Annotated in this window: 194 protein-coding genes, 5 pseudogenes and 2 riboswitches (2 of these 201 running past the window's edge); of the genes and pseudogenes, 104 read left to right on the top strand and 95 right to left on the bottom strand. The window is 58.6% G+C overall.

All coding sequences use genetic code 11. The features are described from left to right. Together V6P94_RS15315 and V6P94_RS15310 are read left to right on the top strand one after the other, a co-directional pair. Positions 1-1197, top strand: the 3' portion of a protein-coding gene (locus tag V6P94_RS15315) for an amidohydrolase family protein (RefSeq protein WP_338647467.1). The gene continues 306 nt to the left of window position 1, outside the view; the window shows 1197 of its 1503 coding nt (coding positions 307-1503); its start codon lies off the left edge, out of view; it ends in the stop codon at positions 1195-1197. 12 nt (positions 1198-1209) lie between these two features. Continuing rightward, positions 1210-1872 carry a flavin reductase family protein gene (locus V6P94_RS15310; protein ID WP_219261935.1) on the top strand — a complete coding sequence of 221 codons (663 nt, stop codon included), beginning with the start codon at positions 1210-1212 and terminating at the stop codon, positions 1870-1872. 11 nt (positions 1873-1883) lie between these two features. On the opposite strand, the gene V6P94_RS15305 is transcribed toward V6P94_RS15310, so the two are convergent. From V6P94_RS15305 to V6P94_RS15270, 8 genes are all read right to left on the bottom strand, one after another. Next, on the bottom strand, positions 1884-2492 hold the full coding sequence (locus tag V6P94_RS15305) for a dTMP kinase (protein ID WP_338649449.1): 609 nt from the start codon (positions 2490-2492) through the stop codon (positions 1884-1886). Between the two features lie 193 nt (positions 2493-2685). Then, positions 2686-3570 carry a homocysteine S-methyltransferase family protein gene (locus tag V6P94_RS15300; RefSeq protein WP_338647460.1) on the bottom strand — a complete coding sequence of 295 codons (885 nt, stop codon included), beginning with the start codon at positions 3568-3570 and terminating at the stop codon, positions 2686-2688. A 90-nt stretch (positions 3571-3660) separates the two neighbouring features. Continuing rightward, positions 3661-4506: an amino acid ABC transporter permease gene (locus tag V6P94_RS15295; protein WP_338647458.1), complete on the bottom strand. Its 846-nt coding sequence runs from the start codon at positions 4504-4506 to the stop codon at positions 3661-3663. Beyond that, positions 4503-5222 (bottom strand): ABC transporter substrate-binding protein, encoded by a 720-nt coding sequence (locus V6P94_RS15290; protein ID WP_338647456.1) that lies wholly within the window; start codon positions 5220-5222, stop codon positions 4503-4505. Before V6P94_RS15290 ends, V6P94_RS15295 begins: the two co-directional genes overlap by 4 nt. 246 nt (positions 5223-5468) lie before the next feature. Continuing rightward, a complete protein-coding gene (locus tag V6P94_RS15285; protein ID WP_338647454.1) occupies positions 5469-6722 on the bottom strand; it encodes an OprD family porin in 1254 nt (417 codons plus the stop codon). Between the two features lie 91 nt (positions 6723-6813). Beyond that, on the bottom strand, positions 6814-8118 hold the full coding sequence (locus tag V6P94_RS15280; RefSeq protein WP_338647452.1) for a citrate:proton symporter: 1305 nt from the start codon (positions 8116-8118) through the stop codon (positions 6814-6816). A gap of 139 nt (positions 8119-8257) precedes the next feature. Beyond that, positions 8258-9577 (bottom strand): dicarboxylate/amino acid:cation symporter, encoded by a 1320-nt coding sequence (locus tag V6P94_RS15275; RefSeq protein WP_338647450.1) that lies wholly within the window; start codon positions 9575-9577, stop codon positions 8258-8260. Between the two features lie 45 nt (positions 9578-9622). Further along, a complete protein-coding gene (locus tag V6P94_RS15270) occupies positions 9623-10705 on the bottom strand; it encodes a 4-oxalomesaconate tautomerase (protein ID WP_338647448.1) in 1083 nt (360 codons plus the stop codon). A gap of 166 nt (positions 10706-10871) precedes the next feature. Between V6P94_RS15270 and V6P94_RS15265 the strand changes: the two genes are divergently transcribed. Continuing rightward, positions 10872-11762, top strand: coding sequence for a LysR family transcriptional regulator (locus V6P94_RS15265; protein WP_133079164.1), 891 nt, complete (start codon positions 10872-10874; stop codon positions 11760-11762). A 76-nt stretch (positions 11763-11838) separates the two neighbouring features. On the opposite strand, the gene V6P94_RS15260 is transcribed toward V6P94_RS15265, so the two are convergent. From V6P94_RS15260 to V6P94_RS15245, 4 genes are all read right to left on the bottom strand, one after another. After that, positions 11839-13059 carry a cyanate transporter gene (locus tag V6P94_RS15260; RefSeq protein WP_338647446.1) on the bottom strand — a complete coding sequence of 407 codons (1221 nt, stop codon included), beginning with the start codon at positions 13057-13059 and terminating at the stop codon, positions 11839-11841. Continuing rightward, positions 13052-14215, bottom strand: coding sequence for an MFS transporter (locus tag V6P94_RS15255; RefSeq protein WP_338647444.1), 1164 nt, complete (start codon positions 14213-14215; stop codon positions 13052-13054). Before V6P94_RS15255 ends, V6P94_RS15260 begins: the two co-directional genes overlap by 8 nt. Positions 14216-14601: 386 nt before the next feature. Next, positions 14602-15480, bottom strand: a complete 879-nt coding sequence (locus tag V6P94_RS15250) for a LysR substrate-binding domain-containing protein (RefSeq protein ID WP_133079167.1) — start codon at positions 15478-15480, stop codon at positions 14602-14604. A 114-nt stretch (positions 15481-15594) separates the two neighbouring features. Further along, a complete protein-coding gene (locus V6P94_RS15245) occupies positions 15595-16386 on the bottom strand; it encodes a hypothetical protein (RefSeq protein WP_338647441.1) in 792 nt (263 codons plus the stop codon). A gap of 261 nt (positions 16387-16647) precedes the next feature. Between V6P94_RS15245 and V6P94_RS15240 the strand changes: the two genes are divergently transcribed. Together V6P94_RS15240 and V6P94_RS15235 are read left to right on the top strand one after the other, a co-directional pair. Continuing rightward, positions 16648-18186, top strand: a complete 1539-nt coding sequence (locus V6P94_RS15240) for a cryptochrome/photolyase family protein (protein WP_338647439.1) — start codon at positions 16648-16650, stop codon at positions 18184-18186. Further along, a pseudogene (locus tag V6P94_RS15235) lies at positions 18183-18316 on the top strand (DUF2256 domain-containing protein). The gene V6P94_RS15240 and the pseudogene V6P94_RS15235 overlap by 4 nt, the downstream one beginning before the upstream one ends. Positions 18317-18358: 42 nt before the next feature. Here V6P94_RS15235 and V6P94_RS15230 read toward each other — a convergent pair. Continuing rightward, positions 18359-19834: a sucrose-6-phosphate hydrolase gene (locus tag V6P94_RS15230; RefSeq protein ID WP_133079170.1), complete on the bottom strand. Its 1476-nt coding sequence runs from the start codon at positions 19832-19834 to the stop codon at positions 18359-18361. Positions 19835-20039: 205 nt separating this feature from the next. Between V6P94_RS15230 and V6P94_RS15225 the strand changes: the two genes are divergently transcribed. The 5 genes from V6P94_RS15225 (at position 20040) to V6P94_RS15205 (ending at position 25301) form a co-directional block, all read left to right on the top strand. After that, entirely contained in the window at positions 20040-21317 is a 1278-nt protein-coding gene (locus V6P94_RS15225; protein ID WP_338647436.1) for an MFS transporter, read from the top strand. A gap of 148 nt (positions 21318-21465) precedes the next feature. Continuing rightward, complete coding sequence (locus V6P94_RS15220; RefSeq protein WP_338647433.1) at positions 21466-22659, top strand: carbohydrate porin; 1194 nt, start codon at positions 21466-21468, stop codon at positions 22657-22659. A 120-nt stretch (positions 22660-22779) separates the two neighbouring features. After that, the gene (locus tag V6P94_RS15215; RefSeq protein ID WP_133079173.1) at positions 22780-23778 is read left to right on the top strand and encodes a LacI family DNA-binding transcriptional regulator; all 999 of its coding nucleotides are present in this window, start codon (positions 22780-22782) and stop codon (positions 23776-23778) included. Between the two features lie 316 nt (positions 23779-24094). After that, positions 24095-24478 carry a nuclear transport factor 2 family protein gene (locus V6P94_RS15210; RefSeq protein ID WP_338647429.1) on the top strand — a complete coding sequence of 128 codons (384 nt, stop codon included), beginning with the start codon at positions 24095-24097 and terminating at the stop codon, positions 24476-24478. A 235-nt stretch (positions 24479-24713) separates the two neighbouring features. Further along, on the top strand, positions 24714-25301 hold the full coding sequence (locus V6P94_RS15205; protein ID WP_133079175.1) for a flavin reductase family protein: 588 nt from the start codon (positions 24714-24716) through the stop codon (positions 25299-25301). Positions 25302-25363: 62 nt separating this feature from the next. Here V6P94_RS15205 and V6P94_RS15200 read toward each other — a convergent pair whose 3' ends face one another. After that, a complete protein-coding gene (locus V6P94_RS15200) occupies positions 25364-26467 on the bottom strand; it encodes an alkene reductase (protein WP_133079176.1) in 1104 nt (367 codons plus the stop codon). A 335-nt stretch (positions 26468-26802) separates the two neighbouring features. Here V6P94_RS15200 and V6P94_RS15195 point away from each other — a divergent pair, with 335 nt between their 5' ends. After that, the gene (locus V6P94_RS15195; RefSeq protein WP_338647426.1) at positions 26803-27435 is read left to right on the top strand and encodes a TetR/AcrR family transcriptional regulator; all 633 of its coding nucleotides are present in this window, start codon (positions 26803-26805) and stop codon (positions 27433-27435) included. 27 nt (positions 27436-27462) lie between these two features. On the opposite strand, the gene V6P94_RS15190 is transcribed toward V6P94_RS15195, so the two are convergent. Continuing rightward, positions 27463-28044, bottom strand: coding sequence for a TetR/AcrR family transcriptional regulator (locus tag V6P94_RS15190; protein ID WP_338647423.1), 582 nt, complete (start codon positions 28042-28044; stop codon positions 27463-27465). Between the two features lie 201 nt (positions 28045-28245). On the opposite strand from V6P94_RS15190, the gene V6P94_RS15185 reads away from it, so the two are divergent. Further along, entirely contained in the window at positions 28246-29121 is an 876-nt protein-coding gene (locus V6P94_RS15185) for a LysR family transcriptional regulator (protein WP_326426774.1), read from the top strand. 45 nt (positions 29122-29166) lie between these two features. On the opposite strand, the gene V6P94_RS15180 is transcribed toward V6P94_RS15185, so the two are convergent. The 5 genes and pseudogenes from V6P94_RS15180 to V6P94_RS15160 all read right to left on the bottom strand — a co-directional run bounded on the left by V6P94_RS15180 (position 29167) and on the right by V6P94_RS15160 (position 33043). Then, positions 29167-30036, bottom strand: coding sequence for an oxaloacetate decarboxylase (locus V6P94_RS15180; protein WP_133079179.1), 870 nt, complete (start codon positions 30034-30036; stop codon positions 29167-29169). A gap of 373 nt (positions 30037-30409) precedes the next feature. Next, positions 30410-31213 (bottom strand): annotated as a pseudogene (locus V6P94_RS15175) (cation:dicarboxylate symporter family transporter); the annotation flags it as partial. A gap of 10 nt (positions 31214-31223) precedes the next feature. Further along, a pseudogene (locus tag V6P94_RS15170) lies at positions 31224-31760 on the bottom strand (IS3 family transposase); the annotation flags it as partial. A gap of 189 nt (positions 31761-31949) precedes the next feature. Next, positions 31950-32375 carry a VOC family protein gene (locus V6P94_RS15165; RefSeq protein ID WP_338647420.1) on the bottom strand — a complete coding sequence of 142 codons (426 nt, stop codon included), beginning with the start codon at positions 32373-32375 and terminating at the stop codon, positions 31950-31952. Between the two features lie 281 nt (positions 32376-32656). Further along, positions 32657-33043 carry a hypothetical protein gene (locus tag V6P94_RS15160; RefSeq protein ID WP_338647418.1) on the bottom strand — a complete coding sequence of 129 codons (387 nt, stop codon included), beginning with the start codon at positions 33041-33043 and terminating at the stop codon, positions 32657-32659. Positions 33044-33350: 307 nt separating this feature from the next. On the opposite strand from V6P94_RS15160, the gene V6P94_RS15155 reads away from it, so the two are divergent. Continuing rightward, positions 33351-33860: a PaaI family thioesterase gene (locus tag V6P94_RS15155; protein ID WP_338647416.1), complete on the top strand. Its 510-nt coding sequence runs from the start codon at positions 33351-33353 to the stop codon at positions 33858-33860. A gap of 56 nt (positions 33861-33916) precedes the next feature. Here the strand turns inward: V6P94_RS15155 and V6P94_RS15150 are convergent, their stop codons facing one another. Further along, entirely contained in the window at positions 33917-34252 is a 336-nt protein-coding gene (locus V6P94_RS15150) for an RcnB family protein (RefSeq protein ID WP_338647414.1), read from the bottom strand. 270 nt (positions 34253-34522) lie between these two features. On the opposite strand from V6P94_RS15150, the gene V6P94_RS15145 reads away from it, so the two are divergent. From V6P94_RS15145 to V6P94_RS15110, 8 genes are all read left to right on the top strand, one after another. After that, complete coding sequence (locus V6P94_RS15145) at positions 34523-35296, top strand: SDR family NAD(P)-dependent oxidoreductase (RefSeq protein ID WP_338647412.1); 774 nt, start codon at positions 34523-34525, stop codon at positions 35294-35296. 35 nt (positions 35297-35331) lie between these two features. Beyond that, a complete protein-coding gene (locus tag V6P94_RS15140; RefSeq protein ID WP_338647409.1) occupies positions 35332-36630 on the top strand; it encodes an MFS transporter in 1299 nt (432 codons plus the stop codon). 104 nt (positions 36631-36734) lie between these two features. Beyond that, positions 36735-37898: a heparan-alpha-glucosaminide N-acetyltransferase domain-containing protein gene (locus tag V6P94_RS15135; RefSeq protein WP_338647407.1), complete on the top strand. Its 1164-nt coding sequence runs from the start codon at positions 36735-36737 to the stop codon at positions 37896-37898. Between the two features lie 33 nt (positions 37899-37931). Further along, positions 37932-38132, top strand: a riboswitch (cobalamin riboswitch). Positions 38133-38250: 118 nt separating this feature from the next. Then, positions 38251-39264, top strand: a complete 1014-nt coding sequence (locus tag V6P94_RS15130) for an ABC transporter substrate-binding protein (RefSeq protein WP_338647405.1) — start codon at positions 38251-38253, stop codon at positions 39262-39264. 8 nt (positions 39265-39272) lie between these two features. Further along, the gene (locus V6P94_RS15125) at positions 39273-40277 is read left to right on the top strand and encodes an iron chelate uptake ABC transporter family permease subunit (protein WP_338649448.1); all 1005 of its coding nucleotides are present in this window, start codon (positions 39273-39275) and stop codon (positions 40275-40277) included. Continuing rightward, positions 40274-41050 carry an ABC transporter ATP-binding protein gene (locus V6P94_RS15120; protein WP_405046682.1) on the top strand — a complete coding sequence of 259 codons (777 nt, stop codon included), beginning with the start codon at positions 40274-40276 and terminating at the stop codon, positions 41048-41050. Before V6P94_RS15125 ends, V6P94_RS15120 begins: the two co-directional genes overlap by 4 nt. Before the next feature lie 22 nt (positions 41051-41072). Then, entirely contained in the window at positions 41073-41513 is a 441-nt protein-coding gene (locus tag V6P94_RS15115; RefSeq protein WP_133079191.1) for a pseudoazurin, read from the top strand. After that, entirely contained in the window at positions 41510-42853 is a 1344-nt protein-coding gene (locus V6P94_RS15110) for an OprD family porin (RefSeq protein WP_133079192.1), read from the top strand. The genes V6P94_RS15115 and V6P94_RS15110 overlap by 4 nt, the downstream gene beginning before the upstream one ends. Positions 42854-43121: 268 nt before the next feature. Here V6P94_RS15110 and V6P94_RS15105 read toward each other — a convergent pair whose 3' ends face one another. Beyond that, positions 43122-43586 (bottom strand): copper chaperone PCu(A)C, encoded by a 465-nt coding sequence (locus V6P94_RS15105; RefSeq protein ID WP_338647402.1) that lies wholly within the window; start codon positions 43584-43586, stop codon positions 43122-43124. 29 nt (positions 43587-43615) lie between these two features. Further along, positions 43616-44221, bottom strand: coding sequence for an SCO family protein (locus V6P94_RS15100; protein ID WP_019827121.1), 606 nt, complete (start codon positions 44219-44221; stop codon positions 43616-43618). Positions 44222-44654: 433 nt separating this feature from the next. Between V6P94_RS15100 and arnT (V6P94_RS15095) the strand changes: the two genes are divergently transcribed. Together arnT (V6P94_RS15095) and V6P94_RS15090 are read left to right on the top strand one after the other, a co-directional pair. Further along, the gene (arnT, locus tag V6P94_RS15095; RefSeq protein ID WP_219262214.1) at positions 44655-46343 is read left to right on the top strand and encodes a lipid IV(A) 4-amino-4-deoxy-L-arabinosyltransferase; all 1689 of its coding nucleotides are present in this window, start codon (positions 44655-44657) and stop codon (positions 46341-46343) included. Next, positions 46344-47861: a glycosyltransferase family 39 protein gene (locus tag V6P94_RS15090; protein ID WP_338647395.1), complete on the top strand. Its 1518-nt coding sequence runs from the start codon at positions 46344-46346 to the stop codon at positions 47859-47861. A gap of 101 nt (positions 47862-47962) precedes the next feature. Here the strand turns inward: V6P94_RS15090 and pssA are convergent, their stop codons facing one another. The 3 genes from pssA to V6P94_RS15075 form a co-directional block, all read right to left on the bottom strand. Continuing rightward, a complete protein-coding gene (pssA, locus tag V6P94_RS15085; RefSeq protein WP_133079196.1) occupies positions 47963-49306 on the bottom strand; it encodes a CDP-diacylglycerol--serine O-phosphatidyltransferase in 1344 nt (447 codons plus the stop codon). 164 nt (positions 49307-49470) lie between these two features. Continuing rightward, positions 49471-50610, bottom strand: coding sequence for a glycerate kinase (locus tag V6P94_RS15080; protein WP_338647393.1), 1140 nt, complete (start codon positions 50608-50610; stop codon positions 49471-49473). A 150-nt stretch (positions 50611-50760) separates the two neighbouring features. Beyond that, entirely contained in the window at positions 50761-51858 is a 1098-nt protein-coding gene (locus tag V6P94_RS15075; RefSeq protein WP_133079198.1) for a sugar diacid recognition domain-containing protein, read from the bottom strand. 158 nt (positions 51859-52016) lie between these two features. On the opposite strand from V6P94_RS15075, the gene V6P94_RS15070 reads away from it, so the two are divergent. From V6P94_RS15070 to rarD (V6P94_RS15060), 3 genes are all read left to right on the top strand, one after another. Then, complete coding sequence (locus tag V6P94_RS15070; RefSeq protein ID WP_133079199.1) at positions 52017-53333, top strand: MFS transporter; 1317 nt, start codon at positions 52017-52019, stop codon at positions 53331-53333. 277 nt (positions 53334-53610) lie between these two features. Continuing rightward, positions 53611-54495 carry an EamA family transporter RarD gene (gene rarD / locus V6P94_RS15065; protein WP_133079200.1) on the top strand — a complete coding sequence of 295 codons (885 nt, stop codon included), beginning with the start codon at positions 53611-53613 and terminating at the stop codon, positions 54493-54495. 320 nt (positions 54496-54815) lie between these two features. After that, complete coding sequence (rarD, locus tag V6P94_RS15060; RefSeq protein ID WP_338647388.1) at positions 54816-55697, top strand: EamA family transporter RarD; 882 nt, start codon at positions 54816-54818, stop codon at positions 55695-55697. A 16-nt stretch (positions 55698-55713) separates the two neighbouring features. Here the strand turns inward: rarD (V6P94_RS15060) and V6P94_RS15055 are convergent, their stop codons facing one another. Both V6P94_RS15055 and V6P94_RS15050 read right to left on the bottom strand, forming a co-directional pair. Continuing rightward, positions 55714-57009 carry an ATP-binding protein gene (locus V6P94_RS15055; RefSeq protein WP_338647386.1) on the bottom strand — a complete coding sequence of 432 codons (1296 nt, stop codon included), beginning with the start codon at positions 57007-57009 and terminating at the stop codon, positions 55714-55716. Between the two features lie 4 nt (positions 57010-57013). Continuing rightward, positions 57014-57715 (bottom strand): response regulator, encoded by a 702-nt coding sequence (locus V6P94_RS15050; RefSeq protein ID WP_133079203.1) that lies wholly within the window; start codon positions 57713-57715, stop codon positions 57014-57016. Positions 57716-57884: 169 nt separating this feature from the next. Here V6P94_RS15050 and V6P94_RS15045 point away from each other — a divergent pair, with 169 nt between their 5' ends. The 3 genes from V6P94_RS15045 to V6P94_RS15035 are packed head-to-tail and all read left to right on the top strand — an operon-like array spanning position 57885 to position 62831. Further along, positions 57885-59039: an efflux RND transporter periplasmic adaptor subunit gene (locus V6P94_RS15045; RefSeq protein ID WP_338647383.1), complete on the top strand. Its 1155-nt coding sequence runs from the start codon at positions 57885-57887 to the stop codon at positions 59037-59039. A gap of 2 nt (positions 59040-59041) precedes the next feature. Then, the gene (locus tag V6P94_RS15040) at positions 59042-62143 is read left to right on the top strand and encodes a multidrug efflux RND transporter permease subunit (protein WP_133079205.1); all 3102 of its coding nucleotides are present in this window, start codon (positions 59042-59044) and stop codon (positions 62141-62143) included. Between the two features lie 52 nt (positions 62144-62195). Continuing rightward, positions 62196-62831 (top strand): DUF1345 domain-containing protein, encoded by a 636-nt coding sequence (locus V6P94_RS15035; protein WP_338647381.1) that lies wholly within the window; start codon positions 62196-62198, stop codon positions 62829-62831. Positions 62832-62926: 95 nt separating this feature from the next. On the opposite strand, the gene hppD is transcribed toward V6P94_RS15035, so the two are convergent. Beyond that, the gene (gene hppD / locus V6P94_RS15030) at positions 62927-64003 is read right to left on the bottom strand and encodes a 4-hydroxyphenylpyruvate dioxygenase (RefSeq protein ID WP_133079207.1); all 1077 of its coding nucleotides are present in this window, start codon (positions 64001-64003) and stop codon (positions 62927-62929) included. A gap of 336 nt (positions 64004-64339) precedes the next feature. Here hppD and V6P94_RS15025 point away from each other — a divergent pair, with 336 nt between their 5' ends. The 4 genes from V6P94_RS15025 (at position 64340) to gloA (ending at position 68214) form a co-directional block, all read left to right on the top strand. Continuing rightward, positions 64340-65887, top strand: coding sequence for an EAL domain-containing protein (locus tag V6P94_RS15025; RefSeq protein ID WP_338647378.1), 1548 nt, complete (start codon positions 64340-64342; stop codon positions 65885-65887). A gap of 235 nt (positions 65888-66122) precedes the next feature. Beyond that, on the top strand, positions 66123-66482 hold the full coding sequence (locus tag V6P94_RS15020; RefSeq protein ID WP_219262353.1) for a histone-like nucleoid-structuring protein, MvaT/MvaU family: 360 nt from the start codon (positions 66123-66125) through the stop codon (positions 66480-66482). Between the two features lie 508 nt (positions 66483-66990). After that, the gene (locus tag V6P94_RS15015) at positions 66991-67557 is read left to right on the top strand and encodes an isochorismatase family protein (RefSeq protein WP_338647373.1); all 567 of its coding nucleotides are present in this window, start codon (positions 66991-66993) and stop codon (positions 67555-67557) included. A gap of 135 nt (positions 67558-67692) precedes the next feature. Beyond that, a complete protein-coding gene (gene gloA / locus V6P94_RS15010) occupies positions 67693-68214 on the top strand; it encodes a lactoylglutathione lyase (RefSeq protein WP_326397924.1) in 522 nt (173 codons plus the stop codon). Positions 68215-68270: 56 nt separating this feature from the next. Here the strand turns inward: gloA and ahpF are convergent, their stop codons facing one another. The 3 genes from ahpF to V6P94_RS14995 all read right to left on the bottom strand — a co-directional run bounded on the left by ahpF (position 68271) and on the right by V6P94_RS14995 (position 71655). Continuing rightward, complete coding sequence (ahpF, locus tag V6P94_RS15005) at positions 68271-69833, bottom strand: alkyl hydroperoxide reductase subunit F (RefSeq protein ID WP_338647370.1); 1563 nt, start codon at positions 69831-69833, stop codon at positions 68271-68273. A 127-nt stretch (positions 69834-69960) separates the two neighbouring features. Continuing rightward, positions 69961-70524 carry an alkyl hydroperoxide reductase subunit C gene (gene ahpC, locus V6P94_RS15000; protein ID WP_016780891.1) on the bottom strand — a complete coding sequence of 188 codons (564 nt, stop codon included), beginning with the start codon at positions 70522-70524 and terminating at the stop codon, positions 69961-69963. A gap of 192 nt (positions 70525-70716) precedes the next feature. Further along, complete coding sequence (locus V6P94_RS14995) at positions 70717-71655, bottom strand: site-specific integrase (protein WP_133079212.1); 939 nt, start codon at positions 71653-71655, stop codon at positions 70717-70719. A 178-nt stretch (positions 71656-71833) separates the two neighbouring features. On the opposite strand from V6P94_RS14995, the gene V6P94_RS14990 reads away from it, so the two are divergent. Continuing rightward, the gene (locus tag V6P94_RS14990; RefSeq protein ID WP_133079213.1) at positions 71834-72844 is read left to right on the top strand and encodes a DNA-binding protein; all 1011 of its coding nucleotides are present in this window, start codon (positions 71834-71836) and stop codon (positions 72842-72844) included. Between the two features lie 27 nt (positions 72845-72871). Here V6P94_RS14990 and V6P94_RS14985 read toward each other — a convergent pair whose 3' ends face one another. Beyond that, positions 72872-73066 (bottom strand): hypothetical protein, encoded by a 195-nt coding sequence (locus V6P94_RS14985; protein WP_133079214.1) that lies wholly within the window; start codon positions 73064-73066, stop codon positions 72872-72874. Between the two features lie 45 nt (positions 73067-73111). Here V6P94_RS14985 and efeU point away from each other — a divergent pair, with 45 nt between their 5' ends. The 12 genes from efeU (at position 73112) to V6P94_RS14925 (ending at position 87131) form a co-directional block, all read left to right on the top strand. After that, positions 73112-73954 (top strand): iron uptake transporter permease EfeU, encoded by an 843-nt coding sequence (efeU, locus tag V6P94_RS14980; RefSeq protein WP_133079215.1) that lies wholly within the window; start codon positions 73112-73114, stop codon positions 73952-73954. 8 nt (positions 73955-73962) lie between these two features. Next, entirely contained in the window at positions 73963-75177 is a 1215-nt protein-coding gene (gene efeO / locus V6P94_RS14975; RefSeq protein WP_133079216.1) for an iron uptake system protein EfeO, read from the top strand. Beyond that, positions 75174-76493: an iron uptake transporter deferrochelatase/peroxidase subunit gene (gene efeB, locus V6P94_RS14970; RefSeq protein WP_133079217.1), complete on the top strand. Its 1320-nt coding sequence runs from the start codon at positions 75174-75176 to the stop codon at positions 76491-76493. Before efeO (V6P94_RS14975) ends, efeB begins: the two co-directional genes overlap by 4 nt. Positions 76494-76518: 25 nt before the next feature. After that, entirely contained in the window at positions 76519-77343 is an 825-nt protein-coding gene (gene efeO, locus V6P94_RS14965; RefSeq protein WP_338647356.1) for an iron uptake system protein EfeO, read from the top strand. A 476-nt stretch (positions 77344-77819) separates the two neighbouring features. Then, positions 77820-78833 carry an undecaprenyl-phosphate 4-deoxy-4-formamido-L-arabinose transferase gene (arnC, locus tag V6P94_RS14960; RefSeq protein WP_133079219.1) on the top strand — a complete coding sequence of 338 codons (1014 nt, stop codon included), beginning with the start codon at positions 77820-77822 and terminating at the stop codon, positions 78831-78833. After that, positions 78830-80821, top strand: coding sequence for a bifunctional UDP-4-amino-4-deoxy-L-arabinose formyltransferase/UDP-glucuronic acid oxidase ArnA (gene arnA, locus V6P94_RS14955; RefSeq protein ID WP_133079220.1), 1992 nt, complete (start codon positions 78830-78832; stop codon positions 80819-80821). Before arnC ends, arnA begins: the two co-directional genes overlap by 4 nt. Continuing rightward, complete coding sequence (arnD, locus tag V6P94_RS14950; protein WP_326397925.1) at positions 80821-81705, top strand: 4-deoxy-4-formamido-L-arabinose-phosphoundecaprenol deformylase; 885 nt, start codon at positions 80821-80823, stop codon at positions 81703-81705. The genes arnA and arnD overlap by 1 nt, the downstream gene beginning before the upstream one ends. Further along, positions 81702-83351, top strand: a complete 1650-nt coding sequence (gene arnT / locus V6P94_RS14945) for a lipid IV(A) 4-amino-4-deoxy-L-arabinosyltransferase (protein WP_133079222.1) — start codon at positions 81702-81704, stop codon at positions 83349-83351. Before arnD ends, arnT (V6P94_RS14945) begins: the two co-directional genes overlap by 4 nt. Continuing rightward, complete coding sequence (gene arnE, locus V6P94_RS14940; protein WP_133079223.1) at positions 83348-83692, top strand: 4-amino-4-deoxy-L-arabinose-phosphoundecaprenol flippase subunit ArnE; 345 nt, start codon at positions 83348-83350, stop codon at positions 83690-83692. Before arnT (V6P94_RS14945) ends, arnE begins: the two co-directional genes overlap by 4 nt. Then, positions 83689-84087 carry a 4-amino-4-deoxy-L-arabinose-phosphoundecaprenol flippase subunit ArnF gene (arnF, locus tag V6P94_RS14935; RefSeq protein WP_133079224.1) on the top strand — a complete coding sequence of 133 codons (399 nt, stop codon included), beginning with the start codon at positions 83689-83691 and terminating at the stop codon, positions 84085-84087. The genes arnE and arnF overlap by 4 nt, the downstream gene beginning before the upstream one ends. Continuing rightward, positions 84084-85448: a UDP-glucose/GDP-mannose dehydrogenase family protein gene (locus V6P94_RS14930; RefSeq protein WP_133079225.1), complete on the top strand. Its 1365-nt coding sequence runs from the start codon at positions 84084-84086 to the stop codon at positions 85446-85448. The genes arnF and V6P94_RS14930 overlap by 4 nt, the downstream gene beginning before the upstream one ends. Positions 85449-85523: 75 nt before the next feature. Then, on the top strand, positions 85524-87131 hold the full coding sequence (locus V6P94_RS14925) for a glycosyltransferase family 39 protein (protein ID WP_338647348.1): 1608 nt from the start codon (positions 85524-85526) through the stop codon (positions 87129-87131). 162 nt (positions 87132-87293) lie between these two features. On the opposite strand, the gene V6P94_RS14920 is transcribed toward V6P94_RS14925, so the two are convergent. After that, positions 87294-88253: a transposase gene (locus V6P94_RS14920; RefSeq protein ID WP_326397315.1), complete on the bottom strand. Its 960-nt coding sequence runs from the start codon at positions 88251-88253 to the stop codon at positions 87294-87296. Between the two features lie 359 nt (positions 88254-88612). Here V6P94_RS14920 and pnuC point away from each other — a divergent pair, with 359 nt between their 5' ends. The 8 genes from pnuC to V6P94_RS14880 all read left to right on the top strand — a co-directional run bounded on the left by pnuC (position 88613) and on the right by V6P94_RS14880 (position 94825). Next, on the top strand, positions 88613-89176 hold the full coding sequence (pnuC, locus tag V6P94_RS14915; protein WP_133079596.1) for a nicotinamide riboside transporter PnuC: 564 nt from the start codon (positions 88613-88615) through the stop codon (positions 89174-89176). Further along, complete coding sequence (locus tag V6P94_RS14910; protein ID WP_133079595.1) at positions 89173-89727, top strand: AAA family ATPase; 555 nt, start codon at positions 89173-89175, stop codon at positions 89725-89727. Before pnuC ends, V6P94_RS14910 begins: the two co-directional genes overlap by 4 nt. A 362-nt stretch (positions 89728-90089) precedes the next feature. Beyond that, the gene (locus V6P94_RS14905; protein ID WP_133079594.1) at positions 90090-90530 is read left to right on the top strand and encodes a hypothetical protein; all 441 of its coding nucleotides are present in this window, start codon (positions 90090-90092) and stop codon (positions 90528-90530) included. 1 nt (position 90531) lies between these two features. Then, positions 90532-91107, top strand: a complete 576-nt coding sequence (locus V6P94_RS14900) for an adhesin (protein WP_133079593.1) — start codon at positions 90532-90534, stop codon at positions 91105-91107. A 69-nt stretch (positions 91108-91176) separates the two neighbouring features. After that, positions 91177-91944 carry a hypothetical protein gene (locus V6P94_RS14895; RefSeq protein WP_133079592.1) on the top strand — a complete coding sequence of 256 codons (768 nt, stop codon included), beginning with the start codon at positions 91177-91179 and terminating at the stop codon, positions 91942-91944. A gap of 63 nt (positions 91945-92007) precedes the next feature. Beyond that, entirely contained in the window at positions 92008-92697 is a 690-nt protein-coding gene (locus V6P94_RS14890) for a C39 family peptidase (protein ID WP_133079591.1), read from the top strand. Positions 92698-92742: 45 nt separating this feature from the next. Further along, positions 92743-93483 (top strand): hypothetical protein, encoded by a 741-nt coding sequence (locus V6P94_RS14885; RefSeq protein ID WP_133079590.1) that lies wholly within the window; start codon positions 92743-92745, stop codon positions 93481-93483. Between the two features lie 46 nt (positions 93484-93529). Next, positions 93530-94825, top strand: coding sequence for a transporter (locus V6P94_RS14880; RefSeq protein WP_133079589.1), 1296 nt, complete (start codon positions 93530-93532; stop codon positions 94823-94825). 49 nt (positions 94826-94874) lie between these two features. Here V6P94_RS14880 and V6P94_RS14875 read toward each other — a convergent pair whose 3' ends face one another. After that, positions 94875-96200 (bottom strand): sigma 54-interacting transcriptional regulator, encoded by a 1326-nt coding sequence (locus V6P94_RS14875; protein ID WP_133079588.1) that lies wholly within the window; start codon positions 96198-96200, stop codon positions 94875-94877. A 331-nt stretch (positions 96201-96531) separates the two neighbouring features. On the opposite strand from V6P94_RS14875, the gene V6P94_RS14870 reads away from it, so the two are divergent. Beyond that, on the top strand, positions 96532-96798 hold the full coding sequence (locus V6P94_RS14870) for a hypothetical protein (RefSeq protein WP_095000290.1): 267 nt from the start codon (positions 96532-96534) through the stop codon (positions 96796-96798). A gap of 59 nt (positions 96799-96857) precedes the next feature. Here the strand turns inward: V6P94_RS14870 and V6P94_RS14865 are convergent, their stop codons facing one another. The 4 genes from V6P94_RS14865 to cobW all read right to left on the bottom strand — a co-directional run bounded on the left by V6P94_RS14865 (position 96858) and on the right by cobW (position 103411). After that, a complete protein-coding gene (locus tag V6P94_RS14865; RefSeq protein ID WP_133079587.1) occupies positions 96858-97412 on the bottom strand; it encodes a VWA domain-containing protein in 555 nt (184 codons plus the stop codon). 98 nt (positions 97413-97510) lie between these two features. After that, positions 97511-98518 (bottom strand): ATP-binding protein, encoded by a 1008-nt coding sequence (locus V6P94_RS14860; protein ID WP_133079586.1) that lies wholly within the window; start codon positions 98516-98518, stop codon positions 97511-97513. Between the two features lie 48 nt (positions 98519-98566). Beyond that, complete coding sequence (gene cobN / locus V6P94_RS14855; RefSeq protein ID WP_338647335.1) at positions 98567-102337, bottom strand: cobaltochelatase subunit CobN; 3771 nt, start codon at positions 102335-102337, stop codon at positions 98567-98569. Between the two features lie 3 nt (positions 102338-102340). After that, entirely contained in the window at positions 102341-103411 is a 1071-nt protein-coding gene (cobW, locus tag V6P94_RS14850; protein ID WP_019827174.1) for a cobalamin biosynthesis protein CobW, read from the bottom strand. 93 nt (positions 103412-103504) lie between these two features. Then, a riboswitch (cobalamin riboswitch) is annotated at positions 103505-103686 on the bottom strand. Between the two features lie 191 nt (positions 103687-103877). Between cobW and V6P94_RS14845 the strand changes: the two genes are divergently transcribed. Continuing rightward, entirely contained in the window at positions 103878-105170 is a 1293-nt protein-coding gene (locus V6P94_RS14845) for a glycosyltransferase (protein ID WP_326397929.1), read from the top strand. Here V6P94_RS14845 and V6P94_RS14840 read toward each other — a convergent pair whose 3' ends face one another. Then, complete coding sequence (locus tag V6P94_RS14840; RefSeq protein ID WP_133079583.1) at positions 105171-107504, bottom strand: glycoside hydrolase; 2334 nt, start codon at positions 107502-107504, stop codon at positions 105171-105173. A gap of 127 nt (positions 107505-107631) precedes the next feature. Then, on the bottom strand, positions 107632-108384 hold the full coding sequence (gene cobF / locus V6P94_RS14835; RefSeq protein ID WP_338647330.1) for a precorrin-6A synthase (deacetylating): 753 nt from the start codon (positions 108382-108384) through the stop codon (positions 107632-107634). Positions 108385-108475: 91 nt separating this feature from the next. Between cobF and V6P94_RS14830 the strand changes: the two genes are divergently transcribed. The 8 genes from V6P94_RS14830 to V6P94_RS14795 all read left to right on the top strand — a co-directional run bounded on the left by V6P94_RS14830 (position 108476) and on the right by V6P94_RS14795 (position 117901). Continuing rightward, positions 108476-109411 (top strand): helix-turn-helix domain-containing protein, encoded by a 936-nt coding sequence (locus V6P94_RS14830; protein WP_133079581.1) that lies wholly within the window; start codon positions 108476-108478, stop codon positions 109409-109411. A gap of 179 nt (positions 109412-109590) precedes the next feature. Continuing rightward, complete coding sequence (locus V6P94_RS14825) at positions 109591-110862, top strand: ABC transporter substrate-binding protein (RefSeq protein WP_405046752.1); 1272 nt, start codon at positions 109591-109593, stop codon at positions 110860-110862. A gap of 133 nt (positions 110863-110995) precedes the next feature. After that, on the top strand, positions 110996-111922 hold the full coding sequence (locus V6P94_RS14820) for a sugar ABC transporter permease (protein WP_338647328.1): 927 nt from the start codon (positions 110996-110998) through the stop codon (positions 111920-111922). Positions 111923-111929: 7 nt separating this feature from the next. Then, positions 111930-112763 carry an ABC transporter permease subunit gene (locus V6P94_RS14815; RefSeq protein ID WP_133079578.1) on the top strand — a complete coding sequence of 278 codons (834 nt, stop codon included), beginning with the start codon at positions 111930-111932 and terminating at the stop codon, positions 112761-112763. Between the two features lie 22 nt (positions 112764-112785). Continuing rightward, positions 112786-113889, top strand: coding sequence for a sn-glycerol-3-phosphate ABC transporter ATP-binding protein UgpC (locus tag V6P94_RS14810; protein ID WP_326397934.1), 1104 nt, complete (start codon positions 112786-112788; stop codon positions 113887-113889). 28 nt (positions 113890-113917) lie between these two features. Continuing rightward, positions 113918-115393 carry a mannitol dehydrogenase family protein gene (locus tag V6P94_RS14805; protein WP_133079577.1) on the top strand — a complete coding sequence of 492 codons (1476 nt, stop codon included), beginning with the start codon at positions 113918-113920 and terminating at the stop codon, positions 115391-115393. A gap of 70 nt (positions 115394-115463) precedes the next feature. After that, positions 115464-116957, top strand: coding sequence for a xylulokinase (gene xylB, locus V6P94_RS14800; protein ID WP_133079576.1), 1494 nt, complete (start codon positions 115464-115466; stop codon positions 116955-116957). 5 nt (positions 116958-116962) lie between these two features. Further along, complete coding sequence (locus tag V6P94_RS14795; RefSeq protein ID WP_326397935.1) at positions 116963-117901, top strand: carbohydrate kinase; 939 nt, start codon at positions 116963-116965, stop codon at positions 117899-117901. A 69-nt stretch (positions 117902-117970) separates the two neighbouring features. Here V6P94_RS14795 and V6P94_RS14790 read toward each other — a convergent pair whose 3' ends face one another. Further along, positions 117971-119272 (bottom strand): OprD family porin, encoded by a 1302-nt coding sequence (locus V6P94_RS14790; protein ID WP_133079574.1) that lies wholly within the window; start codon positions 119270-119272, stop codon positions 117971-117973. 280 nt (positions 119273-119552) lie between these two features. On the opposite strand from V6P94_RS14790, the pseudogene V6P94_RS14785 reads away from it, so the two are divergent. Further along, a pseudogene (locus V6P94_RS14785) lies at positions 119553-120404 on the top strand (sensor histidine kinase); the annotation flags it as partial. A gap of 51 nt (positions 120405-120455) precedes the next feature. Continuing rightward, the gene (locus V6P94_RS14780) at positions 120456-120752 is read left to right on the top strand and encodes a peptidylprolyl isomerase (RefSeq protein WP_257622952.1); all 297 of its coding nucleotides are present in this window, start codon (positions 120456-120458) and stop codon (positions 120750-120752) included. Positions 120753-120994: 242 nt separating this feature from the next. Here the strand turns inward: V6P94_RS14780 and V6P94_RS14775 are convergent, their stop codons facing one another. From V6P94_RS14775 to V6P94_RS14740, 8 genes are all read right to left on the bottom strand, one after another. Next, positions 120995-121954 (bottom strand): transposase, encoded by a 960-nt coding sequence (locus V6P94_RS14775; protein WP_326397315.1) that lies wholly within the window; start codon positions 121952-121954, stop codon positions 120995-120997. 295 nt (positions 121955-122249) lie between these two features. Further along, a complete protein-coding gene (locus tag V6P94_RS14770) occupies positions 122250-123467 on the bottom strand; it encodes an alanine racemase (protein WP_133076789.1) in 1218 nt (405 codons plus the stop codon). A gap of 17 nt (positions 123468-123484) precedes the next feature. Continuing rightward, entirely contained in the window at positions 123485-123874 is a 390-nt protein-coding gene (locus tag V6P94_RS14765; RefSeq protein ID WP_133076790.1) for a RidA family protein, read from the bottom strand. A gap of 73 nt (positions 123875-123947) precedes the next feature. Beyond that, positions 123948-126200, bottom strand: coding sequence for an ATP-dependent DNA helicase (locus tag V6P94_RS14760; protein ID WP_133076791.1), 2253 nt, complete (start codon positions 126198-126200; stop codon positions 123948-123950). Then, positions 126197-127846, bottom strand: coding sequence for a VRR-NUC domain-containing protein (locus V6P94_RS14755; RefSeq protein ID WP_326397937.1), 1650 nt, complete (start codon positions 127844-127846; stop codon positions 126197-126199). The genes V6P94_RS14760 and V6P94_RS14755 overlap by 4 nt, the downstream gene beginning before the upstream one ends. Positions 127847-127997: 151 nt before the next feature. Beyond that, a complete protein-coding gene (locus tag V6P94_RS14750; protein WP_338647313.1) occupies positions 127998-128894 on the bottom strand; it encodes a hypothetical protein in 897 nt (298 codons plus the stop codon). Continuing rightward, positions 128882-129457, bottom strand: coding sequence for a hypothetical protein (locus V6P94_RS14745; protein WP_338647310.1), 576 nt, complete (start codon positions 129455-129457; stop codon positions 128882-128884). Before V6P94_RS14745 ends, V6P94_RS14750 begins: the two co-directional genes overlap by 13 nt. A 298-nt stretch (positions 129458-129755) precedes the next feature. Then, a complete protein-coding gene (locus V6P94_RS14740; RefSeq protein ID WP_133076793.1) occupies positions 129756-130778 on the bottom strand; it encodes a zinc-dependent alcohol dehydrogenase family protein in 1023 nt (340 codons plus the stop codon). A 277-nt stretch (positions 130779-131055) separates the two neighbouring features. On the opposite strand from V6P94_RS14740, the gene V6P94_RS14735 reads away from it, so the two are divergent. Beyond that, the gene (locus V6P94_RS14735; RefSeq protein ID WP_133076794.1) at positions 131056-131970 is read left to right on the top strand and encodes a LysR substrate-binding domain-containing protein; all 915 of its coding nucleotides are present in this window, start codon (positions 131056-131058) and stop codon (positions 131968-131970) included. 172 nt (positions 131971-132142) lie between these two features. Here the strand turns inward: V6P94_RS14735 and V6P94_RS14730 are convergent, their stop codons facing one another. Then, on the bottom strand, positions 132143-132322 hold the full coding sequence (locus V6P94_RS14730) for a CsbD family protein (protein ID WP_133076795.1): 180 nt from the start codon (positions 132320-132322) through the stop codon (positions 132143-132145). A gap of 255 nt (positions 132323-132577) precedes the next feature. Between V6P94_RS14730 and V6P94_RS14725 the strand changes: the two genes are divergently transcribed. Continuing rightward, positions 132578-133198 carry a LysE family transporter gene (locus V6P94_RS14725; RefSeq protein WP_133076796.1) on the top strand — a complete coding sequence of 207 codons (621 nt, stop codon included), beginning with the start codon at positions 132578-132580 and terminating at the stop codon, positions 133196-133198. 34 nt (positions 133199-133232) lie between these two features. On the opposite strand, the gene V6P94_RS14720 is transcribed toward V6P94_RS14725, so the two are convergent. The 11 genes from V6P94_RS14720 to V6P94_RS14670 form a co-directional block, all read right to left on the bottom strand. Then, positions 133233-134111 carry a LysR substrate-binding domain-containing protein gene (locus tag V6P94_RS14720; RefSeq protein WP_133076797.1) on the bottom strand — a complete coding sequence of 293 codons (879 nt, stop codon included), beginning with the start codon at positions 134109-134111 and terminating at the stop codon, positions 133233-133235. A 329-nt stretch (positions 134112-134440) separates the two neighbouring features. Then, the gene (locus V6P94_RS14715) at positions 134441-135028 is read right to left on the bottom strand and encodes a peroxidase-related enzyme (RefSeq protein ID WP_133076798.1); all 588 of its coding nucleotides are present in this window, start codon (positions 135026-135028) and stop codon (positions 134441-134443) included. Further along, positions 135025-135549 (bottom strand): CMD domain protein, encoded by a 525-nt coding sequence (locus V6P94_RS14710; RefSeq protein ID WP_133076799.1) that lies wholly within the window; start codon positions 135547-135549, stop codon positions 135025-135027. Before V6P94_RS14710 ends, V6P94_RS14715 begins: the two co-directional genes overlap by 4 nt. 68 nt (positions 135550-135617) lie before the next feature. Then, a complete protein-coding gene (locus V6P94_RS14705) occupies positions 135618-137183 on the bottom strand; it encodes an ABC transporter substrate-binding protein (RefSeq protein ID WP_133076800.1) in 1566 nt (521 codons plus the stop codon). A gap of 54 nt (positions 137184-137237) precedes the next feature. Continuing rightward, positions 137238-138251 (bottom strand): ABC transporter ATP-binding protein, encoded by a 1014-nt coding sequence (locus V6P94_RS14700; RefSeq protein ID WP_338647298.1) that lies wholly within the window; start codon positions 138249-138251, stop codon positions 137238-137240. Next, a complete protein-coding gene (locus V6P94_RS14695; RefSeq protein WP_133076802.1) occupies positions 138241-139254 on the bottom strand; it encodes an oligopeptide/dipeptide ABC transporter ATP-binding protein in 1014 nt (337 codons plus the stop codon). Before V6P94_RS14695 ends, V6P94_RS14700 begins: the two co-directional genes overlap by 11 nt. Next, the gene (locus V6P94_RS14690) at positions 139251-140171 is read right to left on the bottom strand and encodes an ABC transporter permease (RefSeq protein ID WP_338647294.1); all 921 of its coding nucleotides are present in this window, start codon (positions 140169-140171) and stop codon (positions 139251-139253) included. The genes V6P94_RS14695 and V6P94_RS14690 overlap by 4 nt, the downstream gene beginning before the upstream one ends. After that, a complete protein-coding gene (locus tag V6P94_RS14685) occupies positions 140168-141142 on the bottom strand; it encodes an ABC transporter permease (RefSeq protein WP_338647292.1) in 975 nt (324 codons plus the stop codon). Before V6P94_RS14685 ends, V6P94_RS14690 begins: the two co-directional genes overlap by 4 nt. Next, positions 141139-142599 carry an NAD(P)-binding domain-containing protein gene (locus V6P94_RS14680; protein ID WP_133076805.1) on the bottom strand — a complete coding sequence of 487 codons (1461 nt, stop codon included), beginning with the start codon at positions 142597-142599 and terminating at the stop codon, positions 141139-141141. Before V6P94_RS14680 ends, V6P94_RS14685 begins: the two co-directional genes overlap by 4 nt. Positions 142600-144126: 1527 nt before the next feature. Next, the gene (locus V6P94_RS14675; RefSeq protein WP_133076806.1) at positions 144127-145077 is read right to left on the bottom strand and encodes a LysR family transcriptional regulator; all 951 of its coding nucleotides are present in this window, start codon (positions 145075-145077) and stop codon (positions 144127-144129) included. 155 nt (positions 145078-145232) lie between these two features. Continuing rightward, on the bottom strand, positions 145233-146120 hold the full coding sequence (locus tag V6P94_RS14670) for a LysR substrate-binding domain-containing protein (protein ID WP_338647286.1): 888 nt from the start codon (positions 146118-146120) through the stop codon (positions 145233-145235). A 100-nt stretch (positions 146121-146220) separates the two neighbouring features. Here V6P94_RS14670 and V6P94_RS14665 point away from each other — a divergent pair, with 100 nt between their 5' ends. Both V6P94_RS14665 and dctA read left to right on the top strand, forming a co-directional pair. Beyond that, positions 146221-147390 carry an enolase C-terminal domain-like protein gene (locus tag V6P94_RS14665; RefSeq protein WP_133076808.1) on the top strand — a complete coding sequence of 390 codons (1170 nt, stop codon included), beginning with the start codon at positions 146221-146223 and terminating at the stop codon, positions 147388-147390. 103 nt (positions 147391-147493) lie between these two features. Continuing rightward, positions 147494-148801 (top strand): C4-dicarboxylate transporter DctA, encoded by a 1308-nt coding sequence (gene dctA, locus V6P94_RS14660; RefSeq protein ID WP_133076809.1) that lies wholly within the window; start codon positions 147494-147496, stop codon positions 148799-148801. A gap of 82 nt (positions 148802-148883) precedes the next feature. Here dctA and V6P94_RS14655 read toward each other — a convergent pair whose 3' ends face one another. The 3 genes from V6P94_RS14655 to V6P94_RS14645 all read right to left on the bottom strand — a co-directional run bounded on the left by V6P94_RS14655 (position 148884) and on the right by V6P94_RS14645 (position 153018). After that, on the bottom strand, positions 148884-150098 hold the full coding sequence (locus V6P94_RS14655) for a DUF4432 family protein (protein ID WP_133076810.1): 1215 nt from the start codon (positions 150096-150098) through the stop codon (positions 148884-148886). Between the two features lie 219 nt (positions 150099-150317). Then, positions 150318-151673 (bottom strand): amidase family protein, encoded by a 1356-nt coding sequence (locus V6P94_RS14650; protein ID WP_133076811.1) that lies wholly within the window; start codon positions 151671-151673, stop codon positions 150318-150320. A gap of 13 nt (positions 151674-151686) precedes the next feature. After that, a complete protein-coding gene (locus V6P94_RS14645) occupies positions 151687-153018 on the bottom strand; it encodes an MFS transporter (RefSeq protein ID WP_133076812.1) in 1332 nt (443 codons plus the stop codon). A gap of 280 nt (positions 153019-153298) precedes the next feature. Between V6P94_RS14645 and V6P94_RS14640 the strand changes: the two genes are divergently transcribed. The 8 genes and pseudogenes from V6P94_RS14640 (at position 153299) to V6P94_RS14605 (ending at position 160742) form a co-directional block, all read left to right on the top strand. Next, entirely contained in the window at positions 153299-154327 is a 1029-nt protein-coding gene (locus V6P94_RS14640) for a substrate-binding domain-containing protein (protein WP_133076813.1), read from the top strand. A gap of 229 nt (positions 154328-154556) precedes the next feature. Then, entirely contained in the window at positions 154557-156632 is a 2076-nt protein-coding gene (locus tag V6P94_RS14635) for a type VI secretion system tip protein TssI/VgrG (protein WP_133076814.1), read from the top strand. After that, positions 156629-157474, top strand: coding sequence for a DUF4123 domain-containing protein (locus V6P94_RS14630; RefSeq protein ID WP_133076815.1), 846 nt, complete (start codon positions 156629-156631; stop codon positions 157472-157474). Before V6P94_RS14635 ends, V6P94_RS14630 begins: the two co-directional genes overlap by 4 nt. Continuing rightward, positions 157471-158244: a hypothetical protein gene (locus V6P94_RS14625; RefSeq protein WP_338647272.1), complete on the top strand. Its 774-nt coding sequence runs from the start codon at positions 157471-157473 to the stop codon at positions 158242-158244. The genes V6P94_RS14630 and V6P94_RS14625 overlap by 4 nt, the downstream gene beginning before the upstream one ends. Before the next feature lie 12 nt (positions 158245-158256). Beyond that, positions 158257-158535, top strand: coding sequence for a hypothetical protein (locus tag V6P94_RS14620; RefSeq protein WP_338647270.1), 279 nt, complete (start codon positions 158257-158259; stop codon positions 158533-158535). Further along, positions 158532-159341 (top strand): hypothetical protein, encoded by an 810-nt coding sequence (locus tag V6P94_RS14615; protein ID WP_338647268.1) that lies wholly within the window; start codon positions 158532-158534, stop codon positions 159339-159341. The genes V6P94_RS14620 and V6P94_RS14615 overlap by 4 nt, the downstream gene beginning before the upstream one ends. Beyond that, positions 159275-159538 (top strand): annotated as a pseudogene (locus V6P94_RS14610) (hydratase); the annotation flags it as partial. The gene V6P94_RS14615 and the pseudogene V6P94_RS14610, both read left to right, overlap by 67 nt. An 88-nt stretch (positions 159539-159626) precedes the next feature. Further along, positions 159627-160742, top strand: a complete 1116-nt coding sequence (locus tag V6P94_RS14605; RefSeq protein WP_405046751.1) for a hypothetical protein — start codon at positions 159627-159629, stop codon at positions 160740-160742. A gap of 204 nt (positions 160743-160946) precedes the next feature. Here V6P94_RS14605 and V6P94_RS14600 read toward each other — a convergent pair whose 3' ends face one another. The 6 genes from V6P94_RS14600 to V6P94_RS14575 form a co-directional block, all read right to left on the bottom strand. Next, positions 160947-161252, bottom strand: a complete 306-nt coding sequence (locus tag V6P94_RS14600) for a YkgJ family cysteine cluster protein (RefSeq protein ID WP_326397943.1) — start codon at positions 161250-161252, stop codon at positions 160947-160949. A gap of 96 nt (positions 161253-161348) precedes the next feature. Next, positions 161349-162377: a hypothetical protein gene (locus V6P94_RS14595; RefSeq protein ID WP_133076820.1), complete on the bottom strand. Its 1029-nt coding sequence runs from the start codon at positions 162375-162377 to the stop codon at positions 161349-161351. Positions 162378-162388: 11 nt separating this feature from the next. Next, positions 162389-163012 carry a hypothetical protein gene (locus tag V6P94_RS14590; protein ID WP_133076821.1) on the bottom strand — a complete coding sequence of 208 codons (624 nt, stop codon included), beginning with the start codon at positions 163010-163012 and terminating at the stop codon, positions 162389-162391. Between the two features lie 48 nt (positions 163013-163060). Continuing rightward, positions 163061-164617 carry a hypothetical protein gene (locus tag V6P94_RS14585; protein WP_133076822.1) on the bottom strand — a complete coding sequence of 519 codons (1557 nt, stop codon included), beginning with the start codon at positions 164615-164617 and terminating at the stop codon, positions 163061-163063. 1 nt (position 164618) lies between these two features. After that, a complete protein-coding gene (locus V6P94_RS14580) occupies positions 164619-165668 on the bottom strand; it encodes a WYL domain-containing protein (protein WP_338647262.1) in 1050 nt (349 codons plus the stop codon). 127 nt (positions 165669-165795) lie between these two features. Further along, positions 165796-165939, bottom strand: a complete 144-nt coding sequence (locus V6P94_RS14575) for a hypothetical protein (RefSeq protein ID WP_326397944.1) — start codon at positions 165937-165939, stop codon at positions 165796-165798. A gap of 263 nt (positions 165940-166202) precedes the next feature. Between V6P94_RS14575 and V6P94_RS14570 the strand changes: the two genes are divergently transcribed. The 8 genes from V6P94_RS14570 to V6P94_RS14535 all read left to right on the top strand — a co-directional run bounded on the left by V6P94_RS14570 (position 166203) and on the right by V6P94_RS14535 (position 173982). Continuing rightward, positions 166203-166700, top strand: a complete 498-nt coding sequence (locus V6P94_RS14570; RefSeq protein ID WP_133076824.1) for a GNAT family N-acetyltransferase — start codon at positions 166203-166205, stop codon at positions 166698-166700. 162 nt (positions 166701-166862) lie between these two features. After that, positions 166863-167723: a MurR/RpiR family transcriptional regulator gene (locus V6P94_RS14565; protein WP_133076825.1), complete on the top strand. Its 861-nt coding sequence runs from the start codon at positions 166863-166865 to the stop codon at positions 167721-167723. 38 nt (positions 167724-167761) lie between these two features. Beyond that, positions 167762-168313 carry a D-alanyl-D-alanine dipeptidase gene (gene ddpX, locus V6P94_RS14560; RefSeq protein WP_133076826.1) on the top strand — a complete coding sequence of 184 codons (552 nt, stop codon included), beginning with the start codon at positions 167762-167764 and terminating at the stop codon, positions 168311-168313. A gap of 150 nt (positions 168314-168463) precedes the next feature. Then, on the top strand, positions 168464-170044 hold the full coding sequence (locus V6P94_RS14555; RefSeq protein ID WP_133076827.1) for an ABC transporter substrate-binding protein: 1581 nt from the start codon (positions 168464-168466) through the stop codon (positions 170042-170044). Positions 170045-170119: 75 nt separating this feature from the next. Beyond that, positions 170120-171136: an ABC transporter permease gene (locus tag V6P94_RS14550; protein ID WP_133076828.1), complete on the top strand. Its 1017-nt coding sequence runs from the start codon at positions 170120-170122 to the stop codon at positions 171134-171136. A gap of 1 nt (position 171137) precedes the next feature. After that, positions 171138-172019, top strand: coding sequence for a D,D-dipeptide ABC transporter permease (gene ddpC / locus V6P94_RS14545; RefSeq protein WP_326397945.1), 882 nt, complete (start codon positions 171138-171140; stop codon positions 172017-172019). Positions 172020-172021: 2 nt separating this feature from the next. Further along, the gene (locus V6P94_RS14540) at positions 172022-173011 is read left to right on the top strand and encodes an oligopeptide/dipeptide ABC transporter ATP-binding protein (protein ID WP_133076830.1); all 990 of its coding nucleotides are present in this window, start codon (positions 172022-172024) and stop codon (positions 173009-173011) included. Next, positions 173011-173982 carry an oligopeptide/dipeptide ABC transporter ATP-binding protein gene (locus V6P94_RS14535; RefSeq protein WP_133076831.1) on the top strand — a complete coding sequence of 324 codons (972 nt, stop codon included), beginning with the start codon at positions 173011-173013 and terminating at the stop codon, positions 173980-173982. The genes V6P94_RS14540 and V6P94_RS14535 overlap by 1 nt, the downstream gene beginning before the upstream one ends. A 469-nt stretch (positions 173983-174451) precedes the next feature. Here V6P94_RS14535 and V6P94_RS14530 read toward each other — a convergent pair whose 3' ends face one another. From V6P94_RS14530 to V6P94_RS14520, 3 genes are all read right to left on the bottom strand, one after another. After that, the gene (locus V6P94_RS14530) at positions 174452-176608 is read right to left on the bottom strand and encodes a methyl-accepting chemotaxis protein (RefSeq protein ID WP_133076832.1); all 2157 of its coding nucleotides are present in this window, start codon (positions 176606-176608) and stop codon (positions 174452-174454) included. Positions 176609-176781: 173 nt separating this feature from the next. Continuing rightward, on the bottom strand, positions 176782-177483 hold the full coding sequence (locus V6P94_RS14525) for an FCD domain-containing protein (protein WP_133076833.1): 702 nt from the start codon (positions 177481-177483) through the stop codon (positions 176782-176784). A 97-nt stretch (positions 177484-177580) separates the two neighbouring features. After that, positions 177581-178900, bottom strand: coding sequence for an L-fuconate dehydratase (locus V6P94_RS14520; RefSeq protein WP_133076834.1), 1320 nt, complete (start codon positions 178898-178900; stop codon positions 177581-177583). A gap of 152 nt (positions 178901-179052) precedes the next feature. On the opposite strand from V6P94_RS14520, the gene V6P94_RS14515 reads away from it, so the two are divergent. Next, on the top strand, positions 179053-180009 hold the full coding sequence (locus tag V6P94_RS14515) for a LysR family transcriptional regulator (RefSeq protein ID WP_133076835.1): 957 nt from the start codon (positions 179053-179055) through the stop codon (positions 180007-180009). Here V6P94_RS14515 and V6P94_RS14510 read toward each other — a convergent pair. The 10 genes from V6P94_RS14510 to V6P94_RS14465 form a co-directional block, all read right to left on the bottom strand. Beyond that, entirely contained in the window at positions 179996-181339 is a 1344-nt protein-coding gene (locus V6P94_RS14510) for an MFS transporter (protein WP_133076836.1), read from the bottom strand. The genes V6P94_RS14515 and V6P94_RS14510 overlap by 14 nt on opposite strands. A 70-nt stretch (positions 181340-181409) precedes the next feature. Next, positions 181410-182369 (bottom strand): sugar kinase, encoded by a 960-nt coding sequence (locus tag V6P94_RS14505; RefSeq protein ID WP_133076837.1) that lies wholly within the window; start codon positions 182367-182369, stop codon positions 181410-181412. Between the two features lies 1 nt (position 182370). Next, positions 182371-183900, bottom strand: coding sequence for a UxaA family hydrolase (locus V6P94_RS14500; RefSeq protein ID WP_133076838.1), 1530 nt, complete (start codon positions 183898-183900; stop codon positions 182371-182373). Between the two features lie 30 nt (positions 183901-183930). Then, positions 183931-185070 (bottom strand): mannitol dehydrogenase family protein, encoded by a 1140-nt coding sequence (locus V6P94_RS14495; protein ID WP_326397946.1) that lies wholly within the window; start codon positions 185068-185070, stop codon positions 183931-183933. Positions 185071-185080: 10 nt separating this feature from the next. Then, complete coding sequence (locus V6P94_RS14490; RefSeq protein WP_133076840.1) at positions 185081-186091, bottom strand: zinc-binding alcohol dehydrogenase family protein; 1011 nt, start codon at positions 186089-186091, stop codon at positions 185081-185083. A 250-nt stretch (positions 186092-186341) separates the two neighbouring features. Continuing rightward, positions 186342-187139, bottom strand: coding sequence for an ATP-binding cassette domain-containing protein (locus V6P94_RS14485; RefSeq protein ID WP_133076841.1), 798 nt, complete (start codon positions 187137-187139; stop codon positions 186342-186344). Further along, positions 187136-188197, bottom strand: coding sequence for an iron ABC transporter permease (locus V6P94_RS14480; protein WP_133076842.1), 1062 nt, complete (start codon positions 188195-188197; stop codon positions 187136-187138). The genes V6P94_RS14485 and V6P94_RS14480 overlap by 4 nt, the downstream gene beginning before the upstream one ends. Next, complete coding sequence (locus V6P94_RS14475; RefSeq protein ID WP_405046750.1) at positions 188194-189267, bottom strand: ABC transporter substrate-binding protein; 1074 nt, start codon at positions 189265-189267, stop codon at positions 188194-188196. The genes V6P94_RS14480 and V6P94_RS14475 overlap by 4 nt, the downstream gene beginning before the upstream one ends. A 71-nt stretch (positions 189268-189338) precedes the next feature. Beyond that, complete coding sequence (locus V6P94_RS14470; protein ID WP_133076843.1) at positions 189339-190019, bottom strand: Fe2+-dependent dioxygenase; 681 nt, start codon at positions 190017-190019, stop codon at positions 189339-189341. 24 nt (positions 190020-190043) lie between these two features. Next, positions 190044-192422, bottom strand: coding sequence for a TonB-dependent siderophore receptor (locus V6P94_RS14465; protein ID WP_338647248.1), 2379 nt, complete (start codon positions 192420-192422; stop codon positions 190044-190046). 211 nt (positions 192423-192633) lie between these two features. On the opposite strand from V6P94_RS14465, the gene V6P94_RS14460 reads away from it, so the two are divergent. The 3 genes from V6P94_RS14460 to V6P94_RS14450 all read left to right on the top strand — a co-directional run bounded on the left by V6P94_RS14460 (position 192634) and on the right by V6P94_RS14450 (position 195558). Next, positions 192634-193344, top strand: a complete 711-nt coding sequence (locus V6P94_RS14460; protein WP_133076845.1) for a response regulator — start codon at positions 192634-192636, stop codon at positions 193342-193344. Further along, complete coding sequence (locus V6P94_RS14455) at positions 193341-194726, top strand: ATP-binding protein (protein ID WP_133076846.1); 1386 nt, start codon at positions 193341-193343, stop codon at positions 194724-194726. The genes V6P94_RS14460 and V6P94_RS14455 overlap by 4 nt, the downstream gene beginning before the upstream one ends. A gap of 160 nt (positions 194727-194886) precedes the next feature. Beyond that, positions 194887-195558 carry a GntR family transcriptional regulator gene (locus V6P94_RS14450; RefSeq protein WP_326426652.1) on the top strand — a complete coding sequence of 224 codons (672 nt, stop codon included), beginning with the start codon at positions 194887-194889 and terminating at the stop codon, positions 195556-195558. Between the two features lie 555 nt (positions 195559-196113). On the opposite strand, the gene V6P94_RS14445 is transcribed toward V6P94_RS14450, so the two are convergent. After that, a complete protein-coding gene (locus V6P94_RS14445) occupies positions 196114-197427 on the bottom strand; it encodes an oligosaccharide MFS transporter (protein WP_133076848.1) in 1314 nt (437 codons plus the stop codon). Positions 197428-197603: 176 nt separating this feature from the next. After that, the gene (locus V6P94_RS14440) at positions 197604-198929 is read right to left on the bottom strand and encodes an alpha-glucosidase/alpha-galactosidase (RefSeq protein WP_133076849.1); all 1326 of its coding nucleotides are present in this window, start codon (positions 198927-198929) and stop codon (positions 197604-197606) included. A 146-nt stretch (positions 198930-199075) separates the two neighbouring features. On the opposite strand from V6P94_RS14440, the gene V6P94_RS14435 reads away from it, so the two are divergent. From V6P94_RS14435 to V6P94_RS14400, 8 genes are all read left to right on the top strand, one after another. Continuing rightward, the gene (locus V6P94_RS14435) at positions 199076-200008 is read left to right on the top strand and encodes a helix-turn-helix domain-containing protein (protein ID WP_133076850.1); all 933 of its coding nucleotides are present in this window, start codon (positions 199076-199078) and stop codon (positions 200006-200008) included. Positions 200009-200291: 283 nt separating this feature from the next. Further along, positions 200292-201110, top strand: a complete 819-nt coding sequence (locus V6P94_RS14430) for a transporter substrate-binding domain-containing protein (protein ID WP_133076851.1) — start codon at positions 200292-200294, stop codon at positions 201108-201110. Between the two features lie 10 nt (positions 201111-201120). After that, complete coding sequence (locus tag V6P94_RS14425) at positions 201121-202893, top strand: aconitase X (protein WP_133076852.1); 1773 nt, start codon at positions 201121-201123, stop codon at positions 202891-202893. Then, complete coding sequence (locus V6P94_RS14420; RefSeq protein WP_133076853.1) at positions 202886-203551, top strand: amino acid ABC transporter permease; 666 nt, start codon at positions 202886-202888, stop codon at positions 203549-203551. Before V6P94_RS14425 ends, V6P94_RS14420 begins: the two co-directional genes overlap by 8 nt. 10 nt (positions 203552-203561) lie before the next feature. Then, positions 203562-204212 (top strand): amino acid ABC transporter permease, encoded by a 651-nt coding sequence (locus V6P94_RS14415; protein WP_133076854.1) that lies wholly within the window; start codon positions 203562-203564, stop codon positions 204210-204212. Then, positions 204205-204927: an amino acid ABC transporter ATP-binding protein gene (locus tag V6P94_RS14410; RefSeq protein ID WP_133076855.1), complete on the top strand. Its 723-nt coding sequence runs from the start codon at positions 204205-204207 to the stop codon at positions 204925-204927. Before V6P94_RS14415 ends, V6P94_RS14410 begins: the two co-directional genes overlap by 8 nt. A gap of 66 nt (positions 204928-204993) precedes the next feature. Continuing rightward, complete coding sequence (locus tag V6P94_RS14405; RefSeq protein WP_133076856.1) at positions 204994-206022, top strand: trans-3-hydroxy-L-proline dehydratase; 1029 nt, start codon at positions 204994-204996, stop codon at positions 206020-206022. Positions 206023-206107: 85 nt separating this feature from the next. Beyond that, entirely contained in the window at positions 206108-207025 is a 918-nt protein-coding gene (locus V6P94_RS14400; RefSeq protein ID WP_338647236.1) for a dihydrodipicolinate synthase family protein, read from the top strand. Positions 207026-207267: 242 nt separating this feature from the next. On the opposite strand, the gene V6P94_RS14395 is transcribed toward V6P94_RS14400, so the two are convergent. The 4 genes from V6P94_RS14395 to V6P94_RS14380 form a co-directional block, all read right to left on the bottom strand. Beyond that, complete coding sequence (locus V6P94_RS14395; RefSeq protein ID WP_338647234.1) at positions 207268-208275, bottom strand: Ldh family oxidoreductase; 1008 nt, start codon at positions 208273-208275, stop codon at positions 207268-207270. Between the two features lie 128 nt (positions 208276-208403). Continuing rightward, positions 208404-208823 carry a hypothetical protein gene (locus tag V6P94_RS14390; RefSeq protein WP_133076858.1) on the bottom strand — a complete coding sequence of 140 codons (420 nt, stop codon included), beginning with the start codon at positions 208821-208823 and terminating at the stop codon, positions 208404-208406. Positions 208824-208903: 80 nt separating this feature from the next. Continuing rightward, on the bottom strand, positions 208904-211024 hold the full coding sequence (gene mtlD / locus V6P94_RS14385) for a bifunctional mannitol-1-phosphate dehydrogenase/phosphatase (protein ID WP_133076859.1): 2121 nt from the start codon (positions 211022-211024) through the stop codon (positions 208904-208906). A gap of 500 nt (positions 211025-211524) precedes the next feature. After that, entirely contained in the window at positions 211525-212868 is a 1344-nt protein-coding gene (locus V6P94_RS14380; RefSeq protein WP_338647230.1) for a hypothetical protein, read from the bottom strand. A 158-nt stretch (positions 212869-213026) separates the two neighbouring features. On the opposite strand from V6P94_RS14380, the gene V6P94_RS14375 reads away from it, so the two are divergent. From V6P94_RS14375 to V6P94_RS14350, 6 genes are all read left to right on the top strand, one after another. After that, entirely contained in the window at positions 213027-215216 is a 2190-nt protein-coding gene (locus V6P94_RS14375) for a TonB-dependent siderophore receptor (RefSeq protein ID WP_133076860.1), read from the top strand. A 389-nt stretch (positions 215217-215605) separates the two neighbouring features. Beyond that, entirely contained in the window at positions 215606-216850 is a 1245-nt protein-coding gene (gene mexE / locus V6P94_RS14370) for a multidrug efflux RND transporter periplasmic adaptor subunit MexE (protein ID WP_326397954.1), read from the top strand. Positions 216851-216865: 15 nt separating this feature from the next. Next, entirely contained in the window at positions 216866-220045 is a 3180-nt protein-coding gene (locus V6P94_RS14365; protein ID WP_133076862.1) for an efflux RND transporter permease subunit, read from the top strand. Beyond that, complete coding sequence (locus V6P94_RS14360; protein ID WP_219263054.1) at positions 220042-221451, top strand: efflux transporter outer membrane subunit; 1410 nt, start codon at positions 220042-220044, stop codon at positions 221449-221451. Before V6P94_RS14365 ends, V6P94_RS14360 begins: the two co-directional genes overlap by 4 nt. A gap of 454 nt (positions 221452-221905) precedes the next feature. Further along, positions 221906-222901, top strand: a complete 996-nt coding sequence (locus V6P94_RS14355) for an IS110 family transposase (protein WP_153400687.1) — start codon at positions 221906-221908, stop codon at positions 222899-222901. A gap of 94 nt (positions 222902-222995) precedes the next feature. Then, complete coding sequence (locus V6P94_RS14350; protein ID WP_133076864.1) at positions 222996-224051, top strand: tetratricopeptide repeat protein; 1056 nt, start codon at positions 222996-222998, stop codon at positions 224049-224051. A 110-nt stretch (positions 224052-224161) separates the two neighbouring features. Here the strand turns inward: V6P94_RS14350 and V6P94_RS14345 are convergent, their stop codons facing one another. The 5 genes from V6P94_RS14345 to V6P94_RS14325 all read right to left on the bottom strand — a co-directional run. Then, complete coding sequence (locus tag V6P94_RS14345; RefSeq protein WP_003445176.1) at positions 224162-224539, bottom strand: response regulator; 378 nt, start codon at positions 224537-224539, stop codon at positions 224162-224164. Between the two features lie 66 nt (positions 224540-224605). After that, positions 224606-225802 carry an ATP-binding protein gene (locus V6P94_RS14340; protein ID WP_133076866.1) on the bottom strand — a complete coding sequence of 399 codons (1197 nt, stop codon included), beginning with the start codon at positions 225800-225802 and terminating at the stop codon, positions 224606-224608. Then, complete coding sequence (locus V6P94_RS14335) at positions 225793-226401, bottom strand: chemotaxis protein CheB (protein ID WP_133076867.1); 609 nt, start codon at positions 226399-226401, stop codon at positions 225793-225795. The genes V6P94_RS14340 and V6P94_RS14335 overlap by 10 nt, the downstream gene beginning before the upstream one ends. Then, positions 226398-227213, bottom strand: coding sequence for a protein-glutamate O-methyltransferase CheR (locus tag V6P94_RS14330; RefSeq protein ID WP_133076868.1), 816 nt, complete (start codon positions 227211-227213; stop codon positions 226398-226400). The genes V6P94_RS14335 and V6P94_RS14330 overlap by 4 nt, the downstream gene beginning before the upstream one ends. Next, positions 227214-230686: the 3' portion of a response regulator gene (locus V6P94_RS14325; RefSeq protein WP_133076869.1), read on the bottom strand. The gene runs 4 nt beyond the window's last position; 3473 of the gene's 3477 nt are visible here — the last part of the coding sequence; its start codon lies off the right edge, out of view; its stop codon occupies positions 227214-227216.

Genomic DNA, 230686 nt, shown 5'->3' with positions numbered 1-230686 from the left:
CGGGAGAGTTACAGCCCGGATGAAGAGGTTTTCAAGTACCGCTACGCCTTCACTCAGTTGATTCGCAACGGCATCACCACGGCCATGCCGATCACCTCGACGTATTACCGCCAGTGGGCCGAGACCTACGATGAAATGGCTGCGGTGGCGGGTGTGGCCGCTGAGCTGGGCCTGCGCACGTACCTCGGGCCCTGCTACATGAGCGGCATGAGTTACTGGCGCGCCGATGGAACTCTGGCCCATCACTGGGATGAAGCCCGAGGCCTGGCCGGGCTCGATGGGGCCGTGCGCTTTTTCGAGGATTTCGACGGGGCACAGGACGGTTTGATTCGCGGGGCGCTGCTGCCTGATCGCATTCAAACCTGCACGCCCGCGCTGCTGCAACGTACCGCCGACCTGAGCCGGGCGCTGAACGCGCCCATGCGGCTGCACTGCTGCCAGGGGCTCGGCGAAGTCGAGATGGTCAAACAACTGCGCGGAGTTTCGCCGTTGGCCTGGCTGGAGCAACTGGGGCTGTTGACCCCGCGCAGTCTGCTGCCCCACGGCATTTACACCGAGGGTGATGACGACCTGCAACGGCTGGTGGACGGCGGTACCAGCCTGGTGCATTGCCCGGTGGTGTTTGCCCGGGATGGTGAGGCGTTGAACTCGTTTGGCCGTTACCGGGCCAAGGGGATCAACTTAGCCCTGGGCACCGACACCTGGCCGGCGGATTTGCTGGAGAACATGCGCCAAGGACTCAACATCGCCCGCCTGATGGAAGGCGGTGCATCGTTGACCAGCACGCTGGACCTGTATAACGCCGCCACGCTGGGGGGCGCCAAGGCTTTGGGGCGTGACGACATCGGCCGTCTGGCCCCGGGGGCGAAGGCCGATATCACCGTGTTCAGCCTGCGTGGCCTGCACCTCGGGCCGCTGTTCGACCCGCTGAAAAACCTGGTGCTGGCCGGTCGCGGTGATGACTGCATTGCCAGTTACATCGACGGGCGCTGCGTGATGCATGACGGTCAGGTTCAAGGGGTCGACTACCCCGCCCTGCAACGCCAGGCCCAACGACAATTCGAGACACTGATGCGCAGCCACAGCCCCCGGGCCTTTGGCCAGCCGGACTGGAACACCCTGTTCAAACCGTCCATCCCGTACGCCGACAACTACAGCGCACATGCCCCGCTCAGCGCGATCGATCCTCTTCTCTAGAGATTTGTGCCTATGCAAAGCTTCGACTTCAGCACCCTGAGTGCCCGCGACAAGTACAAGATCCTGATTGGCAGTGTGGTGCCTCGACCGATTGCGCTGGTGACGACCGTTGATGGCGAAGGACGTATCAATGCAGCCCCCTTCAGCTTCTTCAACGCGTTGTCTGCCGACCCGCCGATTCTGGCGCTGGGCGTGGAGAACTACGGCGACCTCAGCCCCAAGGACACCACGCGCAATATCCAGCTCAACCAGGAATTCACCGTCAACATTGTCAGCGATGCATTGGTGGAAGCGATGAATGTCTGCGCCGTGCCCTTCGCCCCCGGTTTCGACGAACTGACCGCCGCCGGGCTCACGGCGATTGCCGGGACCACCGTCAAATGCCCGCGTATAGGCGAAGCCCCGGTGGCGTTGGAGTGTCGCCGGATGATGGCGCTGTCCATCGGGCAATCGCGGGAAATCATCTTTGGCGAAGTCCTGATGGCCCATGTACGGGACGAGCTGATTGACCCGCACACCCTGTACATCGACCAGTTGGGGCTTGATGCGATCGGGCGGATGGGCGGGCATGGGTATGCCCGTACCCGGGACTATTTCGACTTGCCGACGCGTTCGCTACAGGCCTGGACGGAAGCGCCGGGCGGTGGCGTGCGGTTTTGGCCACAGGCCAAATAGGCCTTCGAGGGTCAAAGGACGCTATAGATCCCGGCAACCACCTGCATCGTAGCGTCTTCGATCGATCCTTCGTTACGGCATAACAGCCAGCCCTGATCTGCCGCCGCCTGCTCGAATGCTTTCGTGCTCGCGACATGCTCTTGCAGCGCGTGCATCACCGTACTCCCCAGCCCGCGGGACCGTGCCGCCGCCCTCGCCCATGACATTTCAGGGGCGGTGACGACCCCGACATGCAGGTCTGGCACTCGCACGTTTCGATCCATGTTCAACTGCAGGATTTCGGCAAACGGGACTATCCGGCGAAACGCCGCATCAGACGGGTACCAGCGATCGATCAGGATGATGCAGTCTGGCGGCTGTTTGGTCAGCACGTGCCGGGTTATCCAGGCTCGGCTGTCAGCGAGGCGCTCACACACGGCCAGCTCCAGATCCCGGCACGGATCTCTGGCGAGCCTGTTCACGAGGGCCATTGTTTCACCCCGGTAGGGATCGCTTTTTTTCTCGCACAGCCGGATCACCTTTTTGCTGTCTGCCCTCAGTACTTTCGTGACGGCTTCCAGCAGTGTGGTTTTGCCGGTCCCCTTGGGCCCATCCAAAGCAACAAACAGCGGACGATTCATGTTCAGGCAACGATTGATGTACGTTTCAGTCTGCCCGACCCGTTCGCCGGCAACGCTTGGCGTCACCAGGCGAATCGAGTGCAGGGCCCGTGAGCATGAGCCAGTAATGACGCCCTTCTCCCATACTCTCGGAGCATAGTAATCGACATCGGCGCCCGTGCAGGTTTTCACTCAACACTGGCGTGTTGCCAGGTCACTTCAGGCTGCGTTTGAGCTCGGCAATATGCTGCGGGCCGATACCACAGCATCCGCCGATCATGCTTGCCCCTCTGTGTTGCCAATCCTTGGCCCACTCCAGGTAGCCCAGGGGATCGAGGTCTTCGCGCAGCTCGTCCAGGCCGTCATTCGCCGTCGCTTCCTTCGGTTGCGGCGGGAAGGCATTGGCGTAGACACCAATGGCGATGTCGGCACCCAGACGTTCGGTAATGGCTCGCGCCACATCCACGGCAGCACCGATCACTTCCGGCTGGCTGCAGTTGAACAACACCGCGGCAACCCCCATTCCTGCGACCGCTTCGATGGCGTCGGCCACGGGTTCGCCTGAACGCAGGCGAGGCACACCGTCAGTCTCTTCATCCTGAAGGGTGAAGGATACCCAGAATGGCTTGCCGTCTGACGGCAGATGAGCGTGGATCGCCTGCACTTCGGCCAGTGAACTCTGGGTCTCTGCCAACCACAGGTCCACGTGCGCGCCCAAGCCTTGAAGCAGAGGCGTGAGCACTTCTGTCACCCGCTCAGGCTGGAACAGATCAGGCCTGTAGGAGCCGAACAACGGCGGCAGAGAACCCGCGACCTTGACCGGTCGGGCACTGGCGTCAGCCGCTTTGCGCGCCAGTTGGCCTGCAATCGAGGCGAGTTCCAGCCCCTCACTGGCAAAACGCTCCTCACCTATATGGAAGGGAACCACTGCATAACTGTTGCTGGTAATGACTTGAGCGCCGGCTTCTATGAACGCGGTATGAACGGCCACCACGACTTCCGGGGCTTCGCTCAATGCAAGCGCCGACCACTCAGGCTGCCTGAAAGGTGCGCCACAACGTTGCAACTCCCGGCCCATGCCACCATCAAGAATAACCATTGATCGTTCCTTCATGTCTTGTCTCTGAATGTGTGAGATTTGGCTGAACCTGTTGATGACTGACACCCACAGGTTCGTAAACAAGCAGGTTCAGCGCTGCTGTGTGAACCCTTTGCCGTAGTGGCGCTCGAGGCGGTTCTGCACCAGTTCGAGCCCGATCGACATCAACCAATAGATAACGGCGGCAGTGGTGAGCATTTCGATGTAGCGATACGACGAACGCCCGTAGGACTGCGCCAGAAACATCACTTCCCACACGCCCATCACCGAAATCAGCGAGGAGTCCTTGAGCATTGAAATGAACTGGCTGGTGGTCGGCGGCAAAATCGTGCGCATGGCTTGCGGCAGGATGATGTGCAGGAATGTCGCCGTCGGCGACAGCCCCAGCGCCATCGCTGCCTGGCGTTGCCCGGGGGCCACGGCCATGATCCCGGCGCGAAAAATCTCGCTGAGGTAGGCACCGTAATTGAGCGACAACGCAATGATGCCCGCGCTGATTGCCCCCGGAACAATCCCGATCTGGGGCAGGCCCAGGTAGATCAGCAGGATCTGGATCAGCAGCGGCGTCCCGCGAAAAAATGACGCGTAGAAGCTCGCGATCCCAAAGGCCACGGCGCTGCGTGAAAGGCGCGCAAGCGCCGTCACAAAACCGAGCAGCAAAGACAACCAGATCGAACAAAAGCACAGGAACAACGTCAGCGCCGCGCCTTGCAGAAAGCCGTTGGGGCCCAAGTGCAGGCCCATCAGGTTCGGCAACTTATCCAGGATGATCGACAGCTTCAGGTCGAAGCTCATGAAGAACATGACGCACAACGCGAACAGCACCGCCCACGTCAGATAGAGCCGGGTGCGAAAGCCAAACAGCTGGCTCACGCCACGGGGTTCGGTCTTGGCGAGTGAATGTGTCTTGGCGGGGTGTGGATTGTGGGCTGTCATTGGCTGATATCGGAACCGATCCACTTCTGTGAAATCTTGCTCAGCGTTCCGTCGGCCTTCAGCCCGGCAATGGCTTCAGTCACCTTGGCACTCCACTGCGGATCGCCCTTTTCAATCGCCACCACGTTGGGTTCTGCGTACAGCGCGGGGCCTGCGATCTTGAAGCGCGGATCCTGGGCAATCCGCTCACGGGCCGTGATCAGATTGGTGACCATCGCATCCAGACGCACCCCGCTGCCCAAGGCCAGGTCCTGGAACGCCACGGTTTCATTGTCGTACGGGGCAATCTGGACATTCTCGAACGGGTAGCTCAACGGCTTGTCTTCGGCGCCTTCAATCACCAGGTCCTTGTTCAGATAGGCTTCATAGGTGGACGCGCTGATCACGCCCACTTTTTTCCCGGACAAGTCCTTGCCTTCAACGATGGGGTTGTCCTTGGCGTTCACGACGATCACTGCCGGCGACTGGTAATACTCGACCGGAAAGTCGAACACCTCAGCCCGGGCCTTGCTCGGGGTCATCGAGCACACGCAGATGTCGTAACGCCCGCTCCAGCGGCCTGCGGCGATCACATCCCAGGACGGTGTTTCCAGCTTGAGCTTGACCCCCAGGCGCTGCGCCACGGCCTTGGCGACGTCAACGTCAAAGCCGTCCAGCTGGTTCTGATCGTTGAGAAAGGAGAATGGCGGATAGCTCTCCATCAGCACGCCCGTCATCTCCCCTTTTTGGGTTACGCGATCCAGGGTGGGGCCCGCAAAAGCCGTTGCACAGGTCGCGAGCAAAGCGAAGCCGAAAGGTAAGAGCGCCGATGTTTTCAAGGACAAAAACTCCAATCATTTCAAAGTTATATGAATAGATTAGAACGTACTATAAATCTCATTTGAACTGGTTTGATGGAATAACAACCTCGCTTTGGGTTATATCCCACGATTGATAGCGACATAACTGACATATAACAGGCACTACCAGAGCGCGATATCGTAAGTCAGGTAGACCCGGTTACTGTCACGTCCTCGCGAGAAGTCCGAACGATAGACGTAGTTGCGCAGCTTGACCCCCAACCCCTTGAGTGAACCTTGCTGCACCACATAGGCCAGTTCGGCATCACGCTCCCATTCCTTGACTGTACTGCTGGACTTGCCGTCGTTACCGCTCAGGTAGCGGGTGGCGAATGTCAGCCCTGGTACACCCACGGCGGCGAAGTTGTAGCCATAGTTCAGCATCCAGGTCTTCTCGTCTTCCTCAATGAATTTGCCGATACCCGCGTTACTGAAGGAGTACACGGTTGCGCCGCTGATGTAGGGCAGCCCGGCATCGCCACTGAGTGTCTGGTAGCCGCCACCAAAGGAATGGCCCGCAATGGCGTAGGTCAGTTGGCCGCTGAGCATATCGTTATCGATCTTGCCCCCATGGGCCGCCCCCGTATCGACACTGTTGAAGTAACGAAGGTCACTGGTGAGTACCCCTGCGCCGATGGGCAGATCGTGCTGGATTCCGGCAAAATGTTGCCTGTAGAAGTTCTCAAGCTCCCCGTAGAAATAGCTGAGGCGGATGGTTTTGCCTGCTTTGTATTCGGCACCGGCGTAGCTGAAATCCCCCGATTTATCGCCTCCGTAACCGTCGGGCACCAGTGCAATGCTGTCAGTGGAGTCTCGCAACTTGAAACGTTCCAGATACCCCCCTGTCAGTGTCAGGTTCTCGATATCACTGCTGATGATCTGGCCGCCCTTGTAGGTCTGGGGCAAAAGACGCGCATCGTTGTAGATCAGCACCGGTGTTTTGGGGAGCAGGGTTCCGTACTTCAGGGTGGTCCTGGCGAGCCTGGCTTTGGCCGTTATCCCGGCGCTTGAAAACTCGTCGGCGGCCCGACCATCGTCATGCACAGGCAGCAGTCCTGTGCCGCTGCGACCGCGACCCGAGTCGAGCTTGACCCCCAGCAGGCCCAGCGCATCAATACCGAAGCCCAGGGTTCCAGGGGTAAATCCCGATTGGTAATCGAGCAGAAATCCCTGGGCCCACTCGGTTCGTTCGCTCTTCGCCGTTCTTGCTGATTTCGCACTCATGCCATGCTCGTCGCGAAAGTTTTCGTTGAAGTACACGTTGCGCAATTGCAGCTTGAGCTTGCTGTCATCGACAAATCCGTCTGCGCTGGCGCTCGCCAGGGGTAGCAGTCCTAGAACAGAAAGCAACGTCCAACGGGTATGTAAACAGGTCATGGCAAACTTCTCATTGTTGTTATTTGGGGTGCAGGACTGCGCACGCCTCACCGTCGAGGCGCGTCGATAAAAAGCAGGAGGCCTGGGTGGATCAGGAGAAGAGGCTTATCGCCCCGGTCAGCAAGGCCAGTGCCGTAATCACAAGGGAGGTGAGCACCGCCCATTTGACGGTGGCTTTCTGGAAGTCGCCGATATCACGGTCAACCATGCCCACCAGCAGCAACGTCGAAGCCACAAGCGGGCTCATGAGGTGCACGGGCTGGCCGAGGACCGATGCCCGGGCGATTTCAAGGGGGTCTATGCCATAGGCCGCCGCCGCATTGGCCAGGATCGGCACCACCCCGAAGTAATAAGCATCGTTGGAAAGGACAAACGTCAGCGGCATGCTGGTGATCGCCACCACCAGCGGGAACAGATGCCCCCAGGACGGCGGAATCCAGTCCACCAGGGTTTGAGCCAGAGCATCGACCATCTTGGTGCCCGAGAAGATCCCGGCAAAGATGCCAGCGGCAAACACCAGCAACACCACGGTCATCGCATTGCCGGAGTGGGCCAGGATGCGTTCTTTCTGAATATCCAGTTGCGGGTAGTTGATCATCAATGCCAGGACAAAACCGATCAGAAACAGGATCGCCGAGTGCATGATCCCCATCACCAGCGCAACCATCACCGCGATCACCAGCAGCAGGTTGATGTAGGCCAGCCTGGGGCGCTTGTAGGGTGTGTCTTCAAGGATGGCCTTGATGTAGCAATTACCCCCGCCGCTTTGCAATTGGATATTGCCAATGCGCTTGCGCTCGCCACGACCCAGCAAGAAGGCCGTGAAGACTACCCACATGGCGCCTCCAATCATCGTCGGCAGCATCGGCACGAAGTATTCGCCGGCGTCCAGGCCCAGGGCCGCGATGGCCCTGGTAGCAGGTCCGCCCCAAGGAGACATGCCGCTCATGATGCTCAAGGACAGCATGGCGATGGTCGCCAGAACCATTGGGTTCATGCCAATGCGCTTGTACAGCGGCAACATCGCAGCGCAGGTGATCATGTAGGTGGTTGTACCGTCGCCGTCGAGTGCGACCAGCAATGACAGCAGTGCAGTGCCGACCCCGATTTTCATCGGGTCGCCATTGACGCGCTTGAGGATTTTGCGGATCAGCGGGTCGAACAAGCCTGCATCAATCATCAAGCCGAAGAACAGGATGGCAAACAACAGGAGCGCAGCTGAAGGCGCCACCATTTTCAGGCCATCGAGCATCATTTTGCCGGTGGTGCCGCCAAAACCGCCAATGACGGCAAATACGACAGGCACGACAACAAGCGCCACAATGGGTGACAGCCGTTTGGTCATGATCAGGAAGGTGAAGACGACCACCATGGCCAAACCAAGAAATGCGAGCATAGGTCAATTCTCTTGTTTTTATAATGAGTGCGACCGGCGCAAAGGCGCACGACCCCATTCCCGCCGGACGACATGAACCAACGATGTCTGGCGGGAGGACTTAACGAGAAGCTATCGGGCTTTGAACTGCACTAAATAGTCAGACGCGCTCAACCACCGCCGGACCATCCCAGGACTCATCCGGGGCCGCAACAAGCAATGGCTTGCGGTCCAATGTACGCATCAGGGTTTCGCGATCGCAGGCGTTCTCCGAGATGGACATCACCACGGTGGCGACGGCATTGCTGGCCAGGCTGGTCAACGCACGGGCTTCCGACATGAATCGATCGATACCAATCAACAAGGCAAGACCGGCCAGTGGAATGTCATGAATGACGGTCAGGGTCGAGGCCAGCGCAACAAAACCGGCCCCCGTGACCCCTGCTGCACCCTTGGAAGACAGCAGCATGATTGCCAGCATGGTCACCGTCTGCGTCAGGGTCAGCTCGATGTTACAGGCCTGCGCAATGAAGACGGCAGCCAGCGACAGGTAGATGGCCGTGCCGTCGAGATTGAATGAGTACCCTGTTGGCAACACCAGCCCCACTACGCCTTTTTTGCACCCCAGGGCCTCAAGCTTTTCCAGCATTCTGGGCATGACCGGCTCGGTGGAAGAAGTGCCGAGTACCACCAGAAACTCTTCACGAAAATAGCGCAGCAGCTTCCAGAGGCTGAAACCGTTCGCCCGGCAAATGCTGCCCAGCACGACAAAGACAAAGAAGGCACAGGCGATGTACAGGGTCATGATCAGCTTGGCCAGCGAGCCCAGCGATGTAATGCCGTACTGGCCTACGGTAAACGCCAAGGCTCCGAATGCACCGATCGGGGCAAACCGCATCAGGTAGGAGAAAATCTTGAACACCATGTGGGATGCGGACTCCAGTACAACCAGTACGGGCTTGCCCCGCTCACCTATTGCCGAAAGCGCAAAGCCGCACAGTACCGCGATGAACAACACGGGAAGCACTTCACCTTTATTGAAAGCACCGATAAAGGTGTCCGGGATGATGTGCATGAAGAACTCGACCACTCCCAGCTTCGCAGCCGAATCGGTGTACTGCGACAATCCCTGGGTGCTCAACTGGCTCGGGTCAATGTTCATTCCCGCTCCGGGCTTGAACAGATAGACCGACACCAGGCCGATGATCAGGCTGATCACGGTCAGGGCCAGGAACAGCAGCATGGTCTTGCTCAACAAACGTCCCAACGAGCGCTTGTCGCTCATGCCGGCGATACCGGTCACGATTGTGCAGAACACCACAGGAGCGATCATCATCTTGATCAGCTTGATGAACGCATCACCCAGGGGTTTCAAGGCAATGGCCTGCTGCGACCAGAAGTGTCCGAACAGTACGCCTAACACTACGGCGCAGAGAATCTGGAAGTAGAGCGATTTTATAACGTTCATGGCATCACCCATTTTTAGAATTGTGCTGATGCAAAAGCGGCAATGACCTGGGGGAAATTATCCGGCGAGTCGTTGGGAAGCTGTAGCGTAAACAAAACCGGAGAACAGCCTGCGCGATGTGCGCACGACCGAGGCGCGTATGGTCTCTTCCCGAGCGCCGGTGTAAGACAATACAACGTCTATCCCGCCGCTTGGATGTTCAATTCGTACATGTTTCAAGCGGGGTTCATCAACGTTGTCCAGCAGTTGCGAGACCACGCTGCCCTCCGTGACACAGGCGGTCGCCAGGCCAATGGCTCCGGTGATTGCCAGTGCACGATGACAGGTGTGAGGCATGAAGTAGCGCACCTGAATCGTACCGCCAGACCTGGCCGGTGACACGAGCACCGGCTTGGGAATCACTTTGTCACTGACATCGCCCAGGCCCATTGCAAAACCGGCTTTCAGGCGCAGGGATTCCAGTCGGCGCAGAAACTCAACGTCGGCATCCAGTTCAGCGGGACTTTCATCACCCTGCTTACCCAACTGGCTGGCCTCGACGATCATCATCGGCATCGCCATGTCGATGCAGGTCACCGCAAAACCGTCGATCACATCCTGTGTGTGCCCGGTGGGGAACAGTTTGCCGGTCTTGCTGCCAGCAGCGTCCAGGAACGTCAGTTGCACAGGCGCGGCGGTGCCCGGTACGCCGTCGATGGCAGTGTCGCCTTCATAACTGACCTTGCCGCCGGGGGTCTGTACCTCGGCGTTTACAAATGTCCCGGTGTTCAGGTTGCGAATACGCACCCGCGTCAGATCGGCGGACGCTTTCACCAGCCCCTGCTCGATGGCAAACGGGCCGACGGCGCACAGCATATTGCCGCAATTGGGCGCGGTATCGACCCGACGCTGGGAGACCATGACTTGAACGAACAGATAGTCGACGTCAGCGTCAGCGTGAAGCGAAGGGCTTACGATCGCCACTTTGCTGGTTTGCGGGCTGCCGCCACCGATACCGTCAATCTCAAGTTCGTGGCCAGAGCCCATCAGGTTGAGAAGCAACTCGTCACGTTCTTCGATGGCAGCCGGTAGATCCCAGGCGAGAAATACCGGGCCCTTGGAGGTACCACCGCGCATTAGCACACAGGGAATTCTTTGCATGGGACGGACTCTTGTTGATCAATCCGGGTGATTGATGTCTTGGAAGCAAGAGTCGCAGGCTTCTAAAATTGTTTCCAATGCAAATATCAGCCGGATTATTGCGTTTGACGAATGATAAATTTAGGATGATTTGAACGCACCCTTCTCTTCGGCCTGGATCAAAATGATGAATTATGAGCTGAATGACATACGATCTTTCGTTAAAATCGCAGAACTTGGCAGCTTTCACGAGGCTGCGGATGCGTTGCATCTTTCCCAGCCGGCGTTAAGCCGCAGGATGAAAAAGCTCGAAGACGGATTAGGAACAGCGCTTCTTGACCGCACGACTCGACGAGTGAGCCTTACAAGCGTTGGGCGGGACTTTCTGCCCAAGGCTCGACGCCTGCTGGATGACTTCGACGATTCGATTCTCAACATCCGGGAGCTGGCAGAACGCCAAAGCGGCCGTGTCACGCTGGCCTGCATCCCGACAGCGGCCTTTTACTTTCTCCCGTCGGTAATACGCCTTTATAACGAGCGCTATCCACAAATCCGCATCCGGCTTCTGGATCTGAGTGCGAACGAAGGGCTGGAAGCTGTTCTGCGCGGTGAAGCCGACTTTGGCATCAATATGATGAGCGGCCAGCACCCGGACATTGAGTTCGTGCCGTTGGTCAACGAGCCTTTTGTCCTGGCTTGCCGACGCGATCATGAGCTGGCAGAGCGCAGCTCGGTGTCCTGGGCAGAACTCAGCAATTACCGTCTTATCGGGGTCGGTCGCCTGAGCGGCAACCGGATGCTGCTTGACCACGCCCTCTCGGGCTTGAGCTGGCGTCCGCAGTGGTTCTATGAGGTGCAGCACCTGTCAACGTCGCTTGGCCTGGTGGAAGCGGGTCTTGGCGTGTCGGCCATGCCCAGCCTGGCAATGCCGGCAGTGGATCACCCAACGCTGGTGAGCGTCCCGCTGGTAGATCCGGTTGTGAACCGATCGTTGGGGCTGGTTTACCGGCGAGGCGCGTCACTGTCGCCGGCAGCGGAAAAATTCGTCGCCATATTGCTGGAACAGTGGGAGCAATGACGACTGGAACGAGGCAGTGTTCGATCACGTAGCGCCCGCAAAACCCGGACGCGCGGCATGCCTGGTTGAACCTGGCTCACCTCTCTCCCATGCTGGGGCGGTAGCTCGCTGGAGAGAAGTTGAGCGTCAGCATCGCCATCACGGCGAGAACCCCAATGTGTAACCACCACCCCGTAATGAAGCTGCCACCGCAGTCAAGCAGCCAGCCGATCAACCAGGGAGCGCTTGATGCGAGCAAGAAACCAACCCCCTGGACGAAGGCTGCCAAGGTGCCAGCCGCTTGGGCGCCGGGCAAATGGTCGAGCGCGACAATCAGGCTGAGCGAGAAAAACCCGCCGAGGCCAAACCCGGCCAGTGCAACCCACACCCACGGCGCGGCGTTGGGAGCCAGGGCGAAACCGGCGAAACCCACAGTCTGCAGCGCTATCGTGAGCAATAAGGGCCCGCGTCGGTCAGCACTGCGCCGTGCCAGCATCGGCATGGCGAATGCCGCCGTCGCCTGGAATATCGCCAACCAGGCGAGCAGGTTGCCCGAAGCCTGCAGGCCCATGTTCTGCTGCTGGTAGAAGGACGGCAACCATGCCACCAGACTCGAATAGCCGCTGTTGGTGAGTCCAAAGTAGGCAGCCAACTGCCACGCCCGCCGGTTCTTGAAGAAGCTGCTCAAAACCGGAGCAGGTCCGCTTGCAACCAGCGGTGGTGTGCGCGGCGCGCATAGCAGCCAGAGCAGGAGCACGACAAGTGCCGGCAACGCCCACACGGAAAGGCCCAACCTCCAGCCGCCATAGGCAGTGAGCCACGTGCTTGCCAGCGAGCCCAGCGCCCCGCCGCCGACCAGTGCCGCCGAGTAAAGCCCCATCGCCATCGCTATCTGTTGAGGAAACCAGCGCTTAGCGATCCCCGGCACCAAGGCCTGGATCACCGCCACGCCGGTGCCGGCGATACCCGCGCAGGCGATCAACTGCGCGCCGTCCTTGACCACCGCCCGTGACGCACACCCGAGCATCAGCAGCAATAATGCGCCGGTCAGCGCCTGCCTTTCCCCAAAGCGCCGGGCCAGACCTATACCAATAAAGGCCATCAGCCCCATCAACACGAAGGGCAAGGTGGTCAGCATTGCGGCGGCGCGAAAATCCAGGCCAATGTCGCCACGCACCAAATCGAGCACGGGCCCAACCGAAGTCAAAAAGGGCCGCAAATTCAAGCCAAGCAGCACCAGCAGCACCAGTGCGGTCAGTGACACCTTGCCTGCACGCGGCGCGCAGGCTGCGATGAAAGCCGAAGCGCGATCAGTCATGGCACGCACTTCTTTCGCGCCAGATGCCCTTTGCATGCCCGCCCAGGCAAGTCACCGCGAAGGCCACCAGCAGTGCACCTGTGCCGAGCACAAAGATCAGTTGGTGGTTGGAGCCCTGCACCAGCAGCGCAATGGCTGCCGGCGTCACGGCTGCAGCCCCCATCAGCGTAATACTGACCAGAGGCGTCAGTTTGCCGGTGGGATCGTTGGTGGTAATCAATGCCATGTAGTAACACAGCGCGAGTACCCAGCCGAATTGCAGCAAGAAAAGAGCGGCGAACAGTTGAGTGGGTGTGCGCGTGTACGAGGTGAGCATGGCAATCGACACAAACACGGACAGCAAGCCCAGGCCAATCATGAAGCGGCGATTGACACGCCCACCCAGCAGGCTTGGAAGCGCTGCGCCCGGCAAACCGGCGATAGCCGAAAGGCCAAATGCCCAGCCAATATCGACACTGGAAATACCCTGATCCCGGGCCAGTTGATCGATGAAGCCCCACACGCAGTAGATGGCGATTTGCATGAACAGCATTCCGATCAGCGCACTGCGCCCTTCCCGTGACGAACCATCCTGGGCCGCGACCCTTTGTAGCGTCTGGCTGGTGTCAGCCACCTTGCGCGGCAGCGCAAGGCTGGCAACACAGATCAGGACGTACCACAGGCCGAAAGAGCACAGCGCGGTCACGATTCCGCTTTGTACCGCGAGAATGGGCAGTGCTGCGGAGAAAAACGAATATTCAGGCGTTTGCAAAAGCAGCATCAACCCGAATGAGCGGTCCTGATTGGGAAGACGACCCAGGGTTGATACGGCATACGCGTAGATCAATCCCGCGCAGGTCCCGGCAAGCAGTCGCACCACCAGCAACAGATTGTTCGTTGATGCCCATGCTGTGGCGACACTGAGCGCAACGCAAAGCATGCCTGTGTAGAGGCACAGGTTTCTGGCGCTGTAGCGCTTCATCAGCGGTGGACAAATAATGGTGCCCAATGTCATCCCGACCATTTCTATTGAAACCACCCAGCCCTGTTGATCCAGCGACAGATTCAACTGATCTGTCAGCAACCCCATGAAAATGGGTTGAACACCACACACGATAAACGCCGTACACGCAATGAAGATGAGGGAGGCACGCAGTATCTTGGGATTGCTATTCATATGGGACCCTGATGCGCTGAGCGAATTAGGGGGTGTGTGCCTCGACCGTGCCTTGGCGTTCTGTCCAGAACAGGCATCGAAAGCGCCCGCAGCCTGTAGCTGCCACCCGTCTATACGCAGCACTCGTTGTTGTAGTTTTGGATAACCCAGGTAGAACGGGATGGCCCGGCGGGCCTTGATTCATCCACGTCCTTGCAACGGATCCTAGACCGGCACTGCGCCCTATTGAAAGTTAATAAAAGGAATCCCAAGTATTCGGATTTTTAATAAAGTGGCTTCGACCGCTACTGCCGGCAGCAGGTCATCTGCGTACATTAGAGAGGGGCATAGGCGTACTGAGAGGCATCGCCCTGGCGCCAGATGCCTCGCTCATCCGGCACGTTTGATCAATGCACCTCTTCATCCACTATCTGGATGAGCACATCAGCCAGTTCTTTGATCACCGGGTCGATGCTCGGGCGATGGAATACGGCTATCTCGAATGCGGTAATCGGGCTCAACCCGTCCTCGACACCCAGCACCTTGTGATCAGGAGTGACTGCCCGGGTTGGGAGCAGGCTGACACCAAACCCATTGGCCACTGCCTCCTGAATACTGGCAAGGCTGGTGCCCGTGAAACAGATGCGCCACGTACGGCCAAGGGCTTCGAGCGCACTGATCATGTCATCCCGATAGAGTCCCCGTGACGGAAATGTCACCAGGGGTATAGGGTCCTGGTCGAAACACGGACGCGTCGCGCTATCAATCCACTCCATGGTTTCTGATCGGCAAGCGTTGGCCTCACGGCTGTGGCGTCGCTGTTTTATCAGAATCAGGTCCAGCTCGCCGCGGTCATAGCTGCGAAGCAGGTCTGAACTCAATCCACTGATGATTTCCAGCTTCACCTTGGGGTGCTTGCGATTGAAGGCGGCCAGCACGGGCATGGTTTTGCTTGCGGCGAAATCATCAGGAACACCGAGCCGTATGGTGACGCTCATTCCGCTCGAAAGCGCCTCGCCCAACTGATTGCTCACGGCCAGAAGATGGCGCGCATACCCCAACAGGATGATGCCGGCATCAGTGGGACGTATTTCCCGGCTGCTTCGATCAAGCAACTGGTGCCCCACAAGCTCCTCCAGTCGGCGCACCTTCTGGCTGACGGTGGATTGAGTGGAGTGCAGTCTGGTTGCAGCGGTGGTGAAACTGCCGCAATCGGCGACCATCACCATCGTTCTGAGCATGTCCAGGTCAAAGATCGGCCTGGCGGGTTTGTGATCGTTATTCATGGTGCATTACCCCGGATTCCGTAGGCACCTCCATGCCAGACACAAGACAGGCAAGGGGGCGCCACGCTTGAGCACTTATTATCAAGTGCCTCTAAAGCAAGCAGCTTTAGCTGGTTATAAAGTCAGCCCACCGTGTTCCAGCGTCACTATAAGAGCCCTCAAGTTATCTGGAACCACCTGAATGATGCCTTTGCCGGGAACGTCAATTTCCGCAATCATGAATAACGCCAAAGCTGTAAATATCGGCATCACACAGACCAGGGTGTTTCCACCCCGGCTGCCCTTGACGTTGTAGCCAATCAAAAAGTTGGAACAGACGGCAAACAGGATCAATAGCGCCCACGCCACACCGGGTATTTGAGGCCGCCAGCTGGCCATCGTCTTTTGTTGCGACACATACAGCTCATTCGTGGCGTTGAGGGCCGTGACAATCATCGAACTGGGTTTTTCCTTGGCAATCTTGCTGATCAAAGCCCACATGTGCGATTGCATTTTAATGGAGTCCAACCGGATGGCTGCGCGCTGGTCGTCATCCTCCGTGGCAAAGAATGAAATGCGGATAGCCAGGTAGTCCATCAGCATTTTTTCGGCTTGCTCTTGCTGGGACTCGCTCAGCAACGTTGTACGCTGGAAGGCGTTGCCAATGGCAATGGCTTCATTTTCTTCAGCCGTCATCCGGGTGTTCAGACCACTGATTGCAAACGAAAGAATGAAGCCCATGAGCAAACCAAACATGGACAGCGTCCCACCCAGTACGACTTTCAATTCATCATCAAACGCAGCGTCACGCCTGACTTTTTGACCCCAGGTCATCTTCCCCGCGAAAGCCGCCACGCATAAACCCAGCAGCATGGAGACCAACAGGTACAAGGAATTGACATCAACGGAATACAAGATCGAGGGCATAGTTTTTTCTTAGGGTTTTTATACGGATGCACGCGTTATAACACGGCCGCAACACACATACATTTGAAAAAAACCGTGTGTCGATACCCAGCACCCAAGCCCCGGGAATGGGCGCTGACCGGAAAAGATCGCAGGCGTTTTCCTGCCTGCCAGACACGAAATACTTGTACAATAATTTTCTACTGTACAAGGCAGCCTGACTTCCTTTCGCCCCGAAGTCCCCAGGCCTTCACATGTGTCTACTCAACGGAAATCTGCTCGATGAATGCTATCCGCCGACTGTGCCTCGTCTTGGGCGACCAATTGTCTTTTGACCTTCGTTCATTGCAGGGCCTGGATACCGAAAACGACACCGTGCTGCTGGTCGAGGTGATGGAGGAAGCCAGCCATGTGCCCCATCATCCGCAAAAAATCGTTCTGGTGTTCAGTGCCATGCGCCACTTCGCCGAGGCGCTGCAACAGCGTGGAATCCGGGTGCAGTACGTCAAGCTCGATGACCCGGACAACAGCGGATCGGTGCCAGGTGAATTACGGCGCTGGGCAGCACTCCTGCAGCCTGATGAAATCCATATGACGGAGTGCGGCGACTGGCGTCTGGAGCATTCACTCAAGGCGTGTGGCTCGGGGATCCAGTGGCATGGCGATGCTCGCTTTCTCTGCTCGCGCCCTGAGTTTTCCGCCTGGGCGAATGCTAAAAAGCAGCTGCGCATGGAGTATTTCTATCGGGAGATGCGACGCAAGAGCGGATTGTTACTAAACGGCGATGGCAGTCCGGTCGGGGGCGCCTGGAACTTTGATGCAGAAAACCGCAAGGCGCTGCCCAAAGGTATCAAGCCGCCCTCGCCCGCCCGCTTCTCACCCGATGCCATTACCCGGGATGTACTGGAGCTGGTGGCAAAAAACTTCACCACCCACTATGGCACCCTCGATACGTTCGACTATCCGGTCACTCACGCCCAGGCTCAGGCCTTGTGGAGCTACTTTCTGGACTGGGGCCTGGCAGCCTTCGGCGATTATCAGGACGCCATGGCCAGCGACGAGCCATTTCTGTTTCATGCCCGCATCAGTGCTGCGCTCAATATTGGCTTGCTGGATGTTCGCCAGCTGTGCAGCGATGTGGAGTCCGCGTACTGGTCGGGCAGCATTGCACTCAATGCCGCCGAAGGCTTTATTCGCCAACTCATCGGCTGGCGGGAATACGTGCGTGGGGTTTACTGGCTGAAGATGCCCGACTATGCCGATGGCAATGTATTCGGCAACACCCGGTCGCTTCCAGAGTTCTACTGGACAGGCGACACGAAAATGAACTGCATGAGCCAAGCCATCGGCCAAAGCCTCGAACATGCCTACGCCCACCATATTCAGCGGCTAATGGTGACCGGCAATTTCGCCCTCCTCGCCGGCATCCTGCCAAGTCAAATATGCGAGTGGTACCTGGCCATCTACATGGATGCCTTCGACTGGGTGGAGTTGCCCAACACGCTGGGCATGGTCATGCACGCCGATGGCGGCTATCTGGGGTCCAAGCCTTACTGTGCCAGCGGCCAGTACATCAAGCGCATGTCCGACTATTGCCGAGGCTGCGCTTACAAAGTGAGCGAAAGCACCACCGATGACGCCTGCCCTTTCAACGCGCTCTATTGGCACTTCCTGATGCGTCACGGTGAGCTTTTGCGGGGCAATCAGCGCATGGGCATGATTTATAAAAACCTTGACCGGATGCCTGAATCCAAACAGCAGGCGCTGTGGCAGCGAGGCCAGTTGTTGCTCGCCACACTGGATAAAGGCGAGTCACTTTGAAAAAGAGCGAGTTGCCCGTCAAAACCTGCGTGACCTGTGGCCTGCCCTTCAATGGCGAAAGAAGTGGGCTCGCTGTTGGGATGAGGTGCGTTACTGCTCAGAGCGTTGCCGACGTAGCAAGCACCTGTGAGCCCATTGGCGGGCAGTGCCAATGGGCTCATCCCGGATGAGGTCAGATTTTAAGGTCGGTCAGTTCCCAGGCCTCGAGATCGCCAAACACCCCTGTCCCGTTGACGGCAAAAGCGCTTATCCCGAGGCTGTCGGGCCGTGGATAAATCCGGCTGGTCATGGTGTAGGCACCGTCGTCGACGAACACCTCGATCGATGAGCGATCGAGAAAAATCCGCAGTGCTATGCGGGTCTGTTCCGGGCTTATCGGAACACTGCGAACACCGCTCACGCCCGCACCCGAATGTTGCCGGTCGAGAACCAGGCGACGGGCCATGGCATCAAAGTACAACAACGTCCGCTCGTGTTGATCTTCGCTGCAGCGAAGCGCGAGACCAAAGTGTTCGGCGGTGCTGCCAGCCAGATCCAGTTCGAGTTCAATTTCAAGCAGTGCACCACGCACATCGAGGGGGCGACTGGTAGACTCCACCACCGGAATCTGCAGCCCGTGTCGGGACTTGCGTAACGCAGTCAGCTCACGGGCGGGACGCATGCGCAGGCGATCGCCTTCACGACTCAGCTCACGGGGCAAGGACAGCGCGCCGCACCAGTGTTGCGCCTGACTTGGCATCGGGCAGTCCCACATGTCCATCCACGCCCAAAGCAGGCGTCGCCCGTCCGGTGCCAGCAGGGTTTGGGCAGCATAAAAGTCATGGCCGTGATCGAGCTCGTGCAGGGCTGCGCTCGTGTTGAAGTGGCCGCTGTCGTCCAGTTGGCCCACTCGGTAGCTGTTCTGGAATGTATTCCAGTTGTCGTAGCCACTGGGCTTGAGGCCTTGGGGCGAATAGAGGAAAACGTCGCTGCCATCGAGTTCGAACAGGTCCGGGCATTCCCACATGTAGCCGTCTGACTCGCGCACGCCTTGCAGGGCACAGCTCAGGTATTCCCAGTGGTACAGGTCCGCAGAGCGATAGATTAACAGCTGCGGGTCATCCCCTTTGCGGGCTCCCAGGGCCATCCACCATTCTTCCCCGCGCTTCCAGACCTTGGGGTCGCGAAAATGCTTGATCTCAGGAGCCGGTGGTGTGTCGATGATCACCCCGTGCTTGGTGAAGGTGATGCCATCGGTGCTGCTGGCAAGGCATTGCACTTGCTCGATCTGATTGTCATCCCGTGGCTCACCCAGCCAGACATGCCCGGTGTAGATCAGGTAAAGCGTATCGTCGACCACCGCTGCCGAGCCTGAAAAACACCCGTCCCGGTCATAGGGCTCACTGGGCGCCAGTGCAATGGGCAAGTGTTCCCAACGCACCAGGTCACGGCTTTTGGCGTGTCCCCAGTGCATGGGCCCCCACTGTGGTGAGTACGGGTGATGCTGGTAGAACACATGGTATTCACCCCGAAAATACACCAGCCCGTTCGGGTCATTCATCCACCCCACCGGGGGCGACAGATGAAAACCGAGGCGATGATCGTTGCCGCGTTCGGGCAGTTTTTCTTTGATGGCGTGATGCGCTTTATCCAGCAAGACAGCGTGCATGATTATCCTTGTTTGAATGGGTATTGAGTGGCCAGCTCTCTGGTCCGTCCCTGTCGCTGGCGCATCCGGGTTGGGGTAAACCTCGCGCCATCAGAATCAATCCCTGAGGCCCTCCCCTGGAATTACGCTTGACAGCGAGCAACCGCCAAGCGCGTAATATCTTCGATGTTAACGTTATCAAAAATAAAAACAAGAGGGTGCCTCAATGCGCGCTTCTAGAAAAATCGAGTACATGCAAGTCAGTGGTTTGCTTTATTTTTTCTTCTTCGCATTCTCATCCAGCTTCTCGCTGTTCTCTATCTGGATTCACAAAGCGATAGGTCTGAATGGCGCCGAAACGGGCATGGTCTTTGCGGCCAACACCATTGCGGCCATGCTTATCCTGCCTTTCTATGGCGTGCTCCAGGATCGACTGGGCATGTCGAAAAAACTGCTGGTCTGGATTGGTGTCCTGCTCTGCTGCACTGCGCCTTTTTGTATCTATGTCTACTCCTGGCTGTTGGCCACGAACCTGGTACTGGGCGTCGTGGTGGGTGCGGCGTTTCTGGGCTTTGCCATGCTCGCAGGGGCTGGACTGATGGAGTCCTACACGGAGCGGTTATCGCGCCACATGGGCTTCGAGTTCGGCAAGGCCAGGCTGTGGGGATCGCTGGGCTGGGCTTCTGCCACCGGTGTGGTGGGGGTCATGTTCAGCATCAACCCCAACATCATGTTCTACATGAGCACGGCGTCCGGCATCATCTTTCTGCTGATCCTGTTTCGCATGGACCTGGGCAAGTATTGCGACTCAACATCCCGGGCGGCCAAGGCGTTTGCCAACCCGTTGCGGATGAAGGATTTCTGGGTGCTCATGACCCTGCCCCGCTTCTGGGCATTCGGCCTGTTCATGACCGGGGTTTGCGGGATTTACGCGGTCTATGACCAGCAGTTCCCCGTGTACTTCTCCTCCTTTTATCCGAACCCGGAAGACGGGATACGCGCCTACGGCTATCTGAACTCCTCGCAGGTCTTCGTTGAAGCGCTGTGCATGCTGTTCGCACCCTGGCTGGTATCGCGGATCGGAGCCAAGAATGGCTTGATCCTCACAGGCACCATCATGTTCGTGCGCATTTTGGGGTCCGGAGTGGCCGTGGATGTGTGGGTGATAGCCAGTTGCAAGATGTTGCATGCCCTCGAAGTGCCGATCTTGCTCGTCTCCGCATTCAAGTACATTGCCGGTAATTTCGATTCGCGCTTGTCTTCGACCATCTATCTCGTGGGCTTCCAGGCTGCCCAGTCGTTGACCGCCATGTTCCTGGCCCCCGTCGCCGGGTATGGCTATGACCATATTGGATTTTCCAGCGTGTATGTCCTTATGGCGGGAGTCGTGGGCGTTTGCCTCCTGATCTCGTGCTTGACCTTGCGCTCGGAGTCTTCTCGAATCCCCTGCTCCACCGTCCCGGATCACGCGCCTTCACCACCGGCCACGACAGCAGTCGTGTAGCGGCGGTGCCTTTGCGCACTAAAAAAGCAGAACGTTGAGCATTGAACGTCGCTGGGCTTGCTCGCGCAGCACACTAAAACAAAAAAACGTACGCCCTCCCATTCCTTGGGCAAGGGAAAGTGCGTCCATAACTTGATTGGGCACGGCCATGAAAAAGAGTTTAGTTGTTTGTTTACTGGGCATGTTTTCTTCGTCGGGCATGGCGGATATGACCTGGACTACGGAACACGGCGATTTGAAAGTTTACGGCGATGTAGAGTTCAACCTTGATGCTGCCAGTAGTGCGGGTCAGTTGACATCGTTCAAAACCGATGACAATAAAGACTGGCGTGTCGGTGACTCGGAAAAATGGGATATCAACGGGCGAATTCTTTTAGGACTCGATGGCTACCGCAAAGGCAAAAATGATCAGTTCGCCGGCTTTAGCGTTCAGCCACTGGTTAATGTGTCCGGGAACTTGAGTGCTGATGATGCGGCGTTCTTTTTTGGTCAGGAGAAAAACTGGAAAATCAAAGTTGGCCGTTTTGAAGCCTACGACATGTTCCCGCTTAACCAGGACACGTTCATCCAGTATTCGGGCAATACCTCCAACGACCTGTACAGCGATGGCTTCGGCTACATCTATATGATGAAAGAAGGACGCGGGCGCAGCAGCGGTGGCGGCGCGGTACTGCTGAGCAAGGAGGCAGGGCCGCTGTACCTCGAACTCAATACCCTGGTAAAGGACGGCACCACCCTGTTTGCCGACAATGGCTATCACGGCAATGTGCTGGAAAATGAAAAAAATGCAGCCTATGTCCGGCCCGTCGCCGCGTTGCGTTTCGACAAAGCCTCCATCGCGCTGGCGATGGAAACCAACATCGTCAGCAATGCGTATGGTTTTCGCGATGCCTCGGGAGATATTCAAGACCAGTCACAACGCACCGGATATGGTGCGACCTTTACCTGGAACTCATTAAAGGAGGATCCCTCCAACGGCATTGTCTTTAATATCAGCACGGCCTACATGAACGCCAAGGATGAAAAAGACTTCAGTGCCGGGAGCAATATATTGTGGCGCAACTTTGAACTCGGCTACATCTTTGCCAAAAATGATATTCAAGCATTCAACATGAATGATCTGGTTGCCAAAGACGGTGTGGCAACTGTTCCTGGCCGGTATGACATTCACACGATCCACACGTCCTATCGCATCACCAATGTCATGGACATGGACAACTTCAATATTGATCTGGGTGCCTATTGGTCAATGCTCAACCTTCCCGATAACGATGGGAGTCGGGCAAATGACGACAGCGATCGTTATGGTGCCCGGGTGCGCTTCAAGTATTATTTTTTCTGACCTGAAACGGTCGAGCCGACGCGGGATAAAGACTCGGTCATTTACGTCACCATTGCCATGATGTCATGCTCTTGCCGGACATGACTTTCATGCATGGAGAAAACTCAATGGCATTCGTAAATGGCCTCGGTTAAAGATGTTGCACGGTTGGCGGGGGTTTCCCTGATGACCGTGTCTCGAGCGATCAACACTCCCGAAAAACTCAATGCCGAAACCCTGGCGACTGTCCGCCAAGCCATCGAGACCCTGGGCTATGTGCCCAATCTCTCCGCACGCAATATTCGCGGCGGGCATTTCAGCAGCAAACTGATCGGGGTTTTCGCCCTGGACACCGCGACGACCCCTTTCGCCGTGAACATGCTGCTGTCGCTTGAGCACACTGCACGGGAAAACGGCTGGAACGTCCTGATCATCAACGTGTTCGAAAGCCCACCGGATTCGCGATCCATCGATCTGATGCTGTCACATCGTCCAGACGGAATCGTGTTCAGTTCCATGGAACTGCGCGAGCTGGAGATACCTGAGGCGCTGCGCAGCTACCCGCTGGTGCTGAGCAACTGCATTAGCTCCAGCCCGGGTGTGGCGTGTTATGTCTCTGATGACGAAGAGGGTCAGTACCAGGCGGTGAGCCAGGCACTTCAACGGGGTTATCGGCGCCCGCTGTGCATTAATCTGCCCCGCCACAGCATTGCCTGGAAGTTGCGCCAGCAGGGCTTGTCACGTGCATTCACAGAGGCAGGCATCCCGTTGGACAGTGTGCTGCAATATGATTTGTCTGCGGATGACGAGTACCTCGAAACCATTGAAGCGCTCAAGGGAGAATTGGGCGAGTCACCGGCAAAGCCGACCTTCGACCTGCTGGTGTGTGGTAACGACCGGATCGCCCTGATTGCCTATCAGTTCCTGCTTGGCCAGGGTTTGAGAATTCCGGCGGACGTTGCAGTGCTTGGCTTCGACAACATGATCGGAGTCGCGGAGTTGTTTTACCCGCCCCTGAGCACCGTGCAACTTCCCTATTACGAAATGGGCCGTCGTGCCGCCTTGCACCTGATCGAAAACAAGGATGAGCCCTTCACTCACAAGGTTCCCTGCCCCCTTGTCGAGCGCATGTCCTTGTAACGCTGCGTGCCGGTTTACCACCGGCGTTAAAACACGACCACGCAACCACACGCGCATTGCCCTTGGCACGAAGCTGCTCGTGCCCCCCCTTTATGCCCGTCCTTGGCGCCTTCCCGTGCTCTGCGGTGCTTCGCCTGCTCGCTGATGTATTGCCTGAACGGTAACCCGTTTGAGGCGAAGCCTTGCCATTTACATCACACCCGACGACCGCCCACGAAATCATTGGCACAAATTGTAGTGCTCGCTATAGAATAAACACACTTAAGTAGTGAGCACTACATTAATGGTTGAGCGAACCCACAAACAGGACCCCATCATGAGCAATCCGACTTACGTGCAGGAATACAACGCAATCGTCGCCGTACTGAGCCAGTACAACGAAGGTGGCAAACACGCCAACAGCAGCATCATGAAACCTGCCTTCAGCGAGCAGGCCACGATCTTTGGCGTAGACGCCGAGAGCAAACTCACCGGCGGCCCGATTCATGGGTTGTTCGACATCATCGACAACGCATTCCGCCCTTCCCCAGAAGCCCAGAGCGCAATCGTCAACATCGATATCGTCGGTACGGCTGCCAGTGCACGCATCGATACCAATGACATCTCCGGCTTCTGTTTCACCGACTTTTTCAACCTGCTGAAAGTTGAAGCCAAGTGGACCGTAGTCAGCAAGATTTACCACACCCACGTGGCCCCCTGATCCGTGCAGACGCATTCCCGAGGCGCGTAGACGCGGGTAAAAACCAGCGGGCGTAATAAGTGGCAAAGGTTAAATATAGCGCCCGGTTCGAAGACCGAATTGACCCCTGCCATCGGGTCGCTCATCGTAGGCGACCATGAAAGCCTTCAGCTTCACCTGAGCAGAACGGCTTCGGTTTAAACCTGAACGGCCCCGGTCCATTCATGGATTCGGGGCCTTTTTTTCTGGAGTAACGATGGACGACTACATTGCCGCTGTACCCCTTGAAAAGGCCTACAGGCTGATCAATCACGGCCCTACCGTACTGGTATCTGCTCAGCACGACGGGGTAAAGGATGTCATGGCCGCCGCGTGGGCCTGCGCGCTGGATTTTTCACCGCCAAAAGTGACTGTAGTGCTGGACAAGATGACCCGGACTCGTGAGTTGGTAGAGGGCAGTGGCGTTTTCGTGATCCAGGTTCCAACCGTGGCCCAGCTCAAACTGACCAGTGATGTTGGCAGCATGAGTCTGTCCGATACGCCGGACAAACTGGCGAGGAGCGATGTCCAGTTATTCAGCATGCCCGGCCATGACCTGCCCTTCGTTGCGGGCTGTTCGGCGTGGCTTGCGTGCAAGTTGATACACGAGCCTCACAACCAGGCGAGTTATGACTTGTTTATCGGCGAGGTGGTGGGTGCCTGGGCAGACACCCGAGTCTTCAGCGATGGGCACTGGCACTTTGAAACCGCCCATCCGGACCTTCGCAGCCTGCACTACATCGCGGGAGGCCATTTCTATGCCATCGGCGAAGCATTGAGTGTGGAAGCCAAGGACGTCACGTGACGTCGCCAGCATTGTTGATCACGGTGTCGATCGATTTGGATATCGCGTTGATACAGCCGTGATCAGTAGCTGCCGACAGGCCAGTCGGTGTAGCCCTTGGCGCCACCACCGTAATAGGACTCCCGTGGTGCAATGGTCAGTTGGCTGTCACGACGCAAGCGCTCAACCAGATCAGGGTTGGAAATGAACAGCCGACCAAATGCAACTGCATCGATCTTGCCTTGGGCGCGTCGCTCGATTGCCATCTCCAGGTCGTAGTTGTTGTTACCGATAAAGAAGCCATTGAACTGTGCGCTCAGGGCGTCCATGTCCACACCTTCCGGCACTTCACGGGAAGTTGCAGTCGCCCCTTCAACAAAATGCAGGTAGGCGAGATTGAAGGCATTCAACTGCTGGATCAGGTAGCCGTGCAGTGCCATCACGTTGCTGTCCGGGGGGGTGTTACCGGCGTCGGGTGTAACCGGAGACAAGCGGATACCGACGCGGTCATTGCCCCAGATCTTGACGATCGCGTCTGTCACTTCCAGGGTCAGGCGTGCACGGTTTTCGATCGAGCCGCCGTAGTGGTCGGTTCGGTGGTTGGTCGAGTCGCGCAGAAATTGATCCAGAAGATAGCTATTGGCAGAGTGAACTTCCACCCCATCAAAACCGGCGCGCTTGGCATTTTCGGCAGCGCGTTTGTACTGTTCGATGATCCCCGGAATTTCATCGGTTTCGAGTGCTCGAGGCATCGACACCGGAACAAAACCATTCGCGGTATAGGTTTGACCTTCAGCCTGGATCGCAGAAGGTGCGACCGGCGCAACGCCGTCTGGCTGCAACTCTACGCTGGAGAAACGACCCACATGCCAGAGCTGGCTGACGATCTTGCCGCCGGCAGCGTGCACGGCGTCGGTAACTTTCTTCCAGCCTGTAACCTGTTCGTCGCTCCAGATGCCGGGCGTAGCGGCATAACCGCGGCCTTGAGGAGAGATATTGGTGGCTTCGGCAACGATCAAACCGGCAGTGGCACGCTGCGCGTAGTACTCCGCGTGCATCTCGTTGGGAATGCCGTCTTCGCCATAGCGACTGCGGGTGACAGGGGCCATTACGATGCGATTAGCCAGTTCAATGTCACCCATGGTGACGGGGGTGAACAAGTCGGTACGGTTACTGTTATCTGTCATGGTCAACCTGAATTAATAGACCAGTCGTCTATTTAGGTAATAAAAAAAGTCGCTTTGCCCTGGTCAGGGATCTTTAAGCGCTGCGCGTCCCAGCTCGATACAGCGTTCGAGCCGGGTGAATGGTGCAGGTATCCTAAGGCATGAATAGACCGGTCGTCTAGGAGTTATCCAAGATCAGGATGACTCTCGATCAACGGTCTGTCGTATCTGGCCTGCCTCAAACTGCCGCCAGCTGGCACCGTACAACGGGCTCGGGGCATTTTGTGTATCATCGGCCCCTAAACATCGTCTCCAGACGCGATTTTCTGGCGACAGGCATTAAGGTAGTCCGCCCCATGACCAACGCCATCTCATCCTCCGCTCCGCGCACCAAGGGGCGCCCTCGCACGTTCGACCGCGACCAGGCGCTGCTTCGGGCCCTGACGGTGTTCTGGAGGCGCGGGTATGAACCTGCATCGGTGGCAGAGCTGTGTACCGCGATGGGTATCAACCCACCCAGCCTGTACGCGGCGTTTGGGAATAAGGCCAAGTTGTTTCTGGAAGCCGTCGACTACTACGAAGCGACCTTCTGGGATGCCACCTGGGAGAAAATGGGCAGTGAGCCGGACCTGGTGCGCGGCATCAGCGACTTTTTCCAGGCATCAGCCGCCATCCTGACAGAACCCATGGCTCCGTGTGGCTGCATGGTGGTTCTCGCGGCGGTCAACGTTTCAGAGGATGCCGCAGAGGTTTCGGCGGCACTCAAAGCCCTGCGCCAGGAAGGTCGGGACTACCTGCAGCAACGACTGGATCGCGGGGTTGAGGACGGTCAACTCAAGCCGCAGACCAATACCCGCATTCTCGCCAGTGCGTTGAATACATTGCTCGAAGGCATGTCGTTGCAGGCCCATGATGGAGCCAGTCGTGAAGACCTTGAGGGCATCGGCGCCACCGCCGTGGCGATGCTCGCCCCTTCCCTTGCCCAATGATGATTCTGGCTTTGCGCTGACTGCTTTTCAGGCCAACAGCCGACGGCTCATTTCAAACGCCACATCAAACGGTGCGTGGGTTCTGTTGACCTTGACCAGCAAAGAGGCACCCAGCCACATCTGATAAAGCGCTTCTGCCAGTACAGAGGCTTCAGTGGGCGCGGTGATGGAACCATCGGATTTGCCTTGCTCAACGCAGCGAGTCATCCGCTCGATGATCCGCGCAGTGCCTTTTTCAAGGACGGCACGCATGTTTTCGGAGAGATCACACACTTCTGCCCCCAGCTTGACCACCAGGCATTTTTGGTCGGTGTGATCAAAAGCCTGGGTCTGGGCCCAATACCGCAGGTAATTCAGCAGTCGCTCTGCCCCGCTGCCCTCGTTGGCCATCTGCACATCAACCCGCGAGAGGTACTCTTCAAAGTACTCTTCGAGCAGTGCCTGGCCAAATTCATCCTTGGAGCGGAAGTAGTGATAAAACGAGCCTTTAGGCACGCCGGCGGCGCCAAGCAACTCGGTCAGGCCAACCGCCGTGTAACCCTTGTGGGTCATAAGCGATCGGGCGACATCAATGATGTGCTGGCGCATGTCTTGGACTGGTTTCTTCATAGTGCGGCGCATGCTATCAAAAAAGCATCGCGGGTCGCATGCTTTTAAACGGTGCGCACACGCCCCTCCAGCCAGCGATGGGCAACGTGCTCATAGACGACGTATCCGCCCTGAAACCGGTGAGTTGGCTTCACCGTCACCGGCGACAACCAACAACAGAAATGAATATATTTACCGCATAAACATAACTATTATTTGACCATGATTAAAGAATTGAAAACCCTCATCGCCGTGGCGAGAGAAGGCACCTTTGCGGCTGCGGGCAGCAAGATAGGGCTGACCCAGGCAGCTGTCAGTGCGCAAATGCAACGTCTTGAGGCGGAACTCGGCGTCGAGCTGTTTGACCGACAAGGCCGCTCGGCCCAACTCAACCGGATGGGGCATCAAGTACTGTTGCAGGGACAGGAGCTGGTGCGCCAGTTCAAGAATCTGGGCACAACAACTGTTGGGCTGCCTGCAAGCATTCTGGTGACGATTGGAGCCATTGCCTCTGTGCAACGCTCGTTTTTACCGGAAGCGCTGGCGCAGTTTCACCAACAATTCCTGGAGTGCAGGACTCGAGTGATTCCGGGCCTTTCAATGGAGCTGGTCAATCAGGTGGATGCTGGCGAGATCGACATGGCTGTGATCATCCGCCCGCCTTTCTCACTTCAAAGTGACTTGCGATGGACAACGCTGGCGCGCGAACCCTATCGGCTCATCGTGCCGGCCGACATGCCCGGGGATGACTGGTCTGAACTGGTCTCGACCCAGCCATTCATACGCTACGACCGATCGTCTTTCGGCGGTCGGCAGGTTGACCGATTCTTGCGCCAAACCCATGTGGTTTTGCGAGAAGTATGCGAACTCGATGAGCTGGATGCGATCATCAAGCTGGTTGCCAATGGGGTGGGCGTTGCGCTGGTTCCAGAAACGGCAACCCATCAAGGATGGCCGGCAGAGGTTCGGGCCATAGACCTGAAGCAACGGACATTTCATCGTGATATCGGGCTCGTGCATCGCGCGCGCCGCAGCCTCACCGAGCCTGTGAAGTCACTTGTCCAGCTGATTACCGAGCAGGTTCTGAAAAAAACATGATGCCTGCCACGGTAATCAGTCGCTGAACATGATCACTTTATTTAACTACTCGTCTACGTTCATGAACTCTTTGGCCCACACCTGATAACGCTCTGGTCGCGTGTAGGTGTGGGTCAACTCTGTAGCACTCAGATCAGAGGTGCTGCAGGTGACATTGCGCTGTTCGCGCAAACAGTCGTAAGTGGCTTTGATCGAAGCAAAATAAGCCGCATGCCCGGCTACCACGATCCGCACGCCCAGCGCAGCCAAACGCTGGCTGTCGGACAGTTCGGGGTTTCCGTAGGTCACCAGCATCAGCGGAAGCTCGACGCCTTCGGCAATCTGCTCAAGGTGAGCAAAATCCTTCACGCCAACCAGGCAAATACCATCTGCACCGGCCTCGGTGTAAGCCTTGATACGGGATTTCACATGCTCGACGGATAACGTCCCGGCGTTGGTTCGGGCAATGATCACCAGTTCAGGATCTACGCGAGACTCAATGGCAGCCTTGATCTTGCCACTGCCCTCTTCAATCGAGATCAGATCGGTCGATTTGCGGCCGAACTGCGCAGGCAGGAGGGTATCTTCGATGGTCAATGCAGCCACGCCGGAACGCTCCAGCTCCGCCACGGTACGCATCACGTTGAGTGCGTTGCCGTAACCATGATCGGCATCGGCAATGATCGGCAACTGTGCCACACGCCCGATCCGGGTCGCCTGCTCGGTAAATTCACTCAATGTGATCAGGGCAAAATCTGGGGCTGCCAATACTTGCAGCGAAGCAACCGAACCGCCCAGGATACCGGCTTCAAAACCCAGGTCGGCGGCAATTCTGGCAGACATGGGATCGAACACGGAGGCGGTGTGAAAGCAGGATGTAGAAGCGAGTAACTTGCGAAATTCGACCCGCAGTTGCTGATGGGAAAGTCTGGACACGTTGGCACCTCGGACGAATGTTATCTACACGGGTAAGACTGGGTGGAAGTAATACACGCAATCGATTGCGAATTGAGCAGTTTGGCCCACCCGTACGGCCTGTCCTCCTGAGTGACCTGCAGGAATCAAATGACGCGCTGGGCGTCGTTTGCGTTTTCCTGTCAGGCGGGCTCCTGCCCTCGTACAGGGGACTGATTTTACGCGGTCGATCCATTATTTAAAGCTGATTATTTTTCGTCGGCTCACAACCCTTGTCCGTCAACTTTATACGTTCGCCTCTGCGCGCATACAGCTCAGCTCCCAGCCCTGTGCTCAATCGACATAAAAAGAGCCTTCGACGCTCTCAACGTGGAAGGCTCTTATACATCTCAGATCAGGTGCTTTGCCCAACGCTCGCGCTAGCCTGACGTACGAGTGGAGCCCTCTCCCACTTGGCGATCACCAGGGGAGCAATGGCATTCCCGAGAACATTCAAGGTCGTAGTTCCGCTGTCGATGATCCTGAAAATACCGGCGATCAATGCGACCCCTTCCAATGGCAGTCCGGCCGATGCCAGGGTGGCCGAGAGAATAATGATCGCGAACCCAGGTACTCCTGCTGCGCCCTTTGACGTCAAGACCATCGTCACCACCAACAGAATTTGCTGGGTCAGCGACAGTTCAATGCCATAAAGCTGAGCGATAAAGATCGTCGCCACTCCCAGGAAAATGGACGCGCCATCCAAATTGAAGGCGTAACCGACCGGTACCACGAAGCTGACAATTCGCCGTGGAACGCCATAGGCTTCGAGCTTGCTGATCAACTGTGGCATCACGGCTGCCGAGGCAGCACTGGAAAAAGCCAGGATCAGCTCATCCCTGAAGTACTTGATCAGCTTGAACACGTTTTCGCCGATCAGATAACAAATACCTCCAAGGAACACCAGGGCAAAGGTAATCAGTGCGAGGTACACGACACCAATCAACTTGAGCAATGGCAACAGTGAAGCAAAGCCAAAGGTCGCGACTGTCGCCCCGATCATTCCGAACACGCCAATCGGCGCATACGCCATGACAAACGAGACGACCTTGAACATTGCATCAGACAAACCCTGAATAACCGCAATGACCGGCGCACTCCTGGTTTTGGGTAATGCGTTCAACGCCATCCCGAGCAGTACGGCAAAAAACTGAATCGCCCCGGGTTCTTTAGACACTCTCCAAGCTCGCTGCGTAACGCTTTTCAAACTCTACCGGGGACAGCTGATTGTTGAAACCATGACGACGTTTTGCGTTGTAAAACATCTCGATGTAATCGAATACATCACCACGAGCATCTTCCCGTGTGATGTAGATTTTTCGCTTGATCCGTTCTCGCTTCAAAAGCTGGAAAAAACTTTCTGCGACAGCATTATCGTGGCAGTTACCTCGACGACTCATGCTGGCAACCAAATTGTTCGCCTTCAAGAAACTACGCCAATCGGAGCTGCTGTACTGGCTGCCTTGGTCGCTGTGAACCATCACCTCTTGTTTTGGTTTACGCCTCCAAACGGCCATCAATAATGCATCAATGGCCAAATCGCTTGTCATCTGCGGTTTCATTGACCAGCCAACTACTTGGCGAGAAAACAAGTCCAGTACCACTGCCAAATACAGCCAGCCTTCGTACGTGCGGATGTAGGTGATGTCAGTGACCCAAACCGTGTTGGGTTCCACCACATCAAACTGACGCTTCAATAAGTTGGGTGGGTATTGAAGTACCAACCCACGAGCACGCCGAGCAACAGCCCAGCAATAATTTGCCAAACTAATGGGATACGTTTCATGTCTAGCCTTTTATTTGTATGAAAGGACTGCATCAGGCAGTAGCTAGATTCATGAGCTTCATGCTCACTTGAGATTTCCTGGCGCAACGGTGTTGCGCCAGGTTTTTTATTATTTTGCGAAGAGCTGACTCATGTCCTTGAACGCTTTGAACTCGAGGGCATTACCACACGGATCAAACAGGAACATGGTGGCTTGCTCACCGACCTGCCCCTTGAATCGGATGTAGGGTTCAATCACAAACTCGGTACCGAAGGATTTCAGTCGCTCGGCCAGGGCTTCCCACTGTGCCCACTCAAGAATGATGCCGAAGTGCGGCACCGGTACGTTGTGGCCGTCTACCGGGTTGCTGTGCACGCTTTCCTGAGAGGCGGTCTTGGGGTGCTCATGGATCACCAACTGGTGACCGTAGAAGTCAAAGTCAACCCATTGGGTGCTGGATCGCCCCTCGGAGAGCCCGAACACTTCACCGTAAAAGGTGCGTGTAGCGGCCAAGTCATAAACAGGGATTGCGAGGTGGAAAGGAGAAAGACTCATCAAGACTCCGGCTGCAGTTTTTATTGGCTTATGAAGTCGAACAGCACGCGAGCTGCTCAACGGCTTTTTCAAGGTGGATTTATGCTAAAGCCGTATCACCCTTAAAAAAATCAATATAAATTTTTCATAAGCACAAATAATTTTGATGCTTTAGACCCCCTTAATGATCAATGTCTTTCGTTCATCCAGGCCTCTGCTACGCGCGCGCAAAGGCCACCCGGCACCGTGACCTGCCATTGCGGCGGTGTGCATGAGCTCGTTTTTTTGGGGGGGTAGGCAACTTATACAGGCAGCAGCCCAAGGTGCCCGCCAAGCTCTACGTAACTGGACTCGCCACCGCCAGTGGCGCCCGACAGCCAGCCCCATACAAAATCCAGAGTCGTATGCCCTGACGAATCAACACCTACCGTGCCGCGGGACCAGCCAGAAAGAAGCTCACCTTCGGTGGTCAGGCACTGGAAAAGCAGCTCAATGCTGTCGGGACCTGTCACGCGCCCGACTTGATTGCCGGTACGGATCCGACCGCCCTGATAAGTGCCTGAAATGCCATGCTCATCGACCAGGTAATGAAATACCGTGCCTGCACCCGAAAGCCCGTGGGTATTGCCGGCTACGCAAAACCGTCGATTGTGCAAGCGCTCGCTGATTTGAGAAAAGGGGGTTTGCATCCAGATCGCATCCTGTCATCGAGGGAGTCCATTGTTGCTTTCGATGATCCTAACCCAGGGCCGCAACCAAGGCCTAGACCCTCTGAGTGCTGAAACAGTCCTGCCGCTCCCGGCGTCAACAGGCCTCTGTCCAGCCGTCCCGAAAGCGCCCTGATGCAAGCCGTGTTGTGGCCAAGGAGTGGAGCTCACCCGCTCAACGGTTGGCGATCTACATTTCAGGAAAACGAACATCGCTTGCATGAAACGCGAGGAAAAATGTCTATCTTTACGTTAACGTAAAGGGCACACCATTCAGGATGATCACGGTATGAGTCAGCTAACTCCCTCCTTGCAGGATACCGCCGCGCCAGATGGCGTGTGCTACGGCTGCGGCAGCAGTAATTCCCAGGGTTTGCATATCAAGAGCTACTGGCATGAGGACGGCGTGCATGTCATCGCCGAACACTTGCCTGACCCCAAGTACTGCGGCTGGCCCGAGCTGGTGTACGGCGGCATGATCGCAATGCTGGTTGATTGTCACTCCAACTGGACGGCAATGGCTTATCACTACCGCCAGGAGAACCGCGATGTGGTCAGCAAGCCGCGCATCAACTGCGTGACGGGTAACCTGGGAATCAAGTTCATCAAACCCACCCCCATGGGCGTGCCACTGACCCTGCGGGCCAGGGTTGAAGGTGATGTGGGGCGCAAGACGCGGATTCTGTGTGAAGTCTATGCAGGCGATGTGCTGACGGCGGTCGGCGATTCCATTTTTGTGCGCGTCGATACCGGGCTACTGGCTACTGCCGCCCACGGACGCGAAGCGGGTGAAGGATGACACGTGATGCCGCCTCTGCCTGAGGCGGCTTTGAACCCGGTTGCACGCTGTGGGGGTTACTTGCCGAGCACCTTTGCGTTCTTGGTGCGGATCTCCTTGATGACCGCATTCACGCGATTGACCAACACATAGTGCCCGCTTATCTGTACCCACTGCTCATGCTCATCAGGCTGTGGAAGCCCTTTGGCTTTCCAGTCCTTGATCGCGACTTCTTCCCGTGTGTATTGGTCCGGAGCCTTGTCGCCGTTGCCATAGCAACTGCTCAGGTCCATGGACTCGGCGAGTATCTGTCCGGGCTTGCAGTCCGCAGGTTTGTCATCGTCAGCCTGGACTGCGTAAGGCAGTGCACACAAAAAACCAGCCAATAGTGATGCAGAAATCAAGCTGCGCATATTCACCTCATCGTTGTTACCAGCCATCGCCGGTATGGCAATACAGACTTCATGGACACGCCGCGCAGTGATTACGTTCCTGCTCACTGATCGACGGCAACGTTGATGGATGCCAGTCGGTGGAAGCCCGTAGGTGGATTGAGCAGTCTCAACGCTGATCAAAATAATTGATTACGAGATCATCAATGACGATTGGACTCCTCCTCTGGCGTGAGGTGAAGTAACCACAGGGCCGGTAACAATAATAAGCGGCCGTTTGTGGAGAACAGCATGTCATTCAATATCAGCAGCTTCCAGCTTGAAGGTCGTCGTGCCTTGATCACAGGATCAGGCAAAGGAATCGGCCTGGAGCTGGCACGTGGCCTTGGCGCTGCCGGGGCAATTGTGGTGATCAACGATCGTAATATCGAAAAAGCCCGCGCAATTTCCAGCCAACTGCGCGATGAGGGCCTGAAGGCAGAATTCGCAGCGTTTGACGTCACCAACCGCGAGCAATTGTTTGCCGCGATCAATGCTTTCGAGACCGACACCGGCGCCATCGACATTCTCGTCAACAACGCCGGCATTCAGCGCCGTGCCCCGCTGGAGGACTTTGCCGAAAGCGACTGGAACGACCTGATGCGGGTCAATCTGGACGGTGTGTTCCATGTGTCCCAGGCGGTTGCCCGGCACATGATTGCTCGCGGGCGCGGCAAGATCATCAATATCTGCTCGGTGCAAAGCGAACTCGCGCGCCCGACCATCGCGCCCTATGCGGCCTCAAAAGGCGCAGTAAAGATGCTCACCAAAGGCATGTGCGCAGAATGGGCACGTCATGGCATTCAGGCCAATGGCCTGGCACCGGGCTACTTCGCCACCGAGATGAATCGCGCCCTGGTCGACAACCAGGAGTTTTCCGAGTGGCTGTGCAAACGCACCCCGGCGGGCCGCTGGGGGCGGGTTGAAGAGCTGTGCGGAGCGGCCGTGTTTCTCGCCTCCCCGGCGTCGGATTTCATCAACGGTCAGACACTGTTTGTGGATGGAGGCTTGACCAGCGTTGTTTGACCCGCACCCGCAAAAAACAATAACAAGGAACACCCATGAGCATTCTTAAAGAACCTGCACTGCCCTTGACCGATAGAGCCAGTGCCCAGGTAACGACCAAAGGCTTTGCGTCCAAACGCTGGCTGTATCTGATCCCGCTGATTTTCATTACCTACAGCCTCGCGTATCTGGACCGGGCCAACTATGGCTTTGCCAGTGCGGCGGGGATCGAGCAAGACCTGGGTATCACCAAGGGCATGTCCTCGCTGATAGGTGCCCTGTTTTTCCTGGGGTACTTTTTCTTCCAGGTGCCGGGCGCCATCTACGCGCAGAAATACAGTGTGCGCAAACTGGTGTTCTGGAGCCTGATTTTGTGGGGCTTTTGCGCCATGGCCACGGGCCTGGTGACCAATATCCCCATGCTGATGTTTATTCGCGTTTCCCTGGGGATTGTTGAGGCGGCAGTCATGCCGGCGATGCTGATTTTCATCAGCAACTGGTTTACCCGCAAGGAGCGTTCGCGGGCCAATACTTTTCTGGTACTGGGCAACCCGGTCACGGTGTTGTGGATGTCGGTGGTATCCGGGTATTTGATCCAGGCCTGGGGCTGGCGCGAAATGTTTGTGATTGAAGGCGCGCCTGCAGTGCTGTGGGCATTCGTCTGGTGGCGCATGGCGCGGGACAAGCCCGAGCAGGTCGACTGGCTCACTGCCCAGGAAAAAACCCAACTGGCCGCGACCCTCGCGGACGAACAGAAAGGCATGAAGCAAGTCCGTAATTACCGGCAGGCGTTCACCAGCCCTGTGGTGATCCAGCTGTGCTGTGTTCACGCGCTGTGGAGCATTGGCGTATACGGTTTCATCATGTGGCTGCCAAGCATCATCAAACAGGCCGCGGCTGCGGATATCGTCACCGTCGGCTGGCTGAGCGCAGTGCCCTATGTCGCTGCCGTTGCCGCGATGCTGGCGGTGTCCTGGGCCTCAGACAAAACCCAGCAACGAAAACGTTTCATCTGGCCACTGCTGGCACTGGGTGCACTGGCCTTCTTCTGTTCGTACCTGATCGGTTCTTCGCACTTCTGGGTGTCGTTTGCACTGCTGACAATTGCCGGTGCCGCGCTGTACGCCCCCTACGGGCCCTTTTTCGCGCTGATTCCGGAGGTCATTCCGGCAAACGTGTTCGGCGGCGCCATCGGCCTGATCAATGCGTGTGGAGCATTGGGTGCCTTTGTCGGCTCGTGGATCGTTGGCTACCTGATCGGCCTCACCGGAAATCCCGGAGCGGCTTATATCTTTATGACCGCAGGCGTTTTGTCCTCGGCGCTGTTGATGGCATGGGTAAAAATTCGGCGTTAACAAACGCCCAATTCTTGCGAATCTTTCTCATGGGGATGACAGCGCAAACGGAAATGTTATAAGGTATCAATACCTTGTATGCACTCCTTGCCTGTGATCCCTCAATGACTACCGCAACCCTCGCTCCACCTCCCAACAAGCGCCTGCTGTCCATCGACGCCCTGCGTGGCCTGGTTATCCTCCTGATGCTGCTGGACCATGTGCGAGAGACGTTCTTTCTGCACCGCCAGGTGTCCGATCCCATGAACGTCGACATCACCGACCCTGCCCTGTTTTTTAGCCGGACCCTTGCCCACCTGTGTGCCCCGGTATTTGTCTTGCTGACCGGTCTGTCGGCGTTTTTGTACGGCGAAAAGTATCAGGGCAAGCGCGATGTCTCGGCGTTTCTGTTCAAGCGCGGGCTGTTTCTGGTGGTGCTGGAGTTCACTCTGGTCAATTTCGCCTGGACCTTCCAGTTCCCGCCCTCGGTCATCTATATGCAGGTGATCTGGGCCATTGGCGTGAGCATGATTGCCCTTGCGGCGCTGGTCTGGCTGCCCCGTCCACTGTTGCTGGTACTGGGCCTGGTCATTGTCGCCGGGCATAACCTGCTCGATACCCTGCATTTCCCCGTGGATTCGATGATGCATATCCCTTGGGCGATTTTGCATGATCGTGGCTGGATCGAGTTCTCGGACAACTTGCGCCTGCGCACGTCTTACCCTGTGCTGCCCTGGATCGGTGTGATCGCGCTGGGTTACTGCATGGGTCCCTGGTTTGCCCGCTCTGCCCCGGCTGACGTACGTCAGCGCTATCTGTTGCTTGCAGGTACGGTGGCGCTGCTGGTTTTTGTCGTACTGCGTTTACTGAATGGCTATGGAGAAGCGCCGTGGGTGAGTCATGACGACTTCACGCAGAGCCTGATGAGCTTTTTCAACATCACCAAATACCCGCCTTCGCTGCTGTTTCTCGCCTTGACCCTGGGGGCTGGCCTGTTGCTGCTACTGGGGTTTGAGCGGGCCGGGCAACGCAAGTGGATCGCCACCCTGGCCGTTTTCGGCGCTGCACCGATGTTCTTCTACCTGTTGCACCTGTACGTGCTCAAAGTGCTGTATGTGGCGAGTGTCGCCCTGTTTGGCCAGAACCAGGGCAGCTACTTCGGTTTTGACAGTATCGCTGCGGTATGGCTGACGGCAGTACTGCTGGCCACATCGCTGTATTGGCCGGTGCGCTGGTTTGCTGCCTTGAAAGCCCGTCGCAGAGATATTGCCTGGCTCAAGTATTTCTGAATCTGACACCCACTCCCTCTTGCAAACAAGATCGACTATCATCCCGCCGCCGGTCCCCCCCACGGGGGGGGTTAAAAGGGAATCCGAAGTGCCTCTGTCGCACCAAACGGAACTGCCCCCGCAACTGTAGATGACGAGCCTGCTCCGTGTTTGCCACTGGGATACCTCCCGGGAAGGCTGGAGCCAGGCGATGACCCATCAGTCAGGAGACCTGCCGGCAAAGTCAAAAAACCAACCGGCGGGGTGTCCGGGGAAGGCATCCTTGCTCTCGTGCTGTTGCGCCAACAGTGCTCGGTGATGTGTTCCCGGCTGTACACCTGCGTTTTGTGTACGATCAAATGGAGATTGCATCATGCTGTTGCACCGCGCTGTTACCCTTCTTGCCACCCTTGCCTTGCCAGCACTGGCCCATGCGGCCCCTACCCAATACCCCCTGACAATCGAAAACTGCGGCAGCTCGCTGACCTTTCAGCACGCACCCCTGCGTGCCGTGACCATCGGCCAGGCCGGTACCGAGATGTTCTATGCATTGGGCCTGGGCGACAAACTGGCGGGCACCTCGCTGTGGTTCAACGATGTACCCGCCCGGTACAAGGCGCAGAACGACAAGGTCGAGCGGCTTGCCGACAACGACCCAAGCTTTGAGTCGGTGATTGGAAAACGCCCGGAACTGGTGGCGGTGCAACTGGAATGGATGGTGGGCCCGCAGGGCGTGGTGGGGACTCGCGAACAGTTTCATGAGCTGAAAATACCCACTTACCTGATGCCTTCGGACTGTGAGGGCAAGGACAATCTTGTAGGTGCAGACGGCACTCGCCTGCAGGCATTCAGCATTGACAGCGTCTACAGGAGCATCACCCAGTTGGCTGAAGTATTCGATGTGCAGCAGCGCGGCGAACAGCTCAACGCCGAACTCAAGGCCGGCCTTGAAAAATCCACCGAATCGCTCAAGGGCAAGGACCTGAGCCACACCAGCGCGCTGTTCTGGTTCTCCAGTGCCGACCTGGACATCGACCCCTACGTTGCAGGTCGCAAGGGCATCCCCGACTTTATGCTCAATACCCTGGGCATACGTAATGTTGTGGAATCCGATGAAGAATGGCCAACCGTCGGCTGGGAAACCCTGGCCAAGGCCAACCCGACGTTCCTGATCATCGCACGCATGGATCGACGTCGTTTCCCGGCCGATGACGTTGAGAAAAAACTCGAATTCCTGCGCACCGACCCTGTGACCCGCAACATGGATGCCGTCAAAAACAACCGCATCATCATCCTTGATGCCCATGCCATGCAGGCCAGCCTGCGCATGTTCGACGGGCTCGAAACACTCGCGACAGCCATCAATGCCTACGACCTGCCCAAATGAGTGCAAGGCTGATGCTCACACTGCTGGCCTTCGTGGCCTTGCTGTTGGCAGTGCTTGGCGGGGTTGCCATCGGCGAAACGCCGATCGCCCCGGGCGTGGTGCTCCAGGTGCTGGCCAACAAGCTGTGGGGCGCCGGGTATGTACTTGATCCGATCGACGAAGGCATTGTCTGGAACTATCGCCTGACCCGTGCCTTGGTGGCTGCAGCCTGTGGTGCCGGGCTGGCGACGTGCGGGGTGGTGTTGCAGTCTTTGCTGCGCAATCCCTTGGCCGACCCCTACTTGCTTGGCATTTCTGCCGGTGCTTCGACCGGTGCCGTGCTGGTGGCGGTACTGGGCCTGGGTGCGGGCGCCATCTCCCTGTCTGCAGGAGCCTTTGCCGGAGCCATCACCGCTTTTGCCCTGGTCATTGTGCTGGCCCGCGTCAGCGGACCAGCCAGTACCAGTGCCCAGATCATTCTGGCGGGGATAGCCGGCTCGCAGTTGTTCAACGCGATCACCGCGTTCTTGATCACCAAATCGGCCAGTTCTGAACAGGCCCGCGGGATCATGTTCTGGCTGTTGGGCAACCTCAGTGGCGTGCGCTGGTCCTCGGTATGGCTGGCAGTGCCAGTGGCAGTGCTCGGGCTGGCGGTGTGCATGTGGCACAGACGGGCACTGGATGCGTTCACGTTTGGTGCGGACTCTGCGGCGTCACTGGGAATTCCTGTGCGCCGGGTGCAACTGTTGCTGATCAGCTGTGCAGCCCTGGTGACTGCTGTGATGGTGTCCATTGTCGGCTCCATCGGCTTTGTCGGGCTGGTCATCCCCCATGCCGTGCGCTTGCTGTCAGGCACCGGCCATGGGCGCCTGGTCCCCCTGAGCGCACTGGGCGGCGCATTGTTTCTGATCGCCGCCGACATTCTTTCCCGCACCCTGATCAAGGGCCAGGTGATCCCTGTAGGCGTCGTTACCGCGCTGATCGGTGCGCCGGTTTTTGCGCTGATTTTGATCAGCAGGAGAAATGCCCGATGAATGAGGCAATTCCAGTATTGAGTTGCAGCGACCTGAGTTACTGCGTCGGTACTGCTCAACTGCTGCAAGGCATCAACCTGAGTGCGCTCCCAGGCGAGACCCTGGGCATTATCGGGCCTAATGGCTCGGGCAAATCCACGCTGCTCAAGCTGCTGGCCAATCTGCGTGTGCCCAGCCGTGGCGAAGCCTTTATCCACGGACAGCCGCTCAGAAAAATGAGCCAACGCACCATTGCGCAACAACTGGCGGTGGTTGAACAGCATGCCGATACCCATGACGGGATTGGTGTGTTCGATGCTGTCGCCCTTGGCCGCACCCCCTGGCTGTCAGCATTGTGCCCGTGGTCTGGCAACGACACGGCCATCGTCGAGCAGGCCTTGATCGATGTGGATGCAACACACCTGCGCAGCCGAACCTGGCGCAGCCTCTCAGGGGGTGAGCGCCAGCGTGTACACATCGCCAGGGCCCTGGCCCAGCGCCCGCAGATCCTGTTGCTGGACGAGCCCACCAATCACCTTGATATCCAGCACCAGCTGGCCATTTTGAAAATGGTCAAGGCCTTGCCCGTGACGACCCTGATCGCATTGCACGATCTCAACCAGGCGCTGAGCTGTGATCGCCTGGCGATTCTTGAGCGAGGCCGTTTAATTGCGCTGGGCAGCCCCCTTGAAGTCCTGACCCCACAACGCCTTGAGGCCACCTTCGGGGTCCAGGCGCACTATTTGACTGACCCTTTTGACGGCGCACAGATTTTACGAATGCGCCCCTTTTAAACCTTTTTATGGAGAGCAACTCATGCGTATTTCTTCCATTACCCTGCTATTGACCACTGCCCTGCTCTGTACATCGGTACTGGCCCAGACCCACGAAGTGAAAATGCTTACCCGCAGCGCCACGGCCGGCATGGTCTATGAACCGGATTACTTGCAGATCGCCCCCGGTGACACGGTCAAGTTCATCCCCACACAAAGCAGCCACAATGCCGCCACCCTGCCCGGTCTGCTGCCTGAAGGGGCACAACCGTTCAAAGGCAAGCTCAATCAGGAAATCGAGCAGACCTTCACCGTGCCGGGGCTCTATGGCATTCAGTGCATCCCGCACCTGGCCATGGGCATGGTGATGCTGATCCAGGTAGGCGAACCGTCAGCTCAGCCCCCGCAACTGCCCGCTACGCTACCCAAACGTGCACTCGACCGCCTGAACGCCTCCCTGCAAAAACAGCAGGTGGCAAAATGAGTGCCGTGCGATCGCGCTCCGCGATCCTGATCGCTCTCGCCAGCCCGTTGGCGTTTGCCGAGTCGGCACAGGAACAGGCCAACGGTTTTATCGAAGACAGCACCTGGAGCGTGCTCAACCGTACGGTCTACGACAGCCGCGAATATCGTCATGGCGCCAGCAACAGCGGCGCACGCAATGCCTATAAACCGCGCTCGGAGCGCAATGGCTATGCCGAAGAGTGGGCATACGGCTTGATGGGCACCCTGCAGTCAGGCTTCACCCAAGGCCTGATCGGCGTTGGAGTGGATGCCCACGCCTACATGGGGCTCAAGCTGGACAGCGGCGGCGGACGCGCAGGCAAGGCCCGCCTGCTCGGGCTGGATAACGACGGCTACCCCAAGGACAACTACGGCCGAGGCGGCGCAGCGATAAAACTGCGCATGTCCAATACCGTGCTCTCCTATGGTGAACAGCGGGTCAAGACGCCGGTTTTCAGCTCATCCGACAGTCGCCTGCTACCGGAAACCGCCACGGGGGTGTTCCTCACCAGCAACGAAATCAATGACCTGAAAATGGTCGGCGGGCATTTCACCGAAAGCACTGACCGCAACGCCAGCAGCCACGATCAGGGCTTTGTGGTGAATTACTCGAACGGGCCCAAAGGCAATGCCTTCGACCTCGCAGGTGTTGTCTACACCCCAAGCAAAAACCTCAGTGCCAGTCTCTACAGCTCCCGCTATGAGGACACCTGGAACCAGCATTACCTGGGGGCCGTCTTCAGCCACGCCATTGATGAAAACCGTTCCCTGTCGCTGAACCTGAACCTGTATCGCACCACCGATGAAGGTAAGGCGCTATCAGGCAACATCGACAACACCACCTGGAGTTTGCTCAGCACCTATGCCCAGGGCCCCCACAGTTTCAGCCTGGGATATCAGAAAGTTCATGGTGACACGCCGTTCGATTACGTGACGCGGGGCGCCATTTTCCTTACCAATGCGGTGCAATTGTCTGACTTCAACGCGCCCAATGAGCAGTCGTGGCAAGCACGGTACGACCTGGCAATGACCCCTTGGGGCATGCCCGGACTGGTATTCAGCGCCGCTTACGTGCGTGGCAGCCAGATCGACGGCAGCCATGTCGACCCTCGGGGCGGGTATGCGTATTTGGGCTATGGCAAAGGCGGGAAACACTGGGAGCGGGATCTGGAAGCGCGTTACGTGATTCAGAGCGGAACGGCCAAGGGCACTATCATGTCATTGCGACACAACGTTCATCGCGGCAACAAGGCACAGGCTGAACTGGACACCGATCAGATACGTCTTGCGGTTGAGTACCCGCTGACGGGGCGTTTCTGATCGGTTTGACGCACATTTAAACCCGTCGCCCCTGTAGCCGCTGCCTCGTTTCTTCGGCAGCGGCTAAAAGTTTCGCCGTCAACAACGCGCCGTAGCAGTTGACGAGTAGAACGAGGCTACGTTCGATCGCGAAGCGGTCGCAAAGCCAGTACACGCGGGATGCCTGATAAACCGTACAACCCGACTTTACGACGGCTTCGTCAGGGTGCCGCATCACGCCGGACGCAGCCTCGTTCCTTCGGCAGCGACTACAAGGACTCTGCCCGGTTTAGTGCATCGAACCATGATCGTGATGCATCGGCATGCTGTTCAATGCCCGTGCCTGGGCCTTGACCTCAATCGACTCTTTGACCCCTTTGCTGTCTTCGACAATCAGGGTCAACGGTACCTGGTCACCGACTTTAATCTGACCGACCAGGTCGATCAGCATCACGTGATAACCCTCAGGCACGATGGCAACGCTCTTGCCCGCTGGCAATGCCACCGATGCAACAGGCTGCATGCTCATCACGTCGTTTTCCATCTTCGACTCGTGAATTTGCACGGTCTTGGCAACGGGTGACTGGACTTCAACCAGCTTGCTGTCGCTACTGGCCGTGATGTGCATAAAAGCGCCGGTCGAAGGTTGCCCCGCAACGGTGGCCCGGACCCAGGCATCATCAACAACAGTTTGCGCGTTAACCTGCAGGCTCATGCCCAGCAGCGACAGCAACAGGTAGTTCACAGGCTTCATAGGGTTGACTCTTTCAAAGGAGGCGTTGATTAACAGACGGACATCACGGTCAGCAAGTCTTCAGTGCATTGCTTGGCCGAGAGTGACGGCGACAAGCCAAGGCGCAACACACCACGGGAATCGAAGACGAAACTGGTAGCCGTATGGGACATGGTGTACGAATCACCCGTAGGGATTTTTTCGTAGAACACTTTGAATTCTTTAGCCGTGGCAGCCGTTTCTTCCAGGGTGCCGGACAATGCAATAAAGCTCGGATCGAAGGCTTTCACATAGGCATCCAGCATGGCTGGCTTGTCCCGTTCAGGATCGAGGGTAATAAAGACCACCTGCAGCCGATCACCGTCAGGCCCCATCATCTTCTTGGCCTGTGCCGCACGGGCCAACGCAGTCGGGCATACCGCCGGGCACTGGGTAAAGCCGAAGAAAATCATCGGCATCATCCCGCGAAAACTGCCGAGCATCATCTCGGTACCCTCAGCATCCCTGAGCTTGAACTTGCGCCCCAGGATTTCATTGCTCAGGTCTTTTCCGTACTTGTATGACAAACCGCTGCCACTGTCGCAACCTGCGATCAAGCCCAGGCTGAGCAAGCCAAGACCGGTGACTACGCGGCGGCGAGTCAGTAATTCATTCATGTAAGGTTCCTTTAAGCGGCCCTTTAAACGATAAAGGCCTCAACCCTGCGTGCGACGAGGCAGGTGTGTACGCTGCCCGATGCCAGGTCTGACCAGGCTCAGTGCGTACGATTGCTGTGGGATAGACGTGTTGCATGGGCGCAGAATTTAACACTCTCACTGACCTGTCGCACGACACAGACGCCCCTCTATGGTGCGCTCCGCCTCCCGCAGCCAGTAAAACCGGGCGATGCAGCAAGGCCTGCGACAAATCGACTCAGGACAGCTTTAGGTCAATTACGGGCAGTCGTCGTCACGTCTGTCCGGCAACTGGGGCCTGCATGCCAAGTGGCGACATGCGTTTTTTTCACATCCACTTCACCTCTCGCCCACCTGCTCCTGTTTAACGTGCCGGCCATAACTTACGTCTATAACGGGCTTACAGGTGGAAAGCATGGTTGCCGTTGTCCCTCACACCTTCCGGATCCAGGGTCTGGAACGCTTGGCCTTGCCCAGTCTGATACTGGCTTTTGTGGTGTTTTATCTGTTGCCACTGATGAGCCACGGGCTGTGGATACCCGACGAAACCCGCTATGCCCAGATCAGTCAGGAAATGCTCCACAGTGGCAACTGGATCGCGCCGCACTTCATGGGTTTGCGCTATTTCGAAAAGCCCATCGCCGGCTACTGGATGATTGCCATCGGCCAGGCCGTGTTTGGTGACAACCTGTTTGGCGTGCGCATCGCCTCTGCGCTCAGTACCGGGCTGAGTGTCTGGCTGGCGTGGCTAATCGCTGGCCGCCTTTGGGATGACCCTCGCAAGCGTTTCGCCAGTGCCCTGCTTTACATGAGCTTTGGGCTGGTCGCAGGGCAAGCCGGATATGCCAACCTGGACCCGCAGTTCACCTTCTGGGTCAATCTGAGCCTGGTCGCGGTGTGGTTTGCCTTTGACAGCAAGACTCGCCGCGGGCGCCTTTGCTCATGGGCAGTGCTTGGCGTTGCCTGTGGCATGGGCTTCATGACCAAAGGCTTTCTGGCCTGGTTATTACCCGTACTGATCGCGGTGCCGTATGCCCTGTGGCAGCGGCGCATAAAGGAAGTGCTGATTTACGGTCCGCTGGCGATCCTGGTCGCAGTGGCTATCTGTGTTCCGTGGGCGCTGGCGATACATCATCAGGAGCCGGACTTCTGGCAATTCTTTTTCTGGAACGAACACATCCGTCGCTTTAGCGCAGCCGATGCGCAACACACTCAACCCTGGTGGTTCTATCTGCCCATCCTGCTGGCCGCCAGTTTGCCGTGGGCCGCTCTGGTGCCCGCAGCCCTGCTCGATGCATGGAAGCAAAAGCGCCAGCCAGCGATTGGTTTTCTGTTGCTGTGGATGCTGCTGCCGCTGGCCATCTTCAGCTTGAGCAAGGGCAAATTGCCGACTTACATCATGCCGTGCCTTTTGCCATTGGCACTGTTGATGGGCCATGCACTGGTGACCTGGCTGGCCCAGGCGCGTAGCCGGACTCTACGCATCAATGGTGTGTTGAATACGCTGCTGGCCGTAGCCGGGTTGGCGGGGCTGATTTATCTGCAAATCAGCCACCCGGTCTATGACAACACCGAGATATTCAGCCTGTCCCTGGGCTACATCGTGTTGCTCGGCTGGCTGCTGAGCAATGCCTTGCAAGCCCTGCGCCCCTTGCAGCTGTGGGCCGCACCCGCGCTGGGCATGGGTTTGCTGGTGGCCTTGTTGCCCGCAGCCATGCCGGGACAAATCGTCAACAGTAAAATGCCCGACCAGTTTATCGCCGAACATGTGCAGGAACTGAGTCAGACCAGCACGTTGTTGAGCAACGACCTGGGCGCTGCGTCGGCGCTTTCATGGCGCCTTGGGCGACCTGACGTGAGTCTTTACAACACCGTGGGCGAACTCAAGTACGGCCTGGGGTATGCCGATTCAGCTGCGCGTCAGGTTGACATGGATAACATCGCTCACTGGATGAAGGACGCCCAGCAGCGCGGTTCTGTCGGAGTCGTCATGCGAGTTCATTCGGCACTGGAAACCCACGAAGTCGAGCTGCTGCCGGTGGGCGGCAAACGCTACGAGCGCGGCGATCTGTCGATATTTATCTTCCCCGGGGTTCAGCCTTAAATGACGGTATCCAAGCGCCTGGACAGCAACCAGAAAGCGTTGCTGGTGCTACTGACCGTGTCTGCCCTGCTGCTGTTGCTCGGCCTGGGCTCGAGGGAGCTGTGGGGGCCGGAGACCCGCTGGGCCAACATTGCACTGCAGATGCTGCAAAGCGGCGATTATCTGGACCCGTACCTCAAGGGGTCGCCCTACTACGACAAGCCCTTGCCCTCGTACTGGCTGATCACGGCAACCGCCGGGCTGACGGGCGGCCTGGGGCATTGGTCGCTACGCCTGTCTTCGGTTGTCGCAGCCTGGTTCAGCGTATGGCTGGTGTTCCTGATCGGCGAGCAACTGTTTCGCAAAGGCACCGGATTGATTGCTGGATGGATGCTGGCCACCACCTTCTACTTTGTGTTTTGGGCGAGAGTGGCGACAGCGGACATTCTCACCGTATTCGGCCTTCTGGCCGCGGTGTGGTGGTACTGGCGCGACCCGCAGGACACCCGCTTCAGCCGCTATTGCGTGTTCTTTCTGCTGCTGTCCCTGACCTCCCTGCTCAAGGGACTGATCGGCTTTATCCTGCCGGGGCTGGTTCTGCTGCCTCATCTACTGGGGGAGCAACGCTGGAAGCGTCATCTGAACCTGCGCCTGTTACTGGCCCTGATCGTTGCAGGGGCGGTGTACATGCTGCCTTTTGTCCTGTCCCATCTGTATGGCGCGCCAACTTATGGTGAAAGCGGACTGGGGCTGGTACTGCGTGAAAACGTGGTGCGCTTCTTCAACCCCTTCGACCACATGGGGCCTATTTATACCTACCTGATTTACCTGCCGACTTACACCCTGCCCTGGGCGCCGTTCTGGATGATCGGGTTGTGGGTGGCCGTGCGTCAGTGGCGTCACATCGAGCCCAATACACGCTGGCTGGTGTGGGGGCTGGGTTTGCTGTTTGTATTCTTCACCGCCAGTGGCAGTCGGCGCAGTTATTACGTGCTGCCGCTGGTGCCCTTTGCGCAGCTATTGGCCGCCTGGTGGGTGACACGGCGCATGGCGCAACGCAAAAGCAGCGGGCGTGGCTGGAAGATCGGCTTCGGCGTCAGCGCTGCGGCCGTGCTGTTGGTACTGGGGGTGATATACCCCTGGTCCAACGGCGGTGGCGGGGTTATCCAGTTCGGCCAGGATGTGAAGGCGCGGGCCAGCGAGCAGGCGCCCTGGGATCAATGGCGCATGGTGATGATCGATGTCGACAACAAACTGCCGATGTATGTCCAGAATGAAGGCGAGCCGTTCTTCTACATCGACCAGAGCCAGGACTTCCCCCGCAACGGCGACAGTGCCGCACTGATGGCCTGGCTGGATAAAACCAGCGGCCAGCACTTCGACCCGAAACGCACGCTGATCTTCGCCCAGTTTCGCAGTGGCGATCCCCTGCCCCTGGGCTACCTGAGCGTGGACCACCAGGTCATTACCAGTCAGCCGGATAACGGTGATCGCCTGTTGCATCGCCGTGAGGGGGGCAGCGTGGTGTATATCCCGTGATCCCTACCCTGTGGGAGCGGGATTGCTCGCGATAGAAACGACGCGGGGTATCTGTTACTCAGCGTCGATGCAATCGCGAGCAAGCCCGCTCCCACGGGTATTTAGAGAATCCGGTAAAGCAAGCGCTCGATCCGTACCCGGCTGACGCGACGCAAGAACTTGGCCACCGCTGGCGGGTAATCCGCCAGTGTTTCCAGGCTCTTGAAGCTATCGATGCGCTGAGTATGGGCAAAGATGGCGTCCAGCTCCTTGCGGCGAGGCTCCAGCAATTCGCGACGCGGATCATCAATCAGCAAACCGTTTTCCAGGTCCAGGCGGAACGCACGCGGATTGAGGTTGTTGCCGGTCAACAAGGTATAGCGATCATCGACCCACATGCCCTTGAGGTGGTAGGTGTTGTCACCTTCGCGCCACAAGTGCAGATTCAACAGACCGTTGTCGATCATGCGCTGATGACTCTTGGCAAACCGGCGCAGGCTCAACTCATACAGATACGGCAACGCCGCGATAACCCGGAAAGGTTCGCTAGGCGGGATGTAGAAGTCGTTGGCCGTTTTGTCGCCCACCACGATATCAATCCGCACCCCACGCTCCAGGGCCCGATTGATTTCACGGGTCACAGGCAGCGGCAGGTTGAAATACGGCGTACAAATGGTCAGTTGCTGCTGACTGCAGGCAATCAGTTCACAAATCACCCGGCTCAGCGGGTTGTTCTTGCCCACGCCCAGCAACGGGCTGACCGAGAGACCAAAGTGGCCGACTGTACCGGCGCTGGTGTCGTAGCTGGCTTTTTTCAGATGGCTGCGCAAATCACCGATGGCGCTGCGCAAACTGCGGGTTGTCGGCAGTGTTGGCAGGTCCAGGCGATGGACCGCCCTGGTCTCGATCAGGTCCTGCTGGACAAAGCGCTGCATGGTGTCGGCCAACGGCTTGTTGTGCAGCACGTGGTAACGGTCAAAGCGGTACTTGTCGAGTTTGTGCAGGTACACGTTATTCAGACTGGCGCCGCTGTAGATCACACAGTCGTCAACGATGAAGCCCTTGAGGTGCAGCACGCCGAACAGCTCGCGGGTCTGGACCGGCACACCATAAATCGGCACATGGGTGGCGTGGGATGCGGTTTGCGCCTGATACCAGGCCGCATTGCCGGGCTGCTTGCCTGCACCGATCAGCCCGCGCTGGGCACGCAGCCAGTCGACGACAACCGCGATTTCGAGTTCGGGACGCGCCGCTTTGGCGGCATGCAAGGCGTCCATGATTTCCTGCCCGGCCTCATCCTGTTGCAGGTACAAGGCCACCAGCGTGATGCGGTGGCGTGCGCCTGCAATCTGCTCCAACAGACAGCGACGAAAATCCGCTGCGCTTGGCAGGATACTGAAAGCATCGGCAGATAACGGAAAGCTGCGCAGTTTAGGCAGCAAAGAGCGTTTGAAGAGCGACGGCATAGGGCTCGCTAAGGGTCGAATGCGAAGAGCCGCAAAGCTTACACCAAAGTTTGCAATGAAACCTCAATGTGGGAGCGGGCTTGCTCGCGATGAGATCGCCCTGGTTTTACAGGCAGAGCGAGTTATCCGAATCGACGCACCGTCACTCCATCACGCTTTATGTGTCATGAAAATTTGGCAAGACTCAACAACCGCGCAATATCCCGCGCCCGGTCAGTGAGCAATGGCGCCGCCCGGGTGCAGGCGTCCTGCAGGGTCATCGGGCCGCTGGCAATTGCAAATGCCGCGTTGATGCCGTGCTCGTACAGCGCCTGATACCCCTCGCCCAACGTGCCTGCCAATACCACCACCGGGACACCTTCAGCGCGGGCGATGCTCGCCACGCCAAAGGGGGTTTTGCCGCGCAGGGTCTGGGCATCGAAACGGCCTTCACCGGTAATCACCAGGTCTGCCCCCTTTACAGCCTCGGCCAGCCCCACCAGCTCGGCAACCACTTCAACCCCTGCACGAAACTGCGCGCCGAGGAACGCCTTGGCAGCAAACCCCAGCCCCCCGGCTGCACCCGAGCCTGGTTCTTGACGCACATCCTTGGGCAAAACCTTTGCACAGTGATCGGCAAAATGCCCCAGCGCCTGATCCAGCAACTGCACGTGTTCGGCAGATGCACCCTTTTGCGGGCCAAAGATTGCCGAAGCACCGTGCTCGCCACACAGCGGGTTGTTGACGTCAGCGGCAATTTCAAAGCGTACCTCGGCCAGACGCGGGTCCAGGCCTGCCAGCTCGATACGCGCCACATGGGCCAGCGCCAGGCCGCCGCGCGGCAGACTGTTGCCCTGGGCGTCGAACAAGCCCAGGCCCAGCGCCTGCAATGCACCGGCTCCGGCATCATTGGTAGCACTGCCGCCGATGGCCAGGATGACCCGCCGTGCGCCGGCATCCAGCGCGGCCTTGATCAGTTCGCCGGTGCCGAAGGTGCTGGTGATGCAGGCATTGCGCTGTTCCGGTTTCAGCAGTTGCAAACCGCTGGCTTCGGCCATCTCGATGATTGCCGTGTGGCTGTCAGGCAGCCAGCCCCAATGGGCCTCGACCGGTGCGCCCAGCGGGCCTTGCACATGATTGCTGCGCAACTGGCCATTGCCTGCGGCGACAATCGCTTCGACTGTGCCTTCGCCGCCATCGGCCATCGGGCACTTGACCAAATGCGCGTGGGGCAATACGTCAGCCAGACCGGCTGCAATCGCGTCGGCGACTTTTTCGGCGCTCAGGCTGTCTTTGAACGAGTCGGGGGCAATCACGATTTTCATGGGGCGTATCTCCAGTTCTTATACCCTCCATGCTGCCAGCAACCGGCCCAAAACACGCCAGTCGGGCGCACAAGCATTCAAGGGGTTTGTTGTTCATTTGGACAAGGAACCTTGTTGCAGGCGCTCTCGCGAGCAAGCCCGCTCCCACAATCACGTCTGTGCCAGCAGCTGGACTCCCAGGTACAGGGCCAGCATGCCATTGAGGCTCAGCGGGTCCACGCCACTCAGTTCGGCGATACGCTCCATGCGATAGCGCAGGCTGTTGCGATGAATCCCCAGGGCGTCGGCACAGGCCTGACTCTGGCCATCGTGATCACACCAGCTGCGCAACGTGGCAATCAGTTGGCCGTTGGCGTCTTTGGCCACCACTTTGTGCAATGGCCCGAGCAATTCTTCCAGCGCATCGTCATTGCGATGACGCCACAGCATCACTGGCAACCGGTAGCGATTGAGCGTCAGCAGGCGGGTCTGCGGCAGTACATCGCGACCATATGCCAGCAGATCACCCACCCGTCGATAACAGCGGCGCAACCCCTTGAGTGCATCAGCCTGCCCGCCTGCGGCAATCCGCAAGACCTTCCAGCCCTGGCCGTCGAGCTTCTCCAGCAGCCGCATGTCATCCAGCGCAGTCGTGGCCGGCCGGCACCACAGCAGCGAGCCCGTGGCCGGGCTGACGCACCAGCTGTCCGGGTAGCGTGACTGCAGCCATACACTCAAGGCCTCTGCACTCTGCCCCTTGCCCAGCTCAAACAAATACGGAATCCGTGCCAGCTGGGGCTTGAGGCCCAATTGCTGGGCCTCGTCGATCAGTCGCGGCGAGTCGCCCCCTTCACTAAGCAGCAAAGCCACCAGATCGTCACAGCGTTGGCGCCGCCATTGTTGTTCCGCCTGCTGGTAACGCTGGCCCACCAGCATCTCGGCGGTCATGCGTACCAGTTCGGCGTAGGTACGCAGCAACTCGGGCTCGCCCGTCAAGCCCAGCACACCGATCAGTCGTTGATCGAGCAACAATGGCAAGTTGATACCCGGCTGCACGCCTTTCAGGCATTTGGCGGCCTGGGCATCGATTTCCACCACCCGTCCATTGGCCAGCACTAATTGCGCCCCTTCGTGCCGGGTGTTGATACGCTCAGGCTCACCACTGCCCAGGATCAGGCCCTGGCTGTCCATCACGTTTACGTTGTACGGCAAGATGGCCATCGCGCGATCCACGATGTCCTGCGCCAAATCATGGTCCAGTTCAAACATAGGGTGACAATCCTTGGATACATTTGTTCACGGGCACAGGCGACTCGGCAAAATGCTGTGCGACAGCACAAAGACAGCGGCGTTGTGGTGACCGAGACTCAAGCTGCGGTCAACGTTACCCCTGGATCGTGAAAAAACATAATAAAGAGAGACATAAGATGTCACAGAGCGCCCCCGCATCGCCGATCAGCGATGACGATAAAAACGCCATCTACAAGCGCATCACCCTGCGTTTGATCCCCTTCATTTTTATCTGCTATCTGTTCAATTACCTGGACCGGGTAAACGTTGGCTTTGCCAAACTGCAGATGCTCGACGCACTCAAGTTCAGCGAAACCGTGTACGGCCTGGGTGCCGGTATTTTCTTCATCGGCTACGTGCTGTGCGGCGTACCCAGCAACCTGGCCTTGACCAGATTCGGCCCCCGGCGCTGGATCGCCGTGATGATGATCAGTTGGGGGACCCTGTCGACCTGCCTGATGTTTGTCACCACACCTACCGGGTTCTACACCCTGCGCCTGCTGACCGGTGCCGCTGAAGCGGGCTTCTTTCCGGGTGTGGTGCTGTACCTCTCGCAGTGGTTCCCCAGCTTTCGCCGGGGCCGGATCATGGCCCTGTTCATGTGCGCCATCCCTGTATCGGGTCTGATTGGCGGGCCATTCTCCGGCTGGATTCTCAGCCACTTCGCTGCAGGCCAGGGCGGCCTTGCCGGATGGCAGTGGATGTTCCTGCTGCAAGGCATTCCCACCGTCGTGCTGGGCGCACTGGCCATTTTCTTGCTCAGTGACAGCTTTGCCAACGCTAAATGGCTGGGTGCCCATGAGCGAGCGGTACTGGAAGCGGACCATCGCCTGGATGCCGCCAGCAAACCCGCTTCATCGGCCACCGATTCGCTGTCGGCAGTGTTCAAAAACCCGGCCATCTGGGCTTTCGGCCTGATTTACTTCTGCATCCAGAGCGGCGTGTACGCCATCAACTTCTGGTTGCCGTCGATCATCAAGAGCCTGGGCTTCAGCGATACCCTGGTGATCGGCTGGATCAGCGCGATTCCTTATCTGCTGGCGGCTGTGTTCATGCTGCTGGTGGGCCGCTCGGCGGACTTGCACAAGGAGCGCCGCTGGCATCTGGTGGTACCGATGCTGATGGGCGCGGTGGGTCTGGTGATCGCGGTGAATTTTGCCGCGCACCCGGCCATTGCGATTCTGGGCCTGACCATTGCGACCATGGGCGCACTGACCGGCTTGCCGATGTTCTGGCCAGTACCTACTGCGATGCTCAGCGCGGGTGCGGCCGCTGGTGGCCTGGCACTGATCAACTCGATGGGGCAAATGGCCGGTTTCCTTAGCCCGTACCTGGTGGGCTTCGTAAAAGACGCCACCGGCTCCACGGACGCGGCCCTGTACTTCCTGGCCGCGGTGATTGTGGGCGGCAGCCTGCTGGCACTGCGCATGACCCGGGGCATTAAAACCCCATAATCAGGCACAGCCTGTGGGAGCCGGGCTTGCCCGCGATGGTAGCGCTGCGGTTTGACTCTGAAACCGGGTTGCCTGCTTCGCGAGCAAGCCCGCTCCCACATTGACCTTGCCATCATAGGCATCACCAAACCTGTGGGAGCTGCATCCCTGCGGTTTGCCTGACTGACCCCAGTGCCTGCTCCCACAGACATTCATAATCAAGGATTTGCCCTACAGCTCACAGAGCCTCAAGCTACGCACTTCTAATAATCAAAATGCGTGTTTCAACGAGGCTGTTGTGTCCAAAGGTATTGTTCTGTCTGTTCTGGCATCGAGCCTGTTCGGTGTCATGTATTACTTCACATCCCTGCTCTGGCCCTTGAGCGGAGCTGAAATCTTCGGCTGGCGGATGCTCCTGACCCTGCCCTGCATGACGCTGTTCATGTGCTTTTCCGGTGACTGGCGGCTGGTGCCGGTGATTTTCTCGCGGCTGCGTCAGCAACCGAAGTTCTTCGCCGTGCTCGTCGCGTCCAGTGCACTGGTGGGCGTTCAGCTCTGGCTGTTTCTGTGGGCGCCGCTCAATGGCCACAGCCTTGACGTATCGCTGGGTTATTTCCTGCTGCCGCTGACCATGCTTCTGACCGGTCGCCTGGTGTATGGCGAGCAACTGTCCCATCTGCAGAAAATCGCCGCCGCACTGGCAACCCTCGGGGTCGCCAACGAGGTGTACCGCGTGGGCGGGTTCTCCTGGACCACTCTGGTGGTGGCCATTGGTTACCCCTTGTACTTCGTGCTGCGCAAGCGCGCAGGCACCGACAACCTCGGCGGCCTGTGGGCTGACATGCTGCTGCTGATACCTGTGGCGTGGTGGTTTGTACAAAGTGGTGAGCAAGGGTTTGAGGTGGCCAGCCATCGCCCTGCCCTGTACGCGCTGATTCCAATCCTGGGGGGCATCAGTGCCCTGGCGCTGATCAGTTACATCCTGGCCAGCCGGATGCTGGCGTTCAGCCTCTTCGGTTTGCTCAGCTATGTCGAACCGGTGTTGCTGGTGCTGGTTGCATTGCTGCTGGGCGAAAGCATTACTGCGGGCCAATGGATGACCTATCTGCCGATCTGGCTGGCCGTGGGGGTGTTGATGTTCGAAGGATTCAAGCACCTGGTGCGTCAACGCCGATCCATGTAAACGGGTTGAATGCGAGGGGGTGGGCTGGCTCTCTGCTCAGGCGACTCGGCCTGCCAAAACCACCGGGGCGATGCTTTCGCGAGCAAGCCCGCCCCCACAGGACTTGATAGCAAGCTACCGTTAATCAGTTTTTCCAACAACACGAACGCTCGTTTAAAACGACTTTGGCCCAGTATTTGCCTGATGTTTTACAAGTTGAACCGCCTCAACAAGAATGACTCCCAAGTAATTGGTTTAAAAGACATTTGCCACCGACAACCAACAGCCTCAAGCTACGTGCCCACTCAAACGAGTAACGTTGTAGATCCATTGAGGTTGTTGTGTCTAAAGGTATTGTTCTATCGATTTTGGCTTCCTGCCTGTTCGGCGTCTTGTACTACTTCACTTCCGTTCTTTGGCCCCTTGATGGCCAGGAAATCTTCGGCTGGCGAATACTGATCTCGCTTCCCTTCATGACCCTGTTTATATGCCTCTCCGGCGATTGGAAATGGGTTCCTATAATTTTCAATCGTTTACGCGACAAACCTCTACTGATTCCTTGCGTACTGCTGACCAGCTTCCTGGTTGGCCTGCAGCTGTGGATGTTCATGTGGGGGCCGCTCAACGGGCATGGTCTGGATGTGTCGCTGGGCTACTTCCTGCTGCCACTGACGATGATCCTCACCGGGCGCATCGTCTACGGTGAGCACTTGTCCCACCTGCAGAAAATAGCCACGGCCCTGGCCGTGATCGGCGTGGCCAATGAGTTGTATCGCACGGGCGGGTTTTCCTGGACGACACTGGTCGTGGCCATCGGCTACCCGATGTACTTCGTATTGCGTAAAAAGATCGGCATCGACAACCTGGGCGGCCTGTGGCTGGACATGCTGTTGATGGTCCCGGCAGCCCTCTGGTTTGTGCTGGCCGGCCCCCATGTCGACCTTGGCGAACAGCGCCAGGCGCTTTATCTGCTGGTACCGCTCATGGGCATCATCAGTGCGGCCGCAGGGTTCTCGTACATCCTGGCCAGTCGCTTGCTGCCGTTCAGCCTGTTTGGCCTGCTCAGTTACGTCGAGCCTGTGCTGCTGGTCGCCGTGGCCCTGTTGCTGGGCGACAGCCTAGAAGAGGGTCAATGGCTGACCTACGGCCCGATCTGGCTCGCGGTGGTCGTCTTGATTATTGAAGGCTTGAAGCACGTGAGCCGCCAGCGCCGCTCCATCTAAGCCGTAACACCTCGCTTCAAGCCGGTAACCAGAGCTTGAAGCGAGCACCGCCCATAGGCGATTGCTCCACGCTCAGCGTGCCACCCTGGGCTTGCAGGGCACGCCGACTGATCGCCAGCCCCAGGCCGAAGCCGCCGGTAGCCCGGTCCCGGCTGCGATCCAGGCGATAGAACGGCTCAAAGATCCTTTCCCGTTCTTGCTCGGGAATTCCGATGCCATCGTCATCTACCCACAGTTCACAGCCCTGGGAGGTGACATTCACGCCCACCTGAATTCGCCTGTCGCAGTAACGCATGGCATTGCGCAGCAGATTTTGCAGGGCCCGCGCAGTCAGGCGCGGATCAAGGGCGAAGCGTTCCTGGGCGCCTTGCAACAGCACGTCCAGCACAATATCGGGGGCCTCCAGCTCTTCATCGAAGCTGCCAAGGATGCTGTCGATAAACTCATCGAGCGACACCTCCACCCTCTCTGGAACCAATGCAGGGTTTTGCAGGCGGCTGAAAGACAGCAGTTCCAGTACCAGCTCATCCAATTCGCGAATATGCCCCACCAACACTTGCAAGCGCTCGCGACTGCCATCCGGCAAGTCGTCACACAGCACCAGCGCCAGGCCAAAGTCCAGGCGGGTCAAGGGCGTGCGCAATTCATGGGACACCGCGTTCAACAAGTCGCGCTGCTGATTGAGCAGGTGCTCGACATCCTGGGCCATTGCATCGAATACCGTGGCCAGGCCATGAATGTTCGAGCGTTGGGATATCTGCGTACGCTCGCTCAGTTGCCCCTGACCGATACGCTCCGCCGTGAGTTTGAGGCGCTCCAGATCACGCCAGTGCGGGCGCAGCCACAACAGCAGGCCGCCCAGCAATGCTGCGCCAATCAGGACGTTGATACTCCAATACAACACACTCATGTCGAAGGGGTCCGGAGGCATCACCCATTCAATCGCCAGTTGTTCGTCCAGCGGAGAAACCACCAGCGTGCGCCAGCCCCAATCGCCGATGCGCAACACGCCCTTGCCTTGCTGCAATTGGCGTTGCTCCTGGGCGCTGAACTTGGCATCCGTAATGGGCAGCAGATTGACCTTCATCGGCTCAAACTGCGCGTCAAGTTCGCGGGCAAGGGCTGGCCATTGCTCTGGGGGCAGATGATGGAACTGTTTGACCAGCAGGGTCTGCATGCCCCGCGACATATCGACGTTGTAGTTCATGAAGCGATCATGAAACAGCGACACGATCCCCCCGGGCACCAGGTAACTGGCCAGGGCGAACGTCACGATGGTCACCAGGTACAGGCGTATCAGAATCTTCAACATGGGTTCAGCATTCCCATTCCGAGCGGCTGAACAGGTAGCCCTTGCCCCACACGGTCTTGATCTTGCGCGCTTCACCGGCGCAGTCATCGAACTTGCGCCGCAACTTGGAGATCGCCACATCCACCGAACGGTCCGTGCCGTTGAACTCGATGCCCCGCAGACGCTGCAGGATCTGATCACGGCTCAGCACTTCACCGGCATGCCGCGCCAGCACCACCAGCAGGTTGTACTCACCACTGGACAACTCGATGATCTGTCCGCGCCAATTGACGGTGCGCTCTGACAAGTCGATGCACAGATTGCCAATGGTGATGCGGTCACTGGCCATTTGAGGCTCGGTCAGGCTGCTGCGACGCAAAAGCGTGCGCACACGGGCCAGCAATACACGGGGTTCGCAAGGTTTTGTCACATAATCATCTGCACCCATCTCTAGCCCCAGCACCTGATCATGACTATCGTCGCGGGCTGTCAACATCAGGATCGGCAGACTGGCAGACTCGGTTCGCAGCAAGCGGCAGACTTGCAGCCCATCGAGCCCAGGTAACATCAGGTCAAGAATGACCAGATCCGGAGGGTTGCTTCTTGCTCTGTCACACACTTGATCGCCGCGGGCAATCACGCTGACCTGATAGCCATTGCGCTCCAGGTAGCTGGCAATCAGCTCCGACAGCGCGGCGTCGTCTTCGACCAGCAAAATAGTGGGCATAATCAATGCTTACAACCGGGGAAAACCCGAAGGATATACAACCTTACAAGGATAGGAGCAGAACCTTCACACTTTTTCACATACCCCCTACATTGCTTCACAACGCCTCTTGCGTGCTGCGCTTAGCATGCCTACAGAAACATCCCGCTTATTTAAGAAGGCACGATCGTTGAAAAAGCTCTTCGCCCCGCTATTCCTTACGGCGCTGGCCCTGACCCTCAGCGCCTGCGATAAAAGCCCGGTCGCTGAGACCAAACCTCCCTTGACCAAGGTACGCACCGAAGTCATCGCCACCGCCCCCTTGTCCGTCAGCAACGAGCTGAGCGGCCGGGTGGTTGCTCCCCGCGTGGCGCAAGTCAGTGCCCGGGTTGCCGGTGTCGTGCTCAAGCGCGTGTTCACCGAAGGCAGCGAGGTGAAACAGGGTGATGTCCTGTTTCTGATTGATCCGGCGCCCTTCAAGGCTGACCTGGACAGTGCGCAAGCCGCCTTGAGCAAGTCCCAGGCTGTTGCCTTGCAGGCAAAACTGCAGGACCAGCGCTATGGCGAGCTGATAGCAATCAACGCGATCAGCCGTCAGGACCATGACAATGCGCGCGCTGCGGCACAGCAGGCCAATGCCGATGTGGCCGCCAATCAGGCTGCGCTTCAGCGCGCCAGGCTGAACCTGGGTTATGCCACCGTTACAGCACCCATCTCGGGGCGCATTGGCCGTGCACTGGTCACGGAAGGCGCTCTGGTCGGCCAGGGTGAAGTCACGCCGCTGGCCCGTATCCAGCAACTCAATCCGATTCATGTCGACCTGACGCAGTCCACCCGCGATCTGGACAACCTGCGCGAAGCATTCCGCGCCGGGGAGCTGCAGCAAGTCGGCAAGCAACAGGCAAAGGCCACATTGATTCGGGACAACGGCAGCCTTTATCCGTTGCCGGGTAAACTGCTGTTCACCGATGTGACGGTTGACCCGAGCACCGGACAAATCATTCTGCGCAGCGAGTTCCCGAACCCTGACTACGATCTCTTGCCAGGCAGTTTTGTGCGGGTTCGACTGGAGCAGGCGTTCAAAAAGGAAGGCATCAGCGTGCCGCAGCGGGCAATCATGCGTGACAGCGCAGGGATCGCCCAGGTGCTGCTGGTCGATGCCGATAACCGCGTGCACCTGCAGGCGGTTCAACTGGGCAGTGCGCAAAATGATCGCTGGGCCGTGACCTCCGGCCTGAAGGCCGGTGACCGCATCGTCACTGAAGGCCTGCAGCACGCCCGCCCGGGTGAGCAGGTACAAATCGATGACCCCACACTCCCTCTCGCACACTCCACGGATCGGTGAGCATGCCGCAGTTTTTTATCGACCGCCCGGTCTTTGCCTGGGTCGTTGCGTTGTTCATTCTGCTGGCGGGGGCTTTGGCCATCCCGCAGTTGCCAGTAGCCAAATATCCCGACGTGGCGCCGCCCCAAGTCGAGGTTTACGCCATTTACCCCGGCGCCTCGGCCCAAACCCTGGACGAAAGCGTTGTCAGCCTGATTGAGCAGGAGCTCAACGGCACCGATGGCTTGCTGTATTTCGAATCCCAGAGCAGCCTGGGCAGTGCCAGCATCACCGCCACATTCAAACCCGGCACCGATCCGGAGATGGCGCAGGTCGATGTACAGAACCGTCTTAAAGCGGTGGAGTCGCGCCTGCCCCAGGCGGTTATCCAGCAAGGCCTGCAGGTCGAGAAAATCTCCTCGGGCTTCCTGATGCTGGTGACACTGACCGCCGACAGCACCAGCGCGCTGGATGAGGTTGCCCTCAGCGATTACCTTGCGCGCAACGTGATGAACGAAGTCAAGCGCATCGACGGCGTCGGCAAGGCCCAGCTGTATGGTGCCGAACGTGCCATGCGCATCTGGATCGATCCGCAAAAATTGATCGGCTTCAACCTGACCCCGGCCGACGTCAACCAGGCGATTGCCAGTCAAAACGCACAGGTTTCCGCGGGCAGCATCGGCGATCTGCCGGGGCGCTCCACCCAGGAAATCACCGCAACGGTACTGGTCAAGGGCCAGCTATCAACCCCGCAAGAGTTTGGCGATATTGTGCTGCGCGCCAACCCGGACGGCTCCACGGTACGCATCAGCGATGTGGCCCGGGTCGAAATCGGCAGCCAGGAGTACCAGTACGGCACCCGGCTGAACGGCAAGTCAGCCAGCGCTTTCAGCGTGAAACTGGCACCGGAGGCCAACGCCCTGAATACGGGCAACCTGATTCGCGCCAAGATGGACGATCTGAGCCGCTACTTCCCGGCCGGTGTGGAATACACCATCCCGTATGACACCACGCCGTTTGTCAAAGTCTCGATCACCAAGGTTATCTACACCCTGGTCGAGGCTATGGTGCTGGTATTTGCCGTGATGTACCTGTTCCTGCAGAACATTCGCTATACGCTGATCCCGACCCTGGTGGTGCCAGTGGCACTGATGGGAACGTTCGCCACGATGCTGGCGCTGGGCTTTTCAATCAACGTGCTGACCATGTTCGGCATGGTGCTGGCCATCGGGATTCTGGTGGACGACGCCATTGTGGTGGTCGAGAACGTCGAGCGGATCATGGTCAGCGAAGGGCTTTCGCCGCGAGAAGCGACCCGCAAGGCGATGACCCAGATCAGCGGCGCGATTGTGGGCATCACCCTGGTGCTGGTGGCCGTGTTTATTCCAATGGCGTTCATGCCTGGATCCGTCGGGGTGATTTACCAGCAGTTCTCGCTGTCGATGGCGACTTCGATTCTGTTCTCGGCATTTTTGGCCCTGTCCCTGACCCCGGCCCTGTGTGCAACCTTGCTCAAGCCGATCGCCAAGGGAGAGCATCACGCCAAGGGCGGTTTCTTTGGCTGGTTCAACAGGAAGTTCGAGCGCCTGTCACAAGGTTACGAACACTGGGTGGTGCATCTGATCAAGCGCAGCACACGCTACCTGCTGGTCTACGGTGCCTTGCTGGTGATTCTGGTGGTGTGCTTTGCACGCCTGCCCTCCTCCTTCTTGCCTGTCGAGGACCAGGGCTACACCATCACTGACATTCAACTGCCGCCAGGCGCCAGCCAGAGCCGCACGATCAAGGTGGCCGAGCAGATCGAGGCACACAACGCCAGCGAGCCCGGGGTGGGTAACACCACGATGATCCTGGGTTTCAGCTTCTCGGGTAGCGGCCAGAACGCAGCGCTGGCCTTTACCACCCTCAAGGACTGGTCGGTACGTGGCGCCCAGGATTCTGCATCGGCAATCGCTGACCGGGCGAACGGCGCTTTCAGCGAGCTCAAGGACGCGGTGGCCTTTGCCATCCTTCCACCTCCGGTCAGTGGCCTAGGGACCTCCAGCGGTTTTGAGTTCCGCTTGCAAGACCGTGGCGGTGTTGGCTATGACAGGCTGATGCAAGCCCGCAGTGAGTTGCTGGAACTGGCAGCCAAAAGCCCTGTGCTGGCCAATGTGCGTGAAGAAGCACTGGCAGAAAGCCCGCAGGTGCAGCTTGAGGTCGATCGTAAACGCGCCAATGCGCTGGGCATTTCCTTTGCCGACATCGGCGCCGTGTTGTCAACGGCGGTGGGCTCGGCCTATGTCAACGACTTCCCGAATCAGGGCCGCATGCAACGGGTAGTGGTTCAGGCTGAAGGTGATCAGCGCAGCCAGGTCGAAGACCTGCTGAAAATGAATGTGCGTAACGACCAGGGCAAGATGGTGCCGCTTTCGGCCTTTGTCGAAGCCCGCTGGATACAGGGCCCGTCCCAGCTGACGCGTTATAACGGTTACCCGGCGATCAGCATTTCCGGCGAATCGGCCCCAGGGCACAGCACCGGCGAGGCGATGGCTGAAATTGAGCGCCTGGTCAGCCAGCTCCCGGCAGGCCTGGGCCTGGAATGGACAGGGTTATCGTTGCAAGAACAGGTGTCCGGGGCTCAAGCACCGATCCTGCTGGCCTTGTCGCTGCTGATCGTTTTCCTGTGCCTGGCTGCACTGTACGAAAGCTGGTCGATCCCGACCGCTGTCCTGCTGGTCGTGCCATTGGGCGTACTGGGTGCGGTGCTGGCGGTCACGTTGCGCGGAATGCCCAACGACGTGTTCTTCAAAGTGGGCCTGATCACCATTATCGGGCTGTCGGCAAAGAACGCCATTTTGATCATCGAATTTGCCAAGACTCTGTACGACGAGGGGCATGACCTGGTGGACGCTACCGTGCAAGCAGCCCGCTTGCGGCTGCGCCCGATTGTGATGACGTCACTGGCGTTCATCCTTGGGGTGGTGCCATTGGCACTCGCCACCGGCGCCAGTTCCGCGAGTCAGCAGGCCATCGGCACAGGGGTGATCGGCGGCATGATCGTCGCAACTCTGGCCGTGGTGTTTGTACCGGTGTTCTTCGTGGTGGTGATGAAGCTGGCAAGAAGCAAACCTCGCCAGGGTTAACCCCCGGCAGTGCGTGCTAAGGTGCTTGTAAACTCAGTAACAGGGATTGTTTATGTCGCACCTTGCACGCACCCACCCCCGCTTGACCGCCGCCACTCTGGTCGGGCTGGCCGTTGGCATTTTTGCTCCTGCCGCTACCGTGACCACCAAATTCCTGCTGGGCTGGAACAGCGCTGTATGGCTGTATCTGGCCTTTACGTTATGGCTGGTGATCCACTCCAGGGCCTGTGACGTCAAAAGCACGGCTGAAGTCGAAGATGAAAATGCCAGCATGGTGCTCTTTACTGTGTGCATTGCTGCAATCGCCAGCCTGGCGGCCGTCACCCTTGAGTTGTCGGGCACCATTACCAGCGACACCGATCGCCTGATTCATTACGGTTTTACCGGGCTGACTGTGGTGGGTTCGTGGTTGATGATCGGAGTCATTTTCAGCCTGCATTACGCGCGACTGTTCTATAACAACGAAGGGCCGGAGCCGGCACTGCGCTTCCCGGAGGGATTGCTGGACCCGGACTACTGGGATTTTCTGTATTTCTCGTTCACCCTCAACGTTGCGGTGCAGACAGCCGACGTGAGCATCGCCACCCGCGAAATGCGCAAAGCGGTATTGGCTCACTCATTACTGGGCTTTTTGTTCAACACGGCAGTGCTTGGGTTTACGATCAATATTGCGGCGGGGTTGTTCTAGGGAGGGAATGGCAGCAGCAGGCTTGCTGGCGATGCTATCGCGGGCAAGCCCGGCTCCCACAGGAACGCGCCATGTGGGAGCGGGCATGAGGCGTATCAGTCTGCAGTCAGCACACCACGACGCACCTGGTCGCGTTCGATGGACTCAAACAGTGCCTTGAAGTTGCCTTCGCCAAAGCCGTCATCGCCCTTGCGCTGGATGAACTCGAAGAACACCGGCCCCATCAGGGTTTCAGAGAAGATCTGCAGCAGCAGGCGCTTGTCACCCGACTCCGAAGAACCGTCCAGCAAGATGCCCCGTGATTGAAGCTCTTCAACCGGTTCACCGTGGTTCGGCAGGCGGCCTTCAAGCATTTCGTAGTAGGTCTCTGGCGGTGCAGTCATGAAGCGCATGCCAATTTTCTTCAGCGCGTCCCAGGTCTTGATCAGGTCATCACTGAGGAAGGCAACGTGCTGAATGCCCTCACCGTTGAACTGCATCAGGAACTCTTCGATCTGACCCGCACCTTTGGACGACTCTTCGTTCAACGGGATGCGAATCATGCCATCTGGCGCGGTCATGGCCTTGGAGGTCAGGCCGGTGTATTCGCCCTTGATGTCGAAATAACGGATTTCGCGGAAGTTGAACAGCTTCTCGTAGAAGTTGGCCCAATAAGCCATGCGGCCGCGGTACACGTTATGGGTCAGGTGATCGATGATCTTCAGGCCAGCGCCGACCGGATGACGGTCTACGCCTTCGATGAACACAAAGTCGATGTCGTAAATCGAGTTGCCTTCGCCATAGCGGTCGATCAGGTACAACGGAGCGCCACCAATGCCTTTGATTGCAGGCAGGTTCAGTTCCATCGGGCCGGTAGGGATATGTACCGGCTGAGCCCCCAATTCAAGTGCACGGGTATAGGCTTGCTGTGCATTGCGCACCCGAAAGGCCATCCCGCATACCGACGGACCGTGCTCGGCCGCGAAGTAGGACGCGACACTGTTGGGCTCGTTGTTGAGGATCAGGTTGATATCGCCCTGGCGATACAGGTGCACATCTTTGGAACGGTGGGTCGCCACCTTGGTGAAACCCATGATTTCAAACACAGGTTCAAGGGTATTGGGTACAGGGGACGCGAATTCGATGAACTCAAAGCCCATCAGGCCCATTGGGTTTTCGTATAGATCAGCCATTTTAGGCGCCTCATCATGGTCATTTTTAGAATTAACAGGGGTTATATGCTAAGAATGCTGAGGCTGGCTGGCGGCGCGCAGGAGATCCCGCGCACACTGCGCGCAAGGAAATCACCGTAGATCAACTGGAACCCGAATCGCTTCATTTCGATCCATCTCTTACGCGGTAGGGCTTCTGCTTTCAGAAGTCGTTATTCTTGTATGCGTAAGCCGATTCTACATGGCGTAATCTTATTTGTCCTACCCATTGTAAAATTGCCCGCATGCACTGCTACGCTTTTCTTACTGTTCTGTAGCGTGCACCCAAGCCCCACCTCTGTGTTAGCAGGATTTTGAATGCCACTCACCTCAAAAATGAGCCGTAAATGGACTGACCGTTACGCGTTGATTGTGCTCAGCGGACTGTTACCTGTCGTGCTGGGTGTCTTGATTATAGTTTGGCAGGCCAACCGCTCACTGAAACTTGAGGCCACTCAAACCGCCCAGGAAGCCGTACGACAATTTGACTTGATGCTGGAAAATGCCAAGTTGGCCGCCGACATTGTCCTGCCGCAGGCGGGCCGCGATTGCGCCCAGGTTGAACTGGCCCTGCGCGAGCAAGTCACGAGACGTCCTTATGTACGCTCCGTGAATCTGGTGTGGGACAACCAGATCTACTGCACGTCTTTATTTGGCAAATACAAAGAAGCGGTGAGCCCTGAGAAATATGCAAACGGTGTGCTGTGGCTGATGCCCGGCACCATGGTAACGCCCAATGACCCGGTTCTGGTTTACCGCCAGAACAAGGACAAGCGCGGGGTGTTGATCAGTTTGTATGGCTTTCATCTGGTCAACGTACTGGGCCTGGTCAATCACAAAACCTATTTACTGATTGTCGTGGGCGATGCCTGGATCGACCGCTATGGCCAGGTACGCAATACGCCGCCTCCCCATTTGCCTGTGGCACAAACTGCAGTGCCTTCACCCGAGTACCCCTACCGTGTTATCGCAGGTTTCAACGAGGGTGAAGTCTGGAGGCATGTGATTGTTGAATACCCGGGGCTTTTGGGTTTATTGATCTTTCTGGGCATTGTTTCAGCCTTGACGGTTAACAGGCTTCAAAAACGCTCGTCTTCACCCTCCAGTGAAATGCGCCGTGGCCTGGAGGCGGCCGAGTTCATTCCTTACTTCCAACCCGTCGTACGGGGTGATACCAAACAATGGGCCGGGGCCGAAGTATTAATGCGCTGGCAACACCCTAAAGAGGGGCTGGTTCGTCCGGACCTGTTTATCCCTTTTGCAGAACACTCGGGCTTGATTGTGCCGATGACGCGCTCGCTGATGGAGCAAACATCACAGCTGCTTGCCCCCCACTCCAGCCACATGGAGCCCGGTTTCCATATAGCCTTCAACACTTCAGCCCACCATTGCCAGAACCTTGAGCTGGTTGAAGACTGTCGACGCTTTCTGGACGCTTTCCCGCCGGGGCACATCAACCTTGTCCTGGAGCTCACCGAGCGCGAGTTAATCGTCCCCACCCCCACTGCCCATCAACTGTTCAGTGAATTGCACACCCTGGGGGTCATGATTGCCATTGATGACTTTGGCACCGGCCATTCAAGCCTGAGTTACTTGCGCGAGTTCAACGTTGATTACTTGAAGATTGACCAGAGCTTTGTCGCCTTGATTGGGGTAGATGCCCTGTCCAGACATATCCTTGACAGCATCATTGAGTTGAGTGCGAAGCTGGACTTGGGGATTGTCGCAGAAGGCATTGAAACAGAAGAACAAAGCGAGTACCTGGCCGCTCAAGGCGTTGATTTTTTACAAGGCTACCTGTTTGCGCGCCCCATGCCGCCTGCCGAGTTCATCGAGGCTTTACAGGCACGCTTAACCCCCACTTAATAAATAAGCGTGCTGTTTGAAACTTTTTCAAACAGCACGCTTATAGCACTTGGCAGCGTAGGAATTAGCAACTACAATTTTTTTTGTCCGAATACGAACTTTTAATTGTCTGCATCAGTGGATGCGTTCCCCGGGATCAAAATCTCGGGGGTTCGTCCTGCAAATCTTGTGCATTCCAAACATCATTAATTCGCTTCGGTTTCATCGCACCGAACCTACGAATGGAGTAATGACTTTGTCTAGACTTGCTGAGTTTCGCGCTGCTGAAAAAGCGCTACAAGAACAGCTGGCCCAATTGGAAGCCTTGAAAAATGATGCCGGACTTAAAAAGGAAATCGAGTTCGAAGAAAAGCTTCAAGGCTTGATGAAAACCTATGGCAAAAACCTGCGGGACATCATCGCCATCCTTGACCCAAACCCTTCTGCTTCAAAGGGCGCATCAGCCCCTAAACAGCGCAAGGCCCGAGTGCTCAAGGTTTACCAAAACCCCCATACCGGCGAACTTATCGAAACCAAAGGCGGCAACCATCGCGGCTTGAAAGCCTGGAAAGAAGAGTATGGTGCAGCAACGGTAGATACTTGGCTTCGTGCATAAAGCCCCCCTGCAAATCACGCCCTGCCCCGGCAGGGCTTTTTTGTACCTGAGTTAATCGTTCTGAGCCCCCCTTCATTATAAAGGGCTCAACTTTATGATGAAGGGCTCACATTATCGTGCGGCGCAGAGTTACGTTATTTTTAGTCCATCATTAAAACTTCAACGTCGCTTCTTGGCGGGCTCCTGCCAGCGATCCGCTCAAGTACACGCATGTGTTTTACCGAACGCCCCGAGTAAAAAAAAACCCAGCCAATTGCGGTGTAGGAAAAGTCGTATTTTGCGACCCGCAGGACCGAAAAGGACGGGAGGGGAAGATGCTTCACAAATTTTTCACATGGTGGGTCACAGGATAGAGGCTGCTAAAGGACTAGCGCCCCATGCCCGCTTCGGCGGGCTTCTTTTTGCCCGCGATTTGTCCATGTCTGCGAAAGCTGCATGATGGTTATCTGCTGGTAGCGGCTGGGCTCAGCACACTCGACCTACTGTCACCAAAAGGAGATGAGATTACATGAAGGAACAATCCGGCCCTGTCCCCCTGATTATCCTTGACGTTCAAGATGCCATTGATCGCCCGAACTGGGATGGCAAAAGTAATCCTGACTATTTGCCGGTAATCCAACGCCTTCTTAATCATTGGCGCTCAAATGGTTGGCCGGTTCTTCACGTGAAGCACGATGAGCAGACACCTACATCCAGCTATTACGTCCACGGCCCCTGGAATGAAATAAAGAAAGACGTTGCCCCGATACAGGGAGAAACCGTCATCACCAAACAGCAAAACTGCGCCTTCATTGCCACCGAACTGGACGCCATCCTTAAAAGGATGCAGGTAAAGCGTTTGGTGCTGACGGGTGTTGTGATTCACAACAGCATGGATGCCACAGTCCGTGCGGGAAAAGCGCTCGGTTACAGCATCATTCTTCCGTCAGACGCGACGACAGCCGTGCCCGTCATTGGGGCGCATGGGCAGTCGTGGGACGCCACAACCGTTCATGAATTAACCCTGGCCATACTCGGTGATGAATATGCCGATGTCATGTCATCGCATGAAGTGATCGCACAGTTCACCCTATGAAGCTATGCAGAGGTTGAAACGCGACAGCCCCGCTCCCCCTAAAACAGGTTTGGCGCAAGACTTCACTTTCCGTATCATTCCCTCATCACGCTCATCGTAGCGACCGATCACCTATGCATCATTTTCGGAGGGTTCATGAGCCTGCAAGACCTGAACAACATCCCTGGCGTCACTGGCCAACCAGATAGCGCTACCCATAATTTCGTGTTCAACCACACCATGCTGCGCGTCAAAAACATCGAGAAGTCCCTCGATTTTTATACCCGCGTACTGGGTTTCTCACTGGTTGAAAAGCGTGACTTTCCTGAAGCTGAATTCAGCCTGTATTTTCTGGCGCTGGTCGACAAGGCACAGATCCCCGCAGACGACGCTGCGCGTACGCTGTGGATGAAGTCCATTCCCGGCATCCTGGAACTGACCCACAACCACGGCTCGGAAACCGACGACAGCGTCGTCTACCACAATGGCAACACCGATCCGCGCGGTTTCGGCCATATCTGTATTTCGGTGCCGGATATCCGTGCCGCCTGTGAGCGATTTGAAGCCTTGGGCGTGGACTTTCAGAAACGTCTGAACGATGGCCGCATGAAGTCCCTGGCATTCGTTAAAGATCCGGACGGTTACTGGGTCGAGATCATCCAGCCACAACCGATGTAAATATCGGGCTCAAAAAAAAACCCATGATCGCTCATGGGTTTTTTGTTTCAGGCCGCTTATTGCGGCGCAGAAGAGCGGATCAAGTGATCGAACGCACTCAGGGAAGCCTTGGCGCCCTCGCCCACCGCGATCACGATCTGCTTGTACGGTACGGTGGTCACGTCACCGGCTGCGAAAATACCGGGGATCGACGTTTCACCACGAGCATCGACCACGATCTCACCACGGGGCGAAAGCTCTACAGTACCTTTGAGCCAATCGGTGTTAGGCAACAAACCAATTTGCACAAAGATGCCTTCAAGTTCCACGGCATGCACTTCACCCGACTGACGATCCTTGTAAAGCAGACCGTTCACTTTCTGCCCGTCACCTGTTACCTCGGTGGTCTGGGCATTGGTGATGACCTTTACGTTGGGCAGGCTGTGCAACTTGCGCTGCAATACCGCATCGGCGCGCAATGCGGTATCGAACTCAAGCAGGGTCACATGAGCAACGATGCCTGCCAGGTCGATGGCGGCTTCAACGCCCGAGTTACCGCCGCCGATGACTGCAACACGCTTGCCCTTGAACAACGGACCATCACAGTGCGGGCAGTAAGCAACACCTCGACTGCGGTATTGCTGCTCACCCGGCACGTTCATTTCACGCCAGCGGGCACCGGTGGCCAGAATCACGGTCTTGGCTTTTAGCGATGCACCGCTGGCAAATTTCACTTCGTGCAACTCGCCCGCCTTGCCGGCGATCAATTTGTCTGCACGCTGCAGGTTCATGATGTCGACGTCGTATTGCTTGACGTGTTCCTCAAGTGCAGTGGCAAGCTTTGGCCCTTCAGTTTCCTGAACCGAGATAAAGTTCTCGATGGCCATAGTATCCAGCACCTGACCACCAAAGCGCTCGGCCGCAACACCGGTACGTATGCCTTTACGCGCAGCATAGATCGCTGCAGCAGCACCGGCCGGACCGCCACCAATCACCAGCACGTCAAAGGCTTCTTTGGCGCTGATTTTTTCGGCCTGACGCTCAACGGCACTGGTGTCCAGTTTGCCGAGAATCTCTTCCAGGCCCATGCGACCCTGACCGAAGTTCACCCCGTTCAGGTAAACGCTTGGCACCGCCATCACCTGACGTTCGGTGACTTCGTCCTGGAACAAGGCGCCGTCGATCGCCACGTGGCGAATGTTCGGGTTGAGCACCGCCATCAAGTTCAGAGCCTGAACAACGTCTGGGCAGTTCTGGCAAGACAGCGAGAAATAGGTTTCGAAGTTGAACTCGCCTTTAAGGGAGCGAATCTGTTCAATCACGTCGCTACTGGCTTTCGATGGGTGGCCGCCTACTTGCAGCAAGGCCAGCACCAGCGAAGTAAATTCGTGGCCCATCGGGATACCTGCAAAACGCAGGCTGATATCGCCGCCCGGGCGGTTCAGCGAGAACGAAGGCTTGCGCGCATCGTTACCGTTGTCCAGCAGGGTGATCATGCTGGAAAGACTGGCAATTTCTTTTAACAGGTCGTGCATTTCACGGGATTTCGCACCGTCGTCGAGAGAAGCGACAATCTCGATCGGCTGTGTGACCCGCTCCAGGTATGACTTCAACTGTGCTTTTAGATTGGCGTCCAACATACGGGCGATCTCCTTTGAATATTGATTCTGTAAAAAAAAACGCCCGAGCGAATGTCGCCCGGGCGTTTTGAGGGCGATGCTGCTGACTACTTAGGTGCGGTTCACCGCCCTTGGGTGCTTCACAGACTTAGATCTTGCCGACCAGGTCAAGGGATGGAGCCAAGGTGGACTCACCTTCTTTCCATTTGGCCGGGCACACTTCGCCTGGGTGAGCTGCGACGTACTGAGCAGCCTTGATTTTGCGCAGCAGCTCGGAGGCATCACGACCAACGCCGCCGTCGTTCAGCTCAACGATCTTGATCTGACCTTCCGGGTTGATCACGAAAGTACCGCGGTCAGCCAGGCCAGCTTCTTCGATCAGCACGTCGAAGTTGCGGGAGATGGTCAGCGTAGGATCGCCGATCATGGTGTACTGGATTTTGCCGATGGCTGGCGAAGTGTTGTGCCAGGCAGCATGGGCAAAGTGGGTGTCAGTCGACACGCTGTAGATTTCCACGCCGAGTTTCTTGAACTCTTCATAGTTGTCAGCCAGGTCTTCCAGTTCGGTTGGGCAAACGAAGGTGAAGTCGGCTGGGTAGAAGAACACGACAGACCACTTGCCTTTCAGGTCAGCGTCCGACACTTCCACGAAGCTGCCGTTTTTGTAGGCAGTTGCTTTGAACGGTTTTACTTGGCTGTTGATGATAGGCATCGTTGACTCTCCGTCAGGGTTGAAAAGTTGATGAGGTGAATCCTAACAACACATTTCGCATCTGGCTCATTGGCAAAGCTGATGCTGCCGATTGGTTTTAGCTATCAAGTGACGCTATAGATAGAAGAAAGCTAATACCCCAAGTCCCTATTCAACTATGGGCCATCGGGTCGGCTTTCAAGTTGACCTCAATCAGTTGCCAACAGGCTTTTCAGCGGTGAGGCTCATCCCGGTAAACGGGCTCGCTTCAACATAGCGCATGGCTGACTTGACGTCCTTCCAGCCGACGTAATTCATCAGCGACTTCAAATCCCAACCACTTTGATGGGCCCATGTTGCAAAACCGCGACGCAACGAGTGACTGGTGTATTGCTCGGCAGCAATGCCGGCTCGCTCCAGCGCCTGGCGCAGAAGCGGGATCACGCTGTTGGCGTGCAACCCCTCCTCGCCCAGGTTGCCCCAGCGGTCGATCCCGCGGAACACCGGTCCACGCACCAGCGCTGCCGTATTGAGCCACTCGATATAGGCCCGCACCGGACACAGTCGCTGTAGCGCCGGGGTCTGGAACGTTTTACCCAGATTGTCGCGGTCGCTCTTGCTGCGGGGCAGATACAGCGTAATGCCCGCGCCCGGGACCGCCTGTACGTGCTCGACCTGCAAACGGCATAGCTCATCGCTGCGAAACCCGCGCCAGAACCCCAGCAGAATCAGGGCAGCATCACGCCTGGCCCGCAACAGCCCTGGCTGATCCGCGCTGGCTTGCGCTGCCTGCGCTTCGCCTTCGAGCCAGTCGACCACCTGCTCCAGATGCTGCAACTGCAGCGGTTCGGCCTGCTTCTCCTGTGCCGGATGCAATGCACGGATGCCCTTGAACACCTTGCGCACGACCGGGGCCTTGGTCGGATCGGCAAACCCCTGACTGTTGTGCCATTGCGCAATCGCCGACAGACGCAGCTTCAAGGTGTTGATAGACAGCTGTCCGGCGTGGGCCACCAGATAGCGCGCCACGCTGTCGCTGGTGGCCGGAAGGAAACCGCCCCAGGTCACTTCGAAATGCTCGATGGCAGCCCGATAGCTACGGCGGGTGTTGTCGCGGGTCGCGGCGTTTAAGTAGCGATCCAGCTCGCTCATGGGCAGTTCTCTTGATTGGCGTACTGAAAACGAGCCCAAAACGCTGTTTAAAGGCTCTAGCACGGGATAATACCAGTATATCCCGTGTCTTAAATCGTAAATAAAGACAAAATTTAATCGTTAATATAGTATGTAATTACATGATACATACCACAGTACAAAATCGTAGGAGAAAGCCATGGCCCGTGGCGGCGTAAACAAAGCGGTAGTCCAAATTGCACGCACGGCGATCCTGGCCCGCGGCGAACACCCGAGCATTGATGCTGTACGTATCGAGATGGGTAATACCGGATCGAAAACCACGATCCATCGCTATCTGAAAGAGCTGGACGAGGTCGACTCACGTCGCGGAGCACCTCAGGAACAGATCGGTGACGAACTGACCGAGCTGGTAGCCCGCCTCGCCCAGCGCCTGCAGGAGCAGGCGCAAGAGCCGATCGACCGCGCCCAGGCCCATTACGAACAGCTGAAAATCGAGTTGCGCGAGCAACTGAGCGAGGCGCAAGACGCCCAGGCACAGCTTGAGCAACGCTTTGAGATACAAGGCACGGCACTGAGCCAGGAAAGCGCCAACCTCGAAGCTATCCGCTCCATGCTGCAAACCGAACAAACCCGTAACGCCGCCCTGAATCAGGCGTGCAGTGACTTTGAGCTGCGCCTTACGGACCGTGACGAACAAATCCGCTCACTGGAAGAAAAGCACCTGCACGCCCGCGACGCCCTTGAGCACTACCGCAGTGCCGTCAAGGAACAACGGGAGCAGGATCAGCGTCGCCATGAGGGCCAATTGCAGCAGGTACAAATGGAACTGCGCCAGGCCCAACAGAGCGCGCTGGTACGTCAGGATGAAATCACCCAGCTGCATCGTGACAACGAGCGCGTATTGAGCGAGAGCCGCGCCCTGAACAAAGAACTGAACCAGGCCAATGACCAGCAGCACAAGCTGAGCAACCTCAACGGGCAATTGACGGGTCAACTGAGCCAGCTGCAAAACGAATGCACCCTGCTCCAGGAGCGCTTGCGGGTGGCCACCCAGGAAAGCGAAGGCTTGAAGCAGGCGCATAGCCAGTCACAAGAAGTCACAGCCGCTCTGACACTCAGAGCAATGACTGCCGAGACGGCACTTGAAACCATGAAAGCGCATATCGAGCAATCAGAACCAAAAGTCGACGAGGCGAAAAAGCCATGATGCTGCTGATGAGCCGGCTCTGCTGAATCACCGCATCGATACCATCGCGAGCAACCCCGCCCCCACAGCTTTGCGCTCCTTGTGGGAGCGGGCTTGCTCGCGATACAGGCGACCGGATTGGTCTGAAGCAATGCATTGAGGCCATTGCCCCCGATGCAGCTTTCCGTTCAGCGAATGTTCAGCAAATGCAATCGATTCTTGTTTGGTAATACGTATCAGCATGTTACAAATTAGCTCCCTAACTAATTAGTGACGCGGGCTTTTCCCATGCTGGTTCCATTTCTGATCATGCTGCGCGAAGGGATTGAGGCCGCACTTATCGTCGGCATCATTGCCAGTTACCTCAAGCAAACAGGCCGCGGGCAGTGGATGCCCGCCGTGTGGATCGGCGTCTTCCTGGCAGCGGCTCTGTCGCTGCTGGTGGGCGGTGGCCTGGAGCTCATGAGTGCCGAATTCCCGCAGAAGCAACAGGAATTGTTCGAAGGCATCGTGGGCCTGATTGCGGTCGGCATTCTCAGTTCGATGGTGTTCTGGATGCGCAAAGTGGCGCGTTCCATCAAGCACTCCCTGCACACGTCACTTGATCAGGCGCTGGCCGGCTCTAAGCATCAAGTCACCGCACTGATCGCCATGGTGTTCTTTGCCGTCGCCCGCGAAGGGCTTGAAACCGTGTTTTTTCTGCTCGCCGTATTCCAGCAAAGCGAAGGCCCTGCCGCACCGCTGGGCGCCCTGCTTGGCCTGGTCCTGGCCATCGGCATCGGTTTTGCCATTTACAGCGGCAGCATGCGTCTGAACCTGGGCCTGTTCTTCCGCTGGACCGGCCTGTTTATCCTGGTAGTTGCCGCGGGCATCCTGGCCAACTCGGTGCAAGCACTGCATGAAGCCGGGCTATGGAATCACTTGCAGGGCATCGTGTTCGATGTCAGCACTCGCCTGCCGATGGATGGCCCCCTTGGCTCGGTACTGGCGGGTATGTTCGGCTATCAGGATGCGCCAACCGTCAGCGTATTGGGCGCCTATGTGATTTATCTGGCAGTGACGTTAGCGATGTTCTTTCGCCCGCCTGCGCCTGCAAACGCTGCACACACCTCCTCCGCAACACACCCATAAGGTCAAGCATGCCTACCCCTGCAAGCGGTACACCCCCTCGCGCACTGCGCTGGGCGGTGGCCGGCTCGGTGATCGTGATGATCGCGGCCGGCGGATTGTTCTACTACGCCTCGCAACTGGCTGCGGCCAAGCGCAGCGCTCATAACAACGAAGTCACGGTCACCATTCACCCCCACAGTTGCGAACCCAATGCGCTGACCGTACCGGCAGGCTTCAATAGCTTTCGTATTGTCAACGCCTCAGAGCGGGCGGTTGAATGGGAGATCCTCGACGGCGTACTGGTCGTCGAGGAGCGTGAGAATATTGCCCCCGGCCTCAGCCAGGTGATTAACGCGACCCTGGCTCCGGGGGATTACGCCATTACCTGCGGCCTGCTCAGCAATCCCCGTGGCTCACTGCACGTGACGCCCACTGCCGCGTCCGAGGCCAGCGCCAATGCGCAACCTTCAATGGTGGCCTTTATTGGCCCCCTGTCGGAGTTCCGGGTTTACCTGAGCCGCCAGGGCAGCGCGCTGATCAAGACCGTCGACGCGCTGTCCCTGGCCATTGCGGCCGGCGATCTCGAGCAGGCGCAAGCCTTGTACATACCTGCCCGCGAGGCTTATCAGCGCCTGGCCCCGGCAGCCCAGCGGCTGGCAGAACTGGATAACGCCATCAATGCCCGCGCCGACTATTTCGAAAAACGCGAGCAAGACCCGGGTTTCACCGGTTTCCATCGCCTGGAATACGGCCTGTTCGATCAGCGCAGCACCCAGGGCCTCACGCCGATAGCCCAACAACTGCAAACCGATGCCGTGCAGCTCAAGCAACAGCTATTGGCCCAATCGCTGCCGCCCGAACAGTTGGTCAGCATTGCTGCGCGCACCCTCCACACTCTGGCGGACACCCGCGCCAACAGCGGCGAGGAGGAACGCTACAGCCACATCGACCTCAACGGTTTTGCCGCCAACCTTGAAGCTGCACGCAAGGTGGTTGACCTGCTGCGTCCGCTACTGAGTAAAAAAGATGCCGATTTGCAGCACAGCATCGACATTGCCAGCGCTTCGCTTGAAGCACAGCTCAGTGGCCTCAGCACACCCCGGGGCTACCGCAGCTACGACACGGTCAGTGCCGAACAACGCCAACAGATCAGCAACAAGGCCAAGGTTCTGGCCGACGCACTCGATGGAATCGATCCCGCCCTCGGCCTTAGCGGCCTGTCATTGCAGACGAGACGCACATGAGCGATTCAGAACACACTTCGAACTCTTTTAACCAGCAGCGCCGCCGCATCCTGATGGGCATGGGGGTCGCCGGTGCCGCCCTGGCCGGTGGTGCCCTCAGCTGTCCGGCCCTGGCTGCGGGCCACGCGGCTGATGCACAGGTCACTCAGGCCCCCAGCAGCGACAGAACCCTGGATCATCACGGGTTCCATGGCCAGCATCAAAATGGCATCGTCACTCCCCGCCCGGCTGCTGGCATGCTGGTCGCCTTCGATGTGCTGGCCACTGACCGGCAAGATCTTGAGCGCCTGTTCCGCACCCTGAATGAGCGCATTGCCTTCCTGATGAAGGGCGGCGCCGTGCCCCAGGTCGACCCCAAGCTGCCACCTGTGGACTCCGGCATTCTTGGCCCCGTTGTGACCCCGGACAACTTGACCGTCACCGTATCGGTTGGCGAGTCCCTGTTTGATGAGCGTTTCGGCCTGAGCCAGGTCAAGCCCAAACGCTTGAGCCGCATGCAAGGGTTCCCCAACGATGCATTGGAGCCCGGGCAGTGCCACGGCGACTTGAGCCTGCAGTTTTGCGCCAATACAGCCGACACCAATATTCACGCCCTGCGTGACATCGTGAAAAACCTCCCCGACCTGCTTCTGGTGCGCTGGAAGCAAGAAGGCACCGTTCCACCCCAAGCGCCCGCCAAGCCCGGCGTACCGGCTCAAAGTGCGCGCAACTTCCTGGGCTTTCGCGACGGTTCGGCCAACCCCGACTCCAACGACAACACGACCATGAACCGGATTGTCTGGGTCCAGCCCGACAGCGACGAACCCCGGTGGGCGGTCAACGGCAGCTATCAGGCGGTGCGCATCATCCGCAACTTCGTCGAGCGCTGGGACCGAACCCCACTGCAAGAACAGGAAAGCATCTTCGGTCGCAGCAAGGCCAGTGGCGCCCCTCTGGACGGCACCCGCGAAAGCGACGTCCCTGATTACAGCCAGGACCCGCACGGCAAAGTCACCCGGATGGACGCCCATATCCGCCTGGCCAACCCGCGCACCGCGCAAACGCGCAACAGCCTGATCCTGCGCCGGCCATTCAACTATTCCAATGGCGTCAACAAGAACGGCCAGCTCGACATGGGCCTGCTCTTTATCTGCTACCAGCGCGACCTGGAGCAGGGCTTTATCGCCGTGCAAACCCGCCTGAACGGTGAGCCCCTGGAGGAATACCTCAAGCCTGTTGGCGGCGGCTATTTCTTTACCCTGCCGGGCGTGCGCGACGATCAGGATTTCATTGGCCGCTCGCTGCTCGAAGCCGCTACACCGCTTGCCCGCACCTGAACCTCAACCCATCGGAAAAAGTCCCATGAAGAAGACGCCGCTCGCACTGCTCCTGGCCCTGGGGTTGCTTCACACCCCGCTCTCGGCACTGGCCGCAACCGCGCCGCTGGATCTGGTGCAACCTGTTTCGGACTACAAAATCTACGTCACCGAGCAACTGGATGAACTGGCCAGCAACACGCAAGCATTCACGGATGCGGTCAAAAAGGGGGACCTAGCCACGGCCAAAAAACTCTATGCACCGACCCGCGTGTATTACGAGTCCATTGAACCGATTGCCGAGCTGTTCAGCGACCTCGACGCTTCGATCGATTCCCGGGTAGACGATCACGAAAAAGGCGTTAAAGCGCCTGATTTCACGGGCTTCCATCGCATCGAGTACAGCCTGTTCTCCGAAAACAGCACCCAGGGCCTCGACCAATTGGCTGATGGCCTCAACAAGGACGTAAAAGACCTGCAAAGCCGTGTGGCGGGGTTGACCTTCCCGCCGGTGAAGGTCGTTGGCGGCGCAGCGGCCCTGATGGAAGAAGTGGCCGCCACCAAGATTTCCGGCGAGGAAGATCGCTACAGCCACACCGACCTGTATGACTTCCAGGGCAACGTGGACGGCGCGAAAAAGATAGTCGACTTGTTCCGTGCACACATCGCGCAGAACGACAAAGCGTTTGCCGCCAAAGTCGATAAAAACTTCGCTACGGTAAACACCATCCTGACCAAGTACAAAACCGCCGACGGTGGTTTCGAAACCTACGACAAGGTCAAGGACAACGATCGCAAAGCGCTGGTGGGGCCTGTCAATACACTGGCCGAAGACTTGTCGACCCTGCGGGGTAAACTGGGCCTGAACTAAAAGGCCATTATTGAGCGCCAACCGGTGTGACGCACGTCACACGCCCGCAGGTTGGCGCTCAGACGTTTATGGGTTTAAACGAGGGGCAGAATCGTTACTGCAAGTGGGCGCTGTTCAATTTCGTACAGTTGCTGATATAAACCACTGCACGCAAAAAACGTAACTACACGCTAAAAATGGAGGCTTCAAGCGTGTAACGCCATTCCTGAATAGCACCTGTCTAGTGATTCAAAACATGCCCTGTTGATCTAACTTTCATAGGTTTTTCACAATTGTGCGTTTAACGTATGCACTTCCTAGAACAGAAAAGATCCGATAGTTTGTAAGCGAAATCATGTAGATAACGCAGTTCAACAACTTTACCTTTGCCAGTATTGAGCTTTACTCGTAGTGGGCGCCGGTTTTTGAAGTGCGCCTGAGTGAGGCCGACTTAGACATGTCGTCTTGTGCCATTGAAACTGACTGGAACGAATATTTTGAAACCCTACCCAATCCAGTGTGTGTCGATCGTCATCCCGGTCTACAACGAAGAAGAGAGCCTGCCCGAGCTGTTGCGCCGTACTGAAGCAGCCTGCGCGCAGTTGACACAGGCCTATGAAATCGTCCTGGTCGATGACGGGAGTCGGGACAATTCGGCGCAAATCCTGCAAGACGCTGCCGAGCGTGAAGGCAGCCCAGTCGTTGCCGTGATCCTCAACCGCAACTACGGGCAACATGCCGCCATCATGGCCGGCTTTGAGCATTCCAAAGGCGATGTGGTGATCACCCTCGACGCCGACCTGCAAAACCCGCCGGAAGAAATCCCCCGCCTGGTCGCGCAGGCAGCACTGGGTTACGACGTGGTCGGCACTGTGCGCAACAACCGTCAGGACTCCGCCTGGCGCCGCTGGCCTTCACGTGTGATCAACCTCGCCGTGCAACGCTCCACCGGGGTTGCCATGAGCGATTACGGCTGCATGCTGCGCGCCTATCGCCGCTCCATCGTCGACGCGATGCTGGCTTGCTGCGAACGCAGCACCTTTATTCCCATTCTGGCCAACAGCTTCGCCCGCCATACCACCGAAGTGCTGGTCGAGCACGCCGAGCGCGAACACGGCGACTCCAAGTACAGCCCGATGCGCCTGATCAACCTGATGTTCGACCTGATCACCTGCATGACCACAACACCTTTGCGCCTGCTGAGCATTATCGGCTTCAGCATGGCGGTACTGGGCGTCCTGTTCGCCATCGCCCTGGTCATGCTGCGTCTGATCTTCGGCGCATCCTGGGCTGGCCACGGTACTTTCGTGCTGTTCGCGGTGCTGTTTGTATTCACCGGCGGACAATTTATCGGCATGGGCCTATTGGGTGAATACCTGGGCCGCATGTACAGCGATGTTAGGGCTCGACCACGGTTTTTCATTGAAAAAATCGTTCGCGCCGAGCCGGCAACTTCTTCCGTTTCAACTTGCAACCCGACTTCTTCTACTTCGACACAGGTCCAATCATGAGTTTGAAAGCCGTTGTTTTCGCCTATCACGATATTGGCTGCACAGGCATTGAAGCCTTGCTCAATGCAGGTTACGAAATTGCTGCTGTGTTTACCCATGCTGACGACCCCAAGGAAAATAACTTTTACGGCTCGGTTGCCCAACTGTGTGCCCGTAAAGGCATCCCGGTTCACGCGCCGGAAGACGCCAACCACCCACTGTGGATCGAGCGCATCCGCAAGCTGAACGCCGATTACATCTTCTCGTTCTACTATCGCCACCTGCTGGGCGAAGAACTGCTGGCCAGCGTCAGCAAAGGTGCTTTCAACCTGCATGGCTCGTTGCTGCCGCGCTACCGTGGTCGCGCACCGGCCAACTGGGTGCTGGTCAACGGCGAAACCGAAACCGGCGTCACCCTGCACCGCATGGTCAAGCGTGCTGATGCGGGCGATATCCTGGCCCAGCAACGCATCAGCATCGAGCGTTCGGATACCGCACTGAGCCTGCACGCCAAGCTGCGTGAAACCGCCGCCCAACTGCTGGCCGAAGCCTTGCCGCTGCTGCCACAGGGCAAGCTCACCGAAACCCCGCAAGACGAATCCAAAGCCACTTATTTTGGTCGCCGCACCCCGGCTGACGGCTTGCTGCAATGGACTCGCCCGGCTGAAGAGCTGTTCAACCTGGTGCGTGCCGTTACCCAGCCTTACCCGGGCGCCTTCTGCGCCGTGGGCGAGCACAAACTGATTGTCTGGGGCGCCGAAGTGGTAGCCGGCAACCAGGGCCATGCACCTGGCCAGGTCATCAGCTGCGAACCGCTGCGCATTGCCTGCGGCCAGGACTCGCTGGTCATCACTGCCGGTCAGCGCAACGACAACGGCCTGTACCTGAGCGGCCCGCAACTGGCCCGTGAACTGGGCCTGGTCGAAGGTTCGCGCCTGCGTGGTGCTGAGTCCGGTCGCCCGGCACGCCGTACCCGCGTCCTGATCCTGGGCGTAAACGGTTTTATCGGTAACCACCTGTCCGAGCGTCTGCTGCAAGACGATCGTTATGAAGTGTATGGCCTGGACATTGGCTCCGACGCCATCGACCGCCTGCGCAGCCACCCTAACTTCCACTTCGTGGAAGGCGACATCAGCATCCACACCGAGTGGATCGAATACCACATCAAGAAGTGCGACGTGGTCCTGCCGCTGGTGGCCATCGCCACGCCAATCGAATACACCCGCAACCCGTTGCGCGTATTCGAACTGGACTTCGAGGAAAACCTCAAGCTGGTGCGCTACTGCGTCAAGTACAACAAGCGCGTGATCTTCCCGTCCACGTCCGAAGTGTATGGCATGTGCCAGGACAAGAACTTCGACGAAGACACCTCCAACCTGATTGTTGGCCCGATCAACAAGCAGCGCTGGATCTACTCGGTGTCCAAACAGTTGCTGGACCGCGTGATCTGGGCCTACGGCACCAAAGGCCTGAAGTTCACCCTGTTCCGTCCGTTCAACTGGATGGGCCCGCGCCTTGACCGTCTGGACTCGGCACGTGTTGGCAGCTCGCGCGCCATCACCCAACTAATCCTGCACCTGGTGGAAGGTACCCCGATCCGCCTGGTTGACGGTGGCGAACAAAAACGCTGCTTCACTGACGTTGCCGACGGTATCGAGGCCCTGGCCCGCATCATCGACAACAAGGGTGGCAAGTGCGACGGCCAGATCATCAACATCGGCAACCCGGACAACGAAGCCAGCATTCGTCAGCTGGGCGAAGAGTTGCTGCGTCAGTTCGAAGCCCACCCATTGCGTGCCAACTTCCCTCCGTTTGCAGGTTTCCGCGACGTTGAAAGCCAGTCTTTCTACGGCACTGGCTATCAGGACGTCAGCCATCGCAAGCCAAGTGTTGAAAACGCCCGTCGTCTTATCGACTGGACGCCGACCACCGAGCTGAGTGAAACCATTGGCAAGACCCTGGACTTCTTCCTGCGTGAAGCCATGGTAGAAATCGCGGAAAAACGCTGATGCAAGCTGGACTGCGTATCGATGTCGACACGTACCGTGGAACCCGTGAGGGGGTTCCACAGTTACTCGAACTGCTCGATGAAGCCCAGATCAAGGCCACGTTTTTTTTCAGCGTGGGGCCGGACAACATGGGCCGCCATTTATGGCGGCTGATCAAGCCCCAGTTTTTCTGGAAAATGATGCGCTCCAAGGCTGCCAGCCTGTATGGCTGGGATATTTTGCTGGCCGGCACCGCCTGGCCAGGCAAACCTATCGGCAAGGATCTGGGGCACTTGATGCGCCAGACCCTGGCCGCTGGCCATGAGGTCGGCCTGCACGCCTGGGATCACCACGGCTGGCAAGCCAACACCGCGCGCTGGAGCGAGGCACAACTGATCGAGCAGATCCGCCGTGGTGTCGAGACCCTGAGCGACATCACCGGACAGGCCGTCGAGTGTTCGGCAGCCGCAGGGTGGCGTGCCGATGAACGCGTAGTCCAGGCCAAGGAAACCTTTGGTTTTCGTTACAACAGTGATTGCCGCGGGCACAGTCTGTTTCGGCCACGATTGGCTGACGGCAGACTGGGCGCGCCGCAAATCCCTGTGGATTTACCGACGTTCGATGAAGTGGTCGGGCCGCACCTGAGTGCCGCCGACTTCAACTCATACATTCTTGATCGCTTCAGCCCGCAAAAGCTGAATGCATACACCATCCATGCTGAAGTAGAAGGGATTCTTATGGCAAACGACTTCCGTCAATTGCTGGCGCAGGCCCGTGCCCGCGATATTCATTTCCAGCCCCTGCGGGACTTGCTTCCGATCGACATTGACAGTCTGCCTGCCGGGCAACTCAGCCGCGGCGTGCTTGAAGGCCGTGAAGGCTGGCTGGGAGTACAGAAGCCATGACCCAGCGCTGGACGATACCCCTGCTGGTACTGGCCTTTATTGCGTTTTACCTGTTGCCACTGGGCACCCACGGCCTGTGGATTCCCGATGAAACGCGCTACGCACAAATCGGCCAGCAAATCCTGATCGACGGTAACTGGATCACTCCCCACTTCATGGATTTGCGCTACTTCGAGAAGCCGATTGCCGGCTACTGGATGATCGCTATCGGCCAGGCCATTTTTGGCGAGAACCTGTTTGGCGTGCGCATTGCCTCGGCCATCGCCACCGGCCTGAGCGTGTTCCTGGCCTATGCCGTGGCTCGCCGCCTGTGGAACGACCCGCGCAAGAGCTTCGCCTGCGCCCTGGTGTACATGACGTTTGGCTTGATCGCAGGCCAGGCGGGTTATTCAAACCTCGATCCGCAGTTCACGCTTTGGGTCAACCTGAGCCTGGTGGCCTTGTGGTTTGCCGTCGACAGCAGCACTACCCGTGATCGTCTGATCAGCTGGGCCGTGCTGGGCTTTGCCTGTGGCATGGGCTTCATGACCAAAGGCTTTTTGGCCCTGCTGCTGCCGGTGCTGATCGCCCTGCCCTACATGGTCTGGCAAAAGCGTTTTCTGGAACTGGTCAAATATGGCCTGGTGGCCATGCTGGTCGCAGCCTTGGTTTCACTGCCGTGGATCCTTGCGGTTCACGCCCAGGAGCCCGATTACTGGAATTTTTTCTTCTGGCACGAGCACATTCGCCGCTTTGCAGGTGAAGATGCCCAGCACGGTCGTCCATGGTGGTTCTATCTGCCGCTGATGGTGGTCGCCAGCCTGCCCTGGGTAGCCCTGCTGCCTGCAACCTTCAAGGATGCCTGGCAGAACAAGCGTCATGCCAGCGTGGTGTTCCTGCTGATGTGGCTGCTGTTGCCGCTGGCCCTGTTCAGCCTGAGCAAAGGCAAGCTGCCGACTTACATCATGCCGTGCATGTTGCCGCTGGCCCTGCTGCTGGGCCACGCGCTGATTGCCCGTGTCGAGCAGGCCAAAACCGGAGCCATCCGCTTGAACGGCCTGCTCAATCTGGTGGTGGGCGGCGTGGCATTGCTGGCCCTGATCTATTTCCAGCTCAAAAAACCGTTTTATGACAATGAACCGCAGCACATGGCGTTGTTGGTGCTCGTGCTGCTGACCTGGATCGTTACCGGCCTGCTCACGTTGTCCAAACCGTTGAAAATGTGGGCCGCCCCTGCCGTGGCAATGGGTGTTCTGGTTCTCGCGCTGCCTGCGGCCATGCCGACCAGCGTGATTCACAACAAAATGCCCGACCAGTTCGTCCTTGAACACATGGACGAGTTGTCCCAGGCCAAGTCCTTGCTCAGCAACGACCTGGGTGCGGCATCTGCCTTGTCGTGGCGCCTTCGGCGCCCGGACGTGACGCTCTACAACACCCAGGGCGAAGTCAAATACGGCCTGACCTATGACGATGCCAAAGGCAAGAGCATCGGCCTGGCCGATATTGGCCAATGGATGGCTGACGCCCGTCGCCAAGGCCCGGTGGGCGTAGTCATGCGAGTCAAGGACAGCGATGAAAGCGATGAAATGGATCACTTGCCCAAAGATGCCAAGCGCTATGACGAAGGCAACATGGTCATTCTGATTTTCCCGCAGATCGCTCCATGACCCTGGCACTGCTGCTATTGGCGTGCCTGTTGACCTGCGCCGGCCAGATCGCCCAGAAGTATGCGGTCGAAGGCTGGCGCGGGATTGAATCCGGGGTGGCGCAAAAACTGCGCTCCCCCTGGCTGTGGCTGGCCTTGCTGTGCCTTGGCCTGGGTTTGCTGGTGTGGTTGCTGGTGTTGCAACGGCTTGAGGTCGGGATTGCTTACCCGATGCTCAGCCTCAACTTTGTGCTGATCACCCTGGTGGCCCGCTACCTGTTTAAAGAATCCATCGACCGGCGTCATTGGCTGGGGGTGGGGCTGGTGATTGCCGGCGTCATTTTGCTGGGACAACAAGCATGAACCTGCGCCGTGGATTTGCCTTTGCCTCGGGGAGTGTATTGCTGGTCAGCACTGCCCAATTGGGCATGCGCTGGAGCATGACCCGCTTGCCGCAGCCGGCTCAATGGGTGGATGCAATCAGTCAGGGCGATGTATCGCTCCCGGCGTTGGCGGTGGTGTTTGCCGCGATCATGGCGTATGCGCTGTCGATGCTCTGCTGGCTGCTGGCCCTGCGCGACTTGCCGCTGGGTCGCGCGTATTCGCTGTTGAGCGTCAGTTACGCCTTGGTGTACCTGCTCGCTGCAAGCCTGCCGATTTTCGATGAACACTTCACTTTGTCAAAAACCCTGGGTGTGACACTGGTCATCCTTGGGGTGCTTACGATCAACTCTCGACGTACCAGGAACTGCGCATGAAAATCAGTGTATTTGGTAGTGGCTATGTAGGCCTGGTGCAGGCGACGGTCCTGGCTGAAGTCGGCCACGACGTGATCTGCATGGACATTGACCAGAAAAAGGTCGAGCTGCTGCAGCAAGGTCACGTCAGCATTTTCGAACCCGGGCTTTCGAGCCTGGTGCGTGAAAATATTGAAAGCAAACGCCTGCGCTTTACCAGCGATGAAAAACTCGCCGTGGAGCACGGTCAGGTACTGTTTATCGCCGTGGGCACGCCCCCGAGCGAAGACGGTTCGGCTGACCTGGGCCAGGTGTTTTCAGTCGGTGATGCGGTTGCCCGCCACCGTGAAGAGCCGCTGATCCTGGTCGAAAAATCCACCGTACCCGTCGGCACCGGTGACGCACTGACCGCCCATATCAACAAGGCCCTGAGCCTGACCGGGCGCACACTGCAATTTGACGTGGTGTCCAACCCGGAGTTTCTCAAGGAAGGCTCGGCAGTTACCGATTGCCGTCGCCCGGATCGCATCATCATTGGCTGCGCCCGCGAAGAAGTCCGCGAGGTCATGCGTGACCTCTACGCACCGTTCAACCGTAACCATGACCGCATCATTTTCATGGACCTGCGCAGCGCCGAACTGACCAAGTACGCCGCCAACTGCATGCTTGCGACCAAGATCAGCTTCATCAACCAGATTGCAGAACTGGCCGAGCACCTGGGCGCCGACATCGAAGCCGTGCGCCTGGGCATCGGTGCCGATACCCGTATCGGCTACCACTTTATCTATCCGGGCTGCGGCTACGGCGGTTCGTGCTTCCCCAAAGACATGCGCGCGCTGATCCACAGTGCCCAGCAGGTCAATTGCTCAAGCGATCTGTTGCAAGCGGTTGAAGCCATCAACGAACGCCAGAAGCACAAGCTGTTCGATCGCATCAATGCGTTCTTCAAGGGCGATCTCAAAGGCAAGACCTTTGCCCTGTGGGGTCTTGCGTTCAAACCCAATACAGACGACATGCGCGACGCGCCGAGCCGGGTATTGATGGAAGCCTTGTGGGCAGCCGGAGCCAATGTACGGGCCTTCGACCCCGAAGCCATGCAGGAAACCCAGCGTCTTTACGCCAATGAAGAACGCCTGAGCCTGATGGGTACGCCGGAATCCACCCTAAGCGGCGCCGACGCGCTGATCGTGTGTACCGAGTGGCAACAATTCAAGGCTCCGGATTTTGAGCTGATCAAGCAGCGCCTGAACACCCCGGTGATATTTGACGGGCGCAACCTGTACGACGGCGAGCGTCTGGCCAAGACCGGCTTGCAGTACTTCCCGATGGGACGGGGTGAATCGTGCAACTTGCCGGTTTCCCACGGTTCAACAGCCATTTGATGATGTGATCACGCCGCCATTGGTAACAATGGCGGCGTTTTTTTTGCGTGCTCCGAGGAGTCAAGGAGACTCGACATGCCTGCCGATTTCACCCCCACAGCCCTGCTCACCCTACGCAGGCAATCCCTGATACTGGGCGCGCTCGCATTAGTGCTGTTTATTCAGGGCAACCATCAAGAGGCGGCGATCGGTTTTGATTCGCGCTTTGTCATGTTTGCCAACGAAATGCTGCGCAACGGTCCCGGCTTTTTCCCGACGACCTATGGCCAGCCCTACGCCGACTACAGCGCAACCTCGACCGTGTTCACCTGGTTGCTGTCGCTGCCCTTTGGCAAAGTGACCAGCCTGACGGCGTGGCTGCCCACGGCCATCGCCAGCGCAACCCTGGTGACGTTGATGTATCGCCTGGTTGCACCGCGATCCACACTCTGGGCGTTGGTCAGCGTGGCCCTATTGTTGCTGAGCATGACCTTCGTGACCGAAACCCGGGCCGTTTCCCTGGACCAGATGCTGGCAGCCGTCAGTTTCAGCGCGTTCTATCTGGCTTACGCCCACGACAACTTCGGGGCGCCACGACGACATGTCTGGCTACTGGCTCTGCTGGTGCTGGGCTTTGCCATTCGCGGCCCGATCGGCCTGGTGATTCCCACCGGTATCCTGTGCAGTTACTACCTGCTTGGCGGCCAATGGCGACGCCTGATCAGCGTTGGGCTACAAGCGCTGGCGTTGTTGATCGCGTGCATTGGCACATTGCTGATGCTGGCCTGGCTCAGTGGTGGCGAGGCGTTTGTCCACGAAGTGATCCGCATGCAAGTCACCGGGCGCATGGACGGCACCGAAGGCGCAAGCAGCGTGCTGTATTACTTCACAAGCTCCGTGGGCAACTACGCCCTGGCTTACCCGCTGGCCGTGGTGGTGCTGGTGGCAATCCTGATTGCCGGGCGCAAACAGTCGGGACCGTCGCTGCAACTGGTCAAATACTGTGTGGCGGCCGCGTTGGTGGTCATGATCGGCCTGTCGATTCCTCAAGCGAAAAAAGCCCGCTACCTCCTGCCCATGTTGCCAATGGCCGCGATCATTGCGGCTTATCCGTTTCAAGTCATGAGCGGTCGGGTGTTTGGCGTTTTACGTTGCTTTATTCAAGGGCTGTTCTTGATCCTGCCGGGCTTGCTGATCATCGGCCTGATCGTTGCAGGCAAGCGTTTTGGCGAGCAGTTGCCGCCCTTGACCGCTACCTTCGTCATCCTGGCGGTTCTCCAGGTTCTGGCCCTGGGCCTGTTGTTCAAAGCCCGGTGGCGCACTCAAGGGTTGGCGGCGTGTGCCGTGCTGGCGCTGTGGAGCAGCTATATCACCGTCTTTGAACCGGCAGAGCGCACTCTGTATGACACGCGCACCTTTACCCTCAAAGCCCTGCAACTGATCGATCAGGCCCCGGCGCCCGTGGTGCTGCACGGCATGGGCAAAGACGCCAAGGCGATCAAATTCATGGTCAACGTGGACCGGGATCTGCTGCCGCTTTTCACCCAGTCACCTGCAGAGCTGACAGCACTGCGCGCACCGGCCTGGATCGTGATGGACAGAAAGGACTATGAGGCCTTGCAGGGCAGCGAGCCGGGCAGCATTGCACCGGCACTGAGCGGGCGCTTCGACAAGAATGATTACGTGCTGCTGCATTTGCGTTGATCGCGACAGGCCGTTTTGCTCGCTCCCACAGGGTCGGCGCAATACCTGTGGGAGCAACTGTCATTGAGGATTTATTTTCAAATAATCCTTTCGGACATGGCTTCGCCAGCGATACCGCGTAGCGGTATTACTGGCGAAGCCCTCGCTTCAGTAAAGTGCCCCTCATTTGTTATCAAAATGCGGGGCCTGAGATTTCTTCTCCCTCCAACCCGTGCCATCTCGCAGCATTGCGTTAAGACGAATCAATAGCTTACGCATGCATGCCACAACAGCGACCTTCGCAAGCTTGCCTCGCGCTCGCAGAGCCTCATATTCGGCTTTGACTTGCGGATCGTGCTGAACCATTGACCAGGTCGACATATAGGTTGCGCCACGCACTGTATAGCGCCCGCCCTCGATTGATCGGGGGCCGCTCTTCTTGCCACTATCGTTGTTGTAGGGCGCTAACCCTGCCAAAGCCGCAATCTTGCGTCCCGACACGGTTCCGAGCTCAGGAAGAAATGCCATGAGCGTTCCGCAGGTGATGGCTCCGATCCCTTTCACCGACCTCAGTCGCCTGGCTTTCTCCTGATCCAGCACGGTCGAGGCATCTTCAATCTCCTTACCCAATGACTTGATCTGGCCCTCCAGGTAAGCGATGTGATCGGTGTAAGTGGATATGGCTCTAGCGCATGTGGTTTGCTTCATCCGGCGCTTGTCGCTGTCTCGGCTCTTGACCAAGCTGCCTCGCAGCTTGAGCAATTCGCCCAGCTCATCCCGATCCTTATTCGGTTCAACATGCGGCAAGTCCTCGAAATCTCTCGCAAACTTCGCCAGCATCTGAGCATCGATCTTATCGGTTTTAGCTATCTTGCCCATAGCTCTCGCATAGTCGCGAGCGCGTTTGGGATTGACGCGAAAGACATTCAAACCCTCCAACCGCAAGGCTCTGAGCAATGCCCTTTCATAGCCGCCGGTGGCTTCAAGCAAGATCCGCCCCACCTCAAGCTCGTTCAGGCATGTGATCAGCCGAGTGAAGCCCTCAAGGTCATTACTGACCTGAAACTGTGGGTAATTTGCAGGAAGAAACCCCACATCCACAGTCGCTTTCGAAACATCGAGACCAACGTAGTAGGAAATCATCGCCAAGTCCTCTTACACTCAAGAAGTGAGAGCACTCTGACCTATCCCTAGCTTGTGATTTCGAGTTTGCCGCTCATGCAACTGTTCGGGCTTCTGGTCAGAGTGAGAGGTGGATGGCGACTTGGCTCCCACTCGTGCTTTAAGCACCGCTGGCTTTCAGTCTGCCATCCACTGCTCTCACCCTTCTGAGTTTAAGAGACCTTGAAGACACAAGCTGGCTTGCCTGCGATGCAAACGCTGCGGTCTGTCAGGTTGAACCCAGTGATGCCATCGCGAGCAAGCCCGGCCCAGCTATTAGCAGCTACAACCCCCACAAATAGGTACAATTCCCGCCCTTCACTTTCTTCCAAGGAATCCCAATGTCAGGGCTTGAACTGTTTGCCGCCGCACTCGGCGTCATCGCCGTCTGGTTAACAGTCAAACAAAACCCCTGGTGCTGGCCCATCGGCCTGGTGATGGTGCTGCTGTACAGCTGGATTTTTTTCGAGATCAAACTGTATTCAGGCATGCTCCTGCAGGTGTTTTTTGCCGTGCTGCAAGTCTATGGCTGGTGGCAGTGGACCCGCGCAGGCTCGCAACATGAAGGCCGCGTGGTTTCTCGACTCAGTGCCTTGCACGTGCTCTTCGGCCTCGCTATGGGCGTCATAGGCAGTGCTGCTTTGGGTGCTGCAATGGCCCATTGGACTGACTCCAGCTTCCCTTGGCCTGACGCCACGTTGACCGCTTTCAGCCTGGTCGCACAAGTGTGGATGGCGCAAAAACGCCTTCAATGCTGGGCGCTGTGGTGTGTGATCGACGTGCTCTATATCGGCTTTTTCGCCTGGCAGGATCTGTACCTCACGGCCGGCCTTTACGCGCTGTTTACCGTCATTGCCATTCAAGGCTGGCGTGACTGGCGCCGCGACCCGGCGCTACGCACATGAAGGTGGTCGTACTGGCAGGGCCGGAATCGAGCGGTAAAAGTTGGCTGGCAGCGCTGCTGCAAGAGCGTTTTGGCGGCATTCTGGTGGGCGAATATGTTCGCTACTTTATCGAGCAAAACCCTCGCGACACCTGCCTGGCGGATATTCCACAGATCGCTCGCGGCCAGCTCGAATGGGAAGACCAGGCACGTGCCAAACGGCCCGAACTGCTGATTCTGGATACTCATTTGCTGAGTAACATCCTGTGGAGCCAGACGCTGTTCGGCGACTGTCCGGACTGGCTGGAAACCGAGCTGCTAAAGCGCGAATACGATCTGCATCTGCTGTTGTCCCCTGACGATGTGGAATGGACCGCTGACGGCCAACGTTGCCAACCCTCACTGGTTGAACGCCAGGCATTTTTCAGGGCCAGCCATCAATGGCTGACAGACCACCACCAACCCTTGCAAGTCATCACGGGCGATTGGCAGGCTCGACAACAACACGCCTGCGAGGCGGTCAATAAATTAATGAGCGCTCAGGAAACTTATTCAATAAGTATTAGTCAGTAAGTTATAGCCCACTAAAAAGTGCAATTCATTAACCAACAACTTAATGGATTCAGCACTTTTAATATGTCCACTGCTGTTACATGCAACCCCCCGCAACACCGCTAAAACACCGACCTGCGGCATAAACACGAATAGTGTAACGCTCATGAAACAGGCCCTGTTGGCCTCTAAAAATAGCGCCTGCCCAACAGATAAAGGCGCTGACCGGCTCCTTGTTATCTCACGCTCGTTACACTTCGGCTCAAGCGGAATTGCCATCATGCTGCCAGCTATTGTTTTACAACGTTAATTCAAAAGCGGCACAGCTCATGCTCTTTCCTTATCACGCTGGCTAGGGCCAGCGTCGAAAAGGGAGCACAGTCATGGGGCACTTATATCGTGGTAACCGTTACCTGCTGATGGCTTGCAGCCTGAGCGCCTTGATGGGCGTGTGCAGCGCAGTACAGGCCGCAGGTAGTGGCGAGATAGTGCTTGTACGTACTGTCCAACCTCAGCCGGTGGGCACCCCCGCCATGCATCCCGATCCCGACCCTGTTACCGCCAATGCCAGCCCTCTGGCACAAGTGATGGGCGGTACCCGCGAACTCAATGATGGCGATTTTGCCGGTGTCAGCACCGGTACCTCGATCAGGCACACCATGATGCCCAATGGCAACAGTCTGCCAGGGCTCAATACCAGCAACGGCCTGCCAGGCATGACCAACGGCCATGGCGGTGGGAGCGGCGGCACCATTTCCGACACCATCGGCAACAGCATCAGCCAGGGTATGCGTCCGCTCTCTATATTGAGCCAGGGGAAATAACATGACTGCCTACAGCCTGCCTGTGGTGATTGCCGCCCTGCTTGCCAGTTCAAGTGTGCTGGCGGCCTCTGACAACAACGCCGAGATCAACAACTCGGGTGCCAATTACCACGGCAACGTCACCATCAACCAGGCTGCGGGCGACCAGCAGCAACAAGTCAACATCCGCGCCATTGCCATCGGTACCGAGGCCAAAGCCTCAACGTCCGTTACCCAGAAAATCAATACCCCGGCCGACCCTTCGCTTAATGCCAAGGCAGTCATTGGCGGCAACTCTTTCAGTAATGGCAGCGGTGTGATCGGTATCAACCAGTCCGCCGGAGCCAACAACCAGATGGTCAATACCGTGCGAGTGGGCATCAGTGCCCAACCGCAAGGTATGGACGACAGCGCCCTGTCACAACAGAACGTGGCGCTGGTACCAAACTCGGGAACCGCAACCCCCGCCAGCGGCAGTCGCCAGGTCGTTACCAGCGATCAGGCCTTCACCGGCAGCCGAGGGGTGGTGCAGTTGAACCAGAGTGCAGGGGTGGGGAACCGCATGGCTAACACCCTGAATATACGGGTTGCTGACTGACCCGATAACAACGCAGTGCAATTAGAAAGTGCCAACACTTAACACACTAATGAAGCACGGAGAATCACCATGAAAACTTCAATCGCTCTGAAACCTCTTGCTTTCGCCATTGCCACTTTGGTGGCCGTATCAGCGCACGCATACGGCCCACCAGCTCCACCAGCCTATACACTGGACCCAAATGCAGCGGCGGCAGCTGTTGTGATTGACGTGCAAAACAGTCACAACAACAAAGTGACCAACAAAGCGATCAAAAACACCGCAACCGTCAAAGACTCGGTCAAAGGTGCTGAAGGCAACATGGGCGTCAACGCCGCCGCTGGCTCGGGCAACCAACAAGACAACGCCGTTGCGATCGCAACCGCTGACGAAACGTTTGTCTTTGGTACTGCTGCGTCCCTGACCAGTGCAACCCAGACCAACAGTCACAACAACGATCATAACTACGGCACCCAAAACAACGCCATGCTCAAAAGCTCGGGCAATGGCAGTTCAGGCAACGTGGGTATAAACGTGGCTGCGGGCGACTTCAACCAACAGAAAAACAACCTGGCCATCGCCGTATCCAACGGCCGCATCGCTTCCGCAGGCGCAACTGCCAACCAAACCTCCAATAACCTGTCGGTTATCAACGAGGCTGGCGCGTCCTACCTGAGCAATGTGAACACCTGGGGCCCAAGCTGGAGCCACAACAAAACCCCGGTCATCAACAACGCCACCATGGACCATTCGTTCAATGGCATGTCGGGTAATGGTGGTGCCAACATCGCGGCTGGTGTAGGCAACCAACAAAGCAACTCGCTGTCCATCGCTGCAGGTTGCAAAGTCTGCATGTAATAGCGACGGTAAAGGAGGGTCTCGTTTACGAGACCCTTTCTCTTCATACAAGGCGTATCAATCATGCGTATTGTCGCCCTCGCCCTCATGCTTGGCTTGACCGGGATCACCGGGATGACCCAGGCCGCACAAATGTCCGTCGCCGCCATGCCTGGCGGCAATCTGGTTTTCAAACAGGTACAGAGCATTCGTGAGCGGCGCTTCAAGGACATCGTCGAACAAAAGACCGACTTCAGTTGCGGCGCAGCAGCACTGGCCACCGTATTGCGCCAGGCCTACTGGCTGGACGTCGACGAAGACCAGATCATCAAAGGGATGCTGAAGAACGCAGATCAGGACCTGGTGCGCGTTCAGGGTTTTTCAATGCTCGACATGAAGCGCTACGTTGAAAGTATCGGCATGCGCGCCCGGGGTTACCGAATTCCTGCGCAAAGCCTGGAGAGTGTGAACATCCCCGTGGTGGTACTGCTGGAGATCCGTGGCTACAAGCATTTTGTCGTCCTGCAACGCACCCAGAAAGACTGGGTTTACATCGGCGACCCTGTACTTGGCCACAAACGTTATTCCCATGACGATTTTATCAAAGGCTGGAATGGCATCGTGTTTGCCATCATCGGCCCCGGTTACGACAAAACCAACGCCCTACTGTCGCCCCCTGCTCCGCTGACAGCTAAAAACCAGCTGGACGGGTTCAGTCCGGTAAAAGATGCAGAGCTCATGGACTTTGGTTTTATTCAAAGCGACTTTTTTTAGGTGCGCCAAGCATGACTACGGAGCTGCGCGCTCCTGGAGCAGCACATGAAAACTCCAATCTGGCTGATTGCCGCCTGCCTGGCGGCCAGTCTGCCCGCCCAGGCCGCATCGACCTTTAAACCGGTCGAATTGAAAGACAATGAAATGTCCGAGTTGCGTGGACGTTATGTCATGCCCGGACGAATCATCAGTTTCGGCATCGTAATGAACAGTACCTGGACCAGCAGTAATGGCGGCGTAGTGGGTGCCAGCACCTCCATGTATGTGCAAAACACCATTGAGCCCAAGTTCTATGTCTCCACTTACAGTTCTGCCGGTAATGGCCCCACCGGTTCACCCGGTACCGGCTCGGTGACCGGAGGCGTGGGCTTGACCACGGGCCAGGGCGTGACCCAGAGCGTGCGGGCTGCGGGGGATTACAACAGCGCTTACAACAATGTTGATATCAATGTGACCGAGGCCAATCAGGCACCTGCGGTTAACCAGCAAGGCGTGTTGCTGACCGCCAACAACCCGATTACCCAAACAGGCGGCGCAGGCAACTTGACGGTGTCTGCCGTAAACGGAGGCATCCAACTAGCGATCCAGGCTAACAACAATCAAGGCAATTCACTGCAACAAATAGCCCAAGGGGGCGTATTGCAGAGCACAACACTGTTGGGGGGCGGCAACATGGTTAATAACATGACCCAACTGAATGTGGTGTTGCGCAATAACATGCCCAGTCCCGGTGCACTCGATTGCAATCTTAGTCAGCTAAAAGGACTACGCAATATGGGATATTGAACTACGCTCAGGTCCTACGACTTGGCTTATCTGGACGGCTTATTTCATGCACCGATCGTTTACCTTTCGCGCAGTTGTATGCATGAGCACTATTTTCCCATCAGCACTGCTGTATGCAGCACCTGGTTCGGACGTAGAGCTACTAAAACAAGAATTACTGGAGCTACGCCAACGTTACGATCAGCAGCAAAAAGCCCTGGCTGTGCTTGAGCAGCGTGTTCGTCAAGTGGAAGACCAGCCCGCAACACCTGCTCCCCGTCGCCTGGCCAAATCTCCAGCCGACATGAAAGGCAATCAGACAGTTGCAGGCGCCAGTACCACAGGCGCAGCCGTTGCTGCAGGCGGCAGTTCCTACGGGACCGCCTTGAAGGATGACTCCGCACCGGCCCAGAGTGTGGTCAACCTGTACGACGAAGCCAGCGGCTTCTTCGGCGGTGGCAAGTTCAGTTTCGAAACAGGCGTTACCTATTCCCGTTATGACACCCGCCAACTGATCCTCAACGGCTTCCTGGCCCTGGACTCGATCTTTCTGGGCAACCTGAACCTGGACCGGATCAAGGCCGACAACTGGACGCTGGATCTGACCGGCCGCTACAACCTGGATAACCGCTGGCAGTTCGACGTCAACGTACCAGTGGTCTACCGTGAATCGACTTACCAGTCCGGTGGTGCCAACGGCGGTGATGCCCAGGCGACTTCCGAGCAAACCGTCACGCGTGACCCGACCATTGGTGACGTCAACTTCGGTGTCGCCTACAAGTTCCTCGATGAGTCGGTAAACACCCCGGATGCGGTGTTCAGCGTGCGGGTCAAGGCCCCTACCGGCAAGGATCCGTTCGGGATCAAGCTGGTTCAGTCGCCTGACAACACCAACGTATTCACCCCTGAAGACCTGCCAACCGGTAATGGTGTGTGGTCCATCAGCCCGGCTATCTCCCTGGTCAAGACCTTCGACCCGGCCGTACTGTTCGGTACCCTCTCCTACACCCACAACCTTGAAGAGTCGTTTGACGACATCAGTTCAACGCAAAATCTGAAGCAGCCTGGCAAGGTCAAACTGGGTGACAGCTTCCAGATTGGCGCGGGTGTGGCGTTCGCCCTCAACGAGAAGATGAGTATGTCGTTCTCGGTGTCTGACCTGATTCAGAAAAAGAGCAAGCTCAAGCAGGATGGCGGGGACTGGCAAACAGTCACCACCAGTGATGCCAACGCAGGCTACTTCAACGTCGGCATGACGGTTGCCGCCACCAACAACCTGACCATCGTGCCAAACCTGTCGATTGGCCTGACGGATGATGCACCGGACTTCACCTTCAGCCTGAAATTCCCGTACTACTTCTAAGCCGCACAAAAAGGCCCGCCGCGTTCAAACGCGGCGGGCCTTCTGTTTTTCAGCGGATATTGTGCTTATGCAACAACCGGTAAAACGTAGGTCGCGACACCCCCAACACCCTCGCTGCCACACTCAGGTTATCGCTATGGCGGTGTAACACCTCGCACAGGGCCTGGCGTTCCGCGCGGTCCTTGTACTCTTCAAGTGTGCTCATTTCACCGACAAACAGCGGGCTTGAGTCCAGCCCCAGGTCATGGGCCTCGATCTGGCGACCTTCAGCCAGTACCAATCCACGGCGCACACGGTTGGCAAGCTCGCGCACATTGCCGGGCCAGCCGTGATTGCCCATGGCAATCAATGCATCATCACTGAAACTGCGCGGCCGACGCCCCGTCTCCAGGCTGTAGTAACGGGCAAAGTGACTTGCCAACATGGCCAGATCGCCATGACGTTCACGCAGTGGCGCCGTGATCACCTGCAATACATTCAACCGGTAGTACAAGTCTTCCCGAAAGCGCCCCCTCACAATGGCGGCTTCCAGATCGACGTGAGTGGCCGCAAGAACGCGCACATCGACCGGGATCGGCTGACTGCCACCGACCCTCTCAATGTGTTTTTCCTGCAAGAAACGCAACAGATTGGCTTGCAGCTCCATCGGCAGATCGCCGATTTCATCCAGAAAAAGCGTGCCGCCATTGGCCGCCTCTATCCGTCCGATCTTGCGCTGGTGAGCGCCCGTGAACGCGCCTTTCTCATGGCCGAAGAGTTCCGACTGAATCAAATGATCGGGAATGGATCCGCAGTTGATCGCGACAAAAGGTTTGCCATTGCGCTGGGATTGCCGATGCAGGGTGCGCGCGACCAGCTCTTTACCGGTACCGCTTTCACCCCGAATCAAGATGGGAGACTGGGTGGGGGCAAACTTGCTCAAAATTTTGCGCAGATCGCGCATGGATCGGCTGTCTCCGAGCAGCTCATCCTCTTGGGGCAAAGTGAGCGGTGAAGCCTGACCCCGCAAGCAGGCCATGCCAAAGGCCCGGCCAAGCGTGACCTGAACCCGCGAAACATCGAAGGGCAAGGTGTGAAAGTCAAAAAACCATTCACAAACAAAGTCCCCCACGTTCTTCAGTTTAAGGACGTCGGGGGTCAGCACCGCAATCCACTCGGTGCCGCTGCGACTGATCATGTCTTTAACCGCTTCAGGACGCTCGAGGTGGGACGGCTGAAGCCGGAACAGGCCAACATCACACGAACGGTCAATAACACCTGCCAGCGTGCAGCTGTCTACCGACCAGCCTATGGTTCGCAAACCAGGGAGTATTTCATGGCAATCTTCACAGGGATCAACGACCAGCAGACGTCGGGGAGATGACATCGTGAGCATGACTGTTCCTTGGCGCCAAAAAATTAAAAAATCAATAAAAACAGTCCTTTGTTCCATCCAAGCGTAACGTTAGCAAGGCTGTGGGAGCTTTCAGGATCTTTTCTTTATATCCCTAATAGCCAATTGAGCGGTGTGCACTCAATTGGATAATCAAAAGGGTGTTTGCGAGCGCAAAAAATTGATTTGGATCAGTCGGGTAAAAAAACTTTTAAAAAAGTAGGAAAAGTGTGTGACCTGATGCCGGTCTGAGGTCATCAGTACAAGTAAGCAACCGAACGGTAAGCCCAGCCGACGGTTAATCATTTGATGGGCATACTTGAGAGAAAACCCTATGAACGCCCCGCTCCGTTTCAACGAAGCACTTTTGATTGCCGGCCACGCCTTTGAACCGTTTCAATGCGTCGCCTGGGCTGCACAAGATGGCCACGGCGAGTTGAGCCTGACGGTCATTGACCGCACCAACACCCGTATCGGCCGCAAACAGATCCCGCGCAGCGCCTGCGCAGACGCCGCCCAACTCGAAAGCCTGCTGGCTCAAGCCCGCGCCGAGATCAGCAGCGAAGGCTACACCCTGCAACCCTGGGTAATGCCTGCATAAGGCTGCCAGATTGCCCCTCCTTGCGGGAGCAGACTTGCTCCCGCAGGGGTAGTTGGCCTCTAGCCATCGATGTGCAGGTAGTCTGCCTTCAACTCCGCCGCCAATTGAGGCGCGCGACCAAGACGAATCGGGCCCCGCTCGATATCGATCAACAGCCCCGGGCAGCTGATTTCGGGCAACGCCGACCACTCTTTCAAACGGCCATCGGTCACTAGCAAAAATCGCTGCTGTTCCTGCGGCAACTGCTTGCGCCGCCGATCAAGCCACTTCGCGACTTCCTGCAGGGCCTCCAGCAACGGTGTACCACCACCGGCGCCCAGCTGGGCCAACCACTCATTGAGCGCCGCCGAAGCCTTTACCCCCGTGACCTGCCACACAGGCGAATTGCCGCTGGCTGTCATCACGGCCACCCGGGCACGCTGGCGATACGCATCCTCGAACAACTGGGCGAGCAGCCCCTTGGCATCACTCAGGGCCTGATGCCGCCGGGTTGAAGCCGATGCATCCACCACCACCAGCCACAGTTCCTGGGCGGCGCTTTTGCGGGTTTTATGGCGCAGATCTGCGCGCAGACGTGGACGGCCACGGAGCAAGGTTTGCACCCAATCGACCATCCCGCTGCCGGCACTGAGGCTTGCGCCCAGTTTGCCCGTTGCGAGATGACCCGCCTGGGGTCTGGCATCCGCCCCCACATCGGATCGGGGACGAATGCCTAAGACTTTTTTGGCCAGCTCGGCACTTCACGGCGCGCACCCATCGCCTGGGCCTGTGCTGGCAACTCGCCCCACTGGCCCTGGCCGGAACCGGATGAAGGCGTGCTGGATTGAGGCTGTGAATGCGGCTGCTCCGGTGTCGGCGCCTGGCCCGCCTGCTCGCGCCGCCGATGACGCAAGGCAAATTCGGCCACCGCATCGATGTCTTCAAGGCTGATTGCCGTGGCGCCACGCCAGGCGGCATGGGCCCGTGCAGCACGCAGCCACACCAGATCGGCACGCATACCGTCGACCGCCGCTGCAAAACAGCGCTCGGCAATCACCGCGAGCGATTGATCGTCCAGGGCGATGCTCGCCAGCAATCCCCGTGCATGCTCGCAACGCTGGCGCAGGGCCGTCTGCGCCTCTGCCCACTGTGCGCAAAACCCCTGGGGGTCAGCGTCAAAGGCCAGGCGTCGACGGATAATGTGTGCCCGTTCGGCCGGTTGCGGCAGACCGCTCATGACCACGTTCAGCCCAAAGCGGTCGAGCAGTTGAGGACGCAACTCCCCCTCTTCCGGGTTCATGGTGCCGATCAGGACAAAACGCGCAGCATGGCGATGGGAGATGCCATCGCGCTCGACCACATTGGTACCGCTTGCAGCCACATCCAGCAGCACATCCACCAAATGGTCTGCGAGCAAATTCACTTCGTCGACATACAGCACACCGCCATCGGCCTTGGCCAACACACCCGGTGAAAACTGCGCCTTGCCTTGCCCGAGTGCGGCGTCCAGATCGAGGGTGCCGACCAGACGCTCTTCAGTGGCACCCAGTGGCAGGGTCACGAACTGGCCGCTGGCGAGCAGATCTGCCAGCCCACGGGCCAGAGTAGATTTGGCCATGCCACGGGGACCTTCGATCAGCACGCCGCCAATCCTGGGGTCGATGGCCGTGAGGCACAGCGCAAGCTTCAACGAGTCCGCGCCGACCACCGCCGATAACGGGAAATGCGGGGTGTCAGTCATGTTTTCGGGTTCCAAATCGTAGAATGTTGATCGACTTCAAAAAGCCCTTCACTCTTCTTCTATATCCAGCAGCAGATTTTCCAGCGCCGCCTGATATTCCCCGGGCTCACTCCAAAGGCCGCGCTGCTGAGCCTCCAGCAAGCGCTCGGTCATGTCACGCAACGCGTGCGGGTTGTGCTCGCGAACAAACTCGCGGGTATCAGGGTCCAGCAGGTAGGCATCCGCCAGCAAGGCGTATTGATGGTCGTCGATCAAATGCGTGGTGGCATCGAACGCAAACAGGTTGTCCAGGGTCGCGGCCATTTCGAACGCGCCTTTATAACCGTGGCGCTTGACCCCGTCGATCCATTTCGGATTGGCTGCCCGCGAGCGGATCACCCGGTTCAGCTCTTCCTTCAGGGTGCGAATCTTCGGCAAGTCCGGCTGGCTGTGATCGCCGTGATAGCTGGCTGCAGCCTCCCCGCGCAACGTCTCCACAGCGGCCAGCATGCCGCCCTGGAACTGGTAGTAATCATTGGAATCCAGCAGGTCGTGTTCGCGATTGTCCTGGTTTTGTACCACGGCCTGCATTTGCCCCAGACGCTGGGCAAACTGGCCGCGGGCCGCCGTGCCTTCATCGGCCACGCCATAGGCATAACCGCCCCAGTTGAGGTACACCTGGGCCAGGTCATCACGGCTTTGCCACAAACGACCGTCAATTGCGTTCTGCACCCCGGCGCCATAGGCGCCGGGCTTGGCGCCAAACACCCGCCAGCCGGCCTGGCGCGCTGCCAGTTCGGGTGAGAGTCCATCGCGCTCCAGCTGCTCACGCTCACTGCGCACCTTGGCTGCCAGCGGGTTCAGATCATCCGGCTCATCCAGTGCCGCCACGGCCTGCACGGCGGCATCGAACAGGCGAATCAGATTGGCAAAAGCATCCCGGAAGAAGCCCGAAACCCGCAGGGTCACGTCCACCCGTGGACGGTCCAGCAGGCTGACCGGCAGGATTTCAAAGTCATCCACCCGCTGGCTGCCTGTGGCCCATACCGGGCGCACGCCCATAAGTGCCATGGCCTGGGCGATATCATCGCCGCCCGTTCGCATGGTCGCCGTGCCCCACACCGACAAGCCCAGTTGGCGCAGGTGGTCGCCGTGATCCTGCAAGTGACGCTCAAGAATCAGGTTGGCCGACTGAAAGCCGATACGCCAGGCCGTCGTAGTCGGCAGGTTGCGCACATCCACTGAAAAAAAGTTGCGACCGGTGGGCAGCACATCCAGGCGTCCGCGACTCGGTGCGCCACTGGGCCCCGCCGGCACAAAACGCCCTCCAAGGGCATCGAGCAGGCCCTGCATCTCGGCCGGCCCGCAGGCATCCAGACGCGGCGCGACGACATCAAGCAGTGCGTCGAAAATCCCCCTGACCTCGGCCCATTGCGCGGTGTCGGGCAATTGCAGCGTGCCCTCCAAAGCCTGTTCAATCAGTTGCGCCGCATATAACTCCAGACGCTCGCGGGTGTCCCCCGCCGTGCGCCAGCGCTCAGCAGTGACGGCCTGCAGCACCGCGGGTTGGCGCGCCGTCCAGGGCTCGGCCAATGCGCAGTCCAGCGGGTCAAAGCCCAGCTCAAAGGCTTTGGCCAGCGCCCGCAGAATGCTCGATTGCGCGCCACGACCATCGCCGCGAGGGATGCGCAGCAACGCCAGCAAGGTGTCGATCCGCAAGCGTCCGGCAGGCGACTCACCAAAAATATGCAAGCCATCACGGATTTGCGACTCCTTGAGGTCGCACAGATAGGTGTCCAGCCGTGGCAGCCAGATCGCAGCGTCGGCATCGCTGTCCAGCTTCTCGTCCAGTTGCAGCTCACGGTCGATACGGGTTTCACGCACCAGGGCGAGAATGTCCCGTTGCAACTCACGGGCGCGTCGGGGGTCGAGCAACTGCGCTTCGTAATATTCGTCGGCCAGCAACTCCAGATAACGCAGCGGCCCGTAGGTTTCAGCACGGGTCAGCGGCGGCATCAGATGATCGATGATCACCGCCTGGGTGCGCCGCTTGGCCTGGGCGCCTTCGCCCGGGTCATTGACGATAAAGGGATAGACGTTGGGCATCGGCCCCAGAATTGCGTCCGGCCAGCAGTTTTCGGACAGCCCGACGCCCTTGCCCGGCAGCCATTCCAGATTGCCGTGCTTGCCCACATGCACCACGGCGTGGGCACCATAGGTGTTGCGCAGCCAGAAGTAGAACGCCAGGTAGGCGTGTGGCGGAACCAGATCCGGATCGTGATACACCGCACTGGCATCGACCTGATAACCCCGCGCCGGCTGGATCCCGACAAAGGTCAGGCCAAAGCGCAGACCGGCAATCATCAGCCGCCCACTGCGAAACATCGGATCGTTTTGCGGCTCGCCCCAACGTGCAATCACCGCCTGGCGATTGATCTCGGGCAAGCCATTGAACATCGCCAGGTACTCATCCAGCGCCAGGCTTTGCAGGCAGGGACGCAGATCGAGGCTGTCCAGATCATTGCTGACGCCCCCCAGCAGAGCCTGGATCAACGCGGTGCCGGTCTCGGGAAGCTCGCAGTCCACGGGATACCCCTGGGCCTGCAAGGCACGCAGAATATTCAGCGCGGCCGCCGGGGTATCCAGCCCCACACCGTTTCCGATCCGGCCATCGCGGGTCGGATAGTTGGCCAGAATCAGCGCAATCCGTTTTTGCGGGTTCGCCACACGGCTCAGATCAACCCATCGCCGCGCCAGTTCTGCGACAAAATCCATACGTTCGGGATGGGCGCGATAACACACCACATCCGACTGACTGCGTTCGCTGCGCCATGCCAGATCCTTGAAGCTGATCGCACGGCTGATGATTCGCCCATCCAGTTCGGGCAACGCGATATGCATCGCCAGGTCCCGTGGCCCCAGGCCTTGCTCGCTGACTTGCCAGCCGGGCTCGTTGTCCTGGGCACAAATGGCCTGGATCACCGGGATATTGCGGCGAAACGGGCGCAAATGCGGGGCTTCCGGACTCGACTGGGCAAAGCCGGTGGTGTTGAGGATCACACCGGCCTCAACGTCGTCCAGCAGGTCCTGTACCACGGTCAGGCAGCCCGGTTCCTTGAGGCTGGCCACGGCAATCGGCAAAGGGTTGAGCCCGGCGGCCTGAAGGCGCTGGCAAAACACATCGACAAACGCGGTATTGGCGGCCTGCAAGTGCGAACGATAGAACAACAGCGCCGCAACCGGTTGCCCGACGAGCCATTGGGCCTGCCAGTCTTTGAGTTGGGCATTGGCGTGCACCGGATGATAAATCGCGGTGCGCGGCAGGGTTTGCGGCTCATCCCATGCATAATCGCGGCCCAGCCATTGACTGGCCAGGCAACGATAGAGCTGTTGGGCGTTATGCCGCCCGCCCTGGCGCAAAAAGTGCCACAGACGCTCGCCCTGCTCGGCCGGGACGGTGCTCAGCGCGCTGAGTTCCGGGTCGGGACGGTCGTCGCCGGGTACCAGAATCAGGGTGACACCACGCTCAGCCAGCTGCACCAGGCGCTCGATGCCGTAGCGCCAATAGCCGATGCCGCCGTGCAACGACAGCAAAATCACCTTGGCGTGTTGCAGCACCTGATCGACATACAAGTCGACCGAACCATGGTTTTGCACCTGCATCGGATTGGCCAGACGCAGGCTTGGATAATCTTCAGGCAACTGCTGTGCCGCTTCGGCAAGCAGTGCCAGGCTTGAATCACCACTGCACAGGATCACCAGCTCGGCGGGGGTCTGCCCCAAGTCGGCAATATTGTCATCCGATACAAAGCCACCGGGCTGGGTCCTGAGCAAATGCATGGTTTATACGCTCAACGCTGTACGCAGGGTGGATTCGAGCAGTGCAGCATCGAGGTCCTGACCGATCAGCACCAGCTTGGTGGTGCGCGCTTCGTCACGGCCCCAGGCGCGGTCGAAGTGCTTGTCAAAGCGCGTACCCACGCCCTGAATCAGCAGACGCATCGGCTTGCCCGGGATCGCCGCAAAGCCCTTGACCCGCAGAATGCCGTGTTTGACCACCAACTGGGTCAGCGCTTCCATCAGTACACGCTCCTCGCCCTCCGGCAGCTCGATGGAAATCGAGTCGAAAGCGTCGTGGTCGTGATCGTCGTGGTCATCATCGCCGTCGTGGTGATGGTCGTGGTGGCTGTGGCGGCCATCGATATGATCTTCAGAGCCTGCGCCCAGACCCAGCAACACGTCCAACGGCAAGCGGCCGCTGCTGGCTTCGATGATCTTGACCGCTGGCGGCAGTTCTTCAGCCACTTCGGCGCGCACTTTTGCCAGGTCTTCAGGGCTGATCAGGTCGGCCTTGTTGAGGATCACCAGGTCGGCACTGGCCAGTTGGTCAGCGAACAACTCGTGCAGCGGCGACTCATGGTCCAGGTTCGGATCAAGCTTGCGCTGGGCATCAACCTGGTCCGGGAACGCGGCAAAGGTGCCAGCGGCCACGGCCGGGCTGTCGACCACGGTAATCACCGCATCCACGGTGCAGGCGCTGCGGATTTCTGGCCACTGGAAGGCTTGCACCAACGGTTTTGGCAGGGCCAGGCCGGAGGTTTCGATCAGGATATGATCGATATCGCCACGACGAGCCACCAGCTCACGCATGACCGGGAAGAACTCTTCCTGCACGGTGCAGCACAGGCAGCCGTTGGCCAATTCATAGACGCGACCGTTGGCTTCTTCTTCAGTGCAGCCGATGGTGCACTGCTTGAGAATTTCGCCGTCGATGCCCAACTCGCCGAATTCGTTGACGATCACGGCAATGCGACGGCCCTGTGCGTTATCGAGCATATGGCGCAACAACGTGGTTTTGCCCGAGCCGAGAAAGCCGGTAACGATGGTGACGGGGGTTTTGGCCAGTGTTTTCATCGGATGCCCTATAGCAAAGCGGCGGGCATACGGGACGACGACCGCAGGCAGTGCGCGGTCAGTCTTCGCCACCGGATCACCCCGCCCGGTTGAAGTAAGAATCTGTCACGAGGCAGGTCTCCTGGCTTACGGCTGATACCTACCTTGCGCCTTCCCGCCTGCTGGGCAGTGGCTTTGCAAGATCAATGACCGTTTACAGTTGCGGGGGCAGCCGCGGCATACCGCGTTCCCTTCTTAGCTTCGCGCTGCGAAGAACCTCGAACACGCAAGGCTACGCAGTGCTTTGTAACAGGTCAATGCACAGGTGCGTCCGGGGAGGCGACTGCATTGATGCGGCCTGGCTTTTTGTGACCAGGCACACTGGCTTGCCTGTATCCCGGGCAAGCCAGTGCCCACAGAGGATTTACGCCGCAGTTGTGTTCTAATTGCCGCCTTTTTTCAGCCGCCCTGCTTCAAGGATCTGCCCATGCCTGCCACCTGCCCGACCCGCGTCCTGATCATTGGTTACGTGTGGCCCGAACCGCGCTCTTCGGCGGCAGGCGGGCACATGATGCAAATCATCGAGAGTTTTCTGCAGCAAGGCTGGCAGATCACCTTCAGCAGCCCGGCCGGGATTGGTGAACACAAGGCCGACCTCGCTGCCCTGGGTATTGATGAAGTCACCATCGAGCTCAATAACAGCAGCTTCGATGCCTTCATCACCGAACTGGCACCGGATATCGTGCTGTTTGACCGTTTCATGATGGAAGAGCAATTCGGCTGGCGCGTCGAGAAGCATTGCCCGCAAGCCTTGCGCGTACTGGAAACCTCCGACCTGCAAAGCCTGCGCGACGCCCGTCAGCAGCAACTCAAGGCACGTCTCAAGCACGACACCGAGCAGGACGATTTCAGCAGCCTGTTCGCCCCGGCCCAGCGCGAAACCTTTGAACAGATGGCCGACGCCGACCTGGCACAACGGGAGATCGCCGCGATTTATCGCAGTGACCTGAACCTGATGATTTCAGAATACGAGATCGATCTGCTGGTCGAGCAGTTCCACGTGCCCAAGGCCCTGCTGCATTGGTGCCCGCTGATGGTCGACAGCGTGCCTGAGGCGTTCGTGCCCTATGAACAGCGTCAGCATTTTCTGAGCATCGGCAATTTTCGCCACGCCCCGAACTGGGATGCCGTGCTATGGATGAAGACCCATATCTGGCCCTTGATCCGTCAGCAACTGCCCACTGCACAACTGCATGTGTACGGCGCCTACACGCCGCCCAAGGCCACTGCACTGCATAACCCGGCACAGGGTTTTCATGTCCTCAACTGGGCTGAAGATGCCCTTGAAGTGATGAGCAATGCGCGTATTTGCATGGCTCCCCTGCGTTTTGGCGCAGGCATCAAAGGCAAGATTGCCGATGCCATGCTCTGCGGCACCCCCAACGTGACTACGCCGGTGGGCGCCGAAGGCATGCACGGTGACCTGCCGTGGGCCGGTGCCATCGAGCGCAGTGCCCGCGGGATTGCGGCGGCAGCGGTCGAGCTGTACCAAAATCCCGAAGCCTGGCATCAGGCCCAGCGCAATGGCCTGGCCCTGCTTGAAGCGCGCTACCTGCAAGGCGTCCACGGCCCGGCACTGGTCGAGCGCATCCAGGCGTGCCGCGCAGAACTTGAGCAGCACCGGCGCAACAACTTCACCGGTGCCATGCTGCGTCATCACCAGCACAAAAGTACCCAATACATGTCGCAGTGGATCGAGGCCAAGAATCGCCCGCTCTGATCAATGCTCAAATGGCCGCGTTGTTTTGAAGAGATCGGCCATATCGATGACATAAGCCGCCATACCCGGGATCTGTACGGTTGCCGATACAGGCGGGAACGTCATGGCGCCCTCGGTCTGGGGTTTATCGGGATTGAAGTTCACCGTGATCCGGGTGCCATCTTCGAACACGGTGCGCTGCAGGCTGCGATCATCGGCCAGCACCTCGAAGCCCACCAATGCCTGGGTAAAGAGGCGCTGGTGCAGGGGAGCAAACACCGCGTTGTAGGCGCCGATAAAGGGCATGTCGCGCTTAAGCACTGCCGCGTTGAGGTGATACATCGGCGGAGTCATGTACAGCAGTTGCAGGAGCGCGGTGTTCTGTTGCTCGTTGGAAAACTTCAACGAGGGATACGCCCAGTGATGGGTACTCACCAGACTGTCGTGCAAGACCCGCTGGTACAGCGGCAAGCGATAGCGGTAAGAACGCACCAATAGTGCCAGCTGCGGCTTGAGCGGCACGGTCTTGAAAAAAAGCGTTGGCGTTTCCGGTGGCCAGTATTGGCCCACAAAGAATGGCGACGCCTCATTGCGGCTCATGTCCGGATCAGTCCAGTCGAAAGGTTGCGTGGCAATGCCGTGACTGTAGGCAATATTGGGAGCAAACGTGGACACTCCGCCTTCGCTGCCGGTCACCAGCCCCAGTGTTCTCGAAGGGTAATCCAGGCGTTGACTGAGCATCCGCGCATTCTCGCGCTCACTGGTTTCTCGGCCTTGGGTGTAGTCCGCCGGTGCCGTGCCTGCGGCATCCACATCAAGAAAATAGCTGTTGAGGCCTCCGGCAGCGGATACGGCAGCCATGCGTTGGCGGGCATAGTCTTGCGCCGCTACGGCATTGGCAAACACACCTATGCCGTTGAAGCCCTCATGGACCTTGCCGTTGACGTCGCGCTGGCCGGCATTGGCCAGTTCGTCACCCATTTGTGCGGCCGCCCAGGTTTGCGGTTCTGAAAGTGGATGGGCATCAGCATAGTTGTCATACACCGCGACCAGATATCCAGCCGCCTTGGCCTTGGCCACGGCCTGCGGGTGCCAGAAGGCATCCAGCCAATCTTTGGCGCCCAGCCATGCGTGTTTCAGGCCAGCCTTTTCGAGGGCGTTGACCGTATCCAGCGACAATCCGCCGCCCCAACGCTCGGGCGGGGCCAAATAGTCTCCAAAGGCGTTGGCCAACCGGGTTTTGACCAGCTTGCCCCACTGCACTTCGGCGGCCGGATCATGCCCGCCAGCCAAAGGTTCCTGCGGGGGCACCGTGACGATCTGGCGAAGCCCCTGGTTGAGTGCCCGCACTAGCGTCAACCGGTTGTACGCTGAAATCTCGGAGGTCCGTGACAAGGTGCTCGACAAGGCCAAATCAAACATTGCACGAGTGGGTTGATCGAACCCCGCCCACAGCCTGGCCGCCAAATGCCCCGGTGTGCCCCGAGCTTTGTCGAAGGCCGTGACAAAACTTGGCCAGTTCAGGATGTCCGTTACCTTCAGCGGCCCGGCGTCCCACACATAAATATGCGGAGCGCCGCCCAACCGGGCCGTTTGCGGAATCTCCCTGATTTTATCGGTCAATGCGCGGAACTGGCCGTTATCCTTGAGCCATTGGCGGTACAAGCCGGCACCGTACAGCGGGTCGGCCGGGCCCGCCGCGATGCTCACCACAAACGGCGCGTCAGGAGCCAGCCGGTTGAAGGTATGCACCAGCTGCGGTACCGGGACCTGATTGACCTGCTTGACGTCAAACTGGGTATCGAACGGGGTTTCGACCCTCCAGGTGACTGACAGGTCCTGATGCAATTGAGTGAAGAACGGCATGCTCAACGCACCGACCAGCGGGTCGCCGGTGTATCGCTTGACCAGCCACTCGAGCCATTTCGGGTCATTGGCTGGAATGTAACTGCCCTCGCCAAAAGGAATGGCATACGCCTGGATATCGCTTTGCAGGCGTGGCCAACGCAAGCTGACTGGCTGGCGCGCCTGGATCGAAACGCGCAACGCGTCCTTGACCACATTGATGCGGATGCTGAACCGCTGCTCCCCGTCGGTGACGTTCCAGCCTTCTGCAGTCTGCTCACTGACCAGGCTGTCCGGGCTGAAACCGGGACCACTAAGCACCCGCCCAGGCTTGCCAGCACGCAGCAAAGTGATTTCGAGGGTCGCCGGGTCGACCGCAAAAGTGCCATTTGAATAGGGATAGCGGACAGTGGCTGTGACCGCGCCGGACATCAGCAACGCCAGAAACATCAACAGTGAAAGCCCTGGCAGTTGTCGATTAAACAGTAAGGCGCGTAGTTTTTTCTTCATGGAAAAGTCCTGGCGTTGGTCGGGAGGCAAGCATCGAACACTAACGACTTGCGTCAGAACGCATACGTAGGACTTTTCCTAAAAACGTTTAGGAATTGGATATATCTACTATCAACACCCTAAACGCTCAATCAGCCCGCCTGCGCAATAAATACGTGTCCATCACCCAGCCCATGCGCGCCCTGGCCGCGCTACGGGCTCCCTTGATCTGCTCGCACACCTCGCTCAGCTTTCCGGCAATCAGGATCTCGTTCGCCGTTCCTATATAAGCCCCCCAATAGATATCGACGTTTTCATCGACAAACGCCTCGAAGGCGCAGTGGGCATCCAGCATGACCAACACGTTGTCCAGGTCTTGAGCCGTCAACCGCCTGCCCGTCGTGATCCGAATCGGCTGGCCGATATCATTCAGGGGAATGCGATGGCGGGCTGCCAGCGCTTGCACGCTGCTGATGCCGGGAATCACCTGGTAGTCAAAATCGGTGCAACCGTTGGCCCGCACCCGATCCAGGATGCGCAAGGTGCTGTCATACAGACCTGGCTCGCCCCAGAGCAAAAACGCCCCGCATTCGCCGTCGGCCAGTTCGTTGTCAATCAGCCGCGCAAACAGCAACGCCCGTTGCTCGTGCCAATGCTCAACGCCTTGGGTGTAAGAAGTCGTTGCACTGTCGCGTTTCGGGTCGCTGACCTGAACCACCCGGTAACGCGGCTCGCGAATGTAGCGCTCGCAGATTTCCAGACGCAGGCGCACCAGATCGTCAGTGGCCTGGCCCTTGTCCAGAACAAAGAACACGTCGACCCGGTTTAACCCATTGATTGCCTGCACGGTGATGTGCTCCGGATCACCGGCGCCCATGCCTATCAATAACAGTGTCTTCATTGCGTTTGATCCTTGGTCCAGGGTCTGTTGCTGGCAGGAAGTATGAGAAGACGTCATCATCCGCTCAACACGTACATTGAGCAGCCCGCCCATGACTCGACTCGCCAGAGCTACAGACCCGTCGTATGAATTGATGGACGACCACAATGGCCTGTCGATTATTTATCGCCAGCATGGTTTTCCCAGCCCCTTGGTACGCTGGCATTTTCACAAGGAATACGAACTGCACCTGATTGTGGCCAGCAGCGGCAAGGTGTTTGTCGGCGACTACATTGGCAACTTTCACCCTGAGACATTGTTCCTCACCGGCCCCAACCTGCCCCATAACTGGATCAGCCAGGTGGCCGCAGGAGAAGTGGTGGCCACCCGCGACATGCTGGTGAACTTCACCGATGAGCTGCTCGAAAACGCCGCATCGATCTTTACCGAGCTTAAAACCCTGACCCCGATGCTGGAACGCGCCCACTACGGCATCGAGTTTCGCTGCACATCCACAATCCGCAAAGCCATGGACCTGATGCAGAGCATAGCCAGCGCTACGGGCGTGACCCGTCTGGGGCACTTTCTGATCCTGCTGGAACTGCTGGCTGAGTGTGATGACTATCAGCTGTTATCCGGGGTGACCACCGGACAACCGGCCGACGAGCAGACCATCGACCGTACCAACCGGGCCGTGGACTACATCTTCAGCCACTACGCCCGTGAACTGTCCCTCGAAGAAGTCGCCGAGTACATGGGCATGAAGCCCACCTACTTTTCCCGGGTATTCAAGCAGGCCACCGGGCGCTGCTTTATCGAGTTCGTCAATCGCCTGCGTATCAGCAAGTCCTGTGAATTACTCGCCGATGGCGAAAAGCCCGTCACCGACGTGTGTTTTGAATCTGGCTTCAACAACATTTCCAACTTCAACCGCCGGTTTCAGCAGCTAAAAGGCATGACTCCATCACACTACCGGCGTCTGGCAGTGCAGCGTTTGACCGAGCAAAACCAGCCGGGACTGAGTGAACGCCTGCGCAGTGCAAAATAGTATCGGTTTGAGTGTTGCCAGTGATTTGTCACAACGGTGATTGAGGGCTGTAATCCGCCCAGGCGCTTGCTCCATGCGAGCCGCTATAAAAACAATAACCGTCCTTCTGGCGCCGTGAGGCCGATGAAGTGGAGTGCTCAATGAATATTCCTGTCAAAGCGTTATGTGTCGCTACGTGCATGACCCTCAGCGGCTACAGCCTGGGCGCGCAAACCCTGACCATCGCCACGGTCAACAACAGCGACATGATCCGCATGCAAAAGCTGGCGAAAACCTTCGAGAGCGAGCACCCCGACATCAAGCTCAAATGGGTGGTGCTGGAGGAGAACGTCTTGCGCCAACGCTTGACCACGGACATTGCCACCCAGGGTGGCCAGTTCGACGTGCTGACCATCGGCATGTACGAAGCCGCACTCTGGGGAGCCAAAGGCTGGCTTGAACCCATGACCGACCTGCCAGCCACCTACGCCATCGATGATGTATTCCCCTCGGTACGTGACGGTTTGTCAGTCAAGGGCACCCTCTACGCCCTGCCGTTCTATGCCGAAAGCTCGATGACCTATTACCGCACCGATCTGTTCAAGGACGCGGGCTTGACCATGCCCGAGCACCCTACCTGGGAGCAGATCGCCGGGTTCGCCAAAACCCTGAACAAACCGGACCAGGAGCAGTACGGGATTTGCTTGCGCGGTAAAGCGGGCTGGGGCGAAAACATGGCATTGATCAGCACCATCGCCAACGCCTACGGAGCGCGCTGGTTCAACGAACAGTGGCAACCTGAGTTCACCGGCCCCGAGTGGAAGAACGCCCTCGACTTTTACGTCAATACCATGAAGGCTTCAGGCCCACCGGGCGCTACCAGCAACGGCTTCAACGAAAACCTGGCGCTGTTCAACAGCGGCAAATGTGCAATCTGGGTCGATGCCAGTGTCGCCGGTTCGTTTGTCACCGACAGCAGCCAGAGCAAAGTGGCCGATCACGTCGGCTTCACCTTCGCCCCCCAGGCGGTCACCGACAAAGGCAGTGCCTGGCTCTACTCCTGGGCGCTGGCGATCCCCACCAGTTCCAAAGCCAAGGACGCCGCCAAAACCTTCAGCACCTGGGCCACCTCCAGGGAATATGGCGCGCTGGTTGCCGAGAAAGACGGCATCGCCAATGTACCGCCGGGCACCCGTGCGTCGACGTACAGCGATGCCTACCTCAAGGCTGCACCATTTGCCAAAGTCACCCTCGACTCCCTGAAAGTCGCCAACCCCAACGACCCTACGCTCAAGCCCGTGCCCTATGTGGGCATTCAACTGGTGACCATCCCCGAGTTCCAGGCGGTGGGCACCCAGGTTGGCAAGCTGTTCAGTGCCGCCCTGATTGGCCAGACCACAGTGGATCAAGCGCTGGCAGCCGCCCAGCAAACTACCGAGCGTGAAATGAAACGGGCGGGTTATCCCAAGTAAACAAAAAACGCCCGCTTACCTGTAGTCACTGCCGAAGGCGCGCCCAGCGTACCTGGCTTATTGAAGAGCCTGCGGACCTTGTCGCAGCCTTAGGCATCGACTACAGAATTACTCGTTTCATCAGGGACTTAACATGACAACTTCGAGTGCTGTCTCATCGCTGGAAATGTCACAGCCAGCGCGAAAATCACGCCTGCTCAACCCCGGCTGGTTTCTGGTCACGCCTTCAGTGGCGCTTTTGCTGCTGTGGATGATCGTGCCACTGGGCATGACCCTGTATTTTTCTCTGATCCGCTACAACCTGCTCTACCCCGGCGAAAACCAGTTTGTGGGGCTGGAGAACTTCACTTATTTCCTCACCGATTCCGGCTTCTTGCCCGGAGCGTCCAATACCCTGTTGCTGGTAGGCAGCGTGCTGCTGATCAGCGTGGTGCTCGGCGTATTGATCAGCGCCCTGCTTGAAGCCAGCGAATTCATGGGTCGCGGCATCGTTCGGGTGCTGCTGATCTCACCGTTCTTCATCATGCCCACGGTGGGTGCGCTGATCTGGAAAAACCTGATTTTCCATCCGGTGTCCGGGGTGCTGGCCGCCGTGTGGAAGCTGTTCGGCGCGCAACCCGTCGACTGGCTGGCGCACTACCCGTTGCTGTCGATCATCATCATTGTGTCGTGGCAGTGGCTGCCCTTCGCAATCCTGATTCTCATGACCGCCATGCAGTCTCTGGATCAGGAACAAAAAGAAGCCGCACGCCTGGATGGCGCCGGGCCGATTGCAATTTTCTGGCACCTGACCCTGCCCCATCTGGCGCGCGCCATTGCCGTGGTGGTGATGATTGAAACCATCTTTCTGCTGTCGGTCTTCGCCGAGATCTTTACCACCACCAACGGTGGTCCGGGCTATGCGTCGACCAACCTGGCGTACCTGATCTACAACCAGGCGCTGGTGCAATTCGATGTGGGCATGGCCTCGGCCGGAGGCTTGATCGCCGTCGTCATCGCCAATATCGCGGCCATCATTCTGGTGCGCATGCTCGGCAAAAACCTGACTGACAAGCCGTGAGGGCCCAGTGATGACTCTTCAACAATCCCGCCGCCTGCAAAGCCTGCTGCTCGGCACCCTGGCCTGGGCCATCGCCATCCTGATCTTCTTTCCGATCTTCTGGATGGTGCTGACCAGCTTTAAAACCGAGCTGGATGCATTTGCCACGCCGCCACAGTTCATCTTTACCCCGACCCTGGAAAACTACCTGCACATCGAGGATCGCAGCGGTTACTTCCACTTTGCCTGGAACTCGGTCGTCATCTCGTTCACCGCCACCGCCCTGTGCATGCTGATCGCGATTCCGGCGGCCTATTCGATGGCGTTCTACGAAACCAGGCGCACCAAAGGCACGCTGCTGTGGATGCTCTCCACCAAAATGCTGCCACCCGTGGGCGTATTGATGCCGATCTACCTGTTGGCCAAGACCTTCGGCCTGCTCGATACCCGCACGGCGCTGATCATCATCTACACCCTGATCAACCTGCCGATTGTGGTGTGGATGATTTACACCTACTTCAAGGACATCCCCAAGGACATCCTCGAAGCCGCCCGCCTTGACGGTGCCACCCTGTGGCAAGAGGTGGTTCGTGTGCTGCTGCCCATCAGCAAGGGCGGTCTGGCCTCAACCCTGCTGTTGTCGTTGATCCTGTGCTGGAACGAGGCCTTCTGGTCGCTGAACCTGACTTCGTCCAGTGCGGCGCCACTGACCGCGCTAATCGCGTCCTACTCAAGCCCCGAAGGCCTGTTCTGGGCCAAGTTGTCAGCGGTGTCGACGCTGGCCTGCGCACCCATCCTGATTTTCGGCTGGATCAGCCAGAAGCAACTGGTACGCGGCTTGTCTTTTGGCGCGGTTAAATAACAACAATGACTGGAGGCCCATCATGGCCAACCTGAAAATCAAGAATCTGCAAAAGGGTTTCGAAGGCTTCTCCATCATCAAGGGCATCGACCTTGAAGTGCACGACCGCGAATTCGTGGTATTCGTCGGGCCATCGGGGTGCGGTAAATCAACGTTGCTGCGCCTGATTGCCGGGCTCGAGGAAGTGACTGACGGCACTATCGAGCTGGACGGTCGTGATATCACCCAGGTCAGCCCGGCCAAGCGCGATCTGGCGATGGTGTTCCAGACCTACGCCCTGTATCCGCACATGAGTGTGCGCAAAAATATGTCCTTCGCCCTCGATCTGGCGGGCGTACCCAAGGCTGAAGTCGAGAAGAAAGTCAGCGAAGCGGCACGGATCCTTGAGCTTGCGCCGTTGCTGGAGCGCAAACCCAAACACTTGTCCGGCGGCCAGCGTCAGCGCGTGGCCATAGGAAGGGCGATTGTGCGTAACCCGAAAATATTCCTGTTCGACGAACCACTGTCCAACCTCGATGCCGCCCTGCGGGTACAGATGCGCCTGGAACTGGCGCGTTTGCACCAGGAATTGCAAGCCACGATGATTTACGTGACCCACGATCAGGTCGAAGCCATGACCCTGGCCGACAAAGTGGTGGTGCTCAATGCCGGTAAAATCGAGCAGGTTGGCTCGCCACTGGATCTGTATCACCAGCCGGCCAACCTGTTTGTCGCCGGGTTCCTGGGCACACCGAAAATGGGCTTTTTGAAAGGCAGAATCACTCGCCTCGATAGCCAGGGCTGTGAAGTCGAACTGGACGCCGGCACCCGTATTCAATTGCCCCTGAGCGGCGCCTCGCTGAGCCTGGGCAGCCCCGTCACTCTGGGCATCCGCCCCGAGCACCTGAACCTCGCCAAACCCGGCGAATGCGCCCTCAGCGTCACGGCCGATGTTGGCGAACGCTTGGGGAGCGACACCTACTGCCACGTAATAACCGCCTGCGGCGAACCACTGACCATGCGTATCCGGGGCGATATGGCCAGCCAGTACGGCGAGCAATTGAACCTGCACCTGGACAGTGAGCATTGCCATCTGTTCGATGCTGACGGGCTGGCCCTCACCCGCCCATTGCGCGCTGCGGCCTGACGCTGACGACCTTTTTTGAGATAGCACCATGAAACTTAATCGCCTGAATCTCGATAACCTCACCGACAAAGTGGCCAAGCCCGCCTATCTTGCAAGCCATACCCAACATGGCATTGCACATATCGGGGTGGGCGGCTTTCATCGCGCCCATCAGGCGTATTACACCGATGCCCTGATGAGCCAGGGCCGTGATCTTGACTGGAGCATTTGCGGCATTGGCCTGCGCGCCGAGGACCGCAAGGTGCGCGACGATCTGGCCAGTCAGGACTACCTCTATACCCTCTTCGAACTGGGGGATGGCGACGATAACCAGAGCCGGATCATTGGCTCCATCAGTGACATGCTGCTGGCTGAAGATGGCATTCAGGCGCTGATCGACAAACTCGCCAGCCCGGCGATTCGTATCGTTTCACTGACCATCACTGAAGGCGGTTATTGCATTGACGACAGCAGCGGCGAGTTCATGGCTGCGCTGGCGCCCATCCAGCACGACCTGGCCCACCCCGAGGCGCCGACAACGGTATTTGGCGTGCTCTGTGCCGCCCTCGCCCAACGCAGGGCCAACGGCACCCGGGCGTTTACTGTCATGTCCTGCGATAACCTGCCCCACAACGGCGCGGTGGCACGCAAGGCGCTGCTGGCCTTCGCCGCGCTGAGCGATATGAATTTGCATGACTGGATCGCCGCCCATGTCAGCTTTCCCAATGCAATGGTGGACCGCATTACCCCCATGACCAGCGATGCCCATCGCCAGCAACTGCAGGACCAGTTGGGGATCGAAGATGCCTGGCCAGTGGTGTGCGAACCATTTATCCAGTGGGTGCTGGAAGACAAGTTCACCGATGGCCGTCCGGCATGGGAAACCGTGGGTGTACAGCTCACGGATGACGTCACGCCCTATGAAGAGATGAAAATCAAACTGCTCAACGGCAGTCACCTGGCGCTGACCTACCTGGGGTTTCTCAAGGGCTATCGCTTTGTCCACGAGACCATGAATGACCCCTTGTTCGTAGCCTACATGCGCGCCTACATGGACCTGGACGTGACGCCGCAGCTGGCACCGGTGCCAGGCATCGACCTTGCGGTTTACAAAGACACCCTGGTCCAGCGTTTTTCCAACCAGGCCATTGCCGACCAGTTGGAGCGCGTGTGTTCTGACGGTTCGTCGAAGTTTCCCAAATTCACCATTCCAACCATCAATCGCCTGATCAGCGATGGCGCGCAGCTTAAGCGTGCGGCGCTGGTGGTGGCTGCCTGGGCGCTGTACCTCAAGGGTGTGGACGAGAACGGGCAAACCTATGACATTCCCGACCCACGAGGCGTGTTTTGCCAGGCTTTGGTCGCGGAGGATGCGCTGATCGTGCAGCGGCTGTTGGGAGTGGAAGAGATTTTTGGCACTGCCATCGCCCAGTCGGCCGAGTTTGTGGCTGCCTTTGAGTGGTGTCTGAACAACTTGCGTGAAGCGGGCGTGAGCGGGACGCTGGAGAAACTGCTGCATCTTTGAACAGCCCTCACCCCACCCCCTTTCCCCGAGGCGGGGGTGGTTTTTTGACATGACCCAAAACAGGTTCTGCATGAACACTCGCACCTTATTCCTGGGCATCGACTGCGGTACACAGGGCACCAAAGCGCTGATCCTCGACAGCCACAGCGGCCAGGTACTGGGGTTGGGCACTGCGCCCCATACGTTGATCCAGGGTGAGCACGGACGCCGAGAGCAAGACACCGAGCAGTGGTTGCAGGCACTGACGTGTGCCACGCAACAAGCACTGAGCCAGGCCGGTGTCAGCGGCCAGCAGATTCAGGGCATTGGCGTCAGCGGCCAGCAGCACGGGCTGGTGCTGCTGGACAAGAACGGGCATGTTTTACGTCCGGCCAAGCTCTGGTGCGACACCGAGTCGGCTCCCGAAAACCGCCAGTTACTGGAATGGCTGGGGGGCGAAGCCGGTTCAATGCAGCAGTTGGGGCTGGTTATTGCACCGGGCTACACCGTTTCAAAACTGCTATGGACCAAAATCCATCATCCCCGGGTATTTGCGCAGATTGCCCATATCCTGTTGCCCCATGACTACCTCAATTACTGGCTCACCGGCCGCTGTTGCAGCGAATACGGCGATGCCTCGGGCACCGGTTATTTCAATGTGCGCAGCCGCCAGTGGGACCTCGATATCCTGCGCCATATCGACCCGGATCGCCGTCTTGAACAGGCGCTGCCTGAATTGATCGAGTCTCACCAGCCGGTCGGTTGCCTGCGTCCAGAGATTGCCAGGCTGCTGGGGCTCAACCCCGATGCCGTGGTGTCCAGCGGTGGTGGCGACAACATGCTCGGCGCCATAGGCACGGGCAATATTGAACCGGGGATTATCACCATGAGCCTGGGTTCATCAGGCACGGTGTATGCCTTTGATCCGCAGCCCCAGATCAGCCCCGACTCGTCGGTGGCCAGCTTCTGCTCGTCAAGCGGCGGCTGGCTCCCCTTGATCTGCACCCTCAACCTGACCAATGTCACAGGCGCCGTACGGACATTGTTCGGGCTGCCCCTGGAGGCCTTCAATCAACTGGCCAGCCAGGCACCGATTGGCACTGAAGGGGTCAGCCTGCTGCCCTTTCTCAATGGTGAACGGGTGCCCGCCCTGCCCGATGCCAGCGGCAGTTTCCAGGGCCTTACCCTGGCCAACATGACCCAGGCCAATCTGTGCAGGGCCGCCATCGAAGGCACCACCTATGGCCTGCGCTACGGCCTGGACCTGCTGCGCAAGAACGGGATGCAAAGCCGCACCATACGACTGGTGGGCGGCGGTTCGAAAAGCCCGTTGTGGCGCCAGATCGTCGCCGACATCATGAACACCCCGGTGGTCTGCACCGAACAAAGCGAAGCTGGCGCCCTGGGCGCGGCAATTCAGGCCGCCTGGTGTGTGGGTGCTGGTCGTCAAACGCTGGCACAGCTGTGTCAGCGTTGCGTGCGCCTCGACCAGGCGGGCGAAACCCGCCCCGTTGCAACGAATGTGCAAGCCTATGAACACTTCTATCTACGCTACCGACAACAGGTCGCGGCCTTAACCGAGTAAACGTTATGTATGTGATATGCGGAGAAGCACTGTTTGATTTTTTCGCGCAAGCGCAAAGCTGCGCACAAGCGAACAAAGTCGAGTTCAAGGCCATTGCCGGGGGGTCGCCGTTCAACGTGGCCGTGGGCCTGCGTCGCCTGGGCATCGACACCGCACTGTTTGCCGGATTGTCGACGGACTATCTGGGCCAGCGCCTGAAGCAAGTCCTGCTGGACGAAGGCGTCAGTGACCAGTTCCTGATCAGGATGGACGCCCCTACCACCCTGGCCATGGTCGCGCTGGATGCCAACGGCTCCCCTGCCTACAGCTTTCGCGGCGAAGGCTGCGCCGACCGGCAATTGCACACCCGTCATTTGCCCCAGTTGGGCCCTGAAGTACGCGGGCTGCATGTCGGGTCTTTTTCATTGGTGGTGCAACCGGTTGCCGATACCTTGCTGGCACTGGTCAAACGCGAAAGCGGGCGGCGGCTGATCAGCCTCGACCCGAATGTGCGACTGAACCCTGAACCGGATATTGAAGTATGGCGTCAGCGCATCAATGAACTGATCCCCTATGCCGATGTGATCAAAGTCAGTGATGAAGACCTGGAGCTGCTGTACCCGGGGCAAGACCCGCAAGAGATAGCCCGGTCATGGTTGAGCCATCGCTGCCAACTGGTGTTTTTGACCCGTGGCAGCCAGGGCGCCAGTGTCTGGAGCCGCGAGCATGGCCTGCGCACGGCGGCGGCCACCCGCGTAGACGTTGCGGACACCGTAGGCGCGGGCGATACCTTTCAGGCGGCAGTGATCGCCTGGTTGACCGAGCATGGGCTGGACTCCATCGAGGGTCTGCAGCAGTTGAGTGCCACCCAACTCGACACCCTGCTCGACTTCGCCAGCCGCGCCGCCGCCCTCACCTGCAGCAAAACCGGCCCGGATTTACCCTATCGCGCGCAGTTGTTCTGATTTATTGACCCGCACTACCTGTGGGATCCGGGCCTGCCCGCTCCCACAAAAATCCGTAACACCCGCGCGTCACCAGATCGACAGGTTATAGCTGACGATCAGGCGGGTTTCATCCACGTCACGGGCGAACTGGGCGTAGTTGGTCCGGTAGGTCGCATTTCGCAAGCGCAGGCTGACGTCCTTGAACGTGCCGCTCTGCACGATGTACTTCAGCTCGCTATCACGCTCCCACTCCTTGCCTTCTTCGGTGCTGCCAACCACTTTGATGTGGTCGCCATTCACATAGCGCGTCAGGAACGACAAACCGTCAATGCCGATGGCCTTGAAGTCATAGTCATAACGCAACTGCCAGGAGCGCTCCTGGGCATTGGCAAAATCGTTGACCTGCAGGTAGTTGACCAGATACGGGTTGCTGCCATCCAGATACGGCATCGACGTGTCGCCGTTCATGCGCTGCCAGCCTGCACTGACCTTATGCCCGCCCACCGAGTAACCGAGCATGGCGCCCAGGGCGCGGTTGTCGATGGTCGAGGCCTTGGCAGAACCCGCGTCATCACTCTTGAGCAAGCGCACATCGGCTGAGAGCACGCCCGGCCCCATCGGCTGGCTGGCGAGCACACCGACAAATTGCTGGCGGTAGATGTCTTGCAGCTCCGCGTAGTGATATTGCGCGGTCAGGCGATCGTTAACCTTGTAGTCCAACCCGTACAGAGTGAAGTGATCGGCGGTGACATTGCAGGCATAACGCTTGTTCTTGCAGTTCAGGCGCAGGTCCTGGGAATCGGTGGAATCACGGGCGGTATAGCGATCAAGGCGCGAGGCCGTGAACTTGAGGTCCCTGATTTCCTGGGAAACCAGCATGGCACCGTTGAACTGGGTGGGCAGCAGTCGGCCATCGTTGTACTTGAGCAGCGGCAGGTCAGGCAGCAGCGCACCATACTTGAGTACGGTCTGTGACACGCGCATCTTGGCCGTCAGCCCCAACTTGGCGTATTGATCCTTGGAACGACGCGGATCATTGCCGGTCGAAGGTAGCAGGCCGCTGTTGCTGTCGGCAGGGCTGGAGTCCAGTTTCAGACCCAGCATGCCCAGCGCATCGAGGCCAAAACCGACGGTGCCTTCGGTATAACCCGATTGCAGGTTGAGGATAAAACCTTGAGCCGTTTCATCACGCTTGGAAGCGCCCTGGGGATTTGAGCTGCTGCCATCGCGAAAGTCACGATTGAAATACACCGTGCGCGCTTCCAGTTTGGCGCTGCTGTCTTCGATGAAACCGCCGGCTTGTGACTGTGCGGCAAAACCGGCACACACTGCCAGCGCACCCAAGCGTGATACCCGGCACTGCGCCAACACTGTTAAAGGAACAACCATCTACAAGCTCCAGCAGCCAATCAAGGCAGGATGAAAGCGATCGAAGGCACACGGACTATCACGTGGGCACATTCAATCGAAAAAAAGGGGCGCAATTGTACGAAAGGCTTAGCCTGAGCCTCATTGGACCTTAGTCGCAGTGTCAGGGACGCGGCTTGCAGCAACGTCGATAGCATTGAGCCGCTATCCGGCATCCAATAGACTTATTGAGTGATTTACTCCAGGACTTACCATGGCAACCAAGAGTTCAAGGCGCTACCAACGCTTGCAGGCCAGTGCCACCGAACAGGCATTGCTGGAGCTTAACGAGACCCTTGAGGAACGCGTGGCCGAACGTACCCGGGCGCTGGCCGAGGCCAACCTGCAGTTGCAGCGCGAGATACAGGAACGCGCTCGCGCCGAGGAAGCCCTGCGCCATGGGCAAAAAATGGAAGCCGTGGGCCAGTTGACCGGCGGTATCGCCCACGACTTCAACAATATGCTGACCGGGATTATTGCCAGCCTGGATTTAATGAAGCGCTATATCGCGGCTGGCCGTATCGACGAAGTAGAGCGTTTTGCCGATGCCGCCGTGTCTTCCGCACAACGGGCAGCCGCACTGACCAATCGCCTGCTGACGTTTTCGCGCCGTCAGTCCCTGGACCGCAAGCCCCTGGACCCCAATCAGCTGGTGAGTTCGTTGCAGGCGCTGTTCAGTAACGCCACGGGCGCGCACATCGATCTGATCCTGGAGCTGGGTCCGAACATATGGCCGATCAACACCGACACTGGCCAACTTGAAAGCGCCCTGCTCAATCTGATGATCAACGCCCGGGATGCGATGCCTGAAGGTGGCACCCTGGTGATCAAAACAGCCAACCACTATCTTGACGCCAGTGATCTCAGCACCCTGGAAGCGGTCAGCTCAGGGGATTACGTGATGCTTGAGGTGAGTGACGACGGCACGGGCATGACCCCGCAAACCCTTGCCAAGGCCTTTGACCCCTTTTTCACCACCAAGCCCGTGGGCCAGGGCACGGGGCTGGGGTTGTCGATGATTTACGGGTTTGCCCAGCAGTCTGGCGGGCATGTCAGCATCAGCAGCCAGAGCGGTTGCGGCACCCGGGTGTGCCTGTACCTGCCGCGCTACCACAGCCCCGAAGCGAAAACTCAGGCATAATCCGCGCCCGCGCACTATGCCCTACTGTTCCAAGGTAAAGATCCCATGAAAGCTCAAGCCCGCCATATCCTGGTGAAGACCGCCGAAGAAGCCGAATCGCTCAAGCAACGCATCGCCAAGGGCGAAGCCTTCGATGTGCTGGCGAAAAAATTCTCGACCTGTCCGTCGGGCAAACGTGGCGGCGATCTGGGGGAAGTGCGGCCTGGGCAGATGGTGGGCGTTATCGACCAGATCATCTTCAAGAAGCCGCTGCGGGTGGTACACGGCCCGATCAAAAGCAAGTTCGGCTACCACCTTGTGCAAGTGTTCTACCGCGACTGAATTTATCGTGTGGAAGCTGGCTTGCCTGCGATGCTGGTGACGTGGTCTGACGGCAAGGCCGGGGCGATGCCATCGCGAGCAAGCCCGCTCCCACCTTGATCTTGTAGTCATGGACATCACAGAACCTGTGGGAGCAACTGTCATTGAGGATTTATTTTCAAATAATCCTTTCGGACATGGCTTCGCCAGCGATACCGCGTAGCGGTATTACTGGCGAAGCCCTCGCTTCAGTAAAGTGCCCCTCATTTGTTATCAAAATGCGGGGCCTGAGATTTCTTCTCCCTCCAACCCGTGCCATCTCGCAGCATTGCGTTAAGACGAATCAATAGCTTACGCATGCATGCCACAACAGCGACCTTCGCAAGCTTGCCTCGCGCTCGCAGAGCCTCATATTCGGCTTTGACTTGCGGATCGTGCTGAACCATTGACCAGGTCGACATATAGGTTGCGCCACGCACTGTATAGCGCCCGCCCTCGATTGATCGGGGGCCGCTCTTCTTGCCACTATCGTTGTTGTAGGGCGCTAACCCTGCCAAAGCCGCAATCTTGCGTCCCGACACGGTTCCGAGCTCAGGAAGAAATGCCATGAGCGTTCCGCAGGTGATGGCTCCGATCCCTTTCACCGACCTCAGTCGCCTGGCTTTCTCCTGATCCAGCACGGTCGAGGCATCTTCAATCTCCTTACCCAATGACTTGATCTGGCCCTCCAGGTAAGCGATGTGATCGGTGTAAGTGGATATGGCTCTAGCGCATGTGGTTTGCTTCATCCGGCGCTTGTCGCTGTCTCGGCTCTTGACCAAGCTGCCTCGCAGCTTGAGCAATTCGCCCAGCTCATCCCGATCCTTATTCGGTTCAACATGCGGCAAGTCCTCGAAATCTCTCGCAAACTTCGCCAGCATCTGAGCATCGATCTTATCGGTTTTAGCTATCTTGCCCATAGCTCTCGCATAGTCGCGAGCGCGTTTGGGATTGACGCGAAAGACATTCAAACCCTCCAACCGCAAGGCTCTGAGCAATGCCCTTTCATAGCCGCCGGTGGCTTCAAGCAAGATCCGCCCCACCTCAAGCTCGTTCAGGCATGTGATCAGCCGAGTGAAGCCCTCAAGGTCATTACTGACCTGAAACTGTGGGTAATTTGCAGGAAGAAACCCCACATCCACAGTCGCTTTCGAAACATCGAGACCAACGTAGTAGGAAATCATCGCCAAGTCCTCTTACACTCAAGAAGTGAGAGCACTCTGACCTATCCCTAGCTTGTGATTTCGAGTTTGCCGCTCATGCAACTGTTCGGGCTTCTGGTCAGAGTGAGAGGTGGATGGCGACTTGGCTCCCACTCGTGCTTTAAGCACCGCTGGCTTTCAGTCTGCCATCCACTGCTCTCACCCTTCTGAGTTTAAGAGACCTTGAAGACACAAGCTGGCTTGCCTGCGATGCTGGTAACGCGGTCTGACGCCAAGACCCGGGCGATGCCATCGCGAGCAAGCCCGCTCCCACGGGTTAAAACTCTATGGCAAAGCGCTCAAGCACATTGAACCGCTCATCGACCACACAACCCGTGCGCCACTTGTCAAAAGTCAGGCAAGGATGGGAGGTGCCAAAGCTGATGATGTCGCCAACGCGCAACTGCGACCCCTCGGCAACGGTCATAAAGGCATGCTGGTCCATCACCGCCGTGACCTTGCACCCGCTGACATCATCGCCCACCGCCGGTATCACACCTTCGCGATATCGCTTTAACGGCAGCGGCAAGCCCGCATCAAACGCCACGTCACGCTTGCCCAGTGCAATCACCGCAAACCCCGGTTCGGGCAGCGATTGCACGTGAGCCCAGACTTCCAGCGCCGGGCGCAAGCCTTCGTGCAAGTCCTGACGTCGATCCAGTACGCAGCACTGAGCATCCTTGTAGATGCCGTGGTCGTGAACCACGTAACTGCCCGGGCGCAGCACACTGAGAAAACGCCCGCCAGCCGCCTCGGCCTCGAAGCCTTCAGCAATCAGGTCATACCAGGCCGAGCCCGAGGCGGTAATGATCGGTTGTTCCAGGGCAAATGCACCGTCGGCCTGCAATCGCAGGGCAAGACGCACCAGTGAAGCCGCAAACTCGCGAATCCCGCTGACGGCCTGTTCTCCGTGAATGATCCCTTCATAGCCTTCGATGCCGGTCAGGGCCAACGATGGCTGCAGCTTGATCGCCGCCGCCAGTTCCATGACTTGCTGTTCGGTGCGGCAACCGCAACGCCCGCCTGCCACGCCGTATTCAATCATCACGTTCAAGCGCTGCCCACGTTCGGCAAAGTAAGCGCCCAGGGCCGCAACGTTGTCCGGATGGTCGACCATGCAGTGAAATTCGAATGCCGGGTCGGTCTGCAAGTCGGCAATCAACGCCATGTTGGCCCGGCCCACCAACTGGTTGGCCATCAGTACTCGACGTACACCCCCGGCATAAGCCGTACAGGTTTGTACCGCAGTGGCCAGGGTCAACCCCCAGGCGCCCTGCTCCAGCTGGCGACGAAACAGCGCCGGGGCCATGCTGGTTTTGCCGTGGGGTGCCAACACCGCGCCGCTGCGGGTGACAAAGTCCTGCATCCAGCGAATGTTGTGCTCCAGCGCGTCACGGTGAATCACCAGTGCGGGCAGGCTCACGTCATGAACCAGGTGATCGCCGGGGCGGGCTGCGCCTTTGAGAATCGGCTGATTGTTCGACGTATTCGACACACTCAACTCCTCAAGTTTCAGCGCTTGGCTTTATAGGCGATGCAATCGATCTCGACCTTGCAATCGACCATCATCATGGCCTGCACACAGGCACGTGCCGGTGCATGTTCGCTTTTGAAGTACGACGCGAACACCTTGTTGAAACTCCAGAAGTCCCGCGGGTCCTGCAGCCATACGCCCGCGCGGACCACATCTTCGAGGCCATAGCCGGCTTCTTCGAGGATGGCGACCAGGTTTTGCATGGTTTTATGGGTCTGCTCGACAATCCCGCCGTTAATGATTTCACCGTTTTCCATGGCAACCTGGCCGGACACGTGCAGCCAGCCATCAGCCTCTACAGCGCGGGCGAAAGGCAAAGGCTGACCGCCTGCGCCTACAGCGCCGGTACCGAAACGTTTGATGCTCATAAGGGGGAACTCCGGGGTCAAGTAAGGCGCTTCATGCGCCACAACCCCGGCAGTTTGCCATAACGTCAGGCCATCAACCCAATTGCCACCAGCGTGGCAAAAGTTGCTGTACCTTGGGCTCGGCAAAACGGTCATCAATCAGAAACAGCGTGCCCTGATCGCTCTGGGTACGGATTACCCGCCCGGCAGCCTGCACCACTTTCTGCACGCCGGGGTACAGGTAGGTGTAGTCATAACCGGCGCCAAACAGCGCCGCCATCCGCTGCTTGATCTGTTCATTGACGGGATTGAACTGTGCCAGCCCCAGGGTCGCAACAAAAGCGCCGATCAACCGGGCGCCGGGCAAATCGATACCCTCGCCAAAGGCTCCACCCAGCACGGCAAAACCCACCCCCTGACCCGACAGGGTGAACTGATCGAGGAACCCCTGGCGCGCCGCTTCATCCATGCGCCGCCCCTGGGACCACTGGGTAACGTGGGGATGGCGCTCTGCGAGCAATTGGGCAACCTGCTGCAGATAGTCGAAGCTGCTGAAAAACGCCAGGTAGTTGCCCGGGCGCTGCTCGAACTGACGGGCGATCAGTTCCACAATCGGTTCCAGCGAAGCCTGGCGATGAACAAACCGGGTCGATATCTGGCTGACAACATGCACGTTCAGTTGCTCTGCCTGGAACGGCGATTCGACATCCATCCACACCGTGTCAGCCGCCAGCCCCAGCAGGTTGGCGTAATAGGCCTGCGGGCTCAGGGTGGCCGAAAACAGCACATTGCTCTGTGCACTCGCCAGGCGCGGTCCGATAAAACCTGCGGGCACGATGTTGCGCAGGTTGAGCTGCGACACACGCCGCTTGCCGTCTGCACGCAGGCTGACATCGAACAGAAAGTGCCCGTCGAACAGTTCGGCCACCCGATTGAACTGCAGGGCTTCAAAGTAAAAGCCCTGCAGGTTGCCGCTCAACCCTTGCGGGTGATCGTTCAGGTAGTCGCCGATGGCGGTGATACAGGCCGACAAGGCGGCCAGCCATTTTTCCGGAAGCTTGGGGTACACCTGATAAGCCCCCACCTGTTCCTTGTGCAGCGCATTCCATTCCCGGTTAAGGCGCTTGAAGGGTTTATCGAGGGCGGCCGGGGCCGAGTGACGCACGCTGTTCAAGGTCTGCTGGTCCAGACTTGCGCTGTACATCTGCCGCGCGCGTTCCACCAGATTGTGGGCTTCGTCTACCAGCGTCGCGACCCGCCACTGATTGGCCTGGGCCAGGCCATACAGCAATGCACTGAAATCGAAGTAATAGTTATAGTCCGCAACGACCACATCAGCCCAACGGGCCATTTCCTGGTTCAAGTAGTAAGGGCATACCTCATGGGCCAGCGCGACGCTGCGCAAGGTCTGCTGGTCGAGGGAGGACTGGGCGACCGCCTCCAGGCGCGCAGCGGGCAAGCGATCATAAAACCCCCTGGCCAGAGGGCAGGAATCGCCATTGCAGGCGTTCTCGGGGTATTCGCAGGCCTTGTCCCGTGCGACCAGTTCCAGTACCCGCAACGGTACATTCTGCCCCTTGGGATAGAGCACTTGCGCCGCATCGAGGGCCAGCTTGCGCCCCGGGGTCTTGGCGGTCAGAAACAACAGTTTGTCGAGTTGCTGGCCAGGCATGGCCTTGAGCAGCGGAAACAGGGTGCCTATGGTTTTGCCAATCCCGGTCGGCGCCTGGGCCATCAGGCAGCGCCCGGTACTGGCGGTCTTGTACACCGCCTCGGCCAGTGCCCGTTGCCCGGTGCGAAACTGCTCATGGGGAAAGGCCAGGTTGCGGGCACCCTTGTCCCGGGCCTCTCGATGGCCCATTTCCTGCTCAGCCCAGGCCAGGAACAACCCGCACTGCTGCTCGAAAAATTGCTGCAGATCGGCTGCCGACCAACACTCCTGAAGACGTGTTTCCTTTTCGCTGACAATGTCGAAATACACCAGCGCCAGATTGACCTGCGGCAATTGCAGGCTTTGGCACAACAACCAGCCGTAGACGCGGGCTTGTGCCCAGTGCAGTTGGCGGTGATTGGCCGCTATGGCGGCAAAATCGCCGCGATGGGTTTTCACCTCTTCCAGCACATTGGCCACGGGGTCATAGCCGTCAGCCCGGCCACGTACGGTCAACGCCCCGAACTGCCCCTCAAGGCTCAACTCCGGCTGATACAACGCACTGCGCCGCGAGGCCACCGTTCGGTGACCGGCAATCCCCTGCTGCGCCGTGGGTGAGGGCGTGAAGCGCAAGTCCAGATCGCCGACCTTGGCCGTGAACTCGCACAGGGCACGCACTGCAACGCGATAGCTCACGCCTGGGGCTCCTGCCATTGCACGTAGCACACGGTCACCGGCACCCCGTGCTCCTCGCAAAAGGCCAGCCAGCGCAGCTGGTTATCCTGCAGGCGATCACCGGGGCCTTTGACCTCGATCATGCGGTAGGTATTTTGCGCCACAAAAAACTGGATCAAGTCAGGCATGCCGGTGCGGTTGGCCTTGATATCCAGCAACAGACGCCGAAACCACAGCTTCAAATGCGCGGGGGGCAAGCACCGCAACGCGTCTTCGAGCAGGTCCTGGCTCAGGTAATTCCAGGCGATAAAGGACGTCTGTATCCCGAACTTGGTCGCATAGGCGGCACGGATGGTGGCCAGGTAACGCCCGTCATCCAGTTGCGCGAGGCAATCCTCAAAGAGGTCAGCCCGCTGCTGGTAGAAGTCATCCTCCAGCAAATCCGCCGGGCCACTCTGATACGGGTGAAAAAACGCGCCCGGCAGGGGCGCAAAAATCGCCGGCCAGCACAGCAAACCGAACAGCCCGTTGATCAAGGTGTTTTCCACGTAATGCACGGGAGCCTCAGGGGTCTGCAGATGCGCAACAACACTGAGTTCAACGCACGTGGCGTCGTCCCGTGGCAGGGTCAGATCAAGCCGGTCGGGGGCTTTGGGCCTGACAACCGCAAGCGCCGCCAACCCGAGCTTGCGCCGCAAGCGCGGGATAATGCGCAGCAGATGTTGGTGTTCCGCGTCGGTCAGGGGGGCCTGCAGTGCGACGTCTGCCAGGCTCAGCGCCTGCTCATAGTGCCCCTGACGCTCAAGCACGCGAATGCCGCGCTGTCGCGCTTCGGGGTGCTGGCTTTGCTGGTAAACCTGCAGCGCCCGGTTCAAGTCTTCCGTGCGCTCCAGATGCTGACCGATCTGAAACAGCAAACGCCCGCGCCGTCGCTGCAGCCAGCGGTTATCCACTTGATAGTCGAGTACCGGTTGCAGCACCTCGTCCACATCACCACTGACTTCAAATCGTTCGCGGCAGGCATACAGGTGTAGATAGCCTTCAATATCGGCGCGGCAACGCAGCGCCCGTGACTCATGGCTGAAATCGACTTTTTCGTAGGTGAACAGCCCCAGGTCAGCCAATACCAGATCTGGCCAGCCCTGGCTGAGATTGCCGAAAAACATGAGCCGCAAACGATCGCACAGCGCCCTGTGGTTCAGGGTGTAAAGGGTGTCGACCAGGGCCGGATGCCACTGGCCCAGGCTCTGTTGCTGGGTGAAATCGGCAGACAACTCATCCAGCCACTCTGATTTCCTGGCCTTGGGCCGGGCAATATGTGCACTGAAGCGCACCAGGATTTCCGGCTTTTGCAACACGTCAAACACCTCGGCCAGGGCCAGAGGCGCCTGATCGTCCAGCCATCCCCCCGCCACCAGGGGCACTGCTGCCAGTGAAACTTCGCCGATTTCCGGATAGTTGAGCTTGCTGGCCCTGAAGTGAGCTCCCTTGCGCATCACCATGCGTACCCACAACGCTTGGGAGGGGCCGGGCAGCAGGGCAAAACCTGCGATAAAGCGCTGCTCCTCGACACTTAACAGATCGTCATAACGGGCGGCGATCCAGTCGAGCACATGCTGGAAGTTCTTCAGGTAATAAAACGGATCTTCGAGGGGATTTGAAATCACGGGCGCAACGGACCACTGGCTTTAGGTACTGGATATGCGTACAGATATCAGTTTGCCCAGTACTCTGGCAAATCCTATTGGATGAGTGGCGTGCAAGACGGGGCTCGTCAGAGAGGCTGGCGAGCCGTTGAACCTGGAGTGAAACGGCCTCTTAATCCGCAGGGACTGTATGCCCGGGCTTATTGCCGGGGTCATGGGCCCACAAGAGGGAAATCAGGGAATCGCAGTCCCTGAAGTCGATTTCTTGCATGTGATACAGCGCCTGCAAAGACGCAAGGGGAAGCCCGCTTATGGATTCAAGCCAGGTGACATCAACCTGTGACAGCGTGTTCTTGTCCCTCAATACCTGACGAAATTCGTGGATGAGATGCTTTTTTTCGGGGTAGTAATTGTGCAGGAAGTGTTCAAGGCCGCGGGCCTGATTCACAAAGGGCGAACACATCAGGCACCCCAACTGCTCTTCGCTGACACCGTGCAGTTCGCTCAGGTACTGAGTGGCGGCACCATGTAACTGATCCAGTTTTTCCGGCGTATCGAACACCGCCTCCAACTGCTTTATCAATTGGCCCTTGAATCGGTCATTGCACCTGTTTTCTATCGACGCGCGTCGCAAGTAAGCATCTGCTCCAACACTGTAATCCACACCCTGGCGGTAAGCCCCCCGCAAGCCGTGCACATGGGCAGCCACCAAAACCACAGCCGCTTGAGGCTCCTCGATATCCAGGTTTTTTACACGCCAGGGCCCCTCCACAAACATCAGCACCGGGGAGTGTAAAACGTCCATTTCCTGACACAGGCAATCAAAGACATTGATCACATTTATGTCACCGGGAACTTCGCCAACGCAGGGGTCATTGCAGGGCGCCGCTGGCAGGCGCAATAACTGCCTGTAGTCGTCATCCAGCTTGCAGCACAGTTTGACCGCGCTGTCGAAACCCTGACGGTGCTGGTCAAAGGGGGCATGCCCCTGCAGCTGTGCAACCTGCTGAATCCACGTCACGTATTGCCCAAGGTGGGTGGGCGGGCGCCGGTCGATCAACGCATCCACCCTGCCCCCCAATCGCAGGCTCGCCGATACAGCCTGGCCCGGCCCAACAGGTCGGCATAAAAGAATGTCGCCCGGGTATCGCCCTGGGTCAGGTGGCCCGACATCAAAACCTGTGTTCGATTCATGTCCGAGGGCTGGCTCTCAAACGCAGCCTGCTTATGCAGCCTGGTAGCGCCCTGTTCATCCACCAACAGCAACTCCACGCGGCTGTCGTCATACATAAACAACTCGCTGCATTGGGCCTGAATGCGCGCCATCACATTGACCGTCATCCGCGGCTGGCGCAGTACCGCAATACGCAACATGAACGTGTCTGGCGAGCGCCCCGCAATACTGAGCTGCGCGGCGCGCAAAAAAGCCAGTGTGTAGGCGCACTCCTTGCCCCCCTCATGAACAACCATTACCCGGTAACGCCCAATGCGCTCCACGCCCCCTGCTGCCACTAACAAACGTTGAATCAACAGTTGCAACGCGATGCGCTCGGAGCGGCTGAAAAAACCCAGGAGTCGGTGCAGCACTTGTTGATAGACAGAGCTCATGGCTTGCTCATGAAAGTTATCCATGGGTAATTCCTCCAGATCGAGACACGCATTATCGGCAGCTCGATTTGACGCGCCCACACTTACCTCAACTCTTCAGTCCATCACAGACCGGGCGTACGTACGCACAGGAATGGCCCTACAGAAACCAGTTCAAACGAATACATAACGTAATATTTACAATGCTTATGAATAGATTTAAGGGCGTTATCTCGCTCACACCATTGCCGGTGACAAGCCCAGAAAGGTTTCTACGGGCGAAAAAAAACGCCCCGGGACGTGATGTCCAGGGGCGTTTTTGTACGCGGTTACCCGCGCGGCATCAGGCAGTCGTCAGCTGCAGCGCGACTCGTCCGCGGCACGGGCAATCGTCCATGTAGCGATGGGCTTCAACAAAGTGTTCAAAAGGGAACACCTTGATCTCCAGCGGAGTCAGGACCCCGTCAGCGGTCAACTGGTTGATGTCCCGCAGGGCGCGCTTCATGGCCTCCTCGTCCTGGGCAATGCCCAGTTCCGGCTTGCCGGTGAAGTTGCCGATGCAATGCACAAAAAACTTGATGTTCTTCTGAAAGCACGCGCAGCCCGGGAACCCCGTTTGATTGCCGCCTTGCAGGCCGTACAGCACCAGGCTGCCACGGGGCGCCAGAACGTCGCCCAGCACGGACATTTGCGGGCCGCCAAGGCCATCGAGCACCACGTCCACGCCTTTGTTGTCCGTGATCTTGTTGACCTGCATCAGCAGGTCCTGCTCTTCGGTGACAATCACCTTGTCGGCACCCAGGCTCAGCAGGCACTCGCGTTCTGCGGCATCCTTGGTCGCGGCAATGACCTTCAGGCCAAGGGCTTTGCCCAACTGCACAAACGATGGCCCCGCACAGTGGCTGGCATCGGTAATCAACACGGTTTGCCCCGGTTTGACCTGCGCCAGGTCCACATAGGCAAAGTAGGCAATCAACAACGGTGTGTAATGCACGCTGGCTTCAACCGCAGACAACACGTCCGGGTAACGGGTCAGCGTTGAGCGCGGCATCAGAATCAGCTCGCCATACGTTGGATAGTCGTTGGCACTCTGGCCCGGGAAGCTGGCAACCTTGTCACCGATCGCCAGGTCATCCACACCGTCGCCGACGGCGGTGACGATACCCGCCATTTCATGACCGATACCCGCAGGCAAACGGGCGTGGCTAGGGGCCAGGTTTTGCCGCCACAGCACGTCATACCAACTGATGCCAATCGCCTGGACACGGACCTGCACTTCGCCAGGCGCAGGCGCGGCGACGTCGTGCTCTTCGCACTTGAGCACCTCGGCCGGGCCAAACTTGTGAAAACGGATCGTGCGCGACATTACAAACCTCGCCTAATTAATCGCTAATACCACGGGACTTTATCCGGGCTTTGTGCGCAAGACTAACAGACAGCATTAATAGTCGACATGCCTGACATTGATCCGCAGACAGATTCAAAATGGATACAAGCCCTGCAAGCCCAGCAAAACCGCCGTAAATCCCCAAGAAAACACCCGCCCATCCGCCAGGAACAAAATCTACGGAGTGACGAAAAAACAATTTTGCCAGTAAGATCCGTTACCTCACTACCTGTTGAACCCCTGCGAAGCCTGCCTCATGAACCGTAACGACTTGCGTCGCGTCGATCTGAATTTGCTGATCGTCTTTGAAACCTTGATGCATGAACGCAGTGTGACCCGCGCAGCCGAGAAACTTTTTCTGGGCCAGCCGGCCATCAGCGCGGCCCTTTCACGCCTGCGCAACTTGTTCGATGACCCGCTGTTCGTGCGTACCGGTCGCAGCATGGAGCCCACCGCCCGGGCGATCGAGATCTTCGCCTTGCTGTCCCCGGCCCTGGACTCGATTTCCACGGCGGTGAGCAGAGCTTCAGAGTTCAACCCGGCAACCAGCACCTCGGTGTTTCGCATCGGCTTGTCGGACGATGTCGAGTTTGCCCTGCTGCCCCTGTTGCTCAAGCGTTTGCGCGCAGAAGCACCGGGCATCGTCTTGGTGGTACGGCGCGTCAACTACATCCTGATGCCGCCCCTGCTGGCCTCTGGCGAAATATCAGTGGGCGTCAGCTACACCAGCGACCTGCCGGCCAACGCCAAGCGCAAGGTATTGCGACGCAGCCGCCCCAAACTGCTTCGGGCCGACACCATGCCCGGTGCACTGAGCCTGGACGACTTCTGTGAGCGCCCCCATGCCCTGGTGTCATTCGCCGGAGACTTGAGCGGATTTATCGATACCGAACTGGAAAAAATGGGCCGCAAGCGCCACGTGGTCCTGGCCGTTCCCCAGTTCAATGGCCTGAGCACCCTGCTGGCGGGCACCGACATCATCGCCACCGTCCCCGATTACACCGCCGAAGCCCTGACGGCAGCAGGCGGCGTGCGGGCCGAAGACCCGCCACTGGACGTGCAAAGCTTTGAACTTCACATGGCCTGGCGCGGCGCCCAGGACAACGACCCTGGCGAGCGCTGGTTGCGGTCACGGATACAGATGTTTTTTGGGGATCCGGACAGTCTTTGACAGATCCCTCTGGAACCGCTCTGGAATGCCTGTTTCAGAGGGTTTAAAAGGCTCTTTTTGATCCACTGCCATCCGTAGAATTCTGCTGGATTCCCCCACTCCGGGGGCATATTTGGGGGCACGTCTGCCACTTAAAAAACGGCGTGCCCCCAAAAATGAACGTTGCCTAAAGCTACTTCTTGTCTACGGCGTCTTTGACCTTGCCAACCACTTGCTGGGCTTCACCTTTCTTTTCCTGGATCTTCCCTTCGACCTGCAGTTTCTCACTTCCTGTAGCCTTGCCCACACCTTGCTTCACATTACCGATTGCTTCGTTGGCCAGGCCTTTGATTTTGTCTGAAGTGCCACTCATGGAGTTTCTCCCGGTTAGAAATAGGTGTCCTGTCTGGACATAAAAATTGACTGGCGGTCGTGGGTGGGAGTTCCACTTTTATGAAGACCGCCCGTCACGTTCTCGGCAATGGTTTCAAACCAGCTCGCCACATCCAGAATTCAGGGGCTTGCCCCATTTATGGAAGACCGTTTTGCATGCTTGGCGATAACGTTCCAAGTGAGCGCAAATTAGACTTGAGGGAGTTAAGTCCATGCCGTGATCGAGGATTAGAGCGTGCAAGAAATTTTAAGCATCAACTGGCTGCTTTGGCTGTCGACCATGGCCCCGCTGACCCTGAGTGCAGGTCCTGGCAACTTGATGGTTGCAACCTCCGGTGCACAGAGCGGTGTACGGCGTTCAGTCCGGTTTATCGCAGGCCTGGACATCACGTATTTCCTGCTGGCGATGCTGGTCGGGCTAGGCCTTTACCACACGCTGATCAACAACCCGAGGCTGGTCTGGGTACTGCAGGTGCTGGGCAGCCTTTATATTCTGTGGCTCGGGGTGCGGCTGCTGGGTCGCCCGCTGAAGGCACCCGGCGACAACCCCATACACTTGCAGTTTCGAGATGGCATCGTCGTGCAGTTGGGCAATGTGCAAGGAATCGTGATGTTGCTGGTGATGTTTTCCACCTTCACGCCTTCTGGTGAGACAAGCAGCAGCGTCGTGTTGATCTTGAGTGCGGCCCTGATTTCGCTGAATTTCTGCTCGCACGTCATCTGGGTATCGATGGGGTCGACCGTGCAGAAACTGATCCAGGCGCGGCCCAGGCTGCTGGTGTTCCAGAACGTGGTGTTTGGGCTGATGCTGATCGCGGTAGCGTTCTGGATTTTCCTGCGCACGGTGTCGTTTTAAGCCGTCTCCATGCCCCCGCGGCCAGAGGTTGCTACTAAATGGCAGCCGTTTTGCTGTGCAATAGCTCAATCAGATAATCCACCACTTGATCGACGCGGCCTATGCCTTGCGTAGCCTGATTGCGCAGAAGCCAGATATCGGAGCTGTGCAGAGGGCGATCGGCCAGGACCTGGCGCAGGCCTGACTGGTGTGCCACATAGGTCGGCAGCACGGCAATGCCAAGACCCGCTTCCACAGCCTTGAGCTGGGCAGTGAGGTTGGGCGCGCGCATCCAGAGCGTCTGGTCGCGGCTCACCTCCTTGAGCCATTGCGCGAGCGGCATATAGGCCATGTCCTCAGTCCAGCCAATCAAGTGATGGTGTTTCAAGTCTTCAGGCGTTTCGGGCAGTCTGTTGGCAGCGGCATAACCTTCAGAACAAAAAAGACCCTGCATCAGGGTCCCGACCCGGCGCATGGTGAAGTTGCCGTTTTCAGGTCTGCGCAATCGGACAATGATGTCGCTGTGGCTTTGCGTGAGTTTTGAAGACACCGCCGTGTTGACGAAGTCGAAGCTGATACCGGGGTATTGATCCCGAAAATCCGCCAGCCCGGGAATGATCAGGTGCGTGCCCATCAGCTCCGGGCAATCGATAAGCACCTGCCCAGCCATTCGATTGCCTGGCTGCGACATCTGTCGCTCAATGAGCTTGAAACGCTCCTGCGTCTCTAGCGCCAGTGGAAGCAGTGCCCTGCCAGCTTGCGTCAGGAAGTAGCCGTTGGTCTTTTTCAAGAACAACACGGTACTGAGCGAATCTTCAAGTGCGGCGATCTTGCGCGACACCGTCGATGCCGAAACATTGAGCGAGTGTGCAGCCTCGGTCACGTTGTTCGACTTGGCGACGAAGATAAAGACTTTCAGATCATCCCAGTTCACGCTGACGAAGTACTCAACAATGGAAAATCGATCCCCACATGCTTCTGTGCGGAAGAATATGAGGTCACGTTAATTTTCTGTAAACCCGCCTGTCATTAAGCGCAAGGCTGCTCAAGTGTGGGAGCGGGCTTGCTCGCGATGGTTTTCAGAGCGCCGCATTGACTCAGTCAATACGCGTCATCGTTAACGACCATCGCGAGCAAGCCCGCTCCCACAGAGGCATAAATCGCTTATGTGAACAACATTGCTGTCATTAAGCGGGATTTTTTATGGCTTTGCCAGACTGCCCTTGAAGAGTCAGCCCATGGGTTTGTGGCAATGCTCAAGCACTAAGGCGCGCTAAACACCGGCTCACCCAGGTTCAACATCAGTCGATTGGCCCAGGCGAAAATCGAGATCGCGTGGATCAGGTCCAACACCTGTGCGTCGTCCAGCCCTTGGTCGCGAAGCGTTTGGATGTGACGGGCGCTGAGCGAAGATGGCTCCAGGGTCAGGTCAATGGCGAAGTGCACAATCGCCTTTTCCCTGTCTGTCGTACCCGCCGTTGCAGGGTCGGCAAACACCTCGCTGATCACGTCGTTGCGCTTGGCCAGTTGCTCGAACCGCTGAGCATGCACCGAGGCGCAGTACACGCATCGATTGACCCGCGACACGACGGTGCTCGCCAGTTCACGTTCGGCACGGGACAAACCGCCCGGTGCATACATGATGGCGTTGAATGCCTGGGAACGCTGGCGAAGGACCTCGGGGTGATGGGCCAGTGTCAGGTAGTAGTCCGATGTCAGGGCCTGGGGATGGCTCTCTTGCAACACGGCCACTTGCTCGTCCGTGGCGCTGCTCAAGTCGACAGTGGGTAGCCAGGCTTTCCATCCCAGTGTTTCGTTGGTGAATCCGTGGCTGCGAATAAGGTCGCTCATCTGGCGGCTCCCGCTGACAGTAACGCGTCGAGCCCGGCGGCCAGACGTACCTGATAGGACATGAAGGCAATCAGTTGCGCCAGCACGACGATTTCGGCAGTGCCCAGGCCTTCCTGTTGAAGCGCTTGCAAGGCCGCCTGATCACCGTGCACCGGAGACTCGATCAAGGTTTGGGTGAAGCGCAAAATTCCCCGCAGGCGCGCATCGCCGAGTGCTTCAATAGCCCCCGAATCGATGGCCGCCTGCACGGTGTTATCCGCGCCCAGCACGTGCAACTGCTCAAGGTAGTGTGCGGTCAACGTCCCGTGGGGTGTCAGGCGCGCGGCGTAGTAAGCCACCCACAGGCGCTCGGTCAGTGTCAGGTTGTTTTCAAGTGCCGGATCAAAAAACACATCGTGGCTGCCCTGTGTCGCCGAGGCGACCTTGCCCCGGGCATGGCGTACGGCGTGCAGATGGGTTCCGGGCTGGATGTGCAGCAGGCTGTCGAGCAAATCTGCAGCGGGTTCAACGGTTGAGGTCATGACACGTCCTTCAAGGCTATGGGGCGAGCGTTGCGCGCAGAGCCCTTGAGGCTCCGGCGCAAAACGGTTCAAGGTTGTTCGGTCACCATGGTCGCCGCCGTGCGGTCGCTGACCAGCGGCTCGACTTTCAAGCCTTTGCGGGCCGCCCAGATGTTCTGGTAGTGGAACAGCGGGATGATGCCGACGTCGTCACTGACCACCTGGACCGAGTCCTGAAGGATCTTGCGGCGCTTGCCTTCATCAAACTCGGCGGTCGAATCCAGCAGCGCCTTGTCCACCCGCGCATTGCTGTAGTGACCCCAGTTGGAGGCGCCCTGCCCTTTGTTGCTGTCTACCGTGGTCAGGATGTTGGTCAGTGCATACGCCGCTTCGCCCGTACCGTTACCCCAGGCAATCACACTGATCGCCAGTTCATTCTTGTTGGCTTTACCGGCATACACGGCCCACGGCAATACTTCGAGCTGGACCTTGACCCCGATCCGCGACCAGAACTGTGCCACCGCCTGCATCGTTTCCGGTGCCTGCGGATAGCGATCACCCGGAACATGGACGGTTAATTGAAAGCCTTGTGGGAAGCCTGCCTGCGCCAACAGTTCCTTGGCCTGTGCGGGGTCGTATGGAATGTTTTTCACGTCCGGGTTGTAGCCGAAGGTGTTGGCGGGCATCCATTGGTTGGCCTCGGTGACGGTGCCCTGCATGATCCGGTCATTGATGGCCTGGCGGTTGATAGCCAGTGACAGCGCCTTGCGCACCCGCACATCACGCAGCGGGTTTTCAGCCAGCGGCTGGCCTGCGTTGTCACGAATGAACGGGTTGGGGCCTTCGCGAAAGCTGGGCTGGATGATCAGCGCACGCAAGCCCGGATAGGCATAGACACTGACGCTCGGTGTTTTGCGCAGGCGCTCGACATCCGTCGGCGAAACCTTGTCAATCACATCCACGTCACCAGCAAGCAATGCTGCCGTGCGGTTGGCAGCGTTGGCGATAAAGCGGTAATCGACCTTGTCCCAGGTCGGTCTGGCGCCCCAGTACGCGTCGTTGCGCTCGAAAATCGTCCGGTCACCCGGCACGTAGGAGACGAAGCGGTAAGGCCCCACACCCACCATCGCCTTGCCCGAGTTGTAATCGGCGCTGCTTGCAGTGGCGCCAGCGTGACGGCTGACGATATAGATCGAGTCCACGTCCGGCAGCAGATTCGCGTTCGGCGTGCGGGTCGTGATGATCAACGTGTGAGCGTCTTTTGCCGTGACCGATGCCACTGTGCGTGTCGCCCCGGCATACGACGCCACGCTGCCAGGAACACTGCGGGCGCGCTCGAACGAGAACACGAAATCATCGGCGGTCAGAGGCGTACCGTCCTGCCATTTCACATCGTCGCGCAAGACGAATTCCCAGGTGGTGTCATCAATGACTTTCCAGCTCTTGGCCAAACCCGGCAGGGTTTTGTCGTCGCGGCGACTGACCAGCGACTCGAAGGCATGCAGCGCCACCGACCGGTCACCGGCGTAATTATTCAATTGCGGATCGAGGGACGACACAGGGTCGGCGTAACCGATACGCAGGGACTGGGCACCAGCAGTACCGGCCGCCAGGATAAGCGCCGAGGCTAACAATGAACGAACAAGTGGCTTCATGGGTATTTCCTTGCACGTAATGGCAATGAGCATGACGAGCGTCTTGGCGCTCGTTCAAAAGTGGTCGTTGAGGTGACACGCGCTCAGGTGGTTCGGCGAAACCTCCCTGAGTGCTGGAGCTTCGCTGAAGCAGCGCGCGGTGGCGTGCGGGCAGCGAGGATGGAAATGACACCCGGCGGGCGGGTTCAGCGGGCTGGGGATTTCCCCTTTGATCGCGTCATAACGGGTACTGCGGACATCAAAACGGGGAATCTGCGCCAACAGGGCCTGGGTGTAGGGATGGTTGGCGCGGGCAAACAGGTCATCCACCGAAGCGCTCTCGACCACTCGCCCCAGGTACATCACTACGACGCGGTCGCACAGGTGCTCGACGACGCCCAGGTCATGGCTGATAAACAGATAGGTCAGACCCAGCTCGTCGCGCAGGTCCATGAACAGATTGAGAATCTGTGCCTGGATCGACACGTCCAGCGCCGCCACTGACTCATCGCACACCAGCAGTTGCGGCTGTACCGCCAGTGCTCGGGCAATGCCGATACGCTGGCGCTGGCCGCCACTGAACTGATGGGGATAGCGCTGGCGCAGTTGCGGGCTGAGCCCGGCCCGTTGCAGTTGCGCACTGACGTAATCGTCGAAACCCTGCTTGTCGGTCAAGCCATGCAGCAACGCGCCCTCGCCGACGATCCGGTCCACCCGCAGACGCGGATTGAGGCTCGATGACGGGTCCTGAAAGATCATCTGCACCTTCATGCGAACGGCCTCGCGCTCATCGGCCGTCAGGTTGTCCAGGGATTTCCCGTCCACCAGCGCGGTACCTGATGACACCGGCAGCAACCCCGCCACCATGCGCCCCAGGGTTGATTTGCCACAGCCGGACTCACCCACCAGGCCCACCACTTCCGAGCGGTTGATGCGCAGGTCAACGCGATCGACTGCATGGGTGACGGGTCTGGGGCGAGTCAGGTGCAAACGTTGCAACAGGTGTTGAACTGAATGCTCAGCCACGGGCGTACCAAATGTCTTGCTGACCTGCTTGAGTTCTATCAGGGGGACGTGATCACTGCGCATGGCCAGCTCCAGGGTGAAAGCAACGAACGGTCTGGCCCGGTACGATCTCGCGAGGTTCCGGTTCCTGTGCACAGGCCGCGGACGCCCGCGTACAGCGCTCGGCGAAGGCACATCCAGGCGGCATCGAGAACAGGTCCGGCGCCATGCCGGGAATCTGCCGCAGCCGCTGGCCACGCTTGTTACGGCTGGGCAGACTGTCGATCAATCCCTGGGTGTAAGGGTGTTGTGGACGATCAAGCACGTCGGCGACCGGTCCCTGTTCGACGATACGACCGGCGTACATCACGGCCACGTCATCGGCCAGCCCGGCCACCACCGACAGGTCATGGGTGATCCAGATCAGCGACGTGCCCTGCTCGCGCACCAGCTTTTGCATTTCACTGAGGATCTGCGCCTGGATGGTCACGTCCAGCGCCGTGGTCGGCTCATCCGCGATGATCAGGTCAGGCGAATGCAGCAGTGCGATGGCGATCGCCACCCGCTGGCGCATGCCACCGGACAACTGGTGGGGATAAGCCCGCAGGCGTTCTTCAGGACTGGCGATGCCCATCAGCGCCAGCGTGCGGCTGGCGTGCTCCCTAGCGTCGCGCTTGCTCAGTGGGCGATGGGCACGCACCGCTTCGATCATTTGCGTGTCGACCCGCAGCACCGGATTGAGGGTCATCATCGGGTCCTGGAAAATCATCGCGATCCGGTTGCCTTGCAACGCGCGCAGTTCGGACACCGAGAGTTGTGTGAGGTCGCGCCCCTTGAACAACACCTGGCCGCCACTGATGCGGCCAGGCTCATCCACCAGCCCGAGAATGGAAAAACCGGTCACTGATTTGCCGGATCCCGACTCGCCCACCAGCCCCAGAATTCGACCTGGCTGCACGTGCAACGACAAGTCGCGCACCGCTGGAAGCACCCCGGCCCGGGTATAAAACGAGGTGCAGAGACCACGCACATCCAGGGTTGGCTGTTCCAATGCCAGCGACGACAACGACATTTCAGGCAGGCTCATCGCTGCAACCTCGGGTTCAGGACATCACGCAACCGGTCGCCGACCAGATTGATCGCGACGATGGTGATCAACAGCGCCAACCCCGGAAACAGGCTGATCCAGTATTCGTTGCTGAGCATGTACTGGAAGCCGTTGGCGATCAGCAAGCCCAGGGAAGGCTCCGTGACAGGCACACCCAGGCCCAGAAACGATAACGTCGCTTCCAGGGTGATCGCCCGGGCGATCTGCAATGCGCCGATGACAATCAGCGGCGGCAGGCAATTGGGCAGGATATGCCCGGTGACGATGCGCCACGGACCAATACCCTGGCCCCGCGCGGCGTAGACGTATTCGCGCCGACTTTCGGTCAACGCCTGGCCGCGTGCAGTGCGGGCGTAATAGGCCCACTCCAGCAGGATCAACGTGAGCATCACATTGCCGACCCCCTTGCCCAGCCACGCAAGGATCATCAGCGCCATGAGAATCACCGGGAACGACAGCAACAGGTCCACCAGGCGCATCAGCAACACGTCTACCCAGCCCCCGACATACGCCGACACCAGGCCCAGCAGCGTGCCGATAAACGCCGCGATCAACGCCGACCCGATACCAACCCACAAACTGATGCGCAGGCCATACATGATTGCCGAGACCAGGTCGCGACCTTGACCATCGGTGCCAAGCCAATAGGTGTAGCCACTGTCCATGTTGGTGCTTCCCGGTGCCAGGCGCGCATCCAGCACGTTGAGCTGCATCAGGTCGTAGGGATTTTGCACCACGATCCACGGGGCTAGAATCGCCACCAGGACGATCAGCACCAACACCACAAGCCCCGCGACTGCCGTTGGCGAATTCATGTACTCGACGGCCACTCGACGCCAGGGCGACTGGGCCTGCAATGGCATGCGGGTCGGTAACGCTTTTTCAACGGCACTCATCGGGAGGCCTCGATCCGCACGCGGGGGTCAAGCAGGTAATACAAACCGTCGACAATCAGGTTGAGCACGACAAAGATCACCACGACCACCATTAGATAGGCCACCACCACCGGACGATCCAGGGCGTTGATGCTGTCCAGAATCAGTTTCCCTGCGCCGGGCCAGGAGAAGATGCTTTCGGTGACCACCGCGAAGGCAATGGTCGATCCCAATTCCATGGCCAGCACCGTCACCAGGGGAATCATGGTGTTGCGCATGACGTGCATGAACATCACCCGCATCGGCGAAAGGCCCTTCGCCCGGGCAAACTTGACGAACTCTTGTGGCAGCACTTCCCGAACGCCCGCACGGGTCAGGCGCAACACCAGGGAGATCTTGAACAACGCCAGGTTCAGTGCGGGCAGAATCAGGTGCTGCAGGCCGTCCAGGGTCAGCCACGACCACTGCACCCCCAGCCACTCGCGGGTTTCGCCACGGCCACTGGCGGGCAGCCATCCCAGCTTGATTGAGAACAGCATGATCATCATCAACGCCACCCAGAAAGCCGGGAGCGAAAAGCCGATGATGCTGCAGGCCATCATCAACCGCGACAACGGATGATCCGGATAGGTACCGGCAAAAATCCCCAGGGGCACGCCAATCACAACCGCCAGGAACAGCGCACTGAAGGCCAGTTCGAGGGTGGCTGGCAGCCGTTGCAAAATCAGGCGCATGGCGTCTTCGTGATAGACAAAACTCTGCCCGAGGTTGCCGTGGACTGCGCCCTTGAGAAAGATCAGGTATTGCTCCCACAGCGGCTTGTCCAGCCCCAGGTGTGCGATGGCTTGCACCCGTTCGGCCTGATTGAGGTCTTCCCCCACCAGGATGTCCATGGGATTGCCAATGGCATTCAGGCCGATAAACACCACGAGGGTCATCAACAGAATCACCAGCAGCGACTGAGTCACTCGTCGCAGCGCCCAGCCGATCATCGCCGCAACTCTTCAGCGGTGGGCTGGCTGGCCACCCACTCATCGCCAAACAGTTCGGGGTCGGCAAACCGTTGCATGGTGTCGAAATGCAGTGAGATGTCTTCGTTGAACAGTTGGCCGACCAAGGCCTGGGCCAAACGTTTTGAGCCTTCACTGATGGCCGGGATATCCCCGGAAACTGCGCCGTAGTTGAGGGCTGCGGGATAGCTGAAGCAATGGATATGGTTCAACCCCGGGCAACTGCCGGGTATTTTTTCCTGGAATTCGAAACGGCTGCCCAAATCCGGCAGCTCGGACAATTCGGCATCCCGCTCACTGGCCGGGGCCTCGAAGCGGTCCCGCCAGGTGCGAATGTGCGAAGAGAACGGCGCAAATTCCGGGCGCTGTTCAAAGTCGGTGCGAAAACCGGTGGCGAATACCACAAAATCGGCTTCGATCCGGGCATCAGGCGTGTTCAACCACAGGCCGCCCCGAGGATTTTTCTCCACCGAGACGACGGGACTGTTCAGCAGGAACCGCGCCCTTCCCGAGCTGGAAACCCTGATCGTACTGGCGCGGGGCGGAGGTACTTGCTGAGTATTGAGGTAGTTGCGAATACGCCATTTCCAGGCATCCGGCAGACGCCAATAGCCATGAACCATGCCCGGATGACTGGCGCCCTTGCCTTTGTTGATACGCGGCAGTTCGGCACGCCGGATCAGCAGGTCAACCCCTGTGGCGCCCGCTTCCAGCGCGGTTGCTGCACTGTCCATCGCAGAGGCCCCGCCCCCGATGACTGCCACACGCTTGCCTTCGAACCAGTCGTCCTGCAAACCATCCCCTGAATGCGCCCACAGATGATCCGGTAGCTGGTGGGCCAGTTCAGGCACCCAAGGGCCGCCCAGGCCGTCACGCCCGGTGGCCAGCACGACATGCCGCGCCAACAGATGCAGGGTTTGTACGGGGGTTTCGATGGCCAGCTCAACCAGTGCATCTGCTCTTGGCGCAACCCGGGTGACCCGGTGTTCGTTGCGCACATCCAGCGCCAGCACTTTGCGATACCAGCGCAGGTAGTCGGCCCATTGCAGTCGCGGAATTTTGTCCAGCCCGGCCCAGCCCTCTGCGCCGAATTGCGCTTCGAACCAGGCACGGAAGGTCAGCGCGGGCAAGCCGAGCGCGGGTCCGGTCAGGTGCTTGGGAGAGCGCAAGGTCTGCATACGGGCGGTGGTTGCCCACGGCCCTTCAAAACCTGCCACGGACTGATCGAAAATCACTGCATCAACACCGAGATGCCTCAACTCGGCAGCAAGGGCCAGGCCCGCCATACCGCCGCCGATGATCGCCACATCGAGCACCGGGGCACCTTCGTTGAGGCGTGGTTTGACCCACTGACTGGCGGGAAGATCGAGCCAGGCCAGATCCTGGCGCAAGCGTGCTTCGAGGGCCGCGAGGCCTGACAGTGAACTTTCTTCGGACATTGATCGCTACTCGATGACGATCGAGAGCACATCACTCGACCCTTGATCCAAACACTTGAAATCCTCAACAGCAGAACAATTTGAATTCTTGATGCCGTTGAATGCTTAAAGTGAATACTAAAAGGGACTGTTTATTCTCGCAACGCGCAAAAAAACATATTGATATTCTTATTTGGAATTAAAAAGAATCGGAATGTGCTTACCCATCTGCGTAGACACCAGGCACTGATCCTTCGTCGAGCCACGCGCACAGCCGATTAGCATGGTTTGTCTCTTGGAAGATTTTTATCTTCAGCGTCCTGGAGAGCGATGGGCGACGGCGTCAGCTGCGTACGCTTGTCTTCAAGGAACTCGACTTTATCCAGCCCCTCTATGAAGCTACAGACTCGCCACCAACTCCGTGTTGTAGTCGCTGACGAGTAGAACGAGGCTGCGATCGAGCGCGCAGCGGTCGCAAAAACGGTACACGCGGTTTGCCTGATTAACCGTGCAAGCTGACTTTACGACTGCTTCACAGCCGAACGCAGCCTCGCACGGCTCGTCAGTTGCTACGAATTTAGCAACTCATACCACTGCGTAGCAGTTGACGAGTAGAACGAGGCTACGTTCGAGCGCGTAGCGGTCGCAAACCGGTACACGCGGTATGCCTGATTAACCGTGAAATCAGACTTTACGACTGCTCCGCAGCCGGACGCAGCCTCGCACGGCTCGTCAGCGACTACAGATTCGCGACCATCTCCGTGCTGTAGTCGCTGACGAGTAGAACGAGGCTGCGATCGAGCGCGTAGCGGTCGCAAAACCGGTACACGCGGTATGCCTGATTAACCGTGCAAGCTGACTTTACGACTGCTTCGCAGCCGGACGCAGCCTCGCACGGCTCGTCAGCGACTACAGGTTTCGGCACCCATCCCGGGTGTACCGCGTGTAGCCGCTGACGAGTAGAACGAGGCTACGTTCGAGCGCGAAGCGGTCGCAAAACCGGTACACGCGGTGTGCCTGATTAATCGTGGAAGCCGACCTTACGACTGCTTCGCAGTCGGACGCAGCCTCGCACGGCTCGTCAGCTGCTACGGATACCTACCCCGCGTTGTAGCAGTTGACGAGTAGAACGAGGCTACGTTCGAGCGCGCAGCGGTCGCAAAACCCGTACACGCGGTATGCCTGATTAATCGTGGAAGCCGACCTTACGACTGCTTCGCAGCCGGACGCAGCCTCGCACGGCTCGTCAGCGACTACAGATTTGCGACCATCTCCGTGTTGTAGTCGCTGACGAGTAGTACGAGGCTGCGATCGAGCGCGAAGCGGTCGCAAGACCGGTACACGCGGTGTACCTGATAAACCGAGGAAATGGACTTTACGACTGCTTCGCAGCCGGACGCAGCCTCGCACGGCTCGTCAGCGACTACATTCGCCACCCACTTCATTGAAACGCCAGGGGATCATGAAGGGTGTTTCAAGCACTGTTTTCGAAACCCCTTTCCGCGGGCCGCTTGCGTTATGAACGCCCCCCCTGCGTGGCGCATCCCGTCACTCGGCATAGATACTCTGCAACAGCGCGTCATGGACACTGGCTTCGTGCATGACCATGTGCGGCAGCAACACTTTTGCCGATGTGGCGATCTCATCGATCAGCACTCGCGTCACGTCGGACAACGGGCTGGCCAAGGCTGAAATCAAACCGAAAAAGAACGGGACGTTGCAGGCAATCGGGCGCACTACCACGCCTTCCAGTGGCACCCCCATGGCGGTAAAGGGATCGACCAGCGCAATGCCCAACCCGACTCTGGCCATCTGCATGGCCACCAGTGAGGTATTGGTGTCGAGCATATGGGGCATCGGCCCGCCTGCATCATGGAATGCCTTGTCCACCCGCCGACGAAAACGATACGGATTGGCCATGGTGATCAGCGTCTGCTGTGCCAGCAATTCCATCGGCAGTTCTGCGTACGAAGCCAGTGCGCTGGTGGCTGGCAGCACGGCGACGCAGGGCGCCTCGCCGATCCAGTGAATGTCCAGGCCGCGATGTTCCAGCGGCAGGCTGACAGCGCCCAGGTCCATGGTTTTGGACAGCACCGCCTGCACCACATTCTCCGGTGACATGCTCTGCAACTGGATCTGCTGCGGACGCAGGTTCTCAGGCAGGCGTGCCAGGGCCGCCGGCAACAAGCCTGCTGCCAGCGCGGAAATCGCGACCAGTTTGATTTGATGATTTTCATCCCGAACGATGTGTTCCGCGCGCAGCCGGATGTTGCGAACCCCTAGCAGGGCGCTTTCTACTTCGGCGTACATCATGAACGCTTTGTGGGTGGGCGTGACCTTTGGCCCGCTGCGCTCGAACAGCGCAAACCCCAGCTCCTGCTCCAGTTCTTGAATGGCCCTGGTCACCGAGGGTTGGGAGCGGCCGAGCATCTTTCCTGCGGCAGTGACACTGCCCGCCGACATCACAGCAGCAAACGCTTCGAGCTGACGCAGATCCATAAACACGCCTTAATCAACACAGAGACTGGCAGGAGCCGGAACACAAGATTCCCTGCCCAGAAGCGAGAAAGTCTACACACAGTTCACCCATTAATCGCGTCAGCAGTCCACTGCGCCTGCTCTGTGGATGACGACTCCCTGCTTGCAGTCATCCGTTACGACCAGCAGGGAACGCCCGCCCTGTCCCAGAATGCTTCGGCCGACTTGCTCAGGGTTGCTTTGGGCCGGGTCAGATGAATGTCCAGGGGGATGTCCCAGCTTTCGTCCAGAGCCCTGACCAGGCGCCCATCCAGAATTTCTTGCTCGGTGAGGCTCTTGGGCAACCACGCCACGCCCTTGCTTTCCATGGTCATGGACATGAGTACCGCGGCCAGGTGGCTGCTGAACAGGGGTTTGAGGTGAAGGTAATCTTCCTTGCCTCGCAGCCTGTGGGCGACGATACGCCCCAGTCCAGACTCGTGGGTGTACGCCAGGTAGGGCAATGCTGCCGGGGAAGTACCGAAGTTGGCGAATGCACTCGCAAGCGGAACAAGAACGTCCTCCCCCACTTTCTTGCTGATGAACTGATCAGGTGCCAGCAAAGGCGGAACGTCAGGATGGCGATGGCAGAGCAAGAACTGAACCTGGCCATGTATCAGCATCTGTTCACAGACAGCCATGCTATCGGAATGCAGCTGCACAGCCTCAATGGGGGCACCGTTTTCTGAGCTTCGAAGCCACCTGGGAAAGAATGTAAATGACAGGGAGTGGGTGGCCGCAAATTGCAGCGACCTGGCGGCCATTCCTGCGACCTCTTGAGCTTCGTTACGCATCCGGTACAAATTTCTGGCCGCTTCCTGAGCGCTCGGCAAGATTTGCCTTCCTGCCTCGGTCAGCGTTGCGCCCTGGGGGGTGCGCACAAACAACTCTACCCCCATCCAGGTCTCCATTGAGCGAACCCTGCGGCTGAAGGCCGGTTGAGTGACATGGCGCGCTTCAGCGGCACGAACAAAGCTGCCGTACTCCGCAAGCGCTGAAAGATCTTCGAGCCAGACGAGTTCCAAGGGGCCATGCCTCCTGTGCATAGGGTCCGGCATTAATAGCATTGGGCGGGTGTCATCGCAAAGCCTAACGTGGGCCCACAAACAACAAGAGGAACCCGTCATGCGTATCGTAGACATCCGCGAAAAAACCGTTTCCATTGCCTCCCCGATTGCCAACGCCTATATCGACTTTTCCAAAATGACCTGCTCGGTCGTCGCAGTCATCACGGATGTGATTCGCGACGGCAAACCCGTCATCGGCTACGGTTTCAACTCCAATGGTCGCTATGGTCAGGGCGCTCTGATGCGCGATCGCTTCCTGGCACGCATCCTGGAAGCTGATCCGGACACCTTCGTCGACCATGACAACAACAACCTGGACCCGTTCGCCATCTGGAAAGCCCTGATGACCAACGAGAAGCCCGGCGGCCACGGCGAGCGCTCGGTCGCCGTTGGCACCCTCGACATGGCGGTCTGGGATGCCGTGGCCAAGATTGAAGGCAAACCGCTCTACCGCCTGCTGGCTGACCGCTACCGTAACGGCGTGGCAGACGACAAGGTCTGGGTCTATGCCGCAGGTGGCTACTACTACCCCGGTAAAGACCAGACCAAGCTCAAGGCAGAAATGCAGAGCTACCTGGATCGTGGCTACGACGTCGTCAAAATGAAAATCGGTGCAGTGCCGCTGGACGAAGATATCCGTCGCATCGAAGCGGTCCTTGAGGTGGTTGGCGACGGCCGTCGACTGGCGGTCGATGCCAACGGTCGTTTCGATCTTCAGACCGGTATCGCTTACGCTGAAGCCATCAAGAAGTACAACCTGTTCTGGTACGAAGAGATCGGCGATCCTCTGGATTACGCACTCCAGGCGGAACTGGCCAATCACTATGAATTGCCCATGGCAACCGGTGAAAACCTGTTCTCTCACCAGGACGCCCGGAACCTCCTGCGCCACGGCGGTATGCGCCCTGATCGCGACTTCCTCCAATTCGACTGTGCCTTGTCTTACGGGCTAGTTGAATACATGCGCACCCTGAAGGTGATGGAAGAAATGGGCTGGTCTTCCCGCCGCGTCGTTCCCCATGGCGGTCACCAGATGTCCCTGAACATCGCAGCAGGCCTGCACCTTGGCGGCAACGAATCCTACCCGGACGTTTTCCAGCCTTTCGGCGGGTTTGCTGACGGCATCCGTGTCGAAAATGGCTACGTCGGCCTGCCGGATATTCCGGGGGTTGGCTTCGAAGCCAAGTCCGCCTTGTACGCAGTCATGCGTGAGCTGGGCGAAGGCTGATCACCTTCAAACTGCGGTCTCTTTTACCGGAGCCGCAGCCTCGGGCTGTCCCCCACTGACGCCCGGCCACATGCCCATCACAACAATAAAATGAGGTGCTTTCGTGGAAATATCCAAGTCCCGCTGGTACAGCCAGCTGTATGTCCAAGTACTGATCGGTATCGTGATCGGTGCAGCCATCGGTTACTTCATGCCTGATATTGGCGCCAAGCTCCAACCTTTTGCCGATGGTTTTATCAAGCTGATCAAAATGCTGTTGGCGCCCATCATCTTCGGCACGGTTGTGGTCGGTATCGCAAAGATGGGCAGTATTAAAGAGGTCGGACGCATCGGTGTGAAAGCGCTGATCTACTTCGAGATTCTGTCAACCATCGCCCTGGTCGTCGGCCTGATTGTGGTCAACATCGTGAAGCCTGGCGTCGGCATGAACATCAACGTCAACGCCTTGGATGCAAGCGCAATCAGTAAATACAGCCAGGCCGCCAGTGAGCAAGGTGGCACCATTGAATTCTTTCTCAACATCATCCCGCACACGTTCATCGGCGCATTTTCCAATGGCGTGATGCTTCAGGTCATCCTGCTTTCGGTACTGATGGGCGTTGCCCTGGTGCAAATGGGCGAGACCAGCAAGCCGCTCATCAACACCATTGATCTGTTCCTGCAAGGCCTGTTCAAGATCGTTGCTATGGTCATGCGCCTGGCGCCGATTGGTGCGGGGGCTGGCATGGCCTTCACCATTGGCAAGTACGGGATTGGCACCTTGCTGTCACTCGGTCAATTGCTGATCGCGCTTTACATCACAACCTTGATTTTCATCGTGGTGGTGCTGGGGACGGTTGCCAGATGGTCGGGGATGCCACTCATGCACTTTCTTCGATATTTCAAAGATGAAATTCTGATCACCCTTGGCACCTGCTCAACCGAAGCGGTACTGCCGCGGATGATGGTGAAGCTTGAAAAGCTTGGCTGCAAAAAATCAGTCGTGGGCATGGTGTTGCCAACGGGGTATACCTTCAATGCCGACGGCACCTGCATCTATCTCACAATGGCCGCCATTTTTATCGCCCAGGCGACCAATACACCCTTGACGTTCGTGGACCAGATGATTCTGCTCGGTGTCTTCCTGCTCACGTCCAAAGGCTCGGCTGGCGTGGCGGGCGCAGGGTTTGTGACGCTGGCTGCAACGCTCACCACCATCCACTCCATTCCTCTGGTCGGGCTCGTTTTACTCCTGGGCATTGACCGCTTCCTGAATGAGGCGCGGGCCGTGACCAACCTGATCGGCAACGGCATCGGCACCATCGCCATTGCCAAGTGGGACAACTCGTTCGATGTCGAGGCCTGCGAACGCGAAATCGCCGCAATGCAACACGAAAAGGCACAACGGAAAGCCTTGCTGGCGCAAAAATAGCCCGCACTGCACTCCGGTCACGGCGCGTCAAAAAAGCGCTATGACCGGAGTGCGTTACAGCGTTCATTCAATCAACGGGCGATCACTCTTTACTCAAATCCACCAACGGCGTCTGCCGCACTTCGGTCCCACGTCCGTCCTGGATCGATTTGACCTGATGCAACGCCTTGTCCACCGCCGGTTTGTCAGCCAGCAATGAGTAACTGATGCTGAACTGGCGCTGTTCTTTGGGGCCAATGGTCGGGACCAGGTTCAGCGGCCTCTGGTAACGGCGGTTGTAGGAAAAACTGGTACCTGGCTCAAGCCCGGTGACATAGCCCTGGCCCTTCGTATCAGTGTTTTTCCACAGCGAGAACACCGGCAACTGCTGGACATTGAAGCCGACCGAGACGCCGAGGCTGGCGTCCTTGTTGTGCAGTACCGTCAAGGTGTTGCCCTTGGCATCACCGTAAGGCACCACGTTGTACACGGTTTCATCGTAGTCAGGGGTCGGTGCGCGATACGTCTGCCAGTCGCCAAGGTCAGCTTTGGCCTTGTCATTGAAAGGAGACACCTGTTTGACCGGTGCCGCAAAACGGGCGCCCTCCTCCAGAAACGGCGTGCTGAAGTTGCTGTGGTACAGCGCTTGGTACTCTTTGGGGTAATCACCGTTGTTGGTCAACGTGTCATTGAGCACAAAACGCGCCGCACCCGGTTCAGTGACCAGCTCCGTTTGCACGCTGAAGTCCACTTTTTTGAACGCCTGCTCTTTCAACTCACCGCGCACATGAATGGCATAGGGCGGGGTTTCGTCGATATGCACCGTCACCTTGCTGGCAGGGATGTTCGCCGCTCGACCGTGCAAGGTCAGCAACTCGCCATTGTCCATGCCCGGATGGCCTACCCATTCGTAGCCACAGCGGGCGACCAGTTCGTTGAAACCTTCAAGCCAACCCAGGCCACCGCGACCGTTAAGCTCTATGAACGCGGGATTGACCACATCCTTGACCGGCGAATCCCACCCCATCCGCGCACTGCCGACCTGGGCACTGAGCACGTTCATGCCCCGCGTCGGCACCACCGTCAATTTCATCGTGCCGTTATCGATGTCGATCAGACTCACGCCTTCCTGACGACCGCCGTGCAAGGTGCGCAGGGTGATTGAAAAGGGCTTGTCGACCTTGAGGCCGAGCTGCTCGCTGGTAATACGCTGATTGCTGGCAGGCTTGTCGCTGTCGAGCAGCACAAAGTCCCAGGCAAACGCGTGAGTTCCAAAGGACAGGGCTGCAATGGCGCAGGTCACGGGAAGCAGTTTCATGGCGGATCCTTTCTTGGAATTATAATTCGCTGACTAGATGAATCGTTTCAGCTTGCAGCGAGTCTAGCTCCATTTTTAGCGGCGGTGTAGCCAGGATGAGGGGATGAGCGATGCAAGCGCAGCTCGCAAGGCATGAATGGGCCAATGAGATTTGACGGTCTGTCCGAGCGCCCGGGGCGCTCGTCAGACTCATTGCAACGTCAAGATGGGGCGCCTTGCTCAACCCGGCACATACAACCTGGCCATCACTTGCAACAATCGATCATCGTCACCCGCCGCGCCAATCACCTGCAGCCCCACCGGCATCCCCCTCACCTGCCCCGCAGGCAGGCTGATCGCTGGCAACCCTGTCAGGTTCCAGGCACTGGTGTGGCTGAGTACCGCGGCACGCACATCAATATCCTGCTCCCCTACCCGAACTTCACGGGCATCAACCTCAGTCGCGGTGATCGGCACGCTGGGCGAAACCAGAAAGTCATAACGTTCAAACAAACGCGCCAATGCCGCCTTGTACTGCGCCTGACTGGCCTGGGCGCGGATGTATTGCCAGCCCCTGACCTCCCGGGACAACTCCAGCCGTTCGCGTACTTCCTGATCGAACAGTTGTGGGGCCTCGTGCATGCGCTCGGCATGCACGTCAAAGGCTTCGGCACGTTGCAGGGTCAACAGGGTGTCTTTCATCCCGGCCGCCAGGGGTGCCACTTCGCCGGTGTCCTGCAACCCGTTGCCAAACAGCTGCTGCGCCACCTGATAGACCTGCCGGTCCACTTCGGCATCCACCGGGCCGAAGCTGCCCGACGTGATCCAGCCCACCCGCAGCGAATGCACGTCGGGCGCCTTGGCGACCGGGCGACCGGCGATGACTTCAAACAGCAGCCGCGCATCCTCGACACTGCTGGCAATCGGGCCCACATGGTCGAGGCTCGACGACAGCGGGAAAACCCCATCCAGCGGCACACTGGCAAAGGATGGCTTGAAGCCGACCGCTCCACACAACGCCGCCGGAATCCGGATCGACCCTCCGGTGTCGGTGCCCAACGCCAGCGGCACCATGCCGCTGGCCACCGCCGCCGCGCTGCCGGCGCTGGAGCCTCCCGTGATGCAACGGGCATCCCAGGGGTTACGTGCCGCACCTTGCAATGAACGGTCGCCGGTCGGGCCGTAGGCAAATTCGTGAGTCAGGGTCTTGCCGACAATCACGGCACCCGCCTCACGCAAACGCTGCACGCACAGAGCATCCCGCCCCGGTGTGCAGCCCTCGAAATGTGCCGAACCATAAGTCGTCACGTAATCAAACGTATCGATATTGTCTTTGACCGCTATCGGTATGCCTTGCAGCGGACCCAGGTCCCGGCCTTGGGCAAACAGCTCATCGGCCTTGCGGGCCTGGGCCAGTGCGACGGGGGCGTCGACCTGAACGAAGGCATTGAGGACCGGATTCAGGCGCTCGATGCTGTCCAGGGCTGCCTGGGTCAGTTCGACACTCGTCAGGCTCCCTGCGCGAAGGCGCTCGGCCAGCGCGATGACCGATTGGCCAAGGAAATATCCAGCGTGGGTAGGCTTCGCCAGGTTCATACACTCAACTCCATCAAACAACTGCAGGGATAGGGGACGTGACCGACTGCCGACCGCCCGGACGCACCATCAGCATTGCGCTCATGCCCAGTGCCGTCGCCACCGCAGCCGCCACGAACATCGACGAGTAGCCGTATCGAACCGTCAGGTAACCGGTGAGCATCGGAGCGATGAACGAAGCGGTGTTGGCGATGAAGTGGGTCATGCCGCTGTAGGCACCGACCCGGTTGGAAGGGGCAGTGTCGATAACAACCGCCCAGTAGACCGAGTTAGGCAGCGCGTTGAGGGCGTTGGCCAGGGTCATCAGGGCAATCACGCCCCATACGGTCTGGGCCTGGGATACCAGAATGAAACACAGCGTGGTCAACAGCAGGCAGGTCGCGGCCAGCCAGCTGCGCGCCACTTTCAGATTGCCGGTGCGGCGCAGCAGCAAGTCGGAGATCTTGCCCCCCAGCAGCACGGTGAAGCAGGCGCCGGTCCACGGAATCATGCCCATGTACCACAGCGACGAGAGGTTGTAGTGAAACTCGTCCTGCAGGTATTTGGGGGTCCAGGTCAGCAACAGGAAGGTCACGTACACAAACGAGAAATACCCGATCGCATTGAGCAACAGATCCTTGTTTTTGAAGAAGTGCCAAACCGGCGCGACACTGGTGGTCGGTGTCGAGGCATTGACGGCCTCGGCGCGCTCCTTGCGCAGGAAATCGAGTTCAGCCTTGGACACACGCGGGTTTTCATCAGGGGTGTTGGTGAACCGTGTCATGAAGAAAATCAGCAGCGCAAGGCTGACCACCCCCAGCACCACGAACATGCTGCGCCAGTCCCCGGTCAGGGTTTGCAGGCCGACCGCTACCGGAGCGGTCAACAGTGCGCCCAGAGGTGTACTGAGCAGGCCGACCGAAACCACGAAGCCCCGCTCCTTGGGTGTGGCCCAGTTGGCCACGCTCTTGTTGATGACCGAGTAGGCCGGGCCTTCGGCAAAGCCGAACATCACGCGGATCGTGGCAAAGCCGGCCATGGCCGAACCGCCCAGAAACGCCAGCCCGAAGTCGCCGGCAAAGGCGGTGGCAATTTCGAAAATCGACCAGGTAGCCCCCGCAATCAACCAGATGCGTTTGGCCCCATAGCGGTCGGCCAGGATGCCGCCGACCAGCGCGCCGAGGATGTAACCGTAACCGAAGTAGCCCAGGACATTGCCCCAATCGGCCTTGTCGAAACCGTACTCGGGAAGAATGCTCGCCGACGCATAGGCAATGGCGCCGCGGTCAATGTAATTGAGCAGTGCCATGAGCATGATCAGGAAGAAAATCTGGTAGCGAAAAGACGGGATAACGGGGCTGTTCATAGGGGATCTGACTCTTCAAGTGATGGCAGAAGTCAAAAAGTCGGCCGGTGTCCACTGATGCCGGTCAGTGTTGGGTGGAGCTCCACCTCTCCCCTGACTGACTGGCATTAGCCGGTGTCGGCGTATTTTTATTGTTTTACCCAAACGTTTGGGTTGGCGAAATGTAGAGCGCAGAAAAGTTTTAGTCAAACGTTTGGGTAAAGATTTATTTCCGGGAAGGTGCGCCCTATTCGGGTAGAATTCGCGCGCTAAACAACGGACTGCCGGAAATCCCAAGAACATGCCAAATCAATCGCGCCCCGCCACCCTGAAGTCCATGGCTACTGCACTGGGAGTGCATGTTTCCACGGTGTCACGGGTGCTCAATGGCGATCCGGCCGGGGTCGAGCGAGCCGCGTCGGCCGAGGTGGTGGCGCGTATTCGAGCATTGGCAAAAGAGCTGGATTATCGACCGAACACGCAGGCATCTAACCTGAAATTGCGTAAAAGTCAGGAAATCTGCGTGCTCATGCCGCGCCTCACCGACCTGGTGATGGCGACCATCTACGACAGCATTGACAGTGCGGCCGAGCAGGCCGGCTACCTCACGTTCGTGTCCAACACCGACGACCAGCAACCGCGTCAGATGGCCCGTGCCGAACATGCCCTGCGCCGCTCGGTGGCCGGGCTGATCGTGGGCGACTCCCATGTGGGAGACACCCAGCCCCTGCTCGACCTGCTGGCACGCAAGCACATTCCCTACGTACTGGTCAGCCGCCAGATCGCCGGGCAACTGGCGGCTTGCAGCGACGATGAGTTGGGGGGCTGGCTGGCGGCCGAGCACCTGTTTCAATTGGGCTGTAGGGATGTGGCGATTCTCGCAGGCGAACGGCATGCCTCCACCGGGGCGGACCGTACTCGCGGTTTTACCCGTTATTACCGCGAGCAAGGCATCACATTGCGCCCGGAGTGGACCCTCAATGGCCCGTTCGACAGCCTCACCGGGCATAAACAGGGCGAGTACCTGCTGGGGCTCACCCCGCAACCGAAGGCGTTTTTCGCGGTCAACGACTTCCTTGCCATCGGCTTGATGGGTGCTGCGCGCGACAAGGGCTTGATGCCCGGCAAAGACATTGCCGTGGTCGGCTTCAACGACATCCCCCTGGCCAGCGAACTGATGGTGCCGTTGACCAGCGTGCGCCTGCCTTTGTCAGAGATGGGGCAACATGCCGTTGAACTGCTGCTCAAGCGCATCCGGGGCGAGGCTGCCGAGTCCATCACCCTGACCCCGCAACTGCAGGTGCGGGCGAGTTCTGCGCGGGTTGTTTGAACCACACGCTCAGGTCGCGTTGACGCTAACGCCTGCTCTGCCCCATTCAATCCTTACTTCTTCTGCCCTTATCTGAAGAAGCAATTTCGAACACCTGAAAATTCTCTCCTTCTTTAGGAAGCGTCTTACATCAATCCGTTTGGTGCCCTGCTAGCTTGCACGGCACTTTTGAGCCTGCTCAGGCTCAGGTATCGCAACGCCCCTTTATCCCCCGCTTAAGGACAAGCATATGTTCGCGCCGGCGAATACTGCGCATTTCACGCTACTGATCCCCTCTGTTCGCAACGACTTCAAGGTCCTGGCCTTTGATGGCACTGAAGCCATCAGCTGCTTGTATGCGATCCACATCGAACTGGTCAGCGAGTACCCCGACTTCGATCTGGAGAGCCTGCTCTGTCAGCCCGCTTTTCTTCAGTTTGACCTCAATGGTGAAGGCATTCATGGGCATATCGAGGAGGTCTTCGTGGGCGAGTCCGGTCGACGCCTGACCCGTTATCAATTAACCCTCGTGCCTGCCCTGCACTACGTGCAGTTCAGCCACAACCAACGGATTTTTCAGCACCTGACGGTGCCGCAGATCGTGGCCCAGGTCCTTAAAGGCCACGGCATCCAGGCCGATGCGTACAGCTTCCACGTCAACACCAGCCCGGAACGCGAGTACTGCACCCAATACGGGGAAAACGACTTCGAGTTCATCCAGCGGTTATGCAGTGAAGATGGCATTTCATGGCACCACCAGCACAGCCAGGATGGCCACCTTCTGGTATTCACCGACGATCAGACCTATTTCCCAAAGCTGGGGGGTACGCCCTACCTGCAAGGCTCCGGTCTGGTGGCGGATCACCCGGTCGTCAGCCAGTTCTCGATGCGTTACAGCACCCGAACCAGCACTACCACACGCCGGGGCTATGATCTAAAACGCCCAAGCCTGTTGCTGCAAAGCCACTTCACTGCCGAGTTCAGCCCTGCGCTTGAAGACTACCGTTACCCGATACCGCACGAGAATGAAAAGCTCGGCAAGCAGCGTGTCCGGCAAGCCCTGGAGCGACACCGCACCGACTACCAGTTAGCCGAAGGCAAAAGCGACCAGCCGACTCTGCGCAGCGGCCACTTCTTCGACCTGACCGAACACCCCCGTAAAGCCTGCAACGACTTGTGGCTGTTGCTCAGCGTGACGCACACAGGCAAGCAACCTCAGGCGCTGGAGGAAGCGATCACCCACGATGTTAACCCCGAAGACGGCTTCACCCAGGGTTACCGCAACACCTTCAGTGCGATCCCCTGGGACGTGTTCTACCGCCCCCCTTTGGTCACGCGCAAATCCGTATTGGTCAGCCAGACGGCCCGCGTTACGGGGCCTGTAGGGGAAGAGATTTTTTGCGATGAATACGGCCGGGTCAAGGTCGAGTTCCATTGGGACCGCGCCGAGCTGGGCAGCGACAAGAGCAGTTGCTGGCTGCGGGTGTCATCCAGTTGGGCGGGGGAAGGTTTCGGTGCGGTGACTATCCCGCGCATCGGCATGGAAGTCGTCGTGACGTATCTGGAGGGGAATCCCGACCATCCGCTGATTACCGGTTGCGTCCCCAACAAGGTCACACCGGTGCCCTACCCCTTGCCCGCGCACAAGACCAAAACGGTACTGCGTAGCCACAGCTCACCCGCCAATGGCGGCTATAACGAACTGTCGATTGAAGACCAGGCCGGGCAGGAGTTGATTCACCTGCGGGCGCAGCGCGACATCGAACAGGTGATCCTCAACGACAGCGACACCCGCATCGGTAACGACCGCCGCGAGCACATCACCCGTGACAGCCACAGCCTGATCAGCAACGACCGCGTTGAGCAGGTGGACAACAACAGCGCCAGCCTGATCAAGGGTGACGAACTGCACACCACCCAAGGCCTGCGTAACACGGTAATCGGTGGCAACGAACTGATCAGCATCACCGGCAACAGCAGCACGACGGCCGACGGCACGCTGGTGATTCAGGCCGGGGCACACGCCCATGTCACTGCCGCCCATGTGGTGATCAATGCCGGCATGAGCCTGACGCTACAGGCCGGTGGTCAACACATCCTCATCACCGCAGGCGGCATTTTCAGCAGCGTGGACATTGTTCAGGGGGGCGCGCCCGTGGCGGGTGTTCCACCGCTGCAAGCCGCCCAGGCACGCTCGGCACAGCCCATGTTCGCTCCGACACTCACCGCCCTGATGGCGGGAACGAAAGTTAAAAACATGGACGCCTGCCCGATTTGCGTGGCGTGCAAAGACGGGCTTTGCCTACCGAATGGAGTGAACTCATGAAGATTGCCTCTGTGCGGCAATGGATGGCAGAACAGCTAACGCTCGGCCACTCGCTGTGCTTGATTCTGGACTCTGAAGGCCAGCGTGCTGCCCGCCAGGCCCTGCTGAAAAACCACGGCCTGGAGCAATACTGCAGGGTGTACAGCGAGACTCCGCTCGCAGACCTCGCTGATGCGGGGCCCTTCATCTTCCTCATCAACAGTCCCGATAACGAACACATCAAAGCGCTGCTTGAGGTGCCTGAACGTAATTGGGGCTGGCTTGCCAGTATTGGCAAAGATGACCTGCCTGCGCTGACCCGGCACTGGCGCGAACGCGTGATTACCGGCACTCGACCCCATCAGGCGCTGTACCGTTTCCACGATAATCGAGCCCTTACCCGTGCCTTGGGGCATCTCCCTGAAGAGGCCCGCCCCGAATACCTGGGGCCTGCGATCAGTGTGTGTTTTTGGCAGGGTTCACAGTGGGCAGTCGTTAACAATCCTGCTCCCGGAATGCATCCGGTACCTGCTGACCCGGCGTGGCTGAACGTCCCAGTGCCCGCGAGCCAGACGATGGCGATGCTTCATTCCAATATCTACCGGTATCTGTGGGCAGAACACAGCGACGAGCTGATGCGACTCAGCCAGCGCCAGGACCCAAGTACCTGGCTCGCAGAACAACTCTCCCAGGCTCGGCAATGGGGCTGGTCCACCCCTGAGCAACTGCACTTTTTGATCATCAATACACTCAAGCCACCCTTGTTGAGCAACTGGCTGCCACATGCCGACGAAGACCCGCAGGTTCACTTCGAGCGCCTTTTGAATGAAGTGAAGTTCTGGTCAGGAGAGCAATCAGCATGATGAACGAACGAGATATGTCTCCCAGGTTCCTGCGGGTCTTGTTTGTGAATGCAATGGCCTTTGTCGTTTCGGGCTGTTCATTGGCACAACCAGAACATTTTACCTTTCAAGCCGAGATGCCTGAAAACTTCACCATTAGTCCAGTGGCGTATTACGCATCGAACTCCGGCGATTCATGTTCCAGTAAAAACCGTATCCAAAGCGGGCAATCCATAGAAACGCGCCCGGTTGAGTTCAAGCTGCCGCTGACGGATACAACCAAGGGTTGTTCAATGGTTTTGACAAACGTGGTGCTGCATATCAGAGGTCAGTGGGGCACTCGTGAACTGGACATGAGTCTGCAAAGGGCCGGTATTTCCATTCGTGATGAGCCAACAGAAAACCTTCGCCCTTTCCCCACATCCGGACCGCTGGTCTTTCAGGGTCAGTGCCAATGGTTTTTCCGCACGATGGGTCCATACCGTTACATCGTAAAAATCTTGGAGTGCCGTGCGCTCGACGCGAATGGCGTCGTGCAAAAAAGCCTGGCGGGCGAAGCGTTACTGCGCGATCAGTTAGCGGGCAAGACTGTGAAGTTGGTGCTCACGGAGGCGAAAGAAGAGCTGCCGTATTTTGATCGCTACTGGATAAAAACGATCAGAGGATGGAAACCATGCAAGGGCAATTGGGGACGCGACATTGAGGAACTCTGTGTAACTCCCCCTCAATTCAAACCTTTCAAAATGCCTGATGGACGTGACTGCACCGTATACCCCAACTGCACCGAATAAGGATATCAAGGCATGAATTCGTATAAATCCATGGAAGATGGGGACAATCCAGCTTTTAGCGGAAAAACATTAGAAAGTTTAAGTGTTTGGCCAGCAGAACATCACTCACAAGTTAGCCCGTCGAGGTGGTCTACCCATGTACAACTGCACTTTTTGGTCATCAACACATTCAATAAAACTGAGTCAACCTTGTTGAGAGGTTGGTTGTCAGTTGCCTACAAAGCTCCGCAGTTTCACTTCGAGCGCCTTTTAAGTGAAGTGAAGTTCTGGTCAGGAGAGCAATCAACATGATGAGCGAACGACATATGTCTCCTCTGTTCCTGCGGGTTTTGTTTGCGAGTGCAATGGCACTTGTAGTTTCGGGCTGTTCAATGGCGCAGACCGAGAGTTTTACCTTTCAAGCCGAGATACCTGAAAACTTCACCATTAGTCCAGTGGCGTATTACGCTTCGAACTCCGGCGATTCATGCTCCAGTAAAAACCGTATCCAAAATGGGCAATCCATAGGCGCGCGCCCGGTTGAGTTCAAGCTGCCGCTGACGGATACAACCAGGGGTTGTTCAATGGTTTTGACAAACGTGGTGCTGCATATCGAAGGTCAGTGGGGTAAACGTGAGCTGGACATGAGTCTGCAAAGGGCCGGTTTGTCCATTCTTGATGAACCAACAGAAACGCTCCGCCCTTTTCCCGCATCCGGGCCGCTGGTCTTTCAGGGCCAGTGCCAGTGGTTTTTCCGCACAGTGGGCTCAAAACGATTTATCAGGAAAATCTTGCAGTGCCGGGCACTCGACACGAATGGCGTCGTGCAAAAAAGCCTGGCGGGCGGAGCGTTACTGCGCGATCAGTTAGCGGGCAAGACTGTGAAGTTGGTGCTCACGGAGGCGAAAGAAGAGCTGCCGTATTTTGATCGCTACTGGATAAAAACGATCAGAGGATGGAAACCATGCAAGGGCAATTGGGGACGCGACATTGAGGAACTCTGTGTAACTCCCCCTCAATTCAAACCTTTCAAAATGCCTGATGGACGGGACTGTTTATTGCCGCGGCCGACCGCATTGGCAAGGAACAGGATGCGCGCTACCTGGGCTGTTCGCTGATTGCCGGAACCAATGGCTGGCCCATCGGCAAAATTGCATCGGCCGACGAGCAGACCATTCTCTACGCTGACATCGACCTCTCGACCGCCCGCAGCGCACCGATCTGGAACAATCTGAACGACCTGCTACGCGACCGTCGTACCGATGTGTATGACGAGCTGCTCGGCTATTGCCATCACCCGCGCTTGCCGCGTTGAGCGGGTGAACATCATGCAGATCTTTTCCGACAGAGAAACCCGCGGGCCCGCTGCCCGTTTTCTGATCCTGCTGGTCGGCACCGTGCTGATGGTTGGCGCAGTGACGGCCTGGGTGGCCGTGACGTACTCCAGCGCTGGCACGGTGTATTGGCCCGCCTACAGCGACATGATGTCGAGCATGCCCTCCCCCCTGGCCTGGCTGCGCTGGGTGTTGGGCGATATCAGCGAAGTCGCGTTTTACAAACACGAACTGGCCTCGCTGGGCTTGTTGCTGGGTGGCGCCCTGGGGTACTGGGCCAGTCGCTACGCCCAAACCTGGCAAGGGTTCAGCATCAGCTATGGCACCGGCTTATGGCCGTGGCTGGTGACCAGTTCATTGCTGGGGTTGTTGCTCAGCAATGCGCTGTGGGGCTGGACTCTGACGGCTGACACCTGGCAGCCCACCTTCGCCGCCTTTGTGTCTTTGCCGGCAGCGATGGTGCTGCTGTTTGGCGGCGGCTGGAAAGTCACCCTCAACGGAGCAATCCTCGGCGCCCTGCTCGTCACGCCATCGTGCCTGTTGATCGTCAACTACGTGTGCCTGCCCTTGGGCTTGCCCGTGGTCATCGGCAATGTGCTGGGCATGGCACTGGGGAGCGTGATTGCCTTTGGCCTGTGCCGGGCGCTGCCAGCGCTGGTGACACCCCGTCACGAGCAAAAACCGCCAACTGCGCCTGCAACGCCCGCCAATACGCCGGACTACGGAGTGGTCTGGATAGCACGCCGTGTGCTGGCTGATTTTTCAGAGGCGCCGTTTTATGGCAACGAGTGGGCCAGCCTGGGCATGCTGGCGGGGGTTTTACTGGCCTTCACCTTGAACCCGCTCAGCCCCGCCTATGGTTCAGGCGTGCTGTTGCAGATGGTCGCTGCGCAGGCGCTGACCTCATTGGTGGGCGTCATTGTGTGGCGTGGGGAATGGCGAAAACGTGGCTGGTATCCCACGTACGTGCCGCTGGTTTCCGTTGTGCCTGCGGCGGTGCTCACCTACGGCGCCAGCCCGATGGTGATGATTGCCAGCGCAGTGCTCGGCGCCTTGATCGCTCCGCCCCTGGCGTGCGCCATCGCCCGGCGGGTGCCCGGTTACATGCACTCCTATATCGGCAATGTCTTGTCGATGGCAATCAGCACCTTGCTGATCGTGCCGGTGATTGGCGTACTGGTGTAGTCCACCGCGACAGGTTTCACCCCCGATAGCCGGGAATTTCCATTGGTTGGAATGGCTTTCGGGGGGGGGGAGACTGCGGGCTCCAGTACTCGCAGCCAAATCTTTAAGTCTTGCACGCGGCGCTAGCAGAACTTGAGTTGTACTGTGCATCACCCCAAATACTTGTGCTCCCTGCCGGGAGTACAGGGCCAGAAATGGCTAGCCCTAAACAGACCGTACTTTAATGCGCTGCAGAGCCGCCTGCTCCTCTTTCGCCTGTAGAACACCACACACGTGCAGGTTCATTTCAACAAAAGACTCCCAGGTAAACTGTTTGGCGTAATGGATCGCGTATTGCAGGTCCACACGGCAAATGTCCGGGCGTTCGTTGTAAATGCTGCAGCCCTTGCGCCCGGCATCGTAATGCCTGCATGTACCGTCGCCCCGATCCAGAAACCGGGTTTCAGCGGCCATGTGCACATGCTGGCAGCACAAACCGCATTGGGTACAAGGGAAGACTGAAGTGGACATGGGCAGACTCTTGGTTGTGAAGTTTCATCGCGCAGGATGGCCCCAAACCTGTTGGCCTTTGCACAGTTGCCCGCACAGTGCGCGGGCAACTGCTTGTCATGCGGCCGGTGTATCCAGGGTTTCTTTTTGTCCACTGGCAACGGCTGCAACGTCTTCGATGCGCTTTTGCGTGGCCAGGATCAAATTGCCGTCTTTATCCAGAATCGCAGTATCGATCATGGCTTTGAGCAGTTGTACCAGCTTGACCGAGCGGAACACCACGCCCTTGCTTTCAACCGAGAATGTCGGGTAATCAACACCGTGGTTGTCGATCACTTTCTTCAATTCACCCACGCTGCGACGCAGCTGTGAACTGGTCGTCGAGAAAGTGCTGTTCGCCAGTGAAGTAACTTGCTCGATCGCTCGCAGTTTACCTGCCATCAAGTCGGCTTGATCACGGAGGGTTACGGCCTGTTCCATATTGCTATTGGCGATGTTAAGGGCTTCTTCACCCTTGTTGCCCAGTACATGACCAAAAATTGCCAGTGCAGGACCGGCGACGATACCGCCCAGTACCATCATGCCCCCTGCCATACCCCATCCACCGGCAGCCAGGGAGCCACCACCCAGCCAGGCCAATGTGGCGTTGGTGGCTGCAACGCCGCTGAGCGATGAGATGGCTGTACCCGTGCTGGCGGTCGCCAACAGCATCGTGCCGTTATAGGCGCCAAACGCCAGTGCGGCACCGCCACCCACTCCTGTCCCCAATCCAAGACCGGCGTCTTTGAGCGCTTGATAATCTTGACGCAAACCGGCAAGCGCCTTGTTGGAAAAATCCCCTGCCGTGAGTTTGTCCAGTTCAGGGTTCTGGGACAGTTCGACGTTTTTCAGACGCTCGAATGTTTCAATGAACTCGACAATCACACCGTTGAAAGCACGTAATTTGCGCTGACCATAATCTTCCAGCGTAGTGTTGGTAGCCTGACGCTGTTTTTCAACTTTCTGATTGGCTGAATTGACCAGAGCAGCGGCGTCATTATTGACGTCTTTGGCGTTACTGTGGTCCATCGCACCACTCACGCCTTTGGTTGCACCATACAACGCGGCAGCGGCGGCAACACCACCAATAATCAAGGGGATAGGCATGGTCTTGCTCCTTACTCAAGAATAATGGAAATGGTTTTGTTGACTTCCCGGTTGAGCGTCTCGGCACGCTCCAGCAAATCATCGAAAATGAAGTCATCCAGTTGGTGGTGTTGCTGAAACTCCTTGAGCAGAGCCCACTCGATATTGGAGATATTCCCATCGCGCAAAGCAATCAACAGCAACTCGAACAACACGACCTTCGGCGTTGCCGGCAGCTCGAACTTCTTGTCCTTGAGCAACTCTTTCAGCACCACAATCGCGGCTTGCACACGGCCTTCTGGTCTTTTGATTTTGATCAGCGGAAACGATTTCAGAACATCAATAAGCCGTGATTCAACATCCACGGACGATGGCACTGTCGACGTTCCAGATGAAGATGAAAACATGGACGTAAACATGGACGAAGAGACCGTGGCCGATATCGTCGGAGGATCGCCGGCTGAGCGTTCCAGCTCCCTGATAATTTCAACTTCCGACTCACCCTTTTGAATGGACAAGTTGTTTAAGTTGGTATTAACGGTGAACTCATCAGGTGTTTGCCCATCCCAGAGCAGTGGTTTGTCGGCTAAAGCCATCAGTTTCGCCAGGGCAACCAGATGGTGTTTGTCCGCAGCGGACAGGAGCTTGATTAGCATGAACGTATCGTCCTTTTATGTTTTTGAGCATCGAGGCAAACTGAAAAATCACAGCGACAGCGGACTGTCACTGCTCATGAAATCGTTGAACTCATCGATTGAATGGAACTGCAATTGTTTACCCAGCAAGGTGGCGTATTGATTGATAGCCGCTGCAAAACAATCAGCACTGTTGGCTCCCGGCGCATTCACAATAGAAAACAGATGCAGGGTTTCTCGCTGCAGTTGGGGGATTTCACGGCGGGTAAAATCATCCAGTTGTGCTTGCTCTTGAGCGATACGGTCACGGGCTGCGGCTTCAATGAATCGGGTGCGTGCCAACTGCTCACGGGAAAGCTCTGCGCCACGCGCAGCGTCCAATGCACTTTGGTAAAACAGCGATGACAGGGTGTAGCCGATCATTGCCCCAATAGCAGCACCGACAAAGGGCACAGGAATGGCCAATTGCCCAAGAGCGGCCATCATGCTGCTGGAGAGCATGCCTGCCCCCTTCTCGCCCACTTCGCTCAGCAATTGCGCCTCGCTGATCTCGCCGCAGACATAGCGGTTGATGGAACTGGCCAGAGACAAACAGATATTGACCGCCAGGGCTGGAGCCGAGGTACCCGCGAGCGAGCGCAGCGTAGAGTTGCCCGACTGCTGAAGGCTGCCTTTGATCGCTGCCCCGACAAACGCCGTGCCATAACCAAGCGCCCCTGCCTTGAGCGTATCTACGGCCACGTTCTGGGCCGCCTCACCCATCTCTTTCTGGCCCTGCGCAGTCGCCAACAGGTTTTGCAGCAGCGAAATGCTGCCGCCAATTGCCGCTCCGTATTGGGCGCCCTGCAGCCCGGCACGATGGCTGGTGCGAGCAATGTCCATCGCCGTCGCCATCTTCGGGTGTGTACGGTAAAAAATTGCCTGATCTGTGGTCAGGCCACTGTCACTCAGGTGATCCGCAAGCTGCTCATAATTGTCTGCTTCGTGGCGCAGCTTTTTGGCAACATTGTCTTTGCCCAGTTGCTCGACCTTGGCAGCCTGATCCCGCAGTTGCTGGGCCTTGTCACGACAAAACGACTCAGCACCCACGTATTGTTCAGAAGGCAGCTCAAGCGTCACACCGCGATAGCGAGTGAACTCTCCATCCTCCTTTGCAATTTTGGCGAACAACTCGTCGCGCTTACCGACAAATTTCATCTGTGTTTGTGTGCCCTGAATGATTTCCCCATCCAGAAGCTGTACCCGATCCACAACAGTGTGATTCTTGCCGTACTCCGGCAAGTCGTCACTGCGTGAAACACGGATTTTTGAGCCGTTGATAATGGATTCAGCATTGTCGCGACTCGTCGCCGCAACTTCGGCGCTGTAGCCTGCCTGCTGCTTGATGTTTTGCTCGGCATACCTGGGGTCGGCATTGACCTTGTGCTTGGCAATACCCGCCAGGCCCTTGGCAAACTTCTGCTGAGTTTCGTTATCAACGCCACTGTAACCTTTGAGGTATTCAGCGTTAGCACTGCCGAAACGGCTGACAACCTCACTGGTAGAAAGCGAGATTGTCGTGTTGATGCCATCTCGTGCAATTTCATCTCTGTTGCTTTTTTCAGGGCTGTCCTGGTCGTCGAACATATCAAGCCTCCTCGCAGGCATTTGCGCAATGCAGTTTGGGTCGTGTGTACAACCCTTGGATTTTGTTAAATCTGACCAGGATTTCATCCACCCAGCCTTGCGGTTCATACAGCCTCAGGCTCTCTCCCACACCAAATACCCACCAGAGTGTCTCCTGGTCGCTTGGCACGCGGGCATTCAGGCGTTGCCAGTCACTGTCTGGCAATTGTTTCAGTGTCTGTTGCGACCCGAGGGGCGTTTCGCTCAAGAGCCAGGCAATTTGAGGCGAGACATCAGCAACCAGATCCACGAACTCGACGGGGCCAGGATTGTTGAACCCCCCGCTATGGACGTACTGATCTATATCGAAATCGGCCTGCTCGCGGACTGGCGCATCCAGACAGACTGCATGCTTGATTCGATGCAGGGCGAACTGGCGATAATCCGAATAACCTTCAACAGTACCAATCAGATAGCTCACGCAATGGCGCGAAACCATCCCTGCTGGATGAACGCGTAGGTTCTTGTTCTCACCTTTGCTGCGACTCAGGTAGACCATCTCCAGTTGGCGCGCTTCCAGCAATGCGGTGGCCACCGGAGACCAGATACTCGCTTGCACTTCAGCAGGCTGCAGTGCCTTGCCGTTGGGCACGGCACGTACACAGTTGAGCCAGTGCACCAATTTATTGTGCTCCAGCCCCTGAAGCTGCCTCTGCGCCAGGTCGAAATGGGGGGCCAATAGCTCAAGCACACTCGGTGGCAGCAACTTGCCCAGATGGCTTTGCGCGAGTGCAAAAGCCAAGGCAGTTGGCGTATCCAGCGCGGGGAAATCAAAACGCGGAGTGTCTTTCGGGAAGCTCCACAGATAAGGGCGCCGACTCTCGTCACACAGCAAAGGGAAATCCAGCGCAAGGCGGCCACTCAGGTCACGCTGCAAGGTCCGCGAATCAATGTTGAACTCTTCAGCTTTGAGCTTTTTTTGCAGCTCACTCGTCGAAATGCTTTTGGGCGCACGAGGGATGTGGCGCAAAAGGGCCAGGTGTCTGAACAACCGGTCTTTGGGATCTGACATGAGGGCAGTTAACTCGTATCGGCCTTGATCTTGATGGTTCGCCAGCATCAAGCCGCTGGCGAACATTCCAATAGTGGCTTTTTAGCACTATATGATATTAAAAAGCCATTTTTGATTGCCTGCTGCCTCATGTCTGACCGGCACTGAAAGCTGTGCTGTTACGACATTTTTCCCGATCCAGCTCCTTCTTCAACTCGTTGATTGCCTGGCTTTTTTTCATCATCACGACGCCAACTACTACACCGATTGCAAAACAGACTAATTCTTTCATGAGGACACTCCGGGCACATTGATTGTGGCGTTGGGACACATCCTCCATCAGGCATGCGACATTCTGTGTCGCAGCCACACACCCACGTCAGATCGCGGAATCCGCGCCTGAAATAAACACACAGCTTTTAGTGAAGGGAGTTCGTAAACTGGGCCAATGCCAAGCGAGCACCAACGGTAACTATCCAATCTCAGCAAGCCCGGTCGCCTGATAGCTGGCTGAACACCCCCTCCAAAACTCACCCCATCCCCAGAGAGCAGCCCATGGTTCTACCACCCCCCCTATTCAGACACGCGACCCCACAGGACGCGGAGCGCTGCTACCAGATCGAAATTTCAGCCTATGAAGGCGATGAAGCCGCCACTCTGGAAAAGATTCGTACACGGATCGCCCAGTATCCCCAGGGGTTTCTGATCCTTGAGCAGGCCAGCCAGGTGGTGGGTTTCATCAATAGCGGCTGTGCCCACGACGTGGTCATGTCGGATGAGGCCTTCAAGGAACTGATCGGGCACGACCCAGCGGCGCCCAATGTGGTGATCATGTCCGTGGTGGTGTCCCCTGAACATCAGGGCAAGGGCTTTTCAACGCTGCTGATGCACGAGTTTGTCGAGCAGATGCGCAGCCTCGGAAAAAAAACCATCCACCTGATGTGCAAAGAACAGCACGTCGGGCTCTACACCCGGCTGGGTTATCAGTACGTTCAGCCATCCCCCTCCGAACATGGCGGCATGGCCTGGCATGAGATGGTCATGGCTGTCTGAGTATCTGTGCGAGCGCCCAAGGCGCTCGTGATACCCGCAAAAAACACTTCACTGCACACGCTTCAGAAAAGGCGTTGTGTTGCCGTGAAAACAAATGTTATGTTGCTAACACGAAGCAAACAAATGACATACCAATAACAACCACAGTGTCGGCGCGCTCTTATGTCCTTGGAAAAAAACAGCTTTCTTCAGTTGCTGGAACAAGAGTTCTCCAACCTGACACCCACCGGCAAGCGTATTGCCAGTTACTTGTTGGGCAATCCGCAACAGTTGCCCTTCGAGTCCGCTGACAGCATTGCGCAGCAAACCTCTACCACGGGCATTTCCGTGGGCCGTTTCCTGCGTTCCCTGGGTTATCAGAACCTGGATGAGGTCAAGCAGAGCCTGCGCGGTGAAGCCCCTACCTCGTGGTTGATCACCGACCGTATCGGCGCCTTCCGCGCCGAAAACAGCTGCGATGATGCACTGGACCGTTCCCTGCACCGTGAAATCGAGGCCATCCAGCAGGTCTATGAACTGGCCCGCAGCGAAACCTTTGCCCGGATCGTGCAACGCATTCACGAAGCCGATGCCGTGTTTATCCTCGGCATCCAGTCCACCCGCGGCATCCTGACTGCTTTTCACAGTCACCTTGAGTACATCCGCCCCAAGGTCTACTACGTTGACGGCCTGTCGGGCATCTACGCCGAAACCCTGAACTCCGGTTTCGCCAATCCGTACGCAATCATTGCCGACTTCCGGGCGTACTCCAGCGTGACCCAGACCTTCTGCGACGCGGCCAGCGACAACGATTTGCCCCTGGCCCTGATCACCGACCTGCAATGCCCCTGGGCCCGGGATTACCCGCTGGACCTGCTGCAGATCAAGACCGACGTCGGGCAGTTCTGGGATTCCCCGGCTCCCCTGGCATGCCTGCTGAACCTGATGGTGTCGGCCGTGGCAGAAAAATACGGCGAGCATCTGGATGTACGCCTGGCAAAAAATCGTCAGTTGCAAAAAGCCTTCGGCCAGTTCGAAGGCTGAGCCGATCGCCTCAAACAAATCACAAATGGAGTGTTTGTGTGAACCAATGCGTTGCCAACCCAAGCCCGCTCGTTGAAATCGATGTCGAGCAGTACCAGGTGCAGATCGAAATGATCTACGCCACTGCCGACAACCTGGCCGGCAAAATCATCTACCCGACGGCCCGTTGCCAGTTGCACCGCGATGCAGCCGTCTGTTTGCGCAAGGCCAGCCAGCTGGCGAATCTGGCGGGCTACAGCCTGCTCATCTATGACGCCTATCGCCCGCCCTATGCCCAGTTTTTGCTATGGGAGGCATTGCCCAACGGCGACTACGTGCGCGATCCGCATCTGGGCTCTCACCACAGTCGCGGTGTTGCCGTGGACCTGACCCTTGTGGACGACAACGGCCAGCCGCTGGACATGGGCACCGCGTTCGACGCGATGGAAGACAAGTCCCACCAGTTCTACCCCGACCTGCCGGTCAACGTGCAGCGCAATCGCCTGCTGTTACTGGGCATCATGCTGGGCGCGGGCTTCCAGGCGATCCCTACGGAGTGGTGGCATTTCGAGCTGCCCAACGCAGACGATTACCCCTTGCTCCACGAGTAATCCGGCCACGAAACCATAGAGTTTCGATGCCAGTGACACCGCTTTACGACAACAAAAAAAACGTTTCAAACATGCTTCATCTGCTACTGCCCGGTTATAGATTCCAAAAATAAACCTACTTCCAGACATCGAATGTTGAAGGAAACCGGCATGACCCTCATCAAGACCGTGAACCGCTCCACCGCTTCCCGTACCCTGAAACTGTTGCCTGGCTTGCTCTGCGCAGCCTTGAGCCTTGGCGCCTGGCAAGCGGCGACAGCAGCCACCGCACAGGACACGCTAGTCATCGGCAAACCCGCCGACCCGCAGACCCTCGACCCGGCCGTGACGTTTGACAACAACGACTGGACCATCACCTACCCGTCTTACCAGCGGCTGGTGGGCTACAAGACCGACGGCGACAAGAGCAGCACCGAAGTCCAGGGAGACCTGGCCGAGAGCTGGACTGTTTCCCCGGACAATCTGGTCTGGGAATTCAAACTCAAGCCCGGCAACAAGTTCGATGACGGCACGGGCGTAGACGCTGCGGCCGTCAAGTTTTCCTTCGACCGTCTGATGACCCTCAAGCAAGGGCCGTCCGGTGCATTCCCGGAAGACATGGTGGTGGAGGTGATCGACCCGCAGACCGTGCGTTTCACCCTCAAGACACCGTTCGCGCCCTTCCTGTTCACACTGGCCCACAACGGTGCCTCGATCGTCAATCCGCTGGTGGCCAACAAAGGCGCAGAGGCCAATGCCTGGCTGTCCAGCCACACCGCAGGTTCTGGCCCTTACCGCCTGAGCAACTGGCAGAAAGGCCAGTCGCTGACCATGGAACCGAACCCCCATTACGCCGGTGCCAAACCTGCGCTCAAGACCGTCGTGCTCAAGATCATCGCCGAGCCTTCGGTACGCCGCCTGCAACTGGAGCGCGGTGATCTGGACATTATCGAAGACATGCCTGAAGACCAACTGGGCTCTCTGGCCAGCAAACCGGGCGTCGTGGTCAAGGAGTTCCCGTCGCTGCGGGTCACCTACCTGTACCTGAACAACAAGCAAGGCCCCCTGACCAACGTCGATGCGCGCCGTGCAATCACCGAAGCCGTGGACTACAACGGCATCGTCAAAGGCATCCTGAAGGGCAAGGCCGAACTGCTGAACGGACCGATCCCGGACGGCATGTGGGCCTACGACAGCTCGCTGCCCAACATGAAGCAGGACATGCCTGCGGCCATGGCCAGCCTGGCCAAGGTGCCAAAGAAAATCACCAACCTGAGCTACATGTACTCCGACAAGGACGCCAACTGGGAGCCGATCGGCCTGACCCTGCAAGCCGCCCTCGCCCCTCTGGGCATCAACCTCAAGCTGGAGAAAACCGCCAACGCCACCCTGCGTGAGCGCGTTGGTCAGGCCGACTACGACATCGCCGTCGGCACCTGGAGCCCGGACTTCGCCGACCCGTACATGTTCATGAACTTCTGGTTCGACTCCAAGATGCAGGGCCTGCAGGGCAATCGTTCGTTCTACAGCAACCCGCAGGTCGATACCCTGATCCGCGAAGCCGCCACCACCAGCGACACCGCCAAACGCACCGAGCTGTACCAGCAGGCGCAGAAAGTGGTGCTCAACGACAGCGCCTACGTTTACCTCTATCAGAAGAGCTACACCCTGCCGATGCGTGATTCGGTCAAGGGCTACGTGTTCAACCCGATGCTCGAACAGGTGTTCAACCTGGGCAGCATGAGCAAGTAAACCTGCTGCTGCGTGCGCGCCAGCAATGGCGCGCATGGCGTTGGATTTCTGTCGTTAGAGTGACTGAGGTGCCCTATGGCCTTCCTGACGTTGTTGCGCAAGCGCCTGCTTGGCCTGTTACTGGTCGTGTTCGGTGTCTCGCTGATTACCTTTACCATCTCCCACCTGATTCCCGGCGACCCCGCCCGGTTGATCGCCGGTGACCGTGCCAGCGATGCGCTGGTCGCCGGTATCCGCCATCAACTGGGGCTGGACTTGCCCCTGTACCAGCAATACGGCCGCTACGTGCTGGACCTGGTCCAGGGTGATCTCGGCACATCGATCCGTACCAACCGCCCGGTACTGGAAGATCTACAGGCGTTCTTCCCGGCGACCCTGGAACTGGCCCTGGTGGCGTTGTTCTTCGCCATCCTGGTCGGCGTGCCGCTGGGCGTGCTGTCGGCGGTCTACCACAACCGCGCCATCGATCAGATCGCACGCACACTGGCCGTGACCGGCATTTCTACTCCGGCGTTCTGGCTCGGCCTGGGCGCCATCGTGCTGTTTTATGGCCACCTTGGCTGGCTGCCCGGCGGTGGTCGCCTGTCCGAAGGGCTCACGCCACCGACGACCATCACCGGCTTCTACCTGATCGACTCCCTGCTGGCCGGTAACTTCACCCTGTTTTTCGATGCACTCAAGCACTTGATCCTGCCCGCGGCCACCCTCGGTTTCGTGACCCTAGGCGTCATCTCGCGGCAGATCCGCTCCGCCATGCTCGATCAACTGGGCGAGGACTATATCCGTACCGCCCGGGCCTATGGCCTGTCGCGCTGGACCGTGATCCTGCGCCACGCCCTGCCCAATGCGCTGATTCCGTCAGTAACCGTTCTGGGCCTGACCCTGGGCGACCTGCTCTACGGCGCAGTCCTGACCGAAACCGTATTTGCCTGGCCGGGCATGGGTGCCTATGTCGTCAAGTCGATCCAGTCCCTGGATTTCCCGGCGGTGATGGGCTTCGCCATCCTGGTGTCGTTTATCTATGTACTGCTGAACATGGCCATCGATCTGCTGTACCGCGTGATCGATCCACGCATTGGCGAGGTGAATTGAAATGTCGGTCCCCCTTAGCGCAACACACGGCCCGCAATGGCGTGAAAAACTGACCTACCTGGCCTATCAGGTCCGCCGCAGCCCGCTGACCATGGCGGGCCTGGTGATCACCTTGATGGTCGTGGCGTCCATGATCTTCGCCCCCTGGCTGGCCAGCCACGACCCCAACGCCCTGAACCTGGCCGAGCGTCTGGCACCACCGTCCGCCGAGCACTGGTTCGGCACCGATGAAGTGGGCCGGGACCTGTTCAGCCGAGTGCTTTACGGCAGCCAGCAGTCAGTGGGGGTTGGCCTGTTCGTGGCCTTTTCATCGTGTTTCATCGGCGGCCTGCTGGGTTGTTTTTCCGGAGTGATCGGCGGGCGCTTTGACGCCCTGACCATGCGCTTGATGGACATCATGCTCTCGGTCCCATCACTGGTGCTGATCATGGCCCTAGCCGCCGCACTGGGTGCCAGCCTGTTCAATGCCATGCTGGCAATCACCCTGGTGCGAATTCCCTCCTATGTCCGCCTGGCACGCGGCCAGGCGCTGGGCATCCGCCAGATGGGCTACGTGAAGGCCGCCGAGACGTTCGGCGCCAGGCGCTGGCACATGGTGCACTGGCACGTCGCCCGCAACGCCATGCCGCCCTTGCTGGTGCAACTGAGCCTGGACATCGGCAGCGCCATCCTGATGGCTTCAGCCCTGGGTTTTATTGGCCTGGGCGCACAGCAGCCTACGGCTGAATGGGGCGCAATGGTCGCCACGGGACGCAACTACATCCTGGATAACTGGTGGTACTCCACCTTTCCGGGGCTGGCGATATTGATCACCGCCACCGGTTTCAACTTGCTGGGCGATGGCGTGCGCGATCTGCTCGACCCACGCCAACAGGGGAAATGACCATGACTACGTGCAATCCTGTGCTGGCCATCGACAACTTGAGCCTTGAGTTCCCTGCCTACAAGAGCAGCGTCAAGGCGCTGAACGGTGTGTCCCTGCACGTCAACCCCGGCGAAATAGTCGGCGTGGTCGGCGAGTCCGGATCGGGCAAGTCCGTGACCGCGATGCTGAGCATGCGGCTGCTTCCCGAACGCAGCTATCGCATCACCTCCGGCAGCCTGAGCATGCTCAACCGCGACATGCTCAGCGCACCTGAAAAAGACTTGCTGAAAATTCGTGGTCGCGATGCGGCCATGATCTTCCAGGAGCCGATGACCGCCCTGAATCCGACCCGTCGAATTGGCCGGCAAATGCTCGACGTCATCATTCACCACCAGAAGATCAGCATCAGTGCTGCCCACGCCAAGGCGGTCGCCCTGCTGCGCGACATGCACATCGCCAGCCCCGAGCAGGTGCTGGAAAGCTACCCGTTCGAACTGTCCGGTGGCATGCGCCAGCGGGTGATGATTGCGCTGGCGTTCTCGTGCGAGCCGCAACTGCTGATCGCCGATGAGCCCACCACCGCCCTCGACGTGACGGTGCAACGCCAGGTGCTGTTGTTGCTGCGCGAAAAGGCCCGGCAAAAAGGCACGGCCATCCTGTTGATCACCCACGACATGGCGCTGGTGTCGCAGTTCTGCGACCGGGTCTACGTGATGTACACCGGGGCAGTGGTAGAACAGGGCCTGACCGCCGAGGTCATGAGCAATCCCCGTCACCCTTACACCCAGGGTTTGCTCAGTGGCCTGCCCGAGATGGTCGAGCCTGGACAGCCACTCATGACCATTCCCGGACAAGTCCCCAACCTTTCACAACTGCCCACCGGTTGCACCTTCGCCGAGCGCTGCACACAGGCCATGCCGGTGTGCGCAAAACGCCCGGTGCTGACCGCCATCAACCGGGATGAGCAACGCAAGAGCGCGTGCTGGCTGGCGCAAGAGGAGCTTTCGTGATGAACAGTGCGCTGATTTACCCTGCAATCGACACGGGACCCGAGATTCTCAAGCTGACCGACGTTCGCGTGCGCTTCCCCGTCAGCAATGACTGGCTGGGCCGTCCCCGGGGCTACGCCCACGCACTCAACGGCATCGACCTTCAAGTCCGGGCCGGGGAAACCCTGGGCATCGTTGGCGAGTCGGGGTGCGGCAAAAGCACCCTGGCCCAATTGCTCATGGGCCTGCTCAAGCCCAGCAGCGGTGAACTGAGCTGGGCCAACGGACAAAATGGCGAGGGCAGCAGTAACGTCCAGATCGTGTTCCAGGACCCGCAATCGTCCCTGAACCCTCGCCTGCCCATCTGGCGCATCATCACCGAACCGCTGTACGCCCGAGGCATGCGCTCACGCGAGCAGATGCGCAGCATTGCCGCCAAAGTCGCTGCCCAGGTGGGCATCCGCCCGGAATACCTGGACCGTTTTGCGCACCAGTTTTCCGGTGGCCAGCGCCAGCGCATTGCGATCGCCAGGGCCTTGTCATCAGACCCTGACATCATCGTCCTCGACGAACCGACCTCTGCCCTGGACATCTCGGTGCAGGCCCAGATCCTCAACTTGCTGGCCGAACTGCAGCAGGCGCGCAACCTGACCTACATCCTGATTTCCCACAACGTTTCGGTCGTACGCCATATGGCTGATCGGGTGGCGGTCATGTACCTGGGACAGATCGTCGAACTGGGCAGTGCCGCCCAGGTTCTGGAGCAGCCGCGTCACCCTTACACACGCCTGCTGTTCGAAGCCGTGCCGCGACTGGGTGTACCGTTGCTTGCCGAGCAAGTGGCGGCACCTACCGAGTTGCCGGGCAACAGGAACCTGCCCGAGGGTTGTTTTTTCCTTGAGCGCTGTGGTTTGAACAGAGAGGGCTGCAAGCAGCCTCAAGTGATGCGCGGAGGTCAACACCAGCAAGTCAGGTGCCACGTACAGGACTGACTGCACTCCTTGTAGCCGCTGGCGAAGGAACGAGGCTGAGTTCGTGTGGGCAGCGGTCGCGAGACCGGTACATGCGGTGTGCCAGATTGACCGTGAAAGCCGATTTTACGACTGCTTCGCAGCCGGACGCAGCCTCGCACGGCTCGTCAGCGACTACAGATTCGCCACCCATCCCGCGTGTACCGCGTGTAGCCGCTGACGAGTAGAACGAGGCTGCGATCGAGCGCGAAGCGGTCGCAAGACCAGTACACGCGGTGTGCCAGATTGACCGTGAAAGCCGACTTTACGACTGCTTCGCAGCCGGACGCAGCCTCGCACGGCTCGTCAGCGACTACAGGCTTCGGCACCCATCCCGGGTATACCGCGTGTAGTCGCTGACGAGTAGAACGAGGCTGCGATCGAGCGCGCAGCGGTCGCAAAACCGGTACACACGGTGTGCCTGACTGACCGTCCGCCCCCCCCCCAATTATTAAGCCTTCACCAGCACTCGACTCACTTCAAACTGCCCCACCAGTTTTTGCAGTTTATTGGCATTGAGCCGCACGGTTTCAGCACTGTTTTGCAGCATCACAACAGTCTGGCGCATTTGCGTGGAGCTATGGTCGACCTGCTTGATCGTCCTGCCATAATCGAGGCTGCGCATGTTGAGTTGCTGGATGATCGCAAACATGCTTTCAACCGCCTGGTGCAGGTGTACGTTTTCCGAGGACGCATCTTCGGCCAGGCGCAAGCTGTTATCGACGTCCTTGACGCCCTCTTCCATGAAGCTGACCGCTCTTTGCGTTTCGCTCTGCAAACCTTCGACCATGTGCCTGATGTCTTCTGCCGCGCGCGATGTGCGTGAGGCCAGGCTTCGCACTTCATCGGCAACCACCGCAAATCCCCGCCCATGCTCCCCCGCTCGCGCAGCTTCAATGGCAGCATTGAGCGCCAGCAGATTGGTCTGATGGGTGATGGCGCTGATCAGACCGGTGATGTTGCCAATCTGAGTCATCTTGCTGTCGAGCAACTGCACGCTCGAAGATGAACGCTCAACCACATCCCTGATGGACTGCGTGCCTTCCTGTACGGCAAGAAACTGTTCGCGGGCACGTGCGACAACTTCATCCATTGCCTGCTTCATGTGCTCGGCACTGGCCGAGGCCTGCTGGATCTCGCCCAATTGGTCTTCGACGATAATCATCATGCGATGAACCGCTTCGCCGACCTCGGCAGACGTCACACTGGCTTGCTGGCTACGCCCCAGCATCATCCGGTTGGTGCTGCCGACCGTGCTGCTGGCTTTCACCACCTGGCCGACCACCGAGTCCAGATGGTCGATGAAGCTGTTGATCCAGCGCCCCATGTCCCCGGTTTCGTCATTGGCCATTTTCGTGGTGTCCAGTCGCTGGCGCAGGTTGCCCTCACCCTCGGCGATGGTCATGATCACGCCCGTCATCACGTTCAACCTGGCAGCCAGTCTTTTTGGCCCCCACCGACTGAACAGCACTGCCGCACACACCATGCTCAGAATTTCGGCGGCATCAATCATGTCCTGGCCCAGGCCACTGTAATGCCGGACCACGTAGTTGCAGGCAAACAGGCCTGCCATGGTCGCAAGGTACGGCTTCATCAAGCCATAACTGAGGGAGCGCCGACGATAGACTTCCTCCAGGTCGGCCTCGCACATCATGCCCCAGCGATCCGGTGAACCCGGCAACTGAAACGTGACGCCCTTGCCCACCACCGGAATGTGCCGGTAGTCCGAATAACCGGGATAGGTCACGAACAGGTTGGAACCCGTACGGATGGTCTCGCGAACACCTGCGTGCAGTTGCTGCGTGGCAGGGTCGGTGAAGCGCAGTTCCAGCTCGGTATGGCGCTGTATCTGGACGGTTCTCCAGGGCGTTTGCACCCCGCTTTTGAGGTTTTCTCCATGGGTGAATGTACCGTCCTCGAAGCGCGATCGGGACAAGGCGGTCCCTGGCGCAATGGCCGGGTCAAAACGGGACTGGGCCATGAACAGGTAGTTGTCACCGGACTCGGCAAAGATGTGCCCGGCCTCGCGCTGGATCAGATCACCCAGCACATCGTTGGGTACGCGACCGCACAGGCAGCCCAGCACGGTGGCGCCGACCTTGATCGGCTGATAGAACATCAACGTCACTTCATCGTGAAAGCGGGAAGAAGACGGGCCGATCTGCAAGGTCAGCGGGTCGCAGTAAGGCCCCTGCAGAAACGGCGCCTTCAAGCCTTCTGCCAATGCCCGTGCATGTTCCAGACTGGTGCTCGCGCGCCGACTCCAGGTCGAGGCCAGGACATTGGCGCGGGTATCCAGCACAAATAATTCTGAAAAGTCTTCTGCCTGAGCGAGCTTGTCCGTCAGCGAAGTGCTATCGAGTTGGGCAAAGTCACCGGCCAGGCTTTCTGCCAGTTCAGCCAGGTGCTCCCATTGCTCGCGAGTCCAGTTTTGCAACAACTGCACACGGGTTTCTGCGATGGCTTCGAATGTCTGTTCAATCACAGGGTAAGCCGCACGATTAAGCCAGCACGACCAGCCCATCATGATTTTTCCGGTTTTGCCGAACCAGGGTAGCCAGTGCTTCTCTCGAGAGGACAGCGTCATGGAACTGCTGGATAGCGGCATTCAATACACTCTCAATGACATAAATGATGTCAAATTGATAGCAACTACCAGGCCAACTCGAAGCCGCCCTCACGGCCATGCCTTGCAAGGGTGGAACGCGACAGCTCACGCCTCAAGCCGGTGCACCCGGGGCAATACGCTCCATTATGGCGCCCCCTCGCGGGGGCCAGATATCACTCCGCCTCCAGCGCCCCCAGCCAACGGGCTTCTGAGCGCAGCAAATGCTGGCGGATGGCTGTCTGCGCAGCGATCACGTCCTTGCACTCCAGGGCGTGCAGGATCGATTCGTGCTCGATCACGGCGGCATCCCAGGTCCCGGGGTTTTCGGAGTGTTCGCTAAGGTGCGATGAAATCGGGCTGTGGCGCTCGTCGAACAACGACGTAATGATCCGCACCAGCGCGGAGTTGCCGGTCATTTTCGCCAGGCGATGGTGAAACTTGCGGTCGTCATCCAGAGGCGGCCGATTGGCCTTGATGCTCTCACGCATGGCGTCGATGCAGTCCTTGAGGTAGCGGTAATCGCTTTTCTTCCCGTGCATGCAGGCCAGCACCACGGCCTCGCCTTCGATCAGTGCCCGCGCCTGCATCAGTTCGGTGGGGCTCTCACCCAGGGTCACCGTGCGTGCGCCGCCCTCGGGCACGCGCGCGGCAACATAGACCCCGGAGCCCATCTTGATTTCGATACTGCCTTCTATTTCCAGGGCAATCAGCGCCTCCCTCAACGAAGGCCGTGACACCCCCAGCAACTGCGTCAAGTCGCGTTCAGGAGGCAAGCGCGAGCCGACCTTGAAGTCGCCCTGAACGATGTATTCACGAAGCCTGTCGGCGATTTTCTGGTAGAGCTTGCGCTCTGGAGCAGGAAAGGAGGAGACCATCGAGTCTGAGTCCGAGAAATGATGCCAAAGGCTACCACAGAGGCCGAGGTGGACTGGAGAAACCTCGGTGGCAGCCCTGGACACTTCATCTGGCAGATCAGCCCTGATGCTGGTCTTGCCACTCCGGGCCATTGGGGTACTCAAAGTGCTCCAGGGACGATTGTTTCATCGTCACGCTGTATCCCGGCTGTTGGGGCGGCATGTAACGTCCGCGGCGTATCACGATCGGTTCGAGGAAGTTTTCGTGCAGGTGATCCACGTATTCCAGCACGCGTTTCTCCAGCGACGCCGAGACCGCGATGTAATCGAACAGCACAATGTTTTGCGAGTACTGGCACAAGCCGACACCCCCGCCATGGGGACACACGGGCACACCGAACTTGGCGGCCATCAACACCACTGCCAGCACTTCGTTCAGGCCACCCAGGCGCGCCGGGTCGAGCTGACAGAAGTCCAGGGCACCGGCCTGGAAGAACTGCTTGAACATGACCCGGTTGTGCGCATGCTCACCGGTGGCCACGCCGATCGGGTGGATGCGCTGGCGAATCGCCGCGTGACCGAGCACGTCGTCCGGGCTGGTGGGTTCTTCAATCCACCAGGGATCGAACTCGGCCAGACGCCGCATGTTGCTGACCGCCTCGTCCACGTCCCAGGTCTGGTTGGCGTCCATCATCAGTTTGCGATCCCAACCCAGTTCCTCACGCAGGATCTGGGCGCGGCGCATGTCTTGCTCGATATCGGCACCCACCTTCTGCTTGAGATGGGTCCAGCCTGCGTCCACCGCCTCACGAGCCAGGCGGCGCATTTTTTCTTCGGAATAACCCAGCCAGCCGGCAGCGGTGGTATAGCCGGGGTAGCCTTCGCGCAGCATCTGTTGCTCCCGCTCGGCCTTGCCCGGTGCCGCGCGACGCAACATCGCTATGGCTTCCTGTGGCGTCAGGGCATCGGTGATAAACGTGAAGTCGACGCAGCGCACCAGCTCTTCGGGGCTCATGTCGGCAAGCAGCTTCCAGACCGGCTTGCCCTCCTTCTTGGCCCACAGGTCCCACAGCGCGTTGATGATGGCCGCGGTGGCCAGGTGCACCACCCCTTTTTCCGGGCCGACCCAGCGCAGCTGGCAGTCACCGGCAACGATTTCATGCCAGTAGGCCCCGAAGTTGCCGGTGATGCTTTCCAGGGTACGACCGGTGACAAACAGCTTGGCCAGTTCCTTGACCGCGGCAACGCACAAATCGTTACCGCGCCCGATGGTGAATGTCAGGCCGTGCCCTTCCAGGCCGTCGCCCGAATCGGTGTGCAAGGTGACATAGGTGGCTGAGTAGTCCGACGTCGAATTCATCGCATCCGAGCCGTCCATGCTTCTGGAAGTAGGAAAGCGAATATCGCGAACAGCGACCTGGGTAATAAGGGTAGACATGGGGTTATCCTGAAGTTGAAGCTTGCCCCGCCATCTGCGGTGGATGCAGGCTTATTCATGTTATTTTCGTGCCGCACCCGCAGTCTGTCCTGCACGACCCCTCTGCGAAATTGAATGTTTCGACTACACCGATCACTCCAGGTAATCGCCCCATGATCAAGCCGCTTGAACAGTTTCGCAGTCGCCTGCGCATGCGCCACCTGCAACTGCTGTTTGTCCTGTCTGAAGAAGGCTCGCTGCGCAAGACCGCAAACATCATGGCGCTGACCCAGCCTGCAGTGACCAAGGCCCTGCACGAGCTTGAGAGTCTGGTGGGCGAAGCGTTGTTTATCCGCACCCACAAGGGCCTGGTCGCGAACACGCTGGGGGAAGCGGCCATTCGTTATGCGCAGCTGGTATTCGCTGACATGAGCGGCCTGCACGAAGAAATGACGGCCCTGCAATCGGGCAATCTCGGGACATTGCGCATCGGTTCAATGGGGTCACTGGTGGGCGGCCTGTTGCCACGCACCCTGGCGCAATTGACCCAACGCCATCCCAAGCTGAACATCACCGTGGTCATCGACACCAGTGACGTGCTGCTCCAGGCCTTGAGTCTTGATCAACTGGACCTGGTCATCGCCCGAATCACCGATGGCTGGCCGACCGAAGACCTGAACTTCGAAGCGTTCGATGAAGAGGTGATTCAGATCGTCGCGCGCACCGGCCATCCGCAGCAGCACAACAGCGACGTCACCCTGGAAACCCTGGCCTGCTACCCCTGGATCGTGCAATCGCAACCCGCGCCGCTGCGGGAAATCTATCAGCAGATTTTTCGCCAATCCCAGGTGCAGGCTCCTGCCAGCCCACTTGAAACCGCCTCGACCATGCTCACGGTCTCACTGCTCCAGCAAACCGACATGCTCGCCTTGATGCCGCTGTCACTGGTGGAGTACTACAGCGAACTGGGGGTGCTGGCACCGCTGCCGATCAAGGTGGCGGCGCGCTTGATGCCTTTCGGCCTGATCAGCCGCAAAGGACGGGTGCCCACGGCGGCGATGGAAGTGGTCAAGGCCGAACTGCGGGTGCAGGCCGGCCTTGAGGGTACAGGCGGGGTTACGGGCGACTAGACGTCAGGTCGGCAGGCGGCACGTAAGCAGTGGTCGCCGTCGACGGTGTGCGTTTGAGCATCAGCAGCAACAACACACTGACAAAGCACAGCGCTGCCACGACCTGGAAGCCGGTGCTGCTGTTGCCGGTCACCGCATCGGCGTAGGCCTTGATCTGCGGCGAGACAAAGCCGCCCAGGTTACCGATCGAGATGATGAAGGCGATCCCGGTGGCCGCGCTGGTGCCGCCCAAATGACGGGTCGGCAGGCTCCAGAACACGGGCTGACTGGCCACCAGCCCCGGTATGGCGATACAGAACGCCAACAGGGTCAGCACTGGCGTGTTGATCACCGACAGCGATGCAAAGGCCAGCGTGCCAACGGCAAGCATGGAGGATGCGACCAGGCGATGGTTGTTGTGTTTGTCGGCATACACCGTGGCGATACGCATGGCGACGATGGTGCAGAGCCAGGGGATCATCAGCAGCAGGCCGACCGAGGTGTTGACCTGACCACCCAGGGTCGAGGCCAGCTTGGCCGGCAAGTAGAACGCCAGCGGTGCATTACCGATCTGTACGCAAAAGTAAATGGCGATAAACATCAGTACACGCTTGTCTTTGAGTACACCAAAGATCGAGCCGTGGCTGGCGTAGCCCTTGGCCTTTTCTTCGCCTTCAATGACGGTGTTCATGGCGTGTTTTTCTTCAGCGGTCAGCCATTTGGCTTCGCTTGGACGGCTCGCCAGATAAAAGAACGCAATCACCCCGACCACCGAGGCCGCCAGGCCTTCGACCACAAACATCCACTGCCAGTTGGTCAGGCCAAAGGGGTTGCTGGTATCGAGGATGAACCCCGACAACGGGCTGCCGATCAGCATCGCCACCGGTACGCCAAAGTAGAACAGGCCAATGGCGCGGGAACGTTGCTTGGCCGGAAACCAGTACGTCAGGTACAGGATGATCCCGGGCATGAAGCCCGCCTCGGACACCCCCAGCAAAAAGCGGATGACGTAGAAGGATGTCTCGCTGGTGGCAAACATCATCGACGCCGAGACCAGCCCCCAGGTGACCATGATCCGAGCCATCCACACCCGTGCGCCCACTCGCTGCAGGATCAGGTTGCTGGGCACTTCAAACAGCGCATAACCGATAAAAAATATCCCCGCACCCAAGGCAAATGCGGCGTCACCGATACCGGTGTCGGCTTGATAGGCGATCTTGGCAAAACCGACGTTGGCGCGGTCGATAAACGCCAGGGCGTACATCAGGGCGAGAAACGGCAATAGCCGGATCGCTGCTTTCTTGACGCCGCTCGCCAGCGCGGGCGAGTCATACAACGCTTGATAACTCATGGAACGTACCTCTTCTTATTGTTGGAGTAGGTGTTATCCAGGATGCACTCAGGCATCTTCACTCTGCGTATCACGTGTGTTCGGCAAACCTCGCCAGTTCTGCGTGTGTCGGTAATCCATCGCTGTCCCCCGGGAAACCCAGCACCCGGGCGCCGATCAGGTTGCCCCTGGCCACGGCCACGGCAACGCTTGAGCCTTCGAGCAAGGCGCTGATGACGCCCACGGCAAAACCGTCGCCCGCGCCCACGGTGTCCACGACGTTGCTCACCGGGTAGCCGGGGCTGTAGCCGCTTTTAGTGGCGCTGGCGTAATAGGCGCCCTCGGCACCGAGCTTGATGACCACCAGGGAGCAGCCTCTGTCCAGGAAGTACCGGGCAATGTCGGCGGGCTGTTCCAGGCCACTGAGCAAGCGGCCTTCGGCAAGACCGGGGAACACCCAGTCGGCCAGCCCGGCCAGATCATTCAGGCAAGCCACCATATGGGCTTGGGACGCCCAGAGCCGTGGCCGCAGGTTGGGGTCGAATGACACGCTGCAGCCTGCGGCACGCATGTCACGGGCCATGTGCACAATCAGCTCGCACACGCTGTCACCCAGTGCCGGGCTGATGCCCGTGATATGCAGATGCCTGGCGCCTCGGCAGTACCCGGCCGGATAATCGGCCAGGCTCAAGTGACTGGCCGCCGAACCTTTGCGGTAGTACTCGATGTCCGGGTCGCCACCGTCCGAACGGCGCGACTTGAACATCAGGCCCGTGGCGTGTTCGCTGTCCTGCACGGTGTGCCGGTGGTCAATACCGTCACGCGCCATGACCTCGCGCAGCCAGTGGCCGAGGGTGTCATCCCCCAGGCGGCTGATATAGCCGACCCGAAAACCAAGGCGTGCCAGGCCGGTGGCCACATTCAGCTCGGCGCCTGCGGCGGCACGCACATACTGTTCGGCCTCATGCAGGCTGCCGTCGGTCATGGCGCTGAACAGGCCCATCGCCTCGCCGCAGGTCACAATGTCGATCGTTTCTGTTGAGTCGCTCATGTCACATCACCGCACCGATTTGCCAAGGCAGGAATTCGTTGTCGCCCATGCCGTTTTCTTCGCTGCAGGTGGGGCGACCCGACGCGGTTGCGAGCATCAACTGGAAGAGCCGCTCACCGGCTTCGGCCACTGACTCTGCACCCTCGACGATCGCACCGGCATTGAAATCCATGTCCAGCGCCATGCGCTCGAACAGTCGGGTATTGGTGGCGATTTTCAGGGACGGCGTCGGTTTGCAGCCGTAGGTCGAACCGCGCCCGGTTGTGAAGCAGATCAGGTTCGCCCCGCCCGCCACCTGGCCGGTTGCGGACACCGGGTCGTAGCCAGGGGTGTCCATGAACACCAGGCCTGTCTGTACGATCGTCTCGCCATACTCGTAAACCCCCATCAGGCCGGTGGCACCCGCCTTGGCCACTGCGCCCAGGGATTTTTCAAGGATGGTGGTAATGCCACCGGCCTTGTTCCCCGGTGACGGGTTGTTGTTCATGTCTCCGTCGTGATGACGCACGTAGTCTTCCCACCAATGAATCCGGCTCATCAATTTTTCTGCGATCTGCGGTGTAGCGGCACGGGCGGTCAGCAAGTGCTCGGCACCATAAATCTCGGGAGTTTCCGACAAAATCGCCGTCCCCCCGTGGCGCACCACCAGGTCCACCGCCGCACCCAGGGCCGGGTTGGCGGTGATCCCCGAATACCCGTCCGAACCGCCGCACTGCAGGCCCACGGTGAGGTGGCGGGCCGATACACGGCTGCGCTGCTGGCTGTTTACGGGCGCCAGCATCGCCTGTACCAGCTCGATCCCCCGCTGCACCGTTTCGCGGGTGCCGCCCGCCTCCTGGATCACCAGACTGGCCTTGAGCGCTGCCGGCCGATCGGCCAGTTGCTCCATCAGCGGGGCCAATTGGTTGACTTCACACCCCAGGCCGATCACCAGTACACCGGCAAAATTCACATGGTCTGCATAGCCGCGAAGGGTTCGCTTGAGGATCTCGATCCCGTCGCCCTTGGCCCCCATGCCACAGCCGCTGCCGTGGGTGATTGCAACCACGCCGTCGACATTGGGGTAATCGCGCAGGTGGGCGGCATCGAACGCCGCAGCAATCTGCTTGCACACGGTGGCCGAACAATTGACGCTGGAAATGACCCCGATGTAATTGCGCGTACCCACACGGCCATCGGCCCGGACATAGCCGTCAAAACTGACGTCGTTGTTGTTGAAAACAGTGGGCTGATAGACGTTGGCCAGGGTGTGGGTGGAACTGCCCGAGGGCATTTCAAGGTTGTGTACATGGACGTAGTCACCGGGCTTCACGTCCGCGGTGGCCTGCCCGATGATTTGACCGTATTTGCGAATCGGCTGCCCGCAAACCACACCGCGCAGGGCGATCTTGTGGCCCGAGGGAATGTCGGCCCGGGCGATGATGGCCAGGCCGTCGGCATGCAGTACCTGACCTTGGGCGATATCGCCGCGTGCGACCGCGACGTCATCGCCCACAGTCAGTACCAGTAAGGATGAGCTTGCAAGGTTCATGGTGGATCCTCAACGGTTATGGCGCGCCACTCAGTGCTGGCTGAGCAGGACGGCCCGCAACATCGGCTGCTCAAGACCGGGAGCAAGCTGTTCAGCCAGCTCGACCAGGGGCAGCAAACGGCGTGTTTTCTTGTCTTTATGGTTAACCGCAATATCAGCGAGACGGTGTTGCAGGAACGGGTTGCCAAAGCGTTCACGCACGCTGTCGACGTAACGCTGCGCCGCGTCGAACTGGCCGAGGGCAGCGAACACCGGCAACACTTCGCTGGCCCACAGGGCTTCCAGGTCGGCGCGCAAGGCAGGGCTTTGCATGGCCTGGTAGACCGTCTCGGTGGCCGGTCGGCCATCGCTCAACCAGCGCTCGGCCAGATAGCTGTGGCCCAGGTTCAGGGTAAACAGCTTGAGGCGCTCGAAATCGTCCAGGTCATCGGTCAGGACAATGGCCTCATGGCTGCACGGCAGGGTCAGCCCCTCCTGGCGCTCGATCGCCCACAGGGCATAGGGCTCAGCCACCGCGCCCACCGGCTCTAGGGCCTGGGAAACAATGCGGTCGACCAGGGAGTTCGCCCAACGGCAGGTGTGGATCAGGTAGGCCTCGAATGCATCGCCCAGCGCCCAACTACGGGCCAGCGTTACCAGCAGGTCGCGCAGCACGTCGCCGTTACGCGCGACCAGTTCACAGGGGAACAGCGACAAGGTGGACTGGGGGTTGTTTACCCAGCGGTCATGCAACAACACCAACAGCTTGGCCGGGAAGCTGACCGGTGCCGGGGCATCCGCGTCGAGCAACGCTGGCGTATCCCGCGAATCCAGTTGATAACCCCGGTCCCCGGTATTGGACACCACGACTTTGACCTGCTCCACAAAGCCCTTGCGCAGCACCGGCCATTGCTCGGTGGCATGCACCGCGCGGCTGATGGCCGAGGCCCACAGGTTCTGCTCCACCACCTGACCGTTTTCGATGCCCTGGATCAGCACACGGTACGGTGTACCGCTGGCCAGTGCTGCGGTGCGCGCAGTGCTGGCCGGGCTGTCGGTGCTCTGTACCACGGCGATGCGGCCCAGGGCTGCGCCACGCTCCAGGGCTTGGGACACGAACAAGTCAACGTGAGCCTGAAGAAACCGGCTGGTTCCGAACTGCAGGATCGGCGGAAATTGGCTATCGCTCATCACCACCCCCTCAGCACTCGATAATGGCTTTGACCACGCCTTGCTGCGGATCCAGCAGCGTGGTGAATTGGTTCACGACTTCGCTGAGCGGGATACGGTGGGTATTGAGCGCCTGGTCCGGGATCAGGCCATCGCGCAGGCATTGCTCGACGTAGCGGAAGTCTTCGACAGTGGCATTGCGGCTGCCCATCAGGGTGGCTTCGCGCTTGTGGAACTCGGGATCGGAGAAGGTGATCGAGTCACGCACCACGGAAATCATCACGTAGGTGCCGCCGTGGGCGATAAATTCAAAGCCGCGTTCCATGGCCCGGGCGTTGCCGGTGGCGTCGAACACCACGTCATAGAAATCGCCTTCGGTGAGGTCGGCAAGGGCCTCTTTGTCACCCTCGCCAATTTTCACTGCGGCGTGAACATTGAGGTGCTTGCGGCAAAAATCCAGGCGGTCGTCACGGGTATCGAGCACGGTGACGATGGCCCCGCGCAGCCCTGCAAAGATCGCCGCCGCCATGCCGATCGGTCCGGTTCCGACGATCAGCGTGCGCTGCCCGGCCTGGATGTTCGAGCGGCGCACCGCATGGGCGCCGATGGACAGGAACTCGATCATTGCCGCCTGGTCCAGCGACACGCCCTCGGCCTTGTGAATGAATTGATGGGCCACGCTCAGGTATTGGGTAAAGGCGCCGTCGCAATGCACGCCGAGCACCTGAATCCGGGTGCAGCAGTTGGTCTTGCCCTGACGGCAGGCGATGCACGTGCCGCACGAGATATAGGGCATCACGTAGACCACGTCCCCAGCGACCAGACCGCTGCCCTCTTCACTGGTTTCGACGATGCCGGAAAACTCGTGGCCCATGACCCGAGGGTACTCAAGGAACGGCTGGTTGCCGGTGTAAATGTGCAGGTCAGTGCCACACACGCCCACGCGCTTGACCCTGATCAGGGTTTCGCCGGGCTGGCGCTCGGGAATCGGACTTTCGATGGCGGTGAGCGAGCGCGGCTCGTTACAGATCACAGTCAGCATTTTTTATTCTCCGTCGTTAGCCCGGGGGCTACGGGTACAGGCGAGGTGATAGAGGGGTGACAAACAGGGAGGGCTGCAACAACGGAGGGGAAAAGACAGGGCATCTGGATCTCCTCTTATTGTGTGCAGGCTTGAGTGCCGCTTGGATGATCACGCCTCGAAAATTACACGCAGCCAAAAAAATTGGCAAGACCAGTTTTCAAAATAATTGAATTGGCCTTACCAGATTGATGTGCGTTGAATTCAGCCCCTACCCCTGATGTCCGACCTGAATCACCTCCAGCGCACCATCCACCAGAATCTGGATCGTCTGCTGCGAACAGCGTTCAACGCGCGCATTAACCCCATAAACCTCGGCGAAAAGTTGCGGGGTCAGCACCTGCTCCGGGGGACCGAAACCGATCAGCGCGCCCTCGCGCAATACGGCAATCCGGTCTGCGTAACGGGCCGCCAGGCTGATGTCGTGCATGACGATCACGGCAATCAGCCCGTGCTGACGCACCATCGCCCGCACGCATTCCATTACCCGCAGTTGATAGCTCAGGTCCAGCGCACTGGTGGGCTCATCCAGCAGCATCACACGGGGCCTGCGGGCAATCAGTTGTGCCAGGCTGACCAGTTGCCGCTGACCACCGGACAATGCGTTGAGCAGGTTATCGGCCAAGTGCTGGATGCCGATGCGCTGCAAGGCCTCATAGGCTTGCAACAGGTAATCGCCGCCGCCTGCCCCCACCCGCAACGCCGCCATGACGCTTTCGGTCACACTCAACCCCAGTCCGGGTGGCAAGTGCTGGGGCATGTAGGTGATGAGACGGGCGCGCTGGGCCACGGACATCGGCGCCAGTGGCCGACCTTGCAGACTGACGGAACCGGTCATGGGCTCAAGCCCCGCCAGCCCACGCAACAAGGTTGATTTGCCGGCACCGTTGGGCCCGATCAGGGCGGTCAGCGTGCCGGGACGCAGCTCTGGCAACGAGACATCGCCAATCACCACCCGGCGCCCGTACTTCACGTGCCCGTGACGGATCAACAACCCCTGCTCACTCATAACTGCCTGCCCCGCTTGTAGACCAGCGCCACAAAAATCGGCACCCCCACCAGCGCGGTGACGATGCCCACCGGCACGATGACGCCCGGCATGATGATTTTGCTGACCACCGAGGACAGCGACAGCAACAACGCGCCCACCAGCGCACTGGCCGGGAACAGAAAGCGCTGGTCCTCTCCGATCAGGATCCGCGCAATATGCGGCCCCACCAGGCCGATAAAGCCAATGGTGCCGACAAACGCCACCGCCGTGGCGGCCAACAGGCTGATGCGCAGCAACGAGAAAAATCGCAGCCGCCGCACATCCACGCCAAAGCTCTGCGCCCGCTCCTCGCCCATGCGCAGCAACGTCATGCGTGAAGCCGCGTGCAGGGAAAACGGCGCAGTCAACGCCACCACCAGGGCCAGAATCCCCAGCTTGTCCCAATTGGCCCGGGCCACGCTGCCCAGGCTCCAGAACACCAGTTGCTGCAGGACGTCTTCAGTGGCCAGCAACTGCAACAGGGCAACCAGTGCGTTGCAACTGAACACCAGCGCAATACCGAACAGCACCAGGGTCTCGACCCCTGCCCCGCGCAGCCGCGACATGCCGTGCAGCAGGAACATCGAGCCGCAGGCAAACACAAAAGCCGACAGGGCCACCAGGGAGTCGCGACTCAACAAGGCGCTGCTAACCGGAAACACGATCACCAGCGAAGCCCCCAGCGCAGCGGCCGACGACACGCCCAGGGTGAACGGGCTGGCCAGCGGGTTATTGAGGATCGCCTGCATTTCCGCACCGGCCAGAGACAGGGCTGCGCCGACCATCACGGCCATCAGCGCATAGGGCAGGCGCACATTCCAGATGATCACGCGGTCAGTCACGTCCAGGGTTTGCGGGTGCAGCAGCCCCTGGATCAAGTCCCCCAGCCCCATGCCTGACGAGCCGGTGGACAGGTCGAGCAGCACGGCACCCACCAGCGCGCAGCCCATCACCAGTAACAGGCAACACCGTCTAGCCAGTAGACGCCGATAACCCTGGCTGGCAGCAATCACTGCCGGGTTGGCGATTGAAGTCATTTCTGCTCACTGATCCAGTACTGGCCCGCCAGCGGCGTGTCGAGGAACTGTCGGTTGATTTCAGCCAGCGTCTGCTGTGGATCAAGGTCGGCAAACCTTTCGGGGTGAATCCACCTGGCCATCGCCTCAATGGCGAGAATGTTGTACGGCGAATTGTAAAAGTCGTGCCACAGGCCATGGACATTACCCTCGCGCACCGCCCGCAGCTCGACAAACTCCGGACGCTTGAGCACGTGCTTGAGCGACGCCCGGGCCGTCTGTTCATCGATGCCCGCGCCCAGCATCACACCGGGCTTTTGATTGCCCGAGAGGATGTACACATCGGGATCGGCCTTGAGCGCGTATTCAACACTGATGTCACCCAGCGCGCCGGGCACCACGCCCTCGGCAATATTGCGCCCGCCCACCAGGCGGATCAGCTCGCCCATGCCGCCCTTGCCGGTGGTATGCCCGGGATTGGCCCAGACCCCGCCCAGCAGTTCCAGAAACACCTTTGGGCGCTGGCTGTCATCGATCGCGCCCAGGGTCTGGGTGATGCGTTCGATGTGCTGGCGGTAGAAATCAAGAAAGGCACTGGCCCGGGCTTCGCGCCCCAACGCCTGGCCCAGTGCTGTCATGCTGTCCTCGGTGCCTTGCATCGGGTTGACCCGGAAATCGACGAACAACACCGCAATCCCGGCTTTTTCCAGCACATCGGCCACCGGGCTGTGATCGGTGGGGCCATGCCCGGAAATACTGAACACCGCCAGATCCGGCTTGAGCGCCAGGATCTGCTCGGCACTGACACTCTGCTCGGAGGCCTGGCCGATCAACGGGATGTCCTTGACCTCGGGGAACTTCGCCACGTAAGCCGCGTAGGTGTTGGGGTCAAGCTTGCGCAGGTCGTTCTGCCAGCCAACGATACGTTTGAACGGCTGATCGCGGTCGAGCAGCGCGAAGGCCGAAATCAGCCGCCCTTCCCCCAGCACCACCCGCTGCACCTGGTCCGGCACCTTGACCACCCGCCCCAAGGCATCAGTGACCTCTTTGGCACTGGCGCACGAAGTCCCCAACGCCACCAGCACCAGCATGGCCCCAAGGCGTACAAAGGCCTGACGCAAAAACACTCTCGACACGGCAAATCTCCCGCTGAATAAAAGGCTCAAACGTCGCTCCAGCGCCGCAAGAGGTTGTGATACACGCCGCTCAGTTGCAGCAGTGATTCGTCATCCGCCTGCTGGGCGGTCAAGCGTTGAATGGCCACGTCCATGTCCAGCAACAGGCTGCGCTGGCTGTCTTCGCGCACCAGGCTTTCGATCCAGAAAAAACTCGCAACACGCTCGCCCCGGGTCACCGGGTTGACCTTGTGCACGCTGCTGCCCGGGTACAGCACCAGATGCCCGGCGGGCAACTTGACGCTGCGCTCGCCAAAGGTGTCGCGGATCACCAGTTCGCCGCCGTCATAACTGTGGGGATCGGCCAGAAACAGGGTCGCGGACACGTCCGTGCGCACCCGCTCACGAACGCCCTTGATGCCGCGAATGGCGTTGTCGATATGAAAACCGAACGACTCGCCTGCGCTGTAGCGGTTGAACAAGGGCGGGTAGATGCGCTTGGGCAACGCGCCAGACATGAACAACGCGTTATCGGACAGCCGCTGCAGAATGCGCTGGCCCAGCAGCAGGCCGACCTCGTTGTCTTCGGCCAGTTGGCGGTTGAACTTGCCCCGCGCCGAACGCACTCCGGCGGTCTGTTTGCCATCGACCCACGGCTGATCGAGCAGCACGCGGCGCATCTCGGTCACTTCCTGCGGGCTGAACAGGTCGGCGATTTCGATCAGCATCTCTCGCTCCGCAACAACCCGGAATCAGAAGTCATAATCGATACTCGCCGTCAGCGTGCGTCCGGCTCCCGGCACGCCATACAGCTGAAAGCCATCTAGCGAGGCGCCGACGCGGCTGAAGTAGAAGGTGTTGAACAGGTTGTCGACATTGAGGTTGACCGTGGTCTGGCGATTGAACCTGCACTGCGCTGCCAGGTAGTGCACCCAGTAGCCGGGGGCCTTTTCCTTGTCCTGGGTGTAGATCGCAAGCACCCCTGAAGGACCGTCGGCATAGCTGCTGTTGTTGTTCAGGCCACCCACGTATTTGTTGTCGGTGTAGCGACGACGACCCACGTAGTTGGCGCCATAGCTCAAGCTCAGGTCATCGGTAAAGGCGTAGGTGGTCCACAGGTTGGCCGTCAGGTCGGGCACGTTCTTGGCCTCTGCGCCTTTGTTGACACCCTTGGTCTGTTCGCTTTTGAGGGCCGAGAAACCGCTGTAGGCCGTCCAGCGATCGGTCAAGGTGCCTTGCAGGCCCAGCTCGACGCCATCGACCCGTTTGGCAGGCAAGGCACGCACCGGCGATGCTTCACCCTCGGCGTATTCCCAGGAGTTGACCAGCTCAGTGCGGAACACCGCCGCGGTCACGCTCATGCCTTTGTCCAGCAGGTCCCACTTGGTGCCAAGCTCGTAAGTCCTGGACTTGGCCGGGGTATAGCGACGGGTACTGGCAGCACCGTAGATCTGGTTGTTGGTCGAGGCACCCAGCGCCGAAGGCTGGGTCGACTCACTGTACGACGCGTAAATCGTGCCGTTGGGTTGTGGCTTGAATACCACCCCGGCGCGACCGCTCCAGGCACCCGAGGTGTCCTTGACATCGTCCTGGCCACGCTGGGTCGTTTCGGCACTCCAGTGGTCATAGCGCAGGGACCCCATGACCTGCCACCACTGATTCAGGGTCAGGGTATCGCCAAAAAACAGCCCGGCGTTGTCGATGCTCGAACGCGGCTCGCCGACGCCCTTGGTGGTGTAGACCGCCGCAAAGTCATGCTGTGGGTCAGCCATGTCGAACGTCATGTTCGGCGCCGGCACCTTGGCGTTGCGCTCAAGGCCACCGTAGGTTTCATGGTAGACATCGAGCCCGGCCACGGCCTTGTGGCTGATGGCGCCGGTGTCGAATTCAAAGCTCAGGTCGGTCTGGTTATCGAGGATGGTGTAGCGTTTGGACAAGCCGAAATCACTGCCCCGCAGTATCCCGTTGGCGGTGCTGCCGGTGTTGGTGTAGTCGGTGTAGACATTGACCCCGTTGACCGTCGATACCGGCCCCACGCCGACATAACCCAGGGTTGCGCAACGGTTGGCGGTACAGGTTTTCGCGCCGTCGGCGCCTGCGGCGGTAAAACGCGCCGGGGACAGCACCGAAAAGTTGTCGGTGCGCTGCCAGCGCACCTGGTTGGTCAGCAACGTCCCATTGTCGAAGTCGTGTTCCAGGCGCCCGGTCAACGAAGTGGTCTCGGTTTGCTGGGTGTACAGGCTGGAGTCGCCGTACCAGTTGCTGCGTTTGACGCCGGGCATGCGCTTGCCATCTGTGCCGCGCAAGATCGGCAGGCCGCCGTCCGGGGTGTTGTCATCCTTCTGGTAGAAAAAATCGACAAAGCCCCGGGTCGGCGTCGACAGCCCCAGGGCCAGCGAGGTGGCAATGCCCCAGCGGTCGTAGTCGACCTCATCGCGTTCAGCCACCTGGCTTTGGTGCTTCATCAGGTTGATGCGCACCGCGCTGGTGTCATTCAACTCATGGTTGATATCAGCGGTCAGGCGTCGATAGCCATCGGTCCCGACACCGGCAGACACCCGATTGGCATCCCCCAGATGGGCTTCCTTGCTCACCAGATTGACGCTGCCGCCCACTGCCGAAATACCCGACTCGATGGCGCCGGTGCCCTTGAACACCTCGGCCTGTTGCAGGTTGAAGGTGTCGTTGCGGCTGGACATGCCCGCATCGCGCACACCATCGACGGTCAGGCTCTGCTCGGAAGAAAACCCGCGGATGGAAAACAGATCACCCCAGCCGAGATTGCCCTCGCCGGACATGAAGGTGATGCCCGGCACGTTGCGCAAGATGTCCTGCAAGCTCTGGGCGTTCTGCTCCTTGAGCACCTGCTGGGGCACGATGGTGATGCTCTGCGGGGCATCCAGCAGCGGCGTCATGACCTTGCGCGATGACACTTCATCGACCTTGAACGGCGAGTCATAAGTGCCCTCCACGTTCGATGCTGGCAGGGTCAGCACCTCTGTCGAGGACTGCGCCGCCTGGCTCGCCGGGCTCAATACGCCGAGGGCCAGCAGGCTGAACACGGGGGCAAGCGTACCGTTCAATGCACAAGGGGTATTGCGAACTACTGCCGCATCGGGTGACGATGGCATCGGGCCTTCCTTAATTACAATGACTCGCATTTAGATTCGCCATTCTAAAGAGCGTCATTGCAGCGGATCGCCTGACTTTGTATTGCCAGTGCATGAAAACAGCACCCACAACATTCCATTACATTTAGCCCGGCTGCGCGCCGTGGAATCGGCTATTTGTGCGGCCCTCCCCGGCTCAATGTTCATCTGACTCAAGGCGTCTGTACTGCCCATGTCCAAGCAAGATCATGTGTTAATCGTCGATGACGACCCCGACATCCGCCAGTTGCTGGCCGACTATCTGCGCGACGCGGGGTATCAGGCGTCCACCGCCTGCGATGGCAAGGAAATGCGCCGCCGCCTGGAATTGAGCGTTATCGACCTGATCGTGCTCGATCTGATGCTGCCCGGTGAAGACGGCCTGAGCCTGTGCCGCACGCTGCGCGGCAGCTCCAATATCCCGGTGATCATGCTGACCGCACGCGCCAGCCTGATAGACCGTATCGTGGGCCTGGAGATCGGTGCGGATGACTATCTGCCCAAGCCCTTCGACCCCCGGGAGTTACTGGTGCGCATCAAAGTGGTGTTGCGCCGGGCGCAGAGTTTTCCGCAGCGTGCCCGGGTCGATGAGGCCACTTATGTGCGCTTTGATGAGTGGCGGCTCGACACCCGCGCCCGGCAAGTGCTGTCCGCCGACGGTCTGGTGATCAGCCTGGGAAACTCCGACTACCGCGTGCTGCGCTTGCTGTTGCAGCACCCCAACCGGCCGTTGAGCCGGGACTTTTTGCTCAACCATGTGTTCGACAAGGACAGCACGCCCTTCGACCGATCCATTGATGTCTGCGTCAGCCGTTTGCGCCAGCAATTGGCGCCCGGCCTGATCAAGACCGTGCGCAATGAGGGCTATATGCTCACCTCGGCCTGCGTGACGAGCGAGTCATGACCCTGTTGCCCCGCACCCTCTATGGGCGGCTGGTGGTGATTCTGGTCAGCGGCATGCTGGCAGCCCAAGTGCTGACCAGCAGCATCTGGTATGACGTGCGCCACAGCCAGGTACTGGAAATCCCCACGCGCCTGATCGCCAGTCGCCTGGCCGATATTGTCCGCGTGGCAACGACCGATCCCCGGCGCACCGGGCTTTTGCTGCAAAGCTTGAGCACCCCCGCCTTCAACCTTGAACTGCGTAATGCCCCCAGTGCCGAACGTGCGCCGCTCACGGCCCAGGATCGGGCAACCGAGTCGCTGCTGCGCAGCCTGATCAATGAAAAGACGGCAACGCAAACACCCTTGAACCTGCTCAACCTGACCCTGCTCGACAATCAGGGGCACAAGGCCGGGATCGATACGCTGTTCGGTTCAAGCCCCGCCGCCGGTCAATTTACCCTTGAGCTGCGCCTGGCCGATGGCCGATGGCTGCATGTACAAGCCCGCGAGGATCAGGGCTGGACCAGCCTGGCGCCGGCGGATGTGATGATCGATTACTTTCTGCGCATTTATCTGGTGCGGATCATCGTAGTGGCCATCATTGTCTTGCTCGCGGTGCGCCTGGCCGTTCGCCCGCTCAATCAACTGGCACAGGCTGCCCAGGCGCTGGGCCAGGACATCCGGCGCCAGCCGCTGCCCATCAAGGGGCCGGTGGAAGTGCAACGTGCAGCCCAGGCGTTCAACCTGATGCAACAACGCCTGCTGGCCAGCCTGGCCGAGCGCACGCGTTTTCTGGCGGCGGTGTCCCATGACTTGCGCTCGCCCATCACGCGCCTGCGACTGCGCACCGAGATGCTCGACAACGAGCCGCTCAAGGAGCGTTTTCGCAAAGACCTGACCGATATGGAGGGGCTGGTGTCCACCACTCTGGACTTCGTCAGCAGCGGTGAAATCAACGAGCCCCGCCAGAGCATCGATATCAACGCATTGCTGCAAAGCCTTCAGGCCGACCTGCAGGATGTGGGTGAACACATCACCCTCACCGGCCGGGCTACCCGACCGTTCTCGGGTTATGCCCGCAGCCTGAAACGCTGCGTCCAGAACCTGCTGGAAAATGCCGTGCGGTATGCCCGCGACGTGCACGTGATCGTCGACGAGCAGCCCGCCAGCCTGACCATCACGGTCAGGGACAGCGGCCCGGGGATTGCGCCCGAACAGCTGACCCAGGTTCTGGAACCGTTCTATCGCCTGGAGTCATCGCGCAACAGCAGCACCGGTGGCTATGGCCTGGGACTGAGCATCGCCCAGACCGTCGCGGCGGCCCACGGTGGAACACTGGAACTGCACAATCGACCCGACGGCGGGCTGGATGCCGTGCTCAGGTTTGAAAACAGCTGCTAAATCAGGGGTTAACGGCGGTGCAACCGATCGCCGGATTACCCTGCCAACCCGCCAATCACTCAAAAACAGCCAGCCCACCAGGCCTGGCCGACCATCGGCACAAGGAATACCTTTCGACTTTCGTATACCATATCTTTTTTACCAGTGAACGATGACGACCGTGGCCCACCCAAAATTCAATGCTCCCGACCTGGGCAACTCACCGTCCACCTCGGAAATCATCACCTTGCATCTGCGCGATGCCATCGTCGCCGGGCACTTTGCCGAGGATGAGCCGATTCGTCAGGACGAAATCGCCCGCCAGTTCAATGTCAGCAAAATTCCTGTACGCGAAGCCCTCAAGCGTCTGGAGGCTGAAGGCCTGGTGATGTTCCAGCGTAATCGCGGGGCCATGGTCACGCGGATTTCCGAGGCCGAGCTGGCCCAGATGTTTGAAGTGCGCATGCTGCTCGAAGACAAATTGCTGCGCCTGGCCATCCCCAACATGACCGCGGACACCTTCGCTCGCGCCGAACGCATCTGTAAGGAGTTTGTCGGCGAGGATGACGTGGGTCGCTGGGCCGAACTCAACTGGGAACTTCACGCCTGCCTCTACGAGCCGGCGCAGCGGCCCTTCATGATCAGCCTGATCCGCTCAGTCAACGACAAGCTTGAACGCTATCTGCGTATCCAGATGAGTTTGTCGGCAGGCAAGCACCGCGCAGATCACGAACACCGGGAGATACTCGATGCTTGCCGCGCCGGTGATGTGGAGCGGGCCGTCGGGCTGCTGGATGAACATATCGCCGGGGTGTGCAAAACCCTGTTCGAGCATTTGCCGCAAAGCCACTGATCCCGCAATCAACGCTATTTTCCACTCGGACGGGCACGGGTAACGGTTAACCACCTGCCCGACGGCTCAGTCGACCTGTAAGGGTTTTATCCGGTGATCAAGGCTGATCCACGTGGCGAGCAACTGGACCCCGGCCGCAGCCCCCCAATATTGTTCACTTAAACGATTTCTGCCCCTGTGGGAGCGGGCTTGCTCGCGATGGTCTTCAGAACGCCGAATTGATTCAGTCATTACGCGTCATCGTTAACGATCATCGCGAGCAAGCCCGCTCCCACACTCGAGCAGCGTTGCTCTCAAGTGAACAGCATTGCGACCAGATCCTGATTAACCCTGCGTACTATGGCTGTTAACGGCTGACCAAGACCCCGATACACGATTTCTGCCTCTGTGGGAGCGGGCTTGCTCGCGATGGTCTTCAGAACGCCGGATTGACTCAGTCATTACGCGTCATCGTTAACGATCATCGCGAGCAAGCCCGCTCCCACACTCGAGCAGCGTTGCTTTCAAGTGAACAGCACTAGAACAGACTGCGCACCCGGCTGCAGGACTTTAGCCTTACTTTGCAACCACCGGCTGCCTCATGACCTGAGGCTTGACCACCGCCGAGCGCGACTTGCGCAAGTCCAGCCGGGCAGGCTTCCTGTGTTTGCCACTGTCGAGGCTGAACATTGAAATGATGGTGAACAACAAGGCCGAGCTGCCCAGCACGATATAGGTGTGCCGGAAGCCGAAGACTTCGTACATGTGCCCTGCCAGCGGTGAAATGAACGTCGCCCCTACTCCCTTGGCAAACACAAACCCCACCATGTAAATCGTTGCCGACAAACGCGTACCGAAGACATCCTCGATGTACTTGAACATGCCGATAAACACCAGTGGCACTTCCAGGGCATGGAGCATCTTCAACGCCACCATTTCATACGGCGTGGTTGCGAGCCCCGAACCGGTAATGCGCAGCCACATCACCAGCCCCGCAATGATCAGGGCATTTTTGCCACCGATACGGTTCAGCACGCCCGGGATCAGGAACATGCCCAATGCAACCATGCACTCCGTCAGCGTGGTGACAAACCCGAACACTTGCATGCCCTGCTGCGGCGATTCGAAAAAACCACGGAAGTAGTTCACAAACTGCTGGTCGAAAATGTCGTACAGGCATGCGACTCCGACGACGTAGAGCACCAGAAACCAGAAACGCCGATCCAGCAACAGGCTCCCGATGGCGGCATAGGAAACCGGGGGCGTTTTCTCGGCGCCATCCCCTGTCGGCACAACACCCAGGCACGGCTTGATCCGGTAGACGAGCACGGCCATCAGCACCGCACAGAGCGAGCCCAGCCAGAAAATGGATTCGGGACTGGTGCTGATCAACATCCCGGAAATTGCCGCCGAGAAACCGAAACCAATGGCACCGAACATTCGCACCCGACCGTAGGGAATACGGTTGGCCCGGCAGGCTTTTTCGATGTACACCTCCAACGCCCCGCCGCCAGCGGCGAAGGTAATCCCCAGGTACACGCCGCCCACCAGTGCCGCCAGCATCAGGTGGGTGCGCAGCAGCGGCGCAAATACCCAGTTCATGAAGGGTGCCAACAAAATCAGCAGGCCGATGACCACACACAGCAGGTGTTTGCGATGATCCAGGCGATCACTCAGCACGCCAAAGAGCGGCTGGAACAGCATTGCAAAGACCGCCTGGGAGCCGAACATCAAGCCGATGGCGCCAGCATCCAGCGTGCCGACATCTCCCAGCCACACCGCAAGAAAAGGCGCCGTACCGCCCGTGATGAAGTAGTAGAAAAAGAAGATCATGCCGTATTTGAAAAACGGCAGAACCCCGCCAATTGCAGTACCTAGCGTCACGTTCATAGGTCCACCCTGGACTCATTGTTTTTATGGACAAACGTGCCGTGAGTGCTCACTTGCGCGAGCGTGAGCGCCAGCCCCGGCGGATCTGTTGATCGCGCAGGAACTGGCCGCCCGTCAAGGCCGTTTGACGGGTACTTCGGGTAGAATTTCAGGCTAAGGCAGCAGGTTTTCTGCGCTTAACCCAAGTGCGGCAACCAGCCTTCGTGAGCCTCGATCAAGTCGTCAACCATGGTCGCGATTTCGTCGAGGCTCAGCTCTGCCGCCGCGTGGGGATCAAGCATCACGGCCTGTTTGACATGCTCACGACGACCGCTGGCCAGGGCTTCCACGGTCAGGAGCTGAACATTGATATTGGTTTGCATCAACGCGGCAAGGCCTACCGGCAGATGACCCACACGGGTAGGTTGAATACCGTTGTGGTCAACCACACAGGGTACCTCTACGCAGGCATTATCAGGCAGATTGCTGATCAATCCGGCGTTCATCACGTTGCCGTTGATCACGGTCGGAATACCCGTGAGTTCGGCCTCGATGATTTTTGAAGCGTATTCGTGGCTGCGGCACACCTTGAGCCCTTCACCGTTGATCAGCGCCTGCTCCTGCACGCCCCACTCGCTGATCTGCTCCTCGCAGCGGCGCAGGTATTCATCAAGCGGAATATTGAACTGCTCGATCAGGTCCGGGCGATGGCGCTTGATAAACCACGGCACGTACTCGGCCAGATGCTCGGAAGACTCGGTCGCAAAATGGCCGAAGTGCTTGAACACCTCATAACGTACCCGGTTCCAGTCCGGGACCTTTCCTTCATCAAGTACGGCGCGGATACGCGGGTAAAGATCTTCGACGCTGCCATCGGCCAACAGGCGCTCGAACGAGGTGTAGAAGGACATGTGATTGATGCCGGCGCAGCGATAGCGAATTTCTTCGATCGGTACGCCGATGTCCAGGGACAGCTCCTTTGCCGTGCCCTGCACGGAATGGCACAGCCCCACCGTACGCACCTGAGGAACGAAGCGATTGAGCGCCATGCAGTTAATGGCCATCGGGTTGACGTATTGCAGCATCAGGGCACCGGGGCAGAGTTCGCCCATGTCCTTGGCGATGTCCACCAGTACCGGGGCGGTACGCAAGCCACGCATGATGCCGCCGATGCCCAGGGTGTCGCCGATGGTCTGGCGCAGGCCGAAGCGCCTGGGGATCTCGAAATCGGTCACGGTACCCGGTTTGTAGCCTGCGACCTGAATCATCGTGACCACATAATCGGCCCCTTCCAGTGCTCGACGGCGATCGGTCGTCACCTCGAACACGGGGGACACACCCAGGGTCTCGGCGATCTTGCCCGCCACCATCTTCGAGGTTTCCAGGCGATGCAGATCGATATCCATCAACGCAAAATGCGCATTGCGCAACAGCTCGACGTGCAACAGATCGCCCAGCACGTTTTTCATGAATACCGTGGAGCCGGCACCTATCAGGGCAATCTTCGTGGTCTTGAAAGTCATCTGCTTATCCTTGTTCTATTCGCAGTGGACACAGGTAAAAAAATATCAGAGCATCACCGCAGTCCATGCCTGTTGAGGCTGCCTGGGAACCGCTTGATTCCTATGGTAGGAGGCGACCCACCCCCTGAATAGACGAGTTTTATGCGATGACGGGTAATTCTGTGCTCAGCGAGATGATGGCAAGAGGGCCGTCAACCACGGTCATTTCACTGCCCCGCGGCAGGCATCAACTGCACACCATGCCCACCAACGCCGGTTACGACCGGGCCCAGGACACCTCCTATTGCTGGGACGGGCGCAGGCGCGGGGACACCCCGTTCGTGATCTTGCAGCACACCCTCGCGGGCGAAGGCAATTTGCGCTTCGAAGGCCGCCACCACCGCCTCCATGCCGGGGACACCATGTTGCTGCTGGTGCCACACGACCATTGCTACTGGCTGGAGGAAGGCAACAGTTGGGAGTTCTTCTGGATTGCCATGTACGGCAAGGAGGCGTTGCGCCTGCAACGGGCACTGCTGGCAGAGCGCGGGCCGGTGCTAAAGCTGAGCAACCAGACCATTGAAGCCCTGGCCACCACCATTGATACCTTGGTCCACACCCCGGAACTCACCGCAGGCCGGGCATCTGCCCTGGCCTATGACGCCCTGATGCTGCTCCATGATGATTTGAGCGTTCAGGACTGCACCCTGCCTACCCGTGGCTCGGGTGTGGTCGCGACTATCCAGAATCATGTGCATGCCTGCCTGAAAACGGGGCCGGACAAACACGCCCACCCCACCGCCACGGACGAACTGGACGTAGCCAGTCTCGCCCGCCTTGCTGGCTTGAGCCGCGCCCATTTCTCCCGGGTGTTCACCCGTACGACCGGCATGTCCCCGGCAGAGTATGTATTGCACGAACGTATGAAACGCGCGGCGCACCTTCTTGAAATGACCGACCTGTCGATCAAGGCAGTGTCATTGTCCGTGGGGATCGGCGACCCCAATTATTTTTCCAAACTGTTCCGCCGTGCGTTCTCCCTGTCCCCCAGCGAGTTTCGCTTGAGCGGCTTTTACGTCAATAACCTGGGCACACCCTGACGGGCAGCGTTTGGCTGCGTAGTCGTCGCAAACCCTGGCCGCCTTGCCCCACACAAATGTTTCCTTTCGGGGCATTGCCTGCAGTCATGCTCCCTTCTGTAACACCGCCCCACCCCACAGCACCCCAACGGCTCAAGCCATCTGCGCCTCGCTAACCCGAAATCACCGCCTGCGCACTATTTACGGGCCAGCAGGAAAATCGGCACACGATTTGCTAATTAAATATCGTATACGAAATCCTCAATCTGATTTTCAACAGCACTTCAACGACTCCGAGGCTTCCATGAAAAACCCCGTACTTGCCGTAGCCCTCAGCGCTGTTCTCAGTAGTTCCTTTATCGCCACGGCCCAGGCCGACAAGCTCGACGACATCATTGGATCGGGCAAACTGCGCTGCGCCGTTACCCTGGACTTCCCACCGATGGGCTCGCGTGATGCATCCAACAAGCCGGTAGGCTTCGATGTGGACTACTGCAACGATCTGGCGAAAGTGCTCGGAGTCGATGCCGAAATCGTTGAAACCCCCTTCCCTGACCGTATCCCGGCGCTGGTCTCCGGCCGTGCCGACGTGATCGTGGCCTCTACCTCGGACACCCTGGAACGTGCAAAAACCGTTGGCCTGAGCATCCCTTACTTCGCCTTCCAGATGGTGGTGCTGACCCGCGACGATACCGGCATCAACAACTTCGACGATCTCAAGGGCAAGGCCGTGGGCAATACCAGCGGCACCTATGAAGCCATCGCCCTGGAAAAAGACGTGAAGAGCTGGGGCAGCGGATCGTTCCGTGCCTATCAGTCGCAAAACGACACCCTGCTGGCCGTTGCCCAGGGCCATATCGAAGCCACCGTCGTCACCAACACCGTGGCCGCTGCGACCATTAAGTCTGGCAAGTACAAAAACCTGAAAGTCGCCGGCAACGCACCTTACGTGGTTGATTACGTGTCCCTGGGCGCCAAGCGCAGCGAGTACGGCCTGCTCAATTACCTGAACCTGTTCGTCAACCAGCAAGTACGCACCGGTCGCTACAAGGATCTGTGGGTCAAGTGGGTCGGCACCGAGATTCCACCGGCTGATCTGACCGTACCTCACGTTTACTACTGAGGTATCCAGCATGTCCGGGATAACTTCTCTCTGCGGTCGCAGCCTGGTTGATGGCGCAGCGGTCGGCCCACTGCTCTACGCCGATGTCGGCCTGAGTTTCTGGGGCGGCGTCGACCCGTTCAGCGGTGAGGTGATCGACCGTCACCACCCGCTCAGTGGCGAATGCCTGGCGGGCCGGGTGCTGGCGATCCCCAGCGGGCGCGGCTCCTGCACCGGTAGCAGCGTGCTGATGGAACTGATCAGCAATGGTCATGCCCCCGCAGCCCTGGTGCTGGCTGAGGCCGATGAGATTCTGACCCTTGGCGTGCTGGTCGCCCAGACCCTGTTCGAACGCTCCCTGCCGGTGCTCTGCATCGGCAGCGAAGCCTTTGCCGGCTTGCAGCGCAAGGCGTTCGCCAGTGTCGACGGCACACACCTGAGCCTGTTTGATACAGCGCCTGACGACACCGCACCAACATCGATCAGCGATACCCCCACTGCAGACCCAGGCACCGGAATCGAGCTGACCGAGCACGATAGGGCACTGCTCGATGGCAGCTACGGCAAGGCCGCCCAGGTCGCGATGCAAATCGTTTTGCGCATGGCGCAATTGCAAGGGGCCGCACAACTGATCGACATCACCCAGGCGCATATCGACGGCTGCATCTATACCGGGCCTGCGAGCCTGCGCTTTGCCCAACAACTGGTTGAATGGGGCGCCCGGGTCCGGGTGCCCACTACCCTCAATTCGATTTCCGTAGACCAGCGCCGCTGGCGTGAACTGGGTATCGACCCTGTGCTCGGCGTACCGGCCAGTGCTCTGGGCGATGCCTACATGGCCATGGGTGCACAGCTGAGTTTCACCTGCGCGCCTTATCTGCTGGACAGCGCGCCCAAGGCGGGTGAGCAGATCGTCTGGGCAGAGTCCAACGCGGTGGTGTACGCCAACAGCGTGCTCGGCGCACGCACACTCAAATACCCTGATTATCTGGATATCTGCATTGCCCTCACCGGCCGTGCGCCGTTGATTGGCTGCCATCTGGAGAGTCAGCGCAAAGCCCGTTTACACGTTCAGGTGCCGCAACTGGCTGACCTCGACGACGCCTTTTATCCCCTGCTCGGCTACCACATCGGTGCCCTGGCCGGGAGCCATATCCCGCTGGTGTCGGGGCTGGAACACCATCACCCGGACCGGGACGATCTCAAGGCATTCGGTGCGGCTTTTGCCACCACCAGCGCGGCGCCTTTGTTCCATATTGCCGGGGTAACACCTGAAGCGCTGAATCCGGCACAGGTCCTGGATCAAGACCTGGCGGTGATCAAGATCAATGTGCAGGACCTGCTGCTCAGCTGGCAGGAACTCAACAGTGCCCGTGATTCCAGGGTGGATGTGGTCTCCTTGGGCAACCCGCACTTTTCCCTGACCGAGTTCGCTCATTTGGCGCGCCTGTGCCAGGGCCGGCATCGCCACCCTGATGTGGTACTGGCGATCACCTGTGGCCGTGCCGTACTGGAGCAGGCACGCAACGCCGGGCATATCGCCGTACTCGAAGCCTTCGGCGTCACGCTGGTCACTGATACCTGCTGGTGCATGCTGGGTGAGCCGGTGATCCCGCCGTCCGCCAGGAACCTGATGACCAACTCGGGCAAATACGCCCACTACGCACCCGGCCTTGTGGGGCGCAAGGTTCACTTCGCCAGCCTCGCCGAGTGTGTGGATGCGGCGTGCAGCGCCACGGCCAGCGGTCGCTTGCCGCTGTGGCTGCAAACCGCTGCCTCACTGGAGAACTACGCCCATGTTTGACTACACCTTCCAATGGCGATCGGCAATGCGCGCTTTGCCGGACATGCTCGCAGGTGCCCTGGTCACTTTTGAGACCGCTGCACTGTCGATGATCTTCGGCGTAGTGATCGCCCTGGCGCTGACCGTGATGCGCGAAACCAGGAACCCGTGGTTGCGCGGCATCGGCAATACCTGGGTATCCATTGCCCGCAACACCCCGTCGCTGTTTCAAATCTATATTTTGTACTTCGGCCTGGGCTCCATGGGCCTGCATGTCAGTTCATGGGTGGCCCTGCTGGCCGGGATCACGTTCAACAACGCCGGCTACCTGGCCGAAAACTTTCGTGGCGGCCTCAAAGCCGTGCCCGAAACCCAGGTCCGTGCTGCTCGCTCGCTGGGCATGAGTGCATTCCAGACCTACCGCATGATCGTCGTCCCGCAGCTGCTGCGCATTGTGTTCTACCCGCTGACCAACCAGATGGTCTGGGCCGTACTGATGACGTCCCTGGGCGTGATCGTGGGCCTGAACAATGACCTCACCGGCGTGACCCAGGACTACAACGTCAAAACGTTCCGCACCTTCGAATACTTCGCCATGGCCGCGGTGCTGTATTACCTGATTGCCAAAGCAATCGTTGCAGTAGCCCGGCTGTTGGCCTGGCGACTGTTTCGTTACTGAGGACTGACCCATGTTTTCAACCAGTTTTACCTGGAACGACTTTTTGTTTTTGCTGGACGGGGCCTGGGTCACCCTGCAACTGACCACCTGGGCGATTTTGCTGGGTACTGTTGCAGGACTGCTGTTCGGCCTGATGCGCGCTTTGCTGCCGCGGGCCAGTCTGCCGCTGGCCTGGGTGCTGGACGTGTTTCGCAGCGTACCGTTGCTGATCCAGTTTGTGCTGTTCAACTCGCTCAAGAGCATTGTCGGCCTGAACATCAGCGCCTTCACCGTCGGCTGCATCGTGCTTGGGGTCTACGCTGCCGCGTACTTCACCGAGATCGTGCGCAGTGGCGTGCTCGCCGTGCCATTTACCACACGCCGGGCCAGTCGCTCCCTGGGCCTGAGCTACTTGCAGGACCTGCGCTATATCGTGCTGCCCATCGCCATGCGAGTGGCCTTCCCCGGCTGGCTCAACCTGGTGCTCAGTGTGATGAAGGACACCGCCCTGGTGATGTGGATCGGCATTGTTGAATTGTTGCGTGCCTCGCAAATCGTCGTCACCCGCATCCAGGAACCGATGCTGGTGCTGTGCATCGCAGGCCTTATCTATTACGTCATGAGCCTGGTGGTTGCCCGCCTTGGCGCTCGCCTGGAAAAAAGGTGGCAAGAAAATGATTGAGATCGTCAACGTACACAAATCCTTCGGCGACCTTGAAGTGGTCAAGGGCGTTAGCCTGACCGTGAACAAGGGCGAAGTGGTTTCAATTATCGGCGGCTCCGGCTCCGGCAAGTCGACCCTGCTGATGTGCATCAACGGTCTGGAACCGATCCAGAAGGGCCACATTCGCGTCGACGGCATCGAAGTCCATGACCGCGCCACTAACCTCAACCACCTGCGGCAGAAAATCGGCATCGTGTTCCAGCAATGGAACGCCTTCCCGCACCTCACCGTGCTCGAAAACGTGATGCTTGCACCGCGCAAGGTGCTCGGCAAAAGCAAGGCCGAAGCCGAGGCCCTGGCGGTGCAGCAACTGACCCATGTGGGCCTTGGCGACAAGCTCAAGGCATTCCCCGGCAAGCTGTCCGGCGGTCAGCAACAGCGCATGGCCATTGCCCGTGCCCTGGCCATGTCGCCGGACTACATGCTGTTTGACGAAGCCACCTCGGCCCTCGACCCGCAACTGGTCGGCGAAGTGCTGGACACCATGCGCATGCTCGCCGAAGACGGCATGACCATGGTCCTGGTGACCCACGAAATCCGTTTTGCGCGGGATGTATCCGACCGTGTGGCGTTCTTTCGCAACGGCCTGGTGCACGAAATCGGCTCCCCCGATCAAGTCATCGGCAACCCGGTGCACGCGGAAACGGCGGCCTTCCTCAAGTCGGTCAAATAACCCCCAGTCACTGTGGGCGCGGGCATGCTCGCGACAAGGCCCACCTCAACACAACAGGAGCAAGCCATGCGGTCATCGAAAATCGTTCATGTGGTCAGTTGTCACGCCGAGGGAGAGGTCGGCGACGTGATTGTAGGTGGCGTGGCCCCGCCGCCGGGTGCCACCGTGTGGGAACAGTCGCGGTGGATTGCCCAGGACGAAACCCTGCGCAACTTCGTCCTCAACGAACCCCGTGGCGGCGTGTTCCGCCACGTCAACCTGCTGGTTCCGGCCAAGGATCCACGGGCACAAATGGCCTGGATCATCATGGAGCCGGCCGACACGCCGCCGATGTCGGGCTCCAACTCGATATGCGTCTCCACGGTGTTGCTCGACAGCGGCATTTTGCCGATGACCGAACCGCAAACCCGACTGGTGCTCGAAGCCCCGGGCGGACTGATCGAAGCCGTGGCCGATTGCCGGGACGGCAAGGTGCAACGGGTCGAGATCAAGAACGTACCGTCATTCGCGGACCGTCTGGATGCCTGGATCGAAGTTGAAGGCCTTGGCTCGCTCAAGGTCGACACCGCCTATGGCGGCGACAGTTTCGTGCTCGCCGATGCCCGGGAACTGGGGTTTTCGATCAGCCCGGACGAAGCGAAAGACATCGTTGAAATCGGCTTGAAAATCACCCGTGCGGCCAACGAGCAATTGGGCTTCGTCCACCCGCTGAACCCCGACTGGTCGCATATCTCCTTTTGCCAGATTGCAGCCCCCGTGGAGTACCAGAACGGGATTGCCAGTGGGGCCAACGCGGTGGTGATCCGTCCGGGCAAGATCGATCGTTCGCCCTGCGGCACCGGCTGCTCGGCGCGCATGGCGGTATTGCAGGCCAAGGGCGTGCTCAAGGTGGGTGATCGCTTTATCGGGCGCTCGATCATCGGTTCCGAGTTCCATTGCCGCATCGACTCCATGACCGAAGTCGCCGGACGCACCGCGATCTACCCGTGCATCTCTGGCCGGGCCTGGATCACCGGCACCCATCAGTTACTGCTGGACCCAAGCGACCCGTGGCCACAGGGCTATCGCCTGTCGGATACCTGGCCGGGTGCCTAACCCCCCCCACAGCGCTGATACGAAGGCCTTTTTTTGAATTTAATCGTATACGAAATACCATCAATGTAACCGGAGGCAATAAACAATGAGCAAGCGCATCAACTGGAGTGGCGTCTTCCCTGCGGTGACCACTCAATTCAACGATGACTTCACCATCAACCTGGACAAGACCCATCAGGTGATTTCCAACGTTATTCGCGACGGCGTCTCGGGGCTGGTGGTGTGCGGATCGGTGGGGGAAAACACCTCGTTGACCGCTGAAGAAAAAATCGCCGTGACCGAAGTCGCGGTGGATGCCTCTCGCGGTCGTGTACCGGTGATCTGTGGCGTGGCCGAGTTCACCAGCGTGCAAGCCGCCAAGGTAGCCAATGCCGTGCGCAAGGTCGGGGTTGACGGGGTGATGTTGATGCCCGCGCTGGTCTACGGCTCAAAGCCTTTTGAAACGGCCGAACATTATCGTTACGTGGCCAAAAACGCCGACGTACCGCTGATGGTCTACAACAACCCGCCGATCTACAAAAATGACGTCACCCCAGAAATCCTGATTTCCCTGGCCGATTGCGACAACGTGGTGTGCTTCAAGGACTCTTCGGGCGACACCCGGCGCTTTATCGACATTCGCAATGAAGTCGGCGACCGTTTTGTGCTGTTTGCTGGTCTGGACGACGTGGTGCTCGAAAGCATCGCCGTGGGTGCCGAGGGTTGGGTATCGGGCATGTCCAACGTATTCCCCAAAGAAGGCGAAACCATCTTCCGCCTGGCCAAGGCCGGGCGTTTTGCCGAGGCCATGCCGATCTATGAGTGGTTGATGCCGATTTTGCACCTGGACGCCCGCGCCGACCTGGTGCAGTGCATCAAGTTGTGTGAGGCCATTGCCGGTCGCGGCAGCGCCCTGACCCGCCCACCGCGCCTGGCCTTGCCCCGGGAAGACCGTGAATTTGTCGAGCTGATCATGGCCAAGGCCCTGGCCAACCGTCCGCAGTTGCCCGATGTCGGTTTGTAGCCGGTGAGGCGTTCGTAGTCGCTGTCGAGTAGAACGAGGCTGCGATCGGCGGTGTAGCGGTCGTAAACCGGCGCACGGGGTATGCCTGACTAACCGTGGGAACCGATTTTACGACGGCTACGTCGGGGTGCCGCATCACGCCGATCGCAGCCTCGCACGGCTCGTCAGCGACTACAGATTCGTCACCAACTCCGTGCTGAAGTCGCTGCGATCGAGAGGGTTTCACCGCCCGCACAATGTCCTTAATTCAACAATGCCCGCAGATCGTTGTACAACGCCTGCGGGATCTGCACCCCTTCCACCTGGCTTCGCGCCCGCGCATCGTAACGGCGTTGCGACGGCAAACGGGCGCCCTGCCCTTCGATACTCTCAAACAACACTTCTGCCCGTGCCAGATGCTGATCAGTTGCAGCCCCCAGAAAGCGCTGCGGATCGAACGCGATAATCAACTCGCCATGGTATGGCGACGACTTGCTGCCCGCGTCGTAAGCCAAGGATTCGGCACTGGTCAAATCACCGATCAAGGGACCGGCAATCAATTCCACCATCGCGGCCAGCGCCGAGCCCTTGTGCCCGCCGAACGTCAGCATCGCGCCCGTATCCAGCACGACATTGGCGTCGGTGCTCGGCAACCCCTGAGCGTCAACCCCCCAGCCTTCAGGTATCGACTTGCCTGCCCGGCGATGCAACTCGATGTCGCCACGGGCAATCGCACTGGTGGCAAAGTCAAAGACAAAAGGATCACGCCCCGCCCGTGGCCAGCCAAACGCAATCGGGTTGGTGCCAAAGACCGGCTGGCTGCCGCCGGCTGGCGCAACCCAGGCATGACTCGGGTTGCAGGCCAATGCCACCAGACCGGCCGCCGTCAATTGTTCGATCTCTACCCACAATGCCGAAAAATGCACACACCGATTGATCGCCAACGCCGCAATACCGTTAGCCCGGGTTTTGTCCTGCAGTATCGGCAAACCCGCCTGGAAGGCCAGCTGGGAAAAACCGCCCCCCGCATCCACCCGCACAATCGAAGGCGCCTGATCGATCACCTGGGGCACGGCGTCGGCCGAGACCTTGCCCGCGCGCAGCGAATTGACACAGCCCAGCACCCGGAACAAGCCGTGGGAGGCGCAACCATCACGCTCCCCGGCCAGCACCGTTTCACTCACCGCGCGGGCATGGGCCGGATTGAAACCGTTATGCAACAAGATCGATTCGGCCAGCTCGTAAGCCTGGGCCAGGGTCAGTCGGATCATGATCAGCTCCTTGAACAGACCTTACAGACTGGACCATGACAGGCTCCACGGCTTGATCGGTTCAAGCCGGTTGCATGACGAATTCAGCACAGCTCAGGGTTGCTGCCGGGCGCAGCCTTCGTTCCTCCTCAACTACTGGCATACACCGTGATACAGAGATCAATCCCCAATATCTGCATACGCGCCAGCATGTCGATCGAAATCGGGTGGCTTACGCTACGCGGTACATCACCGCTTTCGTAACCAATATCCAGGGTCCTTTTTGAACAGGCTTGCCACGCTGGCTCCATCGATTGCGGGAGGTGTTCAATCGCATTCAGCAAGGCCTGGATGCTCTCCTGCGGGGTGAAGTAACTCCCGTCAGGGCCAAAGGCTTCAAAGTGCGCCTGATACCCGGACTCGTCACGCCCGATATGCAAACAACTGACGCACCCATCGGCCTCAGACTGCCCAATCAACGCCGCAGCCAACAAACCCAAATCAATCGGCGCAGCCAGTAGCAGGTCGGTATTGATGTAGTGCACGGTATTTTCAGCATCGTCAGGCATTGGGCTATCCGCTTGTGAATCAGTATCCCGACATACTGCTGCATACAAACGCCCTCGCCAATCTCCCCTGGACTTACACCCTAAGCACTGAGCCGCAGCTCTTGCCCAATCTGGTGAAAGTGCCCGGCAATGGCCTCGATCAATGCAGCATCAGTGACCGGATCCAGCCCCGAGTAGGGTTGGCCGTGGTAGTTGCCGGTCCAGGTCAGTACCGCCTCGATGCTGGCGCTGTCCTGATACAGCCGGCGCATCTGCTGGCACTCCTGATCCTTGCTGTCGATTGCGCCCAGGGCATAGTGCAGCGCCAGCGCTGTGCCGTACTCCAGGGCGCTGCTGTCGATCCCGTGTTTTTTGGCCAGATCGATACTGCGAAAAATCCGCTCGTTGCGTTGCAGTTTACGCAGCGGGTCACGCCCTACACGGGCACAGGGATCCTTGAAGGAGGTGTTGCAACGCTCCAGAAAGGTAGCCGAAAAGCCGGCCACGGCGTCCGCCATATGGGGGTTTTCGGCCACCAGGGCCGGGCCGACAGCCTCGCCGATCAAGCGCCGGGCCAACGCACTCACACGGGGATCGCCCATGCCCTGCCCCAACCACGAATACCCGAGCAGGCTGGCGTACCAGGCAATGATCGCGTGGGGACCATTCCATAGCAGATTCTTGATCACCTGGGTCTGGGTGATGTCGTCCACCGTCTTCACCTGGCGCAATCGCTCAAGCAGGTTGCTGCACCGCTGCGCATACAGGGGCATGTCCGGCTCGCTGTTGAACAGGATCAGGTGCAACTGGCTCAGGGCGTTACTGGACTGGGCAAAAGGTCGAAAGCGACTGATCAGGCGCTCATATTCGGGCACCGGTGTGCGGGTTTCGGCCTTCGGGGTATCGACCTCGTCACTCAAGCTGTTCTGGAATATCTTCGACTTGATCCGCAACTGGCGCACCAGGGCTTCGTTGGACAATTTGGAGACGATGCGACTGACCACTGTCTCGACGAAATGGGTGTTGTCCAGAATCTGTTGGCACAGCTGGGGGGAAACCAGCAGTTCGAGTTGCGCCTGCACATGCCGGCGCACAAAGTCCGCACCGCCGACCTTGTTCAGCACGATCAGGATCGTCAACTCCCGACCCCGGCGTTCGTAGCGACGGATCAGGCCCTTGGCAATCACCCCCGCCTGCTTGCGGATCGCCGTTTCCGGAAGGCTCAACCCGACAATTTCCGCCACGTCGTACATCCGGATCACCGCTTCGGCGTCATCCATGTCGATCATGCTGAGGTTGTCGATGGTCTGGTCGAAGGACGTGGCGGTGTAGCGCACGCTGAAGCGGCCAAACGCCTGGATGGTCTCGCGCAGCATCCGCGAGCGGGTGGCGGCGATGATCTCGCAGGGGCGCGTGTAGCCATCCCAGTGGGAGAAAATTTGCGTCAGGTAGCCACCTCCCATCGCGCCAAAACCATGAATCCCGGCACTGAACTGGTTGAGTGTCGGCGGGAAGCTCTCGGTCAGCGCCGGGGTGCCCAGGTCGGGCATGCACTCATTCAGGTCACCCAGAAAACCGTGCATGGTCTGGTACGCCATGAGTGCTCCGGCCTTGACCTCGGGTGCCGGAGGCTTGATGTCTTCGATCAGGATCGGCTGCCCGTCGGCGCGGATCGCCGACAGCAGGCCGTTTTCCGAATCCTCCAGCATCAGGCAATGCTGTGGCAGGCAATTCAGGGCACTGGCCGCCTTGAGGAATATCTCGGGGTGGGGTTTGCCCTGGCTAACTTCATCGCCACACACCGTGACGTCGAAATACTTGAGCACGTTGGCATTGATCAGGTATTCCTCGGCGATGGCCCGGCGACTCGACGTGGCCACGGCCATGGTCAGACCGTACTTGCGCAAACGCTCCAGCACTTCCAGCAGGCCGTCCTTGATCGGCACGCCCTGATTGCGCACATGGGCCAGTTCAAGCTCATCGGCACGCTGGCGGACTTGCGCATACGGGAAGTCTTCGCCGTGATTGGCCTTGGCCAGCGCCTCGGCTTTTTTGGCGCTCAAGCCCAGTGACCCCATCAGTGTTTCTTCACTGAGCGGCGTGCCGTGAATCTCGAGGGCTGCCTGTTTGAGGGTTTTAAAGCGCAAGCGCTCGGTGTCAAACATGGTGCCGTCCATATCGAAGATGGCACTGAAAATTCGTTTACCCTGAAAATAAATCATGAGCACAGCTCCTTGTAAGGCGAGGCTTTTGGCTTCGCTCGCTGAAACGCTTCGGATCAAAAAGTGGTTTCAAATACAAATGCCGGGCAGCAGGACGCACCATTGAAAGCGGGGCGTGAGCGCACCGGAACGGCGAGTGGTCAGCAATAATCAGGTGGGGGGACGTAACAATGGCGCCAGTTGGCGCAGTTGCCCGGAAAGCAGGGCCTGAGCAGAGGTAATGCGGTGTGTGCAAGAAGGCGGGAAACAAACCCTGTGACTGCATGACTGCAGCATTTGACGTGAGGCCCACAACTCGCAATCAGGGATGCGAAGTGTGAGCCGAACCGGCGATTGATACGTGTGATTCCATCCATAAGGGCGTTGAAATTTCCTGTAATGCGATTGGATACCTTTTTAGCTATAACCCATGTAGCGCGTCTAAATCAAGGTTGGCGTCAGCTCGCAAGGATGGCTGATGCCATTGCGAGCCCCTCTGCGCCTGCTCCACGATTGCCTCACTAAAAATTGATTTCGCTGTCTGAAATAACCGTGATGGTGCCTCTGTACGTGCTGCCCGAATGATCATTGAGCATGCTTTGCATCTGATCCTGGGGCACTTCAAAGTGCAGTTTCGCTTGACCGTTATCTACGTAGTAGCTGGGGGAATAGACGGCAGGCGTGGTGCTTAGCAGTTGGCGGTTCACCGGTTGATCCGAGGCGTCGCGCAAGCCATTTGGCAGTGTCAATCGAGTTTCGACTACCACCGTGTGACCCGTTGGGTTTCGTATCCCGCACAGGGTGCCCACCAGGTATTCGCATTGCAGCGCCATGCTGAACGGGGTAGACGACGAGATGTTGAAACCCTGATCAGCCCAGAGCCTTTGCGGCCGACGCCCCTGGTTCAACCATTGCTGCCAGCCGCCGCCAGGTATCAGCTCAATACGACTGCTGTTGGCCGGAAACTGAAACCTGAGGGTGTGTTGAACGTCCAGGGTGAAATTGAGGGTGACACTGGTGTCGGTGGGGAGCAGATTGTCGCCGAAATCGAAGTCCCCGCCCGGCCCCACAGAATAGGTGATCGAGCCACGATAAGTGCCCGTTTCCATTCGCAGAGGATCAGGTGCGGTCATCAGGTACGACACGCTGATATTGGCCATTCGCAGATTGTCGATCTCATACGCCGGAGAAACGCCACAGGGCACGGGCTGCGGCGTAAACCAAAAGAAATTGCCGGCCGTGTAAGAAGGCCCCATCGCAGCCCCCCGCGGGCAAGCCGCTGGCGAACTCCAACCCCACTGGAACCCGCCCCAAAGATGGCTCTGAGCGGTAGTTGCACTGGATGTCGGTATGCCAGTCATCAGCCTGACGTCACGGGTCCAGTTGGTTCCAGCCAGGGCCGAAATGGAAAACTGCACCTGCGCCACCTGCCCACGGGAGCTGGTCACTTGAACGGGCCTCGGTTCGGCCGGGACCTTGAACATCGCACCGTCTCTGACATTGGCGTGGTTAGCCAGAATCGGTCTCTGTGAAATTGCATCGAGCCCAGTTAAACCGATGCTGAAGTAACCCCTGGGAATACATGTACCGGGGTAGATGGCGCAAATACCGGAATTAGGCGTGGTGTTTTTGAACTGGTTGACCTGAGGGTTGCCCGGATCGGGGTTGAAAACAGCAGTGATCTCAGCCGTCAATGCTTGAGCTTGGGGGGCAAAAAACACTGTTAGAAAGAGCAGAAACCCACACAATAAAAAGCTTGCCAATGCACCAGCGGGTGACTGCACTTTATTACATGTTTTCATGGTAGAAGACGCAAAATTTGCCGAAGGGCGACCATTCAGCTCGCGAATTAAATTATTGTCCACCATATTTTACCACAAATTATGTCAACATAAAAGACCCGGCTGTACGCTTCGGGCCTGGCAAATGCATCACAACGGTGCGTTTCTCAGCGGATCTGTATGATGGCGCGTTTGTTAAACAGGCATCACTGCCACGCCTGTCCATCGTTCAGGAGTTGTGCATGAAAAGGCTTTACCGCACGTTCAACCAGACTGGGGCCGATCCGCGGTTGCGGTTCGGTTTGCTCAGCCTAGGCGTGCTGCTGGGCAGCGCCATGCCTGCGGCACACGCAGCCCGAACCGAACTGCCTGCCACTGCCGTCACCGCCGAGGATAACGGGGCTTACCAGGCAGACAACGCCTGGGTGGGTGGTTTTGAAGCGGCGCCATTGCTCGACACCCCCGCAGCGATCTCGGTGTTTACCGATGCGTTGATTGAAGATCAACAAGCCCGCCTGCTCAGTGATGTGCTGAAAAATGATGCCTCCGTGGGCGAGAGTTATGCCCCGGTCGGCTATTACGAGAATTTCGTGGTGCGCGGTTTCTCGCTCAATTCGGCCAGCAGCTACAAGATCAATGGCCGCACCATCACCGGCGAGCAAAATGTCGGGCTGGAAAACAAGCAGCAGGTGGAGTTGCTCAAAGGGCTTTCGGGCTTGCAAAGCGGGGTTTCGGAGCCCGGCGGTGTGGTCAATTACGTGACCAAGCGCGCAGCCGATGTGCGTTCGGTCACTGTCTCGACCGACGACCGCGGCAGCGGTTATCTGGCCGCCGATGTGGGTGGTTGGTTCGGCAGCGAACAGCAGTTCGGCCTGCGCGCCAACGTCGCCCACGAAGATATTCACTCCTGGGTCGAACACGCCAATGGCCAGCGTGATTTTGCATCCGTGGCATTCGACTGGAACATCAGCCCCGATGCGCTGCTGCAACTGGACGTGGAGTATCAAAACAAGGAACAGCGTTCGGTTCCGGGCTATCAATTGCTCGGCGGCACCGAGCTGCCGCACCACGCCTCCCCGAAAAAACTGCTGGCACACCAGAGCGGCTCCAAGCCGGTGACCATTGACTCGCTCAATATCAACGGCAACTTTGAGTACCGCTTCAGTGACAGCTGGAAGGGTAGCCTCAGTGCATCGCGCAGCAAGGTGGTGATTGACGATTACAGTTCGTTTGCCTGGGGCTGCTATGGCTCCGCCAGTTGCTCCAGCGCGCCAGTACCCAATTACTTCAGCCCTGAAGGCAATTACGACATCTATGACTTCCGAAGCCCCGACGATACCCGGCGCAACGATGAAGTTCAGGCGGCACTTAGCGGCAAGTTTGATACCGCCAGCATCGGCCACGAGCTGACAGTGGGCACCAGTGCCTTTCGACGCGTGGTCGATCAGCGCGAGTTGATCAACGAAATGATCGGCACCGGCAATATTGATAGCGAACCGGAGCAATTTGCGCGCTACCAGGGTCCCGTCAAAGACAGCTATCGCCGCCTGGACAGTCGCCAGTACGAGGTGTTTTTCAATGACCTGATCAGCTTTAACGAGCAGTGGCAGACCATGATCGGCGGGCGCGAAGTGCGTCTGGACGAAAGGACTTTCGACAGCAATGGCGACACCACCCGGCACACCCAGCGCTATGAGTTCCTGCCCCAGGCCGCGCTGATCTACAAACCGGTGCAAAACATGACGCTGTATACGCGCTACAGCAAGGGCCTGTCCCTGGGCGGCGCGGCGCCGTGGTTTGCGACTAATTCCCCTGAAATCCTGCCACCCACCGTATCGCGGCAGATCGAAGCCGGGATCAAGTATGACTGGCAGCGCATCAGCCTGAGCGCCACGCTGTTTCAGATCCGCCAGGCATACCAGTACTCCGAGCCCCAGAGCGACGGCTCATTCATCTTCGTACAACAGGGGCAACAAAAGAACACCGGGCTGGAGCTGGCAGCCAACGGCTGGGCCAGCGAACGCCTGCAGGTGGGTGCGAGTGTGGCGGCGATCCGGTCAAGGGTCACGGGTAGCGGGACACCGGACTATGAGGGCCATCAAACCATCAACGTCCCTACCCTGCGCGCCAGCCTTCATGGTGATTACGCCCTGCCCTGGATCGATGGCCTGGCACTGCTCGGCGGCGTTCAATACAGCGGCAAGAAATACGCCAGCCAATTGGGTCAGACCCAGGCTGATGCTTACGCCATTTTCAATATCGGCAGCCGCTACAGCACCCGTATCGACGGTTACGACACCGTCTTTCGCCTGACGGTCGATAACCTGTTCGACAAGCGCTACTGGCGGGATGTGGGGGAATACATGGGCGACAACTATGTGTTCCAGGGGGCGCCGTTGACGGCAAGACTGAGTGCTTCGATCAATTTCTAGGGTTGGTTTCGTTAGTCCCGGGCTTAGCCCCTGCCCGGCTTTTTGTAGGCGTTGACGAGTAGAACGAGGCTGCGATCGAGCGCGCAGCGGTCGCAAAACCAGTACACGCGGTTTGCCTGATTAACCGTGGAAGCCGACTTTACGACTGCTCCGCAGCCGGACGCAGCCTCGCACGGCTCGTCAGCGACTACAGATTCGTAGCCGCAACTACTCGCAACAACATTAAGCAAAATTTAATTGATAGCCCCCTAACAAAAAGCGCAGGCTAGAGGGCTTGGTTACGCTTTGTATCATTCCGGATGATATTGATCTTCGCTGGGTTCGATTCGTTCCCCGGCACGCGCGCCAGCATTATCCGCCCATCTCAATAGATTGGCGGACTCCCCCTCATGGAACAGTCACTTAAACATTTGCGCTTCCCACTCGCGGCTTTGGCCATCGTGGTGATGAGTGCATGCGGCAAAACCCCGGACGCGACTGCTCCTGCTCCCGCTGCAAAAGTCAGTGTGGCCAAGGTGCTTGAACAGCCGGTCAATGAATGGGACGAGTTCACCGGTCGCCTTGAAGCTCCGGAAACAGTCGAAATACGTCCACGCGTGTCGGGCCAGATTGATCAGGTCGCCTTTAACGAGGGCGCCCTGGTGAAAAAGGGCGACCTGCTGTTCCAGATCGACCCTCGCCCCTTCCAGGCTGAAGTCCGCCGCCTTGAAGCCGAAGTGCAACAAGCCCGCGCCAACGCCACCCGCACCGAAAATGAAGCCCAGCGCGGTGAGCGCCTGCGCCAGAGCAATGCGATCTCCGCTGAACTGGCCGACTCACGCAGCACCGCAGCCCAGGCTGCACGTGCCGGTGTCGCTGCCATCCAGGCGCAACTGGACCTGGCAAAGCTCAACCTGAGCTTTACCCGCGTAACCTCGCCAATCAGTGGCCGCGTCAGCCGTGCCGACATCACCGCGGGCAACATCGTCACCGCTGATGTCACGCCACTGACCAGCGTGGTGTCTACCGACAAGGTGTACGCCTACTTCGATGCCGACGAGCGCGTGTTCCTCAAATACAACCAGCTTGCCCGTCAGGGTCAACGCGGCCAGAGCACCCCGGTCTATCTCGGCCTGTCCAACGAAGACGGCAACCCGCACCTGGGCCAGATGAACTTCGTCGACAACCAGGTCAACCCGCAGACGGGCACCATCCGTGGTCGCGCGGTGTTCGACAACGCCGACGGCAACTTCACGCCAGGGCTGTATGCACGCCTCAAGCTGGTAGGCAGCGGCACCTACTCCGCCGTGCTGATCAATGAAGAAGCAGTCGGTACCGACCTGGGCAAAAAGTTCGTGCTGGTGATGGGAGCCGACAACAAGTCGGTCTACCGTGCCGTGGATCTGGGTCCGAAAATCGAAGGCTTGCGCATTGTTCGCAGCGGCCTGAGCAAGGACGACACGATCATCGTCAAGGGCTTGCAGAAAGTGCGCCCCGGTTCGCCGGTAGCCCCTGAAGTGATCCCGATGGCCAACGAGCAGACCCTCGCCGCTCTGGCACAACAACGACAAGCCCTGGAAGCCAGCAACCTGCCTCAAATCAAGCCCGCCCCTGGCGCGCCGAAGTTGGCCAGTGTCGCGACTCCTCGCGGTTAAGGGACGATAACTCCGATGAATTTTTCCCAGTTCTTCATTCAGCGGCCGATTTTCGCCGCTGTGCTTTCCTTGCTGATTTTGATTGCGGGCGGCATTTCGCTGTTCCAGTTGCCGATCAGTGAATACCCGGAAGTGGTCCCGCCTACCGTTGTCGTGCGCGCCAACTTCCCCGGCGCCAACCCCAAAGTGATCGGCGAAACCGTCGCTGCGCCACTGGAGCAGGCCATCACCGGTGTTGAAAACATGCTGTACATGTCTTCGCAGTCCACCGCTGACGGCAAGATCACCCTGACCATCACCTTTGCCCTGGGCACTGACCTGGACAACGCCCAGGTGCAGGTGCAAAACCGGGTGACCCGCACCCAGCCCAAGCTGCCCGAGGAAGTGACGCGCATCGGTATTACGGTGGACAAGGCATCGCCCGACCTGACCATGGTTGTGCACTTGACCTCACCGGACCAGCGCTACGACATGCTGTACCTGTCCAACTACGCCATCCTCAACATCAAGGATGAACTGGCGCGGCTCAACGGTATCGGCGATGTGCAGATGTTCGGCATGGGTGACTACTCGCTGCGGGTATGGCTTGATCCCAACAAAACCGCGTCGCGCAACCTGACCGCCACCGATGTGGTGACGGCCATCCGCGAACAGAACCGTCAGGTCGCCGCCGGTGCCCTGGGTGCTCCGCCTGCCCCCAATGCGTCCAGCTTCCAGCTGTCGGTCAACACCCAGGGCCGTCTGGTCACTGAAGAAGAGTTCGAAAACATCATCATCCGCGCAGGGGATGATGGCCAGATCACTCGCCTCAAAGACATTGCCAGGATCGAACTGGGCTCCAGCCAGTACGCGCTGCGCTCGCTGCTGAACAACCAGCCGGCGGTGGCGATCCCGATCTTCCAGCGCCCCGGCTCCAATGCGATCCAGATCTCCAATGACGTTCGCGCCAAGATGGCCGAGCTGAAGAAGGGCTTCCCCGAAGGCATGGACTTCGACATTGTCTACGACCCGACGATCTTCGTTCGTGGTTCGATTGAGGCGGTGGTCCATACCCTGTTTGAAGCACTGATCCTGGTTGTACTGGTTGTTATCCTGTTTCTGCAAACCTGGCGCGCTTCGATTATCCCGCTGGTCGCTGTGCCTGTATCGCTGATCGGTACGTTCGCAGTGATGCACATGTTTGGCTTTTCGCTCAACGCGTTGTCGCTGTTCGGTCTGGTACTAGCCATCGGGATCGTGGTGGACGATGCGATTGTGGTGGTGGAAAACGTCGAGCGAAATATCGAGCTGGGGCTCAACCCCGTGGACGCTACCAAGCGGGCCATGCGCGAAGTGACCGGCCCGATCATCGCCACTGCCCTGGTGCTGTGCGCGGTGTTTATTCCGGCTGCATTTATCTCGGGCCTGACCGGCCAGTTCTATAAGCAGTTCGCCCTGACCATTGCCATTTCCACAGTCATCTCGGCCTTTAACTCGCTGACGCTGTCCCCGGCACTGGCCGCGGTATTGCTCAAAGGGCATCACGCACCCAAAGACCGCTTTACCCGCGTGCTGGATCGCCTGTTCGGCAGCTGGCTGTTTGGTCCGTTCAACCGTTTCTTCGTCAAGGCCAGTAACGGCTATGTGGGCACGGTGCGCCGGATCATTCGTGGCAGCGGTATCGCCATGCTGGTGTATGCAGGCCTGATGGCGCTGACCTGGGCAGGTTTTGCCCACACGCCGACCGGCTTTGTACCGCCGCAAGACAAGCAATACCTGGTGGCCTTCGCGCAACTGCCGGACGCTGCAAGCCTGGATCGCAGTGAAGAAGTGATCAAGCGCATGTCGGAGCTGGCCCTCAAGCAGCCTGGCGTTGCCAACTCGATCGCCTTCCCTGGCCTGTCGATCAACGGCTTCACCAACAGCCCGAACAGCGGCATCGTGTTTGTTGCGCTCAAGGACTTTGATCAACGCAAAGACCCGAGCCAGTCCGCCGCTGCCATTGCCGCCACGTTGAACGCAGAGTTTGCCGACATCCAGGAAGCCTACATCGCCATCTTCCCGCCGCCTCCGGTACAGGGGCTGGGCACCATTGGCGGTTTCCGCCTGCAAGTCGAGGACCGCGCAGGTCTGGGCTATGACGAGCTGTACAAAGAAGTGCAGAACGTGATCACCAAGAGCCGCAGCGTGCCGGAACTGGCCGGGTTGTTCACCAGCTATCAGGTCAACGTACCGCAAGTCGATGCTGCCATCGACCGTGAAAAAGCCAAGACCCACGGCGTGGCCATCAGCGACATCTTCGACACCCTGCAAATCTATCTGGGTTCGCTGTATGCCAACGATTTCAACCGCTTCGGTCGTACTTATCAGGTCAACGTGCAAGCCGAGCAGCAGTTCCGCCTGGAGCCCGAGCAGATCGGCCAGCTGAAAGTGCGTAACAACAAGGGCGAGATGATCCCGCTGGCGACCTTTATCAAGGTCAGCGATACCGCCGGGCCCGATCGCGTGATGCACTACAACGGCTTTGTCACCGCAGAAATCAACGGCGGCGCGGCACCGGGCTACAGCTCGGGCCAGGCAGAAGCAGCGATGGAAAAACTGCTGAAGGAAGAGCTGCCCAACGGCATGACCTTCGAGTGGACGGAGCTGACGTATCAGCAAATCCTCTCGGGCAATACCGCGCTGTTCGTGTTCCCGCTCTGTGTTCTGCTGGCGTTCCTGGTACTGGCCGCCCAATACGAAAGCTGGAGCCTGCCACTGGCGGTGATCCTGATTGTGCCCATGACCCTGCTGTCAGCCATTACCGGTGTGATTCTGTCGGGGGGTGACAACAACATCTTCACCCAGATCGGATTGATCGTCCTGGTGGGGTTGGCGTGCAAGAACGCGATCTTGATTGTGGAGTTTGCCAAGGACAAACAGGAAGAAGGCATGAGCCCGCTGGATGCGGTACTTGAAGCCTGCCGCCTGCGTCTGCGGCCGATCCTGATGACCTCTTTCGCTTTCATCATGGGCGTGGTGCCTCTGGTGCTGTCCAGCGGTGCAGGTGCAGAAATGCGCCACGCCATGGGTGTTGCGGTGTTCTCCGGGATGCTCGGGGTGACCTTCTTCGGCCTGCTGCTGACGCCTGTGTTCTATGTCTTGATCCGCCGTTATGTGGAGCGCAGTGAAGCGCGCAAAGCGGCCAAGCACCTCAAGCTGGAGTCGCAACAATGAGCGTGAAAGTTTTTCTGCCGAGTCTGTTGGTGCTGGCCTTGAGCGCTTGCGCCGTAGGCCCGGACTACAAGACCCCGGCCACAGAGCCTGCCCATATCAGTGCCGATAACCTGAAGGGCTTTGACCGGGCGCATTTTGAAGGGATCTGGTGGCAGCAGTTCGACGACCCGACCCTCAACCAGCTGGTGACTCAGTCACTGGCCGGCAACCGCGAGTTGCGCGTGGCCTTTGCCCGCCTGCGGGCAGCCCGGGCGATTCGTGATGACGTCAGCAATGACATCATGCCGACCATCACCAGCCGTGCCAGCAGCGATGTCGGCAAGGGCCAGATTCCGGGCCAGACCGAAAAGCGGGTCAACAGTGAACGCTATGACCTGGGCCTGGACATGGCCTGGGAAGTCGACCTGTTTGGTCGTATCCAGCGTGAATTGGAGGCCAGCGACGCCGACGAGCAAGTGGCTGCAGCGGATCTCTACCAGCTGCAAGTGACCATGATTGCCGAACTGGTGGATGCCTACGGTGAATTGCGCGGCGCCCAACTGCGTGAGCGGATTGCCCTGGCCAACTTGAAGAACCAGCAGGACTCCAAGGCGATTACCGAAAGCCTGCGTGACGCAGGTGTTGGCGATCAACTGGACGTCATGCGTGCCGACGCCCGCCTGGCCGCGGTTGAGGCCAGCGTGCCGCAACTGCAGGCCGAGCAGGTGCGTGAGCGCAATCGCATCGCCACTCTGCTGGGCCAGCGCCCTGAGCAGCTCAGCGTTGACTTGAGCCCGGCGCAGTTGCCGGCCATTGCCAAGGCACTGAACATCGGCAACCCCGGCGATTTGCTGCAGCGCCGGCCCGACATCCTGAGTGCCGAGCGCAAGCTGGCAGCCGCCACTGCCCGGATCGGGGTGGCCAAGGCCGATTTGTTCCCTCGGGTCAGCCTGAGTGGTTTTCTCGGTTTTACCGCCGGACGCGGCTCGCAAATAGGCTCGGCTGCAGCCAATGCCTGGGCGCTGGGCCCGCGCATTACCTGGCCGGCGTTTGACCTGGGCAGCGTGCGTGCGCGTCTGCGCGGTGCCGGTGCAGAGGCTGATGGCGCACTGGCCAGTTACGAGCAGCAGGTGCTGTTGGCGCTGGAAGAGTCCGAAAACGCATTCAGCGATTACGGCAAGCGCCAGCAACGTCTGGTCTCGTTGATTCGTCAAAGCGAATCCAGCCGGATCGCAGCGGATCTGGCTGCTATTCGCTATCGCGAAGGCACGGTGGACTTTCTGGTGCTGCTCGACGCCCAACGGGAGCGCCTGGCCGCAGAAGACAGCCAGGCCCAGGCCGAGGTTGAGCTGTATCGCGGCGTAGTAGCGATTTACAAAGCACTGGGTGGTGGCTGGCAAGCCGAGACCGTCGCCAGCGCACACTGATTCAAGAGCTCCTTTGGTTGGCCGCAACCAACCAATTTTTAGCCCCGCGCTCATTCGGTCGCGGGGCTTTTTTTACCCGTAGTAGCTGCCGAAGGCTGCGTTCGGCGACGCAGTCGTCGTAAACCCTGGCAACCGGGGTTGACTGACACACCGAAGTGTCTGATTTTGCGACGGCTACGCCGCCGAACGCAGCCTTCGGCAGCTGCTTGTATGTTTTCCCGGTGCCCAAGAAAATGCCGGGGCGTGTACAAAAAGCGTTTCGGGGAGGCCGATAGCTGCTTAAGGCAGGATTTGCTCCTGACCTTGTCTGTAGAGAGGCCCCCCGCCTCATTGCCTACCACGAAGAGTAACCAGAAGCCGACAAGTCGGACTTCGTATTACAAGGTTGTGATGGCATGAAGTGCGAGGTCGGGGAACCGGAAGCATTCTACTTTTTTTCGTTGAGGTGGAACACATGGCTCTCGTCGTTGGTGTAGATATTGGCTCTCGAACTGCGCCTATGGCGTGGCGTAAAGATGGAAACGTCGTTGGAAACTGGACCATCGAACAGAGCGCCAAAGGCCACTCATTGGCGGTGAAAAAGTTGCTCAGCCTGAAGCCGGAGCTGATCGTCATGGAGGCCACCGGCGTCTATTACCTGGACTTGGCCGTCAAGCTGACCAACGCCGGCTTACCCGTGGCGGTGATCAACCCGAAAAGTGCACATAACTTTGCCAAGATCATGCTGGCTAACAGCAAAACCGACAAAATCGATGCTCAATTGCTGGCCGAGTATGCCGAGCGTATGACGCCGCGGGTATGGACTGCGCCAACCGCGCAAATGCTGGAACTGCGTGCCTTGGGACGACATTTGAACCGCCTGACCGGCCGCCGCACGCAGGCCAAAAATGAGTTGCACGCACTCAAGGCAACCGAAAGTACGTCGTCGATGCTGATCGAGGACGAAGAGGATGCCATCGACGCCTTGGACAAGCGCATTGAGCGCTTCCGCAAGGCCGCACTTGAACTGATTCTCGAAAGCCCGAACCTGAGCAGAAGCTACAAATGCATGATTGCAGGGCCTGGCATCGGAGAGGCTTCGGCTATTGCGATGCTGGCCGAGTTGGTGACCTTGCCGTCGACGTTGAAATCGAACCAGGTGAGCCGCTATGCAGGATTGGACGTGCGTCTGACGCAGTCAGGAACGAGTTTGAACAAGCCTGGCCGGATGAGTAAGGCCGGGAATGCCTACTTGCGCGCGGCGACGTTCATGCCCGCATTGAGCGCGCTGCGTTGTGACCCCATTGTTAAGGCGTTCTATGAAGGACTGGTCGGCCGAGGTAAGAAGAAGATGCAGGCAATTGGGGCAATCATGCGCAAATATCTGACAGGTATTTGGGCATGCATCCGCAGCGGTGAGCCTTTTGATACGGCCAAGCTTTTCGATGAAAAACACCTATCGAAAGCTTGACCTGCAACAGAGTATCTACAGGGTCTGCGTTTGACTCCAGCCCCCGACTCACCCACTCTTGCACCCCATACGCACGCATGCTTCTGGATATTGGATGACCCAGCCTCGCCGCTACCTCGCAATCAGCTTTCTGTCAGCGCTTATCGCTGCCGGTCTTTGGTATTCGATGCGCCCTGATCCAGCCGTTCCCACGCAATCCGTCAGTCAACGATTCTCCATCGCCCTGGACATGGCCCAAAACGGCAAGCCCGGCGCCGCCCGTGTGCTCTATCAGCAACTGGCCCGCAAGGACTTGTCGGATACCCGGCGCGCCAGCCTGCATGCCGAGCTGCCCAATTACCCAAGCCCGCTGGCACTGAAACTGGCAGACGCTGACTTGCATAACCCCTCGCCCCTGGTACGCATAGCCGCGATCCAGAGCATTGTCGGCCTGGTGCCCAACGCCCAGCGCACGTTACTGCTGGGCCCGCTACTGGATGACACCGAACAGAGCGTGCGCTTTGCCGCCGCCAATGCCCTGCTCGGCCTGTCGCCCGACGAACAGGGGCTGTACTTCGGCCCGTTGCAGCAAGTGATCGACGAATTCGAGCGCGACCTCAAAACCAGGCCCGACGACCCGCAGGCACAGGGTCAACTCGCCCGTCTGTATTTGCACGAAGGTCAACTGGACGAAGCCCAGGCCGCACTGGAGCAAGTCACCCGCCTGGACCCGGACAACCTCAAGGCAGTCGTCGCGCAGGTCGAGCTTCTGGAAAAACGCGGCAAGGCCGAGCAGGCGCGACAGATGCTGGCCAGGCAGCTTGAAGCCCATCCCGATTCCGCGTACCTGCAACATGCCCTGGGGATCTGGCTGCTTAACCATGGCCAGACGGAATACGCCCTTCTGGGCCTGGCCAAGGCCGTTGAGCTGGAACCGGACAACAGTGATTACCGGTACAAGCTGGCGACCGCCCTCCATGACCTGGACCAGCTTGAAGCCGCGCAACGCCAGCTCGAAGAGCTGCTGCAACGCCAACCGGCCAATCGCAAGGCGCGCGTATTGCTGATCGGCTACTGGAAAGAAGCCGGGCAATTGCAGAATGTGCAGGTGCTGCTGGCGCAGCTTGAGCAGATGAACCCTGATGACCCGTCGTTGCAGCAGGGTTTGTGATTCATATCACCTGTGGGAGCGGGCTTGCTCGCGATGGCATCACGTCGGTCTGGCTGAATGACCGAGTCGCCTGCATCGCGAGCAAGCCCGCTCCCACAAGATTTGGGCATTCAGGCCAATAGTTTCTGGATCTGCTCTTGCAGGGTATCGAGGTCGAACGGCTTGGCCAGGATCGGCGCCGTCAAGGTGATCGGGCTGCCCGTATCACGGATCTCGGCAGGGTAGCCGCTGATAAAAATAACTTTCAGGTCAGGCCGCAGCTTCAACGCTGGCTCGGCAATCTGCACCCCGGAAATTCCGCCCGGCAGGCGGAAGTCGGTCACCATAAGGTCCAGATGCGGCTTGCTCGCCAGAATCTCGAACGCCTGTTCGCCGTTTTCGGCCTGCAATACCCGGTAGCCTTCGCCGGACAGGTAGGCGCTGAGGACCATCAGGATCGAGGGGTCATCTTCGACAATCAAAACAACATCTTGCGCATCTTCACTCATGGGAAACCTTAATTCATGCCGTCGCTGCCAGTATGACCCCGAGCGCGGTCATAGGTTGCGCCGAGTTTAAGTCTTTTGTGCAAGCGGCAGGCAAACCCTGAACAAGGCGCCCTCACCCAGTTCGCTCTGCACGCTGATGGTGCCGCTGTGTGCCGCGACAATCTGTTCCGAGATAAACAACCCCAAACCAAGCCCGGCAGCCACCTGACTGGCTGAAACCCGCTCAAATTGCTGGAACACCCGCTGCTGGTTTTCCTGGCTGATGCCGATGCCCTGATCGCGCACATCCACCACAGCTTGATCGCCGTCTATGTAAACAGACACATCAATGGGCTTTTTAGCACCGTAACGCAAGGCATTGGTCAGCAGATTGGAAATCACTTGCTCAATTCTGAACTCGTCCCACTGCCCCACTACGGGTTTTTGTGCAGTGAAGCTGACACTCGATTGCGCAGCGCTGATCTGGGCCGTGAAATTCTCCAGCAATTGCCCGACTGTACGGGCCAAATCAAACTCGGCAGGCCTGATCGACAGCTTGCCGGTGCGGATACGCGACACGTCGAGCATGTCTTCGATCAGGCGGATCAGGCTCTGGATCTGGCGCTCATCACGATCGACCATGGCGTGCATCTTTTCCAGGGTGAACGCCGCCGCGTTGTCGCGGGCCAGGTGCATCTTGCGCAACTGGGTTTCCAGGATCAGCCCGTTGAGCGGCGTGCGCACCTCATGGGAGACGATCGACATAAAGTCGTCACGCATGCGCACCGCGCGCTCAAGCTCGACCTGGGTCAGTTGCAACTGCGCAAGCAAAGTCTCCTGCTCGCGACGGCTCTGCTCCAGGGCCTCGACCTGCTGCTTCATGGCCTTGCTCTGGCGATAAAGCTCGACGAAGACATTGACCTTGCTTTTGACCGCGTGGATATCCAGCGGTTTGTGCAGAAAGTCCACCGCACCGCTTTCATAGCCCTTGAAGGCATAGTTCATCTCGCGCCCTGCGGCACTGACAAACACGATGGGGATGTTTTTGGTCTTGGCGGTGCCGCGCATCAGCTCGGCCAGTTCAAAACCGTTCATGCCGGGCATTTGCACGTCAAGAATGGCCATCGCAAACTCATGCTGCAACAGCAACGACAGCGCCTCATCCGCAGACAAGGCCTTGTACACAATGCGATCTTCGCGCTTGATCAGTGCTTCGAGCGCCAGCAGGTTTTCCGGCAGGTCATCGACGATCAGCAGCTTGGCTTGAATTTCGTTTAGTAGCATTGGCTATGTTCCAGCTCGACAAGCAGACGGCCAATGCCGCGCAATGGAAGAATGCAATCCGGTTGAAAAAGGTCCAGTGCCGCACGGGGCATGGTTGCAACCTGTGCCTCGTCAGGATCCTGCACAATGGTCAGACCGCCCGACTGCTGGACCACGCTCAGCCCCTGGGCACCATCCCGATTGGCGCCCGTCAGCAAAATGGCAGCCAGACGCTGTTGATACACATCGGCTGCGGATTCGAACAGGTAGTCAATGGCAGGTCGCGAGTAATGCACCGGCTCCTCCTGGCTCAAGGAAAAACTGTGATCCTGCTCAATCGAAACGTGATACCCGGGACCTGCAAAGTACAGGGTGCCCGGCACAATCGGCTGTTTGTCCTGAACCTCCCTGACCGCCAATGGCAAGCGCCGGGCAAACACCTCGGCCAACTGGCTGCGTCGCTCTTCAGGCAAGTGCAGCACCACGATAATCGGCAGCCGGAAGCCAGGCTTGAGCTCGGAAAAAATAGTCAGCAACGCTTCAACCCCGCCCGCAGACGCACCGATCACCACCGCCTCGACAGGTCTGGGATCGGTCAGGTAACGGTCATGGTTTTTCATAGCTTGCGGTAGATCCGTTCTTGCTTGAGCACGGGGGAAAACTGTTTGCTGTAGTCCGAAAAATCCAGCGTCTCCTTGCTTCCAAGCATCAGAAATCCGCGATGACACAACGATTCCTCGAACAGACCAAAGGCTCTGTTTTGAAGATTTTTATTGAAATAAATCAATACGTTACGGCATGAAATTAAATTGGTTTCTGAGAACACGCTATCCGTCGCCAGGCTGTGATCGGCGAAGGTCACGTTCTCGCGCAGCGTCTTGTCAAAAATCGCGTAGTCATAGGCGGCGGTGTAGTAATCGGCAAACGAACGCTGACCACCGGCCTTTTGGTAGTTGTGGGTATAGGTCCGGATATTGTCCAGGGAGAAAATCCCCTGCTTGGCCTTTTCCAGAGAGCGCGGATTGATATCGGTCGCATAGATGATGGTGCGATCCAGCAGGCCTTCTTCACGCAACAGGATGGCCATTGAATACACCTCCTCGCCGGTGCTGCACCCCGCAATCCAGATCTTGAGCGACGGGTAGGTCTTGAGGATCGGCACCACCTCCTGGCGAATGGCCAGAAAATGCTCCGGGTCGCGAAACATCTCGCTCACTGGAATGGTCAGGAACTGCAGCAACTGCATAAAGGCCGTCGGGTCATGGAGGATGCGCTCCTGAAGGGCCGAAATGGTGCTGCAGTCAAACTGACGCAATGCATGATTGACCCGGCGCTTGATCGAGGCGCCGGAGTAATCGCGAAAGTCATAACTGTATTTGAGATAGATCGCTTCGATCAGCAGCCTTAACTCGATGTCAGTGTTTCGTTGCACTTAGAGTCGTTCCATTTTCGGTAGCCAGACCCGGATCAACGAAAACAGTCGATCCAGATCAATCGGTTTGGCCAGGTAGTCATTGGAACCTGCCTGCAGGCAGCGCTCCTGATCGTCCTTCATTGCCTTGGCCGTGACCGCAATGATCGGCAGCTTGCGCCAGCGCGGGTTTTTGCGGATTTCGACGGTCGCTTCGTAGCCATCCATCTCGGGCATCATCACGTCCATCAACACCAGGTCGATATCTTCCACTTCGTCCAGGCGCTCGATGGCTTCGCGTCCATTGCGACCGATGACCACAATCGCGCCCTTCTGCTCCAGCGCACTGGTCAGGGCAAAGATGTTTCGTACATCGTCATCCACCAGCAAAATCTTGCGGCCCTCGAACACCTTGTCGCGGCTGCGAGCGGTCTTGAGCATCGTTTGCCGATCATGGGACAACTGAGATTCGACTTTGTGCAGAAATAATGTCACTTCATCGAGCAACCGCTCGGGTGAGCGGGCGCCCTTGATGATGATGGAGCGCGAATACTTGCGCAGCTCGGCTTCTTCATCCCGGGTCAGATTGCGCCCGGTGTAGACGATCACCGGCGGGAACGAGCAGATATCTTCGGTCGACATGCGCTTGAGCAGGTCGTTGCCCAGCATGTCGGGCAACTTGAGGTCGATGATCATGCAGTCGTAAACAGTGGTGCGCAGCAGGTCGAGCGCCTCCTGGGCATAGCCGACCGCGGTGATCTCGATGTCATCGTCGCCGATCAGGCGGGCAATGCTGTCGCGCTGCAAGTCATCATCCTCGACCAGCAGCACCCGCTTGACCTTCTGCGTCAGCTTGGCCTCCAGGCGAGCGAACACATTTCTCAGCTCTTCACGGGTCGTCGGCTTCAAGGCGTACCCCACCGCCCCCATGTGCATCGCGGCCTCAACCCGGTCTTCAGCGGAAATCACGTGAACCGGTATATGCCGCGTCGACGCCATAGCCTTCAGGCGCTGCAACACCGTGAGCCCCGGATGGTCCGGCAAGCGGATGTCCAGCAGGATTGCATCGGGAATGAACTGCACCGCGAGGCTGAAACCTTCGTCCGCACCATGGGCAACCAGGCAGCGATAGCCCAATTCATGTGCAAGATCGAAGAGGATCTGCGCAAAGTTTGGCTCATCTTCAATCACCAAAATACAGCGCGTGGTAAATGGCGCCTGCTCGCGGTCATCCATGAAGCGCTCAATCACCGCCGCAGACTCAACGGCAAGCAGCGGCCGGGGCTCAGGTACCCGCACTGCAACCCGTGGCGCGGGGCCAACAGGCAGTTGCACGGGTTCTTCGCCGTGCTCCACATACTGCTGCGGCAGGATCAGGGTAAAGATACTGCCCTTGCCCGGCTCGCTGCTGACATCGATCGAACCGCCCAGCAATGTCGCCAGATCACGGGAGATCGACAGGCCCAGCCCTGTGCCGCCATAGCGGCGGTTGGTGGTGCCGTCGGCCTGACGGAAAGCTTCGAAGATGGAGTCTTGTTGCTCCTCGGAAATGCCGATCCCGGAATCGCTCACGGTAAAGGCAATCCCTTCGCCCGGCTGACAGGATACCGTCAGGCTGACCTGGCCTTGCTCCGTGAACTTGACCGCGTTGGACAGCAAATTCTTGAGGATCTGCTCCAGACGCTGGCTGTCGGTGTAGATCATGGGCGGCGTGCCGGGCTGCAACTGGACCTCAAAGCCCAGGGACTTGTCGCCCGCCAGCGGCTGGAACATGTTGCGCAACCCTTCGACCACCCGTGCCACGCTGGTGTGCTCGGGGCGCACTTCGAGCTTGCCGGCTTCTACCTTGGAAATGTCCAGGATGTCGTTGATCAGGTTAAGCAGGTCATTGCCCGCCGAGTAAATAGACTCGGCAAACTTGACCTGTTCTGCGCTGAGGTTCTGCTGCGGGTTTTCGGACAGCAACTTGGCCAGGATCAAGGAGCTGTTCAGCGGCGTGCGCAGCTCGTGGGACATGTTGGCCAGGAATTCGGACTTGTACTTGCTGGAGCGTTGCAGCTCTTCAGCCCGTTCTTCAAGTTGCACCTGGGCCTGGTTGAGTTCGGTGTTCTTGCGGTCCATTGCATCCCGCTGGCCGGCCAACTCTTCGTTGGTCTGCTCCAGCTCGGCCTGCTGGGTTTCGAGGCTGGTCTGGGACTCTTTGAGAATGCGCGACTGCTCTTCGAGTTCCTCGTTGGCGGTCTTGAGTTCCTCCTGCTGCACCTGCAGTTGCTCATTGAGCTGCTGGGTTTCGGCCAGCACCTCTTGCAGGCGCTGGCGATAGCGCGCCGCTTCAATCGACATGCCGATGTTGTCGGCGATCAATTCGAACAGCTCTACGTCCCGCTCGCTCAGGGGCCTGAGGAAGCCCAGCTCAATGACCCCGTTGACGCGATCATCATCACTGGTGGGCACCACCAGCACACTGCGCGGGCTGCCTTCGCCCAGCCCGGAGCTGACTTTGGAGAAATAGTCGGCGGGTACGTTGTCCAGTCGAATCAACTTATCCTGCTTGACTGCCTGCCCGATAATCCCTTCGCCGTTGCGAATCAGTTGGCCCTGCGCCTCTTGCTCGCGGGAAAACCCATAACTGGCCACACGCTTGAGATCGCCGTGATCTTCACGCACATAGACGGCCGCCACCACGGATCCCAGGTACTGGGCACAGAACTGCAGGATGTTGTGGCCCAACATGTTGAGCGTCAGGCGCCCCAGCACCTGTTCAGCCAGCTCGGTCTGGCCGTTGCGCAACCAGGCCTGTTGTTCCAGACGCTGAGCAGTCTTGATCTGCGACTCGAAGGCATTGTTGTAACTCTTTGAAAGTTCAAGTAAATCGCGACGACCGATATAGGCCAAAAAGCCGCTCAAACCCAGTACGAAAATCAGGTACAGGCCAATACTGATGATCGTTGTACGACTGACCTCTTCGCTGCGAGCCACTCGCAGCTGCTGCTCCATCTGAATGAAGTCTTGATATTCTTTGCGAATTTCGTCCGCCAGGCGCTTGCCCCGCCCCGCCTGTATGGCCGCACGGTAATCACCGTCCTGACGGCGCAGATCGACCATCGACTGGGCGTAGGCATTCCACTCATTTTGCAGCGCCTCAAGGCGTTTCAGCCGGTCGACCTGCTGCGGGTTGTCGCTGACCAGCTCCTGCAACCCCTTCAACTGGAGCGCAATTTGCGGCTTGGCGACGGCATAGGGGTCCAGAAAATGCTCATCGCCGGTAATCAGGAACCCGCGCATGCCGCTTTCAAGATCCACCGTCAGCCGCACGGCGTCGTTGGTATTACTGATAACCCGGTCGCTGTGCTCCACCCACCTGATCACTGATAACAAATAGCTGACCATGATCACGAATAACGCGGCACTGAGCACGCCGACAGCCAGGGGCAAGCCAACGTTGCGACTCAGAAGCTTGCGAAAGCTTCGCTCATCAATTGATACAGGTGAGT

Source organism: Pseudomonas sp. ML2-2023-3 (genome assembly GCF_037055275.1).
Taxonomy (GTDB): Bacteria; Pseudomonadota; Gammaproteobacteria; order Pseudomonadales; family Pseudomonadaceae; genus Aquipseudomonas.
Note: the sequence above shows the minus strand (reverse complement) of the source record. Positions and strands in the feature narration are given on the sequence as shown.

Coding starts and splice junctions, on each gene's coding strand:
- V6P94_RS15310 (WP_219261935.1), top strand. CDS start 1,210: ATGCAAAGCTTCGACTTCAGCACCCTGAGTGCCCGCGACAAGTACAAG.
- V6P94_RS15305 (WP_338649449.1), bottom strand. CDS start 2,492: ATGAATCGTCCGCTGTTTGTTGCTTTGGATGGGCCCAAGGGGACCGGC.
- V6P94_RS15300 (WP_338647460.1), bottom strand. CDS start 3,570: ATGGTTATTCTTGATGGTGGCATGGGCCGGGAGTTGCAACGTTGTGGC.
- V6P94_RS15295 (WP_338647458.1), bottom strand. CDS start 4,506: ATGACAGCCCACAATCCACACCCCGCCAAGACACATTCACTCGCCAAG.
- V6P94_RS15290 (WP_338647456.1), bottom strand. CDS start 5,222: ATGACGGGCGTGCTGATGGAGAGCTATCCGCCATTCTCCTTTCTCAAC.
- V6P94_RS15285 (WP_338647454.1), bottom strand. CDS start 6,722: ATGACCTGTTTACATACCCGTTGGACGTTGCTTTCTGTTCTAGGACTG.
- V6P94_RS15280 (WP_338647452.1), bottom strand. CDS start 8,118: ATGCTCGCATTTCTTGGTTTGGCCATGGTGGTCGTCTTCACCTTCCTG.
- V6P94_RS15275 (WP_338647450.1), bottom strand. CDS start 9,577: ATGGGTGATGCCATGAACGTTATAAAATCGCTCTACTTCCAGATTCTC.
- V6P94_RS15270 (WP_338647448.1), bottom strand. CDS start 10,705: ATGCAAAGAATTCCCTGTGTGCTAATGCGCGGTGGTACCTCCAAGGGC.
- V6P94_RS15265 (WP_133079164.1), top strand. CDS start 10,872: ATGAATTATGAGCTGAATGACATACGATCTTTCGTTAAAATCGCAGAA.
- V6P94_RS15260 (WP_338647446.1), bottom strand. CDS start 13,059: ATGACTGATCGCGCTTCGGCTTTCATCGCAGCCTGCGCGCCGCGTGCA.
- V6P94_RS15255 (WP_338647444.1), bottom strand. CDS start 14,215: ATGAATAGCAATCCCAAGATACTGCGTGCCTCCCTCATCTTCATTGCG.
- V6P94_RS15250 (WP_133079167.1), bottom strand. CDS start 15,480: ATGAATAACGATCACAAACCCGCCAGGCCGATCTTTGACCTGGACATG.
- V6P94_RS15245 (WP_338647441.1), bottom strand. CDS start 16,386: ATGCCCTCGATCTTGTATTCCGTTGATGTCAATTCCTTGTACCTGTTG.
- V6P94_RS15240 (WP_338647439.1), top strand. CDS start 16,648: ATGAATGCTATCCGCCGACTGTGCCTCGTCTTGGGCGACCAATTGTCT.
- V6P94_RS15230 (WP_133079170.1), bottom strand. CDS start 19,834: ATGCACGCTGTCTTGCTGGATAAAGCGCATCACGCCATCAAAGAAAAA.
- V6P94_RS15225 (WP_338647436.1), top strand. CDS start 20,040: ATGCGCGCTTCTAGAAAAATCGAGTACATGCAAGTCAGTGGTTTGCTT.
- V6P94_RS15220 (WP_338647433.1), top strand. CDS start 21,466: ATGAAAAAGAGTTTAGTTGTTTGTTTACTGGGCATGTTTTCTTCGTCG.
- V6P94_RS15215 (WP_133079173.1), top strand. CDS start 22,780: ATGGCCTCGGTTAAAGATGTTGCACGGTTGGCGGGGGTTTCCCTGATG.
- V6P94_RS15210 (WP_338647429.1), top strand. CDS start 24,095: ATGAGCAATCCGACTTACGTGCAGGAATACAACGCAATCGTCGCCGTA.
- V6P94_RS15205 (WP_133079175.1), top strand. CDS start 24,714: ATGGACGACTACATTGCCGCTGTACCCCTTGAAAAGGCCTACAGGCTG.
- V6P94_RS15200 (WP_133079176.1), bottom strand. CDS start 26,467: ATGACAGATAACAGTAACCGTACCGACTTGTTCACCCCCGTCACCATG.
- V6P94_RS15195 (WP_338647426.1), top strand. CDS start 26,803: ATGACCAACGCCATCTCATCCTCCGCTCCGCGCACCAAGGGGCGCCCT.
- V6P94_RS15190 (WP_338647423.1), bottom strand. CDS start 28,044: ATGAAGAAACCAGTCCAAGACATGCGCCAGCACATCATTGATGTCGCC.
- V6P94_RS15185 (WP_326426774.1), top strand. CDS start 28,246: ATGATTAAAGAATTGAAAACCCTCATCGCCGTGGCGAGAGAAGGCACC.
- V6P94_RS15165 (WP_338647420.1), bottom strand. CDS start 32,375: ATGAGTCTTTCTCCTTTCCACCTCGCAATCCCTGTTTATGACTTGGCC.
- V6P94_RS15160 (WP_338647418.1), bottom strand. CDS start 33,043: ATGCAAACCCCCTTTTCTCAAATCAGCGAGCGCTTGCACAATCGACGG.
- V6P94_RS15155 (WP_338647416.1), top strand. CDS start 33,351: ATGAGTCAGCTAACTCCCTCCTTGCAGGATACCGCCGCGCCAGATGGC.
- V6P94_RS15150 (WP_338647414.1), bottom strand. CDS start 34,252: ATGCGCAGCTTGATTTCTGCATCACTATTGGCTGGTTTTTTGTGTGCA.
- V6P94_RS15145 (WP_338647412.1), top strand. CDS start 34,523: ATGTCATTCAATATCAGCAGCTTCCAGCTTGAAGGTCGTCGTGCCTTG.
- V6P94_RS15140 (WP_338647409.1), top strand. CDS start 35,332: ATGAGCATTCTTAAAGAACCTGCACTGCCCTTGACCGATAGAGCCAGT.
- V6P94_RS15135 (WP_338647407.1), top strand. CDS start 36,735: ATGACTACCGCAACCCTCGCTCCACCTCCCAACAAGCGCCTGCTGTCC.
- V6P94_RS15130 (WP_338647405.1), top strand. CDS start 38,251: ATGCTGTTGCACCGCGCTGTTACCCTTCTTGCCACCCTTGCCTTGCCA.
- V6P94_RS15120 (WP_405046682.1), top strand. CDS start 40,274: ATGAATGAGGCAATTCCAGTATTGAGTTGCAGCGACCTGAGTTACTGC.
- V6P94_RS15115 (WP_133079191.1), top strand. CDS start 41,073: ATGCGTATTTCTTCCATTACCCTGCTATTGACCACTGCCCTGCTCTGT.
- V6P94_RS15110 (WP_133079192.1), top strand. CDS start 41,510: ATGAGTGCCGTGCGATCGCGCTCCGCGATCCTGATCGCTCTCGCCAGC.
- V6P94_RS15105 (WP_338647402.1), bottom strand. CDS start 43,586: ATGAAGCCTGTGAACTACCTGTTGCTGTCGCTGCTGGGCATGAGCCTG.
- V6P94_RS15100 (WP_019827121.1), bottom strand. CDS start 44,221: ATGAATGAATTACTGACTCGCCGCCGCGTAGTCACCGGTCTTGGCTTG.
- arnT (WP_219262214.1), top strand. CDS start 44,655: ATGGTTGCCGTTGTCCCTCACACCTTCCGGATCCAGGGTCTGGAACGC.
- V6P94_RS15090 (WP_338647395.1), top strand. CDS start 46,344: ATGACGGTATCCAAGCGCCTGGACAGCAACCAGAAAGCGTTGCTGGTG.
- pssA (WP_133079196.1), bottom strand. CDS start 49,306: ATGCCGTCGCTCTTCAAACGCTCTTTGCTGCCTAAACTGCGCAGCTTT.
- V6P94_RS15080 (WP_338647393.1), bottom strand. CDS start 50,610: ATGAAAATCGTGATTGCCCCCGACTCGTTCAAAGACAGCCTGAGCGCC.
- V6P94_RS15075 (WP_133079198.1), bottom strand. CDS start 51,858: ATGTTTGAACTGGACCATGATTTGGCGCAGGACATCGTGGATCGCGCG.
- V6P94_RS15070 (WP_133079199.1), top strand. CDS start 52,017: ATGTCACAGAGCGCCCCCGCATCGCCGATCAGCGATGACGATAAAAAC.
- V6P94_RS15055 (WP_338647386.1), bottom strand. CDS start 57,009: ATGTTGAAGATTCTGATACGCCTGTACCTGGTGACCATCGTGACGTTC.
- V6P94_RS15050 (WP_133079203.1), bottom strand. CDS start 57,715: ATGCCCACTATTTTGCTGGTCGAAGACGACGCCGCGCTGTCGGAGCTG.
- V6P94_RS15040 (WP_133079205.1), top strand. CDS start 59,042: ATGCCGCAGTTTTTTATCGACCGCCCGGTCTTTGCCTGGGTCGTTGCG.
- V6P94_RS15035 (WP_338647381.1), top strand. CDS start 62,196: ATGTCGCACCTTGCACGCACCCACCCCCGCTTGACCGCCGCCACTCTG.
- hppD (WP_133079207.1), bottom strand. CDS start 64,003: ATGGCTGATCTATACGAAAACCCAATGGGCCTGATGGGCTTTGAGTTC.
- V6P94_RS15025 (WP_338647378.1), top strand. CDS start 64,340: ATGCCACTCACCTCAAAAATGAGCCGTAAATGGACTGACCGTTACGCG.
- V6P94_RS15015 (WP_338647373.1), top strand. CDS start 66,991: ATGAAGGAACAATCCGGCCCTGTCCCCCTGATTATCCTTGACGTTCAA.
- gloA (WP_326397924.1), top strand. CDS start 67,693: ATGAGCCTGCAAGACCTGAACAACATCCCTGGCGTCACTGGCCAACCA.
- ahpF (WP_338647370.1), bottom strand. CDS start 69,833: ATGTTGGACGCCAATCTAAAAGCACAGTTGAAGTCATACCTGGAGCGG.
- ahpC (WP_016780891.1), bottom strand. CDS start 70,524: ATGCCTATCATCAACAGCCAAGTAAAACCGTTCAAAGCAACTGCCTAC.
- V6P94_RS14995 (WP_133079212.1), bottom strand. CDS start 71,655: ATGAGCGAGCTGGATCGCTACTTAAACGCCGCGACCCGCGACAACACC.
- V6P94_RS14990 (WP_133079213.1), top strand. CDS start 71,834: ATGGCCCGTGGCGGCGTAAACAAAGCGGTAGTCCAAATTGCACGCACG.
- V6P94_RS14985 (WP_133079214.1), bottom strand. CDS start 73,066: ATGCTGATACGTATTACCAAACAAGAATCGATTGCATTTGCTGAACAT.
- efeU (WP_133079215.1), top strand. CDS start 73,112: ATGCTGGTTCCATTTCTGATCATGCTGCGCGAAGGGATTGAGGCCGCA.
- efeO (WP_133079216.1), top strand. CDS start 73,963: ATGCCTACCCCTGCAAGCGGTACACCCCCTCGCGCACTGCGCTGGGCG.
- efeB (WP_133079217.1), top strand. CDS start 75,174: ATGAGCGATTCAGAACACACTTCGAACTCTTTTAACCAGCAGCGCCGC.
- efeO (WP_338647356.1), top strand. CDS start 76,519: ATGAAGAAGACGCCGCTCGCACTGCTCCTGGCCCTGGGGTTGCTTCAC.
- arnA (WP_133079220.1), top strand. CDS start 78,830: ATGAGTTTGAAAGCCGTTGTTTTCGCCTATCACGATATTGGCTGCACA.
- arnD (WP_326397925.1), top strand. CDS start 80,821: ATGCAAGCTGGACTGCGTATCGATGTCGACACGTACCGTGGAACCCGT.
- arnT (WP_133079222.1), top strand. CDS start 81,702: ATGACCCAGCGCTGGACGATACCCCTGCTGGTACTGGCCTTTATTGCG.
- arnE (WP_133079223.1), top strand. CDS start 83,348: ATGACCCTGGCACTGCTGCTATTGGCGTGCCTGTTGACCTGCGCCGGC.
- arnF (WP_133079224.1), top strand. CDS start 83,689: ATGAACCTGCGCCGTGGATTTGCCTTTGCCTCGGGGAGTGTATTGCTG.
- V6P94_RS14930 (WP_133079225.1), top strand. CDS start 84,084: ATGAAAATCAGTGTATTTGGTAGTGGCTATGTAGGCCTGGTGCAGGCG.
- V6P94_RS14925 (WP_338647348.1), top strand. CDS start 85,524: ATGCCTGCCGATTTCACCCCCACAGCCCTGCTCACCCTACGCAGGCAA.
- V6P94_RS14920 (WP_326397315.1), bottom strand. CDS start 88,253: ATGATTTCCTACTACGTTGGTCTCGATGTTTCGAAAGCGACTGTGGAT.
- pnuC (WP_133079596.1), top strand. CDS start 88,613: ATGTCAGGGCTTGAACTGTTTGCCGCCGCACTCGGCGTCATCGCCGTC.
- V6P94_RS14910 (WP_133079595.1), top strand. CDS start 89,173: ATGAAGGTGGTCGTACTGGCAGGGCCGGAATCGAGCGGTAAAAGTTGG.
- V6P94_RS14905 (WP_133079594.1), top strand. CDS start 90,090: ATGGGGCACTTATATCGTGGTAACCGTTACCTGCTGATGGCTTGCAGC.
- V6P94_RS14900 (WP_133079593.1), top strand. CDS start 90,532: ATGACTGCCTACAGCCTGCCTGTGGTGATTGCCGCCCTGCTTGCCAGT.
- V6P94_RS14895 (WP_133079592.1), top strand. CDS start 91,177: ATGAAAACTTCAATCGCTCTGAAACCTCTTGCTTTCGCCATTGCCACT.
- V6P94_RS14890 (WP_133079591.1), top strand. CDS start 92,008: ATGCGTATTGTCGCCCTCGCCCTCATGCTTGGCTTGACCGGGATCACC.
- V6P94_RS14885 (WP_133079590.1), top strand. CDS start 92,743: ATGAAAACTCCAATCTGGCTGATTGCCGCCTGCCTGGCGGCCAGTCTG.
- V6P94_RS14880 (WP_133079589.1), top strand. CDS start 93,530: ATGCACCGATCGTTTACCTTTCGCGCAGTTGTATGCATGAGCACTATT.
- V6P94_RS14875 (WP_133079588.1), bottom strand. CDS start 96,200: ATGCTCACGATGTCATCTCCCCGACGTCTGCTGGTCGTTGATCCCTGT.
- V6P94_RS14870 (WP_095000290.1), top strand. CDS start 96,532: ATGAACGCCCCGCTCCGTTTCAACGAAGCACTTTTGATTGCCGGCCAC.
- V6P94_RS14865 (WP_133079587.1), bottom strand. CDS start 97,412: ATGGTCGATTGGGTGCAAACCTTGCTCCGTGGCCGTCCACGTCTGCGC.
- V6P94_RS14860 (WP_133079586.1), bottom strand. CDS start 98,518: ATGACTGACACCCCGCATTTCCCGTTATCGGCGGTGGTCGGCGCGGAC.
- cobN (WP_338647335.1), bottom strand. CDS start 102,337: ATGCATTTGCTCAGGACCCAGCCCGGTGGCTTTGTATCGGATGACAAT.
- cobW (WP_019827174.1), bottom strand. CDS start 103,411: ATGAAAACACTGGCCAAAACCCCCGTCACCATCGTTACCGGCTTTCTC.
- V6P94_RS14845 (WP_326397929.1), top strand. CDS start 103,878: ATGCCTGCCACCTGCCCGACCCGCGTCCTGATCATTGGTTACGTGTGG.
- V6P94_RS14840 (WP_133079583.1), bottom strand. CDS start 107,504: ATGAAGAAAAAACTACGCGCCTTACTGTTTAATCGACAACTGCCAGGG.
- cobF (WP_338647330.1), bottom strand. CDS start 108,384: ATGAAGACACTGTTATTGATAGGCATGGGCGCCGGTGATCCGGAGCAC.
- V6P94_RS14830 (WP_133079581.1), top strand. CDS start 108,476: ATGACTCGACTCGCCAGAGCTACAGACCCGTCGTATGAATTGATGGAC.
- V6P94_RS14825 (WP_405046752.1), top strand. CDS start 109,591: ATGACCCTCAGCGGCTACAGCCTGGGCGCGCAAACCCTGACCATCGCC.
- V6P94_RS14820 (WP_338647328.1), top strand. CDS start 110,996: ATGACAACTTCGAGTGCTGTCTCATCGCTGGAAATGTCACAGCCAGCG.
- V6P94_RS14810 (WP_326397934.1), top strand. CDS start 112,786: ATGGCCAACCTGAAAATCAAGAATCTGCAAAAGGGTTTCGAAGGCTTC.
- V6P94_RS14805 (WP_133079577.1), top strand. CDS start 113,918: ATGAAACTTAATCGCCTGAATCTCGATAACCTCACCGACAAAGTGGCC.
- xylB (WP_133079576.1), top strand. CDS start 115,464: ATGAACACTCGCACCTTATTCCTGGGCATCGACTGCGGTACACAGGGC.
- V6P94_RS14795 (WP_326397935.1), top strand. CDS start 116,963: ATGTATGTGATATGCGGAGAAGCACTGTTTGATTTTTTCGCGCAAGCG.
- V6P94_RS14790 (WP_133079574.1), bottom strand. CDS start 119,272: ATGGTTGTTCCTTTAACAGTGTTGGCGCAGTGCCGGGTATCACGCTTG.
- V6P94_RS14775 (WP_326397315.1), bottom strand. CDS start 121,954: ATGATTTCCTACTACGTTGGTCTCGATGTTTCGAAAGCGACTGTGGAT.
- V6P94_RS14765 (WP_133076790.1), bottom strand. CDS start 123,874: ATGAGCATCAAACGTTTCGGTACCGGCGCTGTAGGCGCAGGCGGTCAG.
- V6P94_RS14745 (WP_338647310.1), bottom strand. CDS start 129,457: ATGGATAACTTTCATGAGCAAGCCATGAGCTCTGTCTATCAACAAGTG.
- V6P94_RS14740 (WP_133076793.1), bottom strand. CDS start 130,778: ATGTCGCGCACGATCCGTTTTCACAAGTTTGGCCCGGCCGAGGTGCTC.
- V6P94_RS14735 (WP_133076794.1), top strand. CDS start 131,056: ATGAACCGTAACGACTTGCGTCGCGTCGATCTGAATTTGCTGATCGTC.
- V6P94_RS14730 (WP_133076795.1), bottom strand. CDS start 132,322: ATGAGTGGCACTTCAGACAAAATCAAAGGCCTGGCCAACGAAGCAATC.
- V6P94_RS14715 (WP_133076798.1), bottom strand. CDS start 135,028: ATGAGCGACCTTATTCGCAGCCACGGATTCACCAACGAAACACTGGGA.
- V6P94_RS14710 (WP_133076799.1), bottom strand. CDS start 135,549: ATGACCTCAACCGTTGAACCCGCTGCAGATTTGCTCGACAGCCTGCTG.
- V6P94_RS14705 (WP_133076800.1), bottom strand. CDS start 137,183: ATGAAGCCACTTGTTCGTTCATTGTTAGCCTCGGCGCTTATCCTGGCG.
- V6P94_RS14700 (WP_338647298.1), bottom strand. CDS start 138,251: ATGCGCAGTGATCACGTCCCCCTGATAGAACTCAAGCAGGTCAGCAAG.
- V6P94_RS14695 (WP_133076802.1), bottom strand. CDS start 139,254: ATGAGCCTGCCTGAAATGTCGTTGTCGTCGCTGGCATTGGAACAGCCA.
- V6P94_RS14690 (WP_338647294.1), bottom strand. CDS start 140,171: ATGAGTGCCGTTGAAAAAGCGTTACCGACCCGCATGCCATTGCAGGCC.
- V6P94_RS14685 (WP_338647292.1), bottom strand. CDS start 141,142: ATGATCGGCTGGGCGCTGCGACGAGTGACTCAGTCGCTGCTGGTGATT.
- V6P94_RS14680 (WP_133076805.1), bottom strand. CDS start 142,599: ATGTCCGAAGAAAGTTCACTGTCAGGCCTCGCGGCCCTCGAAGCACGC.
- V6P94_RS14675 (WP_133076806.1), bottom strand. CDS start 145,077: ATGGATCTGCGTCAGCTCGAAGCGTTTGCTGCTGTGATGTCGGCGGGC.
- V6P94_RS14665 (WP_133076808.1), top strand. CDS start 146,221: ATGCGTATCGTAGACATCCGCGAAAAAACCGTTTCCATTGCCTCCCCG.
- V6P94_RS14655 (WP_133076810.1), bottom strand. CDS start 150,098: ATGAAACTGCTTCCCGTGACCTGCGCCATTGCAGCCCTGTCCTTTGGA.
- V6P94_RS14650 (WP_133076811.1), bottom strand. CDS start 151,673: ATGAACCTGGCGAAGCCTACCCACGCTGGATATTTCCTTGGCCAATCG.
- V6P94_RS14645 (WP_133076812.1), bottom strand. CDS start 153,018: ATGAACAGCCCCGTTATCCCGTCTTTTCGCTACCAGATTTTCTTCCTG.
- V6P94_RS14640 (WP_133076813.1), top strand. CDS start 153,299: ATGCCAAATCAATCGCGCCCCGCCACCCTGAAGTCCATGGCTACTGCA.
- V6P94_RS14635 (WP_133076814.1), top strand. CDS start 154,557: ATGTTCGCGCCGGCGAATACTGCGCATTTCACGCTACTGATCCCCTCT.
- V6P94_RS14630 (WP_133076815.1), top strand. CDS start 156,629: ATGAAGATTGCCTCTGTGCGGCAATGGATGGCAGAACAGCTAACGCTC.
- V6P94_RS14625 (WP_338647272.1), top strand. CDS start 157,471: ATGATGAACGAACGAGATATGTCTCCCAGGTTCCTGCGGGTCTTGTTT.
- V6P94_RS14620 (WP_338647270.1), top strand. CDS start 158,257: ATGAATTCGTATAAATCCATGGAAGATGGGGACAATCCAGCTTTTAGC.
- V6P94_RS14615 (WP_338647268.1), top strand. CDS start 158,532: ATGATGAGCGAACGACATATGTCTCCTCTGTTCCTGCGGGTTTTGTTT.
- V6P94_RS14605 (WP_405046751.1), top strand. CDS start 159,627: ATGGTTGGCGCAGTGACGGCCTGGGTGGCCGTGACGTACTCCAGCGCT.
- V6P94_RS14600 (WP_326397943.1), bottom strand. CDS start 161,252: ATGTCCACTTCAGTCTTCCCTTGTACCCAATGCGGTTTGTGCTGCCAG.
- V6P94_RS14595 (WP_133076820.1), bottom strand. CDS start 162,377: ATGCCTATCCCCTTGATTATTGGTGGTGTTGCCGCCGCTGCCGCGTTG.
- V6P94_RS14590 (WP_133076821.1), bottom strand. CDS start 163,012: ATGCTAATCAAGCTCCTGTCCGCTGCGGACAAACACCATCTGGTTGCC.
- V6P94_RS14585 (WP_133076822.1), bottom strand. CDS start 164,617: ATGTTCGACGACCAGGACAGCCCTGAAAAAAGCAACAGAGATGAAATT.
- V6P94_RS14580 (WP_338647262.1), bottom strand. CDS start 165,668: ATGTCAGATCCCAAAGACCGGTTGTTCAGACACCTGGCCCTTTTGCGC.
- V6P94_RS14575 (WP_326397944.1), bottom strand. CDS start 165,939: ATGAAAGAATTAGTCTGTTTTGCAATCGGTGTAGTAGTTGGCGTCGTG.
- V6P94_RS14570 (WP_133076824.1), top strand. CDS start 166,203: ATGGTTCTACCACCCCCCCTATTCAGACACGCGACCCCACAGGACGCG.
- V6P94_RS14565 (WP_133076825.1), top strand. CDS start 166,863: ATGTCCTTGGAAAAAAACAGCTTTCTTCAGTTGCTGGAACAAGAGTTC.
- V6P94_RS14555 (WP_133076827.1), top strand. CDS start 168,464: ATGACCCTCATCAAGACCGTGAACCGCTCCACCGCTTCCCGTACCCTG.
- V6P94_RS14550 (WP_133076828.1), top strand. CDS start 170,120: ATGGCCTTCCTGACGTTGTTGCGCAAGCGCCTGCTTGGCCTGTTACTG.
- ddpC (WP_326397945.1), top strand. CDS start 171,138: ATGTCGGTCCCCCTTAGCGCAACACACGGCCCGCAATGGCGTGAAAAA.
- V6P94_RS14540 (WP_133076830.1), top strand. CDS start 172,022: ATGACTACGTGCAATCCTGTGCTGGCCATCGACAACTTGAGCCTTGAG.
- V6P94_RS14535 (WP_133076831.1), top strand. CDS start 173,011: ATGAACAGTGCGCTGATTTACCCTGCAATCGACACGGGACCCGAGATT.
- V6P94_RS14530 (WP_133076832.1), bottom strand. CDS start 176,608: ATGCCGCTATCCAGCAGTTCCATGACGCTGTCCTCTCGAGAGAAGCAC.
- V6P94_RS14525 (WP_133076833.1), bottom strand. CDS start 177,483: ATGGTCTCCTCCTTTCCTGCTCCAGAGCGCAAGCTCTACCAGAAAATC.
- V6P94_RS14520 (WP_133076834.1), bottom strand. CDS start 178,900: ATGTCTACCCTTATTACCCAGGTCGCTGTTCGCGATATTCGCTTTCCT.
- V6P94_RS14515 (WP_133076835.1), top strand. CDS start 179,053: ATGATCAAGCCGCTTGAACAGTTTCGCAGTCGCCTGCGCATGCGCCAC.
- V6P94_RS14510 (WP_133076836.1), bottom strand. CDS start 181,339: ATGAGTTATCAAGCGTTGTATGACTCGCCCGCGCTGGCGAGCGGCGTC.
- V6P94_RS14505 (WP_133076837.1), bottom strand. CDS start 182,369: ATGAGCGACTCAACAGAAACGATCGACATTGTGACCTGCGGCGAGGCG.
- V6P94_RS14500 (WP_133076838.1), bottom strand. CDS start 183,900: ATGAACCTTGCAAGCTCATCCTTACTGGTACTGACTGTGGGCGATGAC.
- V6P94_RS14495 (WP_326397946.1), bottom strand. CDS start 185,070: ATGAGCGATAGCCAATTTCCGCCGATCCTGCAGTTCGGAACCAGCCGG.
- V6P94_RS14490 (WP_133076840.1), bottom strand. CDS start 186,091: ATGCTGACTGTGATCTGTAACGAGCCGCGCTCGCTCACCGCCATCGAA.
- V6P94_RS14485 (WP_133076841.1), bottom strand. CDS start 187,139: ATGAGTGAGCAGGGGTTGTTGATCCGTCACGGGCACGTGAAGTACGGG.
- V6P94_RS14480 (WP_133076842.1), bottom strand. CDS start 188,197: ATGACTTCAATCGCCAACCCGGCAGTGATTGCTGCCAGCCAGGGTTAT.
- V6P94_RS14475 (WP_405046750.1), bottom strand. CDS start 189,267: ATGCTGGTGCTGGTGGCGTTGGGGACTTCGTGCGCCAGTGCCAAAGAG.
- V6P94_RS14470 (WP_133076843.1), bottom strand. CDS start 190,019: ATGCTGATCGAAATCGCCGACCTGTTCAGCCCGCAGGAAGTGACCGAG.
- V6P94_RS14465 (WP_338647248.1), bottom strand. CDS start 192,422: ATGCCATCGTCACCCGATGCGGCAGTAGTTCGCAATACCCCTTGTGCA.
- V6P94_RS14460 (WP_133076845.1), top strand. CDS start 192,634: ATGTCCAAGCAAGATCATGTGTTAATCGTCGATGACGACCCCGACATC.
- V6P94_RS14455 (WP_133076846.1), top strand. CDS start 193,341: ATGACCCTGTTGCCCCGCACCCTCTATGGGCGGCTGGTGGTGATTCTG.
- V6P94_RS14445 (WP_133076848.1), bottom strand. CDS start 197,427: ATGAACGTGACGCTAGGTACTGCAATTGGCGGGGTTCTGCCGTTTTTC.
- V6P94_RS14440 (WP_133076849.1), bottom strand. CDS start 198,929: ATGACTTTCAAGACCACGAAGATTGCCCTGATAGGTGCCGGCTCCACG.
- V6P94_RS14435 (WP_133076850.1), top strand. CDS start 199,076: ATGACGGGTAATTCTGTGCTCAGCGAGATGATGGCAAGAGGGCCGTCA.
- V6P94_RS14430 (WP_133076851.1), top strand. CDS start 200,292: ATGAAAAACCCCGTACTTGCCGTAGCCCTCAGCGCTGTTCTCAGTAGT.
- V6P94_RS14425 (WP_133076852.1), top strand. CDS start 201,121: ATGTCCGGGATAACTTCTCTCTGCGGTCGCAGCCTGGTTGATGGCGCA.
- V6P94_RS14420 (WP_133076853.1), top strand. CDS start 202,886: ATGTTTGACTACACCTTCCAATGGCGATCGGCAATGCGCGCTTTGCCG.
- V6P94_RS14415 (WP_133076854.1), top strand. CDS start 203,562: ATGTTTTCAACCAGTTTTACCTGGAACGACTTTTTGTTTTTGCTGGAC.
- V6P94_RS14410 (WP_133076855.1), top strand. CDS start 204,205: ATGATTGAGATCGTCAACGTACACAAATCCTTCGGCGACCTTGAAGTG.
- V6P94_RS14405 (WP_133076856.1), top strand. CDS start 204,994: ATGCGGTCATCGAAAATCGTTCATGTGGTCAGTTGTCACGCCGAGGGA.
- V6P94_RS14400 (WP_338647236.1), top strand. CDS start 206,108: ATGAGCAAGCGCATCAACTGGAGTGGCGTCTTCCCTGCGGTGACCACT.
- V6P94_RS14395 (WP_338647234.1), bottom strand. CDS start 208,275: ATGATCCGACTGACCCTGGCCCAGGCTTACGAGCTGGCCGAATCGATC.
- V6P94_RS14390 (WP_133076858.1), bottom strand. CDS start 208,823: ATGCCTGACGATGCTGAAAATACCGTGCACTACATCAATACCGACCTG.
- mtlD (WP_133076859.1), bottom strand. CDS start 211,024: ATGATTTATTTTCAGGGTAAACGAATTTTCAGTGCCATCTTCGATATG.
- V6P94_RS14375 (WP_133076860.1), top strand. CDS start 213,027: ATGAAAAGGCTTTACCGCACGTTCAACCAGACTGGGGCCGATCCGCGG.
- mexE (WP_326397954.1), top strand. CDS start 215,606: ATGGAACAGTCACTTAAACATTTGCGCTTCCCACTCGCGGCTTTGGCC.
- V6P94_RS14365 (WP_133076862.1), top strand. CDS start 216,866: ATGAATTTTTCCCAGTTCTTCATTCAGCGGCCGATTTTCGCCGCTGTG.
- V6P94_RS14360 (WP_219263054.1), top strand. CDS start 220,042: ATGAGCGTGAAAGTTTTTCTGCCGAGTCTGTTGGTGCTGGCCTTGAGC.
- V6P94_RS14355 (WP_153400687.1), top strand. CDS start 221,906: ATGGCTCTCGTCGTTGGTGTAGATATTGGCTCTCGAACTGCGCCTATG.
- V6P94_RS14350 (WP_133076864.1), top strand. CDS start 222,996: ATGACCCAGCCTCGCCGCTACCTCGCAATCAGCTTTCTGTCAGCGCTT.
- V6P94_RS14345 (WP_003445176.1), bottom strand. CDS start 224,539: ATGAGTGAAGATGCGCAAGATGTTGTTTTGATTGTCGAAGATGACCCC.
- V6P94_RS14340 (WP_133076866.1), bottom strand. CDS start 225,802: ATGCTACTAAACGAAATTCAAGCCAAGCTGCTGATCGTCGATGACCTG.
- V6P94_RS14335 (WP_133076867.1), bottom strand. CDS start 226,401: ATGAAAAACCATGACCGTTACCTGACCGATCCCAGACCTGTCGAGGCG.